The sequence below is a fragment of the Vreelandella sp. 162(4c) genome, assembly GCF_058152265.1.
Genome location: NZ_CM176981.1, coordinates 575552 through 806237 on the forward strand (window position 1 = coordinate 575552; position 230686 = coordinate 806237).

The 230686-nt window shown below is 53.9% G+C and carries 197 protein-coding genes and 1 tRNA gene (1 of these 198 only partly in view); 78 read left to right on the top strand and 120 right to left on the bottom strand.

Annotated features, from left to right (window positions below; genetic code table 11):
- A protein-coding gene (locus AC4EYZ_RS02630; protein WP_009287731.1) for a class I SAM-dependent methyltransferase crosses the window boundary here: on the top strand, positions 1-485 show its 3' portion. 250 nt of this gene lie to the left of the window's left edge; only the last 485 of its 735 coding nucleotides appear in the window; its start codon lies beyond the left edge, outside the window; its stop codon occupies positions 483-485.
- Positions 486-634: 149 nt separating this feature from the next.
- Here AC4EYZ_RS02630 and AC4EYZ_RS02635 read toward each other — a convergent pair whose 3' ends face one another.
- The 4 genes from AC4EYZ_RS02635 to AC4EYZ_RS02650 all read right to left on the bottom strand — a co-directional run bounded on the left by AC4EYZ_RS02635 (position 635) and on the right by AC4EYZ_RS02650 (position 4072).
- Positions 635-1309, bottom strand: a complete 675-nt coding sequence (locus AC4EYZ_RS02635) for a zinc metallopeptidase (RefSeq protein ID WP_009287730.1) — start codon at positions 1307-1309, stop codon at positions 635-637.
- Positions 1310-1393: 84 nt separating this feature from the next.
- Positions 1394-2422, bottom strand: a complete 1029-nt coding sequence (locus tag AC4EYZ_RS02640; protein WP_101148379.1) for an App1 family protein phosphatidate phosphatase — start codon at positions 2420-2422, stop codon at positions 1394-1396.
- A gap of 89 nt (positions 2423-2511) precedes the next feature.
- A complete protein-coding gene (locus tag AC4EYZ_RS02645; protein WP_027959031.1) occupies positions 2512-3075 on the bottom strand; it encodes a type 1 glutamine amidotransferase domain-containing protein in 564 nt (187 codons plus the stop codon).
- 109 nt (positions 3076-3184) lie between these two features.
- Positions 3185-4072, bottom strand: a complete 888-nt coding sequence (locus AC4EYZ_RS02650; RefSeq protein WP_027959030.1) for a substrate-binding domain-containing protein — start codon at positions 4070-4072, stop codon at positions 3185-3187.
- A gap of 171 nt (positions 4073-4243) precedes the next feature.
- Here AC4EYZ_RS02650 and AC4EYZ_RS02655 point away from each other — a divergent pair, with 171 nt between their 5' ends.
- From AC4EYZ_RS02655 to AC4EYZ_RS02665, 3 genes are all read left to right on the top strand, one after another.
- Positions 4244-4948, top strand: a complete 705-nt coding sequence (locus AC4EYZ_RS02655; RefSeq protein WP_009287726.1) for an ABC transporter permease — start codon at positions 4244-4246, stop codon at positions 4946-4948.
- Complete coding sequence (locus tag AC4EYZ_RS02660; protein WP_474192983.1) at positions 4945-5676, top strand: ATP-binding cassette domain-containing protein; 732 nt, start codon at positions 4945-4947, stop codon at positions 5674-5676. Before AC4EYZ_RS02655 ends, AC4EYZ_RS02660 begins: the two co-directional genes overlap by 4 nt.
- A 65-nt stretch (positions 5677-5741) precedes the next feature.
- A complete protein-coding gene (locus tag AC4EYZ_RS02665; RefSeq protein ID WP_027959028.1) occupies positions 5742-6551 on the top strand; it encodes an ABC transporter substrate-binding protein in 810 nt (269 codons plus the stop codon).
- 195 nt (positions 6552-6746) lie between these two features.
- Here AC4EYZ_RS02665 and cysN (AC4EYZ_RS02670) read toward each other — a convergent pair whose 3' ends face one another.
- The 6 genes from cysN (AC4EYZ_RS02670) to AC4EYZ_RS02695 form a co-directional block, all read right to left on the bottom strand.
- Positions 6747-8189 (bottom strand): sulfate adenylyltransferase subunit CysN, encoded by a 1443-nt coding sequence (cysN, locus tag AC4EYZ_RS02670; protein ID WP_009287724.1) that lies wholly within the window; start codon positions 8187-8189, stop codon positions 6747-6749.
- A 14-nt stretch (positions 8190-8203) separates the two neighbouring features.
- Positions 8204-9136 carry a sulfate adenylyltransferase subunit CysD gene (gene cysD / locus AC4EYZ_RS02675; RefSeq protein ID WP_138800101.1) on the bottom strand — a complete coding sequence of 311 codons (933 nt, stop codon included), beginning with the start codon at positions 9134-9136 and terminating at the stop codon, positions 8204-8206.
- Positions 9137-9389: 253 nt separating this feature from the next.
- A complete protein-coding gene (locus tag AC4EYZ_RS02680; protein ID WP_138800037.1) occupies positions 9390-10154 on the bottom strand; it encodes a phosphodiesterase in 765 nt (254 codons plus the stop codon).
- A complete protein-coding gene (locus tag AC4EYZ_RS02685) occupies positions 10154-10600 on the bottom strand; it encodes a DUF1249 domain-containing protein (RefSeq protein WP_022524019.1) in 447 nt (148 codons plus the stop codon). The genes AC4EYZ_RS02680 and AC4EYZ_RS02685 overlap by 1 nt, the downstream gene beginning before the upstream one ends.
- A 2-nt stretch (positions 10601-10602) precedes the next feature.
- Entirely contained in the window at positions 10603-11322 is a 720-nt protein-coding gene (locus tag AC4EYZ_RS02690; RefSeq protein ID WP_041158009.1) for an NUDIX domain-containing protein, read from the bottom strand.
- A gap of 72 nt (positions 11323-11394) precedes the next feature.
- Positions 11395-12054: a tetratricopeptide repeat protein gene (locus tag AC4EYZ_RS02695; protein ID WP_138800036.1), complete on the bottom strand. Its 660-nt coding sequence runs from the start codon at positions 12052-12054 to the stop codon at positions 11395-11397.
- A 173-nt stretch (positions 12055-12227) separates the two neighbouring features.
- On the opposite strand from AC4EYZ_RS02695, the gene greB reads away from it, so the two are divergent.
- Positions 12228-12758, top strand: a complete 531-nt coding sequence (greB, locus tag AC4EYZ_RS02700; RefSeq protein ID WP_009287719.1) for a transcription elongation factor GreB — start codon at positions 12228-12230, stop codon at positions 12756-12758.
- A 28-nt stretch (positions 12759-12786) separates the two neighbouring features.
- Here the strand turns inward: greB and AC4EYZ_RS02705 are convergent, their stop codons facing one another.
- The 4 genes from AC4EYZ_RS02705 to AC4EYZ_RS02720 form a co-directional block, all read right to left on the bottom strand.
- Complete coding sequence (locus tag AC4EYZ_RS02705) at positions 12787-13515, bottom strand: SIMPL domain-containing protein (protein WP_022524022.1); 729 nt, start codon at positions 13513-13515, stop codon at positions 12787-12789.
- Between the two features lie 130 nt (positions 13516-13645).
- A complete protein-coding gene (locus tag AC4EYZ_RS02710) occupies positions 13646-14668 on the bottom strand; it encodes a zinc-binding alcohol dehydrogenase family protein (protein WP_027959023.1) in 1023 nt (340 codons plus the stop codon).
- A 23-nt stretch (positions 14669-14691) separates the two neighbouring features.
- Complete coding sequence (locus AC4EYZ_RS02715) at positions 14692-15534, bottom strand: fumarylacetoacetate hydrolase family protein (protein ID WP_027959022.1); 843 nt, start codon at positions 15532-15534, stop codon at positions 14692-14694.
- Positions 15535-15556: 22 nt separating this feature from the next.
- Positions 15557-16297, bottom strand: coding sequence for an SDR family oxidoreductase (locus AC4EYZ_RS02720; protein ID WP_022524025.1), 741 nt, complete (start codon positions 16295-16297; stop codon positions 15557-15559).
- Positions 16298-16545: 248 nt separating this feature from the next.
- On the opposite strand from AC4EYZ_RS02720, the gene AC4EYZ_RS02725 reads away from it, so the two are divergent.
- Complete coding sequence (locus tag AC4EYZ_RS02725) at positions 16546-17301, top strand: FadR/GntR family transcriptional regulator (RefSeq protein ID WP_474192138.1); 756 nt, start codon at positions 16546-16548, stop codon at positions 17299-17301.
- 23 nt (positions 17302-17324) lie between these two features.
- Here the strand turns inward: AC4EYZ_RS02725 and AC4EYZ_RS02730 are convergent, their stop codons facing one another.
- Both AC4EYZ_RS02730 and AC4EYZ_RS02735 read right to left on the bottom strand, forming a co-directional pair.
- Positions 17325-18329, bottom strand: a complete 1005-nt coding sequence (locus AC4EYZ_RS02730) for a methyltransferase (RefSeq protein ID WP_159176588.1) — start codon at positions 18327-18329, stop codon at positions 17325-17327.
- Entirely contained in the window at positions 18326-19165 is an 840-nt protein-coding gene (locus AC4EYZ_RS02735; protein ID WP_490204081.1) for a methyltransferase domain-containing protein, read from the bottom strand. The genes AC4EYZ_RS02730 and AC4EYZ_RS02735 overlap by 4 nt, the downstream gene beginning before the upstream one ends.
- Before the next feature lie 279 nt (positions 19166-19444).
- Here AC4EYZ_RS02735 and AC4EYZ_RS02740 point away from each other — a divergent pair, with 279 nt between their 5' ends.
- Positions 19445-21184, top strand: a complete 1740-nt coding sequence (locus tag AC4EYZ_RS02740; RefSeq protein ID WP_490204082.1) for an HD domain-containing phosphohydrolase — start codon at positions 19445-19447, stop codon at positions 21182-21184.
- 115 nt (positions 21185-21299) lie between these two features.
- Here the strand turns inward: AC4EYZ_RS02740 and AC4EYZ_RS02745 are convergent, their stop codons facing one another.
- The gene (locus AC4EYZ_RS02745; RefSeq protein ID WP_490203942.1) at positions 21300-22292 is read right to left on the bottom strand and encodes an IS30 family transposase; all 993 of its coding nucleotides are present in this window, start codon (positions 22290-22292) and stop codon (positions 21300-21302) included.
- Between the two features lie 130 nt (positions 22293-22422).
- On the opposite strand from AC4EYZ_RS02745, the gene AC4EYZ_RS02750 reads away from it, so the two are divergent.
- The 11 genes from AC4EYZ_RS02750 to AC4EYZ_RS02800 all read left to right on the top strand — a co-directional run bounded on the left by AC4EYZ_RS02750 (position 22423) and on the right by AC4EYZ_RS02800 (position 31806).
- Complete coding sequence (locus tag AC4EYZ_RS02750; RefSeq protein WP_474193104.1) at positions 22423-23439, top strand: LacI family DNA-binding transcriptional regulator; 1017 nt, start codon at positions 22423-22425, stop codon at positions 23437-23439.
- 86 nt (positions 23440-23525) lie between these two features.
- A complete protein-coding gene (locus tag AC4EYZ_RS02755) occupies positions 23526-24509 on the top strand; it encodes a sugar kinase (protein ID WP_474193105.1) in 984 nt (327 codons plus the stop codon).
- A gap of 64 nt (positions 24510-24573) precedes the next feature.
- Positions 24574-25548, top strand: coding sequence for a 2-hydroxyacid dehydrogenase (locus tag AC4EYZ_RS02760; RefSeq protein WP_474193106.1), 975 nt, complete (start codon positions 24574-24576; stop codon positions 25546-25548).
- Positions 25545-26210: an HAD family hydrolase gene (locus AC4EYZ_RS02765; RefSeq protein ID WP_041158001.1), complete on the top strand. Its 666-nt coding sequence runs from the start codon at positions 25545-25547 to the stop codon at positions 26208-26210. The genes AC4EYZ_RS02760 and AC4EYZ_RS02765 overlap by 4 nt, the downstream gene beginning before the upstream one ends.
- A gap of 286 nt (positions 26211-26496) precedes the next feature.
- Entirely contained in the window at positions 26497-27495 is a 999-nt protein-coding gene (locus AC4EYZ_RS02770) for a TRAP transporter substrate-binding protein (protein WP_230803954.1), read from the top strand.
- The gene (locus tag AC4EYZ_RS02775) at positions 27495-28037 is read left to right on the top strand and encodes a TRAP transporter small permease (RefSeq protein ID WP_027959017.1); all 543 of its coding nucleotides are present in this window, start codon (positions 27495-27497) and stop codon (positions 28035-28037) included. The genes AC4EYZ_RS02770 and AC4EYZ_RS02775 overlap by 1 nt, the downstream gene beginning before the upstream one ends.
- Positions 28034-28747 carry a TRAP transporter large permease subunit gene (locus tag AC4EYZ_RS02780; RefSeq protein ID WP_474193074.1) on the top strand — a complete coding sequence of 238 codons (714 nt, stop codon included), beginning with the start codon at positions 28034-28036 and terminating at the stop codon, positions 28745-28747. Before AC4EYZ_RS02775 ends, AC4EYZ_RS02780 begins: the two co-directional genes overlap by 4 nt.
- On the top strand, positions 28665-29309 hold the full coding sequence (locus tag AC4EYZ_RS02785; protein ID WP_474193075.1) for a TRAP transporter large permease subunit: 645 nt from the start codon (positions 28665-28667) through the stop codon (positions 29307-29309). The genes AC4EYZ_RS02780 and AC4EYZ_RS02785 overlap by 83 nt, the downstream gene beginning before the upstream one ends.
- A 33-nt stretch (positions 29310-29342) precedes the next feature.
- Positions 29343-30173, top strand: a complete 831-nt coding sequence (kduI, locus tag AC4EYZ_RS02790; protein ID WP_009287711.1) for a 5-dehydro-4-deoxy-D-glucuronate isomerase — start codon at positions 29343-29345, stop codon at positions 30171-30173.
- A gap of 24 nt (positions 30174-30197) precedes the next feature.
- Complete coding sequence (gene kduD, locus AC4EYZ_RS02795; RefSeq protein WP_474192865.1) at positions 30198-30950, top strand: 2-dehydro-3-deoxy-D-gluconate 5-dehydrogenase KduD; 753 nt, start codon at positions 30198-30200, stop codon at positions 30948-30950.
- Positions 30951-31011: 61 nt separating this feature from the next.
- Positions 31012-31806: an IclR family transcriptional regulator gene (locus AC4EYZ_RS02800; protein ID WP_009287709.1), complete on the top strand. Its 795-nt coding sequence runs from the start codon at positions 31012-31014 to the stop codon at positions 31804-31806.
- Between the two features lie 38 nt (positions 31807-31844).
- Here AC4EYZ_RS02800 and AC4EYZ_RS02805 read toward each other — a convergent pair whose 3' ends face one another.
- Positions 31845-33053 carry an amino acid deaminase gene (locus AC4EYZ_RS02805; protein ID WP_474192866.1) on the bottom strand — a complete coding sequence of 403 codons (1209 nt, stop codon included), beginning with the start codon at positions 33051-33053 and terminating at the stop codon, positions 31845-31847.
- Positions 33054-33166: 113 nt separating this feature from the next.
- Here AC4EYZ_RS02805 and AC4EYZ_RS02810 point away from each other — a divergent pair, with 113 nt between their 5' ends.
- The 4 genes from AC4EYZ_RS02810 (at position 33167) to AC4EYZ_RS02825 (ending at position 37565) form a co-directional block, all read left to right on the top strand.
- Positions 33167-34030 (top strand): MurR/RpiR family transcriptional regulator, encoded by an 864-nt coding sequence (locus AC4EYZ_RS02810; RefSeq protein WP_474192867.1) that lies wholly within the window; start codon positions 33167-33169, stop codon positions 34028-34030.
- 1 nt (position 34031) lies between these two features.
- Positions 34032-35519 (top strand): N-acyl-D-amino-acid deacylase family protein, encoded by a 1488-nt coding sequence (locus AC4EYZ_RS02815; protein WP_190373457.1) that lies wholly within the window; start codon positions 34032-34034, stop codon positions 35517-35519.
- Positions 35516-35908: a RidA family protein gene (locus AC4EYZ_RS02820; protein WP_022524043.1), complete on the top strand. Its 393-nt coding sequence runs from the start codon at positions 35516-35518 to the stop codon at positions 35906-35908. Before AC4EYZ_RS02815 ends, AC4EYZ_RS02820 begins: the two co-directional genes overlap by 4 nt.
- A 157-nt stretch (positions 35909-36065) precedes the next feature.
- Positions 36066-37565: a sodium:solute symporter family protein gene (locus tag AC4EYZ_RS02825; protein WP_190373458.1), complete on the top strand. Its 1500-nt coding sequence runs from the start codon at positions 36066-36068 to the stop codon at positions 37563-37565.
- 72 nt (positions 37566-37637) lie between these two features.
- Here AC4EYZ_RS02825 and AC4EYZ_RS02830 read toward each other — a convergent pair whose 3' ends face one another.
- The 7 genes from AC4EYZ_RS02830 to AC4EYZ_RS02860 all read right to left on the bottom strand — a co-directional run bounded on the left by AC4EYZ_RS02830 (position 37638) and on the right by AC4EYZ_RS02860 (position 45499).
- The gene (locus AC4EYZ_RS02830) at positions 37638-39116 is read right to left on the bottom strand and encodes a mannitol dehydrogenase family protein (protein ID WP_474191486.1); all 1479 of its coding nucleotides are present in this window, start codon (positions 39114-39116) and stop codon (positions 37638-37640) included.
- 9 nt (positions 39117-39125) lie between these two features.
- Positions 39126-40337: a D-mannonate dehydratase ManD gene (gene manD, locus AC4EYZ_RS02835; RefSeq protein ID WP_474191487.1), complete on the bottom strand. Its 1212-nt coding sequence runs from the start codon at positions 40335-40337 to the stop codon at positions 39126-39128.
- A 30-nt stretch (positions 40338-40367) separates the two neighbouring features.
- Entirely contained in the window at positions 40368-41789 is a 1422-nt protein-coding gene (gene uxaC / locus AC4EYZ_RS02840; protein WP_474191488.1) for a glucuronate isomerase, read from the bottom strand.
- Between the two features lie 36 nt (positions 41790-41825).
- Positions 41826-43115 (bottom strand): TRAP transporter large permease, encoded by a 1290-nt coding sequence (locus AC4EYZ_RS02845; RefSeq protein ID WP_022524051.1) that lies wholly within the window; start codon positions 43113-43115, stop codon positions 41826-41828.
- Positions 43112-43606 (bottom strand): TRAP transporter small permease, encoded by a 495-nt coding sequence (locus tag AC4EYZ_RS02850; RefSeq protein WP_022524052.1) that lies wholly within the window; start codon positions 43604-43606, stop codon positions 43112-43114. Before AC4EYZ_RS02850 ends, AC4EYZ_RS02845 begins: the two co-directional genes overlap by 4 nt.
- Positions 43607-43701: 95 nt before the next feature.
- A complete protein-coding gene (locus AC4EYZ_RS02855) occupies positions 43702-44661 on the bottom strand; it encodes a C4-dicarboxylate TRAP transporter substrate-binding protein (protein ID WP_022524053.1) in 960 nt (319 codons plus the stop codon).
- A 106-nt stretch (positions 44662-44767) separates the two neighbouring features.
- Positions 44768-45499 carry a GntR family transcriptional regulator gene (locus AC4EYZ_RS02860; RefSeq protein WP_022524054.1) on the bottom strand — a complete coding sequence of 244 codons (732 nt, stop codon included), beginning with the start codon at positions 45497-45499 and terminating at the stop codon, positions 44768-44770.
- A gap of 355 nt (positions 45500-45854) precedes the next feature.
- Here AC4EYZ_RS02860 and AC4EYZ_RS02865 point away from each other — a divergent pair, with 355 nt between their 5' ends.
- From AC4EYZ_RS02865 to AC4EYZ_RS02880, 4 genes are read left to right on the top strand one after another with little or no spacing between them, the layout of a single operon-like run.
- Positions 45855-47408: a sensor domain-containing diguanylate cyclase gene (locus tag AC4EYZ_RS02865; protein ID WP_474191489.1), complete on the top strand. Its 1554-nt coding sequence runs from the start codon at positions 45855-45857 to the stop codon at positions 47406-47408.
- A gap of 40 nt (positions 47409-47448) precedes the next feature.
- A complete protein-coding gene (locus tag AC4EYZ_RS02870) occupies positions 47449-48114 on the top strand; it encodes an ABC transporter ATP-binding protein (RefSeq protein ID WP_430468862.1) in 666 nt (221 codons plus the stop codon).
- Complete coding sequence (locus AC4EYZ_RS02875) at positions 48111-50612, top strand: FtsX-like permease family protein (RefSeq protein WP_474191490.1); 2502 nt, start codon at positions 48111-48113, stop codon at positions 50610-50612. Before AC4EYZ_RS02870 ends, AC4EYZ_RS02875 begins: the two co-directional genes overlap by 4 nt.
- The gene (locus AC4EYZ_RS02880) at positions 50609-51781 is read left to right on the top strand and encodes a lipocalin-like domain-containing protein (protein WP_474191491.1); all 1173 of its coding nucleotides are present in this window, start codon (positions 50609-50611) and stop codon (positions 51779-51781) included. The genes AC4EYZ_RS02875 and AC4EYZ_RS02880 overlap by 4 nt, the downstream gene beginning before the upstream one ends.
- 55 nt (positions 51782-51836) lie before the next feature.
- On the opposite strand, the gene AC4EYZ_RS02885 is transcribed toward AC4EYZ_RS02880, so the two are convergent.
- Together AC4EYZ_RS02885 and AC4EYZ_RS02890 are read right to left on the bottom strand one after the other, a co-directional pair.
- The gene (locus AC4EYZ_RS02885) at positions 51837-52154 is read right to left on the bottom strand and encodes a c-type cytochrome (protein ID WP_159176567.1); all 318 of its coding nucleotides are present in this window, start codon (positions 52152-52154) and stop codon (positions 51837-51839) included.
- Positions 52155-52253: 99 nt separating this feature from the next.
- Entirely contained in the window at positions 52254-53531 is a 1278-nt protein-coding gene (locus AC4EYZ_RS02890; RefSeq protein ID WP_474191492.1) for a PQQ-dependent sugar dehydrogenase, read from the bottom strand.
- Positions 53532-53816: 285 nt separating this feature from the next.
- Between AC4EYZ_RS02890 and AC4EYZ_RS02895 the strand changes: the two genes are divergently transcribed.
- The 4 genes from AC4EYZ_RS02895 to AC4EYZ_RS02910 are packed head-to-tail and all read left to right on the top strand — an operon-like array spanning position 53817 to position 56976.
- On the top strand, positions 53817-54737 hold the full coding sequence (locus tag AC4EYZ_RS02895) for a beta-keto acid cleavage family enzyme (RefSeq protein WP_474191493.1): 921 nt from the start codon (positions 53817-53819) through the stop codon (positions 54735-54737).
- Entirely contained in the window at positions 54734-55687 is a 954-nt protein-coding gene (locus AC4EYZ_RS02900; protein WP_490204083.1) for an L-carnitine dehydrogenase, read from the top strand. Before AC4EYZ_RS02895 ends, AC4EYZ_RS02900 begins: the two co-directional genes overlap by 4 nt.
- The gene (locus AC4EYZ_RS02905; RefSeq protein WP_474191528.1) at positions 55687-56142 is read left to right on the top strand and encodes a thioesterase family protein; all 456 of its coding nucleotides are present in this window, start codon (positions 55687-55689) and stop codon (positions 56140-56142) included. The genes AC4EYZ_RS02900 and AC4EYZ_RS02905 overlap by 1 nt, the downstream gene beginning before the upstream one ends.
- Positions 56143-56157: 15 nt before the next feature.
- Positions 56158-56976, top strand: coding sequence for an alpha/beta fold hydrolase (locus tag AC4EYZ_RS02910; RefSeq protein ID WP_474191541.1), 819 nt, complete (start codon positions 56158-56160; stop codon positions 56974-56976).
- A 325-nt stretch (positions 56977-57301) separates the two neighbouring features.
- Here the strand turns inward: AC4EYZ_RS02910 and AC4EYZ_RS02915 are convergent, their stop codons facing one another.
- From AC4EYZ_RS02915 to AC4EYZ_RS02925, 3 genes are all read right to left on the bottom strand, one after another.
- Positions 57302-58285 (bottom strand): ABC transporter substrate-binding protein, encoded by a 984-nt coding sequence (locus tag AC4EYZ_RS02915; RefSeq protein WP_474191529.1) that lies wholly within the window; start codon positions 58283-58285, stop codon positions 57302-57304.
- Positions 58286-58391: 106 nt separating this feature from the next.
- The gene (locus AC4EYZ_RS02920) at positions 58392-59372 is read right to left on the bottom strand and encodes a GlxA family transcriptional regulator (RefSeq protein ID WP_474191530.1); all 981 of its coding nucleotides are present in this window, start codon (positions 59370-59372) and stop codon (positions 58392-58394) included.
- Between the two features lie 34 nt (positions 59373-59406).
- Complete coding sequence (locus tag AC4EYZ_RS02925; RefSeq protein WP_490204084.1) at positions 59407-60642, bottom strand: GAK system CofD-like protein; 1236 nt, start codon at positions 60640-60642, stop codon at positions 59407-59409.
- Positions 60643-60834: 192 nt separating this feature from the next.
- On the opposite strand from AC4EYZ_RS02925, the gene AC4EYZ_RS02930 reads away from it, so the two are divergent.
- The 7 genes from AC4EYZ_RS02930 to AC4EYZ_RS02960 all read left to right on the top strand — a co-directional run bounded on the left by AC4EYZ_RS02930 (position 60835) and on the right by AC4EYZ_RS02960 (position 67154).
- Positions 60835-62361, top strand: coding sequence for an aminoglycoside phosphotransferase family protein (locus tag AC4EYZ_RS02930; protein WP_474191533.1), 1527 nt, complete (start codon positions 60835-60837; stop codon positions 62359-62361).
- Positions 62354-63280: a GAK system ATP-grasp enzyme gene (locus AC4EYZ_RS02935; RefSeq protein ID WP_474191534.1), complete on the top strand. Its 927-nt coding sequence runs from the start codon at positions 62354-62356 to the stop codon at positions 63278-63280. The genes AC4EYZ_RS02930 and AC4EYZ_RS02935 overlap by 8 nt, the downstream gene beginning before the upstream one ends.
- The gene (locus AC4EYZ_RS02940) at positions 63277-64386 is read left to right on the top strand and encodes an HprK-related kinase B (protein WP_474191535.1); all 1110 of its coding nucleotides are present in this window, start codon (positions 63277-63279) and stop codon (positions 64384-64386) included. The genes AC4EYZ_RS02935 and AC4EYZ_RS02940 overlap by 4 nt, the downstream gene beginning before the upstream one ends.
- A complete protein-coding gene (locus AC4EYZ_RS02945) occupies positions 64386-65078 on the top strand; it encodes a histidine phosphatase family protein (RefSeq protein ID WP_190373475.1) in 693 nt (230 codons plus the stop codon). Before AC4EYZ_RS02940 ends, AC4EYZ_RS02945 begins: the two co-directional genes overlap by 1 nt.
- Before the next feature lie 27 nt (positions 65079-65105).
- Entirely contained in the window at positions 65106-66440 is a 1335-nt protein-coding gene (locus AC4EYZ_RS02950; protein WP_474191536.1) for a metallophosphoesterase, read from the top strand.
- Positions 66437-66718: an amphi-Trp domain-containing protein gene (locus tag AC4EYZ_RS02955; RefSeq protein ID WP_022524071.1), complete on the top strand. Its 282-nt coding sequence runs from the start codon at positions 66437-66439 to the stop codon at positions 66716-66718. The genes AC4EYZ_RS02950 and AC4EYZ_RS02955 overlap by 4 nt, the downstream gene beginning before the upstream one ends.
- A gap of 118 nt (positions 66719-66836) precedes the next feature.
- Complete coding sequence (locus AC4EYZ_RS02960) at positions 66837-67154, top strand: hypothetical protein (RefSeq protein WP_474191537.1); 318 nt, start codon at positions 66837-66839, stop codon at positions 67152-67154.
- A 46-nt stretch (positions 67155-67200) separates the two neighbouring features.
- On the opposite strand, the gene AC4EYZ_RS02965 is transcribed toward AC4EYZ_RS02960, so the two are convergent.
- Positions 67201-67455, bottom strand: a complete 255-nt coding sequence (locus tag AC4EYZ_RS02965; RefSeq protein WP_474191538.1) for a putative hemolysin — start codon at positions 67453-67455, stop codon at positions 67201-67203.
- 257 nt (positions 67456-67712) lie between these two features.
- Here AC4EYZ_RS02965 and AC4EYZ_RS02970 point away from each other — a divergent pair, with 257 nt between their 5' ends.
- Both AC4EYZ_RS02970 and AC4EYZ_RS02975 read left to right on the top strand, forming a co-directional pair.
- The gene (locus AC4EYZ_RS02970) at positions 67713-68201 is read left to right on the top strand and encodes a pyridoxamine 5'-phosphate oxidase family protein (RefSeq protein WP_089690652.1); all 489 of its coding nucleotides are present in this window, start codon (positions 67713-67715) and stop codon (positions 68199-68201) included.
- Complete coding sequence (locus tag AC4EYZ_RS02975; protein ID WP_474191539.1) at positions 68194-68757, top strand: CAP domain-containing protein; 564 nt, start codon at positions 68194-68196, stop codon at positions 68755-68757. Before AC4EYZ_RS02970 ends, AC4EYZ_RS02975 begins: the two co-directional genes overlap by 8 nt.
- 15 nt (positions 68758-68772) lie before the next feature.
- On the opposite strand, the gene AC4EYZ_RS02980 is transcribed toward AC4EYZ_RS02975, so the two are convergent.
- Both AC4EYZ_RS02980 and AC4EYZ_RS02985 read right to left on the bottom strand, forming a co-directional pair.
- The gene (locus AC4EYZ_RS02980; RefSeq protein WP_190373478.1) at positions 68773-69261 is read right to left on the bottom strand and encodes a CreA family protein; all 489 of its coding nucleotides are present in this window, start codon (positions 69259-69261) and stop codon (positions 68773-68775) included.
- A gap of 436 nt (positions 69262-69697) precedes the next feature.
- Positions 69698-71431, bottom strand: coding sequence for a PilZ domain-containing protein (locus AC4EYZ_RS02985; protein WP_190373480.1), 1734 nt, complete (start codon positions 71429-71431; stop codon positions 69698-69700).
- Between the two features lie 221 nt (positions 71432-71652).
- Here AC4EYZ_RS02985 and AC4EYZ_RS02990 point away from each other — a divergent pair, with 221 nt between their 5' ends.
- A complete protein-coding gene (locus tag AC4EYZ_RS02990) occupies positions 71653-74229 on the top strand; it encodes a bifunctional diguanylate cyclase/phosphodiesterase (RefSeq protein ID WP_474191540.1) in 2577 nt (858 codons plus the stop codon).
- Between the two features lie 1592 nt (positions 74230-75821).
- Here the strand turns inward: AC4EYZ_RS02990 and AC4EYZ_RS02995 are convergent.
- The 5 genes from AC4EYZ_RS02995 to hutI all read right to left on the bottom strand — a co-directional run bounded on the left by AC4EYZ_RS02995 (position 75822) and on the right by hutI (position 82760).
- On the bottom strand, positions 75822-77168 hold the full coding sequence (locus AC4EYZ_RS02995; protein WP_490204085.1) for a Na+/H+ antiporter family protein: 1347 nt from the start codon (positions 77166-77168) through the stop codon (positions 75822-75824).
- A gap of 76 nt (positions 77169-77244) precedes the next feature.
- On the bottom strand, positions 77245-78780 hold the full coding sequence (gene hutH, locus AC4EYZ_RS03000; protein ID WP_022524080.1) for a histidine ammonia-lyase: 1536 nt from the start codon (positions 78778-78780) through the stop codon (positions 77245-77247).
- Between the two features lie 65 nt (positions 78781-78845).
- Entirely contained in the window at positions 78846-80525 is a 1680-nt protein-coding gene (hutU, locus tag AC4EYZ_RS03005) for a urocanate hydratase (RefSeq protein WP_138800563.1), read from the bottom strand.
- An 83-nt stretch (positions 80526-80608) separates the two neighbouring features.
- Positions 80609-81556 (bottom strand): formimidoylglutamase, encoded by a 948-nt coding sequence (hutG, locus tag AC4EYZ_RS03010; protein ID WP_138800564.1) that lies wholly within the window; start codon positions 81554-81556, stop codon positions 80609-80611.
- Positions 81546-82760, bottom strand: a complete 1215-nt coding sequence (gene hutI, locus AC4EYZ_RS03015) for an imidazolonepropionase (protein WP_342584151.1) — start codon at positions 82758-82760, stop codon at positions 81546-81548. The genes hutG and hutI overlap by 11 nt, the downstream gene beginning before the upstream one ends.
- Positions 82761-83074: 314 nt before the next feature.
- Here hutI and AC4EYZ_RS03020 point away from each other — a divergent pair, with 314 nt between their 5' ends.
- The gene (locus AC4EYZ_RS03020) at positions 83075-84397 is read left to right on the top strand and encodes a YjiH family protein (protein ID WP_342584152.1); all 1323 of its coding nucleotides are present in this window, start codon (positions 83075-83077) and stop codon (positions 84395-84397) included.
- 69 nt (positions 84398-84466) lie between these two features.
- On the opposite strand, the gene hutC is transcribed toward AC4EYZ_RS03020, so the two are convergent.
- Complete coding sequence (gene hutC / locus AC4EYZ_RS03025) at positions 84467-85180, bottom strand: histidine utilization transcriptional repressor HutC (protein ID WP_089692053.1); 714 nt, start codon at positions 85178-85180, stop codon at positions 84467-84469.
- A 382-nt stretch (positions 85181-85562) separates the two neighbouring features.
- Entirely contained in the window at positions 85563-85871 is a 309-nt protein-coding gene (locus AC4EYZ_RS03030) for an Arc family DNA-binding protein (RefSeq protein ID WP_035539112.1), read from the bottom strand.
- Positions 85872-86098: 227 nt separating this feature from the next.
- Here AC4EYZ_RS03030 and AC4EYZ_RS03035 point away from each other — a divergent pair, with 227 nt between their 5' ends.
- Positions 86099-86560: a hypothetical protein gene (locus AC4EYZ_RS03035; RefSeq protein ID WP_161463518.1), complete on the top strand. Its 462-nt coding sequence runs from the start codon at positions 86099-86101 to the stop codon at positions 86558-86560.
- A gap of 471 nt (positions 86561-87031) precedes the next feature.
- Here AC4EYZ_RS03035 and AC4EYZ_RS03040 read toward each other — a convergent pair.
- From AC4EYZ_RS03040 to AC4EYZ_RS03050, 3 genes are all read right to left on the bottom strand, one after another.
- Positions 87032-87108: transfer RNA gene (locus AC4EYZ_RS03040), tRNA-Arg, on the bottom strand.
- Positions 87109-87185: 77 nt separating this feature from the next.
- Positions 87186-88133, bottom strand: a complete 948-nt coding sequence (locus tag AC4EYZ_RS03045; RefSeq protein WP_041157962.1) for an AEC family transporter — start codon at positions 88131-88133, stop codon at positions 87186-87188.
- A gap of 144 nt (positions 88134-88277) precedes the next feature.
- A complete protein-coding gene (locus tag AC4EYZ_RS03050; protein ID WP_474191717.1) occupies positions 88278-90305 on the bottom strand; it encodes a sensor domain-containing diguanylate cyclase in 2028 nt (675 codons plus the stop codon).
- A 260-nt stretch (positions 90306-90565) separates the two neighbouring features.
- On the opposite strand from AC4EYZ_RS03050, the gene AC4EYZ_RS03055 reads away from it, so the two are divergent.
- The 8 genes from AC4EYZ_RS03055 to AC4EYZ_RS03090 all read left to right on the top strand — a co-directional run bounded on the left by AC4EYZ_RS03055 (position 90566) and on the right by AC4EYZ_RS03090 (position 106158).
- Entirely contained in the window at positions 90566-92572 is a 2007-nt protein-coding gene (locus AC4EYZ_RS03055; protein WP_474191716.1) for a capsule polysaccharide biogenesis protein, read from the top strand.
- Position 92573: 1 nt separating this feature from the next.
- Positions 92574-93815, top strand: a complete 1242-nt coding sequence (locus tag AC4EYZ_RS03060) for a capsule polysaccharide biogenesis protein (RefSeq protein WP_041157960.1) — start codon at positions 92574-92576, stop codon at positions 93813-93815.
- Positions 93812-94645, top strand: coding sequence for an SDR family NAD(P)-dependent oxidoreductase (locus AC4EYZ_RS03065; RefSeq protein ID WP_474191715.1), 834 nt, complete (start codon positions 93812-93814; stop codon positions 94643-94645). Before AC4EYZ_RS03060 ends, AC4EYZ_RS03065 begins: the two co-directional genes overlap by 4 nt.
- The gene (locus tag AC4EYZ_RS03070) at positions 94638-96248 is read left to right on the top strand and encodes an LTA synthase family protein (protein WP_474191714.1); all 1611 of its coding nucleotides are present in this window, start codon (positions 94638-94640) and stop codon (positions 96246-96248) included. The genes AC4EYZ_RS03065 and AC4EYZ_RS03070 overlap by 8 nt, the downstream gene beginning before the upstream one ends.
- Complete coding sequence (locus tag AC4EYZ_RS03075; RefSeq protein ID WP_490204086.1) at positions 96245-103702, top strand: SDR family NAD(P)-dependent oxidoreductase; 7458 nt, start codon at positions 96245-96247, stop codon at positions 103700-103702. Before AC4EYZ_RS03070 ends, AC4EYZ_RS03075 begins: the two co-directional genes overlap by 4 nt.
- Positions 103699-105021, top strand: a complete 1323-nt coding sequence (locus tag AC4EYZ_RS03080; protein WP_490204087.1) for an aminotransferase class I/II-fold pyridoxal phosphate-dependent enzyme — start codon at positions 103699-103701, stop codon at positions 105019-105021. Before AC4EYZ_RS03075 ends, AC4EYZ_RS03080 begins: the two co-directional genes overlap by 4 nt.
- A gap of 35 nt (positions 105022-105056) precedes the next feature.
- Positions 105057-105578, top strand: coding sequence for a transcription/translation regulatory transformer protein RfaH (rfaH, locus tag AC4EYZ_RS03085; protein ID WP_474191610.1), 522 nt, complete (start codon positions 105057-105059; stop codon positions 105576-105578).
- Positions 105579-105648: 70 nt separating this feature from the next.
- Complete coding sequence (locus AC4EYZ_RS03090; protein ID WP_490204088.1) at positions 105649-106158, top strand: REP-associated tyrosine transposase; 510 nt, start codon at positions 105649-105651, stop codon at positions 106156-106158.
- Between the two features lie 112 nt (positions 106159-106270).
- On the opposite strand, the gene AC4EYZ_RS03095 is transcribed toward AC4EYZ_RS03090, so the two are convergent.
- From AC4EYZ_RS03095 to AC4EYZ_RS03125, 7 genes are all read right to left on the bottom strand, one after another.
- A complete protein-coding gene (locus AC4EYZ_RS03095) occupies positions 106271-106408 on the bottom strand; it encodes a hypothetical protein (protein WP_490204089.1) in 138 nt (45 codons plus the stop codon).
- Between the two features lie 428 nt (positions 106409-106836).
- Entirely contained in the window at positions 106837-107076 is a 240-nt protein-coding gene (locus AC4EYZ_RS03100; protein ID WP_022524100.1) for a DUF2442 domain-containing protein, read from the bottom strand.
- 41 nt (positions 107077-107117) lie between these two features.
- Positions 107118-107282 carry a DUF4160 domain-containing protein gene (locus tag AC4EYZ_RS03105; protein ID WP_490204090.1) on the bottom strand — a complete coding sequence of 55 codons (165 nt, stop codon included), beginning with the start codon at positions 107280-107282 and terminating at the stop codon, positions 107118-107120.
- Positions 107283-108048: 766 nt separating this feature from the next.
- Entirely contained in the window at positions 108049-108822 is a 774-nt protein-coding gene (gene cysQ / locus AC4EYZ_RS03110; protein ID WP_490204091.1) for a 3'(2'),5'-bisphosphate nucleotidase CysQ, read from the bottom strand.
- A 137-nt stretch (positions 108823-108959) separates the two neighbouring features.
- Positions 108960-110864 carry a sulfate adenylyltransferase subunit CysN gene (gene cysN / locus AC4EYZ_RS03115; protein WP_490204092.1) on the bottom strand — a complete coding sequence of 635 codons (1905 nt, stop codon included), beginning with the start codon at positions 110862-110864 and terminating at the stop codon, positions 108960-108962.
- The gene (gene cysD / locus AC4EYZ_RS03120; RefSeq protein WP_027958948.1) at positions 110864-111766 is read right to left on the bottom strand and encodes a sulfate adenylyltransferase subunit CysD; all 903 of its coding nucleotides are present in this window, start codon (positions 111764-111766) and stop codon (positions 110864-110866) included. Before cysD (AC4EYZ_RS03120) ends, cysN (AC4EYZ_RS03115) begins: the two co-directional genes overlap by 1 nt.
- Before the next feature lie 107 nt (positions 111767-111873).
- Positions 111874-112614, bottom strand: coding sequence for a transposase (locus AC4EYZ_RS03125; RefSeq protein WP_490204093.1), 741 nt, complete (start codon positions 112612-112614; stop codon positions 111874-111876).
- 184 nt (positions 112615-112798) lie between these two features.
- Between AC4EYZ_RS03125 and AC4EYZ_RS03130 the strand changes: the two genes are divergently transcribed.
- Entirely contained in the window at positions 112799-114526 is a 1728-nt protein-coding gene (locus tag AC4EYZ_RS03130; protein ID WP_490204094.1) for an SLC13 family permease, read from the top strand.
- A 465-nt stretch (positions 114527-114991) separates the two neighbouring features.
- Here AC4EYZ_RS03130 and pgm read toward each other — a convergent pair whose 3' ends face one another.
- From pgm to AC4EYZ_RS03235, 21 genes are all read right to left on the bottom strand, one after another.
- Positions 114992-116587 carry a phosphoglucomutase (alpha-D-glucose-1,6-bisphosphate-dependent) gene (gene pgm / locus AC4EYZ_RS03135; protein WP_027958945.1) on the bottom strand — a complete coding sequence of 532 codons (1596 nt, stop codon included), beginning with the start codon at positions 116585-116587 and terminating at the stop codon, positions 114992-114994.
- Positions 116588-116608: 21 nt separating this feature from the next.
- Positions 116609-117604: a glycosyltransferase family protein gene (locus AC4EYZ_RS03140; protein ID WP_249362143.1), complete on the bottom strand. Its 996-nt coding sequence runs from the start codon at positions 117602-117604 to the stop codon at positions 116609-116611.
- An 848-nt stretch (positions 117605-118452) separates the two neighbouring features.
- Positions 118453-119433, bottom strand: a complete 981-nt coding sequence (locus AC4EYZ_RS03145; RefSeq protein ID WP_171051155.1) for a phosphotransferase — start codon at positions 119431-119433, stop codon at positions 118453-118455.
- A 312-nt stretch (positions 119434-119745) separates the two neighbouring features.
- The gene (locus tag AC4EYZ_RS03150; protein ID WP_490204095.1) at positions 119746-121989 is read right to left on the bottom strand and encodes a glycosyltransferase family 2 protein; all 2244 of its coding nucleotides are present in this window, start codon (positions 121987-121989) and stop codon (positions 119746-119748) included.
- Positions 121990-122059: 70 nt separating this feature from the next.
- The gene (locus AC4EYZ_RS03155) at positions 122060-123004 is read right to left on the bottom strand and encodes a sulfotransferase family 2 domain-containing protein (RefSeq protein ID WP_490204096.1); all 945 of its coding nucleotides are present in this window, start codon (positions 123002-123004) and stop codon (positions 122060-122062) included.
- 169 nt (positions 123005-123173) lie between these two features.
- Complete coding sequence (locus AC4EYZ_RS03160; protein ID WP_490204097.1) at positions 123174-124787, bottom strand: tetratricopeptide repeat protein; 1614 nt, start codon at positions 124785-124787, stop codon at positions 123174-123176.
- 89 nt (positions 124788-124876) lie between these two features.
- Positions 124877-125869 carry a UDP-glucose 4-epimerase GalE gene (gene galE, locus AC4EYZ_RS03165; RefSeq protein ID WP_490204098.1) on the bottom strand — a complete coding sequence of 331 codons (993 nt, stop codon included), beginning with the start codon at positions 125867-125869 and terminating at the stop codon, positions 124877-124879.
- Between the two features lie 5 nt (positions 125870-125874).
- Positions 125875-126528, bottom strand: coding sequence for an HAD family hydrolase (locus AC4EYZ_RS03170; protein WP_490204099.1), 654 nt, complete (start codon positions 126526-126528; stop codon positions 125875-125877).
- A 2-nt stretch (positions 126529-126530) separates the two neighbouring features.
- Entirely contained in the window at positions 126531-127223 is a 693-nt protein-coding gene (locus AC4EYZ_RS03175; RefSeq protein ID WP_490204100.1) for an acylneuraminate cytidylyltransferase family protein, read from the bottom strand.
- Positions 127220-128839: an aldolase catalytic domain-containing protein gene (locus AC4EYZ_RS03180; protein WP_490204101.1), complete on the bottom strand. Its 1620-nt coding sequence runs from the start codon at positions 128837-128839 to the stop codon at positions 127220-127222. The genes AC4EYZ_RS03175 and AC4EYZ_RS03180 overlap by 4 nt, the downstream gene beginning before the upstream one ends.
- Before the next feature lie 31 nt (positions 128840-128870).
- The gene (locus AC4EYZ_RS03185; protein WP_490204102.1) at positions 128871-129836 is read right to left on the bottom strand and encodes a hypothetical protein; all 966 of its coding nucleotides are present in this window, start codon (positions 129834-129836) and stop codon (positions 128871-128873) included.
- A gap of 42 nt (positions 129837-129878) precedes the next feature.
- Complete coding sequence (locus tag AC4EYZ_RS03190) at positions 129879-131168, bottom strand: hypothetical protein (RefSeq protein WP_490204103.1); 1290 nt, start codon at positions 131166-131168, stop codon at positions 129879-129881.
- Between the two features lie 4 nt (positions 131169-131172).
- Positions 131173-136827 (bottom strand): glycosyltransferase, encoded by a 5655-nt coding sequence (locus AC4EYZ_RS03195; RefSeq protein ID WP_490204104.1) that lies wholly within the window; start codon positions 136825-136827, stop codon positions 131173-131175.
- A gap of 102 nt (positions 136828-136929) precedes the next feature.
- Entirely contained in the window at positions 136930-137475 is a 546-nt protein-coding gene (rfbC, locus tag AC4EYZ_RS03200) for a dTDP-4-dehydrorhamnose 3,5-epimerase (protein ID WP_490204105.1), read from the bottom strand.
- A 68-nt stretch (positions 137476-137543) separates the two neighbouring features.
- Positions 137544-138458 carry a glucose-1-phosphate thymidylyltransferase RfbA gene (gene rfbA, locus AC4EYZ_RS03205; RefSeq protein ID WP_490204106.1) on the bottom strand — a complete coding sequence of 305 codons (915 nt, stop codon included), beginning with the start codon at positions 138456-138458 and terminating at the stop codon, positions 137544-137546.
- 89 nt (positions 138459-138547) lie between these two features.
- Positions 138548-139483 (bottom strand): dTDP-4-dehydrorhamnose reductase, encoded by a 936-nt coding sequence (gene rfbD / locus AC4EYZ_RS03210; RefSeq protein WP_490204107.1) that lies wholly within the window; start codon positions 139481-139483, stop codon positions 138548-138550.
- Positions 139480-139833: a four helix bundle protein gene (locus tag AC4EYZ_RS03215; protein ID WP_490204108.1), complete on the bottom strand. Its 354-nt coding sequence runs from the start codon at positions 139831-139833 to the stop codon at positions 139480-139482. Before AC4EYZ_RS03215 ends, rfbD begins: the two co-directional genes overlap by 4 nt.
- 43 nt (positions 139834-139876) lie before the next feature.
- Complete coding sequence (gene rfbB, locus AC4EYZ_RS03220) at positions 139877-141046, bottom strand: dTDP-glucose 4,6-dehydratase (RefSeq protein ID WP_490204109.1); 1170 nt, start codon at positions 141044-141046, stop codon at positions 139877-139879.
- A gap of 29 nt (positions 141047-141075) precedes the next feature.
- Positions 141076-142023, bottom strand: a complete 948-nt coding sequence (locus AC4EYZ_RS03225; RefSeq protein ID WP_490204110.1) for an ABC transporter ATP-binding protein — start codon at positions 142021-142023, stop codon at positions 141076-141078.
- A gap of 61 nt (positions 142024-142084) precedes the next feature.
- A complete protein-coding gene (locus AC4EYZ_RS03230) occupies positions 142085-142435 on the bottom strand; it encodes a four helix bundle protein (protein WP_027958929.1) in 351 nt (116 codons plus the stop codon).
- 42 nt (positions 142436-142477) lie between these two features.
- On the bottom strand, positions 142478-143935 hold the full coding sequence (locus AC4EYZ_RS03235) for an MBL fold metallo-hydrolase RNA specificity domain-containing protein (RefSeq protein ID WP_490204111.1): 1458 nt from the start codon (positions 143933-143935) through the stop codon (positions 142478-142480).
- Here AC4EYZ_RS03235 and AC4EYZ_RS03240 point away from each other — a divergent pair.
- Entirely contained in the window at positions 143925-144137 is a 213-nt protein-coding gene (locus AC4EYZ_RS03240; protein WP_027958927.1) for a hypothetical protein, read from the top strand. The two genes, AC4EYZ_RS03235 and AC4EYZ_RS03240, sit on opposite strands and share 11 nt — an antisense overlap.
- Complete coding sequence (locus AC4EYZ_RS03245; protein WP_269318614.1) at positions 144130-144261, top strand: hypothetical protein; 132 nt, start codon at positions 144130-144132, stop codon at positions 144259-144261. Before AC4EYZ_RS03240 ends, AC4EYZ_RS03245 begins: the two co-directional genes overlap by 8 nt.
- Before the next feature lie 241 nt (positions 144262-144502).
- On the opposite strand, the gene AC4EYZ_RS03250 is transcribed toward AC4EYZ_RS03245, so the two are convergent.
- The 14 genes from AC4EYZ_RS03250 to AC4EYZ_RS03315 all read right to left on the bottom strand — a co-directional run bounded on the left by AC4EYZ_RS03250 (position 144503) and on the right by AC4EYZ_RS03315 (position 157844).
- Complete coding sequence (locus AC4EYZ_RS03250; RefSeq protein ID WP_027958926.1) at positions 144503-144694, bottom strand: DUF2283 domain-containing protein; 192 nt, start codon at positions 144692-144694, stop codon at positions 144503-144505.
- Entirely contained in the window at positions 144694-144951 is a 258-nt protein-coding gene (locus tag AC4EYZ_RS03255; protein ID WP_022519666.1) for a DUF4258 domain-containing protein, read from the bottom strand. Before AC4EYZ_RS03255 ends, AC4EYZ_RS03250 begins: the two co-directional genes overlap by 1 nt.
- A 214-nt stretch (positions 144952-145165) precedes the next feature.
- Positions 145166-146266 carry a KpsE/RkpR family capsule polysaccharide export protein gene (locus AC4EYZ_RS03260; RefSeq protein WP_041157940.1) on the bottom strand — a complete coding sequence of 367 codons (1101 nt, stop codon included), beginning with the start codon at positions 146264-146266 and terminating at the stop codon, positions 145166-145168.
- Between the two features lie 3 nt (positions 146267-146269).
- Positions 146270-147082 (bottom strand): ABC transporter permease, encoded by an 813-nt coding sequence (locus AC4EYZ_RS03265; RefSeq protein WP_141441398.1) that lies wholly within the window; start codon positions 147080-147082, stop codon positions 146270-146272.
- Between the two features lie 167 nt (positions 147083-147249).
- A complete protein-coding gene (locus tag AC4EYZ_RS03270; RefSeq protein ID WP_490204112.1) occupies positions 147250-148983 on the bottom strand; it encodes a polysaccharide biosynthesis/export family protein in 1734 nt (577 codons plus the stop codon).
- A complete protein-coding gene (locus AC4EYZ_RS03275) occupies positions 148983-149390 on the bottom strand; it encodes an RT0821/Lpp0805 family surface protein (RefSeq protein WP_035538447.1) in 408 nt (135 codons plus the stop codon). The genes AC4EYZ_RS03270 and AC4EYZ_RS03275 overlap by 1 nt, the downstream gene beginning before the upstream one ends.
- A gap of 283 nt (positions 149391-149673) precedes the next feature.
- Positions 149674-150699 (bottom strand): porin, encoded by a 1026-nt coding sequence (locus AC4EYZ_RS03280; RefSeq protein ID WP_138800616.1) that lies wholly within the window; start codon positions 150697-150699, stop codon positions 149674-149676.
- A 225-nt stretch (positions 150700-150924) separates the two neighbouring features.
- Positions 150925-151995: a porin gene (locus tag AC4EYZ_RS03285; RefSeq protein ID WP_035577932.1), complete on the bottom strand. Its 1071-nt coding sequence runs from the start codon at positions 151993-151995 to the stop codon at positions 150925-150927.
- Positions 151996-152259: 264 nt separating this feature from the next.
- Complete coding sequence (locus AC4EYZ_RS03290; RefSeq protein WP_230805940.1) at positions 152260-153060, bottom strand: ProQ/FINO family protein; 801 nt, start codon at positions 153058-153060, stop codon at positions 152260-152262.
- Between the two features lie 20 nt (positions 153061-153080).
- Complete coding sequence (locus AC4EYZ_RS03295; RefSeq protein WP_190373552.1) at positions 153081-153638, bottom strand: dihydrofolate reductase; 558 nt, start codon at positions 153636-153638, stop codon at positions 153081-153083.
- Positions 153635-154408: a thymidylate synthase gene (locus AC4EYZ_RS03300; RefSeq protein ID WP_053857259.1), complete on the bottom strand. Its 774-nt coding sequence runs from the start codon at positions 154406-154408 to the stop codon at positions 153635-153637. The genes AC4EYZ_RS03295 and AC4EYZ_RS03300 overlap by 4 nt, the downstream gene beginning before the upstream one ends.
- Before the next feature lie 553 nt (positions 154409-154961).
- The gene (gene lgt, locus AC4EYZ_RS03305; RefSeq protein WP_490204113.1) at positions 154962-155756 is read right to left on the bottom strand and encodes a prolipoprotein diacylglyceryl transferase; all 795 of its coding nucleotides are present in this window, start codon (positions 155754-155756) and stop codon (positions 154962-154964) included.
- A 67-nt stretch (positions 155757-155823) separates the two neighbouring features.
- Complete coding sequence (locus AC4EYZ_RS03310) at positions 155824-156621, bottom strand: sulfite exporter TauE/SafE family protein (RefSeq protein WP_490204114.1); 798 nt, start codon at positions 156619-156621, stop codon at positions 155824-155826.
- Positions 156618-157844, bottom strand: a complete 1227-nt coding sequence (locus AC4EYZ_RS03315; protein ID WP_490204115.1) for a response regulator — start codon at positions 157842-157844, stop codon at positions 156618-156620. The genes AC4EYZ_RS03310 and AC4EYZ_RS03315 overlap by 4 nt, the downstream gene beginning before the upstream one ends.
- 186 nt (positions 157845-158030) lie before the next feature.
- On the opposite strand from AC4EYZ_RS03315, the gene AC4EYZ_RS03320 reads away from it, so the two are divergent.
- Complete coding sequence (locus AC4EYZ_RS03320; RefSeq protein WP_490204116.1) at positions 158031-158831, top strand: NRDE family protein; 801 nt, start codon at positions 158031-158033, stop codon at positions 158829-158831.
- A 17-nt stretch (positions 158832-158848) separates the two neighbouring features.
- On the opposite strand, the gene ptsP is transcribed toward AC4EYZ_RS03320, so the two are convergent.
- Together ptsP and rppH are read right to left on the bottom strand one after the other, a co-directional pair.
- On the bottom strand, positions 158849-161110 hold the full coding sequence (gene ptsP, locus AC4EYZ_RS03325; protein WP_101148438.1) for a phosphoenolpyruvate--protein phosphotransferase: 2262 nt from the start codon (positions 161108-161110) through the stop codon (positions 158849-158851).
- Positions 161111-161198: 88 nt separating this feature from the next.
- The gene (gene rppH / locus AC4EYZ_RS03330) at positions 161199-161690 is read right to left on the bottom strand and encodes an RNA pyrophosphohydrolase (RefSeq protein ID WP_174788086.1); all 492 of its coding nucleotides are present in this window, start codon (positions 161688-161690) and stop codon (positions 161199-161201) included.
- 235 nt (positions 161691-161925) lie between these two features.
- Here rppH and AC4EYZ_RS03335 point away from each other — a divergent pair, with 235 nt between their 5' ends.
- Positions 161926-162582 carry a histidinol-phosphatase gene (locus AC4EYZ_RS03335; RefSeq protein WP_009288657.1) on the top strand — a complete coding sequence of 219 codons (657 nt, stop codon included), beginning with the start codon at positions 161926-161928 and terminating at the stop codon, positions 162580-162582.
- Positions 162583-163473: 891 nt separating this feature from the next.
- Here AC4EYZ_RS03335 and AC4EYZ_RS03340 read toward each other — a convergent pair.
- Positions 163474-164448: a malate dehydrogenase gene (locus tag AC4EYZ_RS03340; RefSeq protein ID WP_022519687.1), complete on the bottom strand. Its 975-nt coding sequence runs from the start codon at positions 164446-164448 to the stop codon at positions 163474-163476.
- Positions 164449-164690: 242 nt separating this feature from the next.
- Between AC4EYZ_RS03340 and AC4EYZ_RS03345 the strand changes: the two genes are divergently transcribed.
- The gene (locus AC4EYZ_RS03345) at positions 164691-165809 is read left to right on the top strand and encodes an efflux RND transporter periplasmic adaptor subunit (RefSeq protein ID WP_490204117.1); all 1119 of its coding nucleotides are present in this window, start codon (positions 164691-164693) and stop codon (positions 165807-165809) included.
- Positions 165793-168864 (top strand): efflux RND transporter permease subunit, encoded by a 3072-nt coding sequence (locus AC4EYZ_RS03350; RefSeq protein ID WP_490204118.1) that lies wholly within the window; start codon positions 165793-165795, stop codon positions 168862-168864. The genes AC4EYZ_RS03345 and AC4EYZ_RS03350 overlap by 17 nt, the downstream gene beginning before the upstream one ends.
- Before the next feature lie 207 nt (positions 168865-169071).
- On the opposite strand, the gene rsd is transcribed toward AC4EYZ_RS03350, so the two are convergent.
- Positions 169072-169560 carry a sigma D regulator gene (rsd, locus tag AC4EYZ_RS03355; RefSeq protein ID WP_490204119.1) on the bottom strand — a complete coding sequence of 163 codons (489 nt, stop codon included), beginning with the start codon at positions 169558-169560 and terminating at the stop codon, positions 169072-169074.
- 386 nt (positions 169561-169946) lie between these two features.
- Between rsd and AC4EYZ_RS03360 the strand changes: the two genes are divergently transcribed.
- The 14 genes from AC4EYZ_RS03360 to AC4EYZ_RS03425 all read left to right on the top strand — a co-directional run bounded on the left by AC4EYZ_RS03360 (position 169947) and on the right by AC4EYZ_RS03425 (position 184608).
- Positions 169947-172232 carry a bifunctional salicylyl-CoA 5-hydroxylase/oxidoreductase gene (locus tag AC4EYZ_RS03360; RefSeq protein ID WP_490204120.1) on the top strand — a complete coding sequence of 762 codons (2286 nt, stop codon included), beginning with the start codon at positions 169947-169949 and terminating at the stop codon, positions 172230-172232.
- Complete coding sequence (locus AC4EYZ_RS03365) at positions 172229-172999, top strand: SDR family NAD(P)-dependent oxidoreductase (RefSeq protein WP_490204121.1); 771 nt, start codon at positions 172229-172231, stop codon at positions 172997-172999. The genes AC4EYZ_RS03360 and AC4EYZ_RS03365 overlap by 4 nt, the downstream gene beginning before the upstream one ends.
- Positions 172996-173454 carry a MarR family winged helix-turn-helix transcriptional regulator gene (locus tag AC4EYZ_RS03370; RefSeq protein ID WP_443603845.1) on the top strand — a complete coding sequence of 153 codons (459 nt, stop codon included), beginning with the start codon at positions 172996-172998 and terminating at the stop codon, positions 173452-173454. Before AC4EYZ_RS03365 ends, AC4EYZ_RS03370 begins: the two co-directional genes overlap by 4 nt.
- A 43-nt stretch (positions 173455-173497) precedes the next feature.
- Positions 173498-174310, top strand: coding sequence for an enoyl-CoA hydratase family protein (locus AC4EYZ_RS03375; protein ID WP_490204122.1), 813 nt, complete (start codon positions 173498-173500; stop codon positions 174308-174310).
- Positions 174310-175443 carry an acyl-CoA dehydrogenase family protein gene (locus AC4EYZ_RS03380; RefSeq protein ID WP_490204123.1) on the top strand — a complete coding sequence of 378 codons (1134 nt, stop codon included), beginning with the start codon at positions 174310-174312 and terminating at the stop codon, positions 175441-175443. The genes AC4EYZ_RS03375 and AC4EYZ_RS03380 overlap by 1 nt, the downstream gene beginning before the upstream one ends.
- A gap of 359 nt (positions 175444-175802) precedes the next feature.
- Entirely contained in the window at positions 175803-177491 is a 1689-nt protein-coding gene (locus tag AC4EYZ_RS03385; RefSeq protein ID WP_141441409.1) for a benzoate-CoA ligase family protein, read from the top strand.
- A gap of 40 nt (positions 177492-177531) precedes the next feature.
- Complete coding sequence (locus tag AC4EYZ_RS03390; protein WP_009288483.1) at positions 177532-178677, top strand: ABC transporter substrate-binding protein; 1146 nt, start codon at positions 177532-177534, stop codon at positions 178675-178677.
- A 63-nt stretch (positions 178678-178740) separates the two neighbouring features.
- Positions 178741-179661 (top strand): branched-chain amino acid ABC transporter permease, encoded by a 921-nt coding sequence (locus AC4EYZ_RS03395; protein WP_009288482.1) that lies wholly within the window; start codon positions 178741-178743, stop codon positions 179659-179661.
- Positions 179654-180709: a branched-chain amino acid ABC transporter permease gene (locus AC4EYZ_RS03400; RefSeq protein WP_022519699.1), complete on the top strand. Its 1056-nt coding sequence runs from the start codon at positions 179654-179656 to the stop codon at positions 180707-180709. Before AC4EYZ_RS03395 ends, AC4EYZ_RS03400 begins: the two co-directional genes overlap by 8 nt.
- The gene (locus tag AC4EYZ_RS03405) at positions 180702-181454 is read left to right on the top strand and encodes an ABC transporter ATP-binding protein (RefSeq protein ID WP_041157925.1); all 753 of its coding nucleotides are present in this window, start codon (positions 180702-180704) and stop codon (positions 181452-181454) included. The genes AC4EYZ_RS03400 and AC4EYZ_RS03405 overlap by 8 nt, the downstream gene beginning before the upstream one ends.
- Entirely contained in the window at positions 181447-182127 is a 681-nt protein-coding gene (locus AC4EYZ_RS03410; RefSeq protein ID WP_035538356.1) for an ABC transporter ATP-binding protein, read from the top strand. Before AC4EYZ_RS03405 ends, AC4EYZ_RS03410 begins: the two co-directional genes overlap by 8 nt.
- A gap of 13 nt (positions 182128-182140) precedes the next feature.
- Complete coding sequence (locus AC4EYZ_RS03415) at positions 182141-182548, top strand: acyl-CoA thioesterase (RefSeq protein ID WP_022519702.1); 408 nt, start codon at positions 182141-182143, stop codon at positions 182546-182548.
- A gap of 11 nt (positions 182549-182559) precedes the next feature.
- Positions 182560-182973, top strand: coding sequence for a Rid family hydrolase (locus AC4EYZ_RS03420; RefSeq protein WP_161463852.1), 414 nt, complete (start codon positions 182560-182562; stop codon positions 182971-182973).
- A 333-nt stretch (positions 182974-183306) separates the two neighbouring features.
- Entirely contained in the window at positions 183307-184608 is a 1302-nt protein-coding gene (locus tag AC4EYZ_RS03425) for an IS1380 family transposase (RefSeq protein WP_179917458.1), read from the top strand.
- 145 nt (positions 184609-184753) lie between these two features.
- Here AC4EYZ_RS03425 and AC4EYZ_RS03430 read toward each other — a convergent pair whose 3' ends face one another.
- From AC4EYZ_RS03430 to AC4EYZ_RS03450, 5 genes are all read right to left on the bottom strand, one after another.
- A complete protein-coding gene (locus tag AC4EYZ_RS03430; protein ID WP_474191986.1) occupies positions 184754-185632 on the bottom strand; it encodes an alpha/beta hydrolase in 879 nt (292 codons plus the stop codon).
- A gap of 27 nt (positions 185633-185659) precedes the next feature.
- Positions 185660-186160, bottom strand: coding sequence for a disulfide bond formation protein B (locus AC4EYZ_RS03435; RefSeq protein WP_009288479.1), 501 nt, complete (start codon positions 186158-186160; stop codon positions 185660-185662).
- Positions 186157-187797, bottom strand: coding sequence for a glutamate--cysteine ligase (gene gshA, locus AC4EYZ_RS03440; RefSeq protein WP_027958822.1), 1641 nt, complete (start codon positions 187795-187797; stop codon positions 186157-186159). The genes AC4EYZ_RS03435 and gshA overlap by 4 nt, the downstream gene beginning before the upstream one ends.
- Before the next feature lie 148 nt (positions 187798-187945).
- The gene (locus AC4EYZ_RS03445) at positions 187946-190315 is read right to left on the bottom strand and encodes a Tex family protein (RefSeq protein WP_400674941.1); all 2370 of its coding nucleotides are present in this window, start codon (positions 190313-190315) and stop codon (positions 187946-187948) included.
- An 80-nt stretch (positions 190316-190395) separates the two neighbouring features.
- Positions 190396-190623 carry a DUF1127 domain-containing protein gene (locus AC4EYZ_RS03450; protein ID WP_027958820.1) on the bottom strand — a complete coding sequence of 76 codons (228 nt, stop codon included), beginning with the start codon at positions 190621-190623 and terminating at the stop codon, positions 190396-190398.
- 121 nt (positions 190624-190744) lie between these two features.
- Between AC4EYZ_RS03450 and AC4EYZ_RS03455 the strand changes: the two genes are divergently transcribed.
- Positions 190745-191605, top strand: coding sequence for a LysR substrate-binding domain-containing protein (locus AC4EYZ_RS03455; protein WP_039860607.1), 861 nt, complete (start codon positions 190745-190747; stop codon positions 191603-191605).
- Between the two features lie 243 nt (positions 191606-191848).
- On the opposite strand, the gene AC4EYZ_RS03460 is transcribed toward AC4EYZ_RS03455, so the two are convergent.
- The 6 genes from AC4EYZ_RS03460 to yrfG all read right to left on the bottom strand — a co-directional run bounded on the left by AC4EYZ_RS03460 (position 191849) and on the right by yrfG (position 197690).
- Positions 191849-193036, bottom strand: a complete 1188-nt coding sequence (locus AC4EYZ_RS03460) for an alpha-hydroxy acid oxidase (protein WP_230806105.1) — start codon at positions 193034-193036, stop codon at positions 191849-191851.
- A 44-nt stretch (positions 193037-193080) separates the two neighbouring features.
- Positions 193081-193587 (bottom strand): peptide-methionine (R)-S-oxide reductase MsrB, encoded by a 507-nt coding sequence (gene msrB / locus AC4EYZ_RS03465; RefSeq protein WP_022519711.1) that lies wholly within the window; start codon positions 193585-193587, stop codon positions 193081-193083.
- Positions 193588-193810: 223 nt separating this feature from the next.
- A complete protein-coding gene (locus tag AC4EYZ_RS03470; protein WP_027958817.1) occupies positions 193811-195367 on the bottom strand; it encodes a phosphoenolpyruvate carboxykinase in 1557 nt (518 codons plus the stop codon).
- A gap of 301 nt (positions 195368-195668) precedes the next feature.
- Positions 195669-196544 carry an Hsp33 family molecular chaperone HslO gene (hslO, locus tag AC4EYZ_RS03475; protein WP_490204124.1) on the bottom strand — a complete coding sequence of 292 codons (876 nt, stop codon included), beginning with the start codon at positions 196542-196544 and terminating at the stop codon, positions 195669-195671.
- 67 nt (positions 196545-196611) lie between these two features.
- Positions 196612-197001 (bottom strand): RNA-binding S4 domain-containing protein, encoded by a 390-nt coding sequence (locus AC4EYZ_RS03480; RefSeq protein ID WP_022519714.1) that lies wholly within the window; start codon positions 196999-197001, stop codon positions 196612-196614.
- Positions 196998-197690 carry a GMP/IMP nucleotidase gene (gene yrfG / locus AC4EYZ_RS03485; protein WP_027958816.1) on the bottom strand — a complete coding sequence of 231 codons (693 nt, stop codon included), beginning with the start codon at positions 197688-197690 and terminating at the stop codon, positions 196998-197000. Before yrfG ends, AC4EYZ_RS03480 begins: the two co-directional genes overlap by 4 nt.
- A 77-nt stretch (positions 197691-197767) precedes the next feature.
- On the opposite strand from yrfG, the gene nudE reads away from it, so the two are divergent.
- Entirely contained in the window at positions 197768-198409 is a 642-nt protein-coding gene (gene nudE, locus AC4EYZ_RS03490; RefSeq protein ID WP_022519716.1) for an ADP compounds hydrolase NudE, read from the top strand.
- A 208-nt stretch (positions 198410-198617) separates the two neighbouring features.
- Here the strand turns inward: nudE and AC4EYZ_RS03495 are convergent, their stop codons facing one another.
- The 13 genes from AC4EYZ_RS03495 to nrdR form a co-directional block, all read right to left on the bottom strand.
- Positions 198618-199676 carry an oxidoreductase gene (locus AC4EYZ_RS03495; RefSeq protein WP_490204125.1) on the bottom strand — a complete coding sequence of 353 codons (1059 nt, stop codon included), beginning with the start codon at positions 199674-199676 and terminating at the stop codon, positions 198618-198620.
- 56 nt (positions 199677-199732) lie between these two features.
- Complete coding sequence (ilvD, locus tag AC4EYZ_RS03500; RefSeq protein ID WP_490204126.1) at positions 199733-201577, bottom strand: dihydroxy-acid dehydratase; 1845 nt, start codon at positions 201575-201577, stop codon at positions 199733-199735.
- Between the two features lie 351 nt (positions 201578-201928).
- Positions 201929-204103 (bottom strand): methyl-accepting chemotaxis protein, encoded by a 2175-nt coding sequence (locus AC4EYZ_RS03505; protein WP_490204127.1) that lies wholly within the window; start codon positions 204101-204103, stop codon positions 201929-201931.
- 249 nt (positions 204104-204352) lie between these two features.
- The gene (locus AC4EYZ_RS03510) at positions 204353-206518 is read right to left on the bottom strand and encodes a methyl-accepting chemotaxis protein (protein WP_041157914.1); all 2166 of its coding nucleotides are present in this window, start codon (positions 206516-206518) and stop codon (positions 204353-204355) included.
- A gap of 162 nt (positions 206519-206680) precedes the next feature.
- Complete coding sequence (gene lon / locus AC4EYZ_RS03515; RefSeq protein ID WP_027958812.1) at positions 206681-209233, bottom strand: endopeptidase La; 2553 nt, start codon at positions 209231-209233, stop codon at positions 206681-206683.
- A 149-nt stretch (positions 209234-209382) separates the two neighbouring features.
- A complete protein-coding gene (locus AC4EYZ_RS03520) occupies positions 209383-210639 on the bottom strand; it encodes a DUF945 family protein (RefSeq protein ID WP_474191911.1) in 1257 nt (418 codons plus the stop codon).
- A gap of 109 nt (positions 210640-210748) precedes the next feature.
- Positions 210749-211222 carry a phosphatidylglycerophosphatase A family protein gene (locus AC4EYZ_RS03525; RefSeq protein ID WP_009288468.1) on the bottom strand — a complete coding sequence of 158 codons (474 nt, stop codon included), beginning with the start codon at positions 211220-211222 and terminating at the stop codon, positions 210749-210751.
- On the bottom strand, positions 211219-212220 hold the full coding sequence (thiL, locus tag AC4EYZ_RS03530) for a thiamine-phosphate kinase (RefSeq protein ID WP_490204128.1): 1002 nt from the start codon (positions 212218-212220) through the stop codon (positions 211219-211221). Before thiL ends, AC4EYZ_RS03525 begins: the two co-directional genes overlap by 4 nt.
- Before the next feature lie 36 nt (positions 212221-212256).
- Positions 212257-212751 (bottom strand): transcription antitermination factor NusB, encoded by a 495-nt coding sequence (gene nusB, locus AC4EYZ_RS03535; RefSeq protein ID WP_007114491.1) that lies wholly within the window; start codon positions 212749-212751, stop codon positions 212257-212259.
- Positions 212748-213236, bottom strand: a complete 489-nt coding sequence (gene ribH, locus AC4EYZ_RS03540; protein ID WP_007114490.1) for a 6,7-dimethyl-8-ribityllumazine synthase — start codon at positions 213234-213236, stop codon at positions 212748-212750. The genes nusB and ribH overlap by 4 nt, the downstream gene beginning before the upstream one ends.
- Before the next feature lie 18 nt (positions 213237-213254).
- The gene (gene ribBA / locus AC4EYZ_RS03545) at positions 213255-214421 is read right to left on the bottom strand and encodes a bifunctional 3,4-dihydroxy-2-butanone-4-phosphate synthase/GTP cyclohydrolase II (RefSeq protein WP_027958809.1); all 1167 of its coding nucleotides are present in this window, start codon (positions 214419-214421) and stop codon (positions 213255-213257) included.
- An 87-nt stretch (positions 214422-214508) separates the two neighbouring features.
- Positions 214509-215684, bottom strand: coding sequence for a bifunctional diaminohydroxyphosphoribosylaminopyrimidine deaminase/5-amino-6-(5-phosphoribosylamino)uracil reductase RibD (gene ribD, locus AC4EYZ_RS03550; protein WP_022519726.1), 1176 nt, complete (start codon positions 215682-215684; stop codon positions 214509-214511).
- Complete coding sequence (nrdR, locus tag AC4EYZ_RS03555) at positions 215681-216172, bottom strand: transcriptional regulator NrdR (RefSeq protein ID WP_022519727.1); 492 nt, start codon at positions 216170-216172, stop codon at positions 215681-215683. The genes ribD and nrdR overlap by 4 nt, the downstream gene beginning before the upstream one ends.
- Positions 216173-216383: 211 nt before the next feature.
- Between nrdR and AC4EYZ_RS03560 the strand changes: the two genes are divergently transcribed.
- The 3 genes from AC4EYZ_RS03560 (at position 216384) to AC4EYZ_RS03570 (ending at position 220311) form a co-directional block, all read left to right on the top strand.
- Complete coding sequence (locus AC4EYZ_RS03560; RefSeq protein WP_490204129.1) at positions 216384-218150, top strand: sugar phosphorylase; 1767 nt, start codon at positions 216384-216386, stop codon at positions 218148-218150.
- Between the two features lie 219 nt (positions 218151-218369).
- A complete protein-coding gene (gene dsbG, locus AC4EYZ_RS03565) occupies positions 218370-219152 on the top strand; it encodes a thiol:disulfide interchange protein DsbG (protein ID WP_022519729.1) in 783 nt (260 codons plus the stop codon).
- Positions 219153-220017: 865 nt separating this feature from the next.
- Positions 220018-220311, top strand: a complete 294-nt coding sequence (locus AC4EYZ_RS03570) for a GIY-YIG nuclease family protein (protein WP_022519796.1) — start codon at positions 220018-220020, stop codon at positions 220309-220311.
- 912 nt (positions 220312-221223) lie between these two features.
- Here AC4EYZ_RS03570 and AC4EYZ_RS03575 read toward each other — a convergent pair.
- From AC4EYZ_RS03575 to AC4EYZ_RS03605, 7 genes are all read right to left on the bottom strand, one after another.
- Positions 221224-222240 carry a c-type cytochrome gene (locus tag AC4EYZ_RS03575; protein ID WP_474192127.1) on the bottom strand — a complete coding sequence of 339 codons (1017 nt, stop codon included), beginning with the start codon at positions 222238-222240 and terminating at the stop codon, positions 221224-221226.
- Positions 222237-222902, bottom strand: a complete 666-nt coding sequence (locus tag AC4EYZ_RS03580; protein ID WP_190373578.1) for a c-type cytochrome — start codon at positions 222900-222902, stop codon at positions 222237-222239. The genes AC4EYZ_RS03575 and AC4EYZ_RS03580 overlap by 4 nt, the downstream gene beginning before the upstream one ends.
- Positions 222903-222929: 27 nt before the next feature.
- Positions 222930-224249: an ATP-binding protein gene (locus AC4EYZ_RS03585; protein ID WP_490204130.1), complete on the bottom strand. Its 1320-nt coding sequence runs from the start codon at positions 224247-224249 to the stop codon at positions 222930-222932.
- Positions 224246-224947, bottom strand: a complete 702-nt coding sequence (locus AC4EYZ_RS03590; RefSeq protein WP_039860596.1) for a response regulator — start codon at positions 224945-224947, stop codon at positions 224246-224248. Before AC4EYZ_RS03590 ends, AC4EYZ_RS03585 begins: the two co-directional genes overlap by 4 nt.
- Before the next feature lie 127 nt (positions 224948-225074).
- Positions 225075-225494 carry a DUF6691 family protein gene (locus AC4EYZ_RS03595; RefSeq protein WP_474193038.1) on the bottom strand — a complete coding sequence of 140 codons (420 nt, stop codon included), beginning with the start codon at positions 225492-225494 and terminating at the stop codon, positions 225075-225077.
- A gap of 35 nt (positions 225495-225529) precedes the next feature.
- On the bottom strand, positions 225530-225997 hold the full coding sequence (locus AC4EYZ_RS03600; RefSeq protein WP_273189137.1) for a YeeE/YedE family protein: 468 nt from the start codon (positions 225995-225997) through the stop codon (positions 225530-225532).
- A 29-nt stretch (positions 225998-226026) separates the two neighbouring features.
- Positions 226027-226893, bottom strand: coding sequence for an MBL fold metallo-hydrolase (locus AC4EYZ_RS03605; protein WP_474193037.1), 867 nt, complete (start codon positions 226891-226893; stop codon positions 226027-226029).
- 199 nt (positions 226894-227092) lie between these two features.
- Here AC4EYZ_RS03605 and htc2 point away from each other — a divergent pair, with 199 nt between their 5' ends.
- A complete protein-coding gene (gene htc2, locus AC4EYZ_RS03610; protein WP_022519604.1) occupies positions 227093-228709 on the top strand; it encodes a methyl-accepting chemotaxis protein Htc2 in 1617 nt (538 codons plus the stop codon).
- A 275-nt stretch (positions 228710-228984) separates the two neighbouring features.
- A complete protein-coding gene (locus AC4EYZ_RS03615) occupies positions 228985-230601 on the top strand; it encodes a methyl-accepting chemotaxis protein (RefSeq protein ID WP_009288459.1) in 1617 nt (538 codons plus the stop codon).
- Positions 230602-230686 lie beyond the last annotated feature (85 nt).

Genomic DNA, 230686 nt, shown 5'->3' on the forward strand with positions numbered 1-230686 from the left:
CTAACCGTCTTCGCTTTGAGCAAATCCATGGTCCAAATTTGCCATTTCCTGATAACAGTTTTGAAGCTGTCATTAGTTGTTTTCTGTTTATTAACATTCCCGAAAGACGTGAACTAGTACGCATCACTACGGAAGTAATGCGCGTACTTAAACCTGGCGGCTCCTATTACATCCTCGACACTCATCCTCAAACCACCGGAGTCGATTATCCGACCTACCGCAATGGAGAGCATGGTATTTCCTATCAAGACGGAGATAATCGCCCAGTCTACCTCACGATACCGGGAAGGCAGCAACCATTAGAGATTGTCGACAAACAATGGGGTTTATCCACATATCGAAATACATTCGCCGCAGCGGGGCTTTCACTAACCACAGAGCGTAATCTACCATTTGACAATTCGCAGTTGCCAGTTCATACGAGTGAATTCCGCACTCTACAGGACACAAAACCCTATATTCTACTGCGCGCCACAAAGCAATAAAGACAGACAATAGGTATTAACTAAGTGCCTATGCAAAAGTAAATCAGGTATAAATATCTAGTAAGCTACTGATTTTTTTATAACCTTTAATGCACGAAAAATTATGCATAGACACTTAGTGGCACTGAAAACACAGCTTCAATACACGCTCACCGCCGCAAAATCACCAGCCAGCGCCCCAGGTTCATAACACTGGCCAGCGAGGCGGCCACGTAGGTAAACGCGCAGGCGGTGAGTACGTGCCGGGCACCGGGCATATCGTAAGGCGGGACGTACTCTTTCAAGAGCGGCAGCGCCCGGTTAAAGCTGGCATCAAACTCAACTGGCAGGGTCACAAAATGCACCAGCGCCGCGGTGCCAAAGCTGATCACCGCCATGGCAATTACAATGGCTAAACCACCCGGCAGACGCGTCAATAAAAACAGAAAAGGTGCAGCCATCATCAGTACAGCGCCGAGTTTCTCAGCTTTTTGGGCAACGCCGACTAAGCGGCTACGCGCCAGTAGCGGCGCGTAACCCTGGTGATGCTGAATGGCGTGCCCTACTTCATGGGCAGCCACCGTGACGGCCGTTAGCGAACGCCCATCGTAGTTATCCGGTGAAAGACGTACGCAGCGGGTTTCTGGGTCATAATGGTCACCATACTCAGTGCGCTCAACGCTTGCGCCCTCAATCCCCAGTCGGCGCAGCAAATGATCGGCAAGCTCTGCACCCGTGCCCGGGTAATCGTCACGGCCGCGGGTATGGCGTTTAAGTACCCACTTGGCCCAAACATTGGGGAGCACAAATACTGCCAGCGCAAAAATGATCAGCACAACAACCATGGCAGCCCCTATCTACAAATAACCGTCGTTAAACACACTTCTTCGTAGCGTACTTTTACCATGGGGACTGACTTGGCAACAGCGTTATGCGGGATCGTTGCGGTGCTCCTCAACTTCGCGCTGTACTGCCGCTAAGCCGTGGGCAGAGATATCGCCCTGGGCGTGGGCGTGTTCGGCAATCAGCACGCTATCTGCGGCGAGCACTAAATCACATTGGGTGCCGGCCAACTCATCCCGCAACCGCTGGATCGCCTGCTCGCGCCTGGGGTTTTTATCCACTTGACGAATATAAATCGCTTTAATCCGATCTGGGTAGGCTTTCACTATCTCGGTATACACTTCTGGATCGTGTTGACCGCTATCGCCAATGAGAATACACGGCATATCATTATAAAGCGTCAACATACGGTCGATCAGTTCGCGCTTATGCTCTTCTGCACGGCGCGGCCAAGGCTTGCGCAAAGAGATGCCCCATTCGCGTAAAAAGATAATCGGCCCAACGGGGATGCGGTTGATCTGAAAAAAGGTTTCGAGCATTTCGTATATCGCCCAAGGGCCACGGGATACATACAAAATGGGCCGCTCAGCGCGTTCACTAACGCCACGATGTAAAGCTTGATAAAGCGGCGCAACACCGGGGAAAGCGGTGCGGCGATGAGGTTTTTTAACAAATAAGCGATAAAGCATTTTGAGCTTTTCCGCCACCCCGGTAAACATAACGGTGTCATCAATATCACTGATGATCAGCAAATCCGCCTCTGACGGAGGTACATAAACTTCTACGTGAGTACGTACCGGCGTCTGCCCCGAGCAATGCACTAAAATATCGGCGCGGTGCCAGGAGACATCAATGGGCAGGGTGTGACTAATCGGTAAGTGGACGTCGAAATAGCCATCTCGATCCGTGCCGACGCAGAGCTTATTTTCGCCGATGTGAATTTCTACCTGCGCATCGGCCAGCCCCCGGCGTAAAACGCGCCGTGCCACGTCCGCAGTATCGCGTAGCATGCCATGGCGGGGAATGGCTCGACCTAGTGCGGCTTGGCGAAACACCCGGCCCATGACAAAAACTTCACGTTGGGAACCATAGCCGCGGTAAGGATGAACCACCATTCCGCCGCGGCTACTGTCTCCTTTGATAGGTTTGGCAATAACGTGGACAAGCCTTTTGATAAAGCTTGTCCACTGACGCAATACGCTCATCAAGCGTGTTGACCGGAGTGACGCCCTTCCTGCAGCTCTTCGAGTAACTTGGCGTTAAAGGCATCCAAGTCCTTCGGCGTACGGCTGGTCACAAGACCGCTGTCCACAACAACTGGCTCATCGACCCACTCAACGCCGGCATTGCGTAAATCTTGCGCGACGCTGTGTACCGAGGTCATGCGGCGGCCTTCAACCACGCCCGCATTAATTAAAATCCACGGCGCATGGCAAATAGCAGCAACAGGCTTACCTGCCTGGAAAAACCCTCTTACGAAACTCAACGCATCGTCGTTGATGCGCAGTTCATCGGGGTTGAATAAACCACCCGGCAGTACCAAGGCGTGGTAGTCAGACTCACTGGCATCAGCAAGGGCTTTATCGGCTTCATAGGTGTCGCCCCAGTCGGTTTCCGCCCAAGCGCGGACTCCTTTACCGTCGGGGGTGACCACATGAACCTCAACACCCTCTTTCTGTAAGGCGGCGCGCGGTACGCTCAGCTCAGACTCTTCAAAACCAGCTGCGGCTAAAATAGCAACACGCTTACCGTTTAGTGCTTGTTTCATCATGCTCTCCTTTTCGTGATGATTTGCGTTAGTAACGCCCCACTAGTGTGGCGTATATTGAATCAGGGTCAAGCTCTCCTACTGACGCCGCAGGTTAGCGAATAGCGCGCTAGGCGTTATGCACAATCCTTCCTAGTTCAGCAATATCATAACCTCCTAACTGTGTTGCCCTCTCGGCAAAACGCGCTTGATGAGCAAACGCCAACAGGCGCTGTATTGAAGGTTCGAAATAACTGCGCCGCTGCATAATTAAATCAAACGGCTCATCGCAAAGTGTAACGAAGCCAAGGTGCTGGCGATGGGCGGCGGCTTCAACCCCCAGCCCAACATCTGCCTCACCCTGCCCAATGCTAAGCGCCAAATCATCTTCACTTAAGGAGGCATGGGGCGCCCAGTTGATCGCCGAGCTTTCAATGCCTGCTTGTTGTAGCAAACAGTGCAGCAACCGTGCTGCTCCAGCGTCGGGCTGGCGATGCGCCACGCGGATCCCGGGCCGTTTTAAATCATTTAGCCCAGAGATGCTCATCGGGTTGCCAGCGGGTAAAAGCAGCCCTTGGCGGCGCTTTGCCCAGTGCACTATCAACAGATCACGCATGCCGCTTAAGCCGAGCGCGCTGGGTTCGTTATAGCGCTGAGTAGAAGCATCCAGCAGATGAATGCCCGCCAACATCGCCTTGCCGTCAAGCAACCGCCGCACGCCGTCGCCACTGCCTTGGCAGAGCATCGCCAAATCAGAGCCGCTTTCCCGAATAGCCCACTCCAACAGTGGATCCTGGCTACCGGCTGCTACTAGCGGCACTGATAAACGCTGCGCCTGATCGCCTTCTAAATGGTTCAGCACCCATAAATCGATCTGTTGGCGGGGAAACAGCAACTTTCCCGTTACCCGACTACAGGGAATCTGGCCTTGGCGCACCAAGTCATACACCTTGCGCTCTTTTAAACGCAAATAGTCAGCGACTTCTGCGGTGGTCAGGTAAGTATGTGGTTCAGACATCGCAAGGTAGCCTCGCTGGGTAAAATGCAAACCTATTTTGTATTTTAACTGCATATGACTGCATAAATTTCAGGACGCAGTGCATTAAGTCATTTTTCGATACATCATGCCAATTCTCAGATAACAGTTTTCCTACAACAGCTCTTCATACAAAAGTGAAACCGACGCTCAATGCTCACCAGTGATAATGCTTTTAGTACTGCTCTCACCCTGATCCTGAGTATGGATAGCGCGCTAATCTCCATCGTGATGCTCTCGCTGCAGGTATCGCTGATGGCGGTATTGATTGCCAGCCTGATAGCCCTGCCCTTAGGCGCTGCTCTGGCGCTATGGCGCTTTCCTGGACGTAACGTCGTGATTGTCGCCCTCAATGCCCTGATGGGCTTACCGCCAGTCGTGGCAGGGCTTTGTGTCTACCTACTGCTTTCGCGCGCAGGCCCACTGGGTGAATGGGGGCTGCTGTTTACGCCAACAGCGATGGTGATAGCCCAAGTGATTCTGGTACTACCCATTATTGCCGCCCTCACCCGCCAGCAGGTTGAAGCGCTTCACGGAGAGTATGCCGAGCAGTTGAACTCACTGGGGCTAACGCGTCTACGCATGATCCCCACCCTGCTATGGGACGCACGCTTTGGGCTGTTAACGGTGATCCTGGCAGGCTTTGGCCGCGCCAGCGCCGAAGTGGGCGCAGTGATGATTGTGGGCGGGAACATCGACGGCGTCACCCGCGTGATGACCACCAGCATTGTGTTGGAAACCAGCAAGGGCAACCTGCCTATGGCCCTTGGCTTAGGGATCATTCTGCTCGCCCTGGTCACCATGATTAACGCGATTGCCCACATAATCGGCGAAACGGCGAAAAGGCGGCTGGGATGAACGCACATCATACGCCCCCCGTCGCCACCCTTGAGCTCGACAGCGTGAGCTTTATCCATCGCGGCCATACCCTGCTTAGTCCCACATCGATGCGCCTTGCAGGCTGCCAGCGAACGCTAATAATGGGGCCGAACGGTGCGGGCAAAAGCCTATTAATGCGTCTAGCTCACGGCCTACTAACGCCCTCCAGCGGTTCGGTTAGCTGGCAAGGGGTTCAGCCCGCGCAAGCCATGGTTTTCCAACGCCCTGTGCTGTTACGCCGCTCAGCGCTGGATAACCTGACCTATGTGCTAGCCATCAATAAAGTGGCGCGACCAGAACTGAAAGCGTTACCTCGAAAAACCCAGGCGATGAGTGCCCTTGAGAAGTTTGGCTTAGCACACCTAGCCAAACGGCCTGCGCGGGTGCTTTCCGGTGGCGAGCAGCAGCGTTTAGCGTTGGCACGGGCCTGGCTGCTCAATCCCCAAGTTCTGTTTTTAGACGAACCCACCTCGGCGCTCGACCCCGCCGCCATCAAGGCCGTTGAAGATGCCGTACTGGAGTTTCATCACAGCGGTACACGTATCGTTATGACCACTCACGACTTGCACCAAGCACATCGCTTAGCCAATGACGTGGTGTTTTTGCACAACGGCGAACTACTTGAACACACCCCTGCCCGCGACTTTTTTACCGCCCCCACCTCACCTGAGGCGGGGGCGTTTATTCGCGGCGAGTTGGTCTGGTAGCTCCAATATGAGTGAGCCCTAGGATTGAAGTAAAACGATTCATGAAAAGCGATCAAGGAGCAAAAATGAACAAAACTACCGCACTTATCACCGCTGGCACCCTAGGGCTGACCTTCAGCGCTACGCTGATGGCGGCCGATGACTACATTACCCTGGCCTCCACGACCTCTACCGAAAACTCTGGCCTGTTTGACGCCATCATCCCCGCATTCAGCGAAGAGACCGGGATTGATGTGCACGTGGTCGCCGTGGGCACCGGCCAGGCATTTGAAATTGGTCGCCGTGGCGATGCGGATAGCCTGCTGGTTCACGACACCGCAGGTGAAGAAAAGTTTGTGGCCGATGGCTACGCCACAGAACGCTTGAATGTAATGTACAACGATTTCGTGATTGTTGGCCCGAGCGATGACCCTGCAGGCATTAGTGATAGCGAAACCGTTACAGATGCCATGCAGCGCATTGCCGAGAGCGAGTCCCCCTTCGCCTCACGCGGGGACGATAGCGGCACCAACCGCGCGGAATTGCGCTTATGGGAAGATGCTGGGGTCACGCCACAGGGCGAGTGGTACCGCGAGCTGGGCAGCGGCATGGGCCCTACGTTGAATACCGCCGCGGGCATGGACGCCTATACGTTTACCGATCGCGCCACCTGGGTCGCCTTTGACAACCCACAAGACCTTACCTTGCTGTTTGAGGGCGATGAAGCGCTATTCAATCAGTATGGCAGCCTATTGCTCTCGGCAGAGCGACACCCGCATTTGAAGCACGACCTCGCCGCCCAGTGGCACGAGTGGCTGGTTTCTGAACAGGGCCAGCAAGCGATTGCGGATTTTGAGGTAGATGGTCAGCAGCTGTTTTTCCCTAATGCTGAGTAAATCTAATCACCTACCGCCATTGCGAGTAGCTTGCGACGAAGCAATCTCATACCGGCGATGGCACTAACTTTGAGATTGCCGCGCTGCGCTCGCAATGACAAAAGCAAGTTTGCCGCGTCGCTTCGCTCCTCGCAATGACATAAGGAGAACTCCTCGCACGGATGTGAGGAGGCTCATGACCGGAGCTTATGCCGGTTAGCGGCTGAATAAACCGCTGATATCTTTCGCTTCCCAGTGAGGGAAATGCTTACGCACCAGGGCATTCAAGTCACGCTCAAAGTCGGCCCAATCGGTGGCGTTTGAAGCATTGCCTGGGGCGCTGGCGGTACCGCGGATCATACCGGCGCCTACGGTCACGTTGGTCAGCCGATCAATGATGATAAAGCTACCGGTACCGGGGCTGGTGCGGTAATCATCCACGGGAATAGCAGCTGTCAGTTCCACGTCGCAGCGGGCAATAGCATTTAGCCCCAGCGAGTGAGTGGCATGCTTCTCCAGAGTATTGACGTCGATTTGGTAATCAATCGCACTGATCTGACCGGAAAGATCGCGGGTCGCCAGTTTGAAATCGTAGAGCTTACCTGGCGTTAACGCCTCTTCCTGCATCCAAACAATATCGGCTTTAAAGGTGTTGGAGAGCGGCAGTTCGCTATCCGCTGCCACCAGCCAGTCGCCACGGGAGATATCGATTTCATCTTCCAGAGTCACAGTGATCGCCTGACCTGGATAAGCGGCCGCAAGGTCACCATCAAAAGTGACAATCCGTGCAACCCGCGACGTTTTACCCGATGGAAGTGCCTTAACGGCTTGACCAGGACGTAATACACCCGCGGCTAAGGTGCCGCAGTAACCGCGAAAATCAAGGTTCGGGCGGTTAACGTACTGAACCGGTAAACGCAGATCGCTGAGGTTCTGGTCGCGGGTAATCTCGACACTCTCTAATAGCTCGATCAGTGTTTCCCCCTGGTAAGCATCGCTAAAATACCAGGGCGTTTGTTCGCTGCGATTGACCACGTTGTCGCCATTCAGGGCCGACATCGGTACAAAGCGAATGTCAGGTGCTTGCAGATTGGTGGCAAAGGCTCGGTACTCATCGACTATCTCGTTAAAGCGCTGCTCGGAGAAGTCCACTAGATCCATCTTATTGACCGCAATCACCAGGTGCTGAATACCTAGCAGGTCGGCAATAAAGCTATGGCGGCGAGTCTGGGTCTGCACACCGTAGCGGGCATCGATCAGGATAATCGCCAGGCTGGCGGTTGATGCCCCCGTGGCCATATTGCGGGTGTACTGCTCATGCCCAGGCGTATCGGCGATAATAAACTTGCGCTTATCGGTAGAGAAAAAGCGGTACGCCACATCGATGGTAATGCCCTGCTCACGCTCTGACTGCAGCCCATCCACCAACAGCGCCAGATCAACGGTATCACCAGTAGTACCACTGGTTTTAGAAGCCTGAGTGATCGCCGCCAGTTGATCTTCAAAGATCATTTTCGAGTCGTGAAGCAGACGGCCAATCAGCGTCGATTTGCCGTCGTCTACGCTACCGCAGGTGATAAAACGCAGTAGGTCTTTGTTTTCGTGCTCGTGCAGGTACTGCTCGATATTATCGGCGATTAAATTAGATTGGTGAGACATCAGACTTTCCTCATTTAAAAATAGCCCTCGCGCTTTTTCTTCTCCATCGAACCCACCTGGTCGCGGTCAATGGCACGGCCACTGCGCTCGCTGGTTCGGGTCAGCAGCATCTCTTGAATAATTTCCGGAAGCGTCGCGGCTTCGGATTCCACCGCGCCGGTTAGCGGGTAGCAGCCAAGCGTTCGAAACCGTACCGACTTCATTTCCGGCACTTCGCCAGGTGCTAACGGCATACGGTCGTCATCGACCATAACTTGCATACCGTCGCGCTCGACTATGGGCCGCTTGGCCGAGTAGTAGAGCGGCACGATGGGAATCGACTCTAAGTAGATGTACTGCCAGATATCCAGCTCGGTCCAGTTAGAGAGTGGGAACACGCGGATCGATTCACCTTTATTGACCTTGGCGTTATATACGTTCCAAAGCTCAGGGCGCTGGTTCTTGGGATCCCAACGGTGATACTTATCGCGGAACGAGTAGACGCGCTCTTTGGCACGCGAGGCTTCTTCATCACGACGCGCGCCACCAAAGGCCGCATCAAACCCATACTTATCCAGCGCCTGCTTGAGCGCCTGGGTTTTCATGATATCGGTGTATTTGGCGCTGCCGTGGTCGAACGGGTTGATATTGGCTGCCCGCCCCTCTTCGTTGGTGTGCACGATCAGTTCCATACCCGCCTCTTCAGCCATGCGGTTACGGAACTCGATCATTTCGCGAAACTTCCACGTGGTGTCCACGTGCATCAGCGGGAATGGCGGTGTACCGGGGTAAAAAGCTTTGCGCGCCAAGTGCAGCATTACCGACGAATCTTTACCGATGGAGTACATCATCACCGGGTTGGCGAACTCAGCGGCAACTTCACGGATGATATGGATAGACTCGGCTTCTAATTGCTTGAGGTGGGTCAAGCGCGCGGCATCAGGGGCATTAAAAGCCTCCCCCTGCATCGCTGAAGATGAAGAACGCGTCTCTGAAGACCGCTCTTTTGACGACAATGTAGACAATTGGGTCATGGCCCCTTACCTCACAAGAACAAGCTCGTCACACAAGCTAAAATCAGCGTACGTTATAGATAAATGTACGTTCGAATGTGAGTAGGGTAACGCCGAGCCGGTAATAACCCAAAAGAATTAATAACTATCTTTTTATTCCTAAAAAACCTATCCAGAAATGGGAGAGAAATAAGAGAGCAATTAACGTCTAATCAATGCGCTCTATCCAGCTCTGCCACTCGCTTCCCTGGGCATCGCTATACGCCAAATCGATAACCCGATAGCCAGGGCGGGAAGCTTCATCAATGGCAAACTGCTCGGCACCGGGCAGAAACTGATCGGCCATCGCCGGGCAGCCATAAACATCAATAGTGGCCTCACCTATGCCTCTACCTGTGCCTAAAATATGATGCTCGGCGTAGGCTTGGTGCGCGTGACCAAACAGGATGATCTTGACGTGCGGGTATTTACTTAGCAGTTGCCAAAATGCGTCGCGATCTTGTAGGCCAATGGCATCCATCCACACCGCGCCGACGTCCACCGGCGGGTGGTGCATGGCTATCAGCGTGGGCTGGTCATCGTTCTCTAACTGTTCAGCGAGCTTAGCTAGCCGCTCGCTTCCCAGTTCACCGTGGGGTTTGCCCTCCACCTGGGTATTGAGCAACAGGATGCGCCACGAATCCAAGTCCACTTGTTCAACCATCGGCCGCTCGGCCGCCATGAACTCGGGCTGATCGTGATTACCCGGCAGCCAGTACCAGGGGCAAGGCAACTGCTCCAGCGCCTGCACCGCCAAGGCGTAGGAAGCGGCCGATTCATCCTGGCTAATATCACCAGTAAACAGCACGATATCGGGCTTTTCGGCGACAACGGCATTCAACACCTGCTGAAACTGCCGCCAGGGTATGCCCGCCCGGGAACGCGCTTCGATATCCGCATAGAGATGGGCGTCGGTAATTTGCACCACACGCATTAGGGCATCTCCGGCACGTCGACCGTGTGACCGTGAGCAAGGCCATGAGCCAGCCACTCGCCCAAGAAGCGGTTGAGTTGAAGCTTCTCATCCGGCTGATGCATCCGGGCATTGGGGTAGCGGTAGCGGCCACTAAAGTGGCGCTCGCGCTGAAAGTCGGTCACTTCCGCCATGCGTACATCGTGATAAAGATGTACGCGCATACGCGGCCCTTCCAAAACGGTATCTAGTGGGCCGGTCTGAGAAACATTCACCATGGTGGTGTAAGGCGCCTGCTCTTGAATATACAGATGCAGATCACCGAAATGCTGTTTATCACCGCGCAAGGCAATATCGCGGCGCTGGCCGGCCTCCATATCGCCCACCAGGCGCACCAAACGTAAATAGTTGGCGCTGCACTCCCCTTGGAGCGATTTTAAATCGGTGACATAGGCCGTTCTCGCCATGTTCACTCCTCGTCGGTTTCGCTTTGCGTCAAAGCGCGCTGTGAGGCAGCACGCAGTGAGGCTCGCTGACTATTAAGCCAATGTAGACCAATTAAACACATGGCGTTGTCGAGTCGCCCCTTCTCTAAGAGCTCCCAAGCGTTAGCGAAAGGCATGACGTGAACACGAATATCCTCATGCTCTTCATCTAGGCCATGAATCCCACCTAATCCTTGGGTATCTACCAAACCACAAAATAGTGTCACTTGCTCGCTGCAGGCGCCAGGGCTGGGATAATACGTGTGAAGTTTGGTCAGTTGGGCCACTTTACAACCGGCCTCCTCCCACGCCTCGCGACGCGCCACATCTTCCAGCGATTCGTCTTTTTCGACCAAACCGGCCACGAGCTCGAGCTTCCAGGGAGAAACGGAATCATCAATGGCGCCGGCACGAAACTGCTCAATGAGCACCAATGAGTCGCGCTCGGGGTCGTAGAGCAGCACACCCACTGCATCAAAGCGATTATGCACTTCACGACGCATGGGTTCGCTCCAACCGCCTTCAAACAGCCGGTGACGAAGCTCTAAGGCTTCCAGGCGGAAAAACCCCTGGTGTAGCGTCTCCCGCTTAAGCAGCTCAACATCATTGCGCTTTAAGTCTGGAACGCTAAGAGCCGTGTTTTTAAAAGGAGGGCGCTGAAAATTAGGATTCTGAACAGCATCGTGCTTGGAGTTGGACGCCATGAGGCACTCCCGGTGGTGATAATCGATCTATTATCAATGCTTGCCACCGGGAATGCCAATTCAGCGGGGGATTTACAGCTGCTTAAGCAGCGCTTCGGCATCACGGCGTAGCGCTTCATCGGAGACTTTCCGGTTGTCTCGAGCGGTGCCGTTAACCGCTCGCTGGGCGTGCTCGCGAGCGGCCTGCTCATTGCCCTCTTCTTTCAAAAAGGCAGCGTAGTAGTAGTTCACATCGATGCCGTCTGGGCGGATCTCCAAGGCACGCTGGAACATGCGTTCAGCGGTATCACTATTGCCAAAACCGAGTGGCCGCCCTGGAGCGCGATCGTAAAGCGCACCTAGCGTGACGTAGGCGGAACCATTCAACCCCTGAGGATCTATTTCAATCGCCTTTTCTAACGCGTCACGCGCATCACCTGCGATTCCTAATGCGCCTAAACCACCGCGCTCACGGGCATAAGAAGCCAGAACTATTCCCTGCCAGACAAGTACATCAGCTTCATCGCTGTACTGCTCGGCCAACTGCTCCGCTTCACCTGCCAATGCCTTTAACGTGCTCTCGCGCTCGTTGGCGGGCATCTCAGTCACGGTATGCTCCCACCTGTTTTTAAGCGAAAACAGCTCGCCTTCAAAGGCAGAGGCGGTTAGCGGAGACAGCATCAGCGCGCTGCCAATGGCGGCGGCGATTATTAAACGTGACAAAGAGTTGCGTGAAAAAGAGTGAGTTCGCATACATGCTCCTAACATTATTGTTGTCCTGGTTAGACCTACTAATAGCGGGCCTCTCGCTCAATATAGCAAAAAATGTAACAAACGTTTGAATGATTTTCCAGTAGCATGTTGCTTGGTATGCTTCGCGCAATTAACGTAAGGTAGATAGCTCGAAACACAATGGGGAATAGGTAATGAAAGGCCGCAACATGACCCGCTGGCGCGATCCAGCCAAAGATCCGCGTCAAGCCCCTAAGAGCAATCTGATTACCCCAGAAGGGGCGGCTCGCTTGCGCGCTATCTTGGATCACCTATCGCGGGTTAAACGCCCGGATATTTCAGCAAAAGTCGGCGAAGCAGCCGCCCAGGGCGACCGCAGTGAAAACGCCGATTACACCTATAACAAGAAAGAGCTGAACCGCGTTATCGCCCGGATTACTTACCTGACGAAACGCTTGGACGAACTGCAAATCGTAGACCGCCTGCCTGCCGATACCAGCAAGGTGTTTTTCGGCGCTTATGTAAGCCTGGAGGATGAAAGTGGCGGTGAGGTGCATCTCAGGATCGTTGGCCACGATGAAATCGACACCAAAAAGCGCTGGATCAGTATCGATGCACCTATGGCTAAAGCACTGCTCGGTAAACAGGTGGGTGATGAAGCAAAAGTGCTCACGCCTAACGGTGATACGTTTTATACCATCACCGCCATTGATTACACTGGCTAATCCCTGCGCCATTAACGCCGCCTAGGGCCTAATCTTGTAAGGAGTAGTCCACCGTGGTGACAACGCGAACACGTTTGGTTTGCGGCGTGTAGCTGTCCAAGTCCTCGATGGAGAAGTAGCCCTGGGTCGCCTGACGAATCTGGCCCACTTGGCTACCGGAATCTTCGGCAAACTGCTGTGCGGCGTTACGCGCATCCGCAGTGGCCGCCGCAATCATTTCAGGCTTGATCGCATCAAGTCCGGTAAATAGAAACTCCGTGCGGTATTCGTAGCTGGGCGAGAGCAGTACGCCCTCTCGAACCAGTGAAGTCGCATTGGGGATTGCCTCGATCACGCCCTCGACATCGGGGGAGCGCAGTAGCAGTGTTGCTTCGGCGCGATAGCGCTCATCCGGGCGCTGACCACCGTACTGATTGCTATATTGGTCGGTAATCCGCGGCGGAGTGGAGCTAACATGCTCTGATGCAAACCCCTGGGCCTCCAGAAAATCGCGAATTGCCTGCTCGTCACTGGACAACTGCTGCTCAAGGTCACTCAAGCTATTAGCGCTGACACTGTAATTGAACGGCCACAGCACCAAATCCGCCGGCACTTCTCGCTCGGCTAAGCCGCGCACCGTGACGCTACGTGACGACTGCTGCCATACTTCTGCGGCGCCCTTGATATAACTACCGCTCCATACCAGCCCTAGCGCCAGCAGCCCGCCCAGCAGAACGGCACTTCCCAGTACCGCCGTATTTCGAATATTTCCCGCCATTGCTGCCACTCCTACTCACTACCGTTAAATTAACGACTACTTATTTGCATCATAGTCCTTAACGATAGACCTTACCGGTAAATTCGTCGGCGGCTGAATGTGGCAAGTTTGAGGAAACGATGCAGAAGTGTTAATGATCAATCGATATCATGGCCTTGATAACCTGATTAGCGGGGTCACACCACTGGGGCATCTGGGCAGGCACGTCAGCAAGGTAAGCACGGTGGGTAATCATTGCTTCAGCATTGATGTCCCCACTATCCATCAGTGACACCACACTATCAAAGTCTTCCCGAGTGGCATTACGGCTGCCGATCAAGGTCAACTCTTTCTTGTGGAAATCAGGATCACTGAAGGTAATGTCTGCTTTGACTATACTCACCAGAACATAGCAACCGCCATGCCCCACCAGATCGAACCCAGCCTCCATAGCACGAGGGCTCCCTGTGGCATCAAACACCACATCTGCTAACGCACCGCCATTTAGCTTGCTGATCTGTGCAGCCACTTCCACTTCCTGAGGGTTCGCCACCGCATCGGCACCCAGTACGTCACGGCAAAAAGCCAGACGTGATGGATTGGTATCCACCATCAAGGTACGCGCACCCTGGCTTTTAGCGACCTGGAGTACGCCCATACCAATAGGCCCCGCACCCACGATGACGGCTAATTCATCCGCTTGTAGCACGCTACGCCTTACAGCGTGAGCACCAATTGCCATGCACTCCACCAGTGCCAATTGATCGATGCTAAGGGTTTCAGATACCACTAAGTGAGTGGTAGGTACGGCCAGGTACTCCGCCATGCCACCATCTTGATGTACGCCAATAACCTGCATGTTCTGGCAGCAGTTGGTTTTATGCTGCTGGCAGGCACGGCATTCACCACAATGCAGGTAGGGTATGACATAAACCTGCTTGCCCAGTAAGTGCTGGTCATGGTCATCAGCGACTTCGACTATCTCACCGGCAAGCTCATGGCCTAACACCCTGGGGTATTCAAAATAGGGTTGGTTTCCACCATAAGCATGAATATCCGTTCCGCAGATACCGATACGGCGTATCCGTACCACGGCATGCCCAGAGGCACACTCTGGCTTAGAAGCGTGACGCAGCTCCAGATGTTGCGGCTTTGAACAGATAAGCACTTCCATAAGCACGCTTCTCCTCGTTATGTTTAGGCCTGAACGACCCGCTGCCGCTGCACACCTAAGCCCTCAATACCTAAACGCATTTGCTGCCCATCACGAAGGTAAACGGCAGGCTTCTGGCCCATACCCACACCGGGAGGTGTGCCGGTTGAGATAACATCGCCAGGCTGCAAACTCATGAAACGACTCAAGTAACTGATCAGAAAAGGCACTTGATACACCATGGTGCGTGTATTGCCGTCCTGGTAACGCTGGCCGTCTACCTCAAGCCACATACCTAACTGGTGTGGGTCAGCAATCTCATCACGGGTAACTAACCAGGGCCCCAAGGGGCCAAACGTATCGCAGCCTTTGCCCTTGTCCCAAGTACCACTGCGCTCCAACTGAAACTCGCGTTCAGACACATCATTAACTACGCAGAACCCCGCCACATGTAACATCGCCTCAGCTTCATCAATGTAACGACCACCCTTTCCAATAATTACCCCAAGCTCGACTTCCCAATCGGTCTTTTTGGAGCCACGGGGGATCTCCACATTGTCATTGGGACCACAGATAGCGCTTGTCCACTTATTGAAAATGACCGGCTCGGGGGGAACCTCGGCGCCGGTTTCTGCTGCGTGATCGGAGTAGTTGAGACCAATACAAATAAATTTGCCCACCTGACCAACACAAGGCCCCAGACGCACATCAGCCGCGACCTCTGGCAATGTAGAGAGATCCACATCGCGAAGTTTCTGCAACCCTTCGTCGCTCAACACATCACCGGCAACATCGCTAACGAGGGCGGAAAGATCACGCACCTTACCCTGACTATCGAGAATGCCCGGCTTTTCCTGGCCCAGCGTTCCAAAGCGTAAAAGTTTCATATTGTTATTCCTTCTGAAGTAATCAGTTAGCCCAACCACCATCGATCAATTGCGTGGTACCGGTAATAAACTGCGATTCATCACAAGCCAGAAAAGCCGCCAGCGCAGCCACTTCCTCCACTCGCCCCAGCCTACCCATTGGCTGACGGGCAATAAAAGAGGCTAGCACCTCTGCATCACTGCGCCCCTCTTTACGTGCCTGCTCAGCAATACGCTGTTTGAGAGAGGGAGACTCAACGGTGCCAGGGCAGATCGCATTACAGCGAATTCCCTGGGTCATAAAGTCGGCGGCGACAGACTTGGTCAGTCCGATCACCGCGGCTTTAGAAGTACCGTAAGCGCAGCGATTAGCAACTCCTTTAATGCTAGATGCCAGGGAAGCCATGTTGATGATGCTGCCACTCTCTTTTGCCAACATGCCCGGTAAAAAAGCCTGCAAGGTATGAAACATTGAAGTGACATTCAGATCCATCGATCGCTGCCAAGTGGCCTCGTCGCATTCGAGTACGCTGCCACCTGCCACCATACCGGCGCAGTTAAACAGTACATCCAAGGCTGGCAGTGAAGCGGCTAAATGGTGGATCGCTTGGCTATCCGTGACGTCCAGGCGATAAGCTTCAACACCCGGTATACCTTCTAAGCTGGCAATATCGATATCTGTCGCGAATACGCGTGCGCCCTCGGCAACAAAGCGCTCGACGCTAGCACGCCCAATGCCGTTTGCAGCGGCGGTTATCAGTGCAGTTTTGTTCTTGAGTCTCATGTTATTTGCACATCCCTAACGGCTAAGGCGCACCCCTAAAAGCTGTGGCACGACCTTGAAAAGAATGGGAACATACATTAGGCCAAATCATCCAGACACCTAATGGCCTGACCAATGAGCCGAGTATGAGCGAGAAACTTTGACCCTGACAAGCCTCAAAAGGCCAAATAGCAGCTTTTGGGAATAAACTTTAGTAGCCATCAACTTTAGTCGAAAAACACCAGTGAAACGGATAGGAAACACCACGAATGCCGATTCAAACCATCCGCTCGCAGCGCCTCTATCGCCAGATTGCTGATCAATTACAGCAGTTAATCAATGATGGTGAGTTTCCCCCAGGAACACTATTACCCCCCGAGCGAGAGCTTGCCCAAGCTCTTGGCGTTAGTCGGGCTTCAGTGAGAGAGGCCTTGATTGCTCTCGAAGTGGTTGGGCAGGTAGCTGTTCGAGTCGGCCATGGTGTCGTGGTGCTTGAATCGCGCGCCACTCCCATGGAATCGGTGATGCGCGCAGCCGCTCGAACCGAGCCCTGGGCAATAGACCCAGAGTTCGAGAGCGAAATCGAGCTCAATCTGGACGAAGAGATCCCGCCCTTTTCACTGCTCCAGACGCGCCGCTATCTGGAACCGGAAATTGCCGCGTTAGCAGCCATGAACGCCACTGAAGAGGATATGAAAGCGATCCGTTTGGCATTTGAGCGGAATGTATCTGACAACGCCGCTGGAGGGCGTAACTGCGCCGGTGATCGATTACTGCATATTCGTATTGCTGAGGCCTCAGGCAACGCGGCCTACGCACTTGTCATCAAGCATCTGCTTGGGCATAAGTACGGCGCCATGTTTCGTCGACTCCAGGAACTATTTATGGAAACGGACATGCCGCAGCGCTCCCAGGACGACCACAAACGCATCGTTGAGGCCATTGAAGAACGTGACCCGGCGGCTGCTCGTCGTGCCATGGAAGTGCATCTGGATCACGTACTTAATGTTTTCTTTGCTGAGTAAGTACCTCATCAAATGCCGTAGACCTAGCGCTGTGACTTAATCGCACCGTAAACCTTGAAGCGGCGATTATCCGCCAGGGTCTGGAAGTCTTGAAATGCCCGCTGCAAGAGGTCTGGATAGGGCAAAAAGCCATTTGCCACCAGGATTAACCGCCCGCCCGCATTGAGATGCTCTGGCGCTGCGCTGATCAAACGCTGGCTAGGGCCATAACTGATATCACGCTCTTTATGGAAAGGCGGGTTGCTAACAATCCAGTCAAACTGCTCACCTTCAAGTGCACTGAATACATCACTGCAGAGTACCCGCCCCTCTAGCCCATTCGCCGCCAAAGTGCGCTTACACGCCTCTACCGCAAAAGCGCTGACGTCCACCGCGGTCACATGATGGCCACGCTGGGCCAACCAAGCGCTAATAATCCCATCGCCACAGCCCATATCCAGCACTTTGAGCGGTTTTTTCGGCAAGCTATTCTCAATGCTTTCCAACAGTAACAGCGTTCCTTCATCGACTTTGCCGTGGCCAAATACGCCCGGGTGGCTGTTCAGCGTCAGTCCTAATGTCTCGAATTGCTGCCAAGCGCTATCGCTAGTCGAATCCAATGCCACGGTTTGGGTGGCAAAGAGTGAACAGCGCCGGGCGTTGTCGCGCTTATCCCAAGGCATCCCCAGCTCTTCCAGCATCTTGGGAACGCGTTTAATGCCACCTTGATGCTCGCCGACAATTTCAATGGGTGTGCCTTCAGGTAGCTGCTCACATAACCACTTGAGCCACCAAATACCTAACTGATGCGCCTTCGGCCAAAACAGCACTACCTCTTTGCCGAATGGCTCACCCACCGCCAAGTCAAAAGGCGTTCGGGCCTGCTTGCCTTTCGCCTGCCACTCACGCAGTACGTCAAAATCGCCACTGACCACACCCGACGATTGATCAATAAGCCAGCTATCGACTGGCGGGCCAATGACCCACAGCGCTACATAGTTATCTTTTTGTCGCTCTAACAGCTGGCACGCTGGGGCTTGGGCACTCATTCAACGATCTCCGGTTTAATTAATGTATAAAGTAGGTAGCGGCCTAAGCGCCAGTGGGGGTCATGGCGACAATACTTTTTTTCCAGCGCCAACAGCGTTTCAGTTTCTGCTGGCGTGGCGGGAGGATGGCGCAAGTAATCTTGAAAAACGCGGATACCGGCGACTGCATCTATCACTAAGCCGTTATCTGCACTCCACTGCTCAACCTCGGCATGACTAACAGGCAAAATAGGCGTCAATCGTTGGCGCTTGCCCTTCCCCGCTAAGCGGTCGCTCAACGCCTTCTCAAGGTTGCCTTTGACTGCATTAGAAAAGCGCAGTGCATCGCGATTAAACACCATCAAGCTAAGCTGGCCACCTGGGGCCAATAAATCGCTCAAGGTGGCCAGCGCCGCTTGCGGATCACCCAACCACTCCAACACTGCATGGCAGGTAATCAGCGGCCATGGGCCAGACGCTTGTTCTGTTAACCGTTGCAGCGGCACCTGCAGATAAGTAATCGCCTCTTCCGGTAACGTTTTAACATCCCGGTGCCAGGTTTTTGCGTAGCTGAGCATATCTGCTGAGGGCTCAGTCATCGTGACCCGGTGCCCCCGCTCAGCAAACCATGCCGCCTGCTGGCCCAGGCCACCGCCCACGTCCAGCACGCACTGCCCCTCTAGATTCAGCATTTCCGGTAGCAGGTAGTCGAGCATTGCGAGACGCAGCTCGCCCCGGGGCGCCTGATAGAGCGAACGGGAGAATTTCTCGGCCAGGCCATCGAAATAGCGATCGCCAGACGGCGTTAATTCATAGCTGCTCGATTGAGAATGGAGTGATTTAGGGTTTGAGGGCATGCCGCGAGCATCGCTGTAAAAGAAAGCGTGCAGTTTACCTGATTATCCCTACCCGGCCGAATGGCGGTCTGGCCTGCATCAAACACAAACAAAAGTTATCAAATCATTACAAATGTCTCTTAAAATAGATATAAATCGGTTTGCAAACTGGAGCGAAATAATAGCTAATCGACACAGGAAAAATGTCCTATCATGGTAGAAGTGACAAGCAATAGAAGCATATAGCAGTCACCACCAAGTCGATATAAATTATAACAAAATAAATACGGTGGGTTTTATATGATTATCGATACGGCGAACCAAAATACCACTGGGCAGATAATACGCTCACTGCTAAAAAAAGAGCATGCTATTTCTATCTTTTCTAAAGAAGCAGCCTACGCCATAGAAGCGAAGGCAATTAAGATGGAGCTGGATACCGGAAAAATAACCTTAGCTATTCACTACACCGGAAATTCGCTTTCTCCATATTTTAAAAACGAAACTATTTGCTTTGACATAGAGGCTTCGCACCCTTCACCTGGTATAGAAGAAGAAATTTACAACATTGAGCAAGTACCTGCACACGTCATTAAGATAGATGCCTGCACTTACCATCTTGAGTGTCAGCTTCCCAACTCTATTTTTGCTTCCGATAATAGAGGTGCTCTACGCGTTCCTTTTATTCTTGGTATGCATGCACGTGTGCACCTTGAAGTCTTTGCTCATGAGCTTAATGTGGAAGGAAAAGTGCGTAACCTTTCAGTGGGCGGCTGCATGGTGTATGTCAGCCTCGAAGACAGCATGGCCCTTAGCGTTAACCAGACGCTGCCAGAGGTAACACTCGAGTTTCCAAACGGAGAAACATTCAATACTCAGGGGCGTATTCGTCATATGCGCCCTTTTGGAAGCCACGACTACGCGGCTATCGGTATTGAGTTTATTAATATGACAGCCACAATGACTGAAACACTTTTCCATTATGTATCGGAGTCTGAGTTCGAAGCCGCTTTTCGTTCAGGGCTACAAAATAGCAATTCACGTGCTAAGTCGCGGCTTTTCATCGCAGATGCCAAAGAGAAGAAAATGCAGCACAAAGAAGAGCATGATCAAACCAAGAGTAGCCAACGATCTCCTCTGCTACGCGGTGTTCTTGAAGTCGCTCACCAGCTACAAGTCATGTTAATGTTTACTAAAAACAAAGACTTATTTCCAGAAGAGAGCCTCTATGAGTGTGTCGACAGCCTTCTTTATATGGTCACTCAAGACCGAAGGGGGCTTCAGTATGCGCTGGCTTTTTTGCATGATGAACCCGAGTGGGTTCGCCATGCCATACAAGTGAGTAGCCAGCTAGCGATGATCCTGATCAGTCGTGACCCACACGCGCCACAGACACGGGAAACAGTAGCGGGCGCCCTACTACACACCATGGGTAAACCACTGCTGATTAGCGAACAGCTCCCCTCACTTAAAATTCGCATGTCTCCATCGCAAGCCGAGCTACTCAAAGAACATGTTGTTGCACTGAATAACAAGCTAACGGCACTGGGCTGGGTCGCCAGCCCAGCCTGCCATGACATTATCCTCAATGCCAACGAACGGCTCGATGGCAGCGGCTATCCAGCAGGAAAGCAGGCTGCAGAGTTATCCGAGCGTGTTCGATTAATCAGTGTTATTAAAATAATCAATAAATTAACCCATGAGCGAAATGGTCAGCATCCGCGGCAACCTCTTGATGCCTACCGCTGGGTTAATAACTGCCCAACTATTTATGAAAAGTCATTACTTGTAGAGTATATCCAACACTTTGGCTTATACCCTATCGGTAGCTTAGCAAAATTTTCAAACGGTTTTTTAGCATGGATAATGGATGTAGATGCAAAGGGAATGCCGTGTAAAGTTAACGTAATTAAAAACCTCTCCTTTAGAGACACATCTATTGACACGGTTCTTGAGAATAGTGATTTTACTCAAATTGGACGCCTTGAGGGCACGGTGAACCCCACAGACTACAATATTCATATGGCCAATCACCCTTAGCGGCTCGCACTCCGTTGCTTTTGGCCTAGCAAACACTCAAAATTGAGCTACTTTCATTCCGTTAATCACAATGTAACGGAAGACACTTTAACGCAAAACGCTATTTATCCTGAATTCAAACATTAAGCGCAGCACCCGCGGTTTCCAGCGCTCCTGAATACTCTCCCAGGAACACTTGTGCCGGTGTCCGATACCCCAAGCGTTTTCTGGGGCGATTATTCAGCTTGGCAACGACTCGCCTCAGTGCTGAGTCGCTCACCTTTCGGAAGTCCGTCCCTTTCGGGAAATATTGGCGAATCAGTCCGTTGGTGTTTTCATTGGTGCCACGCTGGCATGAGCGGTACGGGTCGCAAAAATAGGTCTTGGCCGAGACGGCCTTGGCAACCTGTCGGTGCTCGGCGAATTCCGAACCGTTATCCAAGGTGATGGTCTGCACTGCACCTCGGCGTGGTTTTAATAACCGGGTCATCGCTTTGGCCGTTCCTGTGGCCGTGATTGTCGGCAGGCGCGCTGCCAAGAGGTATCCGCTGCGTCTCTCGACCAGGGTCACCAGGCCGGATTCTTTGTGGCCCTTGAGCACCGTATCGCCTTCCCAATGGCCGATATGGCGCCTTTCTTCCACTTCGGCGGGACGTTGTTCAATACCTACCCGGTGTGGAATTTTGCCCAATCCCGCATGCTTGGCCAATCGGCGCTGATAGCGCCGCTGGTGTGGTAAGCGGAGTCGCTTCCATAAGTCGCCGCCGTGTTTCTTGTCGTCCCAGATTAACGCATAGATCCACTGATGGCTTACGCAAACGCCGTTGGCATTCGCCATGAAGCCACTAATTTGCTGGGGGCTCCATTCGTCCATCAGTTGATCAGTGACCCATCGAATTAGGCTGGGCAGTCGCTTCGTCACTTTCCAGGCGCTGCGTCGACGCTGATCACTTCTCAATTGAGCCTGCTCAGGCGCATAGCCAGCAGTAAGCCCATTGCGCTTTATCTCCCGGCTAATGGTGCTGCTGTGAACCCCAATAGCCTTGGCTATCTGTCGCTGGCTGATGCCAGTCTCGAGGTAAGCGAAAATTTGGTATCGTTGGGCCTGGGTCAGTTGTCGGTATCCCATTCTCTGCTTCACTTTGGTCGGTAAAGTCGAGAGGGTACCGGCGCTGGCCCTCCTTCCTCTACTGTGTGATCCAAAGTGCTGCGGTTATTCTATGAATCCAGGATTTAAGCACTCTATTTTAAAGTACACTATGCCACCTACACCGCGCCGTTCCACCATTCTTGAAGTAGCCCGCCTCGCTGGTGCCTCTAAAACCAGCGTATCGCGCTATTTTGGCGAAGAGCGTGATCGGCTCTCGCCCTCACTTCAAGCGCGCATCGCCCATGCGGCAGGTACCCTTGGCTACCAGCCAAATCAAATGGCACGCGGGTTAAAAGGTGGTCGTTCTAAATTGTTAGGTATGTTGGTGGCAGATATCCGCAACCCATTTTCAGTGGCTATCACACATGGTGTAGAGCAAGCGTGCCGCCAATACGGCTACTCATTGGTAGTATGTAATACTGATAACGACCCAGAACAGGAGCGCCAGCATTTAGACCTGTTGGGTGCCTATCAGGTGGAAGGTCTCGTGGTAAATGCATCCGGCAGCCCTGAACGCCAACTACATACTTTTATCAGCCAGGGGACACCCATTGTTCTGCTAGACCGCGAAGTCGATCATGTGGAGGCGGAAGTGGTTGGACTCGATAATCACCTGGCGGTCGATATGGCGCTAGAACACTTGGCCGATCAGGGCTACCAGGCCGTGCTGTATGTCAGCGAAGCTCCCCAGCAGTCAAGCACCCGACAAAAACGCTTGGCCCGCTTTAACCACACTGCCGAGCAGTTGGGGCTTATTCATTCATCCTCCCTGCTTGCTAACTCAGATGGCACTGCAACGCTTCAAGAATTAAGCGACTTTTTAGCCGCCCAGCAACAGCACGCTTGCGCTGTCTTGTGCGGCAATGGCACTGCCACCCTAACCGTGACCCGCCTGTTTCAGCAGTTGGACTTACTGCTTGGCAAGGTAGGCTTGATGGGGATTGATGAACTCGATTGGTGCGCTTTGATCTCTCCCGGCATTACCACGCTTGCCCAACCCACCGATGCAATGGGTAAAACGGCTGTTCAATGCTTGATGCATCGCATTGCTCCCCACGTATCATCAATGCCAGCGGCGCTGAGGTTTTCACCTACTCTGATCGAACGAGGTTCTACTCAACGCTAATTTTTTTAGTCGGTGCTAAAAAATTGCCACAAAAATGGTATCGTTCCCATTGGATGATAATGAACAACTCGAAGAGATTACTGACTATGCCCCACTCCTTCTCTAACCCACCAGAAATTCTCACCTTCGGCGAAGCTATGGCTATGTTTGTCGCTGATTCACCAGGCGACTTATCCGGCATTGAGCGTTTCCACCGCCGCTTGGCAGGCGCCGATAATAATGTCGCTATCGGCCTCTCCAGGCTGGGTTTCCACGTGGGCTGGTTAAGTCGAGTGGGAACCGATAGCTTTGGAGGGTTTATTCAGGCGGCATTAACAGCGGAAGGTATCGATGATCGCTATATTCACGCCGATGCACAGCACCCCACCGGGCTGCTCTTTAAAGAACGTGCCCAGAACGGCGCCGACCCGCGAGTTGAATATTTTAGACGTGGCAGTGCCGCCAGCCATCTCACTATTGACGACGCCCGGGATGTCGACTTTCAGGCACTTAACCACCTTCACGCGACGGGCATTACCCCAGCATTATCTGAAAGCGCCTGCCAGCTTAGCCATCATTTGATGGAAGAGGCCCGCGCCCACGGCGCTAGTATTTCCTTTGACCCCAATTTACGGCCGTCACTTTGGCCCAGCGAAAACGTTATGCGGTCGACCCTTAATGAGCTCGCAGGTCGCGCCGATTGGGTGTTGCCTGGGCTTTCAGAGGGCCAGCTTCTCACCGGGCAGAAGACGCCTTACGACATAGCAGGCTATTATCTGGATCAAGGTGCCTCGGCTGTGATCATCAAGCTGGGCCCCGAAGGTAGCTATTACCGTGGCAACCTGGATGGGCAAGAAGAGAGCTTTACAGTGGCCGGTTGCCACGTTGCTGAGGTGGTGGATACCGTAGGTGCAGGCGATGGCTTCGCCGTCGGTGTCATTAGCGCCCTGCTTGACGGAAGAACGGCGCGTCAAGCCGCCCAACGCGGCAACCTCATTGGCGCCCAAGCCATCCAGGTAGTGGGTGATATGGAAGGTTTGCCTAATCGCGAGCAACTATTAGCGCTTGAAGTCGACCAGCCCATTGGCTAATCGCCACACACTATTTTTTAAATAGCAGGTTTTAGATAACAGGCTTTTCACCATGGAGATAACAATGAAAAAACGTCTAGTGATTCAAGGACGACTCAGCGACGCTCAACAGACTGAACTTAGCGATTTGTTTGAAGTGGATGTGTTGCCGAAAACCAGCTCGCTTGATGCCCCTGAAAATCGCGCTCTATTAGCGGAGACACACGGCATTATCGGTTCCGGCTTAGCCATTACCCCCCAGTTGCTGGACGCAGCGCCCAACTTGAAAGTCATCGCGACCATCTCGGTTGGCTACGACAACATCCCGGTTGATGAACTGACTAAGCGCGGCATTATGCTATGCAATACGCCTGATGTGCTTACCGAAACCACTGCTGACACCGGCTTTGCGTTGATCATGGCCGCGGCGCGCCGGGTGGTTGAACTAGCCGAGTGGGTCAAAGCGGGCAAATGGCAAGCCAGCATTGGCCCGGCACTATTTGGCAGCGATGTGCATGGCAAAACCCTAGGCATGGTGGGGTTTGGGCGCATCGGTCAAGCCGTTGCCAGGCGCGGAGCCCTGGGCTTTGGTATGCAGGTGCTCTACTCCAACGCTTCACCCAAGCCCGATTTAGAGAGTGAGCTTGGTGCGCAGCGCCGCGAACTCAACGAGCTATTGGCTGAAGCCGATTTCGTCTGTGTCACTGTGCCGCTTACCGCCGAGACCGAGCATTTGATCGGTGCCCAAGAGCTTGCGCTGATGAAGCCTTCAGGCATTTTTATCAATATCGCCCGCGGCAAAGTCGTCGATGAAAGCGCCTTAATACACGCCTTGGAAACCAGCGTTATTCAAGCAGCAGGGCTGGATGTATTTGAGCAGGAGCCACTACGCGCTGCGTCACCGCTGACGAAGATGCCCAATGTGGTCGCCCTGCCGCATATCGGCTCTGCTACCCATGAGACCCGCGACGCCATGGCCCAGCGAGCGGTGGATAATATGCGTCTAGCACTCCGGGGTGAGCGGCCAATTAGCTTAGTCAACGAGGAAACCTATCAATGAAGCCAGCCACGCCCCTGTGCTTACTGTTCGATTGCGATGGCACCCTGGTGGATAGCGAAATACTGCTTGCCGAGGTAATGGGGGATATTCTTCCCGAGTTCGGCTTACCCTTTTCAGCGCGTCAGTATATGGATGAATTTCGCGGGGTGCGTTTCCAGACGATCGTCCAAACCCTGGAAAAGCGTTTTCAAACATTAGCAGAAGATGCATTTTCCCAGCTTGAGGCAGGTATGCGGGCGCGTATGGAAGCCCGTATGCGTGCCGAGCTGGTGGCGATTCCTGGTATGGTCGCCGCACTGGAACAGTTAAGTAGCCACCCCAAGGCCGTGGTCTCTAATGGCCCCGAGCGCAAAATTCGCTGTGCGCTGGAAAGCACCGAACTAGGCCATCACTTTGCTGACAAGCTCTTTAGCGCCTATACCCTCAATGTCTGGAAACCCGACCCCGAGCTGTACCGTAAAGCTGCCGCCGCTATGGGCCATGCTCCTCAGCAGTGCGTGGTGATCGATGACGCGGCGGTGGGTGTGGAAGCGGGGCTAGCGGCGGGCATGCACGTGATTCACCTCAACCACTTCCCTAATGAAGAACTCACCCCCGAAGGGGCGATTGGTATCCACCACGCCAGCGAGCTTCCCACCGCCATTGCGCGCCTACACTTCTGATCGCGGTTGCTTGGTTAACTGATTAACCGCCGCTAATCAACTCTCCAACGCCCACCCTCGACAGGCATGTTTCCCGTGCCTGCCGACGACACCGCCTGCGTGCTTATAACCCCCTCTCTCTGTACTGAAAATATGCATCGCGACCAATGTCGCATAGCCCAAGCATTGACCTATGCAGGAATGACGTTAAGCTTGGCCTCACATCAAATATAAAAACAGATTTTATATTTGAGAAAACAACCATCGCATCGCAACAAAAACATCACAATAAAACGGAGAACCTTCCATGCGCCTAACCCACTTAATGATGGCCAGCCTCGCTATTGGCTTCACCACGTCGCTCCAAGCTGCCGATTTCACCTTCAAGTATGCTCATTCGCAAACCGATGAGGCGCCGCGTTCTGAGTCCATGCGCTACTTCAAAGAAGCGCTTGAAGAGCGCAGTGATGGGCGTATCGCTGTCGAACTCTATTTCAATGGCACCCTGGGGAAGGAGGAGGACGTACTTCAGCAAGTTCAAATGGGGCTTATTCAGGGCTATCGCGGTGGTTTGTTTGCCCAAGCTAACCCCGCCTACCTGATCTATACCATGCCGTTCCTGTTCACCACGCCGGAGCAGGCTATTGACGTAATGGAGGGCGAGCTTGGCCAGGCCATTAATGAAGGCGCACGTGAAAGCCAGCTGCATATACCGGTGACCGGCGTTGCAGGCGGTATGCGCCAGTTAACCAATAACGTTCGCGCCGTTAATCAAGTTGATGACCTCCGTGGCTTGAAGATTCGCACCCCGCCACTGGCTCCCACGCTGCGGGCGTTTGAAGCGCTGGGAGCCTCCCCCCAGCAAGTGCCTTACACCGAAACCTATATGGCGCTACGCACAGGCGTGGTCGATGGGCAAGAAAACCCGTCCTCCAATATCGCCGATATGAAATTCCATGAAGCTCAGGAGTACATGTCATTACTGAACTGGCAAATCCATCCTGACCCCTTCTTTATCAGCGCCCAGTGGTACGACCAGCTACCTGAAGAGTTGCAGATGATCGTCGACGACGTCGCTCAGGAGACGATGACGCGCTCCAACGAAATTTGGCTAGCCTCCGAAGCCAACTACCTCGAAACCCTTGGCGAGCACATGAGCATTAATGACATCGCCGACGAACACCGCCAAGGTTTTGTAGATGCCGTCGTTCCTGTCTGGGAGCACTTTGTTGAGCGTGGTGACTTTAGCCAGGAGCAGTTAGAGCAAGTGCTCGCCCTGACTGATCAAGCCGAGGTACTGGAGTAATGAATCCACCTCCACTGGCGCAGCCGATGGCGGAAGATACCGCCTTGATGCGGGTAATGCGCCGCTTCGCTAGCCTGCTGGAAAATCTGATCGCCGCATTAATTGCGGCGGTTTTCCTGCTCTGCTTGGCACTGGTGATACTGCGCTACGTATTCAGCATTGGCTTTGCCGGTGCTGAAGAAGTGATGCGCTTTCTATTTGTGTATTCCACCGCACTGGGGGCATCGGTCGCCATTTTGCGCGGCGAGCATATCCGTATCAGCGTGCTTGTGGATGCACTGCCTTCGGCAATAGCCGTCTGGCTGAACCGCTTACGCCACTGTCTTGTGATGTTATTCAATGGCTATTTGGCATGGCTCAGTATCAGCTGGATTGGGCAAGTGGGTCGTTTCCGCTCCGCCGTGCTGGATGTGCCTAATTGGGTAGTGCAAATCAGTGTCCCCATTGGCGCGCTACTGGTCATTCTATTTTCTTTGGCGGTGCTAATGGGTGGCGAGCGGCCCTCCGCTCAACGAGAAGACGCGCAGGAGGGCCAGGCATGATTTTACTGCTTGTTAGCCTGATGGTGCTGTTGCTGATTGGGGTACCCATCGCCTACTCGCTAGGGCTTTCGGGGTTGGTTTACTTTTTGATCATGCAACCAGGCTTGATTGGCGTGCTGCCCCAGCGGGTACTGTCCGGTATGGATCTGTACACCATGATTGCCCTGCCGCTGTTCATTTTGATGGGGCTGGTGATGAACGCCTCAGGCATTACCGCTCGCTTGATCGACTTCTGTTTGATGTTGGTAGGCCGTTTTCCAGGTGGGCTGGGGCACGTCAATATCTCGACATCGATGATCTTTGGCGGCATATCGGGCTCTTCTGTGTCTGATACGGCGTCGGTGGGTTCCGCCATGATTCCGGAGATGGCACGCAAGGGATACAGCGTAGAAACCGCCAGCGGTATTACCGTGGCATCTTCCACCATGGGCATGATCATTCCTCCCAGTGTGCCCATGGTGATCTACGCTGTTACCGCGCAGCAGTCTATCGGCACCATGTTTATGGCGAGCCTTGTGCCAGGTTTACTCATTGGCCTGCTGATGATGGGCATCATTGCGCTAATGGCCGGTCGTCAAGGCTACCCCCGTGCCCACGCAGGATTAAAACCCGCAACAGCGCCGCCAGGTGATTCAGCGTGCGGTACTCGCGCTATTAATTCCTCTGTTTGTAGTGGGTGCGGTGGTCGGCGGTGTCGCTACAGCCACTGAGTCCGCCGCGTTAGGCGTGGGCTATGCGCTGTTTCTAGCATTGGTGGTATTTAAAAGCCTCAAACTGCGTGAACTGCCCGCACTGTTTCGCTCTGCCGTAATGACCAGCGCAACGGTGATGATCATTATTGCCATGAGCCAGCTGTACGTGTGGATTCTCTCGATGGAGCAGATTCCCCAGCTGTTGGCAGGCTTTTTAGGCGGGCTGGATCTTACCCCGATATTGCTTCTGCTGGTGATTGCAGCTGCCGTGCTACTGATCGGCACCTTTATTGATGTGACCCCCGCGATTTTGCTGATTACCCCAGTGGTGCTGCCGGTGCTTGCCCTGGCCAATATTTCACCTGTGCAGTTTGGTGTCCTGTTGATCAGTGGCTTGGCTATTGGCTTGGTCACGCCGCCGGTGGGCATGTGCCTGAACGTCTGCTCATCCATCACTGGCCTCTCGATTGGGCGTATTTTCCGCGGCGCCCTGCCGTTCCTGCTCGCAAATCTCCTGGTGATACTGCTGGTCATTGTCTTTCCGGCTATCACCCTGTGGCCGCTCACGCTGTTCTCGTGAGCCCATTTACTTTTACTATTAAAGGAAATTCATATGGATATTCGCCAAGCGCTTCATAGCGATCATTTTAAAACCCTCGATACCCAGGGCCTGCGTGACAAAATGCTGGTCACCAAGATTATGGAGCCTGGGCAACTGTCGCTAACCTACAGCCACGTTGACCGCATTATTGTCGGTGGCGCGGTACCCACTGATTCACCGCTTACCCTGAGCGGTGGCAAAGAACTTGGCGTTGACTATTTTCTAGAGCGGCGGGAAATGGGCGTTATCAACATTGGCGCGCCCGGGCGCATTACTGTCGACGGTGAAACGGTCGAGCTGGGCACCCACCACGGCTTGTATATTCCCAAAGAGAGCCGTGAAGTCAGCTTTGAGAGCCTCGATGCGACCAAGCCTGCGCGCTTTTATATCAACTCAACGCCTGCCCATGTACGTTACCAGCTTCGCCATATCCGCCCGGAAGATGCCTCGCCCACCACCCTTGGCGACCCCGAAACCGGAAATGTGCGTACCATTAATAAGTACCTACATACCGATGTACTGGATACCTGCCAGCTCTCCATGGGGCTTACCCAGTTAGAGCCCGGCAGTATGTGGAACACCATGCCCTGCCATACCCACGAACGGCGCATGGAAGTGTACTTCTACTTTGACTTGAGTGAAGACGATGTGGTGTTCCACCTGTGTGGTGAACCCCAAGAGACCCGGCATATCGTGGTTGCCAACGAACAAGCCGTGATTCACCCCAGCTGGTCGATTCACTGCGGCTTTGGCACTCGCCGCTACACCTTTATTTGGGGTATGTGCGGTGAAAACCTGACCTACGATGATATGGACTTTATCGCTTCTAAAGAGCTGCGCTAAACCACTACCCAGGGAGAGTGACCAATGAAGCTATTTTCGCTGAACGGACAAGTTGCCATGGTGACGGGTTGCAACAAAGGGTTGGGCCAGGGAATTGCCATTGCACTGGCACAGGCGGGTGCCGATATCGTGGGGGTCAACCGCAGCCCTGCTGATGACACCCGCCAGCAGGTCGAGGCCCTAGGGCGCCAGTTTTACGACATTACCGCTGAGCTGGGCAGCCAGGCGCCTAGCGAGATTGTCGCACAGGCGATCGCGCAAGCGGGCAAGGTGGATATTCTGGTCAACAATGCGGGGATTATTCGTCGCGCGGCAGCCGTTGAATTTTCAGAGCAAGATTGGGATGACGTCATTGATGTTAATTTGAAAGCCGCTTTCTTTCTCGCCCAACAGGTTGCCAAACACCTTATCGAGCGCCAAGCGCCGGGCAAGATCGTCAATATCGCTTCATTACTGTCGTTTCAAGGCGGTATTCGCGTGCCCTCCTACACCGCCAGCAAAAGCGGCATTCTCGGTCTAACGCGTCTGCTCGCCAATGAGTGGGCGGGCCATGACATCAACGTTAATGGCATCGCTCCTGGCTATATGGCCACCGACAACACCCAAGCACTGCGCGACGATCCCCAGCGCCATGCTGAAATTCTTGGCCGAATCCCCGCCGGACGCTGGGGCACGCCAGAAGACTTAGCCGGCGCTGTGATATTCTTATGCTCCGATGCCGCCCGCTACGTGCATGGGCATACCCTGGCGGTAGACGGCGGCTGGCTGGCACGCTAACCAAGTATTTTGGTTAACGCCACGATCAACGAGCGATAGGCAATCACATAAGGGAGCTTGAATGAAGGAGAAGGCTGAAACGCAGTACCACGCCCCTGCCTTAGAGAAAGGGTTGGATATTTTGGAGCTGCTTGCCCAATCTCCTCAGCCGCTAAGCACCCAAGCGATTGCCGAGCAGATCGGCCGTAAAACCAATGAGATGTACCGCATGCTGATGGTGCTGCGGGATCGCGGCTACGTCAGCATGGATGATAGCGGTAGCCGCTATCAGCTAACGCTAAAGATGTTTGAGATGGCCCACCGCTTCCCGCCCACCAAGCGGTTAGTACAGGCCGCGCTACCGCGCATGGAAGAGCTGTGCCATGAAATCTCCCAGTCGTGTCATCTTAGCGTTGCCCGTCCTGGCCATCTATTGGTAGTGGCCCAGTACGAAAACCCTGACAAGATGGGCTTTGGGCTGCGTCTGGGGGCCAACATCGATATATGCGGCTCCGGTTCTGGGGCCGTCATGCTGGCCTTTCTGGATGAGCCACGCCGGGAGCGCATTCTCGCCGCCAGCGATGCAACGCAACAAGAGGTTGACCGAACGCGGGCCCTATTTGATCCGATTCGCCAGCAGGGCTACCACGTGGGGCCAAGCCCTCAAGTCCAAGGGTTAACGAATATCAGCTTCCCCGTCTTTGGGGTTCATGACGTTATCGAAGCCGTTATCACCATCCCTTATCTCACTCTGATTCCAGAAGCGATGCATCGGGAAGTTCCCAGCATCGACCGCTGCCGGGAACAGCTAGGGGAGCTGGCAGACGCCCTGACACTGGCTATTGGTGGGCGCCTACCAGCAGGTACGACGAGCTAAATGATGTTCTCTATAACGGTTTTCTCAATAACAGGGCGCTAAAAGTAGGTCGCCATACGCTCTTTAACGTTTAGTTGATCATCCACTAACAATATCTGGCGCCATTTATCGAAGGTTAAACAAGGATGAGAGGCGCCAAAGGCGACAATATCACCGACCTCGACATCTTGAGCCCCTTCCGGAAGGCCCACAAAGGTGTGCTGATCCATAATTTTCGTCACTTCCCAACCAGTCACCGGCAATGGCTGCGAGGGGCTTCCCCCTTCCCTGAAACGACGCAGTGCAATAGGTAGCTGGTCATGACCAATATCACGCTTACCTAGCGCTACAATGGCAAGCCCAGGTTCGGGAAGCGACTGCACCTGGGCAAAGACTTCCAGGGCCGGCTCAAGCCCCTGCTGCAAATCCGGCCGGCGGCCTAATACCGCTGATTGCGCTTCACGATAAAGCCCATGGTCGTGGACGATGTAGCAACCTGGGCGTAGCACGGGGGTAAATTTTCCCTGAAGCGGTGCGCCCTGAAAGGCCTCCGCAATCACATCATACCAGGCGGAACCTGACGCGGTGACAATCGGGTTCTCTTCAGCAAAGCGTCCAGCAGCTTCGAGCTCTACGGCAACATCCACCAGGTATTTAGCATAGGTACGAATACCAGATTCGGGATTATCCCCGTGAACCACACCCTCATAGCCCTCCAGGCCCACCAGAGAAAGTGCTGGTTCACTAGCAATCACCTCCGCCAGCGAAAGAATTTGCTGCTGATTGCGGCAGCCACAGCGGCCACCCTCCACGCCTATCTCAATAAGCACCGATAACGTCAAGCCCCGCTCAGCAAAAAAGCGCCCGAGCTGGAGCGCATTCTCATGGCTATCGACCACACAATAAAACGCAGCGCCCTGTTCGATCAGACTGGCGATAATGGCCATATTTGCCTGACCCACCAGTTGGTTCGCCATCAATATTCGGGTAACGCCATTGGCGAAAGCCGCACGACACTGGGGCGCAGTGGCAAGTGTGATACCCCACGCACCTGCCTGGAGCTGTCGATGGAAAAGCGCGGGCGTCATGGTGGTTTTGCCATGGGGCGCCAAGCGAGCACCGTGAGCCTCTGCGAATCGTTGCATCCACTCTACGTTATGAGCCAGTGGGCCTTCATGCACCACGGCGGCGGGAAGGCTGACACCTGATAGAAGGTTTGATCCCAATTCCTCACCGCCTTTATCCATCGCTAACGCCATTGTCTGCATTCGCCCATATCCTCTTTTTTAATAAAGCATCTATGTTAGATACTTTCACAACTATTGACTTAAGGTTAGAAACTAACATACTTTTTAAATCAGGCAACCATTAGGAGTCCACGGTGAGCCAAGAAATCGACATCTTGTCACGTATTACCACTGATTTTGCTGCCTTGCGTGAAGCTGAAAAAAAAGTCGCCGAGCTGATATTTGCTGACATCGAGTTTGTCACCGAAGCAAGCATCGGTGACATCGCCCAGCGCGCGGGGGTAAGTGATGCCAGTGTCACCCGATTTGCACGCGCTATCGGCTGCACTAATGTGCGTGACTTAAAAACGCGTTTAACACGCGCTTTAGCAGCAGGTCGCCGTTTTATACAAGAAGCGACCCCCGAAGACAGCTCAAGCGTGGTGTATGACATTGCCACACAAACTCTCGCGCTTAACCGTGACTTGCTCGCCCAGGCCGATGTGGCAGGCGCTGTCGAACAGCTGGATAAAGCGCGCCAGATATTGGTATTTGGCGCAGGGGGCGGTTCCAGCATGCTCTGCCAAGAATTTCAATTCCGTTTAGTCCGTCTTGGCTATGCGATCTGTGCTTACCCTCAAGCACTGCTGCCTCGTATGGTGGCGTCGACCCTAGAGCCAGATGATGTTGTTGTCGTGCTATCAGTCACTGGCTACACCCCAGAAATGGTCGAGTCAGCACAGATTGCAAAGCAGTACGGCGCAAAAGTGATTGCCATCACCGCCCTGAATTCTCCTTTAGCCGATACATCCGACATTGTGCTCCCGATTACCTCTCGGGAAACCGACTTCATCTATCACCCTTCAGCTTCCCGCTACGCCATGCTGGCGGTCATCGATGTGTTAGCGCTTGAACTTGCCATGCGCCATCGCGAACGCTCGCGGACTAAATTGCGTCGTCTCAAGCTTAGCCTGGATGATCATCGCGGTGGCGACAACCGCCAGCCATTAGGAGATTAGGATGGTTTACGACCTGCTGATTCGTAACACCAACGTACTGGATGGCTCCGGCGCAGCCCATTTTCGTGCCGATGTGGCTATACAAGGCGAGCGTATCTGCGCCATCGGTGACATGCCTTACGCCACCGCCACCACCATTATTGACGCCCAAGATCGCTATCTGGCCCCTGGTTTTATCGATGTCCACACTCACGATGATACCAATGTGATTCGTACCCCAGAGATGCTGCCGAAACTGACACAAGGAGTAACGACGGTGGTGGTGGGTAACTGTGGGATCAGTGCGAGCCCCGTGACACTCACTCGCGAAGTACCCGACCCCATGAATTTACTGGGCAAGCTAGAGGACTTTAGCTACCCAAGCTTCAGCGCCTATGCCAACGCCGTAGACGCTGCCGCACCCAGTATCAACGTCGCCGCTTTGGTGGGGCATACGAGTCTGCGCAGCCAGGTGATGGACAGCTTCGCCCGCCCTGCCACTGCTGAAGAAATTGCACAAATGGAAGTGTTGCTAAGCCAAGCGCTGGATGAAGGTGCATTAGGGCTTAGCTCAGGGCTTGCCTATCGTAACGCGATACACGCGCCGACCGCCGAGATGGCCCCACTGGTGGCAGCCGTTGGCCAATCAGGCGGCGTATATACCACCCATCTTCGAGATGAGTTTGCGGGCCTGCTGGGTGCCATGGAGGAAGCGTTTGCCACCGCTCGTGATGGTCAAGTGCCGCTGGTAATTTCGCACCTTAAATGCGCAGGCGCGGGCAATTGGGGAGGCGCTGGTAAAGCGCTGGGTAAATTGGAGTCTGCCGCCCAGCACCAGCATGCCCACTGCGACTGCTACCCCTACACCGCGGGCTCCTCCACTCTCGATCTGGGCCAGGTCACAGACGAAATCGAGATCACCATTACCTGGTCGACACCGCACCCTGAGCAGGCACGTCGCCCGTTAAAAGAGATCGCCGCCGAATGGGGGGTATCACTGTTAGATGCGGCCAAGCAGCTACAGCCGGCGGGGGCGGTTTACCACAACATGAGTGAAGCGGATATGCAGCAAGTGTTAGCGCATCCGCTCTCCATGGTGGGTTCCGATGGATTACCGAACGACCCGCACCCCCACCCGCGCCTTTGGGGAGCCTTTCCGCGTGTGCTGGCCCACTACAGCCGCGATTTAAAGCTAATGCCACTGGCCGAAGCGGTACGCAAGATGACCAGTCTTTCGGCAGCCAATTTCGGTTTAACGGATCGCGGCGTGATCCGCATAGGCGCCTACGCAGACCTCACCCTTTTTGATTTGACGATGCTTGAAGATACGGCCAATTACGAGACCCCCATCGCGGCCGCTAAAGGCATCGAAATGGTCATAGTGAACGGCAAAATCGCCTATCACCAAGGCGCAATTTCAGACCAACGCGCTGGCCGGATGCTGCGCAGAACAGAGCGCATTTCTCAATCGATCCCCACCTTTCAACCCAACAAGGAGCAAACATCATGAGCATTACTCGATACGGCACGGAAGGCGGCGTAGGCACCGGCGGTCAGAAACTGCCCTTTGCCCGCGCCGTAGAGGCAGGTGGCTGGCTATACGTCTCCGGACAAACACCCATGACCGACGGCGAAGTCGTTGAAGGCGGCATTGTTGAGCAGACCCGCCTCGCCTTCGATAACTGCCTGGCCATTATGCAAGAAGCAGGTTTCGGCGTTGAAGACGTCGTGCATGTCACCACCGTGCTCACCGATGCGCGCTATTTCACCTCGTTCAACAAGGTGTTTAAGGAGGTCTTTGGCGACAACCCACCAGCACGCATCTGCAGCGTTCAAGACCTGGTGGTGGATTGCAAAGTCGAGGTTGACGTGAAGTGCTTCCGCGCTGATCGCGTCTAGACACCCAGCTTTAAGTACCCAAAAAAAAGCGCCGCACCCCGGCAAGGGCGCAGCGCCAGATTACCGCGTGATTAGGATAAAAAGCCCCGCGGTAATCGCTTCCATTGCCTACCTTCGGCCGCGGCAACGGCCGGATAAACAACGATAAGAGGTTAACATGAACAGCCAACTATTCCTTATTACCTTCGTGCTCTACATTGTCGCCATGCTTGTGTTTGGCTGGTGGATTTCAAGACACAAACGGGGCAACGGCGACGACTTCCTACTCGGTGGGCGAAGCGTGCCGCTATTCCTTACCGTGGGTACTACAGTGGCGACCATGGTGGGCACCGGCTCCAGCATGGGCGCCGTTGGGTTCGGTTACGCCAACGGCTGGGCGGGTGCCTTATACGGGCTTGGAGGCGCCGTGGGTATTCTACTGCTCGCGGTCTGTTTTGCTCCCATACGTAAACTTCGCTTTATGACCATGAGTGAGGAACTCGCCTATTACGTCGGTGCGAATCGGCTGGTACGTAATGTGGTCGCGCTACTTATCTATATTGCCTGTATAGGCTGGCTGGGAGCACATATTCTTGGCGGTGGTCTCTACCTTTCCTGGATGGCGGATATCGATCTAACCACCGCACGTATTCTGGTGGCGTTAGGCTTCGGCATTTACTGCGTGGTGGGAGGGTATTTTGCGGTTATCTGGACTGACACCATTCAAGCAGTCGTGCTGTTCGCTGGTTTTATCTTAATGGCAATATTGGCACTGATCGAGGTTGGCGGCTTCTCAGGCCTAACAGCAGGTATGGATGCGGGGGCCACTAGCTTTCTAGGTATTGGTCAAATTGGTGCGCTGCCAGCGCTGTCACTGGCTGCCGTCATTGCCATTGGCGTGCTTGCTACGCCCTCCTTTCGTCAGCGCATCTATTCAGGCAAATCAGTCAAATCGGTACGCCGCTCGTTTTTAATCACCGGTGTTCTTTACCTGGGCTTTTCGATCATTCCCGCGATTATTGGTATGGCCACCCACGCCCTTAACCCTGGGCTTGAAAATAGCAACTTCGCCTTCCCTTTCCTGGCCACTGAAATTATGCCCCTAGGATTAGGACTACTGCTATTGGTAGCGGGTCTTTCCGCTACGATGTCTAGCGCGAGCTCCGATGCCATTGCCGGTGTTTCCACGCTGATTCGCGATCTATATGTGCTGGCAACGGGCCGCACGCCCTCAGCGCGAAATGTAGTGCGCTTCTCGCGTATTGCGCTAGTGGCAACCATTGGTCTGGCGCTGCTGTTCGCGCTGGCCTCAGACAATGTCATCACTTACATCACCCGCATGATCTCGACGATTCTGTCAGGGCTGTTTGTGAGTGCCATGCTGGGCCGTTTCTGGTCACGTTATAACTGGCAGGGTGCCATCGCCACGTTAATTTGCGCCTCGGTGACCTCCTTAACGATTATTGCCAATAGCGACTGGACAGCCTTCTGGGGTAACCCAAGCATCCCCGCTGTGCTAGTAGCGCTGGTAGCGGGTGTGATTGTAAGCCTAGTGACGCCCGCCTCACGCGTGACTTCTGCCCAGGCACTGGCAATTCTTGACCAAGAGCGCAAGCGTATGGAGCAAGTGCCCGAACCGACTCTCACGAACGCTGAAGCGCCCGCTGCACCTCGCTAATCGTTAGCCATTAGTGCGCAATAAAAAACCCCACTGATTGAATCAATCAGTGGGGTTTTGAACTTAACGGGATTATAAGCCCGCTAGTGCCTCACGCAGCCCGCCCTGGGTTAGTGTTTGATATGCCACCAGCACCGCCTGTGCAAACGCATCGTCTTGTGCCAATGCGTTTGGCACCACATCGTCCATGGCTAAATAGGCCGCTACCAGCGCGCGGGGATCGCTACCATGCATCTGGTGCAGCTCTGCAAAGCGCTTGGCTAGCGGATCATCCACGGGGTAACTATTTCCTTGTAGGTCTTGACCCGCGGTATAGCGAATCCAGGCCGCCACTCCCAGCGCCACGCAGGGCGAAGTTTGACCAGCAGCACTACGTTCCAGCGCGCCGGAAAGCCAGCGCTGTGGAAGCTTTTGGCTACCATCCATAGCGATCTGCTGCAGACGATGACGCAAACTGTCATTGGCAAAGCGTGCCAGCAGCGAGTCAGCATAAGCGTCTAAATCGATTCCCTCGGGCATCTCAAGTGTAGGTGCCGCTTCTTCAAGCATATATCGGCGCAACAGCGCCCGAAGCTCGACGTGATTGATGCCGTCATAAACCGTTTCGATACCTGCAAGCGCGCCAAGATAGGCAAGCAAGGAGTGGCTGCCATTGAGCATGCGCAGCTTCATGGTTTCAAACGGTGCCACATCTGCCACCATCTCCACCCCCTCAGCTTCCCAGCCGGGTCGCCCCTGAGGGAAGTTATCTTCAACCACCCACTGCGTGAACGCTTCGCATACCACGGCGTTTGGATCGGAAACACCCAATGCCGCTAAGCGCTCAAAGTCGGCGTCGGTCATCGCGGGGACGATGCGATCCACCATGCTGCAGGGAAACGCTACTTCACTGGCAATCCAACTGGCCAGTTCTGCGTCACGATGCTCGGCCAGTTGCACCACCGCCTGGCGTGTCCGCTTACCGTTATCTGGCATATTGTCGCAAGAGAGCACGGTAAAGGGGGCAATGCCAGCCTCACGCCGCTGGGCCAACGCTTCTACCAATAATCCGGGGGCCGTCCGCGGCTGTTGGGGCGAGGCAATATCACCGATGATCATCGGGTCATCGGCGTTTAATTCACCGCTGGCGGGGTTTAAAAAGTAGCCCTTCTCAGTCACCGTCAACGTCACGATACGGGTATCCGCAGAGGCCATTCGCGCCAGTAGCGCCTCTCGGTCTCGGCCCCAGCTATCCATACCTTCGTCCGCGCCATCACGGCCCGAGAAAAGGGACTCTTCAATCACACCAATTTCCCGCAGCGTAATGTTCTCACTGTCGGCGTACTCCGCTACATGATAGCGCTGCACTGCCGCACGTAAGCCGTCGACTAAACCAACGCTAGAGCGCAAATTCGCGCTACAGACGCCCCACTCACCATCGCCACTGCGTTGTCGATAACGCTCTAAATAGACCGCCTGGTGGGCGCGATGAAACGCGCCCAGGCCGAGGTGGACAATAGCGATTTGATTGGCTTGCCTACTGGAACATAAAATCTTGTTAACGTTTTGCATCAATAGCTCCTACCAATGCCACAAGGTGCCGTCTTCTAACCGGTTCACCGGCAGGCTGGCGCGCTTATAGGGGTATTGCTTGGCTAATTGTTCATCGATATCGACGCCATGCCCCGGCTTTTCGCCGACAATGAAATGCCCATCTTCAAAGCGATAATCGTGGGGGAATACCTTGTCAGTAGCGCTGGTATGCGGCATATACTCCTGGATGCCGAAGTTGGGTACCCAGGTGTCAAAGTGAATCGCCGCCCCCAAGCAAACCGGCGAAAGATCCGTTGGCCCATGGAAGCCGGTACGCACGTGATAAAGACCCGCCAAATCGGCGATGCGGCGTACATGGGTGATCCCCCCGGCATGGGTTAGAGTGGCGCGGATATAATCGATCCACTGATTCTCGATCAACGCTTTGGCGTCATACAGGCTGTTAAAGACTTCGCCCACCGCCAATGGCGTGGTGGTGTGCTGGCGGATAAGACCAAACGCCTCCTGGTTCTCAGCCGGTACGCAATCTTCAAGCCAAAAGAGATGGTAGGGCTCAACTTCTTTGCCTAAACGAGCAGCCTCGATGGGCGTCAGGCGATGATGAACATCGTGTAGCACGTGCAAATCATCGCCGAAGCGCTCACGCACGGCGGCAAATAGTTTAGGCACATGGTTTAAGTATTTACTGGTACTCCACACATGCTCTGCGGGCAAATCAGAATCTGCAGGTTCATAGGGTTCACCCTCTTTTTTAGCGACACCATAGATGCTGGCAATGCCTGGCACACCAGCTTGAACGCGTACCGCTCTGTAGCCCTCATCCACATGGCGGGCGACCTCTTCTAGGCACGCTTCAATATCACGCCCTGTCGCATGACCGTAGACCATCACCCGATCACGACTCTTACCACCCAACAGCTGGTAAAGCGGCATGCCCGCAAGCTTTGCTTTGATGTCCCATAGGGCTACGTCCACTGCGGCAATAGCCGTCATCGTTACTGGACCACGCCGCCAGTAAGCGCCGCGATACAGAAAGTGCCAGATATCTTCAATGCGGCTAGCATCGCGACCAATCAATGTTGGTAACACATGTTCTTCCAGGTAGGCGACCACCGACAGCTCGCGGCCATTTAATGTGGCATCGCCGATCCCATACACTCCTGATTCGGTAACAATTTTCAGCGTGACAAAGTTGCGGCCTGGGGACGTTACGATTAAATATGCATCGCTAATGATCATGGTAAATCCATCACAAGAAGTAAAAAGAAGTTAACGCTCAAATAGGTAGCGCTGCACATTGTGGTAGCACACCGCACGAACCAGCTCGCCAACTCGGTCAATATCGTTGGGTAACTCGCCGCGGGTCATTTGAGTCCCCAGCATTTGGCAAAAAATACGCCGAAAATACTCATGACGAGAAAACGATAGAAGGCTACGAGAATCAGTCAGCATGCCCACAAAGTGGCGCAGCAAACCAAACTGCATCTGGGTAGTTAGCTGGCGTTCCATGCCATCACGCTGGTCGTTAAACCACCATGCGGCTCCAAACTGCACTTTTCCGGGGATTCCATCAGCTTGAAAGGAACCGGCCAGCCCAGCGAGCATTTCGTTATCCCGCGGGTTAAGGTTATAAAGCACGGTGCGCGGCAGTTGATGCTGGCTATCCAGCGCATCCAACAGCGCCGCTAAAGGTTCTGCGTAGGTGATATCGCCAATCGCATCGAAACCACTGTTAGCGCCTATGTCACGACGCCCCCGCTGGCTTAAATCGCGCAAAGCGCCAATGTGAAGCTGCATGACCCAGCCCCGGCGTGCATACTCCTTACCGAGCCATAGCAGCACCGCTGTGGTAAAGCCGTGCACATCACCACTACTCAGTTCATTTCCGCGCTTTCTGCGGTCGAGTATCCGATCCAGCTCATAAGCTGCAGGAGGCTCAACAAAAACGGGCTTCTCAAGGCTATGGTCGGAAAGGCAGCAACCTAAACTTTCGAAATGTTCGAGACGCTGGTACAGAGCAGCCAGCAAATCATCGAAACGCTGTATCGTCACGCCACTGGCAACTTCGAGCGTAGCGAGATAATCGACAAACGCTGGCTGTTCTATTTTGAGAACCGCATCAGCTCGAAATGTCGGCAGCATAGTCGGCCCAGTGTTCGCCTTCGCGTGCCGTTGATGGGTTTCCAAGCTATCCACAGGATCATCCGTGGTACAAATAGTACGCACGTTAAAGCGCTCCAAAATCCCTTGAGCACTAAGCTGTGGAGTTGCTAGCCGCTGTTTAGATAGGTGCCATATCTCCTCAGCTGTCTGTGCAGAGAGGAGAATATTGTCGATCCCTAACGGCTTCTTAAGCTCAAGATGCGTCCAATGATAGAGTGGATTGCCTAAGCAGTCGGGTACGGTTTCCGCCCATGCTTGAAAGCGTTCTCGGTCACTGACATCTCCGGTTATACGCTGCTCAGCAACACCCGCGCAGCGCATTGCACGCCATTTATAGTGATCCCCTTTTAGCCATAGCTGGGTTAAATTATCGAACTGAGTATTATGAGCTATTTCGACTGGATCTAAGTGCGAGTGATAATCGCAAATCGGCATGATCGCTGCGTGCTCATGATAAAGCCGTCGGGCTGCTTCATTTTCTAACAGAAAGTCTTTGCCCATGAACTCAACATTATCATTAAACTTCATCATCGCTCCTTCATTATGAGAGTGTCATAGGCAGATTTAGCCCAGCAATAAATTAGGCAAAAACAGCACTACATTGGGGAAGAAGAGAATGCCCAGCACAACCACAAATACAGCAAAGGCAAAAGGCAGTAACTCACGGCTATACTCATAAAAAGAGCATCGTAATATTCCGCACACGGTATACATTGAAATACCCACAGGAGGTGTCATGCCACCGAACGTAACCAGCGTCATCATTAACAGCCCAAAATGAACAGGATCAACACCTGCGGCTTTAATAACGGGCACCAAGATGGGGGTTAACAACATGACAACAACCGTGGCTTCTAACAACATACCTAGAAAAACAAGTATTACGGAAACTGCCAGCAACAGTGTTATATGACTAGAGAATACGCCAAGTGTTAGCTCTGCTATTGTTTGCGGCACCCTTTCAAAAGAGACGACATAACCAATAATGCCTGAGAACATAATAATCAGCATTATCATGCCAATATCTCTTACGCTGGCACGCATGGCATTAAGTATCTCTTTAATACCCATTTCTCGGTGTATTACGCAGCCCACCAACAAGGCATAAGCAACCGCAAAAGCACCTGCTTCGGAGGGGGTAAAAAGTCCATAGCGAATACCCACCAAGAGCCATACGGGGAAGAGAATTGCCCAGATACTGCCACGTAGGGCCTTAAGCACTTCACGGCCGGTGGGCAACCGCTCCCTTACTGGCTGATAGCCCCGTCGTTTAGCCATGATGTAAGTGGTCAGCATCAGCGCCACCATTAGCAAGAAGCCCGGCACGAGGCCTGCGATAAATAGCCGCCCTATCGAAACTTCTCCAAGATAGCCGTAAAGGATCAAACCGATACTCGGTGGAATGGTCGCAGTAATCAGCCCCCCAATAGAGAGCACCGCCCCAGTAAACCCCGCTGAATAGCCTCCCTTAATCATGCTTTTTCCCAGCACCCTGGATTGCATTGCGGCATCCGCCACGGCAGAACCGGAAACCCCGCCCATTAAGGTGCTCAACACGATACTTGCCTGGGCTAAACCACCGCTCATCCATCCTGCTAATAGAGTAGAAAGGTGAACCAAACGGGGGGTAATACCGCTGGCGTTCATTAAATGGCCGATGAAAATAAACAACGGCACAGCTAATAGTGGAAATGATTGCGTCGAAGATACAATGCGCTGGACGGCAATGCTTGTCGGTAAAAATGTTTCTGGCAATAAGAAATAGGAGAAACCCGCAATTCCAATAGCAAAGGCAACGGGCATACCTATCGCCATGAGAAGCAGACCAAATCCTAATAACAGAGCTGCCGTCATAGCGCCTCCTCCACAATGTCATCATCGTCAACAACCAAACTCCCGATGACGCCCTTAGCGAACAAGCGGCGTACCAGTGAAAGCATCATTAACAATGCCCCGACAGGAAGTGCCAGAGTGATATACCCATAACTAAGTCCTGCCACTCCCATGGGACGCTGCCAGTTTGAAGCTGCTAGAACGAAGCCATACCAGATTAAAAGAGCTAGAAAGAGCATCATCATCCCAACACATAGGCTGGTAATCATGAGCTGTAACTTAAGAGGTAAACGAATGACAAGGGCATCAATTCGCACCTGGCCTCCCTGGCGCAGAGTAATATCAGCCCCTAATACAGCAGTCCAAATAAACAAAAATTGTGCAAGCTCAGCGCCCCCTGCAAAAGGATTCCCTATTGCCCTAGCCGTTGAGCTAACTAACATGGTGAGAGAGGTACCACCGAGTAGCATAATAGCCAGCCACTCCTCACCTTTATCGTACCAATGCCACATACAGCATTCCTCGCCCTATACGGGCATCCGGACAGTTAAGTAATAGCAAAGAGGAAAAAAGAGAAGCCCTTGCCCTAATGGGCAAAGGCTGAGACTCACTCTGAAGAAAGCAATTGATCACGATACTGGTTGTAACCTAGCTCTTCATAAACGCTGCCCATTCGATCTCTGAATACGCCCATATCCACTTGAGAAAACGTAACACCCTCCGCTACCATCCGCGCGCGCACTGAGGCTTGAGCCGCTGAGGTTGCTTGACTAGCGGCTTCACCAGCTTTTAGCAGTTCTTCATCAAGAATAGAGCGCAGCTCATCAGGTAATGCTTGATACCACTGTTCAGAAGTCGCAATACCGGTCATCAAATGAATATGGTTTGTTAGTGCCACATGAGTAATAACTTCATGCAGATTTTGGCCTTCAGCGGCGGTTAGTTGTGCTTCAGCCCCGTCGATCGACCCTAGCTGTAGCGCTGAGTAAACTTCTGACCAAGGCAGCGGTGTTGGAGTAGCGCCCATCGCTTCGACGGTTTTCACCCATACTGGTGAGTTGATAGTCCGTACACGCACACCACTCAAATCATCAGGTGTCTTCACTTCATTTTGAGTCAGCATCTGCCGTGACCCTTGAAACCAGTTATAATTGAGTAATCGTAAACCACTGGTTTCTGCCATACTTTCGACCCAATCAAGGTAAAGCGGAGATGTTGTGATTTGGTCATAGTCACGATAGTCTTCAACTAAATAAGGGGCACTTAAGATACCCAACTCAGGTTGATACTCCGATAAACGCCCCGCATCGACTAAGATCGCGATATTGGCACCACTACGAATTTGTTCGATCACGTCTTCGTCAGAACCAAGCTGGCTGTTTGGGAAAATCTGAATGGTCAGCTCTCCCTCTGAGCGCTCATCAATCGCCTCTTTAGCGCTCTCCATCGCCTGAGCAATGGGATCCTGAGGACTCAACGCAATTGAGACATTAAGCTGGTAAGCAGCGTGAGCCGAATGGCTTGCGACAACCAATGCAACAGCAGGCAGTAATTTTGTGAGTTTCATGTAGGGCTCCTAAAGACATCTATTTATTGTTGATAATTCACCAGCCAGTTCTGGCTGGATCTACTTCATGCAACTTGTGCAGCGTTGTTGTACTCATTAGTGGGTTTTATATAGTTAGCGCATGAACATTCATGCTCACACCTTCAAACAGCTCCGGAAAGCGATGCTCTAATTCAGGCAGAGAGTGGAGTATTTCACATTGATGAATACTCATTGCCTGAACTGCCGCTTCAGTATCTCCAGCAGATATCGCATCCACGATGGCCTGATGCTGATCGGCCAATTTCGGAATAGGCGTAGAATCAGGAATACTCAAATACCGTACTCTGTCTAATTGTGCTTTGACGTCTTCAATCACATTCCACGCCATGGTTTGTCCCGTAGCCAATGCCAAGGTGCGATGAAACATTTCATCAAGAAAGAAGAAGCGGTCATGGTCTTGTCGCTCGATGCAGCTACGCTGTCGATCAATAAGCTCGTTAAGCTCCATTAGCACGCCAGACTGAAGGGGTTGCTTGGTGGCTTCGCGTACGATTGACACCTCAAGCGACTCACGAATAAATCGTGCCTCTAGCACCGCTTGGCGCGAAATGCGTACAACATAGGTTCCCCTTTGAGGGCGAACTTCCACCAAGCCTGACTCTGAGAGCCTTATGAAAGCTTCCCGCACTGGCTGACGGCTCACCGAAAAAGTGTCGGCAAGCTCCTTTTCCGATAGCGCCTGCCCCGGCGCCAGTACCATCTGAATAATCGACTGCCTCAGCACATGAAATAGCCGTTGGCGAACCGATTCCCCTTCGTGGGTTCCCTGCCAGAGCGTTTGTAATGTCGTGTGCATTGCACCTGATCCTAATTAGAGAAGCCTGAGACGATTAGCGTCAGAAGCTGATATGACTAGTATGGTAGTTGAATTGAGATAAAAAAAGGCTCATCGCCATACCCTTTAGTCGCATGTCGCGCCGGACATCTAATAGCCAACTTCTTAGCTGGTTCTGAGAAATATCTTACATAACCTCTCGGTTTAGCGTATTTTTTGAACTTTGAGCTGTAATAAAATCGGCATTCAAACGCGAGTATTTAGCAGACGAATCACCTAAAATGGTTTGAGACAAACGACTGAATACTGCCCAATACGGCAATTGCCATGGATGGCTCACGGCTGCTGCAAGCTAAATACGCGTAAGGAGAGAATAATGCAGGCCATCCAGGCAAAGGATAATTCGAAAGACCTGGTCTTAACGACAGAATTACCGTTATTTTTGATAGCTGATCTACTCAAGTGCCCAAACTTACCTACCCTCCCTGCTGTCGCCGTTAACGTTTTAAAAGTGGCGCGTACTGAGCATCCGTCGGTAAACGACTACGCCAATGCTATCGAGCGTGATCCTGCCTTGAGCATGCGTATCATTGCCCTTGCCAATAGCGCTTTTTTCTCACGTAGTCATATAAAGGTACATGCGTGCCAAGAAGCAACGGCACGTTTGGGGTTAGACACCACGCTGGCAGCGGTAATGAGCTTCAGCCTGCTTCAAAACAGAGGTATTGACGCCCATTACCAGCGGGTATGGATGCGCTCTATCATCGCCTCGTTAGCTGCACGACACCTTGCCATACAGCTTTGCCCGGACATGGCGGGGCCCGTTTTCACTGCCGCCTTACTACAAGACATTGGCATCATGGCTTTAAGGGCAACATACCCTAAAGAGAGCCATGAGTTGTATGCTGAAGCCGCACTCTCTCATCGACAGTTATCCGAGTCGGAACAGCGCCTTTTTGGCTGCGATCACTCTCAAGTAGGTGCTTGGCTTGCCGCCAAGTGGGGTGTTCCAACACCGCTCGCTCAGCGTATCTGCGATAGTCACGATGAGTACGACATTACCGCCGCCGATAGGCTTTGCATTCAATTGTCTGGGCCCATCGCCGACGCCTGGCTCTCTTCACATCCTGCGCAGTCGCTCGTCGCCGTAATACGAGAGTTTGAAACCTACCAGGGTGCCCATGCGATCTCATTACGGCTTTTGTTAGAGAATATTCAGGAACAGTTGCCAGCGCTGGCGGACATGCTGCAAATGACGGCCCCCCCTTTGCAGGATAACGAATCGTTGCTTGCCGAGGCCCAACAGCTGTTGTTTCAACAGACGTTACAGCTCAAAGCGCGCTTTGAAACGCAACAAGTAGAGCTCGCCTCCCTGCGTCAACGACAAGAAGAGTTAGAAGAGCGTTCACGAACCGATATGCTCACCGGTCTTGCCAACCGATCCTGGCTTGAAGAGCAGATGCATAAGCGCTTTGTCTTGTGCCAGGAACAGTCTCGCATCATGTCAGTGGTATTTATTGACCTTGACCACTTTAAGCAGCTCAACGATCAATACGGCCACCAAATGGGCGACAACGTGCTGCAAAAATTCGGCAAAACGCTGCAGTCGCTTATTCGTGAAGGCGATCTTGCGGGGCGCTGGGGAGGCGAAGAGTTCCTGGTCATTTTGCCAGATGAAGATGCCCAGGCAGCTCAAGTATTCGCCAAACGTATTGCCCAGCGTTTAGAAAAAACGCCCATGGCTCACAACGACCCGCACCCTATCTATGTCTCCGTTTCGATTGGCATTGCCTGCCTGAACGACGGCGGATTTGGCGATGCGGGCGAGCTTATTGATGCCGCGGATAAAAGTATGTATTTCATTAAACGCACGGGCAGGGGTGGAATAGCAGTATATGGGGAGCGCGGTGCACCAGGGGCTCCAAACTAGCATCAACTAGCCTCTACCTTAATGGACAACAAAGGCAGCCATGCTGGAATTTCATCAGGTACATAAAACCTACACGACGCCACAAGGGCCGCTGAACGTGCTCAACGATGTCTCCCTTCGTCTCGCGGCAGGAGAAAGCCTGGCGCTAATGGGAGAATCTGGGAGCGGCAAATCCACCCTACTGCATCTTGCCGCCGGCTTAGATCTTCCCGACCAAGGAACAATTAGCTTCGAAAACCAGAATGTCGCGTCTCTACCTGAGCCCACGCGCGCCAAGCTACGCCGCGAGCAACTGGGTTTAGTCTTCCAGCAATTCCACTTGGTGCCCAGCTTAACGGTCATCGACAATCTGCGCTTACAGGCGCGCTTAGCCAATCGCGACGATGCCGACTGGACAGACCACTTAATTGAGCGGCTTGGGCTGAGTGGCATGGAAACACGTTACCCGGAGCAGCTCTCTGGCGGGCAGCAGCAGCGCTTAGCTATTGGTCGTGCTCTGGCGCCGCGCCCACCTCTGCTGCTTGCCGATGAACCCACGGGCAATTTGGATGAAACCACCGCAGGCGAAGTGCTTGAACTGCTATTGAGCCTGATTCGCGAAACTCAGTGCGCCCTGCTCATTGTCACCCACAGCCCCCAAGTGGCGGCTCCGCTTGATCGCTGCCTACGTCTAAGCCACGGTCATCTACTAGAAGCGGCACTATGACCCGGGTGCTATCCACGCTACTTAGCCACTACCGGCGCCACCCCGGCCAACTGATAATGCTGCTGCTCGGACTATGGGTGGCTAGTGCCCTATGGAGTGGCATCCAGGCGATCAACGCCACCGCTCGCGACAGCTACGCCCGCGCCGATGCGCTGTTTGACACCCAGCTGGATCAGCTTGAGCGGCGCGATGGCATGCCATTCAGTCGTGCCGAGTATCACGCCCTGCGTCAAGCAGGCTTGCCCGTATCGCCCATGCTAGAGGGTGAAGTCGTTACCCAAGATGGCACCCGGCTAACTCTGATCGGCATTGACCCACTGACCCTTTCCAACGATAACGCGCTGGCTCAAGCCAACACCTCCGCGTCGTTAAGTGACTTTCTAACGCCCCCGTGGCAAACACGCGTAGCGCCTGACGCTTTGGAAGCCCTAGGGATAACGCGCGAGAATGCATCGGCTGCCACCCCGACCTTGGCAGATGGCAAAACACTCCCGCCGCTCGTTTTAGCGCCAGCACTACCCCCAGACACGCTGTTCATGGATATTGCCGCCGCAGCGCGGTTGCTTGAAAGCGGCGACCAGCTTACGCGCATCGTGGCCGCCCCGGGGGCACTCACTGAAGCGCCCCCAGGATTAACGCTCACCCGCGCCACCACGCTTGCCTCCCCTGGTCAACTGACCGAAAGCTTTCACCTGAACCTTACCGCACTGGGGCTACTTGCCTGGGTCGTGGGGCTATTCATCGTTCAAGCAGCGCTAGGCCTAGCGTTGGAGCAACGCCTGGGCATGCTGCGCACCCTGCGAGTGCTGGGTGTATCAGGGCGCAGTTTAGTGCTAGCGCTCAGCTTAGAGCTGCTCCTGCTCGGCCTAATCGGAGCACTTGCCGGTATTGCCAGCGGCGTATGGCTGGCACGTTTGTTACTGCCCGATGTCGCGGCAACCCTGGGCTCACTTTATGGCGCAGGCATCGGGCAAGAGCTCAACCTGCCCTGGCATTACTGGGTCGGTGGGCTGGCGGTTAGCCTTGGCGGACTACTGCTGGCAGGCAGCGGCGTGCTATGGCGCGCGGCCCGCTTAAACATGTTGGAGTTAGGTCAGATGCAGGCCTGGCGTAGCGGTTACCGCCGCCAATTATCGCTAATGAGCATCGGCGGCGCTTTCGCGATGGGCGTTGCGCTAGCATTGTATGTTTGGCTTCGCTTTCAGTCCCCTGGCGATGGATTAGTGACAGGCTTTACGCTGGTAGCGGCGTTACTTCTGGCTAGCGCACTGTGGCTGCCACCCTTTTTAGCACTGCTACTAAAAGCGCTGACGCACCTCGCCCGGCGGCGCCCGCTTATTCACTGGGCACTGGCAGATATGCAGCTTCAGCTACCTAGGCTGTCACTGGCCATGATGGCACTACTTATCGCCCTGGCGACCAATCTGGGGGTCGGTAGCATGGTCGGCGGCTTTCGCCTTACGTTTTTAGACTGGCTCGATCAGCGCTTGGTCGCCCCGCTCTACTTGAATGCCCCCGCCGAGCAATATGCGGATATTGATGCTTGGCTGGCTGATCGCCCAGAGGTCTTCGAGCGCCTGCTCACACGGCGCAGCGATGCAACACTACAGGCCGCTACAACGCTGGAAGGTAGCCGCTCTTTAGGCACGCCTATCGAGCTTTACGGCATTACCCCTGGCGAATCACTCACTCCGCACTGGCCGCTGCTGGCAACCCAACAAGACCGCTCATCCGCCTGGGTAGCCTTTAGTGATGGCGCGATTTTTATTAACGAGCAACTTGCCACTGCAGAGAACCTCTCCCCCGGTGATCGCCTGACGCTGAACGCGCCTGGCGCCAATGAAACGCTGACCATCGCCGCTATTTATCCCGACTACGGCAACCCCAGCGGGCAGGTGCTAATGGCATCGCCCCAGCTAGCCGCTCGTTTTGATGCGCCGCCTAGCTCCATAGGGTTAGTGCTGAGTGACGATGCCAATGCTGATGCCCTGCGTACTGCCCTGCTCGAACGCTTTGACCTCGGTAGCGATGCGCTGAGCGATCAACGCGAGATCAAGCGTATTGCCACCGAGATTTTTGAGCGTACCTTTACCATTACCCGCGCGCTCAATGCATTAACCCTAGCGGTAGCGGCACTAGCGCTTCTCGCCAGCCTGCTGACCCAGGCACGCAGCCGACGCCAACAGTTAGCGCCGCTATGGGCGCTGGGCGTTCCCCGAGCACAGCTGGCACAATTAAATCTGGCACAACTGAGCGGTGCCGCATTAGCCACCGGCCTGCTGGCCATTCCACTGGGTATCGCGATTACCTGGGGATTAGTGGCGATTATTAATGTGGCCGCCTTCGGCTGGCGACTACCGTTCTATCTATTTCCTGGGGAAATGGCCGTTACCCTGGCCACTGCCGTTGGTGTGGCACTCCTGGCAGCAGCCCTGCCCACGCTGCGTTTCTGGCACGCCTCACCGCGGGCCTTACTGGCAGAAGAGGCCAATCAATGAGCTTAAGGCTTCGACTAACCTTGCATCTTCTACTGATAGCCACTGTAGCGCTAACGCTTTACGGCTGTGACGAAGAGAATCAAACCGAAACCAACAACACAGGCTTTGCCGGTTTAGGACAAGACGCCGATGGTTTTAGGCATGCCGAGCCTAATCAGCCGCTCAGTTTTCCACAAGAGCACGCCGCCCACCCGGACTACCGCATTGAATGGTGGTATTTAACCGCCAATTTAGAAGACGCCGACGGTGAGCCACTTGGCCTGCAGTGGACGCTCTTTCGCCAGGCGCTGATACCTCCCAACGAACGTCCTGCGCCTACTCCTTGGGCGGCCGATCAACTGTGGATGGCCCATATGGCGATCTCCCAGGGCAAGCAACACCAGGTGGCCGAACGTTTCGGGCGCAGCCATTCACAGGCCTCATTGAACACTCCCCAGGACAGCCAAGCAGGCGTAATGATTAGCCCCTTTCATGCCTGGCTGGATGACTGGCAGCTTAAAGCTAACGAAGAAGCCGACAGCAGCGATTTTAATCACCTCACACTAACCGCCTACAGCGGCGAGGGTGCATCGCGTTTTGGCTACCGTTTAGAACTGACTGCAGAGGGGCCGCTGGTGCTTCACGGCGAAGAGGGTTTTAGCCAGAAAGCCGCCAATGGCCAGGGCTCCATGTACTACAGCCAGCCCTTCTGGCAAATAAACGGCGAAGTCACCATTAACGGCGAGACAAAAACCGTTAGCGGGCGCGGCTGGCTGGATCATGAGTGGAGCAGCCAACTGCTTGATGCCCGCCAATCAGGCTGGGACTGGTTCTCGATTCACCTTAATGACGGCCACAAGTTGATGGCGTTTCAACTACGTGGCGGCTCCGCCCAAAACGCCGACTACCGCTCCGGCACCTGGATTACTCCCCAAGGCGACTCCACGCCCTTAGCAACCAATGACATTACGCTGACGCCGCTGGCAACGTCGGCTGTCGCCGGTCGCAATGTGCCCACCCAATGGCGGCTGGAAATACCGTCAGTAGGGATCGACATCAACATCGAAGCGCCCCACGCCAACCGCTGGATGACCACCAGCGTGCCCTACTGGGAAGGTGAAGTGGTGGTCAACGACCGCGCCAGCGGCGAACCGCTTGGCGAGGGTTATTTGGAAATGACAGGGTATTAACAAATTAATGGCGAATTGTTTCGATAATACACAGGGGCTAATACAAAGGGCTGAGTCACTCAGCCTTATCTGCGATGTAAGCGGCGAGGTTGGCGATATCATCGTCGGACAAATCAGTGGCGTTGGGGATCATCAGAAAGGAGTTTGACCCCACCTTTTCACCGGCCCGATACGTTTCAAGGCGAGAAGTAATATACTCCGCGTCCCGACCACTAAGAGATGGAAAGCTAGCCATCCCTTGTGCATTTGGGCCGTGACACTGGGCGCAGGCGTCCGCATAGAGTGTTTCTCCCGTCGACTTATCTGCCGCCTGCAAAGTAGCCGACCCCATTAGCAGCGCCGTCGCAATAACGCAAAACAGTGATACCTTCATAGTGACCTTTTCCCATTGGAGTGATCTTGATCAAAAAGCTTAAGACGGCTTGAAGACAGCGCAGCCGCACAGGCATACGCCAGCGCGGCTGCCAATAGCTCACTCCGGTGTGATGCGGTAAATACTGCCTTCATCAACTGCCGTATAAAGATCACCACCAGGGCCCAGCACTATCGACCGGAAACGAGCCGCCCCCATGGGCAACGGCATTTCGGCAACGTCATTGACCGAAAGACCATCCTCTGCAATATCAATCAGGTTAATGCGCTGTCCTACCGGGGTGCCTCCGAAACCGATGCCCATAAAACCCACAATCAGACGGCCATCCCAGTCGCCCCACTGCTCACCGGTCAGAAACTCGGCAGAAGAGATGCCCTGAGAAAGCCCATCATTTTTCCAGGCAGGCTGCATAGCGTCAGGGTAGGTTTCGGTGTCGGTCACCGGCATATAGGCCGCACGCTCTTTGGGATCCATCCCCTCGGTCTGATTAGGCTCATAACCGCAGTAATCATCTGGGCAATCGCCGCGGCCAGCCATATTGGGTTTCGGATCCCAGCCGCTGTTACCACCATTGACCAGCGCATTGATCTCATCCGAATGCCAGGGGCCGTGTTCCGTTACGATTGGCTGGCCGGTGTTCGGGTGGAAGGTAATGCCCTGTACGTTGCGATGACCATAGGTATAAATCCGCGGATCAAAGCCCTCAGGCGGTTCGTTACCCTCGGCAGCCTCGCCATCCCGGTCAATGCGCAGAACTTTGCCCCCTAGCAGCTCCGGAGACTGAGGAATCTCGCTGTTATGGTTATCGCCGGTGGTCACGTAGAGGTAACCGTCCTCCGGGCTGAAGCGGATACGTCCGCCATTATGGGCGCCAGCATCGCCGAACGGATGGTCGGTGGCGGCAGGCTTGTACGGAATATCCTCGACAATGTCGGTACGATCCGATACCTCATTAAACTCACTGTTTACCGTCATGCGCAGCACACGATTGGTGCGTGGCTCAGACATGTTAGAAGCAGAGTAAACGTAGACTGTCCGGTTTTCGTCAAAATCGGGGTCGACCGCCACACCGTTCATCCCCGCCTGCCCCTCGCAGACAAGATCATCGGCGGTGGTGGCATACTCGTCCGTGCCTTCCATGCCTAGCAGGTGCTCTACCTCACCATCGGGTAGCCGTACCGACAGCCCTCGACAACGTTCGGTGTAAAACATCGTCCCATCAGGCAGAAAGGCCATATCCCACGGGTTTTCAAGACCGGTTAACACCTCAGTCTGGCTGAGTTCAGGCTCATTGGCAGTCGCAACAGCGGGTAAGCCGATGATCACCGCAGAAGCGATGAACGTAGATAGCGGCCGCAGAACGGGTTTATAGGACATTGAAGGCACTCCTTCATAACGTTGTTTGTACTTGTTATCAGCTTTGCTATGGGCTTATTTAGTTTAGATCGGCAGCCATGGCGGTCAATATTTCCCGCTAACCAAGTTTCTAATCAGCACATTTCAAAGTGAGTAATCCCCATCGTTAGGAATGAGATGGAGTAGATTAATTAACGAAGCTCAAAAATCGCATCTTATGTATAGCGAATGTCGCTTTATGACAACTAATGTCTGCACACGGCGACACACTAGTAAGCGAATAAACTGCTGACTAGAGAGCACGCCATGAACCGCAATGTCATTCTTACCTGTGCCGTGACGGGCGCGGGAGATACCACCGCAAAAAACCCCAATGTGCCTGTTACACCCAAGGCCATTGCAGCTTCCTGCATTGAAGCGGCGCATGCCGGGGCCAGCATCGCCCATATCCATGTTCGCGACCCGGAGACCGGCGGCATCAGCCACTCTACTGAGCAGTTCCGCGAAGTGATGGAGCGCGTACGCGAGGCCGATGTGGATATTGTGATGAACATCACCGCTGGTGGCGGCGGCGACTGGATACCCGATGCCACCGACCCAACGCGCGGCGGCCCAGGCACCGATATCCAAACACCCGCCGAGCGTCACGCCCCGGTCGGCGAGCTGCTTCCCGAGCTGTGTACGCTGGACTGCGGCAGCCTCAATTTTGGCGATATGGTCTACGTAAACCCCGCAGACTGGCTGCGTGAACACGCCCGTTTGGTAAAAGCCGCTGGCGTTAAGCCGGAATTGGAGTGCTTTGATTTAGGTCATGTCTGGTTTGCTCGCCAGCTTCAGCAAGAGGGCTTGATCGATGGCGACCCGCTCTATCAGCTCTGTCTGGGTATTCCCTGGGGTGCCGAAGCGGACACAGAAACGATGCTGGCCATGCGCAACAAATTACCTGCCAACGCTAACTGGGCCGCCTTCGGCATTGGTCGACATCAAATGCCCATGGTCGCCCAGGCGGTGCTGCTGGGTGGCCACGCTAGGGTTGGGTTGGAAGATAACCTGTTTTTAGAGAAAGGCGTGCTGGCTAACAACGGCCAACTGGTCGAGAAAGCGTCGACCATTATTGAAAACCTCGGCGCCCGAGTAATGACGCCTGCAGAAACCCGCGCTCATCTCAAACTACGCGACCCGATGACCGGACGTATCATGGGTAACACAGCAGGAGGTGACAAATGAGCCGCTTAGCCGTCATCGGTACCGGCGTGATTGGCAACGGCTGGATTGCCCGTGCCCTCGCCCAGGGGTGGGACGTAGTGGCCTTTGACCCAGATCCCAAGGCGCCAGCGCGTACCCAATCGTTTATCGACAATGCCTGGCCCTCGTTAACCCAGCTCGGCTTAGCGCCCGATGCTAGCCCTGAGCGGTTAACCTTTGCGGATACGATTGAAAAAGCCGTGAATGGCGCTGACCTGATTCAGGAAAACGTGCCCGAGCGCCTACCGCTAAAGCAAGAGATTTTAGCCGCTATTGACGCTGCTGCCTCACCGAACGTCATTATTGGTTCGTCTACCTCCGGCTTTAAGCCCACCGACCTGCAGCAGCAGTGCCAACAAGCGCCTGGGCGCGTGATCGTCGCTCACCCCTTCAACCCGGTGTATTTACTGCCATTGGTAGAGCTTGTGGGGGGTGAGTCCACCCAGCCCACACAGATCGCCAGCGCCCAAGGGTTGTATCAGGCGCTCGCCATGCGCCCACTGGTGGTTCGCCGTGAAATTGAGGGCCACATCGCCGACCGCTTAATGGAAGCGCTGTGGCGGGAAGCCCTGCATCTGGTTAACGATGGCGTGGCGACCACCGAGGAGATCGATGCTGCCGTGGTTTACGGCTGTGGACTCCGCTGGCCGTTGATGGGCACGTTCTTAACCTTCCACCTAGCGGGCGGCGAGCCAGGCATGCGCCATATGCTGGAGCAGTTTGGCCCAGCGCTTAAACTGCCCTGGACCAAGCTGGAGGCCCCGGAACTCACCGATGAACTGATTGATAAAGTCGTCGAGGGGTGTGAGCATCAAGCGGCAGGACGATCAGTGGCCACCCTTGACCGGCGCCGGGATGACTTTTTAGTCGAGCTGCTCGAGGTGGTGCAAAAATATTGGCCGGAAGCCGAAGGCTTACAGGGGCGCATTTAATGATTATTTATGAAACCCACGTCGCTCCCGAGTGGGTCGACTACAACGGGCATATGAACGACGCGGAGTACGCCCGCGTCTTCTCTCTGGCCTGCGAGGCGCTTATCGACACCATTGGGTTGGATGAAGCGGGCCGAGAACACTATGGCTACACGATCTATACTCTGGAAACGCACCTCTGCTACCGCCGCGAGGCACACCAGGGCCAAGCCCTGAACGTCAGCCTGACACTACTGGATAGCGATACAAAGCGCCTGCACGTCTTTTTCACCCTGTTCGATGAAGAAGATAACCTGATAGCAACCAGTGAACAGATGCTGATGGGCATGAAACAAGCCTCTGGGCGTCCAAGCCCGTTTCCTGAAGCGGTCGCCAATCGCGTGACAGAACTACCCCAAGCCCATAAAGACGCTTGGCCCGAGCTTGCCGGCCGCACCATTGGCATTCGGCGCTAAAGGGTTACAGTAGTGATGAACGTGGACGACTTCATTCAGCGCTTTAGCGCCGGACTGGCAACGCTGAAGGAGCTGCCATTACCTCAAGCGCGGCGCGCCTACGCTGAGCTTTGCCAAACGTTCGCCCCACCCGACCCGGCGGGGATGCGGATTGAGAATAGCGCTTTGGGTGGTGTTAGCGTGCGCCGTTTTATCCCCCGGCAGCGCACACCAGGCCGCGTGCTGTTTATCCATGGCGGCGGTTTTACCATCGGCTCAGCAGAGAGCCACCATGGCTCCGCCGCCAGCTTGGCGCAAGCGTTAGCGCGTGAAGTGGTCAGCGTAAACTATCGGCTGGCGCCAGAAGTAGCTTACCCGGCGATGCTGGCAGACTGCCGAACGGTGCTAGTAGCGATTCAACCTGTCGCGTTGGTGGGTGACAGCGCGGGCGGGAGATTAGCCATTGACCTTGCCCATCAGCAGAATGAAGCGCCACCGCTAGGCTTGATCTACCCAACAGTTGGCGCGCTTTCCCTTGAATGCTTGGGAGAAGATGCGCCGCTACTTTCACGGGATGACGTACTCGGCATTCGTCAGCAGAGTCCTGACATCATTGCTACCCAGCGTGATCGCCGCCCGCCTGCCGCAAGCATTGAAATGCTTACCGTGGAGAGGGATCCACTGACACTCCCCATCGAAGCCGCAATAGCCAATTGGCGTGAGGAAGGTGTCTCGATAGGCTATCGCTGCGCCCCGAACATGGTTCATGCCGCCCTTCACGCCCACGCGCTGCTACCCGATATGAGTGCGGCTTGGCAGGACTTTTGCCAACAACTAAAACAGCGCCTTAATTAATAAGGCGCTGTTCGGCGTTAATCACAGCTTAGGCTTTACGAGTCGTGCTATTAACGAATAACTATTAGGCTCTTCGTCATTCGGTATGGAATTATTTCTGACAGTCTGACAGTTGACCTGTGGGAGGTAGCTTTAGCTCGCGACCGTTTAGGCTGCCAGCCTGACAACACCGGGGTACCTTCGGTACCCTTCGCCGAAGTGTCGGACCACCGCTGGAAGCGGCCTCCCACAACAGACAGTTGGCTTGGTGGTTTCTGTCTGAACCGTGAAGCACAAAATGTGCCGGTTACTATTAAATCCACATTAGATGACGAATAACCAACTATTAAGAGTCGAACTGAGCCCGCACTTGCTCAATGGCGGGCTCGCCATCACGGGTTTCAACCCCCTCCAGCCACTCAGCAACGGTATCCAGGTTGTTGCCAATCCACTCGTTCGCCACTTCATCCGCCGGGCGCTCTTCGTAGCTGTACTCATGCACCCAATCGTTTTGATCTTCGATATCGATCACGTACTGCGACAGGAAGTGGTGAACCTCAGGTGCTTCGTCCGCCAGGCTGGCAGGCGTAATCGTCCATACCGTGCTTTCAATGGAGGCTACGCCCGCGTCATCGCTATCGGCTAAATAGGCCAGATCGAAGCTCACGTTCATCCAGTGAGGCTCCCAGCCGACAAAGGTCACCCACTCCTCATCAGCCATTTTTTGCTCAGCCTGGGCCAGCATCGCCGAAGTGGAGCTTTCACGGAGCTGCCAATCCCCCAGTCCCGCAAGATCATTATCGATGGCATTGAGAATCGCATCGTTAATGCCGGTGCCCGCTTCAATGCCCTGAATTTCACCATCGAAACGGTCATGGTGTTCTGCCAGCTCAGCCACCGTGGTGACGCCTGCATCGTAAACATACTGGGGAACCACTAGCCCGGAATTGGCGCCGCGGATATTGGAAACCACTTTTTCGACTTTACCGTCGGCCACCAAGGGCTCGACCATATCGGTCTGAACGGGATACCAGCCGCCTAAATAGATTTCCAGGTCGTTCTGCGATAAGCCTTCGAGGATCACGCTCACGGCTAAATCTTGCTGACGGGTTTCGTACCCCATGGCCTCAAGTAGCTGGGCGGCCACTTCGGACTTTACCGTCACCCCAGGCCACGGCGGCACCCCAAAACGCAGTTCATCAAGCTCCGCCATGGCCGGAGTGGCGGCAAACGCAGAGAGTAAAAAGCCAGCTGTTACCGACAATGACTTGGTGGTGGGAGAGAGGGTCTTGGGAGAGATAGTCTTGGGAAAGATAGTCGTGGCAGACATTTAGCTAAACCTCTTATTCGTTGGGTTTAGTCAGTATGCGCGGCTGCCTCCCTACTACTAGGCATAAGACGACGCTTGCCAGACATTACACGACATTCATTGCGCTTTAAAGGTCTTTCTCAGCGATGGCAGAACGTACCTGGCGAGGCGAGTAGCCGTAATGCGCCCGAAACGTACGCGCAAAGCTCGACGACGAACTAAACCCACAGGCCACGCCCACTTCTAATACCGCTAAGTCAGTCTCGGCCAGCAGCCGCTGGGCGCGCTTAACGCGCAGCTGCAAATACCATTGACGCGGGGCCACGTTAAGCTCCTGCTCAAACAGACGCTGCAACTGACGCACCGACACCTCTACTTGGCTGGCTATCTCGTCAAGGGGGAGCGGCTCTTCCAAGTTCTGCTCCATAAGCGCAACCGCCTCCACAACCCGCCGGTTATGCGTGCCTAAGCGCTTCACCAACGCCATGCGCTGCTGATCGCTGCGGGTGCGGATTCGGTCATGGATCAGTTGCTCGGAGACATCGATGGCCAACTTTGCGCCATGCCGCCGGGCAATCACTTCCAGCGCCATATCCATCGCCGCTGCCCCACCCGCGCAGGAGAAACGTCGCTCACCCAACTCATAAAGCTCATCGGTGGTATCAATGCCCGGAAAGCGTTCACGAAAAGCGGGCAGACTCTCCCAGTGCAGTGCCACCCGCTCGTGCTTTAACAATCCAGTAGCAGCGAGCAAAAACGCCCCCGTATCGATACCGCCCAAACAGCAACCTGCCTGATCCAACTGATGAAGCCAGGCCATTAATGGCCGGGTAAGATGCGCCTCGGGAGTAAAACCGCTGCATACCGCCAGAGAGGGCAAATGGTGAACATCCGCCGTTGCGTGATCCACCATCAAGGTCATACCGTTCGACGCCGTCACCGGCCCGCCATCAGCGCTAATCAACGTCCAGTCGAACAGCGGGCGATGGGCGATACGGTTGGCAATTCGCAGCGGCTCCACCGCCGCAAAGAAGGCCATCATCGAGTACTGCGGCAGTAGCAAAAACCCCACCATTTCAGGCAGCGGGCCTTGATAATTAAGACGCATGACAATGCCCAAGGTCATTTAGAGTATGTCGGTGTCAGGTCAACCCAAGCAGCGCTTCAGCCAGCTTAACGTCATCATAACGTTGGGTATCAGCATTCTCCGGCGCAAGGTCTAGATCAATAACTTGAATGCCCATTTCATCGCGTAGCGTCTCAATCTGGTCAGCCGAAACACTCAGGAGCTGCGAATCAAACAGTAAAAAATCGATTGAAGACCGCTTAGACGACAGGGGATCGAGTGTGCCAGACAAATGCTCATTGAGCACTTGAACCTGATCCACCAACGTCATACCCAGCGTTTCAAGATCAGTACCCAGGCTTGGCACATACACTTTGGGTGACGGGTTTTTAGCCAATGCCTTATCAACCCCCTTGGGCAGCAGGTTGGCAATGATACTGCTATAAAAACTGCCCGGCGGGAAAACCAACAGCTCTGCCGAATGGATGAGATTACGGGTCTCTTTACACACCTTGGAGGCATCCAAGGTGTCGATATCGTCCGCCTCGCCGGATAATTTTATCGCTCTGATAGGCGAATCGATTTGAGCCATCTCTTTGCCGGTAAAGCAGTGTTGGCCAATAATCGTTCGACCGCTCTCTAACAATACCTCCAGTTGCAGGTTGGCATCCGTCGTGGTGCGAACGGTGCCGCGGGTCTTGATCAGTTGACCAAAGAGAAAGGCGATCGGATCCAGAGAGCGATCATGAATCAGATAACCGCCGGTCAAGATCAGGTTCCCGACACTGGCACCAGCGAGGTTAAAATCCTTGGGCATATGTTTGTAGAATGCGGCGATATAGCTCTGGATCAGCGACCGCATGGGCTCAGAAATTGCCTTGAGTAGCGGGTGCTTAGCACTGACAAGTGCCTGCAGGCTTTGCTCAAGTGCTGCCTTTGCCGCCGTGTCCTCCCCCTCACTTGCTGCTAGCCGATGGGAAAAAAGCGCAGCCACCTCAGGGTGGCCAGTCACTGAATCATCAGCCAGGGCAAGCAGGCGTGCCCTTAGGTCGCCCACCGCAGGCATCGCGAAGGCACGGCGTAACTCTGCCGAGCTGCCTCCTGAATCAAAGGGAGTAACCAGATGAATGGAATTATGGGTATAGTCCGTCAACACCTCAGAAAAGTGTCTCAGTGCCGTACCGCCACTAAAGAAGAGTATTTTCGGCCCTAGCTCGGGGGCTTTTCGGTATCTGGCCAGACGCAGATCCCGCCCCTTGCCAATCTCACGGGGCAGACACATTCGGGTACCGATAAAACGTCTTTTTTTCATACAACTCTTTGAACTGTAAGAAACATGTAACGTAAACGATGGCACTGTTATTTATACTGTTGGCTCTCAGAAGCAGTAACCACCTAAGCGCACGTTATCTTGGTGAGGCAGCGTATCAATACGTCGATTTTGGAGCATTTCTATTTTCTACGATTCGAAGTTGAAAATCACTTCGAGTTAGTTGAAGTTTATGTGACTCAGCCAAGTGAAGCTGTTTCTCGGCGTCTGATCAATCGCAAAGGCTATAGAAGCACGCTGGTGGAGAAGGTTGGGCTCGCCGTCGCCATGGATGTACAGCGGCGCAAAGTCGATGGGCAGGGTTTTCAGCAATCCAAATCCCTTGAACGCCTAGCCCGACTGCTTGACCAGCTAGGCCACGCCTGTCTTGAATTCACCGCCATCAAGGCCCTGAAGCAGCTTCCCGATAAATCGCGAAAAGAGTACGCCAAGCTCATTCGATTGGTGGGTAAATCATTGAAGCTGGTGATCATTAATATCGATGATGCCAACACTCGCCAAGGCCTGAAAATTGGACGCCGAATACCCAAAATAACCGCCCGCTTAACCACTGATTTTGAGCAGGACGCTTCAGGCATGCGTAACAGCGCCGTGGTGGATTTTCAGCTTCACCGCATGATCCATCTGCTTGCGGAGCTTGCCGACGCCCTACTCGCCGCCAACTTCGGCCCTGCCGTACGCTTGCAAAACTACAAGCAACTAAAAAATGCTGCCCACGCGATGACCGCCCAGAATGACGACTTTACCGTTGAGCGGCTGGCGCTTACCCGCAGCGGCAGTACCATTGCCACACTGAGAGCCGAGCACGCCACCTCTGGCAAGATGATGGCAGTCTACAAAGAGGGTGAAAGCCAGAAAGTCATTGAAGAACTTTACGGGGTAGATCAATGGAAACGGGTCTATCCTAAGGTGGCTCCAACGGTTCTCTCGCACCATGTCGAGCAGGGGGATGAACTGGGTTCAATGGTGATCGAACACCTCCCCGGCCGAACGCTTGAGTCACTACTGTTAAACGACCAGTGGAAATCCGCCAAGCAACTTGCCCACACACTCCAACGGACGTTGAGAAAGATCTGGAAGGCATCACGTACTAACGAGCCGGCTCAGCCCGAGTATATGCAGCAGTTGCGTAAACGCATGCCCGAAACCCGCCACACGCACCCGACACTGTTTCATACACACCAAACCATTTGCGGACTGCCCCGCCCCAGTTTTGATGATTTGATCGATCGCGTAGAGCCCCTAGAGCGTCAGCTTAGGGCACCATTTTCCGTGCTGATCCACGGCGACTTTAACGTCGACAACCTCATCTATGACGAGCTCAAAAATCGCATCTACTTTATCGACCTGCACCGCGCCTCCTATTCTGATTATGTTCAGGATTTATCCGTTCTGATGGCGTCAATTTATCGGCTGCCCATTATGGATGCGGCCCCTAGAGCCGAACTAATGGGATTGATCAGACAGCTCTATCAGTTTGCGCGCCGGTTCGCCAAAGAGAATAACGATGTAAGCTTTGATGCGCGGCTAGCCATCGCGCTGGGGCGCTCCTTTGCCACCTCTACGCGCTTTATCTACGACAAACGTTTTGCCAACCGACTCGCCCTTAGAGCGAGCTACCTGCTAGAGGCCATAACACTTCTGCCCCCTGAGAAAATAGAGAAGTACAGGCTTCCCCTAGAGGATATTTTTAGTGATTAATAAGCGAATTGCGGTCATCGGGATACCTGGCAAATGGTCAACCGAGGTATTGGCGAATCATTTGGAACAGCGCACCGGCTACCGCTGCGTCGTCGATATGGCTGACGTAGTGCTGGAACTTGAAACCGGCGAGTTGCGTTATCGAGACACCCTGCTCAACACACTTGACGGCGTGATCATCAAAAAAATAAGCGAAACCTACTCCCCTGCCGCCGACGACCGACTGCGCATGCTCAAAACCCTTGAAGCGGACGGGGTGCGCTGTTTCAGCTCGCCAAGCCAGGTGGGGCGCCTGATTAATCGTCTTGAGGGCACCGCCGCCCTGGCATCCGGCGGTATCCCGCTGCCCGCCACACGAGTAACCGAGAGCACTGATGCGGCGCTGGAGGCGGTCCAGGCGTTCGGAAAGGCGATCCTAAAACCGCTCTACTCGACCAAAGCCCGCGGCATGGTGGTGTTAAAAGCGGCAGATGGTGTTAAAGCCAATACCCAAATACTGAATAAATTTAAGGCTAAGCATGGCCTTTTTTACCTTCAGAAGTTCGTCAACCTGGGCGGCCAGGATCTTGGCATGGTATTTCTAGGCGGCAAGTACCTGTGCACCTATGCCCGTGTCGGCGATGACAAGTCGTGGAATACCACGATACACAGCGGGGGCAAATATCGAACCTTTGATGCAAGCCCTGAGCTGATCGAGCTTGGCCTAAAAGCCCAGTCATGCTTCGATCTAAGCTTTACCACTGTGGACATTGCATTAACCGATGAAGGGCCCGTGGTCTTTGAGGTCTCGGCCTTTGGCGGATTTAGCGGCGCGAAAAAAGGGTGTGGTATCGATGCTGCTGAGAAGCTGTGTGATTATGTGCTTAGCCAGCTTGAGGCCGAAACAGCAGAGACAGAGACAGCAGAGGCAGGTGAATGATCAACCTTTTTGATAATCAACAAATCAATCAGGCAAAGGCCGCCTGCACCTATGCGTTACCGCTGACGTTCAATGGTTTAACAATTCGCGTGCTGGCTGACCATCCAGCCATTCTTGACCATCTTGAGGTTTACTATGCTGGTTTAACGGCGTCTGGTTTGCTCCCGGAAGAAGTCCATACCGTTGACCAGCCAGAACTACCGGTATGGCTGTTGGATCAGCAAGCGGATACCAGCGGCCGCGAGTGGACAGCGGTAACACGGGCCAAAACCAGCGCTCTGGGGCTGAAAGAGGCCTACGTGGATACGCCTCAAGGGCGCTGGATTCATAAAGTACGCACGGGGATGGTGCTGTTCCAATCGTTAACGGCGCCAGCTGCGATTGGCGAGTTAAACAAGCACTCATCGCAAGTCATCAACTTTATTAACAACCAGTTTCTCAATCACCATCAGCGCCATGGTTACCTGCTCGGCCACGCCTCGGCCTTTGATATCGATGGAAACGTTACGGCCATTGCCGCCAGCTCCGGTGGTGGTAAATCGACGCTAATGCTGAAAGCGCTGGAAACCGCAAAGGCGCGCTTTCTCTCCAATGACCGGATTCTGTTTAAGCCCGAAAACGACCAGGTAAGCGTTCTCGGTGTCGCCAAGCACCCCCGCGTTAACCCAGGCACGCTGATCAACTCCCCGCGTTTGAGCGACATATTGCCTACTGAAGAGCGCGACCGATTTACCGACATGCCCAAAAGCCAGCTATGGGATATTGAGCAGAAGTACGATGTGTTGATTCCTAACGCCTATGGCGAGGGTAAAACCGCTCTCTCCGGCACGCTCAAACACCTGATACTGCTGGACTGGGCATTAGACGCTACCGCCCCGACAGCCCTGAGTAGCGTGGATAGCACCCAAACACCTGAGGCGCTTGAGGGCTTACGCAAAAGCCCAGGGCCATTTTTTCAGCACGTGGATGGCCACTTTCCCACCGAGCAAGCCCAATCTGCCAAGATCTATGCCGAACATCTAGCGAGCGTTGAAGTGCTGCGCCTCACCGGTACCATCGATTTTGAGCGTGCCATTGCGCTGCTCCAAGCCAAAGGTATTCTCTGATGGTGGCACTGGCGCTGATTCGGCACGGTGAATATTCACAACTGGCGGATACACCCAGCGCCCTGCAGCCCTACCCGCTCACGGAAAAGGGTGCGGAGGACGTTCGAGAGCAGGCGCGGCGATTCGGCGCGTGGCTAACTACTTCAGGCTATCAGCTCAATGCGGAGATACACTGCTCGACGCTGCTAAGAGCCTGGCAAACGGCCGAAATCTTCCGCGAAGAGCTAACGCCGCTGTTTGCGGAGCCACCCCGTTCGCGCAGCTTTTCGGCCCTTTGTGAACGCAGCGTTGGGGCGCTGGCCAATCTGAGCATTCAAGAAATAGAACGGATCGTCACCCTCGACCCTCGCCTTGAGCCCTTACCTAAGGGCTGGAAATCAGCCAGCGATTTCAGGCTGCCCTTCGACGGCGCGGAATCCCTGTTGGAGGCAGGCGCAAGGGTCGCTGCACATTTACAAGCACTTTTAGATATACCGCCGCGACTTGAGGGGGCTAAACGACTACAGCTGGTAGTGGGCCACGGCGCCTCTATTCGCCACGCGGGCTATCATTTAAATGTCATACCCTTCAGCGATATTAAACGGTTAAGTATGTTTCATGGTCATCCGGTCGTTTTCGAGCGGCATAACCAAGGCTGGCACCGACTGTACGGAAACTGGAAACAGCGCCAGCCAGCAGACCCTCTCGATTAGACGATAGCGATGAATAAGATGGCTTCTATGACCGCGTTCAATGTTATTCCAAAGGTAAGCAAACAACCGTATCACAACGCCATCTTGACGCGCCTTCCGACAGAGTGGGCGCCCTGGCCCGATGACGCGACCTCGGTCAATCACGATGAGGCGCTAAGCACCTTTGTTAAGCGCTCGCGCAAAAAATGCTTCGCCTGGCCCAAAAAGCCAGTGGCATTCATCTCAGACCCCCATGCGGACGCCGAGGCATTTGAAGCCTCGCTAATTGCTGCAGGCGTCATCGAACGCGAAGGCTCCCACCTATGTGAATATGCACTGACGAAATTCGGTAAAAAAGCCGAAATCGTGGTGGGCGGAGACTGCCTGGACAAAGGCCCCAGCAATCTGATGATGCTGCGCAGCCTGGCCCATTTATACCGCCTCAAAGCAGATATCACTCTGCTGGCCGGTAACCATGATCTCCGCTTGCTGATGGGGCTGCTATCGTTGGAACGCGACACTGACGCCGGTAGCCAACATCTCTTTGTGCGCATGGGCAAGAAGGTCATACCGCTGTTTAAAGAGGTATTCGATCAATACCTGGCCGATACCCAGTGGGACAAAGGATTACCGTCCGAGCAGGCGTGCCGACAGGCGCTGTTTCCAGGCAACGACTGGTTCGAAAACTTCCCCTTCTATGCCGCCGGGTTTCTCACCCCCGAGGGTATAGAGCGTGAAATCAGCAAGATGACCACCAAGGCGCAGAGCTTCGAGGCGCACTGTGCAAAAAACGGCCTGACGCTCACCCAAGTCTATGCCGCCGCGATGAAGTGTCGTTCGCTATTTCTTAACAAATCGGGGGAATTTAGCTGGTTTTTCCGCCGCATGCGGCTGGTTAAAAAGCGCGGCTCCTTCCTGTTTCTGCATGCCGGCCTCGATGATCATATGGCCGAACTGCTGGCCAAGTACGGCGTAAAACATGCCAACCGTGCTTTCAAAAAAAACCTAATGCACCAAAACCTGTTCAGTTTTTATTATGGCTCTTTGGCCAATACCTTTAGAACCAAATACCGTAAAGCCGATCTTCCCCTTACCCCGCGCGGCGCCTACGTTGCCCGGCGGGCAGGCATTCAGGTGCTGGTTCACGGCCATATCAACCAACACTTTGGCCAGCGGGTCACGCTCAAAAACGGGCTTATCCATATCGAAGCCGATATCACCCTGGACGCTCACTCGCGTAAAAATGAGGGGCTCGATGGCTACGGTGTAGGGGTAACGTTAATCGACAAAAACCGTGGAGTGATCGGCCTTAGCTGCGATTACCCTCAGGCAAAAGTGTTCAAGCCCGGCCGCAAAGGAAAACTGGTGGAGCCCGCTAAATGAAGTCAAAAACGAAATTCAGTCACGATTCCCTGCTGGATCGTCAGTCAACCCAAGAGTTACTGATTACCCTGGCAAATGCGATCAATAAAGGCGAGTTAGCCTTCCAGGAAAGTGAAGGTGAGCTGGTACTTTCCCCCCAGCAGTTGCTGCAAGTCTCTCTGCGCGCCAGTGATGAAGGCGATAAACAGGAGGTGGAAGTAAAGATTAAATGGCGCACCAAAGAGAAAGAGCTTTCCGACACGCCTCCCAAAATTAAAACAAAAGCGGGTAAACGTTAAGAGCTGACGCCCCGAGCCCTACCCACATGAATGTGGGTGTATGATGCCCATGTTCGCGCCAGAGCCCTTTCGGCTCACGGAAGAAAAGTTATGGGAGAAAGACTATGGGAGCGGGGAAATGGACGTCACACATTTAGAGCACGTCGTTATCGCTTTGATCATTCAGCTCTCACTATTGCCCTTTGTTTCTGCTTACGTGGCCGGTGTTATCCCGGTGGCGATACTGCTTGGCCGCGAGATCGCACAGCACGAATACAGGCTAGGCATCCAACGAGGTTGGGCATGGGGCGAAACGCTACCGGTCGGTATGTTTGAGGGCGTCTGGCGTGGGTGGACGTTAGACTCAGTGTTTGATGTGCTGCTACCAGCACTGGCGTGCGGGCTGCTAGCGGTTATGATTGGCTTTAAGAAAAGGCATACAACCAAAAACAGCTAGGCCCTTGGCACCCAGAGGCTGACCTGGGTGGCATCAAAGGCGTCAGCTAGTCATTATCGAGATGCTCTGTACGGTATAGCTTCCACTCATTTTCAACCCGGCCATCAGGCAAGCGGCAGTAGCGGCCAGTGCCTAGGCCACTTTCGCGAATTTCATTCTCCCCGCCGACGCTTCTGCAGTATTCTGCCGCGTATTGGGTCATCTGATTTTGAGAATGAGGGTCTCCCCCGCCCGTGGCACAGCCGCCGAGCATTAGTAGCACTGTCATTGGGCCGTAGCGGTATATAGATCCTGTAAGCATTGGAACCTCCCTCCCTGAGCATACAGTTCAGCGTCACTTTGATTCTGGTGAGTAACCGCGGACACATCAAGCAGGATGTTACTAGGCAAGAGATATGATTATTCGAAGAGCGTTTGCTGATATGGAAAATGGTAGCTAGGCTGTAGCTAGTCATCTTCGATGTACAAGCATTGTCTATGGCTATTTTCAGTATTGAATTCATAAGGCCAGTATCTATTTTATAAGGCCAGGATCGTATTCATAAGGAGAGTGACGCTATGTCCAGCCCGGAACATAAGCAGAAGATCTGGAAGATGATCAAAGATATCAAAGTCGGCATGCTCGTGACGTTGGATCACGACACCCCGCGCGCCCGGCCAATGCACTTGGTGCAAGATGAGTACGACGGCACCCTGTGGTTCTTCACCCGCCGCAGTGCCGAAAAGGTATTTGAAACCAAAAGCGACCACGATGTGTGCCTGAGCTTTTCCGACCAGGAAGATGGCGTCTACGTTTCACTATCGGGTAAAGCCAACCTAACCGATAACCGTGAACTGATTGAAAAATACTGGAACCCTTTCATCGCCGCCTGGTTCCCCGAAGGTAAAGACGACCCAGACGTCGCCCTGCTAGAAATTAAAGTGCAGATGGGTGAGCACTGGAAAGCCAAAGAGAGCAAGACATTCCAGCTTTACGAAATTGCCAAAGCCAACCTCAAAAAGGACGCCACGCCGGATCTTGGCGAAAATGAGAAGTTCGGTGGATAAGGTCCTTCCCAAGCGCCCCGCTGCCGGGGCGCTTTACGGCCTGACCGTTATCATACTGCTTATGGGTTCATTCAGCTTATGGGCCAATGATCAAACCCAGGGTGATAATGCTCCCCCACAGGGCGAATGCGAACTGAACGATCAGCAGCAGGAAATGCTGTCTCAAATCAACGAGGCGCGTAGCCAAGCGCGACCATGCGGCGACCAGCAGTTTGAAGCCGCAGAGCCGTTAGCCTGGAGCTGCAAGTTGGAAGCAGCGGCCAAGAGCCACTCCCAGGACATGGCCGAGAATGACTACTTTAGCCATACCGACCCGGAGGGTGCTGGTATCGAGCAGCGTGTGGGTAATCAGGATTATGTGTGGCAAGCCGTGGGTGAAAATATCGCCGCTGGCCACACCTCCGTTTCCGCCTTGGTGGAAGGCTGGCTAGACAGCCCCGGCCATTGCCGCAACATCATGAATGACGCCTTTACCGAGATGGGCATGGCAAAAGCCGAGGATTCGGAGTCGCGCTACTCAACCTACTGGACACAAACGCTAGGCAACCCGCGCTAAGCACCCACGAGTCAATTATTGCCCGCCTCCTAACTCACCGTAGTGGACAGCCGTAATCGCGTTTTTAGGCGAGCCATCGACCAGCTTGGTGCTATAGGTCAGGTACACAAAGGTCTGGGTTTCGGCGTCATGCATGCGCACAACGCGCATATTCTTGAAAAGCGCAGAGCGACGTTGGCTAAAAATCACCTCTTGCTCCTCTACTTCCGCAGGGTCGAAGACAATCTCCCCCGTCTGCCGACACGCCACGCTCGCCTCACTGGCCTCCTCAGCAAGCCCCACCGCACCGGAGATCCCGCCAATCTGTGAGTAAGAGAGATAACAGGAGATGCCCTGAACCTTCGGGTCATCGAAGCGCTCCACTTCAATGGTGTTGTTCGGGCCCAGCAGCTTGAACTCAGTACGCACGCTGCCAATATGGGCATCCTGAGCGAATAGCGTGGGAGGCAATAGCGCCAACACCATAATGAGCGACGTGAGGGCAACGCGTTTTGGGAAAAACATGGGGTATCTTCCTTGGCAATGGTCAGCCACGTGGGGGCAAGCGAAGTGCATCACTACTCTATCAGGGGGAGACACCGAACCAAATTTATGTCTTCAGATAACTTTTAAGAGCATCTATAAAATAGTACCAGAACGTCCTTGTAATGTTACAAAGATGAGTCAACATTAAATGGTTAGGATATAGGCCAAATGGTAAGACGCATATACACCTCTTAAAAGGAACCAGGAGGTTCGCATGAAAAAGTGGATAATGATGGCAGCCGCAAACTGGCTGCGTAAGCCAGAAAACCAACAGAAAGCCAAATCCGCCTGGAGTAAGTTTCGGGATCGTAATTCTGGAAAGCGGACACCTCAACACCACCAGGACACACCGCGTCATACAACAGAGCAGCGGCCTGACGATAACTCAGATCATTGACCTTAAAGCCTAGTATATCTAGCTTTTTAGCGCCTTCACCCCGTAATCCGAAGGGTTAACGATGCCCTCTAGCTTGCCGATCTGTGACAAGTCACCTTCGGTGATGACGCTATTGATGTTGGTATCTGGGAAACGTAGGTTTTTGACCACGTTAACTTGGCTCGGCATACCTTTGCCATTGATATCCATAACCCAGGCAAGAAAACCACCCGAAAACCTGGCCAGGCTGCCAATAGGGTACAGGCCATAAATTTGGATGTACTCAACCAGTACCGTTTTGTCGTAAACCGTGCCCGTTTCATGAATCCTGCGGTAGGCGTCAAGCGGCGGGCGTGGAGGCTCTCCGTTACGCGCATGGAGTAGCTTATTAATCGCCTTGATCACCGACACTAGTCGCACCAGGTCGGATAGCTGTTCGCCGCGATTCCCTGCTGGGTAGCCGGAGCCATCCAGGCGCTCATTGGCTTTCTCGATGACTTCGCGACAGGTGGGACTTGGTTCCCAGCCAAGCTCGCTAAGCTTTTCTTGCAGCGCTGTTACGTGGCCGCTAAGAATCGCTTTCTGGGCGGGTGTCATGTTTGCCTTGAGCGTCGGTAACTCCGCGCTGATCAGCATGGGCTTGCCTAAGGTATGCAGCAAGGCACCGAGTACCGCCTCCCGCACCCGAGGGTCATGCGGATCGCGGATCAACAGTATATCCGCAAGTTGCCCAGCGACTTGCACTGCGTGTCTTACCCAGTCTGACTCATCGCGAAGAAACGCGAGCGCATAGAGAAACGTCTTGCGATCCTGCTCCGCTAGATAGCGCAGGGTATCGACGCAATCGTAAAAAATTCCAATCGGGAACAGTTGCCGAGTGTTCATGTACATCAGCCCCACTTGCAGCTGATGCGCTACGTCCATCACGCCGCGCTCCATGGGCGACTGACGAGAACGCTTATCACGTTCCTGAGCTTCTCGTTGCTGAATTTTCTTCTCCTTCATACCTGGAATAAACAACGGTGAGTGGTAAAGCATTTTGTCGTTCGTTCCAGTACGGTAAGCGGCCTCTCGTTCTGACTCATTGACATAGTGAAACAAGGCTTCAGTCTGGGATGTCGACAGGTTGATGAACTGAATGCCAACGGCCGCGTAGCCCTGGTTACCAAAGGGACGTATATGGCGAATGATGCCTTCGGCAAAAAAACTATCGCCGTTGGGAAATTCCAGCATTACCCCAGGCACTTCCTTGTCTACACCTATCGCAATGCTGTCAGCTAGATCAATATCGACCATGCAACCACCAATAGACAAGTTTCGAAGCCTACCCGGCACATTGAGTTCATGCAGATAAACTTCGATGCCAACACGTGTCTGCATACCCAAAATGAACGGGATACGAACGGCGCCTCGGTTCTCCTTAACGAAAACGGATTCCGGTAGCTGGCACTCCAGTCGATACAGAGTACTGTCTGCCTTAAGCAGCTTGGCGGCCACATTGCTGAGGCTGTAGGTATCGCGCTCGTTATCGTGAGGACCTTTTAATGCCTCCAGATCAAAGCTCAGGCTACCGGTGGCTACGTAGCGTTCGATATCCGATCCAGCGTACTCCACCTCAAGCACCATACGTCCACTACCCAGATTCAATTCAATCACCTCTGCCTTCAAGGCGTAGGGCATGTCCTTGACATAAATGGATAGCTCGTGAGTGTGTTGGAGCAGTGAGCGAATCACGCTTGCCGATGGATTTTCGTATAGGGCTGGAGCAGCCATTTTAAGTGCCTCGGTAAATAATTCTTATCTTTTATTTGAAATATAGGTTTTGCTTCATTAATTCGGCGAATATATACACTTTCAGCAGCAAAGCTACAACTATGTTTGCAATGTTTTACATTTAATATTGTTTAATGCTAACAAGGCCCTACTATGATCAAATAGGTAATACATTTAATTCAGTTTTCTAGTGCACGAACAATTAAAATGGGGATGTTGCTTTGTATAACGACCACTCGATGATGGAAGCTCAGCAAGCAGTGCATGAACTGATTGCGCTACAAGCGCCTCTTGAGAAAACGTTGGATGCCATCACCGCCTGGATTGAAATAATGCTGCCGCCTAAGGCCATAGTGGCATTCATGCGCTTCAATCCTGGTCAACAGTCGCTAAGCCTCTACCCGAGTCAGCTCTTCTCTCATCGTTATCAACATCAACTTCAAGAAGTACCGATTGGCCCTGATGCAGCTTCTTTCGGATGTGCTGCCTACTGGCAGGAACAGGTAATTACCGAAGATATACGTACAGATTCTCGATGGCTAGCGTTTCGCGATGCAGCAGCGCAAGAAGGGTTGCGCGCCTGCTGGTCAAGCCCAGTGATGACGGCCAATGGCGAGTTGTTAGGGACTTTCGGCACTTACTACAGGCAGCCCTGCAGCCCCAGCGAAACGAATGAAAACTTTTTGCGTTTGGCGGCTTCACTTGTCGCGTTAGCCATCGTCCGTGATCGTGACTCACGTCAGCATCGAAGCTTGTCGGAATGGCACCGCTCGCTATTTGTGAACCACCCTGACGGTGTTTATGAGTTTGATTTAGACGGGCGATTCCAGCGCGGTAACGCTGCTTTGTCAAGAATTACCGGCTACCCGGCAGAAGCGCTAATCGGTCATCACTTTAATGAGTTTATTGAGTCTGATTATCAGGCGCTAACTCAGGCTAGTTTTGATATCGCTAAACGGGGCGGTAGTTGCCAATATGAGACCATGGGCAGACACCATGATGGATATGCCTATAATCTCGAAATCCTTAATTTCCCCGTGTCTGTTGATGGTGAAATCGTCGGCGTCTACGGTATTTGCAAAGATATTACGGCACATAAACAGGCAGAGGCTTCTCGGCGTTTGCTGGAACGAGGCATACAGGCGACCCCCAATGGGGTGCTCATGACGGATGCCAGCAAGCCTGATATGCCACTGATCTATGCCAACGATGCTTTCTATCGCCTCACTGGCTATAACCAAGAGGAAGCACTGGGCCGCAATTGCCGGTTCCTGCAGGGGCCAGATACGGATCGGGAAGTAGTGCTGGCCATTCGCCAAGCAATTGCTCAGCGGCAATCGGTTGAAACACCATTACTCAATTACCGTAAAGATGGCACGTCTTTCTGGAATTATCTGTCGCTCAGCCCAGTATTCGATGAAAAAGGCGTTTGCACCCATTACATTGGCATCCAGCAGGACATCACCCAGCATCGAGAACAGGAAGCGCAACTCGCGTACCAGGCGACTCATGACCTACTCACGGGGTTACCTAATCGTACGGCGCTGGATGAACGCCTGGAAGACGCCTTCAAGCACGCCCAACAGTCGCAAGGCATGGTAGTGGTGATGCATCTTGATTTGGATGACTTTAAGACGGTCAATGATGGACTGGGGCATCACATCGGTAACTTATTGCTGATCGCGGTGGCTGAGCGTCTTCAGCTTCTAATCGAGCCGAGCGATACCTTAGCCCGTCTAACCGGCGATGAGTTCGCTTTGGTGTTTGCCAACCTGGAAGGTCGTCCAGCAGGCAGCGTGTTTGCGGAGCGTGTTCTGGATGCATTCGTACTACCTTTCCAGATTGATGGTAAGTCGTTACACATCAGTGCCAGCATTGGCATTGCCTGCAACTGCGGTGTCGTTGAACATGCCCATGAGCTAATGCAGCGCGCTGGTTTGGCTGTGGGAGAGGCCAAGCAACAGGGTCGAAATACCTGGAATTGGTATCAGGGAGATGTGCAACGGATCACTGAAGAGGCCGTACTACTGCGCCATGACCTGCATACTGCACTGCAGCAAGAGCAGTTCGAGCTGTATTATCAGCCCATCGTGGAGGCAGTCAACGGCCGTATACGAGGCCTGGAAGCACTGATCCGTTGGCATCACCCCTTGCAAGGAATGATCTCGCCAGGTGTATTCATTCCACTGGCTGAACGAACGGGCCAAATTATCCCACTAGGTCGCTGGGTGCTGCGTCGCGCCTGCCAAGATGTTGCAGCTATGCTTGCCGCAGATAAACGGGTGGTGCCGGTGGCCGTCAATATTTCATCACTTCAGTTTCGGCGTGATGGTTTTCTAGAGGAAGTCCAACTGGTGTTAGCTGAGACAGGCTTACCCCCGGAGTTTCTTGAACTTGAGGTGACCGAAAGCGTGTTGCTAGACGGTGCCGAGCAGGCCATTGAGTTGATCAATGAGCTTAAGTCGATGGGCATAAAGGTGGCTCTAGACGATTTCGGAACAGGCTTCTCAAGCCTAAGCTATTTGCGCGACCTGCCTATTCACAAAGTGAAGCTCGACAGAGCATTCATCAAAGACATAGCAACCAGCCGCAATAACGCCGCTATTGTGGAGGGAATTATCACCATGGCCCACCACATGGACTTGGTCGTGGTGGCAGAAGGCATTGAAGAGCGAGAGCAGCAGCAGGATTTAGTCCGTCGTAACTGCGATTTTCTGCAAGGTTTCCTATTCGCTAGGCCTATGCCAAGGGATGCCGTGGTAGCACTCCCAGATATATTGCCCGCTGCCAAAGATTAAGCCATGCCACATGCCACCTATCACACGCGTGATGCCGTTCCGGAGGATCTGACTACTTTGCTTCCAAATTACCCACATTAACATTACGTAGCGGTTACCTCGTAATAATGGGACCGCCCACCACATCTCCACTTCATTATATTTAATCAGTATTCATCATTTCCCTACGCCTGTACAACCCTAACATCTGAGACTTTAGACCACTCTGTGACGTCGCTCACTGGAACACCACTGCCCTGACAGGCCTTATCAAGAATTTATTTCTCCGCTATCTACCTATCGATGGCTTAGTTTTAGGTTCTTGCTCACCATATCACCCACGTAAAGCGCATAACCCCGCATGAATTCGCATGATTTTCATGCACCCATTTTTCACCAGCCAGCCCAGCAGTGGCGCGGTTTGGAGGCTGATGAGGGAGTGCATAAAAACCACTACATTTAGCGCGCGGGCGGGGTGACGAGTGCGTGGCGTGGGTCGCGGCCGGTGTGGGGGTGGATGGTTGGCAACATCGCCGCATGAAGGCCTGTAGGCGCTTGTTTAAGGCTGACCACCCTTCCGCCCTCCTTACTCCCGCCCAACATACCAACGCCCCGCACAAAGGCGGGGAGTTGGCCATAAGCTGTTGAATGGCTGGGTTAGGCTTGTGCGCTATCCAGGTCGTCCAGGCTCGGTACATACTCCATTTGCAGCGGTGCCGAGGTTTGGCTTTGGTTCAGTGCTCTTGGGCGTCGTTCCGCCGCCATCCGCGGGTGCCTACGAACGCTCGTTGAACTCGCGTTCTTCGTTACCGCGCGCTACGGGTATGTGCACGAAGCTAAGTCGGTGGGTTTCGTAGCGCGTGGTAAGCCTACGGCGCACCCGCGGGAGCAGCGCGCAGCGGTGCCGGGTTTGGCTGAATTCCGCCGCCTAATGCCTTGACCTAACCATTGCAAGCGCAGCCTCTCGGTTGATGGCAGGTATAGTTACGGCTAATGCATGAGTTACCGCATGCTTTTCCTTTGGAGCACGTGCGACAGCATCCGCCCTGAGCAAATAAAAGCTCTTCGGGTATCGTATCAAACACTAGGTCACACTCGGTTTCTTCACCGCTCACGATCAGTTCGGCTTGGGTTACCCATTCACCAGACATGTCGGGCGTTTGTTCAGCGCTTGCCACACTGGAGAAACATAGCGCTAGCATCAACATCATTGCTTTGATAAGCACGGGCTTTCCCTTTAATTATTATTCGTGGCTGCAGTATGGGGGTGGGAGCAATATCTACATAGCTATTACGCATCAAAGCAGGCAAATACTTGCCCAACGCACATCATCACTAGATGTTAAGGAGAAAAAGTCAGGAGAATAATTCTCGGATAGCCCGTTGGCGCATCCTCGGAGGAGTCTAAAAAATCACATAACAACATGATTTTAAATAATTTAATTTAAGTAAAATAAAACGAAATATACCAACTCATGTCTCAGCTTCATCATTTGCAACCCACCTACCTGCCTAACACGCCAACGCCCCGCACAAAGGCGGGGCGTTGGTCATACACTGGCGTATGGTTAGGTGACGAGAGATTGTATTGCGGACAGCTCCATTCAACTGAATCAAAGCACCATGGCAGCAACCCAGCCGAACACAATCAACGGGATGTTGTAGTGCAGAAAGGTAGGCACCACGCTATCCCAGATATGGTCATGCTGCCCATCGGCGTTAAGGCCTGCGGTGGGGCCTAGGGTGGAGTCTGAAGCGGGTGAGCCTGCGTCGCCCAGGGCGGCGGCCGTGCCTACCAATGCCACTGTCGCCATAGGCGAAAAGCCAAAGCTCAGTGCCAAAGGCACATAGAGCGAAGCAATAATGGGAATGGTCGAAAACGAAGAGCCAATGCCCATGGTGATAAAGAGACCGACCAGCAGCATAATCAATGCGGCCAGCCCTTTGTTGTCACCGATAAGCTCGGCAGAGCTCGCCACCAGCCCTTCCACCTCACCACTGGCCTGCATCACACTGGCAAAACCTGCCGCTGAAATCATGATAAAGCCGACCAGGGCCATCATGCGCATCCCCTCGGTAAAGATACCGTCCTGCTCGTGCCAGCGGAAAACGCCACTCATGGAGAGCAAGGCAAACCCAAAGATGCCGCCAAGTACCATAGAGCCCGTCATCAGTTGCACGGTGACCGTACCTACCAGGGAAATAACCAACATGGCCTTTTGCCACCCGGCTAGAGAAAGCGCGGCCTCTTGGGGCGATTTGTCACCATGGGCCAGCTCACGGTCTTCGTAGTCACGCCCCTTGCGATAACTCCAAAACACCGCCACCGCCAACCCTAATGCCATTCCACCAATGGGAATCGCCATCGCCAGTGGCACCATTTGACGGGTCACTTCCAACCCCAGCGCCGCGCCGCTTTCGTTGAGGTTCGCGAGCAGTATGTCATTCAGAAATATCGCCCCAAACCCCACGGGCAATAACATATACGGCGCCGTGATACCGAAGGTAATCACGCAAGCCACCAGTCGCCGGTCAAGCTTCAGATGATTCATCAGCTTTAGCAGCGGCGGCACCAGCACTGGAATAAAAGCAATATGGACAGGAATCAAGTTCTGCGAGCTGACTGCCGCGGCTAAAAGCGCCGCCAGCAGTGTATAGGTGACCGTTCGGCGGCTACCCCCGGACTCGTCTAACTGGAAACGTCCAATCGCCCGGCTGGCCAGCAGCTCGGTGATACCTGAACGGGATAAAGCAACGGCAAACGCCCCTAACACTGCATAAGAGAGCGCGATGGTGGCGCCATTACCCAACCCCTCATTAAAGGCGTCAAGGATCTCACCAATAAGCATACCCGCATATAACCCACCTACCAGCGTGGCGACGATAAGGGCAAACACAACTGAAACGCGAGCAAGACTCAAGCCGACCATCACTAGGATAGCCAGAACGATAGCATTCATGAAAAACCTACTTTGTTGTTAGATGGTAATAATGCGTTCCCTATGGCCTAGCGCCACAGGGAACGCATGAAACGCCTTAAAACTGGCTTGGCAACGTATGCGGATGCGCCAGCGGGCTTAACGTGCGCTCACGTATTAGTTCGCTAGCGGCTTCGATATCGGGCGCGAAGAAGCGATCCTGCTTGTAGTGGCTAACGCGCGCACGTAGCAGTTGCCTGGCTTGCTCTAGCGGCTGGGTAGTGGTCAAGCCCTGGCGCATGTCCAACCCTTGGCACGCCCCCAGCCATTCGATGGCTAAAATGCCGCACACATTCTCCGCCATTTCCCACAACCGCTTACCGGCGGCAGGCGCCATTGAGACATGGTCTTCCTGATTAGCCGAGGTAGGCAGGCTGTCGACACTATGGGGGTGCGCCAAGGCTTTATTTTCACTCGCCAGCGCCGCGGCGGTGACCTGGGCAATCATAAACCCGGAATTGACCCCTCCGTTCTCGACCAGGAATGGCGGTAGCTGCGACATGTGCTTGTCCATCATCAAAGAGACACGACGCTCGGCCAGAGAACCGATCTCGGCGATGGCTAACGCCAGGTTGTCAGCGGCCATGGCTACCGGTTCAGCATGAAAATTACCGCCGGAAATAATGTCATCCTGCTCGGCAAATACCAGCGGGTTATCAGAGACCGCGTTGATTTCCGCCGCGAGCACCTCGGCTGTCTGACGAATCTGGGTTAATACCGCACCCATCACCTGTGGCTGGCAGCGCAACGAGTAGGGATCCTGGACTTTATCGCAGTTAGCATGGGAGTCACCGATGGCACTCTTTTCGCCGAGGAGATGGCGGTAAGCGGCGGCCGCGTCAATCTGGCCGCGCTGGCCACGCACTTCATGAATCCGAGCGTCAAAGGGTGAACGTGACCCCAAAGTGGCTTCTACGGTTAGCGAACCGCATACCGTCGCCGCCGCAAACAGGTCTTCGGCGTCGAATAGCCCCCGCAGGGCATAGGCGGTCGATACCTGCGTGCCATTAAGCAGCGCCAGACCCTCTTTGGGTGCCAGCGTGATTGGCGCCAGGCCAGCGATTTCCAACGCCTTTTCGGCGGAGATCCACTCGCCTTTGTAGCGGGCTTTGCCCTCGCCTAGCAGCACAACGCTCATATGTGCCAGGGGCGCCAAATCACCGGATGCCCCCACCGATCCTTTAAGTGGAATATGTGGGTAAACCTCGGCATTGATCAGTGCCACCAGGGCATCCAATACCTCACGGCGGATGCCGGAGAAGCCTCTCGCCAGGCTATTGACCTTAAGCACCATAATCAAACGCACCAGGGCGTCGTCTATCGCCCTTCCCACACCAGTGGCATGAGAGAGCACCAGGGAACTCTGTAACGATTCAAGATCTTCGTTGGCAATGCGGGTCTGGGCCAATAAGCCAAACCCCGTATTAATGCCATAGACCGTGCGGTTTTCACTGACGACCCGGTTAACGCAATCGACGCTTCGCTGGATATCTGCATTGGCGCTTTCCGGTAACGTGACAGGCACATGCGCTTCGTGGATCTGGCGGGCTTGGGCAAGGGTCATTTTGCCAGGCTGAATTTCTAGATGTTTCATTTATTCGCCTTTAGAGACAGGAAGGTGGTCATCCCACCTTCTCAACTGTTGTATTTGTGCGGGCTTTACTGATTGAGCATCGGCAAATCAAGACCGTTTTCGCTGGCGCACTTTTTAGCAATGTCATAACCAGCATCGGCATGACGCATCACGCCAGTGCCCGGATCGTTGCGCAGCACACGGCCTAAGCGGGCGTGGGCATCATCGCTGCCGTCACACACGATCACCACGCCAGAATGCTGGGAGTAGCCCATGCCAACCCCACCGCCATGATGTAACGACACCCATGTGGCACCGCCTGCGGTGTTTAGCAGCGCGTTGAGTAACGGCCAGTCGGAAACGGCGTCAGAACCATCCATCATCGCCTCGGTTTCGCGGTTGGGGCTGGCAACGGAACCCGAATCGAGATGGTCGCGACCAATAACGATCGGTGCTTTTAGTTCGCCGTTCTTCACCATTTCGTTGAAGGCCTGCCCCAGGCGGGCACGGTCTTTAAGCCCCACCCAGCAAATGCGTGCTGGCAACCCCTGGAAGCTAATGCGCTCACGCGCCATGTCGAGCCAGTTGTGCAAGTGCGGGTCATCGGGAATGAGTTCTTTGACCTTCTGGTCGGTCTTATAAATGTCCTCAGGATCCCCAGAGAGCGCCACCCAGCGGAAGGGGCCGATACCCTGGCAAAAGAGAGGACGAATATAGGCAGGCACAAAACCCGGAAAATCAAAGGCGTTGGCAACCCCCTCCTCCATTGCCATCTGCCGAATGTTATTGCCGTAATCAAACGTGGGCACGCCCATTTTCTGGAAGTCGAGCATCGCTTGCACATGCACCGCCATCGATTGCTTGGCCGCCTTCACAGTGGCCTCAGGCTCAGACTTGCCCCGCGCCACGTACTCTTCCCATGTCCAGCCGGAAGGCAGGTAGCCATGCAATGGGTCGTGGGCACTGGTCTGATCCGTGACCATATCCGGTTTGATGCCGCGTTTAATCAGTTCCGGCAGCACATCAGCGGCGTTACCACACAGGCCAATAGAAATAGCCTTACCTTCGGCGGTATAGCGCTCAATACGCGCCAGAGCGTCATCAAGGTTGTCAGCCTGTTCATCCAGGTAGCGGGTACGCAAGCGGAAGTCGAGGCTCGCCTGCCGACACTCAATATTCAGCGAACAGGCACCGGCCAACGTAGCCGCCAACGGCTGAGCGCCGCCCATACCGCCAAGCCCGGCGGTCAGAATCCAACGCCCCTTAAGCTCACCGTCGTAGTGCTGGCGGCCCGCCTCAACAAAGGTTTCATAGGTGCCTTGCACAATGCCCTGGGAGCCGATATAGATCCAAGAACCCGCCGTCATCTGGCCGTACATCATCAAGCCTTTGCGATCCAGTTCGTTGAAGTGCTCCCAGTTAGCCCAGGCAGGTACCAGGTTGGAGTTGGCGATCAATACCCGAGGCGCATCCTTATGGGTTTCAAAGACGCCGACGGGTTTACCAGACTGCACAAGCAGGGTCTGGGTATCTTCCAAACGCTGTAACGTTTCGACGATTTTGTCGTAGCACGCCCAGTCACGGGCAGCGCGGCCGATGCCGCCGTACACCACTAAATCCTCGGGGCTTTCGGCTACATCCGGATGAAGGTTGTTCATCAACATGCGAAGCGGCGCTTCGGTCAGCCAGCTTTTACAGCTGAGCTGAGTACCGGTCGGCGCAATGATCTTACGTGAAGCATCGTGACGTTTATCGTTGGTTGGCATGGCGTCATTCCTTGTGTTTCTGTTCGTTATTCGTTGGTCTAGAGCGGTGCCCTGGTCAGTCATTCAGGGTTAGCTGTCTAAATTCAGTTATCTAAGGTCAGCAAATGCACAAGACGAGCCGCCGCTCTGGCGGTACGGCTGTCGATATCCAGGCTGGGGTTAAGTTCTGCCAAGTCCGCCAGGCGAAGCTTGCCGCTGTCACGCACGGCTTCAATCAGCGGCTCGATCAAGGCAAGCGAAACACCGCGTGCAGCGGGCGCACTGACGCCGGGGGCTTCGGCAGCAGGGAGCACATCCAGGTCGATGGTCAGATAAAGGTGGTCGCATTTGGCGATGAAGCGCTGCATGTCTCTAACGATAGAATCAAGGCGTAACGCATCGATCTCGCTATCTTCCCGAACCAATGTTCCGAGCGCGGCGGCGCTGGTAAATAAGGCGCGCGTATTAGCAGCGCGACTTACCCCCAGGCAGGCGTAGCGAAACGACCAATCCCACTCTTGGCACTTATCGGCAATCTGGGCGAAGGGTGTGCCTGAGGAGCGAATATGCGCTGGATCGCGCAAATCAAAGTGCGCGTCCAGGTTTATGATGCCAATCCGCGGTGGCGTCGTTTTTGGCATAAAAAACTGCGCCAGACCCAGCCAGCTAGCGTAGGCCACTTCATGCCCGCCACCCAGCACAATAGGCAGGTGGCTAGCGGTTAATAATGATGTCAGCCGATCAGCAAGCGTCTGTTGCGCTGCCTCTAACCCATCATCAACACAGCGCACATTGCCGGCATCGTAAGCAGGCGCGGTGCGATGCCAGGCCAACGGCGCCAGCGCACGGCGTATCGCACTAGGACCTTCAGCAGCGCCGGTGCGGCCCTGGTTACGCGCGACGCCGGCATCACTTTCGAAGCCCAGCAGTGCACACCCCGGCACGGCGTTGTTGGCTAACGGCTCAATACGCTGGTGCCAACGGTCACTATCGGGTTCAGGATCCGTGCGCCCCTGCCAGAGCGACATATCAATAGACGTATCAGCGGCCATGGGTTAACTCCCCCTGGTAGACGCGCTGCCGTAGGCGGCCTGGCTGTACTGCATATGCCAGTTCAGCGGGGGTCTCAATATCCCAAACACACAAATCAGCTACCGCGCCTTCGTGAAGCAGCCCCTGCCCTTTCAACCCTAGCGCGGCAGCACCATTGGCGGTCATCCCCGCCAACGCTTCCTGGGGCGTCATGCGAAACAGCGTACAAGCCAGGTTGAGCATTAACGTGGGCATAAATATCGGCGAGCTGCCTGGGTTGGCGTCGGTAGCAACAGCCATCGGCACACCCGCTTCGCGCAGCCCCGCAATGGGCGGTTGCTGCGTTTCACGCAGGGTGTGGAAAGCACCGGGAAGAATGACAGCCACGCTGCCTGCCTCGCGCATGGCAGCAATACCGGCGTCGTCGAGATACTCAATGTGGTCAGCGGACAATGCGCCGTGGCGGGCTGCCATCGCAGCGCCCCCCAAATTTGAGAGTTGCTCGGCATGTGCTTTGATAGGTAAACCATGAGCTTGGGCGGCTTTGAAAACCCGCTCACACTGCGCTACTGAAAAGGCGATTTTTTCACAAAAGACATCGACGGCATCGGCCAGCCCCTCCGCCGCTGCGGCAGGAATCATTTCATTGCAGACCAGCTCGATATAGCCGTCGCTATCGTTCTCATACTCCGGCGGCAAGGCATGGGCACCTAACAGTGTCGTCAACACGCGTACTGGCAACTCTTCACCTAGACGCCGGGCCACCCGCAGCATCTTCAGCTCATTAGCCACGTCTAACCCATAGCCCGACTTGATCTCGACCGTAGTGACGCCTTCCTCAACCAGCGCTTTAAGACGTGGCAAAGCGGCATTGAAGAGCGTTTGTTCACTCGCTTCCCGCGTCGCCAAAACGGTACTCAGAATGCCCCCGCCACGGCGGGCAATGTCTTCATAACTGGCACCTTCCAAACGCGCCTCGAATTCGTCGGCGCGCGCGCCGCCAAAAACCAAATGCGTATGGCAATCCACCAGGCCGGGCGTCATGACGCCGCCCCGCCCCATCTCATGGCAACCATCCGCCTGTGACTCCTCGAAGCCATCCATAGGCGTCATGGTGACAACACGTTCACCTTGAGTAATGACGGCCATGGGCTCCGGCAACGTTTTCAGACCATCGAAGACACTGATATCGCGCCAAATGTAGCGACGTTTGTTATTAGCCATGGAGGTCTCCTTGGAGCAAACATAATGTATATACAATTAAGCCCACCCGCTAATCCTTCGTCAAGCAGTGAAACAACAAAACAAGCGCCCATAAAAATCTAATAAAAACTCAAAAAATAAAATAAAGCATTTAATTAACAATTATTTAATTAAATAAAAAGGAGCGGATCAGAAGTACATGGCGACCACCAAATTAGACTAATGTCTATTTTTAAAGCGCTATACGTAAATGCCACATAGGGGTAGCTTATTGTATATACATGACAAGAAACCAAGGTCATAGCGATGATAATCAAACAACTAGAGGCGCCCCCATGCACCCCATAGACCCACCCACTAAGCAGCGAACCAACGCTGCCACCATCTTTAAACTCTTTGTGCCTAGCGCTCTGGGCATCCTGATCTTCTTTGTTCCCATCGAGATAGCGGGACGGAGTACTATCCTGCTCGATCATATGGTCACAGGACTGCGTTCGTTGATGGGTGAATACAGCGGCATCTATGCTTTAGCCATGATCGTGGCGGGTGCCGCCTACCCACTGTACAAAGGCTATTGGCGGCGAACACTGACCGAAAGCATTTTCACAGTGCTGAAAATCATTGGCGTCGTTGTTGCTGTAATGGCGTTAACGGGTTGGGGGCCTGCGTTTCTGCACGAACCGGACATGCTGCCCTTCTTGTTCGAGAAACTGGTGATTCCGGTAGGTTTGATCGTACCAATCGGCGCTATTTTCCTGGCACTGTTGATCAGCTATGGGTTGCTGGAATTGATTGGCGTACTGGTTCAGCCGGTCATGCGGCCCATTTGGCGAACCCCTGGGCGCTCGGCAATCGATGCCGTTGCTTCTTTTGTAGGTAGTTACTCGATCGGGCTATTGATTACCAACCGGGTTTATCAAGCGGGACAGTATTCAGCCCGGGAAGCCGCCATCATTGCCACTGGTTTTTCCACGGTGTCAGCAACGTTCATGATCATCGTGGCCCGTACGCTAGATCTGATGAGTATTTGGAATTTGTACTTCTGGCTCACCTTGATGATTACGTTCATCGTCACGGCTATCACGGTGCGGCTGCCGCCTCTGGCAAGCATGGATGACCACAAGAGTGACGGAGAACCGGAGCCAATACCGGGGAAACGCTTAAGCACGGCCTGGCAAGCAGGCACGGAGATTGCTGCCAAAGCGCCCAGTCTTCACCGCAGCGTAGCACTCAACTTTAAAGAAGGGTTGATAATGGCCATCAGCATCCTACCGTCGATCATGTCGGTAGGCCTGCTCGGGCTTCTCATCGCCAAATACACGCCTTTATTTGACTGGTTGGGATGGCTGTTTTACCCCTTTGTCGCCATTTGGGGGCTAGACGACGCTGCAGCGCTAGCGCAGGCATCTGCTTCTGGGCTGGCGGAAATGTTCTTACCGGCTCTACTGATGGCCGAAGCTGAATTCGTCGCCCGCTTTGCGGCTGGCGTGGTGTCAGTCTCCGCCGTGCTGTTCTTTTCTGCTTCCATCCCCTGCATTCTTTCTACCAGCATTCCGCTTTCTGTAGGCCGCATGTTGATCGTGTGGTTCATTCGCGTGGCCTTGAGCTTGTTACTCGCGATACCCGCGGGCTACTTGGTGCAGTCACTGACCAGTTGAATCCCAGTATTAACGAGATGCCACGAGGTCGAACAAACCGGCCTCGCTGGGCTCTTGCTTTGCTTCAATTTAAGCGCTTTTTCTTTGCAGGGAGGAGCGTAATTTATAGCGGTCTCCAGGGTGGATCAGGCGCGCATAGCTAATCAAGTGCTCTTCAGACCAGGTACGCCGCACCATGCTCAAGCAAGGCGTCTGGGTATCGATACTTAGCCATTTTGCAGTTTGCTCATCCACTAGCACCGCCTCAACGATGTGTTCCATATCCGTCATGGGGCAGGCGGCGACCAGCACCTCGTTAGGCGTATGGCGTGAAAAATCGGTGTCAAGATAATCAGGCACCCAGCGTGGGTTAACGTAGCGGTTCTCAAGCTGAATCGGAATGTCATTCTCATAGTGCACCAACAGGGTATGAAAAACCCGACTCCCAAGCCTCACGCCTAACCGCAGCGCAACTTCATCATCTGCTTCAATCGCCTCTTGGGTGATTACTTTATTGCTGTATCGATGCCCACGCGAAAGCACTTCTTCGGCAATGTTGTATACCTCCACCAAAGAGGACTCAACCTTACGGTCGGTAACGAAGGTGCCGACACCGGGTTGACGCACGAGGTATCCCTGCTGCACTAAATCTCTAATGGCTTTATTGGCCGTCATCCGGCTCACGCCAAAGTCTTTCGCCAGCCGCTCTTCCGTAGGTATCTGATGATTCAGTTGCCAATCTCCGCACTGAATCTTATCCAGCAGATGTTGACGGATCTGCTGGTAGAGAGGAGGACGCGTCATGAAGCTCCTTTTCGATTAAGACCGTTTGTCTATACAGCTATCTTACTAGCCTTGGTTAACAAAGCACACTGCCGCCAGGTCAACGCCATTGACCAATCATGTGTGTAGCGCAAACGCCACCCACGGCTGCTTGTACTGCATGACAATGAAGCTGGTTCACTTCGCTAGCCTGTACGTGTTCTCGCGGTCTGGAGGAGATCGTTGATAGCTTCGAGTCATTCATTTATTTTGAATGGGGAAAAAGCACATTATCTAGCGCGTCTGAATCTTTTCAGCTTTTACGCCAAATAATAAAAAGCGACCTGAACAAAGCTCAGATCGCTATCTCCATCATTTAGCATGAATAACCAAAACCTTTGGACATGTGGAGCTTGTACCAACCTCACTCACCTTTTTGCTGGCTTGCCTCCAGGTGGCGCAACTCCCGATCAAGCTGACTCATTGCAGCCTCTAGCTGACGCTTCACCTCGCTGAGGTTTCTATAATCGCTGTTCGGCATGGTTTCCTTCTCCTCATACCCCACCCTTTCGAGTGCTTTTTCTCGACCATCTAGCTCAACCGTGCGGAGCAGCCTGGCGACTATCTCAGCATTCATGGATCGATGGTTAGTGTCGGCAGCCTCTTTCAACCAGTCCCGTAACTCGGGCGGCATACGGAGTTTGTACTGTGTGTGGGTATCGTGAGTTGTCATTTCTTAATGATGAACCAGACCGGTTCTTTACAGCAATGGCACCCATCGGGTACCATACTGGACCCATTGGGTCCTTTTGGCAAATCCAGTAGGTTACACAATTCAAAAGACAGCTTGAGACAGAGTTAAAACCACGGTTTTAGAGCAAAGCTCAGAACATGTGCTTCGCCTGAAATGGCTAGTGAGTCAGGTGGAACGAGAAGTAAAACAGCTTAAGGAAAAAAGCTATGCATAATGCCAGCTATATTCACGACCTAGAAAATATGTGTGAATTAATTCAAAACGGAATGTCTACCGACGAAGAGGCGGTATACCTAACCTTATCCATTTCACATATAGCCATTAGCTTTTCCCCAATGGACAATAAATCCACCTCAGAAAAAGAAGTAGAAGAAAAAATCAAAAATATTGATCAAGCAATGGCGTTGATTTCGAAAGCTTACAACGTGCTTGATAATTATCCAGAGTTACAGTTGCAACTAGGAAAGCTAAACAGTCTTTTCAAAGTCTTATTAATACAACAGCTAAGTTGTGGTATAAAAATTAACGGCTTAGCGCGTATGGGTAAGCACAGCAGACATGCTGCTAACCTACCACTCGGAGGTCACATACAAGACAACACCGTAAAACTGGAAAATACCACGGAATCGATTTGCTACATCACTGGCGACTTGAGACCTAAGGAATAATTTTCTGTTACTACCTCCCTGAGTCATATGGGGTTGTCGTTGCCATTAGCCGAAGGAGGTCAGCGAAAAAAGGTAAGCTCCAGCCCCCCTCAAGCTCAAGCTCTGGCATGCAGCTAGCCGCAACTCCACAGGCCAACATCCATTCAAGCAATAGATCCCCTGCCCTGATTCAATGAACCGGTCAACATCACACCTAAAGCTGGTAAACCCCCGCCGACCGAGAACTACCGTATCAAATGCATCGGCAAAGGCTTGCCTGATCTTGGTACTGGGAGCATGAATCCTCATCGCTTTCAGCTTGCGAAAGCAACTCAAGAATATAAGCGAAGAAAGTTATTACCTGAAAGCACACACTTACCCATACCACAAAATCATTGATTAGTGTGGTGTCGTCACAGGCCAGCTATCAGGGATAAATCCGCATAGTTATCGGGTCTCCGGTGTAACCCGGGGAAACTAGAGAGAATGATATGGCGTCCCTGGCAGGAGTCGAACCTGCGACCTGCCGCTTAGGAGGCGGCTGCTCTATCCTACTGAGCTACAGGGACTAACGTCGTCCAAACTTGCGGGCGCGTAGTATAACGCGTCAGCTTAGGCAGGGCCAACCGAGTTGCGCTATTCAACTCTATATCCAGCCGAGTAAACGCAGCGCAAAGACGCCCAGCGTAACGGTAATGCTCGCCATCAGGGTGGTAATGGCGATGATATTGGCGGCCAGAGCCACATTGCCGCCTATTGCTTTGACCATTACAAAACTTGCGGCAGCGGTGGGGCTGGCAAAGAACAGAAACAGTAAGCCCAGCTGTTCGCCGGAAAAGCCCACCAACCAGGCCGCCACGGTGGAGAGCACCGGTAGTGTTACCATCTTCATCAAACTAGCGCCAAGTGCCACTTGGCTGCTGTCACGCATGCTCGACACGGAGAGCGTCGCACCAATACAAATCAGCGCCAACGGTAGTGTTAACGAGGCAAAATAGTCCCCTGAGGTCATCACCCAACTAGGCAGTGGGATCGAGAGCGCGGTAAAAGGTAATGCTGCAAATACGGAAATAATGAGTGGGTTTTTCGCTACATGTTTGAGCAGGCTGCGCCAATCGGTGGATTGACCTGGTTGGTAAAATGCCAGCACGATGACCGAAAGCGCGTTATACATCACGATGACCACGCCCAGCAAAAGACTGCCCGCTGACAGGCCATAGTTACCGTACATGCCCGCCGCTAGCGCCAAACCCACTATCCCACAATTGCCGCGAAACGCGCCTTGAACGTAAATACCACGATCCTGAGGTGCTACACGGTAGCGCGCCCAGCCCCAACTGAATAAAAACTGCCCCAGCGTTGCCACAGCAAAAAACAGCATCAGCGAAACGTCCAGCGCAACGCTTAGGTCAGCTTTAATCAAACTAAGGAAGATTAGCGTGGGGAGTGTTGCTTTGAATACCAGCGCAGAAGCGGTCGAGACGAAGGCACTATCAATCCATTTCAAGCGCTTAAGGCCCAGGCCTACAAACACCATCGCAAAGACAGGCAGCGTGACATCCAGCGTGCGGGCAAACAGTTCAAGTAGGTTCACAACAGTATCTCAGTCAGCCTTGATTTTAAAAACTGGCTTCTAACGACAAGTTCAGCATCTGCTTATACTCTACTGCTGGACATGTTTTGTCGACTGCTAAGCACGCCAAGCCGCTGCACAGGCTTAGAGTGCTTTTATGAGAAACTATTTGGGCGAATCGAAAAGCGCCATTACGTCATCGTTATTGTGAGGCATATTGACAACTACTCCATCGCGTCCCATCCCTTTGGCTTTGTAACTACCGGCATCGGCCCGTGCCAGAACGTCAGACACATTAGAATCCTCTTCATCAAAGGTGGTAACGCCAATACTGAGTGTAACCATGTACTCTTTGCCTTCATGGGTAACAGAGATTTCCCCTACCGACTGACGCAGGGATTCAGCGATTCTCCTTGCCTGAGCCAGGGTGCAGCTGGGGAGCAGCACGCCAAACTCATCTCCCCCTTGGCGCGCCACATGGTCGCTACGGCGAACTTCCCAGGCAACCACCTGAGCAATGCGGCGCAACATCTCATCGCCTAGAGCGTGGCCACCTTCATCATTGATGGGTTTGAAGTGATCCAAATCAAACAACAAAAGAGCTGAAGGCGTGCTGGTTTTTTGGAAATCGGCAAAGGCTTCTTCTAGGCGGCGCTCAAAGCCTCTGCGATTCAACAGGCCGGTTAACGGATCATGTTCTGCTTCCCAGCGCTGTATGGCTTCCTGCTCCCGGCGCTCAGTAATATCCTTAACTACGCCCACTAAACCAAGAGTCTGTCCATCTTGAGAAAGCGTGACTACCCGAGCATGTATATCTAGCCAAAGAAGTTCGTTATCGCTGCGCAAAAAACGCAGTTGGCGAACAAAATCACTACCGGTGCGCAGGCTATGTAGCCACATGTCTTTAGCTCCATCACGATCAGACATGTGGATCTGCTGAAGCCAAGACTCCATAGGCGAGCCTGGAAAAATGCCCAGCATCTCTAGTAGCGCAGGGTTCATGTAAGTAATGTCACCTTTAATATTAGCGACAAACATACCCTGCGGCGCTGCATTCAGTACCGAGTCAAGAAACGCCTCGCGCTCTTGAAGATTGCCTAACAACAGCTGCCGTTCATCTTCCACTCGGTTAAAGGTGCTCGCCACCTGCTGTAGCTCTTGCATTTTGGTAGCCAAACTGACGCTCTCACGGTGTCCTAAACCCACCTCGCCAATCTGTTTCTCCAAATGCCTCAAAGGTGTAAGCACTCGGCCCAACATCCACCACAGCAAAGGGAACATAAGTAAAACAAGTACAACCCATGCCCACCAAAGCTGCCTGATAAAATCTGCTAGGGGAAGTTGTACTTGGGAAATAGGCATGTAAAGGCCAACGACCCATCCAGCAGGCCAAATCTGCGCATAAGACTGTAGCCCCATTTCCCCACTCACAAGCCGACCTACAGCATCACCTTCCCAGCCATCCAGCGCCAAATCCAGCCATGGGTTCAATGCCTTACTGGGTACAGAAGCATTAATTAATGAATTTTCAGGATGGTATAAGACTTTACCCGAAGCAGTAGCAACACCAGCATAACCTTTTTCACCCAAGCGCACTTTAGCTAAACGGCTAAATATCCCTCCTGAATCCAAGCTAAGGATACCTCCAATAAAACCGTCAAACACGCCTTGCTCGGTAAAGCGTGGCACGCCCACTAGCACCATTGGCATGCCGCTCGCACGACCGACAAAGGGCTCACTAACATAGGGACGGCGAATACCGCGAAGCATACGAAAATACTCAAGTTCAGCGGTTTCGAGCCCTACGCGACCAACGATTGCAGGCCAATCAGCAATAATCTCGCCATCACTGTTGGCAACCACAATCCCCTCAAACCAAGCTAGCAGGCTATCGTTCTGCTGCAGTTGATAGCTGATCCAATTCGCATCCTCGGTGGTGCCGATCATTTCGTTTAAGCGCTCTAATGCCTGGAAGCGCATTTCGATTTGTTGGGTTACCTCATCAGCAAGTAGAGTGGCTTCATAACGCAAGTGCGACATATTAGTCTCTTGCACCATAGTCTTTCCGACTTGCCACGCCATACCCAGCACCAACGCGATCAGCAACAGCAAAGTAAAGGAGAGCCCCAGTAAAAGGCGCCCCTTTAAGGAACTGAAAGAAAATAGATTTTTTAGCAGATAGGCAAAGCGCACCGATTATCCTTTTTTATGCATACTTTACTTAATTCCAGATCCTGAAGAGCGGTATCAAGGGTACATAGAGTGGGCGAATCTACCAAAAAAGTGACGATCATGCGCGTTGAATAAATCAAACTTAAGGTAATTTTTTTTATCATGCAAATAGTTGCTATGCATCGAAAAAATAGTGAGTACTCACAACGCCTGAATTGATAACCCCCTCCAATTGACGTATGTTCGCCCGCCTACCCCTGTTACCTCAAGCGGCCTTATGTATGGCGAAACGAACGGCAGGTTACACATCCCCAGGTATTCGCAAGCTGGCTACCTTGCCTGCACTGCTGCCCGAATTTGACCAATTCGTCCGAATAAGCTCCCTTAAGAAAATGCCCGAGGCGGTGATTGGCTGGGGGCTAAAACCCACTAGTGTAAGCGCTAGGCAGTATGCCCAACGCCATCAACTGGTCTATATCGCATTAGAAGATGGCTTTCTACGCTCGTTAGGGCTAGGCGTAAATGGCTTTCAGCCGCACAGTTTGGTAGTCGATGAGACCGGCATTTATTACGACGCCTCACGCCCTTCTGATTTGGAAAACTGGCTCAACACAGCCAGTTTCAACAATGAAGAGTTAGAGCAGGCTGAACGATGCATGGCATTGATCGCTCGCTATCGGCTCTCCAAATATAACCACTCCCCCGATCAGCCTATTAACGATGCCAGCCGGGCGAGTGTATTAGTGGTCGACCAAACCGCTGGGGATGCCTCAATTCACTACGGGGGCGCTAGCGCGAGTAGCTTCAACCAGATGCTTGAGGCGGCGTTAATAGAGCACCCCGACGCCGAGATATTAGTCAAGATCCATCCTGACGTTATCGCGGGTAAAAAACAGGGCCACCTACTTAACGCCGCAGACCACCCGCGCTGCAGGGTCATCGGTGAAGACCTCAACCCCTGGGCGCTATTTGACCAGGTTGACCACGTTTACGTCGTGACCAGCCAGCTCGGCTTTGAAGCACTGCTGGCCGGAAAGCAGGTGCACTGCTTTGGTATTCCGTTTTATGCAGGTTGGGGGCTTACCCATGATCAACTGCCCTGCCACCGCCGTCGTGTAAAGCGCACCTTAGTTGAGGTCTTTGCCGCCGCCTATTTACGCTATTGCCGCTACGCTAACCCTTACACTCAGCAGCCTGCCACGCTGGAAGAGACCATTGCCTTGATCGCCGATCAAAGGCGCCAGCAGGAGCGCTATCGGGGAAGCTGGCGAGCATGCGGGTTCTCTACTTGGAAACGTCGCTTTATTGGCGACTTTCTAGGCGCCTTCGCACGCATGAACTATCAAGCGAAGCTTCCCGAGAGCGAGCAGCCCGATGAACGGCTGCTGGTATGGTCAAGCCGTATTGATGCAGACTTTAAATGCCAGCACGCCCAACACATGGAGAAGCTATGGCGCATGGAAGATGGGTTCATTCGTTCAGTGGGGCTGGGAGTCGATCTTACTCAGCCGTTGTCGCTGGTGATTGATTCACAGGGTATCTACTACGACCCCAGCCAACCCAGTGATTTAGAGACGCTGCTCAATAGCGCCCCCTTTAGCGACGACCTGCTGCAACGTGCGCTGCAGTTACGTAAGCGATTAGTGGCGCTCAAACTCACCAAGTACAACGTACGTGGAAAGGCAGGGATCGAGCTGCCCAAAGGGCGTTACACCATACTGGTGCCTGGCCAAGTAGAGAGCGACGCCTCGATTGCCACCGGCTCGCCGCACATTAATACCAATAGCGGGCTGCTAAGCGCCGTACGTGACGCGCACCCGGATGCTTATATCGTCTACAAAGCCCATCCCGATGTATTGAGCGGTGCGCGTGTCGGAGCACTCGATACCGATGCCAAACGCCTGTATGATCTAGACGCCAGCGATATCGACATCGCAACCTTGTTAGAGCGCGTCGATGCAGTGCATACGATGAGCTCTTTAACCGGCTTTGAAGCACTTTTGCGCAAACGAGAAGTCAGCACCTACGGCCTACCGTTTTATGCTGGCTGGGGCTTAACTCAGGATGCGCTTAGCTGCCCACGCCGTACGCGTTCACTCTCGCTGGATGCCTTGGTCGCCGGCACCCTGATTCTCTATCCCGGCTATGTAGACCCAACGACCCGCCAGCTATGCAATGCTGAAACCGTCGTCAGCCTGTTGGAACAGGCAAGAACACACAAAAACACCCTTACATGGAAACAGCATATCTACCGCTGTTATCGTAACTTGTTGATCGGAAGGCATTGAGTTGAAGCATCAGAAGCGTGCATTCTTATTTTTGCAGGGCGTTTGCTCACCTTTTTACCAGCGCTTAGCCAAGCGCTTGGTGAACGATGGGCACCGTGTCGTTAAGGTCAACTTCAATGCGGGCGATATCGCCTACTGGCAGCGCACCCACGGCCAAAGCCATCTGTTTCGTGGCCCTACCGCTGAACTACCTGGCTATATCAAGTCACTCTGGCAGCGGTACGCGATCACCGACCAAGTAGTATTCGGAGATCGTCGCCCGATTCATCGCCCAGCAGTGGATAACGCCGCCGCGGCCGGTGTACGCACCCACGTATTTGAAGAGGGCTACTTTCGCCCGTTCTGGATCACACTGGAGCGCGAAGGCGTTAACGGCCACTCGCTACTGCCCCGTGACCCAAGCTGGTTTTATGAAACCGGCAAAGCACTGCCCGAACTACCCGCCCCCGTGCGTTTTCGCTCCTCGTTTAAAATTCGTGCCATGCACGATGTGGGCTACCACTTGGCCGGGCTAGCCAATCCGCTGGTTGCGCCGCACTACCGCAATCACGCGCCGATCACCGCCCCGGTCGAGTACGCGGGCTACCTGAAGCGCTTTGCTCAGTTAAAAGCCGCTTGGAAAAAACGCGACGCCGAACGCATCAAAGCGTTGATCGAAAGTGGCCGCCCCTATTTTATGCTGCCGCTGCAGCTAAATAGCGATGCGCAAATTCGCGATCACTCCCCCTACGCCAATATGCAGGAAGTGATGGACGATGTGATGGCCTCGTTCGCCAAGCACGCGCCCAGCGATTCTCTGCTGTGTATTAAAAACCATCCTTTGGATATGGGCTTGGTCAATTACCCCAAAGTCATTAAGCAACTTGCCGAACGCCACGGCCTGCAAGGGCGCATCGTCTATCTAGAGTCTGGGGATCTCAACGCCCTGCTCAAACACGCCAAGGGCAATGTCACCGTTAACAGCACCGTGGGCATTGTTTCGCTGGAGAAGAACTGCCCCACCTACGCGCTTAGCGACCCGATCTATAATCTGGATGGGCTAACCTACCAAGGTGACTTAGCGGATTTTTGGCAGCAGCCGCAGCCGCCTAACAGCGAGCTATTTGGTTATTTTCAAAAGACCGTGATGCATGCCGTTCAAGTTAACGGTGGCTACTACTGCCAGCCCGGTATCGATTTAGCCGTGGATAACGCCGCCCGCATACTCGAAGCCTGCCCATCGCCGTTGGAGAAGCTTCTGTGAACGTTGTTGTGAAAGAAGCTGCAAAAGAGGCTGAGAGCCCATCTCTACACTCACGCTGCGTGCTGATCACTGGCGCCACCGGCGCGATTGGGGGCGCCCTGGCAAACGCCTATGCCGATCCCAGCACCCACCTGGTATTGCACGGACGCCAGCAGGAGAAGCTAGAGGCGCTTGCCACCACTTGCCGCCAACAAGGTGCCCAGGTCACCCTCTCAACCATCAATCTAACCGATGATCACGCCCTGAAAAGCTGGCTAGCCGAAGTCTGCGCCCAACAGGTACCGGACATCTTGATTGCCAATGCGGGCAAAAACACCCACCCCCAAGGGCCTGATATCTTAGAGCCCTGGGCAGACGTGCAGGCGCTGTTGGATATCAACCTGAAAACCCCCATCGCCATGGTGCAACACCTAGTGCCAGCCATGCAGACCCGCGGCAGCGGTCAACTGGTGCTGATCAGCTCGCTTGCCGCATGGCACGGTTTACCGACCACCCCCAGCTATAGCGCCAGCAAAGCAGGCATCAAAGCCTATGGCGAAGGGCTGCGCGGGCTACTCGCGCCTCACGGTATCGGCGTCACGGTGGTCATGCCCGGCTATGTTACCTCACCGATGTGCAAGGCCATGCCCGGCCCCAAACCCTGGGAGTGGCCGCCCAAGCGCGCGGCCAAGGTCATTAAACGCGGTATCGCTGCAAACCGTGCGCGTATCAGCTTCCCCTTCCCACTTAATTTTGGCACCTGGTGGCTGGCGGTACTGCCCGCAGGGATTTCGCAATGGTTGATCAAGCGCCTAGGCTTCAACCACTCAGGAGACACGCCCCATGATTAGCGCGCTGATATGGCCGCTACTCGTGGGGCTATTGATCAGCGGCCTGTTTGAAGCCCTGCTTAGCCCTCGGCCGCGCCCATTTTGGCAGCGTGGAGCAGCGGCCAATAGTGTCCACCTTGGCTCCTGGCTGCTAATTTTCGGACTGCTGGTATTGCTACTCCAGCGCCCCTGGTTTGCGGTGATGGTGTTTCTCTCGCTGCAACTAGTCGTGGTGCAGTCGAGCAACGCCAAATCGCATACGCTCAACGAGCCGTTTATCTGTCATGACTTTGAATACTTCTGGGACGCTATCCTGCACCCGCGCCTTTACGTGCCCTTTTTCGGCGTAGGTTTGGCGATTGCCGCCAGCAGCGCCGCCGCGGTGGCGATTGGTGGGTTCTTTTACTGGGAAGGGTCGCTGGTCACTAGCGAGGGCGCCAGCCGCTTTCTAACCAATGCGCTGGGATTAATAGCCTTGGGCGCACTACTGCTTGTTGTTAGTGTCCGCAGGCTGCCCGCCATCGCCTTACAGCCCATAGACGACATACACCGTTTAGGGCTTTTCGCTAGCCTATGGGCCTACGGCGTAGTGCTAATGCGCGCTCCCATTCCTACGCCAGAGCAATCGCCCTTCCACGCCTTAACGCCGGTGGCGAGCGCGCATCAAGGCAAACAGCCACTGCCCAACGTGGTGCTGGTGCAGAGTGAATCGTTTTTCGACCCGCGCCCCTGGTGTGAAGAGGTCGATGCCAATCTGCTTCACCATTTCGACACCACTCGCGCAAACGCCACCCTGCATGGCGCATTAAACGTGCCCGCCTGGGGTGCCAATACAGTGCGTACCGAGTGCGCGGTATTAACGGGCATTGCCCCCGGCTACTGGGGCGTTCGCCAGTTCAACCCTTACCGCACGCTTGCTAGCCATCCAATGCCCAGTTTAGCGAGCGCGCTAAAAGCGGCAGGCTATCGCACGGTTTGTGTGCATCCGTACCTGGCGAGCTTCTATTTTCGTCACAAGGTGATACCCCAATTAGGCTTTGACCACTTTATAGATATCAATGCCTTCCAGAGTAGCGACAAAAACGGTCAATACGTTAGTGACCAGGCAGTGGCACGAAAAATTGGACGGCTGCTTGAAGATGACGATAATAGACCGCTATTTGTATTTGTTATCACCATGGAAAATCACGGCCCGCTACATTTAGAAGCACCGAACCAAGCAGCGTTAGCCAATACGCTGCCCGGCGCTCCTTGGCCGTTACCCGACCATCTGCGTGACTTAGCGGTCTATTTGCAGCATTTAAGTGAATCCGACAAGATGTTGGCAAGCGTTAAAAATTCGCTGAATACTGCAAAGCGACCGGGCCTGCTAGGCTGGTATGGGGATCATGTCCCCATTCTGCCTGAGGCGTATGCACACTTCACGCCGCCTGATGGCCGCACTCCCTACATGATATGGTCAACAGAGAGTTGGGTAACAGCAGGGGTAGGGGCAGCAAACGCTTACGAGCCATTTGAGCTAGCCGCAAACGAACTTGGTGTCCAGTTATTCAAACAGGTGTTTGGACACGATATAAGTAGCGATGTGATCAAGGTAGAACCAGAACCTCAGGAGCAAGAATGACTAAACGCGTTGCCATCATCGGCGCCGCCCATCGTTTCCCCGGCACCACCCCTGAAACGTTCTGGCAGGATCTGCAAGCCGAAAAAGATTTAGTAACTGAAGTGGCCGCTGACCGCTGGAGCCACGACGCCTTTTTGCACCCGGATAAGCGCCACCCCGGTACCAGCGTGACTTTTGCCGCCGGTAGCCTGGGCGATATCAGCGGGTTTGACGCTGAGTTTTTTGGTATTTCGCCCCGTGAAGCGGCCAACATGGATCCCCAGCAGCGCATGCTTCTAGAGCTCGCCTGGGAAGCCATGGAAGACGCCAGCATTCTGCCCAGCTCCCTGCGCGGCAGCCAGTGCGGGGTATTTTTGGGCGTGGCCAGCCTCGACTACTCTTATCGCATAGCGGACGATATGGCAGCAATTGATGCCTCCACCGCCACTGGCAACACCTCCAGCATCGCCTCGAATCGATTGTCTTACGTGTTTGACCTGCACGGCCCCAGCATGTCGCTGGATACTGCCTGCTCCTCCTCGATGGTGGCCTTTCACCAGGCCTGCCAATCGATTCGCAGTGGCGAAACCAGTATGGCGCTGGCGGGCGGCATCAGCCTGCACCTGCACCCCTATGGCTTTATCATCTTCTCTAAAGCCAGCATGCTTTCACCCACTGGCCGCTGTCAGGTATTCGATGAAGCGGGTAACGGCTATGTGCGCTCCGAAGGGGCAGGTATTTTCCTGCTTAAGGATTACGACCAAGCGGTAGCCGATGGCGACAATATTATTGCCGTAGTGGCAGGCTCCGCGGTGAACACAGACGGCCACAAATCTGGCCTAACGGTGCCTAACCCAAGCGCCCAAATTGATCTGATGAAGCGCGCCTATGAACAGGCAGGCATCTCGCCGGATGAAATCGACTACCTGGAAGCCCACGGCACCGGCACCGCCGTTGGCGACCCCATTGAAACCCGTGCGATTGGTGAAGCACTCGGCCAGCAGCGCAAAACGCCGCTGCTGATAGGCTCGGTAAAAAGCAACCTGGGTCACCTGGAAACCGCCTCCGGCGTGGCGGGTCTGGCCAAGGCGCTCTACAGCATTCAGCACCGCGAAGTCCCGGCCACGATTGGCATCCGCAAACTCAATCCGCGCATCAAGTTTGATGAGTGGAACATCTCGGTGGTCACCAAAGGCCAGCCGCTGAAAAAACAGGGCCGCCTGGTTATCGGCGTTAACTCCTTTGGTTTTGGCGGGGCCAACGCCCACGTTATTTTGGAAAGTCCGCCAGAACGGGTCAAGCCTGAAACACAGGCGCCAGACTCACCGCTACCGATTCACCTTAGCGCCCGCAGCGAAGCCGCGCTCAGCCAAAGCGCCGAAACGCTCGCCAACTACCTGCGCGAGAACGACTTACGCGAAAATAGCGACATCAGCCTGTACGACATCGCTTACACGCTGTTCCACCACCGTGACCGGCATAGCCATGGCGCGCTGCTGTTTGCACAAACGGCTGAAGAGGCCGCCACGCAACTCAGCGAGTTTGCCGCGGGAGAGACCAATAGCGTTACCACACTCGAGCGCTTGCCCAACGCGGTCGGCCCAGTGTTTGTTTATGATGGCAACGGCTGCCAATGGGAAACCATGGGGCGCGATCTGCTCAGCGATTCGCCGGTTTTCGCCGCAGCGATTGATCGCGTCGACACACTCTTTCAGCAGCACGGGGATTTCTCGCTACGCGCCGAACTGGAAGGCCGCAATGGGGAGAACCGTTTCCCGCTAACTGAAATCGCCCAGCCAGCGCTGTTTGCACTGCAGGTGGCATTAACCGAGTGGCTAAACGACCAAGGCATTAAGCCCACGGCAGTATTTGGTCATAGCGTGGGTGAAGTGGCGGCGGCCTGGGCCAGCGGTGCGTTGAGCCTGGAAGATGCAGTCAAAGTGATTTACTACCGCAGCGACTACCAGGGTAAAACCCGTGGCCTCGGCGAAATGACTGCGGTGGCCATGAGCGCTGACGACATCGCCGCGTGGCTAGAAAAGCCCGAGTTCAATCAGGTATGCCTGGCAGGTATTAACAGCCCGAAAGGCATTACGCTGGCGGGAGATAGCCAACAGCTCAGCGCTCTGGAAGCCGCCCTGGGCGAGCAGGATGTTTTTGCCAAACGCCTGCCCCTGGACTACGCCTTCCACAGCCCCGCGATGGACAGCATTCAAGCTGGGGTCATTGATGCGCTGGCCGATATTACCCCGCGTGCCACGCAGATCCCCTACTACTCCACCGTGACCGGTACGCTGAGTGACGGGCTTGAGCTGGATGCCACCTACTGGTGGAAAAACATTCGTGAGCCGGTGCTGTTCGACGCCGCCGCTAGCGCGCTAATCGAGCAAGGCAATAATGTCTTTGTAGAAATTGGCGCCCACCCCATTCTACGCCGCTACCTCAATGAGTCACTGCGCCAACTGGAGCTACCAGGGTTGGTATTCGGCACCATTGAGCGCCACAAGCCTGGCCTTGAAGGCTTGCAGCACTGCTTAAGTCAACTCCTGCTGAGTGGCCTTAACCTGACTAGCCGCCACTTGCCGGTGGTGGGTCAGCGGGTACCGCTACCGCGCTATGCCTGGCAGCGCAGCCACCACTGGGTATACGGTACCAATGACGGTCAAGGGCTGCTGTCACGCTATTACCAGCACCCGCTGCTGGGCTACCCGTTAGCGCAGCACGAGCACACCTGGGAAAGCCAGCTCGATACCCAGCGCCAACCCTGGCTGGCCGACCATGTGGTGGGCGAAGGCGCGGTGTTCCCCGGTGCCGGTTTTGTGGAACTGACGCTGGCGGCGGCGCTGCAGCTAAAAGACAGCCCGTTGCTGGATATCGAAGAGTTGGAAATCCGTGCCCCGCTGCTGCTGGACGGCCCCTATGGCCGCACCATGCGGCTTAGCTACCTACCAGAAGATGGCCGCCTGGAGATCCTCTCCCGCGAACCTGCCACCGGGGTAGAGTGGCAGTTGAATGCCGTGGCTCGCACCATGCGTGAAAGCCGTGGCTTCCTACTCAACCGCACAGCGCCGGTGATGCCTACTCGTGCCCCGGACTACACGCTGGAAGATCACCTGCAGCTGGCTGAGCGTATCGGCCTGCACTACGGCCCAGCCTTTCAGGCCATCTCCAGGGGCTGGATTGAAGGCGATGAAGTGATTGGTGAAATCGCCCTGTCGGATGAAGTCCAAGCGCAGCTCAGCACATTGCACGTGCACCCCGGCATTCTGGATAGCGCCTTCCAGATGTTTATCCCGCTGCTCGCGCAACATAGTGAGTTTGCCGCCCAGCTCGCCTTTGTGCCGGTTCGCGTGGGGCGCATTCAAGTCAACACCCAGGCAGGCGTGCCGGTTCTCGCCCGCGCTGTGATGGGCAAGCGCGCACCGCACTCCTTTACCGCCGATTTCGAGCTGTATGACGCCGCCGGTAACGCCGTTGCAGTACTGAGCAAAACCCGCTTCAAAGCGATTCGACTCAACCGCGCCCATCATCAGCACTTCAGCTATTTGGATGTGGAACTGACTCCAGCGCCGCTACACGCAGAACCGCTGGCACTGCCTGCCGATGCGCTTGCTCGCCTTGCAGATATTGCCAACGTTTACAGCGAAAGCACCGGCCAGCGTTACGGCAACGAAGTCGCCCCGCTGCTCGACAGCCTTAGCGAAGCCTTTGCTCAGCAGAGTCTCGGCGTCGATAGTGAAGAAGCACAGCACTCGCCGGACGTTATCTGGCAGCTGCTGGTGCAAGACTACCCCGACTACTTTGCGCCCATTCACCTGGTGGGCCGTTTAGGGCTTCACCAACAGGCGCTGCGTAGCGGCACAAGTGACCTGGAAACCCTGGGCATTAGCCACGACCACCTGGCGCGCTTAAACCGCGTGCTGGTGGGCGAAAGTGGTTGGCAAGCGTTGGCAGGCGAGTTAGCCGAGTTAATAGATGCGCTGATCGCAGAGCTCCCCGCCGGACAGCGTTTGCAACTGCTCGAAGCAGGCCCCAGCGCGCCAGCGTTGGGAGAACGCCTGCTGGAACGCAGCGCTCAAGCGCTGTATCACGACCTTACCCATTACCGCGTGATCACCACCCTAGGCAGCACGCGCCATCAGGCGGAGCAGCTGCAAGAGCGTTTCCCGCTGATGGATATGCAGCACCTTGACCAAGACGAGTTTGCTGCGCTAACCGCCCCCAGCGGTGTTGAAAAAGCTCAATTGGCGTTTGTAAGCGTGGATATCACCCACCCGGCCGCCACGCGTCAGTTAATCGAAGCATTACCTGAACAACTGGCGCCAGGCGCCCAGGTGATGCTGATTGGCATCGCCCCAAGCCGCTGGCTGGATGATCTGCTGGCCACGCCCGGCATCGATCAAACCGCCCTGGAGCAAGATACGCTCATTAGTTGGCTGAACGACCAAGGCTTTGTGGTTTCCGCGCCAATGGCACTGGAAGAGAGCAACAGCGGCGCCTACCTGCTCCACGCACACTATCCGTTAGAAACGGCTGCGAGCACATCAAACACGGCGCAACGGCGTCACTTGGTGGTCGCCGATCACAACAGTGAAACGCTGGCTGCCAACCTGGTCGAGGCACTGCAACAGCTGGGCGCTTCGGCGCTGCTCAGCGTTAGTCAGAGCGCGCCTGCTGAGCTGCTGGCTCATGCGCTGTCTCAACCTGCATTGGCTCAACCTGCATTGGCTCAACCTGAAATGGCCCAATCCGCACCTGATAATCAGGGCGAGCTAACCCTCAATGTGATTGACCTGCGTGGACTGGGTGCGAACAGCACTGAAGCGCAAACCGCCCGCTGTGATCACGCTCTGCAGTGGACGCTGGCCTTAGAGCAGCACTCGCTTGCTGCCTCTTTGTGGTTGGTGACCAACGGGGTAAGCACTCTATGGCAGACAACGTCACCCGCCAGCGCGACAGACGCCCCTGGCGATGCCGCCCTGTGGGGCTTTGGCCGCTCGCTAGCCAACGAAGCCGTCGGCCATAGCGTCTACCTGCTGGATATACCGGCAGCCATCAGCGAGCCTGCGTTACACGCCTGGGCCACCCTACTGACTCAACCAGATAGCGAAAACGAAGCGCTGATCGATAACCAGGGTCACCGCTTTGCGACGAGGCTGCGCACCCTGCCCGCGCCACACCCGACTGCGGCAGGGCAGACCAATGAGCAGACCAAGCAGCCGCATCAGGCGATGTCACTGGGCTTTGCCATGCCCGGTCAGCTGCGCCAATTAACCTGGCGTCCGCGCCCGTTGCCACAAGCCAGTGCCGACGAGGTGGAAATCAGTGTTAAGGCCACCGGACTTAACTTCCGCGATGTGATGTACACCCTGGGCTTGCTCTCCGATGAAGCGATAGAGAACGGCTTCGCCGGCCCCACCCTGGGCCTTGAGTTTTCAGGCGTGGTAAAGGCCGTTGGCAGCAACGTCACCCATGTGACGCCAGGGCAAGCCGTGGTCGGCTTCGGCCCCGCCAGTTTCAGCGATAAGGTCATTGCCAGCCAGCACGCCGTTGCACCGCTGCCGGAAGGCATTAGCTTTGCCGCCGCCGCCACGATCCCGACGACCTTCTTCACGGTCTACTACGCGCTCAAGCATCTGGCGCGGGTCGAACCTGGCGAAAAAATCCTGATTCACGGCGCCGCGGGCGGCGTGGGCATTGCAGCGCTGCAAATTGCCCAGTGGCTGGGAGCAGAAATCTACGCCACGGTGGGCTCCGAAGAGAAGCGCGACTTCCTACGTCTGATGGGCATCGAGCGGCTTTACGACTCACGCTCGCTCACCTTCGCCGAAGAGATCCTGGAAGACACCCAGGGCGAAGGCGTGGATGTGGTGCTCAACTCCCTGGCCGGGGAAGCGATCAACCAAAACCTGCGCGCCCTGCGCCCGTTCGGCCGCTTTCTGGAGCTGGGCAAACGCGATTTCTACGAAAACACTCATATTGGCCTGCGCCCGTTCCGCAATAACCTCAGCTACTTCGGTATCGACTCCGACCAGCTAATGAAGGTGCAGCCTGCGCTTACACAACGCCTGTTTGGCGAGATGATGGCGCTATTTAACGACGGTACCTTAAGCCCGCTGCCGTTTACCTCGTTTAGCCACACCCAGGTAATCGACGCCTTCCGCTATATGCAGCAGGCGCGCCAGATCGGCAAAGTGGTAGTGACCTATGAACAACCCATCGCGCCACCCAAGAACGAGGTGTTGGGCACGGCAGTGATGCAACTGTCCGCAGATGCCAGCTACCTGGTCACCGGCGGCCTGGGTGGATTTGGATTAAGAACCGCTCAGTGGCTGGTAGAGAAAGGCGCACAGCAGTTGATCCTGCTCAGCCGCAGCGGCCCCACCAGTGAAGAGGCTCAGGCAGCCATTGCGTCGTTTGAACAGCAAGGCGTTACGGTACTCGCCGCCGCCTGCGATATTACCGACCGCACTGCGCTGGCCGCTTTGCTGGAGCGCGCCAAGGGTGAACTAGCACCGCTGCGGGGCATTGTGCACGCCGCCACGGTGATCGACGACGGTTTGATCCGCAACCTGGATGCCGAGCGCATTCAGAAAGTGTTAGCGCCCAAAATCGATGGCGCCCGCCACCTGGACGCACTCACCCGCGAAACGAAGCTGGACTTTTTCGTGCTCTACTCGTCGGCCACCACCCTGTTCGGCAACCCCGGTCAGGCTAACTACGTGGCCGCCAACCACTGGCTAGAAGCATTTGCCGCCAATCGCCGTGCCGCAGGGTTACCAGCCACCTGCGTACGCTGGGGCGCGATTGAAGATGTCGGCTTCCTGGCTCGTAACACCCGCACCCGTGATGCGCTGCAAGAGCGCCTGGGCGGTTCCGCGCTACGCTCGGATGACGCGCTGAAAGTGCTCGAACAGATGCTACTGGCCCCTGGGCCAAGCCTAGGTGTGCTGGAACTAGAGTGGGGCGCGCTTGCTCGTTTTCTACCGACTGCCGAAGCGCCGCGCTTTAACGAAATCGCCCGCGCCAGCGACGATGACGGCAGCGCGGATGCAGATGACGACATCAGCGCCCTGCTCGCCGACCTCTCACCCGAGGAACTGCACAGCACGGTCACCGATCTACTGCGCGCCGAGCTGGCCAGCATTCTGCTGATTGATGAAGAGAAGCTCGATATTCACCGCTCGGTCTACGATATGGGCTTCGACTCCCTGATGGGCGTTGAGCTAATGACCGCTATCGAGAACCGCTTGGGCGTTCAGGTGTCAGTGATGGTGCTTAGTGAAGCATCGACACTCGACAAACTGGCGGGCGTGCTGATTCAGAAAATGCATCAGCACGACGATGTTGAAGACGCTCCGCAAGATGCGATAGCCTCACTGGCCGCACAACATGGCACTGAAGATTTAGGCCCTGAAGGGCTCACCGCTGAGCCTGCGTCCGCTTCCTCATCACCCGCGACTGAGACTCCATGACCGCTAAGCGCTCTGAACTGAAACAGCAATTGTTGGAACAAGCACGCCGGCGTACTACGCCGCGTGCTGCCAGCGCCACGCCCTCTTCCAATGGGCAAGGCGGAGAGCAACGCACGGTGCCCGAGCGCTTCACGCGCTTTGATGCCCAGCCCGGCTATCAGCAAATCGCCATGATGCGCCAGGCCGCCGACCAGTTGGGCCTGGTTGACCCGTTCTTCAAAGTGCACGAAGGCACTGCCGGGGCGACCAGCGTGATCAATGGGCAGACCTGCATCAACTTTGCCAGCTATAACTACCTCGGCTTTTCAGGCGACCCGCGCATCAATCAGGCCGCCTGCGATGCCGTGGCGCGCTACGGCACTTCGGTCTCCGCCAGCCGCGTGGTCTCCGGCGAACGGCCTATCCACCAAGAGCTGGAACAGGCCCTCGCTAAGGCCTACGACGTTGAAGATGCGGTGGTGTTTGTGAGCGGTCACGCCACTAACGTCTCCACACTGGGACACCTGCTGGGGCCCAAAGATTTAGTGCTCCACGACGAGTACATTCATAACAGTTCGTTGGTTGGCGCGCAGCTTTCCGGCGCCAAGCGCATGTCGTTTAGCCATAACGACCCCGCCGCGCTGGAAGCCCTGTTGGCCCGGCATCGGCATCAGTTCGAACGCGTGCTGGTGGTGATCGAAGGGCTCTACAGCATGGATGGCGACATCCCTGAGCTGCCGCGTTTTATCGAATTGAAGCAGCGCTATCAAGCCTGGCTGATGGTCGATGAGGCCCACTCCTTTGGGATTATGGGCGACACCGGCCTGGGGCTGCGCGAGTATTTCGATATCGACCCGCGCGACGTGGATATCTGGATGGGCACCATGAGCAAAGCCATGGCAGGCTGCGGCGGCTATATCGCAGGCAGCAAGCCGCTGGTGGAAACACTACGCTACCTGGCCCCCGGTTTTCTCTACAGCGTGGGCATGCCCGCCCAAGTCGCCGCCCCCTCACTAGCCGCGCTACAGCTGATGCAGCAAGAACCCGAACGGGTTCAGCGCCTGCATGCTATTTCGCGCTACTTTCTTGAACAGGCCACTGCCCGCGGCTTGGATACCGGCAAAAGCATCGGTGCCGCGGTCGTACCGGTGATTATTGGCAGCTCCGCGGCGGCTGCCCGGCTTTCTAACGCATTGTTAGAACAGCAGATCAACGTACAGCCGATTCTGCACCCAGCGGTACCCGAAAAAAGCGCACGGCTGCGCTTCTTTCTCTCCTGTGAGCATACCCAGGCGCACATTGACCAAACGCTTGATGCACTCACCGCGCTGCTGCCATAATTTTGTAACGCTTTTCCAGACGCAAGGATGATGGCATGGATGTTTACAATGACCAGGAGGGCGCAGCAACGCCCGCCTGGTACGTTATTCAGTGCAAAGGGGGCGAATCATTTCGCGCTGCCGAACACCTCGCCAACCAAGGTTATGAGGTATTTCACCCTGTCCTGAAGAGCCAACGCAAGCGCCAGGGAAAGCTCACCACGGTGACCGAGCCGCTCTTCCCCTACTACCTGTTTATCTGTTTGGATCAGCTAGTCAGCAACTGGCGTCCGATTCGCTCTACTCGCGGGGTGCTGCGCCTGCTGACCTTCGGTGACAGGCCTGTCGCCGTACCTTCACAGCTTGTCGAAACCCTACGCGCTCAGCCGCACAGCAAGGAAGGGATTCACACCTACTTCAGCGCTGGCGAGAAAGTCACCATCACCGACGGCCCCTTCAAAGACCTGGAAGCCATCTTCACCCGCCTTAAAGGCGAAGAGCGCGCCATCGTCCTGCTCAACGTGCTCAACCGGCCACAGCATTTGGAAGTACCGCTAGACACCCTAAGCAAGTCGTAGCCCCCGCACAGCTAATAACGATGCGCTACAATGGGCCTTCATAACCCAATTATTTTGCATGGAGGCACGGGTGGCAACCTATCGACGCGCGCATGTTCCTGGCGGCTGCTACTTTTTTACAGTCGTCACCTACGCACGACAACCCCTGTTGGCGGATCGTCTCAATATTGAAGCCCTTGGTCGTGCCTTTCGCACAGTTCGAGAAGAGCGCCCCTTCGTGATGGATGCGTTCGTACTCCTCCCCGACCACCTCCACTGCCTATGGAGGCTGCCTGAAGGCGACGCGGACTACTCCTCACGCTGGCGGGACATCAAAAAATACGCCTCACAGGAATTCTTCTTCCCGCCCGGCACCCACAACGCCTGGCAGCGTGGCTTCTGGGAACACGTCATTCGTGATGAAAACGACTGGCAACGCCATATGGACTACATCCATTACAACCCCGTCAAACACGGCTGGACTAGAGCACCCCGCGACTGGGAATGGTCAAGCTTTCAACAATGCGTACAAAAAGGCTGGTACACCCCCGACTGGGGCACCCAACAAGCCCCCGACGTCGCCGAAATGGATTGGGAGTGATGGCGAAAACCCCGGCACCGCTGCGCGCTGCTTCCGCGGGTGCGCTTCGCTTACCACGCGCTACTAGATCTCGCATGCACATGAAGGTGGGGATGCCACCGGAATCGAGTGATTATCGTAGCGCGGGGTAACGAGAAAGCGAGTTCAGCGAGCGTTTCGAGGCACCCGCGGGAGGCGTCGGGACGACGCCCAATGGCACCGAACCTTCATCGCCTACACGGGCCAAACCCGGCACCGCTTCGCGATGCATCCGCGGGTGCGCTTCGCTTACCACGCGCTACTAAATCTCGCATACACATTGAGGTGAGGATTCCACCGGAATCGAGTGATTGTCGTAGCGCGTGGTAACGAGAAAGCGAGCTCAGCGAGCGTTTCGAGGCACCCGCGGGAGGCGTCGGGACGACGCCCCGTGGCAACCAACCATCATCGCCTGCACAGGCCAACCCCGGCACTGCTTCGCGCTGCTCCCGCGGGTGCGCTTCGCTTACCACGCGCTACTCAATCTCGCATGCACATGAAGGTGGGGATGCCACCGGAATCGAGTGATTGTCGTAGCGCGTGGTAACGAGAAAGCGAGTTCAGCGAGCGTTCGTAGGCACCCGCGGGAGGCGTCGGAACGACGCCCCGTGGCACACAACCAACGCTGCCTGCACGGGCCAACCACGGCACCGCTGCGCTCTACGCTACCTTTTGAGAGTGAGTTTCCAGCATTGCAGCAATGCTCAAGTGGTAATCAATATCCGGCCATTCAATACCGGTGGCGTCACAAATAAACAGGTAATGCCGCAAGACCTTAACAGAAGCCTGCTCAAGTTCTGGATACCAGCTCATAGGCGTTGAAATGCGCCGCCCATCACTCAATTCGACATGAAGATAATGGTCGTCAAAATGGACTTCTTTACCTGATAAACCAGTCATTCCACACCTCCAAAAATTCCTGTCTATGCAAACTTACTAGCTCAAGACACTCCTTGAGCTCTTGCTTCTTTAGTGACGAATAAATGCACATGTGGTGGAGGATGTTCATTTGCATAGAAAAAGAATTTGAAACCTTTTTCATTAAGTAGAGTTGGCACTTCATTATCTCTTGCAGTGATGCTAGAAGCATACCAACCCCCTTTCACATCGTCACTTATAAGCCTAAGCGAATACGGCTCTCCAACACATTCACAGCCAACTACATTATTGCTTCAACATCACCATCTAACCAACCCCAGCACCGCTCCGCGCTGCTTTCGCGGGTGCGCTTCGCTTACCACGCGCTACTAAATCACGCATGCACATGAAGGTGGGGATGCCACCGGAATCGAGTGATTGTCGTAGCGCGTGGTAACGAGAAAGCGAGTTCAGCGAGCGTTTCGAGGCACCCGCGGGAGGCGTCGGAACGACGCCCAATGGCACCGAACCATCATCGCCTACACAAGCCAACCCCGGCACCGCTCCGCGCTGCTTCCGCGGGTGCGCTTCGCTTACCACGCGCTACTAAATCTCGCATGCACTTGAAGACGGGAATTCCAAGGGGGTGTGCACGTAATCACCCCGCCGAAATTGAGTGCGTGCACAAACCGTAGCGCGTGGTAACGAAGAACGCGAGTTCAGCGAGCGTTCGTAGGCACCCGCGGGAGGCGGCGGAACGACGCCCCGTGGCACACAACCAACTCCGCCTACACGGGCCAAATCCGGCACCGCTTCGCGCTGCTTTCGCGGGTGCGCTGGCGCTTACCACGCGCTACTCAATCACGCCTGCACTTGAAGACGGGAATTCCAAGGGGGTGTGCATGTAATCACACCACCGAAATCGAATGAGTGCACCCGCGGATGGCGGCGGAACGACGCCCGTTGGCACCCAACCAACCTTGATGTCAAAACTTAGATCGGTGGCGCCTTGGCTTAATGCCCCCACACTACAAAATAGGGGTTGAGCTTTTCGCTGGGGTTGGCGTAGCTAAGTGCAGTGCCTTCCAGGGTTTCTACCCGGCCGCCTGCTTCGAGCACTACCGCATGAGCGGCGCCGGTATCCCATAAACAGGTGGGGCCCAAGCGTGGGTAGGCATCGGCGAAACCTTCGGCAATGATGCACAACTTTAACGAACTCCCCATGGGCAGCATGGTGTGCTCACCCAACTGTTCCAACCAAGCGGCCAAATCAGGGCTGGGGTGCGAACGACTACCCACCACGCGCCACGTTACGCCCTCTTTAGGCTTGCCTGCCACGGAAATGGCCTTACGACTACCATCGGCTTCAACCTTAAACGCGCCCAGCCCCCGCGCGGCCACGTAACCAACCTCAAGCGCAGGCGCGGTCACTACGCCGAGCACCGGCATACCGTTTTCAATCAGGGCAATATTGACGGTGAACTCACCGTTACGCTTGATGAACTCTTTGGTGCCATCCAGCGGGTCGACTAGCCAATAGCGGCCCTCAGCATCAGCACCGGAAAAGCCCTCGATGTCCTCTTCAGAGAGGATCGGGATCTGCACCGGCAGCGCCTGTAAACCGCGCACAATAACGTTGTGCGCCGCTTTATCTGCCTCGGTTAACGGGCTTTTATCTTCCTTCTCTTCCACGCTGAATTCGCGGGCGTAAACACTCATAATGGCGTCGCCAGCTTCGCGAGCTATGCCTTCAACGGCATCCAGCAGTGCTTGATCAATAAGCGCCATAATCTAATCCCTCTATAAGACTTTGTCCTTAAAGACTTAGCCCTTAAAGATTTAGTCTTTAAGACACAGCCTTTGCATAAAAAAAGCTGCCAAGCAGCGGCCAACTTCGCCACCACCTGACAGCTAGAGCATTCAAATCAACTGATCATCCCGCGTTCGCGCAGTGCCGCAATTACGGCGTCGGCCGCTGCTTCCGCGTCCATTTCGGATGTCTTCAGGTGCACATCCGGCGCTTCGGGGGCTTCATAGGTGGAATCAATACCGGTGAAGTTTTTCAGCTCACCACGGCGGGCCTTTTTATACAGGCCTTTCGGATCGCGCGCCTCAACGACATCCAGCGGTGCATCGACAAAAATCTCGATGAACTCACCCGCTTCCAACAGGTCCCGCGCCAACTGGCGCTCGCTGCGGAAAGGCGAGATAAATGCCGACATCACGATCAGCCCGGCATCCACCATCAGCTTGGCGGTTTCCGCCACTCGGCGCACGTTTTCCACGCGGTCGGCATCGGTAAAGCCTAAATCACGATTCAAGCCATGGCGCACGTTATCGCCATCCAGCAGATAGGTGTGCTGACCGTGAGCGAAGAGCTTCTTCTCGACCAGGTTAGCAATGGTCGATTTACCCGCCCCGGAAAGCCCGGTAAACCACAGCACGGCGGGCTTCTGAGCTTTTGCCAACGCACGCGCCTGCTTATCAATATCCACATGCTGCATATGAATATTCTGGCTACGCCGTAAAGCGAAGTGCAGCATCCCCGCGCCAACCGTATTGTTGGTCATCCGGTCGATAAGGATAAAACCACCGGTATCGTGGTTGTCCTTGTAAGCATCAAAGGCAACCGAGCGGTTAAGGCTTAAGGTACAAATACCAATACCGTTCAGGTCTAGCTGCTTACTCGCCGTGTGCTCCAGGGTATTCACATTCACCTGATACTTGATGTCCGTCACGGTCGCCGACACCGTTTGGGTGCCCAGCTTCATCAAGTAAGGGCGGCCCGGTAACAGCGGCGCTTCGTGCATCCATACCAGCGTGGTTTCAAACTGGTCGGCGGTGTGAGCTGGCTCGTCTACGCCGGAAATCACGTCGCCGCGGGAGATGTCGATTTCATCCTCCAGCAAAAGCGTAATCGACTGGCCAGCAACCGCCTCTTCCAGGTCACCATCCAGGGTATAAATCCGCGAGACAGTGCTGGTTTTGCCAGAAGGCTGAACGCGGATTTGGTCACCTGGGCGCACCACACCGCTGGCCACCATGCCGGTAAAACCACGGAAATCCAGGTTGGGGCGATTCACCCACTGCACGGGCATACGGAAAGGCGAGCGCTGAAGGTGTTCCGCATCCAGCTCGACGGTTTCCAGGTAACCCAGCAGCGTAGTGCCGTGGTACCAGGGCATTTTGGCGCTGTGCTCAATGACGTTGTCGCCCTTCAGCGCCGACATGGGAATGAAGGTAATGTTCTCCAGCCCCAGCTGTTTAGCGAAAGCACGGTACTCTTCAACGATTTGATCAAAACGCGCTTTGGAATAGTCGACCAAATCCATCTTATTAATGGCCACCACCACGTGGCGCATGCCCATTAACGACATCAAAAAGCTATGCCGGCGGGTTTGGGTCAAAATGCCGTGGCGGGCATCAACCATCAAAATAGCCGCATCAGCCGTGGAAGCCCCGGTGACCATGTTACGGGTGTACTGCTCGTGCCCTGGGGTATCCGCTACGATGAACTTGCGCTTCTCGGTCGAGAAGAACCGATACGCCACATCAATGGTAATGCCCTGCTCGCGCTCTGCGGCCAAGCCATCTACCAGTAGCGCAAAATCCATCTCGCCGCCCTGGGTGCCATATTTTTTCGAGTCCGCTTCAATCGCAGCCAACTGATCTTCAAACAGCAACTTGGACTCAAACAACAGTCGGCCAATCAGGGTACTTTTGCCATCGTCTACGCTGCCGCAGGTAATAAAGCGCAGCAAGCCCTTATGCTCGTGGGCCTTCAGGTAGCCTTCGATATCGTCAGCAATCAGGTCAGATGAGTGAGACATTAAAAATACCCCTCTTGCTTCTTCTTCTCCATGGATGCCGCGCTATCGCTATCAATCACTCGGCCCTGGCGTTCCGATGTTTTGGTCAAAAGCATTTCTTGAATAATGGCAGGCAAGGTATCCGCTTCTGACTCAACCGCACCGGTGAGCGGGTAGCAGCCCAGGGTACGGAAACGTACTTTACGCATCATCGGCACTTCACCCGGCTCTAACGGCATGCGCTCGTCATCGACCATAATCAGCGCGCCATCGCGCTCCACCACCGGCCGCTCAGCCGCATAGTAAAGCGGCACAATGGGGATATTCTGCAGGTAGATGTACTGCCAGATATCCAGCTCGGTCCAGTTAGAGATTGGAAATACGCGGATCGACTCTTTGCCATTCTTACGGGTGTTATAGAGCTTCCATAACTCCGGGCGCTGATTTTTAGGATCCCAGCGGTGCTGTGCGGTACGGAACGAAAAAATACGTTCCTTGGCACGGGATTTCTCCTCATCGCGCCGGGCACCGCCAAAAGCCGCATCAAAGCCGTACTTATCCAGCGCCTGCTTCAAGCCTTCGGTCTTCATTATGTCGGTATGAATCGCCGAGCCGTGGGTAAACGGATTGATGTCCTTCTCGACACCCTCCGGGTTGATATGCACCAGCAGATCCATACCAATCTCTTCCGCCATATTGTCGCGGAATTCATACATGGCCCGAAACTTCCAGCGGGTATCAACGTGCAGCAGCGGGAACGGCGGCGGCGAAGGTGCAAAGGCTTTGCGGGCCAGGTGCAGCATGACCGCCGAGTCTTTACCGACCGAATAAAGCATTACCGGGTTTTCAGTCTCGGCAACCACTTCGCGCATGATCTGAATGCTTTCCGCTTCCAGTCGCTGTAAATGGGTGAGTGATGTCATCATCTGTCCCAACAATTGTGTGAAAAAACATAGCGTGAAAAAGTTTGCTTTCAAGTGCCAGGCTCTGTCTGAAAAGTCGGCGAGCGCAGCCAGTTTTCAGACAGGGCCTAGGAAGCCAAGCCCATATCGGCAGGCACCGGCACTAACCAAAACATCGTTTGTTGCGCCAACCAAGCCGTTACCTGCGGGCTAGCTGACAACCAAGCGCCATGAAACACCAAGGCGACTGGCCTGTTACTTTGTTCACTCTTACCAATGAGCGCCTGCATCGCGGCCAGATAATCATCTGCCAAGGGCGGGCGCTTAAAACAGCGCATCCACAACCGACCACGCGGGCCATGCAAATAGAGCTGATAAACCGAACGCTGCGGATGCGCCACCCGGCGCACACCACCCTGCAAACGCTGATCGGCCTCCTCTAACCTATTAAACCGCGGCGCCACGGCCTGCCGATACCACCGGCCCTGCTGCGAGCGCTGCTTAGCCAATGCGCTTAACGGCCAGGGCTCATGCTTCAGACCTTGGCTTTCCCACCAGTGCTCAATACCGCGCTGAGTCAACTCAACGCCATGCTCATCGCGTAAAAAAGCTGCCAAGTCAGCGCTGCTCCAGCCTAGTTGCTCCGCGGGGGGATGGGCATACAACGCCTCCCATAACCGCTGTTGAATAGCGGCATCAAGCACATTGGCCTGCCCTTTTAAACGGCCACGGGGGCGTACCGGCACTGCCGCCCAACCACCTTCACGAAACGCCTTCCAGGCCGCCGAAATGGTGGGGGCAGAAAGCCCGGTTTGCTGACTGACCAATGACACTGTCAACCCATCCAAGCGGAGCTTTACAGCTTGCATGCGACGCTCATTGAGCCTTTCAGGCGATAAATGTTTAATGCTCAAGATTATCGCTAACCACCTGTATTAAATATATTTTTCAAGAACTAAGGCATCGAAAATCGGCAATCATTAGACACCATCATAAAAGCCTGCGTAAAATCCAGCAAGTGAACCATTAAGTTACCGCTTTTAAGGACCCACCATGACCCCCTGGGCCGTTCTGTTTTCTATTGCGATTTTATTAGCGCTGTTAATTAGCGGGCGGGTAAAACCCGCCATTGCGTTTGTTACGTTGGCCGCTAGTTTTTTGCTACTCGGGTTTGTCGATACCGCCACCCTACTTACTCAATACACCAACCCTGCACTCGCCACGCTTCTGCTCTTGCTGCTGGTATCGCTGGCGCTTGAACGTTCGCCGCTGCTGGACTGGTTATCGCGTCACTTATTAAAGGGTCACCCACGGCTTGCTACCGCACGCTTAATGGGTAGTACAGCGGTACTTTCCGCTTTTTTGAATAACACGGCCGTGGTAGCTGCCTTTCTCGGGGCAATTTCGCGCCAGCAGCGTATTGCGCCTTCTCGGCTATTAATCCCGCTCTCGTACGCCTCAATCCTGGGTGGTATTACCACCCTGGTGGGTACTTCCACCAACCTGGTAGTGAACTCGTTCAATTTAAGCGCCAGCGGCAGCGAGCTGGGCATGTTCCAATTTAGTTTGGTGGGCATCCCTGTGGCGCTGGTGACCCTATGCGTTCTTATGTGGCGCGCTAACGCCTTACCGCACCATCAGCTCGAAGACACCAGCGAAAAGCTCTCCTACTTTCTAGCCGCCGACCTGGAGCCCGACTCGCCGATGATCGGCAAAACCATCGAAGAGAACGGCTTGCGCAGCCTGGAAGGGCTCTACTTACTGGAAATAGAGCGCAAAGGACGCCTGATTAGCCCCGTGGCACCGGATGAGCAGCTGCTGGCCAATGACACGCTGGTGTTCACAGGGGAAGTGGGCAAAGTGCAAGCGCTGCAGCGCTTTCCGGGGCTGCAGCTATTTGGCCATCAAGCCGATAACCTGCTGGCGACGAATTTGGTAGAGGTAGTGATTTCCCACGAATCCGAGCTTTCAGGTAAAACCCTGCAGGATGTGGATTTTCGCAGTATGTTCAGTGCGGGGGTGGTGGGTATACGGCGGGGAGAAAAACGTTTGGAGGGGCAGTTGGGGAAAATTCCACTTCGCGTGGGGGACTGCTTGCTGTTAGCGGTAAGCGCTGATTTCCGGCAACACCGCAACCTAGACCGCAACTTTCACTTACTCAGCGGCAGTTTCACAAGGCCGCAATTGAGTAACAGAGAGAGCCTATTCACCGTGGGCGGCTTTGCAGCAGTAATTGCCTTGGCTACCGCTAATCTGCTGCCACTGTTCCACGGGCTGCTGATACTGCTGGGCGGGCTACTGCTAATGAAAGTGATCAGCCTGGCGGAACTGCGCCGCCGTTTCCCATTTGAGCTATGGCTGATTATTGGTTCAGCGTTAGCGATTGCCCAAGCGCTGGAAAACTCAGGCGCTGCGAGCTTATTAGCCAGCGGTATGCAGGGGTTGTTCAGCGGCTACGGTATCTATGCCGCGTTTGTGGGTTGTTACCTACTAACGCTGCTACTCACTGAAACCGTGACCAACAACGCCGCTGCCGCGCTGGCCTTTCCGGTGGCCTGGAGCACCGCCCACGCCTTTGGTGCCGACCCACTGCCGTTTGTGATGGCCGTAGCGTACGGCGCCAGCGCCTGCTTTCTAATCCCGTTTGGCTACCAAACCCACCTAATGGTGTATTCACCCGGCCGCTACCGCATCACGGACTTCCTGAAGATCGGTTTGCCGGTTAGCGTCACCTACTCAGCGGCGGTATTGCTGATTACGCCGTGGGTGTTTCCGTTTTGAGATTTGGGTGAATCGTGAATCGTGAATCGTGAATCGTGAATCGTGAATCGTGAATCGTGAATCGTGAATCGTGAATCGTGAATCGTGAATCGTCAGGAGTATAGGTCTTGTAACGCGCGGTAGCGAGCGTTCGAAGGCACCCGCGGGAGGCGTCGAGACGACGCCCTGTGGCACCCAAAATATTGCCTGCACGAGCCAAACCCCGGCACCGCTGCGCGATGCTTTCGCGGGTGCGCTTCGCTTACCACGCGCTACTAAATCTCGCATGCACATGAAGGTGGGGATTCCAAGGGCGCGTGCACGTTATGCACATGGCCGTGGCACGTAATCACGCCATCGAAATCGAGTGAGTGCACCCGTAGCGCGTGGTAACGAGAAAGCGAGTTCAGCGAGCGTTTTGAGGCACCCGCGGGAGGCGTCGGAACGACGCCCAGCGGCACAAAGCCTAACCACCACCGCGGGTCTCTACCCCTTCAACACCCCTGCCAATAACGCCTTGGCGTTCTCGATCAGTTCATCCAGATGCTGGGCGCCTTTGAAACTCTCGGCATACACCTTATAAAGCGATTCAGTGCCACTTGGCCGAGCAGCAAACCAACCGTTGTCGGTGGTGACTTTAATGCCTCCGATAGCGGCAGCATTGCCGGGCGCCGCGACCAGCACAGCGGTGATTTCATCGCCTGCCAGGGTTTTCTCGGTGACGCTCTCAGCGCTCAGGTTTTTAAACGCCGCCTTCTCTTCAGGTGAACAAGCGGTATCCACGCGCTTATAGAAAGGCTCGCCGAAGCGCTCGGTGAGCGTGCGGTAATATTCGCTGGGTGTTTTTCCGGTCACTGCCATAATTTCAGCCGCCAGCAAACACAGCACAATGCCATCTTTATCGGTGGACCACGCCTTACCGTCGCGGGTCAGCAAGCTGGCGCCGGCGCTCTCTTCACCGCCAAAGGCCAACCAGCCTTCATGCAGGCCATCGACAAACCACTTAAAGCCCACCGGCACTTCATAAAGCTCGCGTTGATGTGAGGCGACGACCCGGTCAATCATGGAAGACGACACTAGCGTTTTACCCACTTTTAGCGAAGCGGCCCACTCCGGGCGGTGGGTCATCAGGTAATCAATGCACACCGCTAAAAAATGGTTCGGGTTCATTAGGCCGTTGGCATCAACAATGCCGTGGCGGTCGGCATCTGGGTCGTTGCCAAAGGCAATATCGAAGCGGTCTTTAATTTCCAACAGGTTAGCCATTGCGGCGGCGCTAGAGCAATCCATGCGGATTTTGCCGTCGTGATCCGGTGGCATAAACGCAAATTCAGGATCAACTGCGGTGTTTACCACATCCAGGTTCAAGCTATAGTGCGCCGCGACCGCCTGCCATACCGGCAGCGCGGTACCTCCCATTGGATCAGCACCCAACCTCAGGTTCGCCTTCTGAATAGCGGCAATATCAATCACGTCGCCCAGCTGAGACACGTAATGCGCCGTGTAATCGTACTCTTGTGCATGGGCAATCGCCTCTTCAACCGGAACAAGAGGCACATCTTCTAATTGCCGCAGCAGGTAAGCATTTGCACGCAACTCAATCCAACCGGTAGCGTCGGTATCCGCTGGGCCGCCATGATGCGGGTTGTATTTAATGCCGCCGTCTTCGGGAGGATTATGCGAAGGAGTAATGATTAAACCATCTGCCAGTGCCGCACCAGGCGCAGCCTGACCTTCAGGGCAATTGTGCTGCAAAATAGCGTGGCTGATGAGCGGCGTAGCGGTGAAGCCGTGATCTTTCTCGACAAATACCGGCACCTTGTTGGCAGCCAACACCTGCAGTGCACACTCCCAGGCAGGGCGAGAAAGCGCATGGGTATCAAAACCTAAAAACAGCGGGCCTTTATAGCCCGCTTCAAGGCGGTAATCGACAACCGCCTGGGTAATCGCGAAGATATGAGATGCATTGAAAGTGCGCTCGGTCGCTCTGCCACGATGGCCAGATGTACCAAACGAAACCCGCTCGCCCACAACATTGGCATTAGGCTGTTCTTGATAAAAAGCGTTAACAATAGACTCCATGGTTCCCTCTCCCTGCTCATATTACTGCGACAAAGCATCGCTGCGTTGTAGCCAGAACTGCACGGCGGCCTCTACGCCACCTACCTTTTTTGCATCAATAGCAGCTTGTTTAGCCATCCGTGCAGCGGCTTCGGGGTTTTCTAATAAGTGCTCTAAAGCGCTTCGCCATTCGATGGGCGTATCATTAACAAGCAAACCGTTTTCACCATGATGCACCACCTCAGTATAGGGGTAGCGATTTGAATAAATGCCCACCCCCCCCATGGCGGTAATATCCAAAAACTTTATCAATGATTTGCCACGATTGAACGGGCTTTCTAACAGCGGGGCCAAACCTATATGGCAGTGGTGCTCTCGCTGATAAACCTTAAACGTCTCCCAGGGTAAAGGAGAAGGCGCATTTACGCGAGGCAGTGCAACGAGGCTTTCTGGCGTGTGTGGCCCCAGCATAATCTCCACCTGGGTATCCATACGCTGAGACTGAATTTGCCGTATGGCTGGGGCAATGTGCATGAGGTCTGTTAAATGCGCCCGCGTGCCGTAAAAGCCGATTCTCCAGTTAACGGCGGCAGTTGGTGGTAGTGAGAAATGCTCAAGTGAAGGTAGCGGAGCAATAAGAGGCGGCGTAAGCACTTGAACATTGTCGTGCTCGCTAAAAAAGCAGCGGGCCAGTTGCTCACTAGAAGCCACCACTTCATCAACCAGCGCCAGCAGCCGAGGCTGGTATGTAGCAATACGCGCCATTCGCTTACGGTAGGCGGCGGGCAACGCGGAGTCATTGGCAGCCGCCGTAATATCATCATCAATTAAATAAGCGATATAGCCAAAGGCGTTGCGATGACGCTCCAACCAACGCAGCCAGCTTAGCGGCAGCGAGCGGCAAAGCAGCAGATTGGCGCCTGCATAGCGTTTAAGCAGAGCACGACCATGCAACCGGCTAGCCCCAAAGGAGCGTGAAACAGCTACCCGCTCAACCGCGATTCCCTGCAGGCGTAATTCAGGCGCAGCAGACGCCAAGAAATAAATATCCTCGGTAGGCCGCGCCCCATTGCTAAGAACAACCCACCCAACGTGGCTACTCACAATACATCCCTTTTAACGATGGTTCTGTTCCTGGCTTAACAACCTCGGCACCGCTTCGCGCTGCTTTCACGCCGGGCCGCCGCTGCGGGTGCGCCTTGGGCTTACCACACGCTACGAAAACCACCCAAATCAATCTCTTGCACGTACCGTAGCGCGTGGTAACGAATCTCGCGAGGCACGAGCGTATGAGGCACCCGCGGGAGGCGGCGGAACGACGCCCAAGGGCACATAACCAACCCTGCCCACACAAGCCAACCCCGGCAACGCTGCGCGCTGCTCCCGCGGGTGCGCCTTGGGCTTACCACGCGCTACTAAATCACGCCTGCACATGAAAGTGGGGCTTCCACGGCCATGTGCACGTTATGTACATGGCCGTGGTACGTCATCACGCCACCAGAATCGAGTAATTGCACCCGTAGCGCGTGTTAACGAAGAACGCGAGTTCGACGAGCATTCGTAGGCACCCGCGGGAGGCGGCGGAACGACACCCAAGGGCAACCAACCAACAATGCCCACACGAGCCAAACCCGGCAGCGCTTCGCGCTGCTTCCGCGGGTGCGCCGTAGGCTTACCACGCGCTACTAAATCACGCTTGCACTTGAATATGGGGATTCCAAGGGGATGTGCACGTAATCACACCATTGGAATCGAGTGAGTTCACATACCGTAGCGCGTGGTAACGAATCTCGCGAGGCACGAGCGAATGAGGCACCCGCGGGAGGCGGCGCCAGCCGCCCAATGGCACTCAACCAGCCCCGGCACCGCTACGCGCAGTGGCGGGGTTATTGGCTTGTATCAGAGCGCAGTTTGAACTGTTCATACAACGTATAGATACGGTCACGCAGCAAGGCGGCTTCTTCCGAACGCATAAAGTGAGCGACGTCCAAACACTGGAACAGATAGGTGAACACCAAGGTACCCAACTGTTGATCCACTCTTTTTACAGCCAACGGTTCTACTTCACCCCAGGGTAGCCCCCGCAACAAAAGCGCAGCATCAAATCCTAACGGCAAATACGCCCATCGATCCCAGTCGACAAGCGCTACCTGCCGACGCTGAGTATCAATGAGCACGTTATTACGATGCAGATCCCCATGCGACAAGACGCGTGGCAAGCGTGCGGTAACCCGCATCAAAAAGATAAAAAAGGACAATTCAAGCTTACTACCCCCACCTCGTAATGCCTGAAAGAACACCGATGGGAATAATCTATGCAATAAGCTTTTAAAACGACTGGAACGGCGCTTTAAAGCGCTGCGCCTTGCTTCACCAGCTTGCTGAAGCGTAAGAAGTTGCGCCATGACTAAGGGCACCCAAGATTCCCAACCGCTGCCCACCTTATCCAGTGTAGTGCCTGGCTGAAAAGCAAATATCTGTATCACATGCTTGTCTTGAGAGATCGCGTCCAATAAAGGCGGCGCGGCTATCCGGCTAGGCGTTATCACTTTGTCATAAAGCTGCTTCACGTTTGAATGAGCCGTCGGCTCCACATCAAAACGCGCCATGACAGGCGCCTGGTTAGCAACGTTAAGCACAGCGCCAGCCATTTGTCGCTCAGCAGACAATCCAAACAATGGTTTAAATCGCTCTACCGACAGCTGATCAGGAAGCCTAGCAAGTGCTTTGTACTCTGCGTGGTGATGGGAAATAGCCATAGGTAACCAATCGCTTTGCTCGGGGTGCTTATAGAGCCATGGGCTATTCCGCAATGACACGCCTTTGTCCGTTACAATCCTGACGATATCCCCATGCTCCAGCGCCAACTGGCCACGAAACCCCACATTGCCGCTCAACGAATGCCCTGCCTTTTTCACATCCGCTCGTTGGCGGTCACAAAACAGTCGGCAGCGCTCTCGGCCATTTACCAAAACAGTTACGTAAGGCGCTAGGCTCCAACCACTAATTACCCCCTCACTCACCCGATCTATAAAACCAGATACCGTCGGTTTTTTTATTACTTTCAACATAAACGTATTATTTCAATATCCGGTAAAGATTGTTCTCGGGTGTAGCCCGGTTTCTGATAACCCCCACTGCATGGTCACCTTCAGTATTGTATCAAGATATTCAAGCGTTTATCGCAACGAAAAATCTTCATGGACGAGCGTAAGGTTGGGGTTGTAAGCAGGGTCGCAATCTAATCGCTTGCCCCATGTAGCACGCATATACGTCACTTCTTTGGATGCACGCGAACGTTTCTTCGAATTATCATCCGCACCACGAGAAATAGACTCATGGTGGTAAAGCTCAGCATAGGGCGTCCACAGGTTCCGGTAACCCGCTTCACGCACCTTCAAACAAAAATCGACATCGTTAAAGGCAACGGTCAGCTCATTTTCATTCAGCCCCTTTACCTGCTCAAAGACCGATTTACGCACCAACAAACAAGCAGCGGTAACCGCTGACATATTCTGAACCAAATGCAAACGCGTGAAATAGCCACTCGCGTTACGGGTAAAATATTTGTGCGCGTGGCCAGCAACGCCACCGATACCCAAAATCACCCCCGCGTGTTGAATCGTATCATTGGGGTAGTACAGCTTAGCCCCCACGCAGCCGATCTCAGGGCGGCATACCTGGCTGACCATCTCTCCCAACCACTCAGGATTGATCGGCTCAATATCGTTATTCACTAACCCAATAATTTCGCCCTTAGCGTGTTGGGCACCAAAATTATTGATAGCGGAGTAGTTGAACGGCTCTGACCAGGGCAGTACACGCACCCTCTCATCACGTTTAGCCACCGCATCCATATACGCCAAAGTGTCAGAGCACGTGCTGCCATTATCCAGAATCAGCAGTTCAAAATTTTGGTAGTCCGTACGGTCTAAAATCGCATCGACGCAGGGCTTTAGAATCTCTACCCGATCCCGGGTAGGAATCAGTAAGCTCACCAACGGCGGAGTAGCAGGAATGGGCCAGCATACGCGGTACGTGTTGGGGTAATGGCCATGCTCCGCCACCGCACCGCGGTGATGCTTCTCTACATGGCTAGCCACTGCCTTGAGCCCCGCTTCGGCGGTATAGTCTTTTTGGGTACTGTTCATCGCCGTGGAGCCTTTCGTAGCGCGCCAGTGATAAAGCACCTTGGGAATATGAACAATACGGTCAGCGGAGATTTCCGCCGTTACCCGGAGCACCAAGTCGTGATCCTGGCTGCCCTCATATCCCTCACGAAAGCCTCCCACCTGGCGCACCAGTTCAGTACGGTACACACCTAAGTGGGAAATATAGTTTTGCCCGAGTAACAGGTCAGGATTCCAGGCAGGCTTAAAGTGCGGGTCAAACCGCTCACCGCGCTCATTTAGCTTGTCTTCATCGCTATATAGCAGCGCCGCATTGGGTTTTTCCTGCAACGCGACAACCACTTGATACAGGGCATCTTCATTGAGAGTGTCGTCGTGGTCGAGCAGCGCGGTAAACTCACCCTCAGCCATTTCCAGCGCACTGTTACTGGCGGCACAAATATGACCGTTGCGTTCCCGAATCACCACTTTTATGCGGCTATCTGAAGCGGCATAGGTATTTAACACCTTATGCACCCGAGAGTCGGTAGAGGCGTCGTCTGCCAGGCAAAGCTGCCAATGGGGGTACGACTGCGCTACGACTGAATCAATACAAGCGCTCAAGAGTTCGGGAGAAGGGTTATAAACCGGTACAACAATCGAAATAAGCGGTTTGTATTCCGCCTTAGTTAAAAATTGCTGAACCTCTTCCCTGCTTGGCAATACCTGGTTGCTCAACCATTCTGGGTAACTCTTGCCAGTGGTCATGCGTTCAAATGTGGCATTATATTCAGCCATGGCAAGGGTACGCCAATGCACACCCTGCTCTTGCGCAAGCTGCTTTAAAGAGGGAACTACCTCGTATTTCTCCCGCCCCCGCCAACGGTGGTGCATGCGCGCCAAGCGTTGCGCCAAGCGGTCATGGGCGAACCAAGGGGTCAACCACACAAAGCGCAGGTGACGAATGGTGAACAGCCCTTCTGACTCAAGCGGATCAAAGCGAATTGCCCTAACGCCCCAGGGCATCCAGAACAGGCGTTTGGTGATGCGGCCAAGCTTTAAGGGCAAGTAAACACTCGACTCCTCCTCAAAACCGTTGCCTAAATCAAAGTATAACTTAACCGCTGCACTGGGCTGGTTGTGGGCAATATCCGCCTCAAGCATTTGCCAACCGGGAAGCGGCAACGCCTCAGTTTGCTCAAACTGAGGGTCGATATCAGATGCCAGCCACTCAAAACTACCGCCCTCTTCACCGACTAAAGGGCGCAGACCACTTTTTGGCTTAACGCGTAAATTTCGTACAAACAAGTTCACTCGACCTTTATCCATGTGTAATTAAACGTAAGCCATGCACAGAAAAATTTTCCTTCACCAACATACACGACTAAACCATGTAGCGGCCGATGACCTGACCAGTGCTTACTACCACGCACTCGACGCTGTCGTTCTTTTGTAAAGGTTTAGAAAACTTATGATGGAAGCCAACATACCCTTTGCGAGGCAGCGATAACTGCAGCATGCCGGGGCGGATCTCCTTGGCAAAGGTTCGCACCTCCTCATGGCCATTCACATAAATGGCGACTTCTACAGGTTCTTCCGTATCGGCATACCAAGCCCAACCACGCACCATACCAGGTTTGCTGTCCTGCAATGCTGCGTGAGTGTAGGGTTTTCCCTCATCAAAAAGCTGGGTACGCTGCTGAAAAAGCTTTTCCGCATGTTCATAACAGCGCAAGTCATCAGCATTCAAATCTCTGATTTCAGACAGCGTTTGCTCGTCCAATTCATAGGTGGACTGTTGGTCGCTACGACCTTGATTAAGCTGTACCGACTTAATTGCCAAGCTATAGCGTGAGTTTATTTCTACCAGGCTGCGCTCGTACGCTTCGGTTAAGCCAATAAAACCCAGTGCCTCAAGCGGCACACGGTTTAGCATCCGCGACTGGCGATTGATCGCATGGCTCTGGTTATAAAAAGTACGCAAATCTTTCTTATAAGAATTATTTCGCACATGGTGGTGATATTCCGACACCACACGCTGAACAGGGTCACGCACGAAAGCAACGGTATTGGCAACGCCCAATAAATGAACATACTTGATAGCAGGTACATGCCCACTCAAAAACAGCTTACCTGAAGAGGAGAGCTGCGAATCCAGCCCTGCATAATCGTCTTTTTGATACACCCACTCCTTGACCTGCTCGGAGGTTTCCTTCATATCCGGATAGTAATCATAAAGGACTTTATCTTCACCAAAATAGGCTTCACACGCCTTACGAAAGCTTGTGCCTGCCGTTTTAGGTATGTGCACAAAAAAAACAGCTGACATAGTAGTACCTTAAGAAAACAATTTAACAATCAAACGTGACAAAACGGTATCAATAGACAAAGAGTATTTTGCTAAAGAGGTATACCTCCTCCCTACGCCCACATCTAGCCGCGTTCCATCGCATTAACATGAGGACATTGACGCCAAACAAGGTGAAAAATTCCATTCTCTAAAATTCTGAAGGTAATCCTAATTTTTCATAAGCCTCAGCCCAGCGCCGTAGCAAGTCTTCTCGAGCCGTATCGTTCAATGAATGCTCCATCAGATTGAACTGACGCTCTTTAAAAGGAACGCGCTCAGCTAGCTTGTAACGCCACTGCTTCAAGCGATGAAGGCCAGCGCCATAATCAACAGCCATTTCAAAACTAGCCAACTTTTCAGTCACTTCCTCAGTAGGAGGAACTTTTTTAACCAAATCAAGAGCATCTTCATAGCGCCCCTGCTGCCATACGGCATCGACTAAAGCTACCCAAAGTGATGCTGGTGCAGGATCTAAAAGCCTTATCGCTTCACGTAAGCACACCTCGGCTGCACCATGTTGCCCACGCAATTTTAACGAACGTGCCAAGCTCATAGGAAATGCAGGATTCCGCGGGTTGCCTTGCATTGCTTTTTTAAATAATCGCTCTGCAGCTTCTACCTGCCCCATCCCCAACCGCACATTACCTAGCAGCTGAAAAATATAGGGGGCCGGTTTACCCTCATTAATAATACGTTGCAATGCGGCTTCTGCTAACGCCCATGCCGACTGGCGCATGGCTAGGCGGGCTAATCTCTCCCAAGCACCAAAATTAGTAGGAGCTTCTTGTTCTATCCAGACAGCTATACCCTGTAAATTATGGGTATTAGGTTGTGCCGTCAACCAAGCCAAATGCGCTTCCAGAGATAAGGGAGCTTGTTCCTTCTGATAGTTTTTAAAGGTGGTCCCAAGTGTTGATAGAGATCTGTGAGATGAAATGCTGGATGACTTCGACCAATTAGCTTCTTCGTTGTCGGCCTGCCAAGCAGGTAATTCTAGCAATGCCACCCAAAGCGTTTCAGCTTGCTCTATTAATTCGCTAGGTAGGAGAGCCTGTATTTCATTCTCAACGTGTTCAGCCAAGTAACGAGGTTTAATAGGTGAAGCCGCAGACTGCAGAGGAATATCTAACTGATCGCTAACCAGTCTTGGAAGATCAATACCAGAAAAAATACGGCGCTGCGTAATAAGCAAACATTGCTTAGCATTATGCTTGGCAAAGGCGAGAAGACGGCGGTTATATGCAAGCCACATGCGTATTGCAAGCGTTGGGTCTTGCCAAAACTTTGCATGCTGTGTTTTGAAAGCAAAGGGTTCAGGCTGAAATACCAATGCTTCACTATGACGCTTTAGTAACGACTGAATACTTTCTGACCAGTGTCGCAACACTATCAAATAGCGTCCACGCTCACCAAGCACTTGCTGCCATGCGGGTAAAAAAAGCGTACTGCGGGGATCTTTTACTCCCCAAATATGGGTGCCATCATCGCGACTTTTGGAGTACCTGCGTAATGCATCAACCGCTAAATTAGGGTACCACGGCTGCTCGTCGTAGAATTGCCAATTGCTTCCTTGGGCGGATAGGGCTTGATCCTGGAGCGTAATTAATGCGTGGTCTTCAAAGTGACCATCAGGATTAGAAGGCGCAGGTCCTAATAGCCAATGCCCCATTGGAAGACCGGCACGGTGCAACCACTGAGCAGTTACCGACGTTGCACTACGGTGAAACCCCGTACAAATTAAAGCGAGGGGTAAGGCAGTCACGTATGCTTCCTTGTAGTATCAATAAATGAAAAACAGGTATGGTGTCATTCAAGCGCTATTTATAGCTCTACTGAGCCATCTTTCTTGCATTAATGGAAGGCACATTTTTTTTCCCAAGCCCATGCATGCCTTACAATCGTATTTAAATCTGAATACTCGGGTTTCCAACCAAGAACCTGCTTGGCTAACGTCGCATCAGCAACCAGCACGGCAGGGTCTCCTAGGCGGCGCGCACCCTCTTCAAGTTTAAGTGTAAAACCGTCTTCAGAGACGACTTGTTGAACTACTTCGATTACTTGCTGAACCGAGTAACCTTGTCCGTTGCCTAAATTATAAGCAAAAGCTCCCTTTTTACAGTCAGCAGTAAGAGCCTTAAGCGCTAATGCATGCGCACTGCATAAATCTTCAATGTGTATATAGTCACGAATACATGTTCCATCGGCGGTGGGATAATCGCGACCAAATATAGTAATTGAAGAACGTCGGCCAGAGGCCGCTTGTAATGCTAATGGGATCAAATGAGTCTCAGGATCGTGGCATTCCCCGATCTCACCTTCAGGATCGGCCCCACAGGCGTTGAAATAACGTAATGCAACCGAATTAACTCCATAAGCGGTGAAATAGTCACTTAGCATACGTTCTACCATTAACTTACTTGCGCCGTAAGGGTTAATAGGGGTTTGCGGATGTTTTTCATCAATAGGAGAGTAAAGTGGCTCTCCGAAAGTGGCCGCCGTCGATGAAAAAACAATTTTATTCACATTATAGCGAACCATTACATCAAGAAGATTCAATGTATTTACTACATTATTTCGATAGTATTTACCTGGATTATCAACAGACTCCCCAACTAAACTAAAAGCTGCAAAATGTAAGACGCAATCAATTTTTTGGGTAGAAAAAACTGACTCTAATAAAGATGTATCCGACAAGCAGCCTTGAACCAACCTCCCATAAATTAAATTTTCAAAAAAGCCCGTAGAAAAATCATCCAACACAGTAACCGAGTGCCCTTCTAGAGCGAGTTTTTTAGTCATATGAGAACCAATATAACCCGCACCACCTACTACCAATAAGTTCATAAAAATCAGTCCTTGATTTTCCGAATATTCAGACAATGATGAATATTGTTATTCGAACACCAGCTTTTCCAACCTACAACCTCACTCCATTGGGATAAAAAAACAAAATCCAACCCTGCAGCATTAGCAGCTTGATAATCGTACTTACTATCACCTAAAAAAAGTGCGGGATACTTAATATTACCACCGGCTAATTCTCTAGCGAGTATTTCATCCTTCGTGTCTGGACTTCCGAAAATACCACCATCAAAAAACTCGTCTAATTTTCTTTCAGAAAATACTTCACGTAGTTCAGCTTGATCACCACCAGAGACAATTAACCAGCGAGCCTGAGGAGTGCATTCTTTTAGTGCTTTAAGTCCTGGTGCTACTTCACAGCCCATTAAGCCATCACGCACTTGAACAGCGTAGCGAATTAACAGCTCATCTAAACCAGGGCCTGGCTGATCTGGCACCAAATAATCAATAAAATATGCAAACTTTTTATACCGAGATATACCACCATTATTAACATGATACTCTACTAATGCATTGGCAGCTGTTTCACCATAAGGTAAAGCAGCTTCGTAAAAGGCATCAGTTTTTACTCGGTTAGAATTAAGTACAACTCCATCGCAATCGAAAGCTAATGTTGCATAGTGAGATATGGAACTATTCATACTCATAACTCTGCCAGCCCTTTCTCAGCCATACACTCCGCAATCTTGAAATCTTCTGGCCAATCGATATCATAGCTTGTGAATTTATCTAACCCATATAAGTAAGGACGCTCGCCAATGCGATCGTCTACTTTCTGATAGGTATCAGTCGAAGCGAGAAAAACGCCACTATTAACCTCATGCACAGGTTCTAGAGTTTGAGTACGAGGCCATTTCTCAACATTTCGATCATAGTTAATGGGGTGACCATGTTGCCATAAGAAACCATGAATAGCAGTAGTTGTCATAAGTGAATCAAAACCAGCATTCAATTGGTCTCGATATACACGAATAATCTGATCATAATGCTGTTCAGTAATGAACGGCGATGTTACATGAGTCCAAAGAATATGGCCTTCAGGAATTAGCTTCAGTGCATGGGATACAAGTTGATCAGTACTTGTATTGCTTGACGCCAAATCTTCAATTCTCTTGTGCAATCTAATTCGAGACTCACTTAATGATTTTGCATAAGCTAAAATATCATCATCATTGGTAGTTAACACAACTTCATCAATCAACTTCGATGAAAGCAACTGCTTAAGCTTAACCTGAATCAAGCCAAATTCAAATCCAGCAAAAGGTTTAATGTTTTTTCTTAAAACTCTTTGACTACCTGCCCTGCACGGTAAAAAACAAGTTATCTTATCTTTCATTTCAATTCCCCATAAATACTATTTTTGGTTACATCATAACGAGATGGGGTAACTGCAATCAGTGGCTTCCCGGAGTCAGAAGCTTTGAATTGTTTCACTACTCTATTCATTTCTTCATTACGCGGATCTTCGCCAGGATAGCCATCAAAGCCAGCAAGCAATATTTTTTCGGCGTCACCACTTGTGGCCACTGCGAATGCATACGCCATTACAAGAGAAGATGGCAAAGTACAATGAACCGAACCAAATACAAATTTACCAGGTGAAACATTTAAGCCAAAATCAAGTACTTCTTTGTTTGACAGAGAAGAGCGTACATCAGAAGGCAGCATAGAAAAGGGTGTAATTAACGGCTGTGGGAGTTGTGTATGCGCCTTACAATCAGCTAATAACCGAACCGGGTGACAGGCAACCCTCAGATCAATCAGCTCAGCATTAATTGCAGTTTGAGTATTAAGAGCTAATACCAACGGCTTGTGCTCTCGAATAAAAAGCTCTAAAGCCTTACGGTGTTTAGCAACACCAGGCCCTGTACCTAGCAATAAAACATCGCGACCTTGGAATAGCTTCTTAGGTGACCAGCTGCCTACTGCTTCAGTACCAAAAAAGTGCCGAGCAGAGTCAAGAGTATTAAAGCTAAATTTTTTACCACCCTCGACTCGTAAATGTTCAATTACCGCTAACAGATCTTCCTCATTGTAGCGAGAGTCACTTAACATTTCCTGTATGTAGGTAGGATGAATACCGTACTTTCCTGCCAAATAATAATAGGGGTTGGTACCCCAGCCATAATGCTCTTGCATCGGTTTAAAATGCTTACGAAGTAGTGCCATGAGTGGCACCATACTGATTGACTGCCCCCGTCGCTCTGCCAGTTCAATGGCCAGCTCTTCAGTACGAGCATTACCAGGCCCACGCCCCATACCAGTGACCGTTGAGTCAACCCAAGTAACGCCTTCATCCATGGCACGTAAGGTATTTGAAAGTGCCAGGCCCAAGTTATCATGCGTATGAATACCCATTGCCCCTTCCCACTCAGAGCGCATCCATTGGATAATCTGTGCGGCTTGGTCTGGGTTCATGCTACCCATACTATCAGCGAAATAGAGAGCATCCAACGGATAGGCTTTCGCTTCATAAGCTAGCGCTCTTACCTCTTCTTCCGTACGATCAGCAACTTGCATTAGGTTGAAGCCCACCTTAAATCCGCGATCCTTTAGCCAAGTAACCGCCGGTAGCGCGCTTGCAAACTCGTGTACATGGCAGGCAATGCGCACTAGCTCCACAGGTGAACTAGCCGCATCATTAGGAAATAAGCGTTCAAGCGCTTCAAGCTGGGGCACATCCCCCACTAACTCGCTGCCATTCACCATGACACCGACCGTTAGGCCAGGGGGGATACTCAGCCCTCGAATAAAATCATCGGTGGTAAACGCACACGGCCCTTGGAAGCCTTGGTTTTTAAGGGAACGCAAGCCTAGCTCCACTACATCCACACCGGCAGCTAGCATCGCTTCCAAGTATTCATGGATCAGCTCCTCAGAGAAATCCCAGGCATTGTAATAACCGCCATCACGGAGGGTACAGTCAAGAAATATAGTCGATGTTAGCGGCACGGTAGCGCTCCTTTAATATTAGAATGAAATATTACTCTTTCAGTTTATTTAACTGCTGGCGATACTCACCTAATTTTCGCTTAATAACAGGACCTTGAGGACGAAACAAATACGCTTTTTCCATTATCTTTTCAGCCGTAGCCATATCACCAGACCTCTCAAAGCCAAGTGCCACTTCACGTAATACATCAGCTGTTTTTGTACCTGAAATTTTCTCCAGATTCAAAAAATTACTTATGCCCATTTGATTGACACCTTCAAGGTAAAGATTAGAGTTCCTCTTATCTAATTCGGCCATATCAACAAGAACATCGCTGTATAATAAATTTAAATTTTCAATCGTATTTTTATTCAACTCACGTTTATACCTACCTGGCATCACATCAGACCCAGACCACTTCCCACCAATCCATTTAGGATTATTGGAAATTTTTTCGACACGTTCATTCTCAAGAACTTTTTCATGATAACTATTTAACTCAACTCCTAAAAAATTAGCTAAATCGGATATAAAACTATCAAAATGCAAACATAAACTAGCATACGTAGAAACATGTACACTATTGCTCTCATTGTTTTTAACAAACTTTAAAAGATTTCTTTCATACTTCGGGTTAGCATTATCTAGAACCCACTGATCAATACCCTTCTGACGAATAGCGGAAGCACGCTTATCAATTTCCTCCTGAGGCTCACCAGGATAATGCGGATGTTGCTGCATCCAATGATATGAATTGCACAAACGATCGCGTGGATCCCTGAAATTTACAATAAACTTATAATGAGGATCATGGTTAAAAAAATCTAAAAAATCAGGTCTATTATGTAAAACAATATAATCTGTTACTGGTATATTCTCAAAATGCTTACCAAGAATATCTTTTTTATTTGCATCAAAACCAATCATTTCACAATTTTTGTTTGTTATTTTTTCAATAATACGCCATATAGATGCAGTAGCACTAGTTTGGGTAGTTAAAAAAATTATAGTATTCACAAAGAACCTCATTATAAATTATAAACGAGTCAATATGGCTTATTACTCAAACAAAGCAATACGATAGTCCTTAATTTTTCTAGATATAAAGGGGCCATTTGGTCTTAGCTCTTCAGCTTTAGACATTATAATGTAAGCAGTTTTAATATCGCCCGATTCCTCAAAGGCAAGCGCAACCTCTCTTAAAACGTCTGCAGAGTCACATCCAATTTTCAATTTCTCAGTAATTTTATTAAAAAAAATGCTTGTATCTCTATCTTTCTTAGCATCAATGTTATACACAGAATGAGCTTCACCTTTCCCGTCAAATAACTGATTAATCAATGGCATTATAAACTCAAAAGCTACTTTAGCTTCATGACTATTTGGCGTATTGTTTTTTAAAAATTCAACCATTTTATTCAATACGCCAGGTGCAATTTTATCTATTTCTTTAATAATTTCGATTACCAATGCCTCTGACAACCCAGGATAGGACTGCCATTCATCCGAAATATTGGGAAAAGCATCATAAAATAGATTACGGTCTTTTCGACCAAGATACTCATTCGCAATATTTTCGTTACCCTCTTTATATCTATCCATTATCTCCAAAGCGGCAGTGGGCGATAACAAATCTTGAGATCTAAACAATTGCGCTTCATTAGAGTCTAGAGCCGCCTTAACTACAGATCTATTTATCTGTGTTCTTAGCCCTACAGGCAAACCTAACATATTTATATAACGACAAAATTCAAGCTTATCACGTGTTAATGATGGATTCACAACCCCTTCTGGTATTTTAAAATCATCAGTAATCTCTAAATCAAGAACGCTAAGAAAGTCGGCATAAATACTGCCTCTTTCAAACTGCTCTTTTTCATAGACGCGCACTTTAATTCCAGCATTAGGATAAGCAGCTTCTAAGTCTTTCAAGAAACGATAATAATCAAGATCATAATGGTTATCTTCTTCTATTGACTTATAGTAACCATGCATTTTCACAATCTGATTATAAACAGACTGCTTCATCAAATCTTGTCTTTTAAAATATACGATAAACTGGATATTGAAAGCTTCAAGTTTATCCTTAACCACTTCTTTAATATCAAGTATTTTTTTATAAAAATCCTCTCCAGATATTATATGATTCACTTTTTCAGAATAACTCACATCATTCCAGCGCTCAGGATTAACTAAGTAACCTTGATTCATTTCAATATTATGATAGTCAGCATATGAAAATCCTTTGTCTAATAACAAGCAACTATTCTCTACAAAAAATTTCTGCAGGGCTGTAGACCCTGTTTTATGAGTACCAATATGGAAATAAACTGTCTTTTTAACGCTCATTATATTAATTCTCCAAAATTAGACGCTGCGCTTCTTTTTCTAGAACTTCAGTATTATAAAGCTTAGAAACTGTCTCAAATGCACCTTTCGCAAGAGCGTCTAAATATTCTGGCCGCTGGGCAATAGCTATTAATGTGTCTTCCCATTCGGTTTGGCTACTAGCAAGCAGGCCGTTACTGCCATGCTCAATTGCATAAGCAAATTCACCAATATTAGAGGCCAAGACAGGCACACCTACTGCACCACATTCTACAAATTTGACGCTCGATTTTGCTTGGTTAAAGACGTCATCTTCTAGCGGCACTAACATTAAGTTATGTCGCGAGATAAATTCGAGCATTGCAGTATAAGAAAGAACCGGATAATTCGATACATTGGGAAGTGATAGTAATCTTTCACTGACTTGAGCGGCTCCGAGGATAGATAACTTCACTGATGGGTGCGATGTTAAGAATGAGAATAACGGCTCTTCAATAAAAGCGAAATCTTGCTTATGAGAGTAAGTGCCCGAAGCATAAATCAGTTTCAGTTCACTCTGTCTTTTCTTGGGTTGTGGGGGAACAAGGCGACGAGAGGTAACTTTATTACGTACCACACATGCGTTCAGGCTATATTGCTCTCCAATATACGCCTTGAGCAAAGGTGTTGAAACGATGCATTTATCCATTTGCTGTATAAGTTTCTCATAAGACTCAGCAACAAACATAGCCTCCTTTTCACTCCACTCCCCACCTTTGACTGAGCCTATATTCAAGACATGCTCAGGGAAAACAAGGTCATCCATCTCAGCGATACATCGCTTACCACACTGTTTAGCAATTGTCAGATATTTCCCCACATTCCCTTGCCCTTCAAAGCAGCGTTGGAAAATAACAGTTGCAGCTTCAGCGATAAGCGGCTCCGCAATGTCTAAAGGCGTTAACGCATGAATCAGCACAGAGGATGTGCCTTGATACTGTAACGAATCAGCTAAATGTATTGATCTGTAGCGAGTTGAGCCATTTTGCAACCCTGAGGATGTAATAATAACTACTTTTGGCGGATTATCTTTTGAAATATTGTCAAAATAGATAGGATCAAAAAACTCATCTGATTTCTTTAAGACATATTCAAAGGGCTTGTTATTTTCAACTAAATTCTGATGAGTAATAAATTCATGCTGGCCACCTAGGCGCACTTCAAAGTTACCTAGTGTAGCTTTGGCTAAATCACTCTCTGTAGTTACCAAAGAACGGAAAATTTCAAAGAAATAATCCTTCGATACCATATCTGGGAAAAAGACCTTACGTGCCTCTGCCAGATATTCAAAGTATCGCTCCGCACCAAGTTGAAGTTTCTGAGCCACTTGAAATTCAGAACTTAGCGGCATAGTCATTGGTTTAAAAGCAACTTCAGAATTTCCAAGCTGGTCTAACACTAAGCCGCTGGCAGAAGGCTCAGGCGCAGAGAATAATACTTCGAAGAGGGTAACATTTTTTTCAAGAAAGGAAGACCACATGCTGGGGTCACCGTTATCAAACAACAAAGAACTATGTATTATTTGTTTATTAATACGATCACGCGAGCCTACATAAGCACCTATTAATTCACCTTTACTACCATGTCGTTTTAAAAAATTAACAAGCCTTGACTGAATATTTAAAAGCCAGCCAACATCTACAAGTATTGTTTTTTTATTCTCCATCAAACCATGTTGGGTTAGATAAACTTTTAATGCTTCTCTATGTTCGGCGTTAGCCTCATAAATATCATGAGACAAACTCATAAACATTTTTGCCAACTTATTCGCATCATGCCATGTAGGAACACTTTCTATTGAATCAAAATAATGGCTGACAAGTTCTAGCACGGTAGAACTAGTAGGGTTTAGCCCTGCCTTTTCAATGAAATAGCGAAGTGGTTTTTCTTGTAGATGTAAGCCCTCCACCAAAAAATAAATGTCATTGGAAGTTAAAGGATGTTCGAAAGTAGCAGGAATGACAGTGGCTCGCGAAAGGTGTAAATAACTTGATTGATACCTATGGTTCAATAAATCGTCTTTGTAAAGAGCGTTAAATGCTTTTTGGATAATACGCCCGTCTCTAGCCATGAACACAACGTGATGGGCACCATGCTGATCCGCAAGCTCTTTAGTATGCATTGCCATCATACTAGCAAGCGGCCCACTTAGCTCGAAGCCAAGCCGGGTATAAAAATCTCCGGCTTGCTCAGGATATGTCTCGCGCCACATTCGAGTCGCTTGGGTAGAAAAGCTGTCCCAAATACGCCCGGATTGCGATAGCGTGGTTTCTGGTGAAATAGTAAATAATTTATGATTTCGATCATAGAGAGGTGCAAAACGGACAGCTGATAATCCTTGTTGACGGGCATGTTTAACATCGCCTACCCAGCTATCGCCAATGTGGAGTATTTCAGCTGGTAGGATACCTTTTTCAGCAGCTTTATCTTTGACTAGCGAATACAGTTTGCCGGTATCTTTTTTCCTGCCTACCGTTGAAGAGAGATAGAACGCTTCCCAAGTTTCATACCCATTCTTATTCAAAATATGGGTTACAGTGGGTTCATCTAAATACATATCACTGGTTATATAAATGGGTTTTTCTAATTTTAGCGCATAGTCGTACAGAATCTTACCAATCGGATGTGCAATGCACATCTCAATTTCAGTGCTTTTTTCAAATATAGGGTCATTATAGAACGCCATATGGTAATAGATTTCATCGATCGATATGTCGTCTACCTTGCCCTTATAACTTCCTAATACTCTTCCTGCAGTACTCATTCGTTGCTGTATCAAGGGTATAGGAGCAGCCTCCGATTGCGTAATTTTATGTTCAATAATATCAAACACAACGTTTGGATCTGCCACCCTTCTAGTCACTAAAGTGTCGAAAATATCAAAAGATACTGCTTTAGCATGACGAATTAGGGCTTTATAGCTTTCTATTTCGCTATGCTCTGTGATATCAAGATTTGCAGGCATAGCTTGAATTATTTGGGGTGCTACTACATCAACATAGTGACGATCTTTTACTTTTTCATAGGCTCTTTCGCCCATTGCTTGTCTTTTTACATCATCATCAAGCAGTTCAGCTACTGCTCTAGCCATGGATTTAGTGTCTAAATAGGCAACTACACTACCTGCATCCTCTTCAACAAAGGTATGCATACCACCCGCCTGTGTATCGAAACATACAACCGGCATTTTACATTCAGCGGCTTCCATACATACCAAGGGATAGGGATCCTCCCGTGAAGGTAATAAAAAGATATCCCCCCACCTAAAGTAATCTCTCGGGTAGCTCTTGCTACCTAAAAAATCTACTACATCTTCAACCTGATAGTACTCAATTGATTCCATGGCATCCATATCTTTGCCAACATCTGAGCCTATCCAATACATATGGAAGTCACTACGTGTTTTCTTGAGCTCACGCGCCACTTTGCAAAATAGATCAAATCCTTTGCGTTTCTCTACCGCCCCACAGCCAAATATGACTTTTTTATCAGTAGGTTTTTCAATCTTTTCTTCTGATAGCTTCCGCTTATCAATAAATGGCTTTAAATAATATAGCTCAATTTCTTTCAGATTAAATCTTTTTTCAATAGCCTGTGTTGATCCTGGTGATACTGAAATAAATTTTTTGCATATCCTTTTCAAAACATCCACGTGTTCATCATAAACCTTGAAAACACTTTCCATTTCATGAACGTGGGTAATAAACTCTGCTTGCAAAAAGCTTAATTTTTCAGCATACAATGCAGATGCTATTGTATTAATATAAACAGCTTGAACATGACTGCCGCAAAACTCTTTTAGCTCTGTTTGTAGTTCGTTATGATGGTAGCCATCTAGATAGAACGTTGGGGCCAAATTTTCAAAACGACTATTCCAAACACCTTGCGAACCGACTACTATTGAAAAGTTAATATCTGTATTTTCTTTAACCCATTGCATTAATGAAAGTAATACTGCTGGAGCCCCTGTCTGAGAAGCTTCATGAGATACAAATATAACACTTGGACAATTTGCCAGCTGTGTTTGAAAAGGGTTTACCTCAATTTTATTGATTAAACGACCTTCACCACGACCATGCTTTAGCCAATGAACAAAAGGATTAGCACCTGATTTTTTAACATCTAGATATTTATTTAAGTAAAAGTTAGTACTAAACTCTTCATTTGGATTGCGTTTTTCACGCCACCCGTCTTGACAGTAATGTTGAATTGGGCTCTGGTTAAGAGCAGCAACATCAGGGTAAGAACTTAAATAAAAACCTTTATTGAATAAACCCGACTTATCTATAACATCCTCATCAACACTTGGAAGCTCACTCTGCAGTCCATTTCTTTCAATGGTCGCTTTAGCATCGCTATGATAAATTCTATTCTCATGACGACCAAACTTAACATAGTGTAAAACAGCATCAAAATCTTTACTTACATTTTTTAAATCGTTATAACGTTTAATATATGCCTGTTCATCAAACTCATCGCTATTAAGCAAACGGTAATATTCAAAAAACTCAAAGAAAACATTAAAATCACTTTCAAATCGGCTTCCTTTTTCGTAATAAAAAGACGATTCACCTTCTTCTCTTACCACATTATCCAGGCTGGTAAAGAAAAGATCAGGCTTAACATTATTTTTGTCATCTATCGATTTATCTAAATATAGGGCTTGAACTTCACCTCCACAAAACGCAATAAGTTTTGCTTCAAGGCTCTCTCTTTCCACCTCATCCATTACAAATACAGGTGAAAGTAGCTCACATTTTGGAATGCTATTATTAAAGCCTTCAAAAACAAAGCAAAAATTAATTTCTGTATTGACTTTCATCCAATGTAAAAGCTGCAACAGAACTAAAGGCACACTATCGCCTCGAGTTTCTCCAAAAAACAAAACTAGATCTGGTTCGTTTGTTTTCATTTGGCTAGCATTAATTAGCCTATCTTCCTTATGCCCATGTAGTAACCAGTGTACAAATGGATTTTCACCTAGCTCCTTTACGTCAGGGTAAGTTTCCAGATAAAAATTAACATTAAATTGATCATTAGGATTTCTACCTTCTTTCCAGCCATGTAAACAAAAATGATTTAACGAATCATGCCCTTTCTTTAAAACATCAGGATAGGACTTTACATAAAATTGAGAATCAAACAGACCAGACTCTGAAACTATACGTTCATCTTCTTTTAGTTTCTCCAATTCCCTAATTTCGCTCTCGCTAATATACTGACGTCCTTCTTTACGACCATGTCGTACATAGTGCAAAATTGGGTCAAAATTTTCATCCACTTTCTTCAAGTCATCATAGCGATTTAAGTACGCTTTAACATCGAATCTACCACTTTCAATAATTTCTTGGTATCTAAGCATCTCTTCCTGATTAGCAAAGCGATTTTCTGCCTTCCCAAATTTCAAAAAATGCAAAAAACCGTTTCCCTCAACATCTCCATAGTAATTTTTATACCACAGAGGATCAAAGTCTGCATTTGGCTTATGATCTTCTTTAACACCTACTCTTAAGTAATATTCTAGTGCCTCCTCGCGAGAACTTGCTTTATGACCACCATTCGCGAGGTAATAGTCAGCATCAAACGCTCCATTTTCCAGGAGGAGAGCCTTAACTTTTTGATACTTATCGCTATTAAGCACGTTAACAACCTTTAAATAGTGTATAATTAAAATAAGTACTTACGAACATCCAACACATATGTTCTATATTATTTACTATATAGAAAAACAGTTTTAATAATTTTAAAAAACTGGTGCTTCTTTAAACATTATTCCATCGGCATCCTTTTCAGATAACGAGGGTTTTTTTCCTTCTACCAATGGCCAATCTATCCCCAGCGTGGCATCGCTCCAAAGGATGGAGACTTCATCACCAGGCGCGTAATAATCGGTACATTTATACTGGAACTCAGCTTCATTGCTGATGACGTAAAAACCATGAGCAAAGCCGGGTGGCACCCATAGCATCTGTTTGTTTTCAGCACTCAACCGCGCGCCTACCCACTGACCGTAGGTCGGTGAACTGACGCGCATATCGACGGCAACATCAAATACCTCGCCTTGTGTTACGCGCACTAGCTTGCCCTGGGGCTGCTTATATTGATAGTGCAGCCCGCGCAAAATACCGTGGGCTGACTTGCTGTGGTTGTCCTGAACGAATTGGTAGTTACCACAGTGCTGCTCAAATTCGCTTTGACGAAAGGTTTCCATAAAGAAGCCACGCTCATCGCCAAAGACTTTTGGGGTGAGCAGAACTACATCGGGAATGGCGAGTTTTTCGTATTGCATAGGTAGCTCGTGAAAGGTGAAGAGTTAGGTGTAAGACATTAAAAGCGAAGAGCAAGTCACCTTCCGCTTCACGTTTTACTCTTCATATTTAAAAGGCGTTGAAGGTACTGGCCGTATTGAGTCTTGGCTAGCGGCTTGGCTAGCTCACTCAGGCGCTCATCGCTGATCCAACCGTGCTGCCAGGCAATCTCTTCCAAGCAGGCGATCTTCAGGCCTTGGCGGTGCTCTATGGTTTGTACGTATTGACTGGCTTCTAGAAGGCTGTCGTGAGTGCCGGTATCAAGCCAGGCAAAACCACGGCCTAAACGCTCTACGCGCAAATCGCCGCGCTCCAGGTAAGCATTATTCACACTGGTGATTTCCAGCTCGCCACGCTCGGAAGGCTCGACCTGTTTGGCAATTTCGACAACGTCATTGTCGTAAAAATACAGCCCTGTGACCGCATAAGCCGATTTTGGCTTCTTAGGCTTCTCTTCGATAGAGATGGCTTTACCACTCTCGTCAAACTCTACAACGCCAAAACGCTCTGGGTCTTTGACAAGGTAGCCAAATACACTGGCCCCTGTGGCGTGTGCACTGGCACGTTTCAACTGCTCGGAAAAGTGCTGACCATGGTAAATATTGTCGCCCAACACAAGGCAAACGGGGCTGTCACCAATGAACTCTTCGCCAATAATAAAGGCTTGTGCCAGGCCGTCAGGGCTTGGCTGTTCGGCGTATTCAAACTGAACACCAAAGTCGTCGCCATTACCTAGCAAGCTTTTGTACTGCGGCAGGTCTTCAGGCGTCGAGATGATTAGGATCTCTCGAATACCGGCCAGCATTAAGACAGAAACCGGGTAATAGATCATCGGCTTGTCATAGACAGGCAGCAGCTGCTTTGAGACACCACGCGTGATGGGGTGTAAACGGGTGCCAGATCCTCCGGCAAGAATAATGCCCTTTCTTTGTGAAGAGTTAGGTGTGAGCTGAGAGGTGTTCATAGTCAGTCATCCGTGAATATATAATTGGAAGATGAGAGGTGTGAGGTGTAAACCGGTTTAACAAATCAGAACTGAACGCCATTTACTCCTCACTCCTCACAGAACTCTTTCAACGTTAGCGCTAGCTGGTTTTGCCAGGTCGGTAGTGTGACACCAAGGGCAGCTTCAAGTTTACTCAGGTTCATTCGTGAGTTTAGAGGCCGTTGTGCAGGCGTTGGATACTCAGCGGTGGGAATGCCCGCTGCGCCTTGCGGCTTAATAGCAAGCGTTTCTCCTGCTTTGCGTGCCTGCTCAAAAATTTCGCATGCGAACCCGTGCCAGCTGGTTTCCCCTCTTGGCGCCAGGTGGTAGATGCCTGAGGGGATGTGAATGGTGAGTGGTGAATTGTGAGTAGTGAATGCTAGTGCGGTGGCCTGGGCGATTAGGCGTGCGGGTGTGGGCGCGCCTATTTGGTCGTTGACGATGCTGAGCGCTTCACGCTCACGGCCCAGGCGTAGCATGGTTTTCATAAAGTTGTTGCCGCGTGCGGCGTATACCCAGCTGGTGCGGAAAATCAGGTGTTGGCAGCCACTTTGGGCAACCGCCTGGTCGCCTTCCAGCTTGGTCTGGCCGTATACACTTTGCGGCTCTGTGGGGCTATCTTCCTGCCAGGGTGTTTCACCATCACCTGGGTAGACGTAGTCGGTGGAGTAGTGCACCAGCGGTATGCCGTTCTCGGCAGCATACTCAGCTAACTGTGCTGGCAGCTCGGCATTGAGGCGTTTGGCTTGCTCTGGTTCGCTTTCGGCTTTATCGACCCCTGTGTAAGCGGCGGCGTTAAGGATCAACGCAGGCTGGTGTTCAGCCAAGTAGACGTCTACTGCATTGGCATCTGTTAAATCAAGTTCATGCCGTGTAGGGGCTAACACATTACCGAATAGGGAAAATTGGCGTTGTAGCTCAAAGCCGACTTGGCCGTTTGATCCAGTGATGAAAATAGTGAGGGGTGAAGCGTGAGGTGTGAGGTGTGCGTGTTCAGATGTCATAGTGAAGCCTTTAAATGCTTGATCAGTCCGCCTAGCTGTGAAAATACAGAGTTGATCGCTAGTTCCAGTGCTGAAATATCACCCATATACCCTAAGCGTTGGGCAATTTGGCACTGAGTTTCAAGTTCACTGAGCGAACCACGTGCTATGTGCAAAAATCTTAAAAAGTCGGGTTTACTACCACGCGCCGCTCCTTCGGCTATATTGCTTGGCACAGATACAGCAGCACGTTGCATTTGGCTAGCTAACCCATATCGCTCAACTGAGGGAAAGGATGAGGTCATTGAGTAAATAGCGACAACGAGATCCATCGCTTCTTGCCATACCCGCAGTTGCTGATGCTTCCTCATGTCTATTTACCTCACTCCTCACCAGCGAAGCGCTTACCCCTTACTATACATTCCCTAGGCGTTGGCCTTGGTAGCTGCCGTCTTGTACGCGTTTCCACCAGGTTTCGTTGGCGAGGTACCACTGCACGGTTTTGCGCAGGCCGGTTTCAAAGGTTTCTTCTGGTACCCAGCCTAGCTCGCGTTCGATTTTGCTGGCGTCTATGGCATAGCGCACATCATGACCGGGGCGATCGGTGACGAAGGTAATTAAATCTTTGTGAGAGCGCTTCGCTTGAGAAGGGTGAGCGCCCTGCGGGCTTGTGAGGGGTGAGGAGGGTTCCCTCACTCCTAACTCCTCACTCCTCACTTCTGCCCCCTCACTCCTCACGCCTAACGCCTCACTCGGCGCTAATTCATCCAGAATCTCACAGATGGTTTCCACCACGTGCAGGTTCGTTTGCTCATTGTGGCCGCCGATGTTGTAGGTCTCGCCTACTTGGCCTTCTGTGGCTACTTTGATCAGTGCGCGGGCGTGGTCTTCTACATACAGCCAGTCGCGGATCTGCTGCCCATTGCCGTACACGGGAAGCGGCTTACCGGCTAGCGCGTTAAGAATCATCAACGGGATAAGTTTTTCCGGAAAGTGGAACGGGCCGTAGTTATTCGAACAGTTGGTCACCAACGTAGGCAGGCCATAAGTACGCTGCCATGCGCGCACTAAGTGATCAGAACTGGCTTTACTGGCCGAATACGGTGAGCTGGGCGCGTAGGAGGTTACTTCGGTAAACAAGTCCTCCGTACCTTCTAGATCGCCATACACTTCGTCTGTACTGATGTGATGGAATCGAAAAGCATCGCGACGCTCACCTTCCAGGCTGTTCCAATAGCTACGGGCGGCTTCCAGCAGTACGGCAGTACCCACCACATTGGTTTGAATAAACTCTGCCGGGCCGTCAATAGAGCGGTCTACATGGCTCTCCGCCGCTAGGTGCATCACTACATCAGGCTGTTGCTGTTCGAACAGTTGCTGCATGGCGGCTGCATCGCAAATATCGGCCTGGGCAAAGGTGTAGCGTTCACTGGTTTCAACACTTGCCAGGGATTCTAAATTGCCTGCGTAAGTCAGCTTGTCTACGTTTACCACGCGGTGAGTTGAGTTTTGAATAAGCTCACGCACTACAGCTGAACCGATAAATCCTGCCCCGCCGGTAATTAAAAATGTTTTTTGCTGCATTACTGTTAAGTCCTTTGTTTCATCATTTCTTACATTTCCACCTGCGAGGACGCTTGCTTTAGCGCGTCTAGATGCTGAATCGCATGCGTGACCTGACGTTCTCTTTTAGGTATATCTTTCGTTATTTGGTCTAGATATAGCGGTAGCAGTTTTTCTGTTTTGGCGACCTCAAGAGATCGCTTTGCTTCTTTTAATTTAACGCGGCATTGCTGAAGGTGCTTTTCAGCACCGGCTATGTCTTGTGGCAGGTTGGGGTCAATCTTCGACACTGGCTCCGGTTGCTTGACTTCCTCCACCGTTGAAACAGCTTTATGCGTATCTATATCGTCGTGGTAGGCCTTAATGGCATCCTTGATATTATCGTACCAATGAGCGGTGCCTTCATTCAGGTAGAGACCAGCGGAACACAAATCTTTTAAGATACCTTCCGAGTGGGAGACCATAATTAACGAGGCTTCACCCACTTTAGACTGGAATAACGCTTTGGCCTTTTCTTTAAAAGCCCTGTCACCCACTGCCGTGGCTTCATCGGATATATAGATATCAAAATCGAAGGCAAGTGATAGCCCAAAGGATATACGTGAACGCATACCGGAAGAGTATGTGCGCACCGGTTCATCAAATGCCTCACCAATTTCAGCAAACTCTTCTACAAATTGAATAACACGCTGAACTTCCTGGGGTGAGGAGCCTTGCACCCTAGCGACAAATTTAACGTTCTGGCGCCCGGTCATATTATTCTGCATGCCCCCCGCTAACCCAACGGGCCAGGAAACCCGGCTGTGACGAATCACTTCACCGCGTTCAGGTGAATCCATACCGGCGATTAGACGCAGCAGTGTGGATTTACCCGCGCCATTGGCACCAATCAGACCGACACTTACCCCTTTGGGGATGGTGAGGTTGATGTCTTTGAGCACCCAGTCGCTGCCGTGGTGGTTGTGGTAGCGTTTGTAGAGGTTTTTGATTTCGATCATTTTTGGTTTGTGAATTGTGAGTAGTGAATGGTGAATAGGAAGTTCATGTGGCGCATTGATTTCACCGATTCTTTAAATGTTTGATGAGACCACCTAGCTGAGCAGATGCCTGATTAATTGATGCCAAAATTCCTGAAATATCTTGTAAATAGTTGAGACGTTGGGCGATAAGTAATTGCGTTTCTAGTTCGCTGAGAGAGCCTTGAGATATATGCAAAAAGCGAATGAACTCTTGAGTACTTCCTCTAGCAGCCCCTTCTGCAATATTGCTCGGTACCGAAACAGCACACCGGCGCATTTGGTTGGTTAGGCCATAAAGTTCATGATTTGGAAACGCAGCGGTTTGGGCATAAATAGTCTCCACCAAGTCCATTGTTTCTTGCCAAATTCTCAGCTCTTGATGCTTTCTCATCCAACCTCCCGCCACCGCTCATCATTCATTCCTCACCATTCACTACTCACCATTCACCACTTTCACCTGCTTGCCTTTTCGGTGATAAAGAGTTTCGAGTTCAGCTTTGAGCGCTGCGCGGGCGGTTTGTTCGCCGTGAACCAGGCGGATGGTGTGGGGCCAGCGGCGCATGCGTTTTACGAAGTTGAGCAGGTCTTTTTGGTCTGCGTGGGCGGAGTAACCACTGATGGAGGTTACGCCTGCTTTTATATCAAACCGTTCGCCGTCGATGGCTACCCAGCCGCCCTGGGGGCCGTATTGCTGAATATCCCGCCCTGGGGTGCCTGCGCCTTGGTAGCCTACGAACAGTACTTGATGATGTTCATCACCCAGCATGGCTTTGAGATAGTTCATGATTCGCCCGCCTGCACACATGCCGCTGGCGGCAATTACCACTGCTGGGCGACCTGTTTTGGATAGGTATTCAACGGTTTGTTCATGCTCTGCGTGGCTATCTACGGTGTAGAGATTGGCAAAGTTGAGTGGGTGGCGGCCACTGCGCAGGCGCCCTTGTGCTTCTTTATCCCAATAGGGTTTTAGCTCGCGGTAAACCTTTGTAAAACGCGCAGCTAGCGGTGAGTCGACAATGATTTCCAGTGACTGCCACTGCGGTGAGCGCGCTTGATGAATAATGGTTTCTAGCTCGTAGAGCAGCTCTTGGGTGCGGCCGATACTGAACGCAGGCACCATCACCGTGCCACCGTTAGCGAGTGCTTGCTCTACGGCAGCTTTTAAGGTGGCGCGTCGCTGGCGGCGGTCTGGGTGTTGGCGGTTGCCATAGGTACTTTCGAGTACCAGTTGGTCGCAGCCGTAGGGGGATTTAGGTGCAGGTAGTAGCGGTGCGTATGGGGCGCCTAAATCGCCGGAGAATACGATGCGCTCTTTTTCACCGGTCTCAGCATCCTGGTAGCTCACTTCAACGTAGCTGGAACCTAGAATGTGCCCTGCCCGTTTTAGTTTTACCCGTGTGGTGCCTGTGCCTTCACCTATCCCTGCGTTTTCAGTCGTGTTTGCGCTAGCGCCGGTGTGGCCGCTTACTTCGCTTACCCTGCCTATGTTGTGCCATTTGCCGTAGGGCACGCTAACGATTTGCTTTTCGAGCTGCGCTTGAAAGCGCTCGATCAGTTGGGCATTGCGGGTGAAGCCAATTTTTAGCGCGTCTTCAATCACCAGGGGCAGCAGCTTGGCCGTGGGGATCGAGCAGATAATCGGGCCGGCGAAACCCGCCGCCAGTAAGTAAGGCAGCCTGCCCACGTGGTCAATATGGACGTGGGTAATGATGAGCGCCTTAACGGTGCTGATATCGAATTCAATTTGTAGCTGCTCGAAGCTGTCTTCCGCGGCGTCTTCCCCTTGGAAGAGGCCACAATCCACCAGTAGCGATTCGTGACGATTGAGTAGCAGTTGGTGACAGCTGCCCGTTACCCCAGTGGCCCCGCCGTGGTGAATGATGTCGAGCATTGGTAAACCGTTAGTGGTGAATTGTGAGGTGTTTGGCTTCAGCGAACCCGCGGTCGCAGTGTGGGGCGGTGCTGGGGTTGGTTATGTGCCCTTGGGCGTCGTTCCGACGCCTTTCGCGGGTGCCCACGAACGCTCGCTGAACTCGCTTTCTCGTTACCACGCGCTACGGGTCGTGCTTCCACAAGGTCATGTGCATGCGTGATTTAGTAGCGCGTGGTAAGCCTCAGGCGCACCCGCGGGAGCAGCGCGGAGCGGTGCTGGGGTTTGGTTCTGTGCCATTGGGCGTCGTTCCGACGCCTCCCGCGGGTGCCTCAAAAGCTCGCTGAACTCGCTTTCTCGTTACCACGCGCTACGGGTCGTGCTTCCACCATGTTCTGTGCATGCGTGATTTAGTAGCGCGTGGTAAGCTCCAGGCGCACCCGCGAAAGCAGCGCGAAGCGGTGCTGGGGTTTGGTTATGTGCCGTTGGGCGTGCTTCCACCATGTTCTATGCATGCGTGATTTAGTAGCGCGTGGTAAGCCTAAGGCGCACCCGCGAGAGCAGCGCGGAGCGGTGCCGGGGGTTGGGTTACGCTGCTTGGCTCTTTAAGAGCGGCCATGCCCCCTGCTTAGAAGCGTCAAGGATGACAATTTCAGTAATTGTGCCATCTTCCGCGTAACTAATATGCGTATTCCAGTCTTGAGAAACTTCTTTAACCGTACGTTTATCTGAAAGGTGCAGAACTAGAATGTCATCCGCTTCATCGTAGGTTGTACGCATTACTTATCCTCCCACTCAAAGTGATGCATAACGGTTTTGACAACCAGTTTGTCTTCTAAGACAGCTGCGATAGACAAAAGGTTGTCTTGGCGACTTTCAACATGCATCGCTATCCAAAACCGCGTAGCATCTTTGTACTTTACTGTTCCCCGCTCTATCAATTCTAGCAGTTCACTTTCTGTGATATTTCGACTAGCCATGCGCTCACGGGCATGGCGTGTTATGTAAATATCTACCTTGAAACGGTGACTGTACATATTCTCAAACTACATACTTAGTTTGGACAACTGAATCGACACCCGCGATCGCATGCCGGGGTTGGTTACGTGCCGTTGGGCGTCGTTCCGACGCCTCCCGCGGGTGCCTCAAAAGCTCGCTGAACTCGCTTTCTCGTTACCACGCGCTACAAAAATGTGAATCGTGAGTGGTAAATGGTGAATCGTTTCGTACCCTTCACCCTTCACCCCAACCTTAATCGCGGTGATCTTTGATGATCATCATCAGCATGCTGAAGATAAAGGCGAGGAAGATGGTGATGATGGCGAATACGCTGCTGTTGTAGAGCCGGTTGGGTTCTGTGGGGTACTCCGGGAATAGCGGGCTTTGCAGTATGCTTACCTGCTTGAGCTGGCGGGCAGCTTCCAAGCGGGTGTTTTCTAACGCCGCCAGTGCACTTGAGTAGGTTTCCTGGGCGAACTGTGCCTGCAGTTCTAGTGTTTCATATTGCGCTGAAACACTGTTGAGCGAGTCGCCTGAAGCTTGGGCGATTCGATCACGCTGCTCAATAATTTGGTCGCGTAATGCGGTGATATTACGCTCGACTTGGCGCAGTTCAGAAGACTGGGAGCTTTGGAAGCTGGCTAGTGCACTGCGCTGCGCTTGCAGGCGGGCTAGATCAGCCTCAAGTGTTGCCACCACTTGGTTAATATTTTCCACCGTTGCGGTTGGAGAAACCAAACCATATTCGTTTTGGAATTCAAGCAGCTTGGCCCGGGTCTCTTCGAAGCGCTCTTCAAGTCGAACCATTTGCTGTTCTAAAAATTTCACCTGCTCATCTGCTAGACGGTGCCCCATTTCATTCATATGGTCTTCACCTGCTTCAAGTAGCAGCGTGGCCACGTCATGAGCAAACTCAGGCGTATATGCTTGTACACGAATATTCAATACACCTGCGTACTCATCCAGCTCTACCTCTACCCGGCGCAGGTAATATTGGTGCAGATCTTCAATGGGGGCATCGCGGTTATGCAGCTTGGCGAAGATATCTCCATGCTCGGCATAGTGTTCACGAAAATTGAGTTGCTCATCTATCAAGCGCAGCATATCGACTGAGAGTAAGTGCTCACGCAGCAGTAATAAATCGTGAGTATTACCACCTCCACCGCTGCCCATAATTGACGATAGGCTAAATTCCGGCGTAGCGACCTGGGGGCTTTCTAACACTACGGTTGCGCGGGATACATAGCGTTCCTCCGCCCATACAAACCAATAAAACGAGACTAAAGCAATCGCGATTATCGCCACGGCCCAGTGTGGCGATGTTTTAACAAAATGACGGAAAGAACGTTGCATAGTTTATTGTGCCTTCAAACGATCAATAAAGCGCAGGTGCATCAACAGCCCCAGGGCGATTAAGGTGAGTGTAAATAGCCAGAAATAGAGCATGCTGGTGCCCGTTACGACTTGGTACTTGTCAAAGAACCCCAGGCGCAACGTTTCAAGACCATGCGGGATAGGGTTAAGCATCAAGTATTCCAGCAACCAGTGGGGCAAAGAGTTCAATGGAAGAATTACACCTGAAATTATCAAGAGAGGTAACGAAAGCATACGTATTACCCTCCCAACTTCGGGTACAAGCGCATTGGCTACGGAAGTTATTAGCCCCAATCCCAAACCAAGGCACCACAGTGAAAGCCAAGCAGCCATCACCCTAATGACATTATCTGGGTATAGTTCCAACCCCAGCATTAACCCGCCGCCGATAAAAAGCAGGAAGATAAAACTGCGTAGCATGCCTTCTAAAAAGTTACGAACTAGCACGGGGTCTACGGGTTGAACTTGACGGTAAGCAAACAGAGATTTATTACCCTCAATGGCGCCCATCCCCCTCAACATACCTTCTCGTACTAGAAAAAAGCCCATTAGCCCCACAATCATCCAGGGGACAAATTCGGCATTCACTACCAGGCGATCACCACTAACAAAACTACGAATTCCGACCATAATGCCAGTAAAGGCGACTGGTTCGAAAATCATCCAAAACCAGCCCATACGATCCGACATGGTGCGCGAAATGGCTTCGCGCATGAACATGGCGTACCACACGCTGCGCGTGACTTGCCATGGTGTACGTGTGCTCCGCCGTGGGCCACTGTTTACGTTATCCATAGGGCTACTTCTTGAATAAGTGAGGTGTAAGGGGTGAGGTGTTAATTGTGAGGGGTAAGTTGTAAATCGTGAGGGGTGGGGTGTTAATTGTGAGGTGTGAGAGGGACTTTCTTCACCCCCTCACTCCTTACTCTTCACTCCCCCCCTAACTCCTCACCCTTCTCCTATTACAGATCAACCGCTACTTTGGTTGCTACGGCGATCTGGTAGAGGATCTGCGTTAGCGTGGAGGCTAGCTGAAGGTTGTGCGTGGGTGCCGCGGGCATCACGAGGATTTCATCGCCTGGCCGTAAATTGACATTGCGGGCGTTCTCGACAGCACCATTTTGGCGTACCACAAGAATATGGTCGTCATCTGCACGGTCGGTGAAGCCGCCAGCACCTTCAATGTAATCGATCACGCTCATGCCTGGGCGATAAACAGCGGCTTGGGGCACAAGCACTTCACCACTTATCAGCATGGAGTCACTCACTTCCGGAATAGTGACCACATCGCCATCCTGCAGGCGAATATCAGAAATGCGCCCATCGTAAGCGACGACTAAACGGCCACTGGGTTCTAACTCACTGGCACGAGAGATGAAGTCCTGAATCAGCTCCGCTTCTTGTACACGAATCTGCGCTTCTTCATTGGTGCTGGAGGGTGCGCCTAGGTAGGTTGTCTCTAGACGGCGTAGGCTCTCTTCAAGGGACTGCGCTTGCTGCTTTTTAACACTTTCACGCTGTATTGAGATGCTTTCCACGGCGGTCATGTTTTCTGGCACGGCGATGGCGTCTAATAATTCACTTAAGCGAGCATCCCGCGGCAAAGCGTACCGTGAAGGGCCGTAATAGCTGCCTTCTACTTCCACAACGATGGTTTCACTGCGCTTATCTGAGCTGAACAGCACTTCGTCGCCGCTGCGGATCGTTTGACCGGCAAACATATCAATGGGGAAGTATTGAGCAATAGGTCCTTCTTCACGGTCACCACGTAGCAAAACGTGTGAAACACCGCTTCTTAACCGCGCTAGATTCACCAGCTCAGCGCCACTCAAACTGTTGCCTGTCATTTCATAACGGTATTCACGGTGAACATCTCCACCTACCGCAATTGCGGGGCCACGCTCTTCGACTACGATGGTGTCGCCATCTTGAAATTGCGGGCGGGGTATATTGCCGTTGATCAAGAAGTCATAGAGGTCGACGGTGGCGACATTGCGACCGTCGCGCATTACACGAATTTGGCGATAACTGCCCAGGTCTTGATCTATGCCGCCGGACTGATCTAGAAAATAGAGCAGAGAGTCGTTGGGTGTGCCCGCGTAACGGCCGGGGTTTTCAACATAGCCTGTGACGTAGACGGCTACGGGCTGTACACCTTGCAGGTTGGTATAGACCTGGACGTTATCTGGGTATACCGAGGTAATGGCTTGGCGCACGCTGCCATCCACTTCCTGACTGCTTTGTCCTTCTACGTTAAGCGGACCAGAACCGGGAATGAAGATATTGCCTTGTGCGTCTACAGGTAACACTCGGTCAAACTCAACCGCGCCCCAGGCACGAACGGTGACTTGGTCGCCCGGTTTGATGCGGTAGTCAGGGTTGAGGCCATCGCCCATCGCACCGCGAAACCCGCCGCTGAATAAGTTGGCGCCAAACGGCGGTAGCGCGTCTGGATCTTGTGGAGTGGCCGACACCGGGCCATATGTGCCGCTATTCCAATTGGCTCGGGGTGTATCGTTGACTTCTTGCTGCTGCAGGCTGCCTTGTTGGTTAGCCTGCTCAGGTACAATGCTGTCGGAAAGGCTTAGCGCCTGCGCCCATGTGTTGGGCACTACAAAAACGCTGGCAAGCGCTATGGAAGCGACGGCTAGCGAGCGATTTAGCGTAGCGCGGTCAAGCAGTGTGGTCACTTTCATTAATTGCGCCCCTGTGTTGTTTGTGCCACAACGCGTTGATTAACCCAACCATTGGATGTTTTGCAGACGAGTGCTGAACGCGCGTTATTGGAGTCGACGGCTACTACTCTTAGCTTGCGACACTCGCGCCCACTGGCGGCAAGGTAGGCGGCGTCAGCCACAATCTCGACATTATTACCCCATGGGCTGTCTGGAGCATTAATCACGGCACCTGCGGGCGCCTGTGTTAAAAAGCCATTGAGGTTGTCGTCTTGCAGCAAGGTGGCCGGGTCGTTATTCAATACATATTGCGCTTCTTGCTGCGTGTTGCTCGCCGGATAAGAAGCGCAGCCGCTTAAAATGGCAGCACTAAGCACCGCCAACAGCATACGAGCTCGCATCACGGGTAAACGTTGAGGTGTCGACATCATTATTTCCAAATAAAAGGCACGCTACCGCCCAGGGATTATAACGGGCGTATTCCCTTGCCCTACTTCTCTGGGTGGATGAAAGTGGGTGGCATAAGCGCAAAGCACTTTTGCCAGCCGCCCATTGTAGGGGAATACCGCCAGCGGCTCTACATGGACAGCTCTTGTACAACTTATTCATTCTTCGTGTAAAAAAAGAGGCCATTGAAAGTTAAAAAAAACGGCCACTTTAAGTGACCGTTTTGAATATAAACAAAGTAACTCTTAACGCATTTAGAGGGCGTTAAAAATGATAGCGCGCCCCTGTTAGCCAGTATGTTCTGTCTGCGGAACTTTCTTTGCGCATGCTTGGTGCATCGCCATCTGCTAGCTCTACGAACACGTCAAATGCGCTGGAAACCTTATAGTAAGCTCCCGCGGCCCAGGCGTTGCTCTCTTCACCTTCGTCCCGGTCGACGTTGTAGTAATCTGCGGTAAATGCCCAGGGGCCTGTTGAATAAGTACCACCTAGACCAACCGTTTCGAACCCTTTTCCGTCGGTATCGCTATTGTCTTGGCTTTCAATACCTAAGCGCATTGACAACTGATCAGATAGTGAGTATGAACCGATAAGGCCATATAGCATCTCACCGTTTCCGCTGCCGCCACCACGCGCTTCGTTTTCCACTGCGCCAAAGCCTACTTTAAACGGGCCTTGCTGATAGCGAATACCGCCTTGTACGGCAAAGACATCACCCTCACTACTCTGCTCCGCAGTCGTTAATCCGCGCTCACTGTAGTGCTTTACTTGCAGGAAAGAGGTGAAACCGTTCAGCTCGGGCGTGTAGTAACCAATTGAGTCGCCTCGCGACTGTAGCCCGGTTGAATTAAAAAGCAGGCCTCGGTCGAGGTAGACATCAAAGGGGGCCGATACAAATTGGTAGTAGAGGCTATCGAAGTTACCTGCTTGCAGCGTTCCATACTGCTTACTAGCCAAGCCAATATAGCTCTGGCGAATTTCATTAAACCCCTGGTCGGTATTTCGTTCATCGCCGGTAAATCGCCACTCTAAGCGCCCAAAGGCGTTTAGATCGGATGTAACGGCATGACTCATTCGAAACCCTAGACGGGAGTAAACATCAACGAACTCCGCTCCATCATCGACTTTATTACCAGCGCTATCAAATTCAGGGCCACCGCCCGCAATCCCCATTGCGATACGCCCATAAATATCGAGCTTCGTGCCTTCTTGATCATAAAGCGTTGTGGCTTGAACCGAGGAGATACTTAACAGGCTGGCTACCGCTACTGCTAACTGCTTCTTCTGCATTCGAAATGATCCCTTGATATGCTCATCTTATTGGCTGCTTACGCTATTCCGCTGTGCAGCGAACTAATGTTATACAATATCAAGTTATCATTAAAGAAAAATCATTCTTATTTGCATTAGCTATAAAAACGTAATCATTAATCCAAAAAAAACCGGCCTCTAAGAGGCCGGTTCTATTTGGTTCTGCTAGGCAGTTACCCTTTAAGCGTGGTGTTTAAACCAAGCTTAGAAGTGGTAACGAGCGCCTGTCAGCCAGTATACGTCGTCAGTCAGGTCACCAAGGGTAACGTCACGATCAACAGTTGGTGCGTCGCCATCGTTAAGCTCGAGGAACACGTCGAAGTTACTGGATACATTGTAATAAGTACCTAGAACCCAAGCGTTACTGTCGTCTAACTCTTCGCGGTCTACGTTGTAATAGTCAGCAGCGAATGCCCAAGGACCAGTGGTGAAAGTACCACCTACACCAACTTTATCGTAGCCATTTTCGTCGTTAGCACCACGAAGCGCGTAGCTGTCGTTGTTGTCACGAGTTTCATAGCCCAGACGTGCAGAGAACTGGTCAGTGAAATCGTAAGAACCGATCAGGCCGTACAGCACTTCGCCGTTACCGCCGCCGCGCTGCACGTCATCAACGAAGCCAAGACCAACAGTTACAGGGCCTTGTGCATAACGTACGCCACCCTGAGCTGCAACAACTTCACCTTCTGAAGATTGCTGAGCTTCAGTCAGGCCGCGCTCGCTGTAGTGCTTCGCTTGCAGGTAAGCAGTGAAGCCACTCAGGTCAGGCGTGTAGTAACCGATAGAGTCGCCACGTGACTGCTTCGGGTGACCTGCGAATTCTAAACCACGATCGATTTCCCAATCAAAGGGCAAAGAAACGAACTGGTTGTAGAAGCTGTCGAAGTTACCCGCTTGGAAAGTACCGAACTGGTCGCTTTGCAGACCGATGTAGCTCTGACGGACTTCTTTGAAGCCGGTGTTGCCGTTACCGCTGGGGCCGGTACGCTCGTCACCGTCGAAACGCCACTCAACACGACCGAACGCAGTCAGATCGCGAGAAACTTCGTGGCTCATACGCAGACCAAGACGCGAATAAACGTCTACAAACTCAGCGCCGTCATCGATTTTCTGACCAGCGTTATTGAACTCGGGGCCACCGCCAGCGACACCCATGGCGATACGGCCATAAACATCTAACCGAGTGCCGTCTTGGTCATAAACGGTTGCAGCTTGGGCTGCAGCAGAGGCACCCAGGGCGCCAACGATAGCAGTCGCTAAAAGTGTTTTTTTCATGATGTAAGTTCCTTAACTCGTATACTGTTTCGATCGTTGCTGCTCAGCCCTTATTGAGCTGGCAGTTGGCTTTTGCGGGCCATGCTCTTTTGCCATCCGCCGGTTTTTCCCGGTGGTATGCGGCATGTCCTCAACTAAGCCTTGTTATAGTCCAATGCTCGCAGAACAAACTCTATACTGGGACTCCAGGGAACGCAATAGAAAAAAACAGTGTTTTCTTACTATTTGTGCTTTTTTATGGAACCCACACCTATAGACCTGGTCTCAGCGGCCTTTGAATTTCTGCTGTAAATCTAACAATTTGTCTTCCAAGCTAAGCGACTTACGCGGCTCGCCTTTTCCTGCCTTCGGTTCTGCATCCTGCGCTAAATCAGGCTGTTTCGGTTTTTCTTGACGGGTGTTTTTAGCGGCAGGCGATGGTTTAGGTTGCGCTTTTTTGGGCTGCCCTCCTTCTTTCTTCTCACCGCGTTTTTCTGCTGCGTGTCGCGCCGCTTCTTTATCGACCTTACCTGCGGGTTGGCCATCCAAATCTACCCGTTCGGCACCCTCGCGCACTGCTTTTATATAGCGCGGGAGGTTCACGTAGTTGGCTAAGGCTCGACGAATTAGCTTATTAGGCCACTCTTCGCGCTCTGCAAGCTGTTGATGAATACCAACTTTTAAGGGCTTTGTGTGGCCTTTAAAAAACGCCTTGGGGTAGCGCTCGTACCATTGATTCAGCAGGGCATGCGGCGAAGGCGCTTTGGCCGTTTCAGCGGTAGCCGATAATTCACCTTTTTCTTCTAGCACTGTTTCTACTGGCTTGGCTTCTTCTGGCTCGGCCTGATCTGGCGTTTCAGGCGCTTTTGGGTCGAGAACTTTTGCATCGACAGCTTCTTCGCTATGTATTTCAGTGTCTATTGTAGTCGTGGCTTCGGAGCTTGGCTCGCTTTGCGATTGGGCGTTTTTCAATGCCAATTGCTGCTTTAGCCGCTGGTTTTCTTCACGCAGGGCATGTAGCTCAGCTTGTGTGCGTTCAAGACGCGCTTCTAAATCATCTAATATATTCATTAAGCTGGCGGCCATAGCCTTCTCCTTTGCCCTTTTTAGTCGGCGATGCGCTCGTAAACGACGAAATCATAACTTGGCTGCCCTTCTGCTGGCTGCCCCGCTACGCGCTGTACTTCTTGCCACTCGCTGGGGTCGAAGTCAGGAAACGTTGCGTCGCCTTCTACCTCTATGTCCACTTCCGTTATGTAAAGCCGCTGTGCAAAGGGAAGCGCCTGGCGGTAGATTTCTCCGCCTCCCATTACCATGATCTCTTCTGCCGCCTCTATGGTGGCGTGCTGGTCGGCTAGCTCTAGCGCTGCGGGCAGGTCATGGCACACGCGTACGCCTTCGTGGGAAAACTCGGCGTTGCGGGTGACAACGACATTAAGCCGATTAGGCAGCGGCTTGCCAATGGAAGCGTAGGTTTTACGCCCCATGACCAGCGGTTTTGCCTGGGTAATGCGTTTGAAGAACTTTAAATCTTCGGGCAGGTACCAGGGTAACTTGCCGTCTACGCCGATCACACGATTTTTAGCCATGGCAACGATCATTGCCACCGGCACCAGGGAATCGAAAGCGCCGTTTTGGTTACTCGTATCGTTTTGCTGGCTCATACCGCTACCTCGGCCTTGATGTGCGGGTGCGCCTCGTAAGCGTCAATGTGAATGTCTTCAAAACGGAATGCGAACAGGTCGTCTACCTCTGGATTGAGCACCAGTTTAGGCGCCGCTTTAGGCGTACGCGATAGCTGTTCTTTGGCCTGTTCAAGGTGGTTACTGTACAGGTGCGCATCGCCTAGGGTGTGGATAAATTCACCCGGCTGCAGGCCGGTCACCTGGGCGACCATGGTCAGTAGTAAGGCGTAGCTGGCGATATTAAACGGCACACCGAGAAAAATGTCGGCGCTGCGCTGATAGAGCTGGCACGACAGCTTGCCATTGGCCACGTAGAACTGGAACAGGCAGTGGCACGGTGGTAGCTGCATTTCATCGACCTGAGCTGGGTTCCATGCAGAAACAATCAGGCGGCGGGATTGGGGTGTGGTGCGAATTTGACCGAGCACCTTGGCAATTTGATCAACGCTGCCCCCTTTGGGGTCGGGCCAGCTGCGCCACTGATAGCCGTAAACGGGGCCTAGATCGCCGTTTTCATCCGCCCACTCGTCCCAAATCCGCACGCCGTTCTCTTTTAGGTAGGCGATGTTGGTGTCGCCTTTCAGGAACCACAGGAGCTCGTGAATAATCGAGCGCAGGTGGAGTTTTTTGGTGGTCAGTAGCGGAAAACCACGCGATAAATCAAAGCGCATTTGATGGCCAAACACGGAGCGCGTGCCGACGCCTGTACGGTCGTGGCGGTCAACGCCATGCTCCAAAACGGTTTGCATCAAGTCTAAATAGGGTTGCTCAAGCGCGGGCGTTGGTGCAGTCACAGAATTTCCAAATTAACAGGCGATGTAGCGGTTTATTCTAGGCGCCCTCAGCTTGTCGGTCTAGCGGTGCCGGCCTGTTAGCGTTATCCAGTTAACCCCGGCACCGCTTCGCGCTGCTCCCGCGGGTGCGCTTCGCTTACCACGCGCTACTAAATCCTGCGTGCACATAAAGCGGTGGATGCCCAATGCCTGATCACGTCTGCACACAAAATGGTGGCAACACACCAACCCTGGCAACGCTTCGCGCTGCTTCCGCGGACGCGCCACGAAAACCACCAAAGTCAGGTGCGTGCACATACCGTAGCGCGTGGTAACGAGTTTGTGAGGAACGAACAAACGAGGCACCCGCGGGAGGCGGCGGAACGACGCCCAGTGGCACATAACCAAACCCCGGCACCGCTTCGCGATGCTTTCGCGGGTGCGCTTCGCTTACCACGCGCTACGAAAATCACCTATTCAAGTGCGTGAATCATAGCGCTTGGCGCCCCATTAACAGCACCGCGGTGCTTTAGTTTGCGAGTTTCACATCCACTGGCTGGGAGCGTGACCAGGCGATGATGACGAGGCCCAGCGCGATCATGGGGAGCGAGAGCAGCATGCCCATAGTGACCCAGCCGAAGGCGATAAAGCCGATGTGGGCGTCGGGCATGCGGACAAATTCGACCATAAAGCGGAACACGCCGTAGCAGACTAAAAACAGCCCGGATAAAAAGCCTCGTGAAGTCGGCTTGGCGGAGACCCACCACAGAATGGCGAACAGCACGACGCCTTCTAACAGCGCCTCGTAGAGCGCTGATGGATGACGCGGCTCAGGCCCCATGCCGGGAAACGGCATGCCCCAGGGAAGCGAGGTCATGCGGCCCGGTAGCTCATGATTAATAAAGTTACCGATACGCCCAGCACCCAAGCCAATCGGCACCAGAGGAGCGATAAAGTCGGTGAGCGTTAAAAAAGCCAACTGCTTACGCCGAGCGAATATCCAGGCGGCGAGGAGCACCCCGAGTAGGCCGCCGTGAAAGCTCATGCCGCCATCCCATACGCGGAAGATCCACAGCGGGTCGGCTGTCCACTGTCCTAGCCCGTAGAACAGTGCGTACCCTAAGCGCCCACCAGCCACGACACCGATGGCACAGTAGAAGAGCAAATCACCGATATCGTCATTATTGAGACCAATACGCGATGCGCGCCGACAGCCAAGCCACCAGGCGGCGACAAATCCCACCACATACATCAGGCCATACCAATGGACTTGCAGCGGCCCCAAGGAGATAGCCACTGGGTCAATCGTTGGGTAATTAATCATTTACACTCTCTAATCTGACCAAAGGAAATATGCAAGACGCCCAATCAGCACGTAAAACGGTCACAGACTAGGTGAGCAGGAAACGTACCCCTACCACAGCCAGCAGTAACGCGAAGGAGAGGCGTAGCACATGAGCGGGCAAAACATGGGCAAGTTTAACGCCTAAGCGGGCAAATGGAACGCTGGTGACTACGATACTGAAAAACGCTGGCCACATAACAAAGCCAGTCGTCCAGGCAGGCAGCAGCGGATTACCCCAGCCCACCACGATAAACGCCAGAGCCCCCACCAGCGCGATGGGTAGCCCTACCGCCGCTGCCGTGCCCACCGCTTGAGTCATGCTGGCACCACAGCGTGATAGTAGCGGCACTGTCATGGCGCCTCCGCCAATCCCGAACAGTGCTGAAACAGCGCCGATCGCGCCACCGGCGAGCGTCATTATCCATTTGCCGGGTGAGGTACTGCCCTGCTTAGGCGTTAATCCAAACACCATTTTAGCGGCAATGAGTAGAACAAAGATGCCAAACATAGTTCCCAGCGCCGTGCCGGAGAGGTTGTCGGCAATAAACGCCCCAGCGATGGAACCTAATACTAAGCCAGGTAGCAGCGCTTTAAGCCACCCACGGTGAATGCTGCCGCGCCGATAATGGCCAAGGGTGGACGATGAACCGGTGACGAGAATGGTGGCGAGAGAGGTGCCAATGGCTAAATGCATGGCAATTTCAAAGGCGATGTTCTGCAGACCAAACGCGAAGACCAAGACAGGAACGATAATGAGCCCACCGCCCACGCCAAATACACCTGCCATGGTGCCGGCAACAGCGCCTAAGGTTAAATAAATCGATAGCGCCGTGACGATGGTCATTCAGATGGGGCCGCTTTAACTGTGCCTGGAAACCAGTGAGCAATCATATTCATGAGGGTTTGGGGTTGGTAAGGCTTGGCAAGTAAGTCATCCATACCGGCCGCCAGACAGGCGTCGCGCCCGGCATTGTCGACGTTGGCCGTTAGTGCGACCAGCACGCTTTGGCTACCGCCATGGTTGCGCTCGTACTCGCGCCAGCGCCGGGTGGTTTCGAGCCCGTCCAGAGTGGGCATAAAAATATCCATAAATACCAGATCAAAGATCGCGTTTTGCTGGCGTTCCAACGCCTGTTCACCACTGCTAGCGCCTTCCACCTGTAGGCCTTGGGTTTCTAGCATCTGCCGGGCCAGCATCAAATTTACCGGTCCGTCGTCGACGACCAATACGCGTAAAGTGCGCGGTGCCCCCAGGCGATCACCACTCCCCCCTTGTACCTCACTGCTCAAAGAGCCTTGCCCAGAACCTGACTCAATTCTCTCATCAGCGCTTTGTTGAACAAGATTGGTCAGTAGCGCGCGGATATCCGATACATGCTCATACACTTCCATGACATTTTGCCGACAGCTATCGGTAATTTCTTTATCAGCCATGCTGTTTAAATGGTCTAACAAGCTATCCGTTTCACGCTGCAGCAGCGTTAAGTAGCCTGATTTTAATCGTGACTCTTCCCGCGCTCTTTCTCGACCAGCGATCAAGTGCTTGAGCTGCCGTTGCTGGTGGTGAAGGTCGTCCAACAAGGTTTGCTCATGCTCCTGCCGGGTATTCTTAGTAGCGGCAGTGGCGACTTGGGAGCAGTGCATGCAGCGTTCAAGACCGGCGAGGATTTCATTAACGCTGGCCAACCGTTGAAGGGGTAGATGAGATTCGTCGGCGGCATCCGGCGGGGAACATTTATGTTCGGGCAGTGAACGCGCAGCGGTAGCGCATAGTGCTTGACTGTGCCGTTCAAGTTCGGTGAGTTCTTGCATAAAGCGATTATCTTGACGCCGAGCATGCGCCTTAACCAACATAAGGAAGGCACCGACGTTCAAACTGCTGCCGATAAGCAGCGCCGCCATTAGCCACAACATGGTGCTCCAAGAGACGTAGCTGGGCGACATCCACCACATCATGGCGCCCACCACCACGCAGAGCACGATTAATGCTGCTTGCACGAGCAGCAAGGGCCACAGCAGAGGCCAAACAATGGCGTTCCAAAAGTGTTCCCTTTGATAGCGTTGCATGATCTCGCCTTCCTATTGGCCGCATGGCCGCTGATAACGTGACCGCTGTTTAAGACCCCCACACCCATTCGGTGTGACGATTTATGCTACAAACATGATACTAATGTCAGTGTACGTCTACGCTTCGTTACTGTCATGCGGCTCTTGCGTTGAACGTTTTTCACCCTTATCGCCTGCGAGTTTGTTATGTGCTTGATATCGTTTGCTTGGCAACCCGGCACCCTCATGCCTTTGCGGCTAATGGGTAACCGTGATGAGTTTCATGCGCGCCCCACCGCGCCGCTGGGTGAGTGGCAAGATAACCCAGCCATTGTCGGTGGCCGCGATTTAGAGGCCGGTGGCTCGTGGCTGGCAGCCAAGCGCGGCGGTGTAGTGGCCGCGTTAACCAACGTACGTGACCCGCAATTGGGCACACCACCCGGCGCACCAAGCCGGGGCGAGCTGGTCGCGGATGCCCTGCAGTGTAGCAATATAGAAGCGTGGCTAACTGCACTCAGCCAGGGTGAGGCAATGCGCTACGCAGGCTTTAATTTATTAGTCGCCACGCCCCAACGGCTTTGGCACCTACACCGCGGCAGTGATCGCCTGGCTCTCACTGAGGTAGCTCCCGGGGTTCATGGCCTCTCTAACGCTGATCTCAACTCACCCTGGCCAAAGCTTCTACATGTACGCACTGCGCTTGAGCACACTCTTTTACAGCCAGGCCCGTTCCAGGCATGGCCTAGTGGCGTTCAGCGCGCTATGCAAAATCCGCAAGAAGCGGCTATCGAGGAGTTGCCGGATACCGGCGTGGGGCTTGAATTGGAGCGCCAGCTTTCAGCGGCGTTTATTGTCGGCGAACGCTATGGCACCCGCGCCACCTCGTGGCTCACTCTGGATAGCGACGGGCACATCGAAGTTACCGAACAGCGCTTTGGGCCGCTGGGGCGCTTTGAGGGTGAAACCTCTTTAGCGTTGCCCAGCAGTTCGCTTGAATCTACACCCTAGGCTTTTGCATAAAGAACTTAGTCACGGGGCGGCATCAGATGTGACAGCTGCCACTCATCCATGCGCCCCTCTAGATGGGTATGCACCTGGGCAGGGGTGTCTAGCTCCATCACTTCTTTGAGCAGTTGCTCGGCATCGCTGAACGGCACCCGGCGAATGGCCGCGCGCACTTTGGGCAGGCTTGGCGCATTCATGGAAAGACTGGTAAAGCCCATGGCCATAAGCAGCAGCGCTCCAGCCGGGTCTCCGGCCAATTCACCACAAAGCGAAATGGGCTTATCAAGCCGCGTCGCATCGTTAGCAAGTTCCAGCAGAGCGCCGAGCAACGCCGGGTGCAGCGCATCGTAAAGGCTCGATACGCGTGGGTTGTTACGATCCACCGCCAGCAAGTACTGGGTGAGATCGTTGCTGCCCACGGAGAAAAAGTCGACTCGCTTCGCCAGCGCGTCCATTTGATAGATAGTGGCGGGCACTTCAATCATCACGCCCACCTTAGGCCTGACAACAGTAATCCCCTCTTCGCCCAGCTCTAGAATGGCGCGATCCAGCAGGCGCAGCGCTTCATCGACCTCTTCGACGTTGGTAATCATCGGGAAGAGAACGTAGAGGTTATCCAGGTCGATCGAGGCTTTGAGCATGGCGCGCAGTTGCACCATTAGCACTTCCGGGTGATCCAGCGTTACCCGCATACCGCGCCAGCCTAGAAACGGATTGGCCTCTTCAATGGGGAAATAGGGTAGATCCTTGTCACCGCCGATATCCAATGTGCGCATGACCACCGGCAACGGGGCAAAGCCTTCGAGCTGCTCACGATAAAGCTTGGTTTGCTCTTTCTCGCCGGGGAAGCGTTCGGTAATCATAAACGGCACTTCGGTTCGGTAGAGGCCCACTCCACCGATACGGCTTTTAAGCAGCGCGGTGGCATCTACCGCTAAGCCGGTATTGACCATGAGCGGCATCGTGTGACCGTCGGGCGTGGCGCTAGGCAGATCCTGCTCGTGCTCAAGCAGTTCGCTGAGCGCCTCTTCTTCGGCGATCAGACTTTCATAACGGGCCGTAAGTTCAGGCGCTGGGCGCACAAACAGGCGACCACGGTGACCATCCAGCACCACCGGCGCTCCGCCTAGGCGCGGCAGCGGTAAATCCACCATGCCCAGCACTGTCGGGATGCCCATGGCCCGAGCGACAATCGCCACATGGGACGTGCTGGAACCGCGTACCGAGACCAGCCCTTTGAGCTTTTCGCGGGGAACCTCCCCCAGCATGGCCACGCTGATCTCATCACCGACCAAAATAGCGTTATCGGGGTAGGTTTCCGGCGTGGACGGGGTATCTTCTTGCAGGTGTGCAAGCACCCGGCGGCCAAGATCACGAATATCTGCCGCCCGCTCGCGCAGGTAGTTGTCGTCTACCCGCTCCAGGTACTGGACGTGACGACGCACTACATCGGCCAGAGCACCGGGTGCCCACTGGCCTTCGCGAATGCGCTTTTCCACTTCATCAGCCAGCGCCGCTTCGCCGAGCATCTGCTGATAAACATCGAACAGCGCCAGCTCTTGGGCAGAGATCCGGCTTGCCAAACGTTCGGCCGCGGCACGAATTTCGTTGCGGGTTTTGCCAATGGCTTCTTTTAGGCGGGCGACCTCATAATCCTGATCGCGGGGTATCAGATCCGGCACGCTGTTTAAATCGGCGGGCGGCGTAATCACCACCGCTTCCCCCATAGCCATGCCAGGCGAGGCAGCAACGCCTTTAAACATTGCCTGCCCTCCGGCAAGCGCCGGGCGCAACAGGTTGCCCGTGGCTAAAGCATGTGCCAACACACCCGCCAACTGCGCGGCCATGGTGACCAGAAAGGCTTCGTCTTCATCGTCGTAGCGGCGCTTTTCGGCTTGCTGAACCACCAATACGCCCAGCATGTGGCGCTGGTGAATAATCGGCACACCCAAAAAGCTCGAGTAGCGCTCTTCACCGGTGGCTTCAAAGTAGCGGAATTGCGGGTGGGCCTGGGCGTCTTCGAGGTTAAGCGGCTCGCTGCGTTTGGCCACCAAGCCCACCAGGCCTTCGCCTAACGGCAGTACTACGCGCCCTACTGCCTGGGTGCGCAGGCCAATGGTCTCCATCAATACCAGCGACTCAAGCTCCTTGTCGTAAAGGTAGAAGGAGCACACATCAGTCTGCATCGCTTTACGAATTCGGCGTACCATCGTGGACAGCGCGGCGTCGAGGGTGCGCGCGCCGTTCACTTCCTGAATCACCCGGCGCAACACCTCAAGCATGGACGTTGTACTTTTCACTATTATTTGCCTCGCTGAGGAATTTTCTGGCAGACTGCTGCCGCCCTACCCTGGGCAGCGGCCAATCGCCCTAATCGTCATCCTGTGCCAGACGCTGAACGCGGGGAGACAACTCCCGCAGCGCGCGCCGATATACCTCTCGTTTAAAAGGCACAACCTGCCCTAGCGGGTACCAGTAGCTCACCCACCGCCACCCATCAAATTCGGGGGATGGGGTTGCCGTCATACAGATCTGGCTTTCCTGGCAACGGATTTTAAGTAAAAACCACTTCTGCTTCTGGCCTATACAGACCGGACGCGAATGTGTGCGAATCATACGTCGTGGCAGACGGTAGCGTAGCCAGCCCCGGGTGCAGGCAACAATATCAACATCGTCGGCGGTTAGGCCGATCTCTTCGTAAAGTTCACGAAAAAGTGCTTGTTGTGGCGTCTCGCTTGCATTGATGCCCCCCTGGGGAAATTGCCACGCATTTTGTCCTACCCGACGCGCCCAAAGCAGCTGCCCCTGGCTATTGGCAATGATGATGCCAACATTGGGGCGAAAGCCGTCAGCGTCGATCACGGACATCACCTTAATAAATTTTCAGTTGTCCCCATTTTTCCACAAGGGTGACAAGCGTATCAATACAATATAACGCTAAGTGATGAATGGTTGCGTATCAGCGTAGAGAGAAGAACGTGCGTTGGTGGGAATGACATGGCGACTCTGCGATAATCCGCGTCCGCTATTTGCCTAACTAGCGTCTTTAGAGCACTAACGACTGTCTACTATCCACTGACTAAAAAAGGGGAGCGCCGTGAGTCTGGCCATATTCGATTTGGATAATACGCTGCTATCCATCGACAGCGATCATGCCTGGGGCGAGTTTTTACTCGAACAAGGGGCAGTCGACCCGGTTGCCTACCGGGAAGCCAATGAGCGCTTCATGGCTGATTACAACGCGGGCACCCTGGATATGGCTGCTTTTTTGGAGATGGCGCTTAAACCGCTGGCTGATAATTCGCCTGAACAGCTTTCAGCGTGGCACCAGCAGTTCATGGCCAGCAAGATCGAACCCAATATTTTGCCCAAAGCAGAAGAGCTTCTGGCACGCCACCGCACCAAAGGCGACACGCTGCTGATTATTACCGCCACCAACCGCTTTATTACCGCCCCGATTGCCGAGCGTTTGGGGGTCGATCACTTAATCGCGGTGAACCCGGAGGTCAAAGAGGGCCGCTACACGGGGCGCGTTTCGGGCATTCCCAGCTACCGCGAAGGCAAAGTCACCCGCTTAGAAAAGTGGCTGGAAGATCAAGACCTGACCATGGAGGGCGCGTGGTTCTACAGCGACTCGCACAATGATTTACCGCTGTTAGAAATAGTCGAGCACCCCGTCGCCGTAGACCCCGACGACACCCTGCGCGAAATCGCCAAAGAACGCCAATGGCGGATCATGAGTTTGCGGGATTGAGTTGGTGAATCGTGAATCGTGAATCGTGAATCGTGAATCGTGAATCGTGAATCGTGAATCGTGAATCGTGAATCGTGAATCGTGAATCGTGAATCGTCAGGAGTATAGGTCTCGTAGCGCGTGGTAACGAGCAAACGAGGCACTTGAGGATGACGGCGGGATGACGCCCAGTGGTATCCCACACCAACCCCGGCACCGCTTCGCGCTGCTTCCGCGGGTGCGCTTCGCTTACCACGCGCTACTAAATCTCGCAGGCACATGAAGGTGGGGATTCCAAGGGTGTGTGCACGTTATGCAAATGGCCGTGGCACGTTATCATGCCACCGAAATCGAGTGATTCTCGTAGCGCGTGGTAACGAGAAAGCGAGTTCAGCGAGCGTTTCGAGGCACCCGCGGGAGGCGGCGGAACGACGCCCAAGAGCACCCAGCCAACCCTGCCTGCACGAGCCAACCCCGGCACCGCTTCGCGCTGCTTTCGCGGGTGCGCCGTAGGCTTACCACGCGCTACGAAACCCACGAAACCAGATGCGTGCACATACCGTAGCGCGTGGTAACGAGTCTGCGAGGAACGAGCAAACGAGGCACCCGCGGGAGGCGGCGGAACGACGCCCAGTGGCACCCAACCAACCCTGCCTGCACGAGCCAACCCCGGCACCGCTTCGCGCTGCTTCCGCGGGTGCGCTTCGCTTACCACGCGCTACTAAATCTCGCAGGCACATGAGGGTGGGGATTCCAAGGGCGTGTGCACGTTATGCAAATGGCCGTGGTACCCCACACCAACCTCGGCACCGTTGCATGCTGCTCAATCTCACCCAATAAAAAACCCCACAAGCTAAGCCTGCGGGGTTTTGGCGTTAACTGCTGCTTCCAAAACAGCGGCAGTAAGCGCATTTAGCCGAGCAGGTGCTCGACGGCTGCACGCTCTTCGCGCAGTTCTTTCTCGGTGGCTTTCATCTTCTCTTGGCTGAATTCGTCAATTTCGAAGCCTTGAACGATTTCATACTTGCCACCCTGGCAACGCACTGGGTAGGAGTAGATGATGCCTTCGTCGATGCCGTAGCTGCCGTCAGACGGAATTGCCATGCTGACGATGCCTTTGGAACCCAGCGCCCAGTCGTGCATATGGTCGATGGCGGAAGAGGCAGCAGAAGCGGCAGAAGAAGCGCCACGTGCTTTGATGATTGCCGCGCCGCGTTGCTGCACGGTGGGGATAAAGTCGTTTTCGTACCAATCGCGCTCAACCAGATCGAACGCTGCTTTGCCGTCGACTTTGCACTGAGCCAGATCCGGGTACTGGGTGGCACTGTGGTTGCCCCAGATGATCATGTTTTCAACGTCAGTGACATGCTTACCGGTTTTCTGTGCCAGCTGGGTCAGGGCGCGGTTGTGATCCAAACGCGTCATGGCGGTGAACTGACCTGCGTCCAGATCCGGCGCGTTGCAGGAAGCAATCAGCGCGTTGGTGTTGGCCGGGTTACCGACGACCAGCACTTTCACATCACGGCTGGCGTGATCGTTCAATGCTTTACCTTGAACGGAGAAGATCGCTGCGTTGGCTTCCAGCAGGTCTTTACGCTCCATGCCCGGGCCGCGCGGACGTGCGCCAACCAGCAGGGCGAAATCAGCGTCTTTGAACGCTACGTTCGGGTCATCAGTGGCAACGATGTCTTGTACCAGCGGGAAGGCACAGTCGTTAACTTCCATTACCACGCCGTTCAGGGCGTCCATTGCCTGGGGAATTTCCAGAAGCTGGAGAATGACAGGCTGATCCGGCCCCAACATGTCGCCAGCGGCGATGCGGAAAATAAGAGAGTAGCTGATCTGACCGGCGCCGCCGGTAATCGCAATACGTACTGGATCTTTCATCATTGCTCCTTGATTGGTTCGCCTAGGGATGGTTCTCGCCTGAGGAGTGGCTTAACAGAACTCAAGACGCAAAGATGGTATGCCCAGCCGGGGAAAAACTCAATCAGACATGAGACTACAACCCATTTACCATACTTGCTATCCGCTCAATGGCTTGCTACTCGCTGAAAAGGCTGAGTTGCGCTATGGTATCTTCGGCTTTATGGCCTCCTTTCTTGTTTTGCTAAGGACATGGACGCTCCATGCGAAAAATCCCGTTCTCTTATGCATTGGCTAGCCTACTGGTGCTGGCGCTAGTGATATGGCTCGCTTTTGGTAATTTTCAGCGCTTTCAAACCACGCCCCCAGACGCACCCGCGCGCAGCGAAGCAGGTTCGCGGGTTGAAATTGTCGTGCAGCAGAGCACGCCGTTTATTCCTCAGCAAATCGTCCAGGGCCAACTGACGGCAGAGCGCGAAACAATCCTGCGCGCCAACGTCGCGGGCTTTGTGGCTGAGAAGCCGGTCGCGCAAGGTAGCCGCGTTGCGGCGGGCGATACGCTACTGGTGCTGGATAATGACGCCCTGCCCGAGCAGCTACAGCAGGCCCGGGATGAACTAGCCGTGGCCGAGGCGGAGTATGCCGGGGCTCGCAACCTGCGCCAGCGGGAGCTGATTTCCCAGCCCGAGTTACTGCGCCTGCAGAGCGCACTAAGCGCCAGCGCTGCTTCCGTGGCGCAACTGCAGAAGCAGCTGGACGACAGCCGCCCCACTGCCCCTTTCGATGGTGTGCTGAACCGCGTTCAGGTGGAGCTAGGCGACCTATTACAGCCCGGTGAAGAGTGGGGCCAACTAGTCGATGACCGCCGTTTGAAAGGTGCCGCCTGGGTTTCTCAGCAGCAGGTGGGCGATTTAAGCGAAGGGTTACCGGTGACCGCGCGGCTACTCAATGGCGACCACCTCGAAGGTGAGCTGACCTTTGTTAGTCACCGCGCTGAAGAGGCCACTCGCAGCTTTTATATCGAAGCCACGCTGGATAACCCGGCCGGTAAACGCTTGGCAGGCGGCAGTGCGGAGCTGACCATTACGCTGCCACCCCGCCAGGTGCATACCCTTTCGCCTGCGCTGCTGAGTTTGAATAGCGAAGGCCAACTGGCGGTCAAGCACCTGGATGAGAACGACACAGTACAGCAGACCACCGTGGAGCTGGTGAGTGCCGATACGCAGCGCGCCTACGTGACTGGCCTACCCGACCCGCTACGCCTGATCACGTTGGGCGCTGGCATGGTAGATATCGGTGAAACAGTGACCCCGGTGCCTGTTGAAAAGGCGATTATTTCACAGCCGGCGGAACAGGATAGCGTTCATGCGCCAGTTGATTAATGCAGCGCTAGCCCACACTCGCACGACATTACTGCTGTTGGTGAGTCTTCTATTAGCGGGCATCACTGCCTGGCAGATGATTCCTAAAGAAGCTAACCCCGACGTCACCATTCCGATGATTTATGTCTCGCTGACACTGGAGGGGGTGAGCCCCGAGGATGGCGAACGGCTGCTGATTCGCCCCATGGAGCAGGAACTGCGTGGCATTGAAGGGTTGCGCAAGTTCACCGCCCAATCCAGCGAGGGGCATGGCTCGATTACTCTGGAATTCGACCCTGGCTTTGATCCCGACACCGCGCTAACCGATGTACGTGACCGGGTGGATATTGCCCGCAGCGAGCTACCTTCCGAGGCCGATGAGCCACGTGTCATGGAGGTCAACGTCTCGGAGTTTCCAGTGTTGACCATTGGCCTCTCCGGGCAGTTGGATACCCGTGAGCGCATGACGATTGCCCGGCGCCTGCAGGAGGAGATCGAAGGCATCGCCGATGTACTGGAAGTCGATATTGCCGGTGAGCGGGAAGATTTGCTGGAGATCGTCGTTGATCCGCTGGTATTGGAAAGCTACGGCGTCGACTTTGATTCGCTGTTTAATCAGGTATCGCGTAATAACCGTTTGGTGGCAGCGGGCAGTTTGGATACCGGTGCGGGGCGCCTGGCGCTGAAAGTCCCCGGTATTATCGAGTCCCTTGACGATGTTATGAATATGCCGGTCAAGGTCGATGAGGATCGTGTGGTCACCTTTGGTGACGTGGCCTGGATAAACCCCACCTATAAAGACTCCGAAGGTTTTGCCCGCATCGATGGCCAACCAGCGGTGGTGCTGGAAGTCTCCAAACGCGCCGGGGCGAATATCATCGCCACCATTGGCGCGGTGCGTGACCGCTTAGCCGAGGCAGATGATTTGCTTCCCGAGCAGCTGCGTTTCACCACTATTCTGGATGAGTCGACCACCGTTGAGAATATGCTTTCCGAGCTGCTCAACAACGTATTGACCGCCGTGGTGCTAGTGCTGATTGTAGTGGTGGCGGTGATGGGCTGGCGCATGGCGCTGCTGGTGGGGCTTACCATTCCCGGCGCCTTCTTAACCGGTATTCTGCTGGTATGGGCGTTTGGTTTTACGCTCAATATCGTGGTGCTGTTTGCGCTGATCCTGGTGGCGGGCATGCTGGTGGATGGCGCTATCGTGGTCAGTGAGCTTGCCGACCGCCATCTGCGCGATGGTCAAACGCCTCATCAGGCATGGCTCAACGCCGCTTCAAGAATGAGCTGGCCGGTGATTGCCTCTACGGCCACTACGCTGGCTGTCTTTATTCCCCTGCTGTTCTGGCCCGGCGTGGTCGGCCAGTTTATGAAGTACCTGCCCGCCACAGTGATTTTGTGCCTGCTGGCATCGCTGGCCATGGCGTTGGTGTTCTTACCTACTCTTGGGCGCCTGTTTACGCGTACCACCGCAACGACGACAGACGCTAACCCTGATGAGGCGACGACTTCCTTTGGGCGTGGCTATCGCCACCTGCTGGCAAGGCTACTTATGCACCCTGCCTGGGTACTGCTGGTGACCGTATTGTTAATGGCGCTGCTGTATACCGGCTATGCGCGCTTTAACCACGGTGTCGACTTCTTCCCAGCCGTGGAGCCCGACAGCGCCCAGGTGTTGGTGCGCGCACGAGGCGATTTCTCCGCTGTGGAGACCGACGCCATTGTGCAGCGGGTGGAAGCCAAACTATCCGGCATGAGTGAAGTGCGAGCGCTGTATGCGCGCTCCTTTGCGGTGCCTAACCAGCAGATGGGCAACGACGTGATTGGCATGCTGCAGTTCCAGTTTATCGACTGGCATGAACGTCGCCCTGCCCAGGCCATTTTGGACGACATGGCCGAGCGCGCCGGAGATATTCCCGGCATTACGCTAGAGTTTCAGGAGCAGGAGATGGGCCCCGGTGGCGGCAAGCCAATTGTGCTTGAAGTGAGCGCCACGAATCCTGACGTCGCCGATGCAGGCGTTAACCAAATAAGCCAGTTAATGCGCGAGCTGGGTGGCTTTACCGATATTCAGGATAACCGCAGCCTTCCGGGCGTGGAGTGGCAGGTTAACGTGGATCGCGAAGCGGCGGCGCGCATGGGTACCGATGTAACGACCATTGGAAGCGCGGTGCAACTGCTGACGACCGGTCTTCAGGTGGCTAGCTATCGCCCGCCGGAAGTCAGCGATGAAGTGGATATCCGCGTGCGCCTACCGCAAAACTGGCGTTCGCTGGATCAGTTGGAGCGGTTGACGATCAACACCCAGCGGGGCCAAGTGCCGATCTCGCATTTTGTGACTCTGGAACCGGCGCCGAAGGTAGGTACCCTTAATCGAATCGATGGACGTCGGGCAATTACCGTTGAGGCTGACTTAGCACCAGGCTATCTCGCCGATGAGCGCCTAACTGCCCTGCTAGCCGCAAGCAGCGACAGTTTGCCTGACGGCCTGATGGTCAACGTGGCAGGTGAGCAGGAGGATCAGCAGGAGTCGATGCAGTTCTTAGCCAGTGCCTTCTTGATTGCTATCGGTTTGATGGCGCTGATTCTGGTCACCCAGTTCAATAGCTTTTATCAAGCGGGGTTGGTGCTCTCAGCGATTGTGTTCTCCACCGCGGGTGTGCTCATGGGCCTACTGATTACCGGCCAGGCGTTTGGCATTGTCATGGTGGGGATGGGCGTGATTGCTCTGGCGGGTATCGTGGTCAATAACAACATTGTTTTGATCGATACCTACAACGAACTGCGCGGCCAGGGTATGACACCCGGCGAAGCCGCCCTTGAAGCGGGCTGTTTACGCCTACGCCCTGTGCTGTTAACGGCGATTACCACGGTATTGGGGCTCATGCCGATGGTGCTGGGGATCAATGTAGACCTGTTCACCCCTGCCCTGGGCTTTAATGCGCCCTCCGCCCAGTGGTGGACGCAGATGTCGAGCGCCATAGCCGGCGGCCTCACCTTCGCCACCGCGCTAACACTGCTGCTTACGCCGTGTATGTTGGTGATTGGGGGTAAGCTTCGTCGTAGGGGGTGAATGGTGAATGGTGAATGGTGAATGGTGAATGGTGAATCGATTATAAGGTATTGGGCACCCACCGCGTTATGTGCACGCGTGATTTAGTAGCGCGGCGTAAGCGTTAGCGCACCCGCGGAAGCAGCGCGAAGCGGTGCCGGGGTTGAAGCGGGATTACCATGGAGCAAAAGCGCCGCATGGCGGCGCCTGTTTAATAGAGGGTCTTACTTAAGCAGGGGCTTTGGTGTGCTGCGGGCTATGGGCGGCGTGCAAGCGCGCGATCAACTGGTCTTCCAGCGCGAAGCGTTCGGTAAGGCCGCGGGCTAAGCGGTCGATCCAGGCAGGTAGGCGGGCGATATTTTGCTCGCAGCTGAGCGTGGAGCCAAAATCGGTATCGAATTCCAACACCATCTCGGTGGACATTTCTAAACGCTCGAGCAACTTCTCCGCGATAACGAGCGCGCCCTCATCGCCAAAGGCCCGTGCCTCTTCCGAGAGCTGGGGGTAAATCTCAAAGTGCCCGGCGCTGATGTAATCCATCAGCTTTTCACTAAACGTATCGATAGGCGCTTTACTCACTGCTTCCAATTCAGCATCACACGCTTCTTTTAGCTCAATAAAACTGATCAATAGCTGACGGCGCTGATCCAGCCAGCGGTCAATCAGGGAATGCACGCCTCCCCAGCGCTCCAGGGCATTTTTGCAATCTTCGAGCATGGGGCTTTCTCCTTAAAGTCACCTTTAACTGCTATTAATAACTACTATCAAACGCTCAGATCAAATAATAGGCTTAGAGTCGCGCCTCCCACTACCTCTGTCAATCCCAGCAAGTACGGTTTCCATGGTACTAAAAGTTCACTGCCCATAACGCTTTCTTCTATGGCTGATAACCAGCGCTCTCAAGCGGCAGCTCCTGCCATATTCCTGCTTCTATTTATGCTCTCATCTTCCGGCCACCATTGCGAGCACAGCCGCATGAGGGCTTTAAACGCTCGCACGCCTACTCACGAGAAAATACTTTAAGCTTAAAAAGTTTATACTTGAATTTTATAGAGCACTCTCCTATCTTCAGAAAAGAGTGTGTTTTCCCGTGGAGAATAAAAATGAGAATCGCCTGCCTGGGTGGAGGGCCTGCTGGCCTCTATTTCGCTATCAGCATGAAGCTACACGATCCCTCCCATGAGATCGTGGTGATTGAGCGCAACCGTGCAGACGACACCTTCGGCTGGGGCGTGGTGCTGTCAGACGAAACCCTCGACAACCTGGCGGCCAACGACCCGGTCAGTGCAGAGCGCATTCGTGAGCATTTCGCCTATTGGGACGATATTGCGGTCGTTCATAAAGGCACCAAAACCGTCTCTACAGGCCACGGATTTTGCGGCATTGGCCGCCGCCAACTGCTGATTCTGTTACAGGAGCGCGCGCGAGAACTCGGCGTTGAGATGCGCTTTGAAACCGATATAACAGAAGCCTCCATTGAGCAGTACCGGCGTGAGTATGACTTGGTCTTGGCCGCCGATGGCCTTAACTCCCGCACCCGCCAAACCTACGCCGATCACTTCAAGCCCGACATTGATGTACGAGCGTGCAAGTTCGTTTGGCTGGGTACCCATCAAACCTTCAACGATGCTTTCACCTTTATTTTCGAGAAGACCGAGCATGGCTGGGTGTGGGCCCACGCTTATCAGTTTGATAAGGATACGGCGACCTTTATTGTCGAGTGCAGTGAGGCCACCTGGCGGGCGTTTGGCTTTGGCGAAATGAGCCAGCAGGAGTCGATTGCAGTCTGCGAGCGCATCTTTGCCAAGCATCTCGACGGCCACGCGCTGATGACCAATGCCAACCATATACGCGGCTCCGCCTGGATCAACTTTCCACGGGTACTTTGCGAGCGCTGGAGCTATGAGAACGTAGTTTTGATGGGTGACGCCGCCGCCACCGCACACTTTTCAATTGGCTCCGGCTCCAAGCTCGCTCTGGAGAGCGCCATCGCGCTGGCCAACTACTTGCACAGCGAAAGCAGCATGGCAGCTGCCGTTGCTCGCTATGAAGAGGATCGCCGCTTCGAAGTGCTGCGCCTACAGTCAGCCGCGCGCAACTCCACCGAGTGGTTTGAGCAGGTGGAGCGCTACCTGGATCTCGACCCGGTGCAGTTCAACTACTCGCTATTGACCCGCTCCCAGCGCATCAGTCACGAAAACCTGCGGGTACGCGACCCACAATGGCTAGAAAGTGCAGAGCGCTGGTTCCAAACCCAGGCGGGCAACCCTGGCAGTGCTCGCGCGCCGATGTTTGCCCCTTATCAACTGCGCGATATGACGCTGGTTAATCGCGTGGTGGTCTCTCCCATGGCGCAGTACAAAGCCGTCGATGGCTGCCCTACCGATTGGCACTTTAGCCACTATGCCGAGCGCGCCAAAGGTGGCGCAGGCCTGGTGTATACCGAGATGACTTGCGTCAGCCCCACAGGGCGAATTACCCCAGGGTGCCCAGGTTTATACGCCCCGGAGCACGAAGCAGCGTGGAAGCGTCTTTGTGATTTCGTACACGCCGAAACCAAGGCCAAGCTGTGCGCCCAAATCGGCCATTCAGGAGCAAAAGGCTCTACCCAGTTGGGCTGGCAAGAGATGGATGCCCCGCTTGCGAATGGCAATTGGCCAATATTGGCAGCTTCAGCACAGCCCTGGTCAGCGCGTAACCAAGTGCCCAAGGCAATGGATCGCGACGATATGGATCGGGTGCGCGATGAGTTTGTCAGTGCGGCGCAGATGGCCGATCGCGCGGGTTTTGACATGATCGAGGTCCACGCCGCCCACGGCTACCTGCTCTCTTCGTTTATCACGCCATTAACCAACCATCGTGACGATGAGTACGGAGGCTCGCTGGATAACCGGCTGCGCTACCCGCTTGAAGTGATCAACGCCGTGCGCCGGGTTTGGCCTGCCCATAAGCCGCTTTCGGTGCGTATTTCTGCCAACGACTGGTGCGGCGATGAAGGCATAACCCCCGACGATGCGGTGGAGATCGCCAAACGGTTGCGCGATGCGGAGGTGGATATTGTCGATGTCTCTGCCGGACAAACCGCGACCCAGGCAAAGCCGGTCTATGGACGTATGTTCCAAACGCCCTTCTCTGACCGGATACGTAACGAGACGCCTATCGCCACCATGGCGGTGGGCAATATCTATCAGGCCGACCATGTGAACTCGATTCTGATGGCTGGACGCGCCGACTTAGTCTGTATCGCCCGCCCTCATCTCGCCGACCCTTACTGGCTGCTGCACGTGGCCGCGGGACTGGGTGACAGTGAGGTGGAGTGGCCAGCGCCCTACCGGGCAGGGGCCGATCAGCTACAGCGCTTGGCTGAACGTGGCGAGGGCTGGGTATGAGCCAATCCGATAGAAACTCGGCAGCGAACAGCCTGGCAGGCAAGCGGGCGGTGATTACCGGCGGCGGCAGCGGTATCGGTGCGGATATGGCCCTGGCCTTTGCCAAAGAAGGCGCCGAAGTCACCATTACTGGCCGCCGTGAGGCAGCCCTTCAAGCCGTTGCCGAGCAGCATGATGGCATTCGTACCGCCGTGGTCGATGTCACCGACGAAGCCGCCATGGTGGCGCTATTCGAGAAAATCGGCAGTGTGGATATCGTTATCGCCAACGCCGGGGCGGCAGAGAGCGCGCCGTTTGCCAAGACCTCGTTTGAGCAGTGGCAGCGCATGTTGAATGTAAACCTTAGCGGGGTGTTTCTGACCCTGCGCGAGGGCTTGAAACAGTTGAACGACGGCGGGCGCCTTATCGCCGTTGCCTCCACCGCGGGCCTGAAAGGCTACGCCTATGTGGGCGCTTACTGCGCGGCCAAACACGGCGTGGTGGGGCTGGTGCGTTCACTGGCGGCTGAAACCGCCACCCGAGATATGACCGTTAATGCGCTCTGCCCGGGTTTTACCGATACGCCGTTACTGGCCGCCAGCGTGGAGAATATTGTGACCAAAACCGGCCAGTCAGCCGAACAGGCCACCGCGCACTTTCAATCGACCAACCCCACCGGTCGCTTAGTCACTCCCGCAGAAGTCACCGCGACGGCCCTATGGCTATGCGGGCCTAACAGTGGCGCAATAAACGGCCAGGCGATATCAATCTCAGGAGGAGAGGTATGACGGCAGAAAGCTTAAGCAAGGAGCGCCTGCGCTTATGGCTGCGCATGCTGCGGGTTACCCGTCAGGTGGAGTCCGAGCTGCGCGAACGCCTGCGCACCGAGCACGACTCTACACTGCCGCGTTTTGATGTGATGGCCGCGCTATATGCCGCTGAGGAGGGCCTGAAAATGAACGAGCTCTCCAAGCGGCTGCGGGTTTCCAACGGCAACGTCACCGGCATTATTGACCGCTTGGTGGAGGATGGCGCCGTGGAACGTATTGCTATTGAGGGCGACCGGCGCGCCACGCGGGTCTGCCTGACCAGCGCTGGCCGCGAAAGCTTCAGGGCCATGGCCGTTGAGCATGAACTCTGGATCAATGCGCTATTTGAGGGTGTGACTGAAGAGGACGCCCACCACATAGGCGAGTTGCTGCATCGTTTACCGGCTGCTCCTCACGATGCCTCCTTATCTTAACGACGGCGACTCCGATTAATCACTGACAGGCGAGAACAAGAATATGAAGAGCATGGCTGACCTGGCCCCCGAGCACTTTATTTGGGAAATGAGTGGTGATGTCGCCGTTATCCGGTTGAATCGCCCAGAGCGCAAGAACCCGCTGACATTCGAGAGCTACGCCGAGCTGCGCGATACCTTTCGTGACTTGGCCTATGCATCCGATGTGCATGCCGTGGTGTTTACCTCTAACGGCGATAACTTCTGCTCCGGCGGCGACGTACATGAAATCATCGGCCCCCTAGTGGGCAAGGATATGAAGGGACTGCTCGAGTTCACCCGCATGACCGGGGATCTGGTCAAGGCCATGCTGAACTGCGGCAAACCGATCATTGCCGCCGTCGACGGCATCTGCGTTGGCGCGGGGGCGATTATTGCTATGTCCTCGGATATTCGTTTTGCCACCCCCCGCGCCAGCACGGCGTTTCTGTTTACCCGGGTGGGCCTGGCGGGCTGTGACATGGGCGCCTGCGCCATTCTGCCGCGCATTATCGGCCAAGGCCGCGCCGCCGACCTGCTCTACAGCGGCCGTAGCATGAGTGCCGAGGAAGGCCTCCAGTGGGGCTTTTACAACCGAGTGATCGAACCAGACTCCCTGGAAGAAGACGCCATTGCTTACGCCACCCGCCTGGCTCAGGGCCCCACCTTCGGCCACAGCATTACCAAAACCCAGCTAAACCAGGAGTGGTCGATGAGCCTGGAGCAGGCCATCGAATCGGAAGCCCAGGCCCAGGCGATCTGCATGCAGACCAACGATTTCGAGCGCGCCTACCACGCCTTCGTAGCCAAGCAAAAACCTGAGTTCAAGGGGGACTGATGAGCGACAAGAGCTTTCTAGCGTGGCCCTTTTTCGAGGCCAGACACCGCGAACTTTCCGAGCAGCTCGAAGCGTGGTGCCGCACTGAACTACCCCGCGACCACAGCGATGTGGATGCGACCTGCATTCAACTGGTACGCGATTTAGGCAAAGCTGGGTTTCTGGAAGGCACTGCGGGCGAGCATATCGATGTGCGCAGCCTGTGCCTAATCCGTGAAACCCTGGCCCGCCATGATGGCCTGGCCGATTTTTCGTTTGCCATGCAGGGGCTGGGAACCGGTGCGATCAGCCTATACGGCAGCGATGAACAGAAGCAATGGCTGGATAAAACCCGCCGGGGTGAAGCCATTTCTGCGTTTGCCCTGAGCGAGCCCCGCTCGGGGTCTGATGTGGCCCAACTGGATACCACCGCCGAGCGTGACGGCGATAGCTACCGGTTGAATGGCGAAAAGACCTGGATCTCTAACGGCGGCATTGCCGATATCTACACGGTCTTTGCCCGCACCGGTGAAGGGCCCGGCGCTAAAGGGCTTTCAGCCTTTTTAGTGCCTGCCGACACCCCAGGGCTGGAAATTCGTGAACGCCTGGAGTCTGTGGCACCTCACCCGCTGGCACGGCTGGGCTTCAACGATATGGTGCTGCCTGCCAGTGCGCTGATTGGCCAGCCTGGTCAAGGCTTTCGGATTGCCATGTCGGTGCTGGACGTTTTCCGCTCCACGGTAGGTGCGGCAGCCCTCGGCTTCGCCCGCCGGGCACTGGAAGAGTCGCTCTCCCGCAGCCGCTCCCGGGAGCTGTTTGGCGCCACCCTCTCCGACTTACAGATGGTGCAGGGCCACTTGGCTGATATGGCGCTAAACGTGGATGCCTCCGCCCTGCTGGTTTACCGCGCTGCCTGGACGAAAGATCAAGGCGCTGAGCGGGTGACCCGTGAAGCGGCAATGGCCAAGCTATTTGCCACCGACCAGGCCCAGCAGGTGATTGACCAGGCAGTACAGCTTCACGGCGGCGACGGCGTTCGCAAAGGCCATATTATCGAAAGTCTCTACCGGGAAATCCGCGCGCTGCGAATTTATGAAGGCGCTTCAGATGTACAAAAAGTAGTCATTGCCCGCAGCATGCTCGCGGAAGAGTGAATAGCAAAAAACCGTACAGTAGCTCTCAAAAACAATAAAACACAACGCCAGACACCGTATCCCTGCCCCAGGGCCATCACAGTTGGAAATGACGTCTTTGAATATCTCCGTTAACGGGAGAAGAGAGCAGGTTGAAGCGAGGGTCTTTTGACAGGGCCGGAAAATGTTCCCGACAAATCCGCCATTCCCGCCATCCATGGCGGTCAGATGTCAAAAGTAGCGCCCAAGGAAGGGTTCACAGCGCCCTCGCGGAAGCCTGCTCTCGAGACCAAAGAGGTGCAGACCACCATCTGAGAAGGATCTGATTCCTATATGGCTTGGGCAGGAATAAACAACGACACCAAATACGGAGGTTGGTCATGTACATCCAGTCGGCCCATGCTGATACTTTTGCGCGGGATAACCTGCCACCCACTGATTGCCAGCCTGAGTTCCTGCTCGCGGGCTACCATTATCCCCAACGACTTAACGTGGGCGTTGAGCTCTGCGATCGGCTGCTCGACCAGGGTCACGGTGAACGAATTGCCTTAGCGGGCAACGGCCGTCGTCGCACCTATCAAGAGCTCACTGAGTGGACCAACCGCCTTGCCCACGTGCTGGTCGAAGACCTGGGCATGGTTCCCGGCCAGCGGGTATTGATCCGTTCCGCCAACAACCCGGCCATGGTGGCCTGTTGGCTGGCCGCCACCAAGGCGGGGGCCGTGGTGGTCAACACCATGCCGATGCTACGCACCAAAGAGCTATGCCAGGTAATCGATAAAGCGGAAATCAGCCTAGCCCTGTGCGATACCCGCCTGCTCGATGAACTGGTTGAGTGCCAACAACACAGCCCGGTACTCAAACGTGTGGTTGGCTTTGATGGCACGGCTAACCACGACGCCGAGCTTGACCGGTTAGCGCTGGGCAAACCCGCCACCTTTGAAGCGGTGGATACCGCCGCCGACGATGTGGCGCTGCTGGGGTTTACCTCTGGCACTACCGGCTCACCCAAAGCCACCATGCACTTTCACCGCGACCTGCTGGTCATTGCCGACGGCTACGCCAAGGAAGTCCTACAGGTAACGCCGGAGGACGTGTTCGTCGGTTCGCCGCCGCTGGCATTTACCTTTGGCCTGGGCGGGCTGGCCATTTTCCCGCTGCGCTTCGGCGCCACCGCCGTGCTACTCGAACACGCCTCCCCGCCCAATATGATGGACATTATCCGCGAGTATCAGGCCACGGTGGTCTTCACCGCACCAACAGCCTACCGGGCGATGCTCTCAGCACCTACTCGCCATGAGGATTTGAGCAGTCTGCGCGTGGCGGTTTCCGCTGGCGAAACCCTGCCCGCACCGATTTATCATGACTGGATCAAGCAAACCGGCACACCGATTCTCGACGGCATCGGCGCAACTGAAATGCTGCATATCTTTATCTCTAATCACCTGGATGACCATCGCCCCAGCTGCACCGGCAAACCGGTGACCGGTTACGAGGCACGAATCGTTGATGACGAGATGAATGATGTCCCTCGCGGCACGGTCGGCAAACTGGCCGTGCGCGGCCCTACCGGCTGCCGCTACCTGGCCGACAAGCGCCAGCAAAAGTATGTAAAGGCGGGCTGGAATATCACCGGTGATGCGTTTTACCAGGACGAGGAGGGCTACTTCCACTTCGCCGCTCGCAACGACGATATGATCGTCTCGGCGGGCTATAACATCGCAGGCCCCGAGGTGGAAGCAGCCCTGCTGGCCCACCCCGCCGTGAAAGAGTGCGCAGTGATAGGTGCCCCTAGCCAGGAGCGTGGCCAAATTGTCGAGGCTTTTGTTGTTCTAAACGATGGTTTTCAGCAAGATGAAGAATGTCAGCAAATGTTGCAGGACTTCGTGAAGCAGACCATCGCGCCGTATAAGTACCCTCGCTCCATACGATTTATCGAGGCACTACCTAAAACATCCACGGGTAAGGTTCAGCGCTTTCGGCTGAGCCAGGAACATTACCCGAGTGCTGGCTCTCCTGGCATCAATGTGAATAGCACTAACATCAATAGCACCAACACCAACGCATGACCCTCTAAGCAATAAACGATTAAAAAATGAGGAATGATCCATGAAAATGATATCCCGCTTTGGCCTTGGCTTACTGCTCTCCTCCAGCCTGGTAACCACTGCTCACGCTGATGACGTTAAAATTGGCATGATCACCACCCTCTCAGGCGGCGGTTCGCACCTGGGCGTGGACGTTCGCGATGGCTTTATGCTGGCCCTTGAGCAGTCGGGCCGCGACGACGTGGAAGTGCTGATTCAGGATGATGCGAGACGCCCCGACTTGGCGCGTACGCTGGCCAATGAGTTTATGCAGCGTGATGAGGTCGATATTCTTACCGGCATTATCTGGTCAAACTTGGCAATGGCGGTCGTTCCTTCGGTGGTACGCCAGGGCACCTTCTACCTGTCACCTAATGCCGGGCCCTCCGATTTAGCAGGGCGCATGTGCCACGAGAACTACTTCAACGTGGCGTATCAGAACGACAACTTGCACGGCGCCATGGGTGCGTATATGCGCGAAGAGGGGTATGAGCGCCCGATCATCATGGCGCCCAACTACCCTGCTGGCACCGATGCGCTGGCAGGCTTCAAACACCTTTACGAGGGTGAGGTCGTTGGCGAGCTTTACACCCAAATGGGCCAGACCGACTACGCAGCTGAAATTGCCCAGATTCGCGATAGCGATGCCGACAGCTTGTTCTTCTTCTTACCCGGCGGTATGGGCATCTCGTTTATGAAGCAGTGGGAAAGCTCCGGTGTCGATATGCCGATCTTTGGCGCCGCCTTCTCGTTTGATGAAATCCTCATCAAAGCGGTAGGCAGTGCGGCGATTGGCGCACGCAACACCTCGCTATGGGCATATGACCTGGAAAACGAGGCCAACGATCGCTTTGTTGAGGGCTTCCGGGAAGCCTATGACCGCACGCCAACGTTGTACGCGGCACAAGGTTACGACACCGCCAACCTGATTCTTAGCGCGCTTGAAACTGCCCACCCCGATGACAAAGACGCCTTCCGCGAAGCACTGCGGGCCGCTGACTTTGACAGCGTACGCGGTGAGTTCCGCTTCGGCCCGAACCAGCACCCAATCCAGGATATTTACGTGCGTGAAGTCGTGGAGGGTGACGATGGCGAGCCCACCAATCGCCTGATCGGTGTCGCAATCGAAGATATCCAAGACGTCTATTACGAGCAGTGCCAGATGTAAGCTCGCCTCGGCTGGGTGTAGCCGCCCAGCCTTTTCTCTTTACCTGCGCTAAGGATACCCAACGTGTCCGTTACTCTGCTGATAGAGCAATTACTGAACGGCGTGCAGCTCGGCACGATGCTGTTTTTGATGGCCAGCGGCCTCACCTTGGTGTTTGGGGTGATGGGGCTGATCAATCTTGCCCACGGTTCTTTTTATATGGTGGGCGCCTACGCCACGGCAGCGGTGACTGCCTCAACGGGCTCTTTTCTGATTGGACTGGCTGCTGGGATGACCGCGGCCGCCCTGGTAGGTGCACTGGTAGAACTGTTGGTGATACGCCGACTTTACCACCGTCCTCATCTTGATCAGGTATTGGCAACCTTTGCACTAATACTGATTTTTTCGGAGGGCACGCGCTGGATCTTCGGCTCTTCACCGTTATGGTTGAGTCCTCCTTCTTGGCTGACGGGGTTTGTCACCCTGCCAGGTGATACCCGCTACCCCATCTATCGGCTGATGCTGATTGGGGTGGGTATCGCTATTTCGATTGCCCTTTACTTGCTTATCTCGCGAACTCGACTCGGTATGCGCATTCGGGCAGGTGAAAGCGATCGCGAAATGATTGGTGCGCTGGGGGTCAATATTTCAAAACTCTATACCTTGGTGTTTGCCTTAGGGGCGGCGTTAGCGGGTTTAGCCGGCGCTTTAGTAGGCGCATTGCAATCTGTACAGGTGGGTATGGGCGAGCCAGTGCTGATTTTAGCGTTTGTCGTAATCGTCATTGGCGGTATCGGCTCAATTAAAGGCGCGCTACTTGGTGCCCTGCTGGTGGGTATTGTCGACACCTTGGGTCGGGTCTATCTGCCCATCTTCTTTCAAGCGTTTATGCCGCCGTCTGAGGCGACCGGCGTCGGTTCGGCGTTGGCCGCGATGCTGATATATATCCTCATGGCCGTCATTCTCGCGTTCAAGCCTAAGGGACTGTTCTCTGCCCATGACTAATACCACTTCCTTGTCCAAGAACGCTGCGCTAGCGCCCGAAGCGGATAGACCTTTTGACCGCAAAGGGCTGGTTCAGATGGCCCTGCTCGGGCTACTGCTGTTACTGCCTGTAGCAGCCTATTTCTTGGGCCATATTTATTATGTCAATCTGGCCTCGCGTATCACCATTATTGCCATGGCGGCCGTTGGCCTTAACCTGGCCATTGGCTATGGGGGCATGGTGAGCTTTGGCCACGCGGCCTATTTCGGCCTAGGTGGCTATGTGGCAGGCATCAGTGCTTATCACGCTTTTGATATGACCCCATTTATGACGTGGCCTTTCAGCGTGCCGGGCAGCGACAATTTACTGGTGATATGGCTCGCCGCTATGTTGCTGTGCGGGCTGCTAGCGCTGGTCATCGGCGCTATCTCACTGCGTACCACGGGGGTCTATTTCATTATGATCACCCTCGCCTTTGCGCAGATGATTTACTACTTTGCCAACTCCTGGCCGACCTATGGCGGTGAGGATGGTCTGCCTATTTATATTCGCAACACCCTGCCCCTGTTCAATAACAACATGCTCGATAGCAGCGATGCACTCACCTATTTCCTGATCTGCTTCACCGGGCTTGTGTTAGCGATGGCAATTACCTCACGAATGATGAAATCGCGCTTTGGTGCTGCCTTGACCATGGCACGGCTTAACGATGTACGCCTTGCCACTGCCGGGATCAGCCCCTACCCCATTCGCTTGGTGGCGTTTGTGATTTCTGCCGCGATTACCGGGCTTGCTGGTGCGCTTTATGCGGATCTGAATGGCTTTGTTAGCCCGACAATGTTGAGTTGGCACTTCTCCGGCGAACTGATGGTCATCGTCATTTTGGGCGGCGTGGGGCGCCTTTACGGCCCGTTAGCCGGTGCGGTGCTGTTCGTGATGATGGAAACCTTTCTGGGGGGAGTCACCCAATATTGGCAGCTTTTCCTCGGGTTAGTACTGCTTGGGGTGGTGCTATTTGCCAAACATGGTGTGATGGGTTGGCTGGCCGGGAGGGAACGCAATGAGTGATGTGGTTCTTTCACTACAAAACCTGCATAAGCGCTTTGGCGCACTACAGGCGACCAGCGATGTTTCGTTGGATCTTAGACCCGGGGAGATTCACGCCTTGATTGGCCCCAACGGCGCGGGGAAATCGACCCTGATTGGCCAAATCGCGGGGAATATACGCCCTGATGAAGGGAGTGTTTACTTAGCAGGCAGTGAGATCACGAGCATGAGTATCGCTCAGCGGGCGCGCCTGGGCCTGGGGCGTAGCTTTCAGGTCTCCTCGCTGGCGGAGCCGCTATCGGTGATGCGCAATGTGATGATGGGAGTTCAAGCGCTGCAGAGTCACAGTTTTCGGTTCTGGAAGCCCGTTGCTCGCGATCGGCAACTGCTTGAACCAGCCTATGAAGCACTGGCGCGTATGCAGCTTAGTCACCGCGCCTGGACGCCGGTATTCGAACTTTCCCACGGGGAACGCCGCCAGGTTGAGGTGGCTTGCGCTCTGGCGCTCAAACCTCGCGCACTGCTGCTGGACGAACCCATGGCAGGCTTGGGTCCAGAAGGGTCGGCGAAGCTGACCGAGCTGCTGGAGGCGCTTAAGCTGGAAGTGCCTATCCTGCTGATCGAGCACGATATGGAGGCGGTATTTCGTCTGGCTGATCGTATCTCTGTGTTGGTATCCGGGAGCGTTATCGCCCATGGGGATAGCCACACTATTAGGCAGGATCCCCGCGTCCGTGAAGCCTACCTGGGGGATTCTGATGCTTAAGGTTGCTGATATTGAAACGTTTTATGGGCCCTCTCAGGCGTTATTTGGCGTTAGCCTTGACGTTAACGCCGGTGAGATGGTCGCCCTAATGGGGCGCAACGGTATGGGTAAAACCACCACCATTCGCTCGATATTCGGTCTGACTCCGGCCAGCCGTGGCACGATTGAGTTTGAATCCCAGAACATACGCCGCTTACCCGCTTTTCGTATCGCTAAAGCGGGGCTTGGCTTGGTGCCGGAGGGGCGCCGCTGTTTCCCTAATTTGTCGGTGCGCGAAAACCTATTGGTGACCGCCCGCCCGGGCGAGTGGACACTGGAGAAAGTAGAAACGCTGTTTCCGCGCTTGGAGGAGCGCCGCGCGCAAATGGCCAAGACCCTCTCCGGCGGTGAGCAGCAGATGCTGGCTATTGGCCGGGCGCTGATGACCAATCCGCGTTTGCTGGTGCTAGATGAAGCCACTGAAGGATTGGCGCCGGTGATTCGTCAGGAGATCTGGCGGGCGATTCGGCTGCTCAAGGAGCAAGGTCAAGCCACGCTGCTGGTGGATAAGTCATTAAGCGAAATTCTACCCATTGCTGACCGCTGCACCATCCTGGAAAAAGGCTGCACCGTGTGGGATGGCAAACCCGCAGCGCTGGACAGCACTGTGCGTGACCGTTATCTGGGCGTGTAGGGAGGAGAAAACAGTGGCGTTTACTACCCAGCGAAAAGTTCGTTTCCAGCACTGTGATCCGGCGGGTATCGTTTTTTACCCCCGCTATTTCGAGATGATTAACTCCGTGGTGGAGGATTGGTTTGAGGAGGTCGTTCAGCGTGACTTTAACCAACTGCATGTGGAGAGCGGCACCGGGGTTCCCACCGCCGCTATCGACACCCAGTTTCATGCGCCGAGCCGGTTAGGCGAACGACTCACCTTTGAATTAGCGGTTCAAGCCGTTGGGCGTAGCAGCCTTACCCTTCAGATTATCGCTTACTGCGGTGATCAGAAACGTCTAACCAGTCGTTCAACCCTTGTATATGTGGATCTAAATAGCGGTCAGCCAATGCCCTGGACAGAGGCTATGCGCCAGCACTTTACCGTCGAAAACCTATAAGGATAGCCATAATGAGTGACGCCAACTTTCATCAGCTTCTTCACCCTTCGCATTGGAAAGCAGCGGTGGGCTACGCTAACGGCGTGCTGGCTTCAGGCCAGAGTGTGTTTGTAGGTGGGCAGATTGGTTGGAATGCCGACCAGGTATTTGAAAGCGATGACTTTGTCGTTCAAGTGAATCAGGCGCTGCAGAATATCGTAGCGATCTTAAAAGAGGCGAACGCAGGCCCGGAGCATATCGTGCGGTTGACCTGGTATGTGACGGACAAGCAGGAGTATCTGGCGCGGCTTAAGGAGGTGGGCACCGCCTACCGTGAGGTGCTGGGTAAACATTTTCCGGCGATGACGATGGTTCAGGTGGCGGGGCTGGTTGAGGATCAGGCCAAGGTAGAAATCGAAGCGACGGCGGTGATTCCAGCTCATTAAAGATAATCAAAAGTGCCTCTAGTAGAGTACAAAGAGGTGCACCGGATCGAAACAACCTTCCGCGGGGGCGCTGTGAACCCATCCCTGGGCGCTACTTTCGCCATCTGACCGCCATGGATGGCGGAAATGCCGGAATTGTCGGGAACATTTTCCGGCCATGGCGAAAGACCCCCGCTTCAGGCTGATTTCGATCCTTTATTGAGAAGCTTCGTTAGTTTTTAATCATATCTTAACGCTAGCCCGGATTTCTCACAGGGTATAAAAGAAAGCGGCTGAAAGTGTTAACGTTTCAGGGCCTTACACCAAAAACCAACACCAACAGCCGCTTCCAAAATGGTACCTGAAAAGCTGACCTTCTCGCCACTCTCTCGCCGCCAAATTGAAGCCGACTTCTCCGGGGGCCACATTACGTCGGACGCCGGATTACTCCTGCTTCGTGAAGTCGATAAACAGCATCGCCTAACACGCCGCTTGGCCGCCGTGCTTCATGATCCCCGCTCACCGGAACAGGTTCGTCATAAGCTCGACACGTTGGTTCGTCAGCGGGTGTTCGGTGTCGCCGCTGGCTATGAAGATTTCAACGACCATGAGGCCCTGCGCTATGATCAGGCCCTTCAGACAGCGCTCGGTGAAGAGGATACGCTGGCAGGCAAGTCGACGCTGTGCCGGGTGGAGCAGAACGCCGATCGGCAAGCAATAGTGAAGGCCCATGAGTTGCTGTGGCATCACTTCATTGAACAGCATGACGAACCACCCAAGGAGATCGTGCTGGACTTTGATGGCACCGACATCCCCGTGCATGGCGAGCAACCCGGCAAGTTCTTTAACCGTTATTACGATCACCACTGCTACTTCCCACTGTATGTCTTCTGTGGGCGCCACTTACTGGTGAGCTATCTGCGCACCAGTGACCGCAGCGACAGCCGCCATAGCTGGGCGATCCTCGCCTTACTGGTACGCTTTATCCGTCAATACTGGCCCGATACGCGCATCGTGTTACGAGGTGATAGCCACTTTTGTCGTCCCCGGATGCTGAACTGGTGTGATCGGCATCACGTCGACTACATCGTGGGAATCGCAAAGAACAGCCGGCTGCTCAAGGAAGTGGACGTCCCCATGATGCTGGTGCGCAAGACCCAATGGCAGGTGGGAGGGAAAGTAGCGGGGACGTTCCGCTTCCAGTATCAAGCCCGCTCCTGGAAATACCCACGCTGGGTGGTGGCCCGCCTAGAAGAAGGTGAGTTAGGCTCTAATCCCCGGTTTATCATCAGCTCTCGTTACGATGACGGCTTCAAGCTTTACTACGAGCAGTACTGTGCCCGGGGTGACATGGAGAACCGGATCAAGGATCAACAACTGAGCCTGTTTGCTGACCGGACCTCCAGCACGCACTGGTGGGCCAATCAGTGGCGGCTGATCTTGTCGGGCTTCGCTTATACGCTGTTCGAGCGGTTACGGACTTACCTGAAGCACACGCCCTTCGCGCGCATGAGTCCAAGCAACCTGAGGCTCAAGCTCATCAAAGTAGGCGCGGTCATCCTCCGCAATACGCGCCGCATCCGGGTGTTGATGAGTGACAGCTACCCCTATAAAACGGCGCTATCCGATCTGGTCAGGCGGTTGGTGCCGAACTGACTGCTCGGGCGCCCCCGGCCCGACGCAATGGGGGAAAGGGGGAAGTGTGTCTGAAGGACGGAAAGTGGTTAAAAAGTAGCCGATGTAAGTCGAGCCAGTAGGTGTTTAGCGGTGTTACAGCCTGAGTGCGGTACTGGCTGAGGTACTATGAGAAATCCAGGCTAGCGTGAAACCCTTTAATCCACTCAACGAAGCAGCCATCGTTAAGATAGTTCTCAAGAATCGAGAAGTGGTCTACGTTGGGAAGTAGCTGCTGAGTCACTATTTGGCCTTGCTGGCTCAAGTGCTCAGCATAGCTGCTCATCTGGCGCTCGAACTCTTCTGACTCCAGGCCCCCTGCTACCAGCTTTATAGGCGCAGGTACTCGGCATGGCAGCCATATGGGGCTGAACTCCTGCACGTCGCGCCCGCTTAGCTGAAGCTTGGGCTGCAGCCACGACCAGGGAAAGGGTTGCAGGTCGTATAAACCGCTGATGCAGAGCGCGCCGCGAATCAGTTGGTTGGGTAAGCCAAAAGTGCCCTCCCAGTCCGTCGACATCAGCATCGCGCATAGATGCCCACCTGCCGAGTGCCCCGAAATACTCAGCTGCTCCGGATCAACGCCCAATTCAGCGGCATGGCGATAAACGTAGGCCACCGCTGCTTGGCTCTGCCGCACCAGCTCGCTAAAGCGTACCTGCGGGCAGAGAGCGTAGTTGACCACCGCGACGGTGATACCGGCTTTCACCAAGTCGTCAACGATAAAGCTAAATTCACGATGACTCAGCGATCGCCAGTAGCCGCCGTGGAAAAACACATGCACCGGCGCTTTTGGGCTATCGGTATCAGGTGCATCGGCATGAAAGATATCCATGCGTTCCGCAAGCGTTGGGCCATAAGGCAGATCGAGCGTTGTGCAGTGGTTAACTCTTGATGCTTCACTGCGCTCACGCCAATCCTTTACCAACACCGCCGGGTCACGACCCATCATCGGGTCGTAGGCGCGATCGATCTCTTCTTGAGTCGCAAAATGTTGATAAAGCATGTACGTCTCCTTATCGCTGACGCCCTACTAACCCCGACTTTTCATCAACAGCATACGCAGCGGTGCGATTGCCAGAATGGCAAATCCGATTAGCGTCCAGGCGGGCAGTGATAGGCCGAGCAACGAGAAATCGATATTGGCGCACTCGCCAGAACCGGTTAACACCATGGCCACCACGTCCTGCAATGGCAGGATATCTATCATGTAGCCAAGCCCAGGACCGCAGGAAGGGACTTCATCGGCAGGCAAGCCCTGCAGCCAAACGTGACGCCCGGCGATAAAGGCACCTGTTCCAACAGCAGCCAGCGACAGCAGCCCGTAAATCACTTTGCCCACACGCCCGGCGGGACTATGGATAGCAGCTATTGCGAATACGATACCCGCGGCGATCACCGCGACGCGCTGAAAGATACACAGCGGGCAAGGTTCATATCCGCCGATGTGCTCAAGCCCCAGGGCTACCGCCATCATTAAAACGCAGAAGGCTAAACCAGCCAGGGCGGCCGAGCGAAAGGAGTGCAGAATCATTGTCTAACCTCAGATGGCAGCGCCGACATGGCGCGGGACTCACGAGCTTTAGTGAAATAGGCCTGCAAGAACTCTTCGAAGGTCTCTTTATCAGCGGCTTCAATATCGTGCTGCTGCTGGTGCGAGGTCTCAATCAGCTGAGCAAGCAGCGCTTCACGACTGCGCTGCATCGGCGCGGCTTTTAACTGCTCGGCCTGCTCTTTGGCCAGGCTAAGCATCAAATCGCTTAACGATCCGCCGTGCGCTTTTAACCGTTCCAGCACCTGGGCAGAAGGCGTTAGCGAAGGGTCTGCAAGACGTGGTGCAAGGCTTGCCAGCGCATCAGCATGCGGGCTCCCCTCCTCGACCGCATCCAGCAGGCGGGCAACTTCGCCCATCTCGGCGAAAATTTGTTCGCCCCACTCACGCACCGAGGTGGTTTCACCATGGTTGATTAGCATGAGTTCAGGGTCACGGCCGCGCTCCACCACCCAGCGGCGGTTGTCGTCCAAGCGGTCACACTCTTCGTCGGAGATCCACGGGCTGTCGCTGAGTAGGCACCACATCAAAAAGGTGTCCACAAAGCGCATCTGGTCTTCAGTAACGCCCAGGGGGTCGAAGGGGTTTAAATCCAAACAGCGTACTTCGATATACTCCACGCCGCGGGCTTCGAGGGCTTGGCTGGGCGTTTCGTTGTGTTTGGCAACCCGCTTGGGCCGAATGTCGCTGTAGTACTCGTTTTCGATCTGGAGAATATTAGCGTTCAACTGACGCCACTCACCATCCACGTTAACACCCATTTTTTCATAGTCGGGCCACGGTGAAGAGATGGCGTGCCGCAGGGTATTAACGTAGTTAGAGAGCGAGTTAAAACAGATTTTAAGCTGCGACTGTACTTTGTTTTGATACCCCAAATCGGACATCCGCAGAGTCGTCGCGTATGGGGCAAAGTAGGTGTCGTCGCTAAGCGACTGCAGTTTTTCGGGTACCTTACCTTCAGGCAAAAAACTTTTATCGATGGCCGGTGAAGCGCCAAACAGATAGAGCAACAACCAGCTATGGCGGCGGAAGTGACGGATCATGCCGAAATAGCGGGTGGAACGATAGTCGTTGAAGGGGATATTGGTGGCTTTTTCCAACTCGCGTAGGGCGTGCCACATATCATCAGGCAGCGATACGTTGTAATGAACGCCTGCAATCGCCTGCATGATGCGGCCGTAACGCATGTCCAACCCTTTGCGGTAAACATGCTTCATGGTGCCCACGTTGGAGCTGCCATAATCGGCAATCGGCACGCTGTCGTTGCCGGATAGCCTAGAGGGCATACTGCCGGGCCAGATCCATTCGTTTTGCAGGTGATGATAAGTAAAAGTATGCAGGTCAGATAGAAAGCACAGCGCTTCACCCGGCTGAGAGTAAACCGGCGTGATGTACTCTAACAGCGACTCTGAGTAGTCGGTGGTGATATGCGGGTGGGTTAATTTCGACCCCAGCGCGTGCGGGTGCGGCGTTTGCGCAATGTGGCCAGTAGCATCGACCCGCAGTCCCTCTTTTTCAAGCCCACGACGCAGGCGGCCCAACCGACCAAGGCGCGCACTGGGTATCAGGCGCTCGACTTGCGCGGTCAGCGCGGATGGCACAGTGAGTGGTTCAGGCAAGGTGAACACTCCTTGTCAGTAAAGCCCGCCTTGAGCGGGCCTTGGTGTAGTCAGGTGGCATCGCCATCATCGCTGATTCAAAAACAGAAAACAGGATATGGCGGCAACGATCGTTTTTTCAAGACACCTTCGCTTCCAGGACACGCGACTATTTGCCGCCACGCGCTTTCAATAGCGCAGCTCCAAGCGCACCCATGGGCTCTGGCGCTTCCGCTTTATTAGCGTTGTTACGCTGGTTTCGAGCCGGTTTACGAGCACCACTGTATTGCTCTTTAGGCGAGCCACTGTTCTTATTGGCACCGCTGTTAGCACCGTTTTCAGCCTCAGGCTGGTCATCCAAACGCATCGATAGACCTACCCGTTTGCGGGGGATATCAATGCTCATCACTTTAACGGTGACAATATCACCTGCTTTCACCACGCTGCGGGGGTCATCGATAAAGCGATCAGATAGCGCCGAGATATGTACCAGGCCGTCCTGATGGACACCGATATCCACAAAAGCGCCGAAGTGGGTCACATTGGTGACTGTGCCTTCGAGCACCATGGAAAGCTTGAGGTCATTAAGGGTTTCGACACCTTCGCGGAATTCGGCCGCTTTAAACTCAGGGCGAGGGTCGCGACCAGGTTTATCCAGTTCTTTGAGGATATCGCTGACGGTGGGCACGCCGAAACGCTCATCGGCAAAATCGGCGGGCTTTAAGGCTTTCAACGCGGCGCTGTCGCCAATCAAGCCGCGTACTTCACGCCCGCTCTGCTTGGCGATACGTTCCACCAGTGAGTAGGCTTCCGGGTGAACGGCGCTGGCATCCAAGGGGTTATCGGCATTGTGGATACGCAGGAAACCCGCGCACTGCTCGAAGGTTTTGGCACCGAGGCGGCTCACTTCTAACAGCTCTTTACGGTTTTTGAAGGCGCCTTTGACATTACGCTGAGCAACGATATTTTCGGCCAGCGCAGCGCTCAGACCGGCTACCCGTGAAAGCAGTGCGCTGGAAGCGGTATTGAGGTCGACGCCCACGGCGTTAACACAGTCCTCAATGACGACTTCCAGGCTGCGCGACAGCTGTACTTGGGAGACATCGTGCTGGTATTGGCCTACGCCAATCGACTTGGGCTCGATTTTAACCAGTTCGGCCAGCGGATCCTGCAGGCGGCGACCAATAGAGACGGCACCGCGCACAGTGACATCGAGATCCGGCATTTCCCGTGAGGCGTATTCAGAGGCGGAGTAGACCGAGGCGCCCGCTTCAGAGACCATCACTTTGCTTAACCGGTGCGCTGGTGCCAGCGCTTTTAGCAGCTCGCCCGCGAGCTTGTCAGTTTCACGGCTGGCGGTGCCATTGCCCACCGCAATCAGCTCGACGCCGTGCTGTTTCACCAGCTTAGCCAGCACGCTCAAGGCTTCATTCCACTGGTTTTGCGGCGCATGGGGATAGATAGTGGTGTGATCGACAAATTGCCCAGTGGCATCGATCACCGCGACCTTACAGCCGGTGCGCTGGCCGGGGTCGATAGCCAGCGTCACTTTTTGCCCCGCCGGCGCAGCCAGCAGCAGGTCTTTTAGGTTGGCCGCAAACACTTCAATGGCGGTAAGCTCAGCCTGTTCGCGCAGGCGGCCCAGCAGCTCGGTCTCCAGTGCTGTATAGAGCTTCACCCGCCAGGTCCAGCGCACCACTTCGGCTAACCACTTATCCGCCGGGCGGCCCTGGTCGCTGATGCCAAACTGCTTGGCAATCGCCAACTGGGCGGGGTGAATGGGGGCCTCGTCTTCGCCGGGCAGTCGAATCGACAGGCTCAACACGCCTTCGTTACGCGCCCGGAACATTGCCAAAGCGCGGTGTGATGGCGCTTTGGCGAGTTTCTCATCGTGCTCGAAATAGTCGGAGAACTTGGCGCCCTCCTGCTGCTTACCCTCCAGCACACGGGCGCTGAGCTGGCCCTCTTGCCACAGCCGTTCGCGCAGTTGGCCGATGAGCTCGGGATCCTCGGCGAAGCGCTCCATCAAGATCTGCTTGGCGCCATCCAGAGCGGCCTTGGCATCTTCGATGGCAGGAATATCGCCTTCTGCTGGGCGCAGATAGTTTTCCGCTTCGCTTTCCGGATTAAGCGTTGGATCGGCAAGCAGCGCATCCGCCAGCGGCTCAAGCCCTGCTTCGCGAGCGATTTGCGCTTTGGTGCGGCGTTTTTTCTTAAACGGCAGGTATAAATCTTCCAAGCGTTGCTTGGTCTCGGCAGCGTCGATGCTGGCTTTCAGCGTAGCATCGAGCTTGCCCTGCTCATCAATGGCGACAAGTACCGCGGCGCGGCGCTCTTCCAACTCACGCAGATAGCGAAGCCGTTCATCCAACTGGCGCAGCTGGATATCGTCCAGCGCGCCGGTGACTTCTTTACGGTAACGGGCAATGAAGGGCACTGTGGCGCCGCCATCCAGCAGCTCCACCGTGGCGGACACTTGCTCGGGACGCACACCAAGCTCAGTGGCCAGGCGGGAAATAATACGCTGATTGACATCCATAAATTGCAACTAACTCATGCAGCATTTTTTAGTGCCAACAAGGTATCACAAACGCGCCACGGCTGGCATGACTTGCGGCTTCAGCGTCGCCACCCGTGGTCATCCCAGAACGGGCGGCGTGACTCGCGCTGTACGTCATCGCGGCTGATGCCAATATCTTTCAGCATGTCATCGCTCAAATGGCGCAAGGAATCCCGCTCGCGACGCAATTGGTACCAGCGATAAATTCTTTCCCGCCAGGTGATGCTGGGTTGCTTCTCAGCAGATTGGCACTGTTGGTTCTGCAAGCAGTGTAGCGAGCGCTCCATTTCAACCTCCCTTCGCCGCCAGCAGCGGCGTGGTGAATAAGTGTTGAAGGAAGTATTGAACAGCGCCTAAAATCAATCCAACGAATACTCCTTATATTCAACATCAAAAAGATTGATAGCCATGGCCACACTACCCACCATCGATCATGAGCTGCTGCGCACCTTTGTGGCCATTGTCGACCAGGGCGGCTTCACCCGCGCCGCTCAGACGGTAAACCGCACTCAATCAGCCGTCAGCATGCAAATCAAGCGGCTGGAAGAGGATGTTATTCAGCGCCCACTGTTTGTGCGCCAGAATCGCCAGCTGCTGTTAACCAGCGAAGGGCATACGCTGCTGGGTTATGCACGCAAAATTCTTTCATTGCAGGGAGAAGCGCTGACGCTGCTGCGCCAGCCGGATATGGTGGGCCGTGTGCGACTGGGGGTGCCGGATGACTATGTGATGCGTTTTCTGCCCGGCATTCTGAAAACCTTCTCCCAAGCCTGGCCGCTGGTGGATGTGGATGTGCACTGCGCCCCCTCGTCGGTACTCTCTCAGCAGCCGCAAGGGAGCCTAGACCTGATTATTATGACGCGGGAGATAGGCGACGAAGTTGGCACCATTTTAAGGCGTGAGGCTACCGTGTGGGTCTCAGCTGAGAGCCATTGCACACATTTACAGACACCAGTACCCCTTGCCATGTTTGAGGCTCCCTGCTTTTGTCGGCGTCATGCCTGCAATGCACTGGATCGCGCAGGTCGGGCCTATCGAGTCGCTTACAGCAGCCCGAGCTTGGCGACGTTACAGGCGGTTGTGGGGGCGGGCTTGGCAGTGTCTGCCTGGATGCGCAGTTTAGTCACCGCCGACATGCAGATATTGGGTAAAAAAGAAGGGTTTCCCGAACTGCCGGAAGCGTCCATCGTTTTGCAGCACACCTCCGCCACCCAGTCACCGATTATCGATAGCCTGGCCGAGCATATTGTTGAAGGGTTTAGGCTTTAATCAGTTAGATGCACGTACCCGTAGCGCGTGGTAACGAGGAACGCGAGCTCAGCGAGCGTTCGTAGGCACCCGCGGGAGGCGTCGGCACGACGCCCAATGGCACTTCAGCCAAACTCCGGCACCGCTTCGCGCTGCTTCCGCGGGTGCGCCTTAGGCTTACCACGCGCTACTAAATCTCGCATGCACATGGATGTGGGGATTCCAAGGGGATGTGCACGTTATGCACATGGCCGAGGCACGTAATCACACTGTTGATAGGTAGAGGCAGGAGCGGTCTAGCTGTGAGAGACTGGTCAGCCCTAGCAAAGCCATATTGCGCTCAATTTCACGCTGCAAAAGATCAGCGACATGCTCTACCCCAGCCTGCCCTGCGCAGGCGGCGGCATAGTTGAAAGGACGCCCCACAAAGACAAAATCAGCCCCCAATGCCAGCGCTTTGATCACATCGGTGCCGCGCCGGAAACCGCTGTCGATCATAATGGGGATATCACTAACGCGACGCTTGATCTCGGGTAGCACCTGAAGCGGGGAAATGGTGCAATCCAACTGCCGAGCGCCGTGATTAGAAAGAATAATGCCATCAACCCCTGCCTGCTGAGCACGTACTGCGTCTTCCGGGTTTAATATCCCTTTGACGATCAAGGTGTCGGGCCACAGGCGCCGTACAAGATCGAGATAACCCCAGTCAAAATGGCGTCGCCCCGAAAAGTCCCGCGCTGCTTGGCGGGAGATAACGGGAGCGCCCCGCTCGGCATAGTTGTTTTCGAAATGCGGCATGCCGTGCTTCCACAAGGTGCGCAGGAAGGTATTGCATAGCCAACCAGGCCGTATCAGACCATCAAATGCTAGGCGAAGGGTTGGCTCGAGAGGGGATGAAAACCCCGAACGGCGGAAATTGTCGGGATTGGGCGGCACCGGGTAATCAAGCGTTACCACCAGCTTCTTGAAGCCGGCTCGCTTGATCCGCTCGAGCAGGGCCTCGATACCTTCTGGGGTACCGGGCAGGTAGGCCTGAAACCAGTCGGCTCCCTCCACCTTAGCCACCTCCTCCATGGGCACCAGCGATGAACCACTCATAACCATGGGCAGGTTGCGCTTTGCTGCTGCCCGCGCCAGCACTAAGTCGCCTTGGTAAGTTGACAGCGCACTAATGCCCATGGGGGCGATACCGAACGGAACAGTGTAGCGTTTGCCATAAAGCTCGGTGTGCAGATCAATCTGCGAGACGTTGACAAACGCCTTGGGCAAAAAGCGGTAATCATCAAAAGCGGTGAGGTTGGCTCGCTGGGTTCGCCCATCCTCGGCCACATGGTCGATATAGCCAAAAATTGGCCTGGGCAACACTTTTCGGGCCAGCCGCTCAACATCATGCAGGTTATGGATGCTGGCGAGTTTCTTTCGAGTCCATCGTTGTTGGAGCCAACCTTTCACGCAACACTCCTAATGATTGTTCTATCCTCCCCCCGCTCGGCAGCCTAGCTCGATTCAGCAGGCACGAAGCGCAAGGCAACGCCATTGTTGCACCAGCGCAGGCCGGTGGGTTCGGGGCCATCTTCGAAGACGTGGCCCTGATGGCCACCGCAGCGGGCGCAGTGGTATTCGGTACGGGGCCAAACCAGCTTGAAGTCCAGCTCGGTCAGCATATGCCCTTCCACGTGTTCGAAAAAGCTTGGCCAACCGGTACCGGAATCATATTTCATTTCACTGGTGAAGAGTAACAGATCGCAGCCAGCGCAGCGGTATTCACCATCCCCCCACTCCTTGTCCAACGGGCTTGAAAAGGCGGGTTCAGTGCCTGCCTTTCGGAGTACATCAAAGGCTTCATCGGAGAGTCGTTCACGCCATTCGGCTTCACTAAGCTCCAGTGGCTCCAGGCCTGGTGCAGCCTCCAGGTCAAGCCGTGGAAAGCCAAATGACAGTCCAGGTATCACCCCGACCGCGCCGGTTAGTCCGGCTAGGCCTAAAAATTGACGTCTTTTCATGAGAATCACTCCCCAGAAATTGGCAAGGAAAATAATCGGCCAGCAAAAGAGCCAATAAAAATGGGACAGTGCCGTGGCGCTGTCCCATTCTGAGGTCGATCATTTCTGTGTAGTTTAGTCGCTATTGGGTGCGACTTACTTACACTGGCACGCTACTTTTTCTGCTGCTTTTTCTAGCGGCCTGACACGCTGGTCAACTGACGTCCAAGTCATCAACTGATGCTCAGGTCAGTTGGGGGCCTGCCTGGATAATGGCCTCATTGACGCCTTCAAATTTCTTGAAGTTATCGACGAATTTGGTCGCCAGGTCTTTGAGGTGGCGGTCGTAGGCGTCACGGTCTTGCCAGGTTTCACGCGGGTCGAGCAGGCTGGAATCAACGCCCGGCACGGCAAGCGGCACTTGCAGATTGAGCCCATCGATGTGCTTGGTCTCGATGTCGCGCAGCACTCCAGACTGAATCGCGCTGATGATGGCACGCGTGGTCGGAATGGAGAAGCGTGCGCCACCTTCGCCGTAAGCGCCGCCAGTCCAGCCGGTATTAACCAGATATACCTGGGCGTCTTTTTTCTCGACACGCTTGATCAGTAGATCAGCGTACTCACGGGCAGGACGCGGGAAGAACGGTGCGCCAAAGCAGGTAGAGAATGTGGCGGCCAAGCCTTCAGAGGAGCCCATTTCAGTGGAGCCCACTTTAGCGGTGTAGCCAGACAGAAAGTGATACGCCGCGGCTTCTTTGGAAAGAATGGATACCGGGGGCAGTACGCCGGACATATCGCAGGTCAGGAACACGATGGCATTCGGCTCGCCAGCCAGGTTTTCCGCTACGCGCTTCTCAACGTGCTCTAACGGGTACGCGGCACGGGAGTTTTGGGTCAGGCTATCGTCGGCGTAATCAGGCTCACGACGGTCGTCCAGCACCACGTTTTCCAGTACGGTGCCAAACTTGATGGCGTTCCAGATGACCGGCTCGTTCTTCTCGGAAAGATCGATACACTTGGCGTAGCAGCCACCTTCCATATTGAAGACGACCCCATCCCCCCAAGCGTGTTCGTCATCGCCGATCAAGAAGCGCGCCTGATCCGCCGAGAGCGTGGTTTTACCGGTGCCAGAGAGACCGAAGAAGAGACAGGTTTCGCCATCTTCACCCACGTTCGCCGAGCAGTGCATGGGCAGTACGTCGGCAGCTGGCAGCAGGAAGTTCTGCACCGAGAACATGGCTTTCTTCATTTCACCGGCGTAGCGCATACCCGCGATAAGCACTTTTTTCTCGGCGAAGTTGATGATCACGCAGCCGTCAGAGTTGGTGCCATCGCGAGTAGGGTCACACTCAAAGCCTGCGGCGTTAAGAATCGTCCACTCGTCTTTAACTGCTTGGTTGTAAGCCTGAGGGCGTACAAACATGGTGCGGCCAAACAGGTTTTGCCAAGCGGTTTCGGTGGTGACGCGCACCGGCAGGTAGTGAGTGGAATCACTGCCCACGTGCAGCTCAGAGACAAAATGCTCTTGGCTGACCAGGTGGTCATTGACTCGATCCCACAGGGCGTTGAACTTGCCGGCGTCGAAGGGCTGGTTAACGTTGCCCCAATCGATTTGGCTGCTAGTGGAGGGCTCATCAACGATATAGCGGTCTTTCGGTGAGCGACCGGTACGCAGGCCGGTCTTGACTACCAAGGCGCCGTTGGCTGAGAGGCGGCCTTCGCCACGTGCCACTGCGCGCTCGACTAGTTCGGCGCTGCTGAGATTAACGTGGGATTGGGGAGCGGCTTGAGTCGTGGTCATTTCGATTCCTGGGCTTCTCTCGGTTTACCGGGCGTCACCGACGCCTTGATGTTCATCCCAACCACTGTGAAACCGGCTGGGCGCGCTGAAGTTCGGCGCATTATGGCAAAAAGAAAGCCCCCAGGAAACGGGGGCGCAGATCAAATATCTTGTAGTTAAACTACTACAAAGGCACTACATTTTGTGTTGCAGCGCAGTAAAAATTCAAACATCCGTTTGCACGAAGCACCAAATTCATTGAATCCATTGGCGCTCCTAGCACTGCTGGTAAACACCCTGATATACGCTTTCGACTACACACTTAGTGAATCGTGGGCGGTGGCGCGTCAGGGTCGTCCAACAAAGTTTCAATATCCGCTGCTGTGTAGTGATATTTCGTGTGGCAAAAGTGGCATTGGGTATCAATAGCCCCCTGCTCGTGCAAAATATCCCGCAGTTCCTCTTTACCCAGAGAGTGCAACGCGTAGCTCATACGCTCACGGGAGCAGGTGCAGCCAAAGCGCAGTGCTTTGGGTTCAAAAACACGCACGGTCTCTTCGTGATAGAGACGATGCAGCACCTCGCGCTGCTCAAGGCCGAGCAGTTCTTCCGTTTTGATCGTATCGGCTAGCTGTACGCTGCGATCCCAGGCATCGACATCCTGGTTTTGTGACTCTTCTGGTAGCCGCTGCAGCAGTAACCCGCCCGCACGCTTCTCATCGGCGGCCAGCCAGAGGCGGGTTGGCAACTGCTCAGATTGGCTGAAATAGGCTTCCAGGCAGCCGCCCAGGGTCTCTTGATCCAACGCCACAATACCTTGATAGCGGTGGCCCTCACGGGGATCGAGGGTAATCACGATCTGGCCTTCTCCCACTAGTTCGCGGAAGCTGGCGTGCTCGCTGGGCAGTGCGGCGTCTTCTGCTATGCGGGCAATCGCGCGCAGTTCACCACCGGGGTTGGACTCGGCCATTAACAGTGACAGGACGCCGCGTCCACGTACCTCGATACTCAACGTGCCATCCAATTTCACGGTATCGGTAAGCAACGCCACGGCGGCTAATAGCTCGCCCAACAGCTCATTCACCGCCGGAGGGTAGGCATGGCTATCCAGCACTTCGTGGTAGGCGGCCGCCAGGGTGACGATCTCGCCGCGGACATTGGTGTGATCGAACATAAAACGTTGAATTTGATCGGACATAATTTGGCAACCTAAGTATTTAAGTGCAGCAAGTATTTAAGGACGGCTAGCGTTTAACAGCGAGGATCTACTCGCCCTGGTGGCGCTGGAAGCGCTGGATATCGCGGCGCTGCTTTTTGTCGGGGCGCTTGAGAGGATGCTGCATCGCTTCGTTAGTGAGGCGTCTTGCTTCGGCCTCTTTAGCACGACGCTGCACGCTCTCTTCGGTTTCTGCATAGAGCGTGCGCGCTTCTGGTGCCCCGCGGCGTTGATCCGAAAGCGATAAGACCTCGACCTCCAATATCTCCCAGCCCTGGGGCACGCGAATAAGCGCACCGACTTCCACCTGCTTGCTGGTTTTAGCGCGACCGCCGTCGTAATTCACTTTCCCGCCCTCGATAGCTTTTTTAGCCAGTGCGCGGGTCTTAAAAAAGCGTGCGGCCCACAGCCATTTATCCAAGCGTACGCTCTCACTCATTTAGGCACTCCTTGGGTTGCTGACACCTGTTCAGGAAGCTGTTCGGGTAGCAGGTGGGCAAAGCGATCGAGGGCAATAAATTCTTGCAGCTCTTTTTCAGGCCGCTGGCTGTCGGGCTGTTTAATGCCCAGTAAATGCTTAATGCCAAACTCACGAGCGCTCTCGAGTACACGGGCGTTGTCGTCGATAAACAGCGTACGCGTGGGATCAAAGGCTTCGATGTCTTGTAGCGCAAACCAAAACGCCTGCTCCTCTTTGGCGGCTCCTACGTCCTCGGAAGAGACGATCGCGTCCAGGTAACTTTCCAAACCGGTGAGCGGCAGCTTCAGGGCAAGACTCGCACGATCCGCGTTAGTGGCGAGCACGACCCTCGGGTGGGCCTGTTTGAGCCATTTGAGGAAATCCAGAGCATCGCTACGCAGGCCTATCAAGTGCTGGACTTCGCGCTTCAGAGCGACGATATCCACGCCCAGCTCGCGGCTCCAGTACGCCAGGCTGTACCAGTTTAAGGTGCCCTGCTCGCCGATAATACGCGCGCGCAGCGCCTCCTGGGAGGCTTCATCCAGTTGGTGCAGTTCGCGGTAGCGCCGCGGCAGGTGCTCGAGCCAAAAGTGGCTGTCGAAGTGTAAATCCAGCAGCGTGCCGTCCATATCCAAGAGGACGGTGTCTATCTCGCGCCAATCAATCATTGCCGCTCCAGTCACGTTAGGAGTAAGCGTGCTATTGTAGCTTAACCGCCTTTTACCAGCCATGGAGGCCCACTTTTATGTCTACGCCCCCCCCAACTCGCGACACCTTCAATCACCCTGAAGGTGCCAGTGCTAAGCGTTCGGGCTACCAGCAAAAGCCGCAAATTTTGGCTCGCAAGAGCGTGGCCCAGAGCCGTTTATTCCAGATTGAGTCGCTTGATTTGCGTTTTTCTAACGGAGAAGAGCGCCAATTTGAGCGCTTGACCGGCGCTGACCGCGGCGCAGTGATGATGGTGGCGATGCCCGACCCAGACCACGTGCTGCTGATACGTGAATACGCCGCTGGATTTGAAGATTATGTGCTCACCCTGCCAAAGGGATTAGTCGACCCTGGCGAAGATATCATTACCGCGGCTAACCGCGAGTTGATGGAGGAGTGTGGCGTTGGCGCTCACCGCATTGAACCGCTGGTCGAGCTTTCGCTGGCACCCAACTATATGCGCCACCGTATGCAGGTACTCCTCGCCACCGACCTGTACCCCAAGCGCCTGCCAGGGGATGAGCCAGAGCCATTGATTGTGGAAACCCACGCCATCGAGGAGCTACCCGCCCTACTACTGCGCGAGGATTTTCACGAAGCCCGCGCTATCGCCGCGCTCTATATCGCCCGGGATAGGTTGCGGGAAGAGAAACGCAATAGTGCGACGGATTTGCTTTGAAGTATCTAAGTAGGAAGTAGCTTCGCTCAAGGTGGGTCGATGTCATCGTGAGCGAAGCTACCTCATTTTTGTCATTGCGAGCGAAGCGAAGCAATCTCGGGGTTATACTGCCGCCGCTGGTTGAGATTGCCGCGTCGCTACGCTCCTCGCAATGACATAATAAGAAGGCTCCTCACACGCAAAAGCGACTAATCCCCCGCCCCTCTCTCTAAAGATGATTTTTCAATGCGATCCAGCGGCGCTGGCGGTGGCTATCCAGCCCGGCTTCCAGCAAGGACATTGAGCGCAGGGCGTCGTCGACGCTTACCGGTAGCGGTGCTTTATCGCGGATAGCTGCGGCAATGCCTTGGTAATAGGCAAGGTAGTCCCCCGGCAGGGTCGCAAGTTCACGACGCGTTAGCGGTGCGTTATCCCCCTCCCCTTCGCGCAGTGTCAGGGTGCCATGTTGAGTATCTTCGCCCCACTGGGGTGTCGGCACTTCGCCTGCTTTTAAGCGGTCCTCTTGAGGGTCTAGGCCATACTTAATGAAGCTGCCTTGGGTGCCATTAATCCGGAAGCGCGGTGTCGGTTCGGCCACCAGCGTGCCCGCCGCCAAGGTAACGCGAAAGCTTTCGTAGTCGAGCAGCGCGAGGAAGTCATCGTCAGCCTGGGCGCCATCTCGCAGCACGCCGAGTTCTAGCAGAATAGCCTGGGGCATGCCAAACAGCTCGCAGGCTTGATCTAGCAAATGCGGCCCCAGATCAAACCAGATGCCGCCACCGGGGGTAGCCTTCTCGCGCCAGCGATCACGCACTTCCGGGCGGAAACGGTCAAAGTGGGATTCAAAATTGACCAGTCGCCCTAGCGTCCCCGCCTCAAGCAGGGCCTTAACGGTCAAGAAATCGCTGTCCCAGCGGCGGTTATGAAACACCGACAATAGACGCTCTTTATCATCCGCCAATTTTTTGAGCAGCTTTGCTTCTGACAGGGTCACCGTGAATGGCTTATCGACCACTACGTGCTTGCCCGCCGAGAGAGCGGCTTTGGCGAGGGAAAAGTGGGTATCGTTAGGAGTGGGAATAACGATCAGGTCAATATCACTGCGCTGGCAAAGTGCTAATGCCTGAGCCTCTACCTCAACATCCGGCAGTGACGCCTGCACCTTGGCGGCATCGCTTGAAGAGACCGCGACCAAATCCAGGCCTTCCGTGGCCTGGATCAGCGGTGCGTGGAAGGTTTGGCTAGCGAAACCGTAGCCGACTAATCCAACGTTTATAATCGCCTTCATTTGATTCCTTACTCGGGCTTATTGCATGTTTCAGCTGCATGTTTCAGCTGCGTATATCAGTCGAGTTTGCTTAGATCCCGAACAGCCCCTTTGTCAGCGGAGGTCGCCAACAGCGCATAGGCTTTAAGTGCCGGAGTGATCTTGCGGGGACGCTGCTCGGCAGGCTTCCAGGCAGCGGCACCCTTGGCGTCCATTGCCTCGCGGCGGGCCGCCAGCTCGGCATCGGTCAGTTTGACGTTAATCGCCCGATTGGGGATATCGATGCGGATCAGGTCGCCCTGCTCGATCAATCCAATCGCGCCGCCCGCCGCTGCTTCAGGGGAAACATGGCCAATAGAGAGTCCTGAAGTGCCGCCAGAGAAGCGCCCATCAGTCAGCAGCGCGCAAGCTTTACCCAATCCTTTGGATTTGAGATAGGAGGTCGGGTAGAGCATCTCCTGCATGCCAGGGCCACCTTTCGGGCCTTCGTAACGAATCACGACGACATCACCCTCTTTGACCTTATCCGCCAACACATCGGCGACTGCCTGATCCTGAGACTCCACCACATGGGCGGGGCCTTCAAAGACCAGGATCGAGTCATCGACCCCGGCGGTTTTGACCACGCAGCCATCCAGCGCGATATTGCCATAGAGCACGGCTAAGCCGCCCTGCTGAGAGAAGGCATGCTCAAGGTCTCGAATACAGCCGGTGGCACGATCACCATCCAAACTCGGCCAGCGGGCACTTTGGGAAAATGCCACTTGGGTAGGGACGCCACCCGGCCCGGCTTTAAAGAACTCAACCACTTCCGCGCTTGGCGAGCGCATGATATCCCACTCTTCCAGCGCCGCTTTCAGGCTGTCGCCATACACGGTGGGCACCGAGGTATCCAGCACTCCGGCACGATCCAGTTCCCCCAGGATGGCCATAATGCCACCTGCACGGTGGACGTCTTCGATATGGTACTTCTGGGTATTGGGCGCCACTTTACAGAGTTGGGGCACTTCACGGGAGAGGCGGTCGATATCGGCCATGGTGAAATCCACCTCGGCTTCCTGGGCCGCCGCCAGGAAGTGAAGAATAGTGTTGGTAGAGCCGCCCATGGCGATATCCAGAGTCATGGCGTTTTTGAACGCCGCCTTGGAGGCAATGGCACGCGGCAGCAGGTGGGCTTCTTCGCCTTCGTAATAGCGCTTGGCCAGCTCGACAATGCGATGGCCAGCGGTTTCAAACAGGCGACGACGATCCGAGTGAGTCGCCAAGACGGTACCGTTGCCGGGCAAGGCCAGACCCAGCGCTTCGGTTAAGCAGTTCATGGAGTTGGCGGTAAACATGCCCGAACAACTGCCGCAGGTGGGGCAGGCGCTGCGCTCTACTTCTGCCAGGGTGTCATCATCTACGCTGTCGTCGGCGGCCATCACCATGGCATCAACGAGATCCAGCCCGTGGTTGAGAAGCTTGGTTTTACCCGCTTCCATGGGACCACCGGAAACAAAGATAACCGGAATATTGAGGCGTAGAGCGGCCATCAGCATTCCTGGGGTGATTTTGTCGCAGTTGGAAATACATACCAGCGCATCGGCGCAGTGGGCGTTGCACATATACTCAACGCTATCAGCGATCAGGTCGCGGCTGGGCAGCGAGTAGAGCATGCCGTCGTGGCCCATGGCGATACCATCGTCCACCGCAATGGTGTTGAACTCTTTGGCGACGCCCCCGGCTTTCTCAATCTCCCGCGCCACCAGTTGGCCCATATCCTTTAAATGCACATGGCCCGGCACAAACTGGGTAAAGGAGTTGGCTACCGCGATAATCGGCTTTTGAAAGTCGCCGTCCTGCATACCCGTGGCACGCCACAGGGCGCGGGCACCGGCCATATTGCGGCCAGCGGTGGTGGTACGTGAGCGATACTCTGGCATGGTGTCCTCTACTCTCTAATAAATAGCTAGGCTTTGTACGAAAACTGCCTGCGCTCGGCCATGCTGCGTTAAAAAACGGCTCAAAATGCTCATTTACACCCCGTAAACTCCGCTTTTTCGCCGTTTTTTGCCTTGCCTGACCTTCGCTCGCCGACTTTTCGTACAAAGCCTAGGCTCTATTTTTTATTAGCCCACAGCACGCAAGGCTGCAGGCTAGACTAATTCTGAAAAATATCAGTGGCTTTTGATTGTGGCATGAGCAATGCGCAGAGACTAGATGTGGAGGCTGGATGTAGAGGCTAAATCACGAGACCCGATAGGAAGTAAAGCGCCCTCCATGGCGCCGATTCATCAGAAGGTCGCCCACGCCTCTTCGGCTGGCTGGGCTTGGGCAGTACGCTGAGTCGGGGAGTTTTGGGGCGAGGCTAATGTGGGAGATGACGCTAATGGGGGCGTGGAGCCAAGCCCTGCTTGTTTAAGCAAGCGCTTGCGGGCAGTCTCGCTGCTCTCTTCGGCAGCACCCTCTAAGCGAAAGGCGGCGATAACGTTGGCCAGACTCAGTGCTTCGCGGGTGAGGCCTTGAGCAGCGCTGGAAATCGACTGTACCTTGGAGGCATTCTGCTGGGTGACATGATCCATCTCCGCGACGGCGGTATTGATTTGCGCGATACCGTTGCTCTGCTCATCGGAGGCGGTGCTGATCTCTTCCATGATATCGCTGACTCTCATTACCTGAGTCACTACCTGATCGATAGCGGCTTCGGCCTCCTTCACCGCTTGGGCACCGCCGCTAATCTCCTGGGAGGAGGAGTCGATTAAACGACGAATGTCGCCAGCCGCATCAGCGCTACGCCCGGCCAAGCTACGCACCTCATTTGCCACAACTGCAAAACCACGCCCCTGCTCGCCAGCCCGAGCAGCTTCTACTGAGGCATTCAGCGCCAGAATATTGGTTTGAAAAGCGATGCCGTCGATGACGCTAATAATGTCGGTCATCTTATCGGCGCTGGCAGCGATACGCTCCATGCGTTCGACTAGCGCCTGCATGCGCTCGCCGGTTTCGCGGCTGGTGGTGGCATTTTGCATGGCCAGTTGATTGGCCTGACGGGCGTTTCCGCTGTTTTGCTGCACGGTCGCCGTCATCTGATCCATGCTAGAGGCAGTTTGCTGAAGCGAGGAGGCCTGCTGCTCAGTGCGCGATGCCAGGTCTTCATTCTGCTGTTTGATATGTTCGGACGCAGGTGTCACCACATCGACTTTGTTGCCCACCTCGGTAATCAGCCCCGATAAGCTAGCGCGCATGGTTTCCAGCGAACTCAGCAACTCGCCTAACTCGTCATTACGCTTTAAAGTCACTCGGTTGGCGAGGTTACCCGCGGCAATTTGGAACGTTACCCGGCGGGCCTCGTTGAGTGATTTAATCAGCGATTTGAGTACCGCCATGCTCAGCCCCACCATTAACACAATACCCAGCAGCAGCACGCCCAACTGACCGTACAATAATACCTGTTGCTGCTGTTCGGCATTGTCCATCAGCGTATGCGCAGCCGTGCGTTCTTGTTCAACCAATACATTGATAGTGGCACTAATACTTTCAGAGGTGGGCTGCACGTTGTCATTAAAGGCTTCAAAAGCAGCAAAGCCGTTACCATCGCGGATAGCCGTCAGGGTGATATCGGCACTTTCAATAAAAGTGGTGAGATGTGCCGCTAGCCCCTCTTGCACACCGCCGGTTTCGCGCTCTGCAGTATAGCCTTGCCACGACTGCTCAATGTCGGCACTCATGGTGGTTAACTGGCTTTCAAGAGCATCAAGATCCGCTCGCCTCGGGTTGCGCACCGCCGGTTCTAACGCCTGAATTGCTTGGCTAACCCGCTGACCTATCTGCTGAAGGTCGGTAATGCCTTCAAGGCCCGTTTGATTGAGAGTGCGTAAGCGTTCAGCGGAACTGGTTAAGCCATACACCCCCGCCGCCCCTGCGATGACTAGTAAAGCCACCGAAGCCAGCACCATACCCATTAGTTTGGCCTGCATGCTGCTGAAACTAAAACGCTTTACCCATCCACGCAGGCCGGTGTGGCGTATTGCACCATAATGCAGCTTGAAACCACGCGTTTTGCCCTGTTGCATTGCAGCGTATACCCGCTCTGCCCGGGCAATGGCTCTATCCGCTGCTTTACGTCGGATAGAGGTATAGCCCACCACGCGATTACCATCGAGCAGCGGCGCGATGGTGGTATGCATCCAATACGCTTCTCCCGTTTGGCGGCGATTCTTGATCAGCCCCTGCCAGGTTTTACCGGCCTCAATCGTTTCCCATAGGTTCTTAAAAACCGCTTTAGGCATGCTGGGGTGGCGAAACAGGCTGTGAGGTTCGCCCATGATCTCGTCCAGCGTATAGCCGCTCACCTCTACAAAGGTTTGGTTGGCGTAGGTGATTCTGCCCTGCAGATCCGAGCGTGAGATCAACACTTCGTCATCGGCTAATTCATAAATAGTGGATGCTGCTTGTGCGGCATTATGCATTGAGACCCCCTACTTTTTTATTGAAGGCTTGTGCCATCTTTAGGATTAGCGGTTCCCTAGGAGCCTGTCCGACTTAACACTGATCTACTGCGAATCTATGCTTCTCGCGACGATCGGCCAAGCCAGACAGGCTCCTAACGCTAAGCCTTTTCAATTAGAGGTAATGCATGAAATATGCCACCGCGAAGGGTGGCATGTCATAAAACCGAATAAAGGGAAATCAAGCACCTAACAGTGTCGTCTACCGGGCTAAAACGCTTCCCACTGGTCAGCACGAGGCTGTGTTGCGGGTGTCTTAGCACGCTGCTCTGATGGGGCTGTCAATTGCTGAGTTGCTTTACTGAGTGCCTGGTTGGCGCGCTGTAACTTCGCCCGCGCCTCTTTGATGTTCTCGTCTTGAGCGCCTTCCAAACGGAATGCATCGACCACGTTAGCGAGTTCAAAGGCTTCGAGGGAGAGATTGTCCGCTGACGCCGCAATCGACTGAACTTTTGAAGCGTTCTGCTGGGTCACAAGATCCATTTCGGCAATCGCCGAGTTAATTTGACCGATCCCACTACTCTGCTCGCTGGACGCAGTGCTGATCGACTCCATCAGCTCACTGACTCGACTCACCTGCTGAGAGACTTCCTCAATCGCCCGCTCCGCCTGCTCTACCGCACTACGACCACCGCTGACTTCCTGAGTAGTGCTATCAATCATCTTGCGAATTTCCTGGGCGGCATCTGCGCTGCGACCAGCTAGATTGCGCACTTCGCTGGCGACTACCGCAAAGCCGCGTCCATGTTCACCAGCACGCGCAGCCTCAACCGAGGCGTTGAGTGCCAAAATATTAGTTTGAAAGGCAATGCCGTCGATCACGCTGATCATCTCGGTCATCTTTTCAGCACTCTGGGCGATACGCTGCATGCGCTCCACCAGCTTTTGCATTTGCTGACCGGTTTCCTTGGTGCTGGCAGCGTTCTGCACTGCCAGATCAGTCGCCTGGCGGGCATTATCGGTGTTCTGCTGAACCGTCGAGGTCATCTCCTCCATACTCGAAGCGGTCTGCTGAAGCGACGACGCCTGCTGCTCAGTGCGCGAAGAGAGTTCCTCATTTTCAGCGGCTATCTGCTGAATCGCCGGAGTAACCACTGAGACACGATTCTCTACATCGCCCACGATGCTGGAGAGGCTAAAACGCATGGTGTCCAGGGAGTAGAGCAGCTCGCCCAACTCGTCGTTAGTTTGACGACGTTCACGGGCGGCCAAGTTACCCGCGGCAATTTGGAAAGTGATATACCGCGCGCCCGACAAGCTGCGAAACACGGATTTCAGAATCATTACACTCAAGCCGATCATGACTAAAAAGCCTACCGCCAGTAGCACCAGCTGCGCTATCAGCATTTGCTGACGCCCGCTTTGTGCCTCGGTCACCAGCAATTCGGCATCGGCACGCACCTGCTCAACCAAGGTGCTGTTCATCTCGCGCAGCGACTCTGTGGTCGGCACCACCACGTCATTCAAGGCCTCAAAGGCCGCGAACCCATTACCCTCTTCAATCGCCACAAGGGCGGTTTGCACCGCATCAATCCAGGTATTCAGAGCACTATCAAAAGCCTGGGCGGTCTCATCAGTGACCGTCGCATCCGCATAGTAGCCCGCCCACAGCGTCTGCATGGCATCGGTATACTGGCCAATGTCTGCGTTGACGGCCTCCAGGTCAGCCCGACGAGGGCTTCGTACCGCAGGTTCCAGCGTGCCAACCGTTTGACCAATATAGCGTTCGATATTCTGCAGCGAGGCGACATCGCTCAAACCTGAGCGATTAATGGTTTCCAGCCGCTCGCCGGAGAGTAACAGCGCAGAGACTCCCAACCCACCCGAAAGACAGAGTAGCAGCAGCGACGCCACCACCATACTGATGAGCTTGGCTTTCAGGCTAGTGAACTGAAAGCGCGACAGCATTCCAGTCAAGCCTTTACGCCGCAGCGTGCCATGGGCTAGTGCGTAGTGGCGGGATTTACCTTTTTCGCGAATCTCGGCATAGATTTTTTCTGCCTGGTTAATGGCTTTTTCTGACGCTTTGCGGCGCACGGAAGTGTAGCCGACGATGCGCTCACCGTCCCGCAGCGGCGCCACGGTGGCATTCACCCAGTAGTGATCGCCATTTTTACGCCGATTTTTAACCACACCTTGCCAGGTTGTCCCCGCTTGGATGGTTTTCCAGAAATCCTTGTAAGCAGCTTCAGGCATATCAGGGTGACGAAGGAGGTTATGGGGAGAGCCAATGAGTTCTTCACGGCTATAGCCACTGACCTCAACAAAAGTAGGGTTGGCGTAGGTCACATTGCCCTTTAAATCCGAGCGGGAAATAAGCACCGCTTCCTCACTCAGAACATACTCACGCTGCGTCACGGGCTGGTTATTGCGCATTAGTTCTCCAAGAATTAGATATTCTTAATTTTTATAAAAGCAGAGGTCATTATCGCTATAGATCATCTCGGCAAACCAGTGAACAAATGTAAAAAAAGCGCCTTACTCTCGTAAGACGCTTTAAAAGGTTAAATAGCCATTGCTGCAAATAAAATCAACGCTCTATTTTCGGCCAAACACGACATCTGCCACATCACGGTAGCGCTTGGCAAAGTGCACCGTCATGCCCTCTTTCAGGTAGTCCGGCAACTCTTCGTAATCGCGCTTGTTGGCGTCGGGCAAAATCAATTCAAAAATATCGCTGCGTCGCGCGGCAATGACTTTCTCACGAATACCGCCAACGGGGAGCACTTGGCCGGTTAACGTTAGTTCGCCGGTCATCGCCAAAGGCCTATCGATCGCATGGTGCTTGGCCAGCGAGAGCAGCGCCGTGGTCATGGTGACACCCGCCGAAGGGCCATCTTTCGGCGTGGCGCCCTCGGGTACGTGCAAGTGTACAAACGCCGAGTCAAAGAAGTCGGTATCGGCACCATACTCCTGCAGGTGGCCCAGGGTATAGCTGTAAGCGATATTGGCGGACTCCTGCATCACTTCGCCTAACTTACCGGTCAGTTTAAAACCACGATCCAGTGAGTGTACTTTGCCTGCTTCGATGGGCAATGTTGCCCCCCCCATGGAAGTCCACGCCAGGCCGGTCACTACCCCTTCGCCGGTAAGCACTTTCTCCTTACGGAAAATCGGCGCACCTAAGAACTCCTCCAGGTTTTTAACTGATATCTTGACCGTTTCAGACTCCTCTTCGAGCAGTTTAACGGCCGATTTACGCACAATGCGGTGCAGTTGCTTCTCCAGCTGGCGCACTCCGGCTTCCCGGGCGTAGCCTTCAATGACCTGCTTTAAAGCCGCATCGGAGAGGCTGATCCTCTTTTTCGTCAGGTTGTCGCGCTTGAGCAGCTTCGGCCACAGGTGGTGCTTGGCAATCGCCAGCTTCTCTTCAGCGATATAACCGGAGAGGCGGATCTGCTCCATACGGTCAAGCAGCGGCCCTGGAATCGAATCAAGCGTGTTGGCAGTGCAGATAAACAGCACCTTGGAGAGGTCCATGCGCACATCAAGATAGTGATCAAGGAAATCGACGTTCTGTTCGGGATCAAGTACTTCCAGCAGCGCCGATGCTGGATCGCCCTGAAAGGACTGCCCGAGCTTATCGATTTCATCCAGCATGATAACGGGGTTTTCGACCTCGACCTCTTTAAAGGCTTGCACCAGTTTGCCGGGCATAGCGCCCACATAGGTACGCCGATGGCCTTTAATTTCCGCTTCATCGCGCATACCACCGACTGAGAAACGGTAAAACTGGCGCCCTAAGGCTTCGGCGATCGAACGTCCGATGGAGGTTTTGCCTACCCCAGGAGGGCCTACCAACAATACAATCGAGCCGCCTACGTCGCCTTTGAAAGTACCCTCGGCCAGAAATTCGATAATACGCTCTTTAACGTCTTTCAAACCGTCGTGGTCGCGATCCAGCACCTGGCGGGCATGGGGTAGATCCAACTGATCCTGGCTGGTCACTCCCCAGGGCAGCGAGGTTAACCAATCCAGGTAGTTACGCGTGGTGCCATACTCCGGCGAACCGGTTTCCAACACGCTGAGCTTATTAAGCTCATCGTCAATACGCGATTGAACACGCTCGGGCACTACCAGTGACTCCAAACGCGCTCTAAAGGTATCTACATCGTTTTCTCGATCACCTTTGGAAATACCCAATTCACGCTGGATGACCTTGAGCTGCTCGCGCAGGAAGAACTCGCGCTGGCGATCCTGCATTTGCGCGTTTACCTGCTCGCTGATCTCTCCCTGTAGCAACGCAACATCGATCTCTTTCCGCAGCAGCGGCAGCACTTTCTGCATCCGCTCTTCTACCGAAAGTGTTGCCAGCACATCCTGAAGTTCGGGGCCCTTGGCGGAGGTAATAGCGGCGGCAAAATCGGTCAACGGCCCCGGCTGATGAGGACTAAAGCGGTTGAGGTAGTGCTTGAGTTCTTCACCGTACAGCGGGTTAATCGGCAGCAGCTCTTTAATGCCGTTGATGATTGCCATGGCGTAGGCGCGGGTCTCTTCGTTCTCCGCATCAACCGGCTCTTTAGGGTAGGTCACCTCGACGAGGTAAGGCGGCTCTTTGGAGAGCCAGCGGGTAATTTTAAAGCGCTGAAGCCCTTGAGCGATAAACTGAATCTGATCGTCTTCACCCTTAAGTTTGTGCACTTTGACCGCAGTACCGATCTCCGGGAAACCTTCGTGATCCAGGGAGGTGACACCCTGCTCGCCCACAAAGGCAACACCCAGTGTGTGGTGCGGCGTGTTACCCACACGGCGCATGGTCTCTTCCCAGCGCTCACGATTAATCACCAGCGGCTGTACCTGGGCGGGGAAGAACGGCCGGTTATGAATAGGCAGGAGGTAAATGCGTTCGGGCAGCATTTCACTAGCGGGCACCAGAGAGTTTACCCGCTCGCCGTCTGAGCGGTACTCACTTCCTCCCTGCTTACTATCGGGCTCTTGAGAGCTTTTTTCAGTCTGTTCGTTAGAGTGGTTTGCACCACTGTCTTCACTACTCTCTTCACTACCGGGGGTGTCATCAGTAGTGGATGACTGCTCATCATCAAGTTGCCAATCAAGATGTTCAGCGTCGTGTTCGTAATCCTGGTCGCTCATGCGTCCTCCAATGAACCGATACCGGCGGTGAGAACCGCCTAGTGTTGTCCATGGAATGCGGGCAGTGGGCCAAAACTTCAACCCTTCGCGAGTAGAACAGTCAGTTTAGCGGCGCTCCCTGCGACCGTAGGTAAACTTTTCTTTTAAAATTATTGAGGCCAAAGCTCGGGCATTGGGCGCCCATTGATACGCCAAACGCCACGCACCACATCAAACTGCAGCTCCCGAGTACCCAGGGGCAGGCCTAACCATAATGCGGCGACGGTAGGCGCATCGTGCCAGGTAAAGTCGCCATCAATGCGCTCCAGCCATTTCGCCTGCTCTTTCTTTTTGTCGATGTTAACCACACTCAGCTCATCCAACTGGCGGGCATCAAAAAACAGCGCGCCATCCGCATCCAGGCGAATACCCAACAGCGGGCTATCGATAGCAACGGTCGTGACATCTAAACGCGGCGAGTCGCTAAGCACTTTGCGCAGATCCGGCTCTAAACGGGCCAGCAACCCTTCGGCCATAGGTAGACTAGCGTCTCCCCAGGCGGCTTCCTGACGCAAACGACGAATCACTTGGCGAACCGCATCGGCATTCAAACGCGAAAGTTCCATCTCTATGCGGCCATTGAGCAACGGCATGTCCGGCGCTTGAGAAGGCACCATCACATCGCCCACTTCAAGCTCGCCTTTGATACGAAGTTCGCTCTCATCCAGCACCATATGGCTATTCAGGTCGAAGGGCGAAAGCTGGATATCGTAGGAGGGGTAGCTGAGCGTCAGCGTTTCAATATGCAGGTGATCGCGTTGAGCAAAGTGGTAAGCATCATCAATATAAGTATAGCGGCTTTCGAGCACCGTGGGGCCTATCGCAAGCTGGGCCATACCGTCGGTCAGGGTAAGTTGATCAAATAACGCGCGTAGTCGCCAATCGCCAAACACGCCTTCCAAGCGCAGCCGACCACCGCGGACGGCTAAATCGCGGCCATTTTGCTGAATCACAAAGGGGGCAAGGGCAAGGCGCAATTCGCTATGACCGCTAAGGGTGTGATAGCGCCCCTGCCAACGCGGCACAGAGGGGGCGGTGACCTCACCCACGGCTTGCTGCAGAACGGTATCGAGACGTGGTAGTACGGTGCCTTCGACATCCGTGCTTAAAATACCGTGCCGCGCGCTATACGTGAGCTCAAGGCGCCAGGGTCGACCCAAAAGCGGTGACAGTATCACCCTGCCTTGGGAGCTTAACCACCCTTGATGACTCTCAGTACGATTGACGCGCCACTCACCCCGCGCCTCCAGATCTTCGAGCGCTTGGCGTAGACTGCGCTCAAACAGCACACTGGAGAGTAGCTGCGCTGCCATCCACACTACGGCTATAATCGCCAGCGTGGGGACAATCAGACGTTCCTTGCGCATGCTACCTCCTTGAAGCCAACGCCTTGCAGCCAATGCGCTCGAAAAAAGTTATCAACCGCTCCTGATCACCACTCACCACTCACCACTCACCACTCACCACTCACCAAGCTTAGTGTAGCCAGAACCACAGGTGCATAGTACTCCAGGCGTAGGCCCCTGCCATCACGTCATCGATCATAATACCAAAGCCGCCCGCCACGCGGCGGTCAGCCCAGCGAATCGGCCAGGGCTTAAAGACATCGAAGATGCGAAATACCACAAATCCCCATAGCGCAGCCTCCCACGAAAAAGGCACCGCCGCCATGGTTAGCCAGTAACCCACAAACTCATCCCACACGATACCCGAGTGGTCGTGTACCCCTAAATCGTGGGACGTTTTATCACATAGCCAAACGCCGACAATAAAGGCAACAAAACAAATACTCAGGTACCACCCCAGGGGCAGTTCCGCCATCATCCAGTAGAACGGAATGGCCGCTAGCGTGCCAAAGGTACCCGGCGCCCAAGGCACAGCGCCGCTACCCAAGCCGAAGGCAAAAAAATGTGTTGGGCGACGCCAGACACTTTTCGGTGCATGATTCATGGCGCTTCCCCACTAAAATGCTGCCAGCCGGCATAGCCGCTGACATAACGACTCAGTTCACTCTGGCCAGAGGCAGTAACGCCTAACGCTTCACTACAGTGGCCAATGACGGTCAGCGCTAGACCCAATGGCGCTAAACGCTGTTGCGCCTCTGCGACGTCGTCAGCGCCGAGGGTAACAAGCAGTTCGTAATCATCCCCGCCTGAAAGTGCCGCCTTTAGTGCAGCTTCCCGACCTAGGGAGCTTTCCAGTCCGTCCGCCAGTGGTAAGGCGTCTAACGCGATGACGGCTCCGACCTGCGAGGCGTCGCGAATATGCGCCAAATCGGCCAGTAGCCCATCGGAGATATCCAGTGCAGCGGTGGCTAGACCACGTAGCGCCAGGCCCGCGGCTAAGCGCGGCTGCGGCAATAGATAGCGACTTAGCAGCGGATGCGCTACATCACGCTCGCCCCGCTGCCAAAGCGCCAGCCCGCCTGCCCCACCACCTAGTGCACCGGTGACAGCGATCAGATCTCCCGCCTGGGCACCACTACGGGTCAAGGCTTCGCCCACCGGGAGTTCACCCATCACAGTAACGCCTATGGAAAGCGCACCGGAAGTGACATCGCCCCCCACCAGCGTGGTGGCGTGCTGCTGACAAAGCGTATGAAAGCCTCGCGCATAGTCTGTAAGCCAAGCATGGGTGGCTTCATCATTGGTAAATTGGCGCTGATCAAGGGTTAACGCCATCAAACACCAACGCGAAGTCGCCCCCATGGCGGCCAGATCGCTCAGCGCAACGGCCAAGGCACGGTGACCCACCGCAAATGCTGATGCTTCGCGGGGAAAGTGTACATCCACCACCGAGGTATCAACGCTCACGACCAACTGTTGGCCTGCTTGCGGCAACAGCAGCGTGGCGTCGTCTCCACATCCCAGTGTGACGCCATTTGACGCAGCCGACGCCTCCTGCGACGACATAAAGTAGCGTCGAATCAAATCAAATTCGGCAAGCACAAAGGCCCCTTAAACGCATTGTCATACCGCTCGCGTTCAGAGACGACGAGCGCTGACCTCGGCACTGCGCAAGCGAATAGCCAGCTTGTCGAGAATGCCGTTCACGTATTTATGGCCATCGGTGGCGCCAAATGACTTAGCCAGCTCAACGCCTTCGTTAATGACGACACGATAAGGTACTTCCATGCGGCGGGAAAGCTCGTAAGCGCCCAACCGTAGGATGGCCAACTCTACCGCATCGAGATCTTCTAAGCGGCGGTCTAGCAGGGGAGAGATTTCACGATCCAGTTCCGCTTTGAACCGCACGGTATTATGGAGTAACTCGTGAAACAGCGCCTTGTCGGCGATCTCCATCACCTTGACCCAATTTTCGTGATCTTCCAGGTCATCGTCGGCGACCTGGCTACGAAACTCGGCTTCAATGGTGGTAATGGATTTACCCGTCATGTGCCATTGATAAAGCCCCTGCACCGTTAATTCCCGCGCCGCGTGGCGGCCCTGCTGAGCGGCAGAGGGTTTACGCTCGCTCATTGGGTATCTCCTGACGGTAGCGCACGGAGCAGAGAGACCATTTCCATCGCGGCCATGGCAGCTTCGGTGCCTTTGTTACCGGCCTTGGTGCCTGCACGCTCAATCGCTTGCTCAATGGTTTCAACGGTTAACACACCATTAGCCACCGGGGTATCAAACTCAAGCTGTAAGTGATTAATCGCCGTATTACAGCCGCCCGCCACGTATTCAAAATGCGGTGTGCCACCGCGAATGACCGCGCCCAGGGCAATCACTGCGTCGGGTTTCATTACCTTCAACACGCGCTTCACCGCCAGCGGGAGTTCCCAGGCGCCCGGCACGTGAACAATGTGGATATGCTCGGCGTCGACACCGTGACGGGTCAAGCTGTCGACGGCGCCTTCCACCAGGCTATCGACCACGTGATGGTTAAAACGGCCGACCACGATGACATAGCGGCCATCGACATCAACAAACGTACCTTCAACTTGAGTGAGGGAGTGCATCAATTTATTCCTGCTGAATTAGTTCTGCTGAGAAGTTGGTTCATACGCCGTGTCATTAGGGCCCAGACGCTCTACGACTTCGAGGTCAAAGCCGGACAGCGCCGAAAACTTCCACGGTGAACTAAGTAATCGCATTTTACCCACGCCTAAATAGCGCAGAATCTGAGAACCGGTGCCGATGGTCAAGTAGTTACCGGCACCGTCGGAGTCGCTAGTACGCGGCTGGCGCACGCGATCCAAAAAGATATCCAGCTGGTCTTTCAAATCCTGGTGCGGGCGGCCGTCGTCAATCAACACAAACACGCCTGGCGCGGCACTGGCAATCTCTTCCAGCGCGCGATGGGCATCCCAGCGGCACTGTTCGTCTTTCATCAAGCCCATTACATCGCGCAGCGTATCAGTCAGATGCACGCGCACCGTGGTGGCCTGTTCCGGCGTGGGCTGACCGTTCACCAACGCCAAATGGTGAGCGCCCTGGATACGATCACGGAACACGTGCAGCTCAAGCTCGCCATGGGAGGTCATGACCGTTGACGCTTCCAGATGATCGATGGTCTGTTCGTTAACGATACGGTAGTGAATCAGATCCGCGATGGTACCGATCTTAATACCGTGCTCCTGGGCGAAGGCTTCAAGCTCGGGGCGGCGCGCCATGCTGCCATCATCATTCATAATCTCGCAGATTACACCGCTAGGGTCACAGCCCGCCAGTGCCGCCAAATCACACGAAGCTTCCGTATGCCCGGCACGGCGCAGCACGCCGCCCGGCTCGGCCATCAGCGGAAAGATATGGCCTGGCTGAACGATATCAGAGGGCTTTGCATTGGGTGCCACCGCGGCTTGCACGGTACGCGCACGATCTGCAGCTGAAATACCCGTCGTGACGCCTTCGGTTGCCTCAATGGAGAGAGTAAACTTGGTGCCAAAACCGGAACCGTTATCACGCACCATTAGCGGCAGATTAAGCTGCTCACAGCGGGCGCGAGTCATCGGCATGCAGATCAAGCCGCGGGCGAAACGGGCCATAAAGTTGATATGCTCGGCCTGCACTTTTTCGGCGGCCATGATGATATCACCTTCATTTTCGCGATCCTCATCGTCCATGAGAATCACCATTTTGCCCTGGCGGATATCGTCCACCAGCTCGGCGATAGGGGCTAAGCCTCTAGAGGAGGGGTGCGCCATGGAATCTCCAATAAGTGTTGTCACGATAGCTTGTCAGGATAGGTTATCGAGAAAGAGTGTCGCGAGAGTGAGTCACGATTTTGCGCGTCAGGGTACCTTGCTCTCGCAAAATTCGCCAGATGCGCTAGTCGCTAGAGGGGATGCAATAATGCGCCAATCGCGCCCTACTGCTCGCATATCGTGAATGGTTAACCGCCGCTGATCGGCCATACGTGAGAGCCCTGGCAACGCAAAAAGGGGCCGCGCTTCGCCGCCTAACAGTGTGGGGGCAACAAACAGCTGTAGCTCATCGACCAACGCCGCATCGAGCATAGCGCCCGCCAATGTCGCTCCGGTTTCCACCAGCAGTTCATTAACCTGTTCATTTTCGGCTAACCACTGCAGCATTGCCACTAAATCGATACGGCCATCGCTACCGGCGGGCAACACCTGTACTTCAGCGCCCGCCTGAGTTAACCGTTCCCGCTTCTCTTCCAAGTGGTCTGATGTGGTGATCACTAGCGTACGCCCAGGCTCGCTTAAACAGGCTGCCGCCAGAGGTAGGCGCAAGTGGGTATCTAAAATCACCCGCAGGGGCTGGCGGTGAACCACTTGGTCTGCGTTGTTCAGCTGTAACTGCTCTGCTCGTAACGTCAGCCGAGAGTCGTCCATAATGAGCGACTCAACGCCGCTTAATATCGCGCTGGAGCGTGCCCGTAGCCGCTGCACCTGGGTGCGTGCTTCAGGCCCGGTGATCCACTGAGACTCCCCCGACCCCATGGCGGTACGACCATCTAGACTCATCGCCATTTTCAGGCGCACAAAGGGACGCTGCTGGGTCATGCGAGCAATAAAGCCGGGATTCAGAGCGCGCGCGTCACTCTCTAATAACCCCACCGCCACCTCAACACCCGCCTCTTCAAGCAGACGAATACCGCGGCCACTCACCTGCGGGTTCGGATCCACCATGGCAACCACTACCCGCGACACCTTCGCTTCCTGGAGCGCCACCGCGCAGGGGCCAGTGCGGCCGGTGTGGGAACAAGGCTCCAGGGTGACGTACGCGGTCGCGCCCAGGGCTTGCTCACCAGCATCATTCAACGCGTGAATTTCGGCGTGGGGTTCACCGGCACACAGGTGAAAGCCTTCACCGACAATCTGCTCGTCACGCACAATCACACAGCCGACCCGCGGGTTGGGATCCGTGGTGTATAAGCCTTTTTGCGCCAGTTGCAGCGCCCGCGCCATATAGCGGTGGTCGGCTTGGCTAAAGACAGCACTCATTTTGACGACTCGCTGCCATGGCCCAGTCGGGAAGAGGGCTCTTGGGACAGCCGGTCAATCTCAGCGCGAAATTCATCCAGATCCTGGAACTTGCGATATACCGAAGCAAAGCGGATATAGGCTACGTGATCGAGGGTTTTAAGCGCTTGCATGACCGACTCGCCAATATCACGGGCGTTGATTTCGCGATCGCCCCGGGCACGTAAGGTTTGGCGGATGCGCTCTACCGCCGCTTCAATGGCTTCTGCACTGACCGGACGCTTTTCCAGCGCACGCAACATACCTGCCCGCAGTTTGGCTTCATTAAAGCTCTCGCGGGAGCCGTCGGACTTCACCACCCGCGGCATTACCAATTCTGCGGTTTCGTAGGTGGTAAAGCGCTCTTGGCAGCTCGCACACTGGCGTCGACGGCGTACCTGATCACCATCCGCTACCAGGCGCGAATCAGTCACTCGAGTATCGTTTGCACCACAAAAAGGGCAATGCATGGCGGTCAACCTGTTGTCAGCTCGTGTCGGCGTACCGCACGAGTTAGCGTGTTATAACCTGTCAATGTGTGTGCTATTAATAGCGTTTTAGCAGTAGTAACTGCCACAAGCTAATGTATCTTAGCGTTTAAACGCGGTATCAACCTCGTATTGTAACGATTTGGCACACAAGCTGCAGCGTTTGTGGCAGATTGTTTATCAGGAGCTACCCATGCCCCCCTTTGAGCAGACCGTTAACGACTACCTCAGCCACCTTTATGGCCCCAGGGCGGGGGAAGTGCAGCGCCGTTTAAACCAGCGTCTAGCGCATTTTCAGTCGCTTGCCCCATTTTCATCCAGCTCCGGTAGAACCAGCACTAAAAACGCACCCTCTTGGAGCGAAAAAGATCAGTGGGTGATCAGCTACGGTGACTCGATTATTGAAGATAGTGTGCCGCCGTTGGCAGTGCTTAGCGATTTTCTTCAAGCGCGGTTGGGCGATCGCATCAGCGGTGTACATGTACTGCCCTTCTTTCCCTGGAGCAGCGACGACGGCTTTTCGGTGATCCACTACCGGGAAGTGAACCCCGATCTTGGTGATTGGTCGCACATCCGCGAACTCGCCAGCCATTACGACTTAATGGCCGACCTGGTGCTCAATCACGTCTCACGGGAGTCTCTCTGGTTTGTGGATTACCTGAGCGGCAGCCTGCCCGGCCGCGACTACTTTATCGAAGTCGATCCAGAGACCGATGTCTCCCAGGTGGTGCGCCCACGCAGCAGCCCGCTGCTGGTGCCCATTTCCACCCGGCGTGGCACCCGCTACCTGTGGGCGACGTTCTCCGAAGACCAGCTTGACCTGAACTTTGAAAATCCGGATGTGCTGCTGGAGTTCGTGGGTATTTTGCTGTTCTACCTGGAGCAAGGAACGCGGATTGTACGTTTGGATGCGGTGGCCTTTCTGTGGAAGCGGCTGGGTACTGCCTGCATTCACCTGCCGGAAACCCACACTGTGGTGCGGCTGCTACGAGCGATTGTGGATCACGTGGCCCCAGGTACCCTGTTAATCACCGAAACCAATGTGCCCCACCAGGAAAATATCAGTTATTTTGGCTTGGATCGGTTGCCAGCGGGGGACCCCGACGAAGCCCATATGGTGTATCAGTTTGCCCTCCCCCCGCTGCTATTGCACACCCTCACCCGGGGCGAAGCGAGCACCTTACAAACCTGGCTTGCCAGCCTTCCGGTACTGCCCGACCAATGCACCTACCTCAACTTTACGGCCAGCCACGACGGCATTGGCGTTCGCCCCTTGGAAGGTTTATTGCCCGATCACGAGCGGGATGCGCTGCTGGAGCTGATGCACCGTTTCGGAGGCTTTGTCAGCATGCGTAGCAACCCCGATGGAAGCGATACGCCCTATGAGATCAATATCACCTGGTTTGAAGCCATGCGCGGCACCCGCCGCGGCCCCGACCCGTGGCAGGTAGCGCGTTTTCTATGCAGCCAAGCAATTATGCTGAGTTTGCAAGGTATCCCCGCGCTGTATATTCACACCCTAACTGGCACACTCAATGACGTGGAAGGCGTTGAGCGCAGTGGGCGGCTACGTTCGATCAACCGCCGGCGCTGGCAGCGTAGCGAGCTAGACCTGCTGTTAGATAGCCCTTCAACGCCCACCCACGATGTTTTTCACGCCTTAAACCGGCTATTAGACCAGCGCCGTCAAGAGCCCTGCTTTCACCCCAATGCCGCCCAGCGGGCGTTAGTCTCGGCACCGGAACTGCTGGCGGTAGAGCGCGGCCCACTGCACGATGGCCGCCGATTACTGGCGCTGTACAACGTCACCGATCTGCCGCTTCCCTTAGAAAACGTGGGCGAGGCAGTTACCCAGGCACTTGAAAAACACGCCTGGCAAGCGCTGGATCCTGGCAACCCATGGATTCCCGAAGGCACGCTGCCGCCCTACGCGGTGCGTTGGCTGGTAGCTGATCGTTAATGCCATTTCGTTAATACCATTGAGAAATCTAAAGTTTCAAAAACCGTAAACTTCAAAAACCGTAAGTTGCGACATATTGCCCCAGTTATAAAGCGCATAATCCCTAAATAATGTTGTGCTGCGATAATCGCAACACGGCATTATTTTAGGGATTGCCAGCACTAAGGCGGCGGTTATTAAATCTCTAGCCTCTCACTCTTATTCAAACAAGGCGCTGCAATGCACTTAAAACGTCACGCTGGCATAAGTGGTTTTCTCCTGCTGGCAGGATTGGTCGGCACCTCTGCGAGCTATGCCGATGAGCTACCCGCCCCTATTCAGGCACTTGCCGACCAAGGCTTGGAAATTCATGGTCAATTCGATGCCCCCGGAGGGTTGCGCGGCTACGGCGCCAGCGTGCAGGGCCAGGACATGGCGATTTACCTGACGCCGGATGGCGAGCACGCCGTGGTGGGTACGCTAATGGATAATGAGGGGAATGACCTTACCGAAGCGCAACTGGATGAGCATGTACGTGCACCGCTAGAGGCACAAACATGGCAGCTATTAAGCGAAAGCCACTGGGTACAGGACGGCAATGTGGATGCCCCCCGGGTGATTTACACCTTCACGGATGCCAACTGCCCCTACTGCCGTCAAATGTGGCAAGACGTTCGCCCCTGGGTGGAAGCAGGTGAGGTGCAGCTACGCCATATCATGGTAGGTATCTTAGCACCCGACAGCCCTGGAAAAGCAGCCGCTATTCTCGGCGCCGACGATCCAGCGGCGACACTGCATGCCCATGAAAGCGGCCAGCAGGAAATCGAAGCTAGTGCCCAACCGAGAGAAATTGAAGAGCAGGTGTACGCCAATAACCAGTTGTTCGAAGAGCTGGGCCTATATGCAACCCCCACTTCCGTTTTTCAGCGTGAAACAGAGAACGGGGCCGTGCGTCTTGACCGTATTCAGGGTATGCCCAGTGATGAGCGGCTGATCGAGATGATGGGCAGTGAAACACCTTGATGAACTTAGCCTGCCACCGCTAGCTGAGATTGCCGCGTCGCTACGCTCCTCGCAATGACGTAGGTGATCTCATTGAAATCCTTCACCTGTCATTGCGAACGTAGTGCGGCAATCTCGGGGTTAATCTGCCACCGCCGCCAAAGACTGCCGCGTCGCTGCGCTCCTCGCAATGACGTAGGTGATGTCATTGAAATCCGCTACCTGTCATTGCGAACGTAGTGCAGCAATCTCGGGGTTAATCTGCCACCGCCAAAGATTGCCGCGTCGCTGCGCTCCTCGCAATGACGTAGGTGATGTCATTGAAATCCTTCACCTGTCATTGCGAACGTAGTGCAGCAATCTCGGGGTTAATCTGCCACCGCCGCCAAAGACTGCCGCGTCGCTGCGCTCCTCGCAATGACGTAGGTGATGTCATTGAAATCCGCTACCTGTCATTGCGAACGTAGTGCAGCAATCTCGGGGTTAATCTGCCACCGCCAAAGATTGCCGCGTCGCTGCGCTCCTCGCAATGACGTAGGTGATGTCATTGAAATCCGCTACCTGTCATTGCGAACGTAGTGAAGCAATCTCGGGGTTAATCTGCCACCGCCAAAGATTGCCGCGTCGCTGCGCTCCTCGCAATGACATGAATAGGTCTACTCGCAATAGCATCTAATTTGTTATTGCGAGCAACCCGACATTGTGAGCCCGCCCCCTGTCATTGCGAGCGCAAGCGAAGCAATCTCTAGGTTAATCTACCACTGCAAGCTAAGGTCGTTTCACTTTTCATAGTCAAAATAAGGATACTGACTGCAATGATGCGCCCCTACCATTGCTAATAAAATGAAGTTAGATTAATAAAAATCCATCACCGAAAGGTCGGTTCATGTCGACAACAAACAATCTTTATTATGTTTATATGCTGACTAACCGCACTCACCGCGTTCTTTACATAGGAGTTACAAACAACTTGGAGCGCAGGCTTTATGAACACCGCCAAGGTTTAATGCCAGGATTCACCAAAAAGTACCGTTGCCACAAACTTGTATGGCTAGAGGAGTCAAATAGTATAGAAGATGCCATCAGGCGCGAAAAACAGCTTAAAGCGGGTTCACGTCAACGTAAAAATGCTCTAATTGACTCCCTTAATCCTGATTGGGTTGAGCTTGCCCCATACTAATATCATTCTGAGTGCCACACCCCTTATTATCGTGAGCCTCTCTTTCATTGTGGGCCCTCCCTGTCATTGAAATCCGCTACCTGTCATTGCGAACGTAGTGAAGCAATCTCGAGGTTAATCTGCCACCGCTGCCAAAGATTGCCGCGTCGCTGCGCTCCTCGCAATGACGTAGGTGATGTCATTGAAATCCTTCACCTGTCATTGCGAACGTAGTGAAGCAATCTCGAGGTTAATCTGCCACCGCCGCCAAAGATTGCCGCGTCGCTGCGCTCCTCGCAATGACGTAGGTGATGTCATTGAAATCCTTCACCTGTCATTGCGAACGTAGTGAAGCAATCTCGGGGTTAATCTGCCACCGCCGCCAAAGATTGCCGCGTCGCTGCGCTCCTCGCAATGACGTAGGTGATGTCATTGAAATCCTTCACCTGTCATTGCGAACGTAGTGCAGCAATCTCGGGGTTAATCTGCCACCGCCAAAGATTGCCGCGTCGCTGCGCTCCTCGCAATGACGTAGGTGATGTCATTGAAATCCTTCACCTGTCATTGCGAACGTAGTGAAGCAATCTCGAGGTTAATCTGCCACCGCCGCCAAAGATTGCCGCGTCGCTGCGCTCCTCGCAATGACGTAGGTGATGTCATTGAAATCCTTCACCTGTCATTGCGAACGTAGTGAAGCAATCTCGGGGTTAATCTGCCACTGCCAAAGATTGCCGCGTCGCTGCGCTCCTCGCAATGACGTAGGTGATGTCATTGAAATCCGCTACCTGTCATTGCGAACGTAGTGAAGCAATCTCGGGGTTAATCTGCCACCGCCAAAGATTGCTTCGTCGCAAGTTCCTCGCAATGACATAAAGAGGACTCCTCTCAATGACAAAAAATGAAAGTTCCTCATAATCACATTTCGTGACGGTATTACTCCTCGGAAAGGTTTTCAAACCTCGGCATCCCGACGTTCCAGGGTTTAATGTCGCCCTTCTCCCCGAAGTTGTCGTGATCACCGAGTACATGGCCGTCGTGTTCGCGGGTTTGCCCGTACAGTGAGCGGTTATGGAAGGTCGGGCCAAAACGCTCGGCTGTCTCGGCGACATCGCCCGTGTAGCGGGGGTCTTGGGGGCGCTCTTGGCTGTTTATGTAGTAAGCAATATCCCAGGCGTCTTGATCGCTGAGCGACCGCGGCTGACCAAGCGGCATATTTTGGTAAATGAAGCCCGCCATGGTTTCTACTCGCGCGATTCCCGCACCCCAATTATTAGAGCCGTCGCCCCAAGGGGCTGGAAATACGTATTCGCCGTTTTCATAGTGGCCCGATCCATCCTTTTGGTGGCAAATCGAACAGTTTTCCTGGTAAGCCGCTTCGCCCCTAGCATAGTCGGGCTCTTCAGCTGGCTCATCCGGTGCGGGGAAGCCACGCCCATAGATCGGTTTGTCTGGATACATCGGCGCACCGGTGGCCAGCCATTGGTGGTAGGCGCTCAGCGCCAGCATTTCATCGCTGCCATACTCCGGTGGCACGCCATTCATGGAATAAGCAAAGCAACCTGCGATACGTTCTTCCAGGTTATTCACATGCTGATTCTTACCACGAAAATCCGGCAGCGTGATAGCCGCGGCCCACACTGGCGCACTGAACGGCATCCGCCCTTCGCCCAAATGACAGCTAGAGCAGTTCATATCATTGAACACGTTCTCACCACGCAACTGCTGCGTATTGGTGAATAGATCATGCCCATAGCGGATGACGTTCTTCAGCTCCGGATGAAGTTCGGAATTCTCAAGGTCTTCCATGGTGGGGGGCTCGTGTACCAGCATATTCAGCGCAGCGTCTGGACGCTCTTCTGGCTGGGCAAAAACCGTGGCTGTATAAACGGTACCGAACGCCAGCGAGCAGCCGGTCAGGGTTATGACGAGGGAGCGACGACAGATGGTCATTGTGCTGTCTCCTGTTCTTCTGAACCGGGTTGCGTGGCATACCAGGCAGACACCGCCTGAATGTCGTTATCGCTCATGCGTTTGGCAATGGCCCCCATGAGATTCTGTGGGTCGTTGATGCGTGTCTCGTTTTTCCACGCCCTCAACTGAGCGCTGATATAGCCAGCATGCTGGCTGGCGACACCTGGGAAGGTGCTGCCAACGCCCGTACCACCGGGCCCGTGGCAGCTTTGGCAGGAAACAATGTAGGCGTTCCAATCGCCGCGTTCGGCAAGCTGTTGACCCCGCGCCAGCAGCGCTTCGTCGGCCTCATCGCCGCCTTGCCCCGGCGTTACCGGCATTTGGCTATAGTATTCGGCAACATCGGCTATTTGCTGATCGTCGAGCATATTGGCAAACGTCATCATGGTCGCATTTTGACGCTGCCCGGCTTTAAAGTCGTGCAACTGCTTAGCGATATAGTCCGCATTCAGCCCCGCTAAGCGCGGCCATGACTCACCATTGGGCACATTCATACCGCTGCCATCGGCCTGATGACAGGCTGTGCAGGTAGCCGCTGCAGCCTGGCCTCGCTCCGCGTCACCCTGCTGCGCCAGCGCGCCTCCAGAGACTAAGCTAACCCCTATCAGCAGGCCAAACCTGCTTAAGTATTTTTTATTCATCTCGGTTTCTCCCTTGCGTTATCGTTGTTAGCTACCCGCCACTGGCACCACCAGACGGGCGGTAAAACCACCTTCAGCAGGGCTGACAAACGTCACTTCGCCACCAAAACGTTCGGCGATAGCAGCCACAATGGCTAACCCCAGTCCACTGCCTTGCTGTTTACTGGCACGCCAGAATCGTTGCGTTAATTGTTCAATCGTCGCGCCATCAACACCTGGGCCTTGGTCGCTAACGCTAAAGGTAAGATGGCGCTCCCCTGGCTCCCACTGTGCATCAAAGTTAATGAGGGCATCGGCGGGCCCATGGTTAATAGCGTTATCGAGCAAATTACGCAGCGCGGTGATAGCCAATTCGCGGGGCATCGCAAGGGCGACATCGGGCCAATGGGGCGACACTACAAAGCGGGCTGATTTGTTGTGCTGGCTATCCGCCAGGGCGTGTTCGGCCACATCTGCGACGCGACTAGCCTCACCATCATCAAAGCGCACACGCCCCTCTACGCGAGCCAGCGTGAGCAGTTGGTCAAGGGTTGAGCTCAACCGCACCACTCCCTCTTCGGCATAGTTGAGCGATGTTATTGCGGCCTGACCTTCGACCCGGCGAGCCACTTGCAGGTGGGTTTTGATCGCAGTAAGCGGTGTGCGCAGTTCGTGGGCGGCATCGTTTGTAAAGCGCTGCTCACGGATAATGGTTTGCTGTACACGCTCAAGAAGCGTATTTAAGGTTTCAATCAGCGGACGAATCTCTTTAGGCAGGCCATAGGTAGCGACAGGGGCCAGTGCATCGGGGTGGCGATTGGCCAGCGATTCGCGCAGCCGTGTTAGCGGTGCTAAGCCACGCCAAACCCCCAGCCAAAGCGCAAACATGCTGCCTACCAGCGCTACGATAAAGGGCACCACGGTCATGCGTATAACGCCGCCGAGCAGCATATCGCGCTCATCCATACGATCAGCGGTGGTAATTACGATGCCACCGCGCTCGTAGGTAAATACCCGCCAAGTCACGTCGCCTGCCTGGCGATAAGTGTGGCCGCCCTCTCCCGGGGCGAGAATAGCGTCCATATCGGCATGGGTGCGCGCCATGATTTCGCCTTGGGGCGAGTGCACTTGGCAGGCCAGACCCTCAATGGGTGGAATAGATAGCACTGGATGCTCGGCATCCTCCCATACGTCAAACGGCAGCTGCAGGACTAACCCGGCCACCATTCTTGCCGACTGCGCTAAGCGCTGATCCAGGGTTTCCACAAACTTCTCTTCCAGGTCGCGCATCAGCCACGCCGCCGCCACACCCCAGAGCAGTGCCAGCGTTAATCCCAGAGTCAGCAGCAAGCGCGCACGTAAACTCATAGCTGCCCCTTATAGGGCGTACCGGCCGCATGTACCGCCTCGGGTTTGCCCAACCGATAGCCAAGCCCGCGCACTGTTTCAATCACGCCGCTCCCCAACTTGCGGCGCAGGTGGTGGATATGCACATTCAGCGCATTGCTTTCAACATCGTCGTTCATACCGTAAAGGCTATCTTTGAGCTGGTCGGCTGACAGGACGCTGCGTGGCGATTGCAGGAAGGTTTCAAGCAGCACCAGCTCCCGGCGAGACAGCATAATCAGCTGTTCATCGACGTAGACCTCCCTAGCCGTTGGATCTAAGCAGAGTGCGCCATGGGCAATCAGGCCGCTGCTGCGCCCTGCTACTCGGCGTAACAAGGCGTGCAAACGCGCTACCAACTCATCTAAATCGAAAGGTTTCACCAGATAGTCGTCGGCGCCGCCCTGCAGTCCATCCACTCGGTCACGCACCGCATCCCTTGCGGTTAACACCAGCACGGGAACGTCATTGCCCTGCTCGCGCCACTCGGCCAGCAATTGAAGACCATCGCCATCGGGCAATCCGCGATCAAGAATGACCACATCACTGGCCACCGTTCGCATCGCCTGACGGGCAGCGCTCCCCGTGGAGACGTGATCGACCACAAAGTCGAAGGTCATTAATCCAGCGCGAATACCCGAAGCAACCAGCGGGTCATCTTCAATCAACAAGACGTGCATAGCGGTTTCCCATTTATTACCCATCAGCATGGCGGACGGGCATTAACCCAGCGTTAAGACAAATAAAAACGCCCTTGCTTTGATGGCAAGGGCGCGGGCATGGCAATCGCCGAATAAGGACGAATGGCTAGGCGAGACGCTTAGCAGCAAAACGCCTCGCAAAAAACCAACCCAACACCATGGTCACCAGCATGGCCAATAGCGGTAAGGAAAGACCGCCGATGGAGGCTATCGCTGGCCCTGGGCAGTAGCCGGAAAGTCCCCAGCCAATGCCAAACAGAGCCGCGCCCCCTAACAACTTTGCGTCTAACTCCCGTTTGGCCGGTAACTGAAAGACGCCACCCAATAGTGGTGCAGTACGCTTGAATACCAGCCGATAGCCGATAAAGGTGGTGACGACAGCCCCGCCCAATACGAACATCAGCGTTGGATCCCAGGCGCCCGCTACGTCTAGAAACCCCACAACTCGCGCGGGGTCGGTCATGCCTGAAACAGCTAAGCCGAAACCGAAAAGTAGCCCCGCCGCATAGCCTACCGCTGTTTTCATCCAATGACTCTTGTTTGACTGACTCATTGAACTATTCATTGAACGCCACCTAAACCTAGCAAGTGGCGCGAGATATAAACGGTCACTAGCGCCGTCAGCAAAAACATACCGGTGGCCGCCATGGAGCGAGGTGCCAAGCGCGCCAGCCCGCACACACCATGGCCGCTGGTACAGCCACTGCCCAGCCCCGTGCCTACGCCCACTAACAGCCCAGCCACCAGCATTAACCCTACGCCTCCCACTGGTGCGCCAATCACCTCACCAGGGCTTTCGGCAACGTTGCCTAAACCACCACCTAGCGCCATAAGCAGAAGCGGGCCGCTAATCAGCCCTAACAGAAAAGCCACTCGCCAAGCGCTATCGCCCTTGGGGCGCTGGGTTATCAAATTGCCCACGATGCCACTGATACCTGCGATACGCCCCAGCGTTGCCATCAACCAGGTAGCGGAAAGCCCGATCAACACACCCCCAACCAGCCCTTGTAAGCCTGCTGTCCAATCCACTGATAACTCCTCAGCTCGCACTTAAACCGTTAGAAAAAATTAAGCGGCACTTTGAGATAGACAGTGCCATTCTCTTCCGCAGGAGGCAGTTCCCCCGCACGCATATTGACCTGCACCGAAGGAATAATGAGCCGTGGCATGCCTAAGGTGGCGTCGCGCTCAGTGCGCATCTTCACGAACTCGTCTTCGCTGATACCTTCATGAACATGGACGTTCTCACTGCGCTGTTCCGCAACGCTGGTTTCATGCTGAAAGGTATCGCGACCGGGAGCTTTATAGTCGTGGCATAAGAACAGCCGCGTCTGCTCGGGAAGCGCCAATACTTTTTGGATAGAGTGATAAAGAGTGCGCGCATCTCCACCGGGAAAGTCGCACCGCGCGGTGCCATAATCCGGCATAAATAGCGTATCGCCTACAAAGGCGGCATCGCCTATTACGTAGGTTAAACAAGCGGGCGTATGTCCTGGGGTATGCAGCACCTGGCCCTGTAATTGGCCAACGGCGAACGTATCCCCTTCTTCAAACAGCGCATCAAACTGGCTGCCATCCCGAACAAACTCACTGCCCGCATTGAATGCCTTACCGAATATCTCCTGCACCTTCACTATGTTGGCACCAATGCCGGTTTTACCCCCTAACTGTTCATGTAGGTATGGCGCTGCCGAGAGGTGGTCTGCATGTACATGGGTCTCCAAAATCCAGACTACATCGAGATCGTGTTCGCGAATAAAAGCGATGATGGTGTTAGCAGATCGCACGTCGGTTCGCCCAGCGGCATAATCAAAATCGAGTACCGAATCTATAATTGCGCAGGCACGGCTATCAGGGTCTTGGACGACATAGCTAAAGGTGTTCGTAGGCTCATCAAAAAAGTGCGTAACGATTGGGCGTTGCATCGTTGCCTCCCATAGGGGTGGTGATCTCAATCTCATGCTATAAAGACAGCATAGTGCATTTTAAGTTCTATATTTAGATTATTTTAGAATATAAGGGTGCTATATATCCCAAAAGAGTGTTCAAGACTATTTTTGCTAAGGTCTGCTCCATTTAGGCCGTTAATGAAGGAGTTACTCAATTACAAAAATTAGGAAGAACATGACTCACTTAACAACGACACAAAAACTCTGGGGAACGCTGGGTATTATCTGGGTTGCAATGCTGCTATTGGTTGGCTGGCTTGCCTGGGAGAACCGCCAGACGATTGAGAGCGAACGCCGCGATAGCATTCAATACGTAGTGGAAAGCGTGCAAAACCAAATTGAAGCCCTGCAAGAACGGGTAGCCTCCGGTGAACTTAGCCTGGAAGAAGCGCAGCAGCGTGCGATCGATAATATGTCTAGCGTTAGCTTTGGGGCGGGCGAGTATATCTTTTCATTCAACGATGACTTACTGATTATCTCGCATCCTAGCCGTACACCCGGCACTGACATGACCAATTATGAAGACGCCAGCGGGATGGCGCTGTACCCCGAGTTGCTGCGTGTCGCGCAAGCAGGTGGTGGTCACGTCAATTACTATTCTACCCGCGCGGGTGGCGACGAGCAGCTGCCGAAAACCAGTTATGTAGCACACCTTCCCGAATGGGACTGGTCACTGGCGACCGGCGTTTATGTCGATGATATTAATGCCGCCTTTATTGCCGGTTTGATTCGCTCGATCGTGATACTACTGATCATTGGCCTGCCGGTAACGCTGCTGATGGGATGGGTTATTCGTGATGTTTCTCGTCGTTTAGGTGGAGACCCACGCTATGCAGCCAACGTAGTACGTCATATTGCCGACGGCGACCTGACCCAGGTCACACGGCTTTCGCCGAAGGATCAACAGAGCTTACTTTTTAATATCAACCGGATGCGTGAAGCTCTTGCCGAGACGATTGGTGACATCCACCACGGCGCAAGCCAGGTCAACAGTGGCGTAGAGCAGATCGTGGGCGTAAACGAAGAGCTTTCGACCCGCACCGAAGAGCAGGCAGCATCACTAGCTGAAACCGCTTCCAGTATGGAACAGCTCACCGCGACTGTTAAGCAAAATGCTGAACACGCTGACCATGCGCGTAAGCTTGCCACCAGAGCGGCCGATAGCGCTCAGCGCGGCAGTGACTCGATGTCGTCCGTCACGACCACTATGGCGACGATTAACGAAAGCGCCACACAGATGAGCAGCATCGTTAACACCATTGACGGTATCGCTTTCCAAACCAATATTTTGGCACTGAACGCGTCAGTTGAAGCCGCCCGAGCAGGTGATCAAGGGCGCGGCTTTGCGGTTGTCGCCAATGAGGTTCGTCAACTTGCCAGCCGCTCAGCTGCTGCGGCACAGGAGATTAAAACGCTGATCGAAGCGTCGGACAGCAAAGTAGTTGAAGGCAGCCGCCAAGTACGCGACACCGGTGATGTGATTAACAGCATGGTCGATGATATCAAACAGCTCAGTACGCTGGTTCAGGAAATTTCTGCGGCTACCATTGAACAGAGCAGCGGCATTGAGCAGGTCAACCAAGCGGTAACGCAAATGGATCAAATGACCCAGCAAAATGCCAGCTTGGTGCAAGAAAGCACTCACGCGACTCAAGCCCTGGCCCAGCTCAGCGCCCAGCTGCGCCAACTGGTTGCCCACTTCCGCATTCACCAGAGCACGGAGCATACACAGGCAAGCTTACCCGCCTCCTCACCCGCCCCGCAGACCGCTCATCAGCATAGCGATTTTTGATGCTTTGTCATTGCGAGCGCAGTGAAGCAATCTCAGGGTTACCTGCCACCGCAGATCGAGATTGCCGCGTCGCTGCGCTCCTCGCAATGACATATGAGTAGGCTCCTCACAATGATCAACTGGGTGTCATTGCGAGCGATGTGAAACACATCTCAGAATATGCTGCCTCGGCAAGCGAAATTGCCGCGGCAGCATTTACCTTAAATTTTGCTAAGGTATTGGTGCCTTAGGCCGATAGGGAACAACGTTGCTTACTTACATCGGCTAGGAAAAAAATGACACGCTTAACGACGACGCAAAAACTCTGGGGAACGCTGGGTATTATCTGGGTTGCCATGCTACTGCTGGTAGGCTGGTTGGCCTGGGAGAATCGCCAGACGATTGAGAGTGAACGCCGAGACAGTATTCAATACGTGGTGGAAAGCGTACAGAGCCAAATTGAAGCGCTACAAGAGCGGGTAGTTGCTGGAGAGCTCAGCCTTGAAGAAGCCCAACAGCGTGCCATCGACAATATGTCTAGCGTCAGTTTTGGCGGTGGAGAATATATCTTCTCCTTCGATGATGACCTAAAGATCGTTTCCCACCCCAAGCGCCCCCGCGGTGAAGACATGAGCGCTTACCAGGATGCCAGCGGCATGGATCTTTACGCTGCTTTTCGAGAAGCAGCTCAAGCTGGCGGTGGGCACGTTGACTACTACTCCCGTCGTATCACTGGTGATGAGCAGGTACCGAAAATCAGTTACGTGGCCTATCTTCCCGAATGGCAGTGGTCGCTGGCCACGGGTGTTTATGTAGATGATATAAACGAAGCTTTTATTACACGTTTAATTTACTCGGTAATGGTACTGCTGATTATAGGCCTTCCTGTAACGCTGCTAATGGGCTGGGTCATTCGTGATGTTGCTCGCAGGCTGGGGGGCGACCCACGCTATGCAGCTAGCGTAGTACGCCATATTGCTGATGGAGATTTGACCCAAACCACTCAGCTTTCGCCGAAGGATCAGCAGAGCTTACTATTTGATATCAACCGGATGCGTGAAACCCTGGCCAATACCATTGGCGATATTCACCACGGCGCAAACCAGGTTAACAGTGGCGTAGAGCAGATTGTGGGTGTTAACGAAGAGCTTTCCACCCGTACCGAAGAGCAGGCAGCGTCGTTGGCCGAAACGGCCTCCAGCATGGAGCAGCTTACCGCCACGGTTAAACAAAATGCCGAACATGCGGATCACGCACGAACACTTGCCACGCGCACCGCTGACAGCGCTCAACGCGGCAGTGACTCAATGTCCACGGTGATCTCCACCATGGCGACGATTAACGAAAGCGCCACTCAAATGAGCAGCATCGTTAACACCATTGACGGCATCGCCTTCCAAACCAACATTTTGGCACTTAATGCTTCTGTGGAGGCCGCCCGAGCCGGCGAGCAGGGGCGCGGTTTTGCCGTTGTCGCCAATGAAGTTCGCCAACTAGCCAGCCGTTCGGCTGCCGCCGCCCAAGAGATCAAAACGCTGATCGAAGCGTCGGATAGCAAAGTGGTGGAAGGCAGCCGTCAAGTGCATGACACCGGCGATGAGATCAATGGCATGGTCGATGACATTAAACAGCTCAGTACACTGGTTCAGGAAATCTCTGCAGCCACCATTGAGCAGAGCAGCGGCATTGAGCAGGTCAATCAGGCGGTAACGCAGATGGATCAAATGACCCAGCAAAATGCCGGCCTGGTGCAAGAGAGTAACCACGCCACCCAAACGCTCGCACAGCTCAGTGCTCAGCTGCGTCAACTGGTTGCCCACTTCCGCATTAACCAGAGCACGGGACATGCACAAGCAAATTTACCCGCCTCGTCATCGGCTCCGCGTGCAGCCCTCCAGCACAGCGATTTTTGATGTCTTGTCATTGCGAGCGCAGTGAAGCAATCTCGGGGTTACCTGCCATCGCAGATCGAGATTGCCGCGTCGCTGCGCTCCTCGC

What these genes read in the sequence shown, in the direction of transcription:
- AC4EYZ_RS02635 (WP_009287730.1), bottom strand. Translation starts at nt 1,309, where the DNA reads ATGGTTGTTGTGCTGATCATTTTTGCGCTGGCAGTATTTGTGCTCCCC.
- AC4EYZ_RS02640 (WP_101148379.1), bottom strand. Translation starts at nt 2,422, where the DNA reads ATGGTGGTTCATCCTTACCGCGGCTATGGTTCCCAACGTGAAGTTTTT.
- AC4EYZ_RS02645 (WP_027959031.1), bottom strand. Translation starts at nt 3,075, where the DNA reads ATGAAACAAGCACTAAACGGTAAGCGTGTTGCTATTTTAGCCGCAGCT.
- AC4EYZ_RS02650 (WP_027959030.1), bottom strand. Translation starts at nt 4,072, where the DNA reads ATGTCTGAACCACATACTTACCTGACCACCGCAGAAGTCGCTGACTAT.
- AC4EYZ_RS02655 (WP_009287726.1), top strand. Translation starts at nt 4,244, where the DNA reads ATGCTCACCAGTGATAATGCTTTTAGTACTGCTCTCACCCTGATCCTG.
- AC4EYZ_RS02660 (WP_474192983.1), top strand. Translation starts at nt 4,945, where the DNA reads ATGAACGCACATCATACGCCCCCCGTCGCCACCCTTGAGCTCGACAGC.
- AC4EYZ_RS02665 (WP_027959028.1), top strand. Translation starts at nt 5,742, where the DNA reads ATGAACAAAACTACCGCACTTATCACCGCTGGCACCCTAGGGCTGACC.
- cysN (WP_009287724.1), bottom strand. Translation starts at nt 8,189, where the DNA reads ATGTCTCACCAATCTAATTTAATCGCCGATAATATCGAGCAGTACCTG.
- cysD (WP_138800101.1), bottom strand. Translation starts at nt 9,136, where the DNA reads ATGCAGGGGGAGGCTTTTAATGCCCCTGATGCCGCGCGCTTGACCCAC.
- AC4EYZ_RS02680 (WP_138800037.1), bottom strand. Translation starts at nt 10,154, where the DNA reads ATGCGTGTGGTGCAAATTACCGACGCCCATCTCTATGCGGATATCGAA.
- AC4EYZ_RS02685 (WP_022524019.1), bottom strand. Translation starts at nt 10,600, where the DNA reads ATGGCGAGAACGGCCTATGTCACCGATTTAAAATCGCTCCAAGGGGAG.
- AC4EYZ_RS02690 (WP_041158009.1), bottom strand. Translation starts at nt 11,322, where the DNA reads ATGGCGTCCAACTCCAAGCACGATGCTGTTCAGAATCCTAATTTTCAG.
- AC4EYZ_RS02695 (WP_138800036.1), bottom strand. Translation starts at nt 12,054, where the DNA reads ATGCGAACTCACTCTTTTTCACGCAACTCTTTGTCACGTTTAATAATC.
- greB (WP_009287719.1), top strand. Translation starts at nt 12,228, where the DNA reads ATGAAAGGCCGCAACATGACCCGCTGGCGCGATCCAGCCAAAGATCCG.
- AC4EYZ_RS02705 (WP_022524022.1), bottom strand. Translation starts at nt 13,515, where the DNA reads ATGGCGGGAAATATTCGAAATACGGCGGTACTGGGAAGTGCCGTTCTG.
- AC4EYZ_RS02710 (WP_027959023.1), bottom strand. Translation starts at nt 14,668, where the DNA reads ATGGAAGTGCTTATCTGTTCAAAGCCGCAACATCTGGAGCTGCGTCAC.
- AC4EYZ_RS02715 (WP_027959022.1), bottom strand. Translation starts at nt 15,534, where the DNA reads ATGAAACTTTTACGCTTTGGAACGCTGGGCCAGGAAAAGCCGGGCATT.
- AC4EYZ_RS02720 (WP_022524025.1), bottom strand. Translation starts at nt 16,297, where the DNA reads ATGAGACTCAAGAACAAAACTGCACTGATAACCGCCGCTGCAAACGGC.
- AC4EYZ_RS02725 (WP_474192138.1), top strand. Translation starts at nt 16,546, where the DNA reads ATGCCGATTCAAACCATCCGCTCGCAGCGCCTCTATCGCCAGATTGCT.
- AC4EYZ_RS02730 (WP_159176588.1), bottom strand. Translation starts at nt 18,329, where the DNA reads ATGAGTGCCCAAGCCCCAGCGTGCCAGCTGTTAGAGCGACAAAAAGAT.
- AC4EYZ_RS02735 (WP_490204081.1), bottom strand. Translation starts at nt 19,165, where the DNA reads ATGCCCTCAAACCCTAAATCACTCCATTCTCAATCGAGCAGCTATGAA.
- AC4EYZ_RS02740 (WP_490204082.1), top strand. Translation starts at nt 19,445, where the DNA reads ATGATTATCGATACGGCGAACCAAAATACCACTGGGCAGATAATACGC.
- AC4EYZ_RS02745 (WP_490203942.1), bottom strand. Translation starts at nt 22,292, where the DNA reads ATGGGATACCGACAACTGACCCAGGCCCAACGATACCAAATTTTCGCT.
- AC4EYZ_RS02750 (WP_474193104.1), top strand. Translation starts at nt 22,423, where the DNA reads ATGCCACCTACACCGCGCCGTTCCACCATTCTTGAAGTAGCCCGCCTC.
- AC4EYZ_RS02755 (WP_474193105.1), top strand. Translation starts at nt 23,526, where the DNA reads ATGCCCCACTCCTTCTCTAACCCACCAGAAATTCTCACCTTCGGCGAA.
- AC4EYZ_RS02760 (WP_474193106.1), top strand. Translation starts at nt 24,574, where the DNA reads ATGAAAAAACGTCTAGTGATTCAAGGACGACTCAGCGACGCTCAACAG.
- AC4EYZ_RS02765 (WP_041158001.1), top strand. Translation starts at nt 25,545, where the DNA reads ATGAAGCCAGCCACGCCCCTGTGCTTACTGTTCGATTGCGATGGCACC.
- AC4EYZ_RS02770 (WP_230803954.1), top strand. Translation starts at nt 26,497, where the DNA reads ATGCGCCTAACCCACTTAATGATGGCCAGCCTCGCTATTGGCTTCACC.
- AC4EYZ_RS02775 (WP_027959017.1), top strand. Translation starts at nt 27,495, where the DNA reads ATGAATCCACCTCCACTGGCGCAGCCGATGGCGGAAGATACCGCCTTG.
- AC4EYZ_RS02780 (WP_474193074.1), top strand. Translation starts at nt 28,034, where the DNA reads ATGATTTTACTGCTTGTTAGCCTGATGGTGCTGTTGCTGATTGGGGTA.
- kduI (WP_009287711.1), top strand. Translation starts at nt 29,343, where the DNA reads ATGGATATTCGCCAAGCGCTTCATAGCGATCATTTTAAAACCCTCGAT.
- kduD (WP_474192865.1), top strand. Translation starts at nt 30,198, where the DNA reads ATGAAGCTATTTTCGCTGAACGGACAAGTTGCCATGGTGACGGGTTGC.
- AC4EYZ_RS02800 (WP_009287709.1), top strand. Translation starts at nt 31,012, where the DNA reads ATGAAGGAGAAGGCTGAAACGCAGTACCACGCCCCTGCCTTAGAGAAA.
- AC4EYZ_RS02805 (WP_474192866.1), bottom strand. Translation starts at nt 33,053, where the DNA reads ATGCAGACAATGGCGTTAGCGATGGATAAAGGCGGTGAGGAATTGGGA.
- AC4EYZ_RS02815 (WP_190373457.1), top strand. Translation starts at nt 34,032, where the DNA reads ATGGTTTACGACCTGCTGATTCGTAACACCAACGTACTGGATGGCTCC.
- AC4EYZ_RS02820 (WP_022524043.1), top strand. Translation starts at nt 35,516, where the DNA reads ATGAGCATTACTCGATACGGCACGGAAGGCGGCGTAGGCACCGGCGGT.
- AC4EYZ_RS02825 (WP_190373458.1), top strand. Translation starts at nt 36,066, where the DNA reads ATGAACAGCCAACTATTCCTTATTACCTTCGTGCTCTACATTGTCGCC.
- AC4EYZ_RS02830 (WP_474191486.1), bottom strand. Translation starts at nt 39,116, where the DNA reads ATGCAAAACGTTAACAAGATTTTATGTTCCAGTAGGCAAGCCAATCAA.
- manD (WP_474191487.1), bottom strand. Translation starts at nt 40,337, where the DNA reads ATGATCATTAGCGATGCATATTTAATCGTAACGTCCCCAGGCCGCAAC.
- uxaC (WP_474191488.1), bottom strand. Translation starts at nt 41,789, where the DNA reads ATGAAGTTTAATGATAATGTTGAGTTCATGGGCAAAGACTTTCTGTTA.
- AC4EYZ_RS02845 (WP_022524051.1), bottom strand. Translation starts at nt 43,115, where the DNA reads ATGACGGCAGCTCTGTTATTAGGATTTGGTCTGCTTCTCATGGCGATA.
- AC4EYZ_RS02850 (WP_022524052.1), bottom strand. Translation starts at nt 43,606, where the DNA reads ATGTGGCATTGGTACGATAAAGGTGAGGAGTGGCTGGCTATTATGCTA.
- AC4EYZ_RS02855 (WP_022524053.1), bottom strand. Translation starts at nt 44,661, where the DNA reads ATGAAACTCACAAAATTACTGCCTGCTGTTGCATTGGTTGTCGCAAGC.
- AC4EYZ_RS02860 (WP_022524054.1), bottom strand. Translation starts at nt 45,499, where the DNA reads ATGCACACGACATTACAAACGCTCTGGCAGGGAACCCACGAAGGGGAA.
- AC4EYZ_RS02865 (WP_474191489.1), top strand. Translation starts at nt 45,855, where the DNA reads ATGCAGGCCATCCAGGCAAAGGATAATTCGAAAGACCTGGTCTTAACG.
- AC4EYZ_RS02870 (WP_430468862.1), top strand. Translation starts at nt 47,449, where the DNA reads ATGCTGGAATTTCATCAGGTACATAAAACCTACACGACGCCACAAGGG.
- AC4EYZ_RS02875 (WP_474191490.1), top strand. Translation starts at nt 48,111, where the DNA reads ATGACCCGGGTGCTATCCACGCTACTTAGCCACTACCGGCGCCACCCC.
- AC4EYZ_RS02880 (WP_474191491.1), top strand. Translation starts at nt 50,609, where the DNA reads ATGAGCTTAAGGCTTCGACTAACCTTGCATCTTCTACTGATAGCCACT.
- AC4EYZ_RS02885 (WP_159176567.1), bottom strand. Translation starts at nt 52,154, where the DNA reads ATGAAGGTATCACTGTTTTGCGTTATTGCGACGGCGCTGCTAATGGGG.
- AC4EYZ_RS02890 (WP_474191492.1), bottom strand. Translation starts at nt 53,531, where the DNA reads ATGTCCTATAAACCCGTTCTGCGGCCGCTATCTACGTTCATCGCTTCT.
- AC4EYZ_RS02895 (WP_474191493.1), top strand. Translation starts at nt 53,817, where the DNA reads ATGAACCGCAATGTCATTCTTACCTGTGCCGTGACGGGCGCGGGAGAT.
- AC4EYZ_RS02900 (WP_490204083.1), top strand. Translation starts at nt 54,734, where the DNA reads ATGAGCCGCTTAGCCGTCATCGGTACCGGCGTGATTGGCAACGGCTGG.
- AC4EYZ_RS02905 (WP_474191528.1), top strand. Translation starts at nt 55,687, where the DNA reads ATGATTATTTATGAAACCCACGTCGCTCCCGAGTGGGTCGACTACAAC.
- AC4EYZ_RS02910 (WP_474191541.1), top strand. Translation starts at nt 56,158, where the DNA reads ATGAACGTGGACGACTTCATTCAGCGCTTTAGCGCCGGACTGGCAACG.
- AC4EYZ_RS02915 (WP_474191529.1), bottom strand. Translation starts at nt 58,285, where the DNA reads ATGTCTGCCACGACTATCTTTCCCAAGACTATCTCTCCCAAGACCCTC.
- AC4EYZ_RS02920 (WP_474191530.1), bottom strand. Translation starts at nt 59,372, where the DNA reads ATGCGTCTTAATTATCAAGGCCCGCTGCCTGAAATGGTGGGGTTTTTG.
- AC4EYZ_RS02925 (WP_490204084.1), bottom strand. Translation starts at nt 60,642, where the DNA reads ATGAAAAAAAGACGTTTTATCGGTACCCGAATGTGTCTGCCCCGTGAG.
- AC4EYZ_RS02940 (WP_474191535.1), top strand. Translation starts at nt 63,277, where the DNA reads ATGATCAACCTTTTTGATAATCAACAAATCAATCAGGCAAAGGCCGCC.
- AC4EYZ_RS02945 (WP_190373475.1), top strand. Translation starts at nt 64,386, where the DNA reads ATGGTGGCACTGGCGCTGATTCGGCACGGTGAATATTCACAACTGGCG.
- AC4EYZ_RS02950 (WP_474191536.1), top strand. Translation starts at nt 65,106, where the DNA reads ATGACCGCGTTCAATGTTATTCCAAAGGTAAGCAAACAACCGTATCAC.
- AC4EYZ_RS02955 (WP_022524071.1), top strand. Translation starts at nt 66,437, where the DNA reads ATGAAGTCAAAAACGAAATTCAGTCACGATTCCCTGCTGGATCGTCAG.
- AC4EYZ_RS02960 (WP_474191537.1), top strand. Translation starts at nt 66,837, where the DNA reads ATGGACGTCACACATTTAGAGCACGTCGTTATCGCTTTGATCATTCAG.
- AC4EYZ_RS02965 (WP_474191538.1), bottom strand. Translation starts at nt 67,455, where the DNA reads ATGCTTACAGGATCTATATACCGCTACGGCCCAATGACAGTGCTACTA.
- AC4EYZ_RS02970 (WP_089690652.1), top strand. Translation starts at nt 67,713, where the DNA reads ATGTCCAGCCCGGAACATAAGCAGAAGATCTGGAAGATGATCAAAGAT.
- AC4EYZ_RS02980 (WP_190373478.1), bottom strand. Translation starts at nt 69,261, where the DNA reads ATGTTTTTCCCAAAACGCGTTGCCCTCACGTCGCTCATTATGGTGTTG.
- AC4EYZ_RS02985 (WP_190373480.1), bottom strand. Translation starts at nt 71,431, where the DNA reads ATGGCTGCTCCAGCCCTATACGAAAATCCATCGGCAAGCGTGATTCGC.
- AC4EYZ_RS02995 (WP_490204085.1), bottom strand. Translation starts at nt 77,168, where the DNA reads ATGAATGCTATCGTTCTGGCTATCCTAGTGATGGTCGGCTTGAGTCTT.
- hutH (WP_022524080.1), bottom strand. Translation starts at nt 78,780, where the DNA reads ATGAAACATCTAGAAATTCAGCCTGGCAAAATGACCCTTGCCCAAGCC.
- hutU (WP_138800563.1), bottom strand. Translation starts at nt 80,525, where the DNA reads ATGCCAACCAACGATAAACGTCACGATGCTTCACGTAAGATCATTGCG.
- hutG (WP_138800564.1), bottom strand. Translation starts at nt 81,556, where the DNA reads ATGGCCGCTGATACGTCTATTGATATGTCGCTCTGGCAGGGGCGCACG.
- hutI (WP_342584151.1), bottom strand. Translation starts at nt 82,760, where the DNA reads ATGGCTAATAACAAACGTCGCTACATTTGGCGCGATATCAGTGTCTTC.
- AC4EYZ_RS03020 (WP_342584152.1), top strand. Translation starts at nt 83,075, where the DNA reads ATGCACCCCATAGACCCACCCACTAAGCAGCGAACCAACGCTGCCACC.
- hutC (WP_089692053.1), bottom strand. Translation starts at nt 85,180, where the DNA reads ATGACGCGTCCTCCTCTCTACCAGCAGATCCGTCAACATCTGCTGGAT.
- AC4EYZ_RS03030 (WP_035539112.1), bottom strand. Translation starts at nt 85,871, where the DNA reads ATGACAACTCACGATACCCACACACAGTACAAACTCCGTATGCCGCCC.
- AC4EYZ_RS03035 (WP_161463518.1), top strand. Translation starts at nt 86,099, where the DNA reads ATGCATAATGCCAGCTATATTCACGACCTAGAAAATATGTGTGAATTA.
- AC4EYZ_RS03055 (WP_474191716.1), top strand. Translation starts at nt 90,566, where the DNA reads ATGGCGAAACGAACGGCAGGTTACACATCCCCAGGTATTCGCAAGCTG.
- AC4EYZ_RS03070 (WP_474191714.1), top strand. Translation starts at nt 94,638, where the DNA reads ATGATTAGCGCGCTGATATGGCCGCTACTCGTGGGGCTATTGATCAGC.
- AC4EYZ_RS03075 (WP_490204086.1), top strand. Translation starts at nt 96,245, where the DNA reads ATGACTAAACGCGTTGCCATCATCGGCGCCGCCCATCGTTTCCCCGGC.
- AC4EYZ_RS03080 (WP_490204087.1), top strand. Translation starts at nt 103,699, where the DNA reads ATGACCGCTAAGCGCTCTGAACTGAAACAGCAATTGTTGGAACAAGCA.
- rfaH (WP_474191610.1), top strand. Translation starts at nt 105,057, where the DNA reads ATGGATGTTTACAATGACCAGGAGGGCGCAGCAACGCCCGCCTGGTAC.
- AC4EYZ_RS03095 (WP_490204089.1), bottom strand. Translation starts at nt 106,408, where the DNA reads ATGCATCGCGAAGCGGTGCCGGGTTTGGCCCGTGTAGGCGATGAAGGT.
- AC4EYZ_RS03100 (WP_022524100.1), bottom strand. Translation starts at nt 107,076, where the DNA reads ATGACTGGTTTATCAGGTAAAGAAGTCCATTTTGACGACCATTATCTT.
- cysQ (WP_490204091.1), bottom strand. Translation starts at nt 108,822, where the DNA reads ATGGCGCTTATTGATCAAGCACTGCTGGATGCCGTTGAAGGCATAGCT.
- cysN (WP_490204092.1), bottom strand. Translation starts at nt 110,864, where the DNA reads ATGTCTCACTCATCTGACCTGATTGCTGACGATATCGAAGGCTACCTG.
- cysD (WP_027958948.1), bottom strand. Translation starts at nt 111,766, where the DNA reads ATGACATCACTCACCCATTTACAGCGACTGGAAGCGGAAAGCATTCAG.
- AC4EYZ_RS03125 (WP_490204093.1), bottom strand. Translation starts at nt 112,614, where the DNA reads ATGCAAGCTGTAAAGCTCCGCTTGGATGGGTTGACAGTGTCATTGGTC.
- AC4EYZ_RS03130 (WP_490204094.1), top strand. Translation starts at nt 112,799, where the DNA reads ATGACCCCCTGGGCCGTTCTGTTTTCTATTGCGATTTTATTAGCGCTG.
- pgm (WP_027958945.1), bottom strand. Translation starts at nt 116,587, where the DNA reads ATGGAGTCTATTGTTAACGCTTTTTATCAAGAACAGCCTAATGCCAAT.
- AC4EYZ_RS03155 (WP_490204096.1), bottom strand. Translation starts at nt 123,004, where the DNA reads ATGTCAGCTGTTTTTTTTGTGCACATACCTAAAACGGCAGGCACAAGC.
- galE (WP_490204098.1), bottom strand. Translation starts at nt 125,869, where the DNA reads ATGAACTTATTGGTAGTAGGTGGTGCGGGTTATATTGGTTCTCATATG.
- AC4EYZ_RS03170 (WP_490204099.1), bottom strand. Translation starts at nt 126,528, where the DNA reads ATGAATAGTTCCATATCTCACTATGCAACATTAGCTTTCGATTGCGAT.
- AC4EYZ_RS03175 (WP_490204100.1), bottom strand. Translation starts at nt 127,223, where the DNA reads ATGAAAGATAAGATAACTTGTTTTTTACCGTGCAGGGCAGGTAGTCAA.
- AC4EYZ_RS03190 (WP_490204103.1), bottom strand. Translation starts at nt 131,168, where the DNA reads ATGAGCGTTAAAAAGACAGTTTATTTCCATATTGGTACTCATAAAACA.
- rfbC (WP_490204105.1), bottom strand. Translation starts at nt 137,475, where the DNA reads ATGCAATACGAAAAACTCGCCATTCCCGATGTAGTTCTGCTCACCCCA.
- rfbA (WP_490204106.1), bottom strand. Translation starts at nt 138,458, where the DNA reads ATGAACACCTCTCAGCTCACACCTAACTCTTCACAAAGAAAGGGCATT.
- rfbD (WP_490204107.1), bottom strand. Translation starts at nt 139,483, where the DNA reads ATGACATCTGAACACGCACACCTCACACCTCACGCTTCACCCCTCACT.
- AC4EYZ_RS03215 (WP_490204108.1), bottom strand. Translation starts at nt 139,833, where the DNA reads ATGAGGAAGCATCAGCAACTGCGGGTATGGCAAGAAGCGATGGATCTC.
- rfbB (WP_490204109.1), bottom strand. Translation starts at nt 141,046, where the DNA reads ATGCAGCAAAAAACATTTTTAATTACCGGCGGGGCAGGATTTATCGGT.
- AC4EYZ_RS03225 (WP_490204110.1), bottom strand. Translation starts at nt 142,023, where the DNA reads ATGATCGAAATCAAAAACCTCTACAAACGCTACCACAACCACCACGGC.
- AC4EYZ_RS03230 (WP_027958929.1), bottom strand. Translation starts at nt 142,435, where the DNA reads ATGAGAAAGCATCAAGAGCTGAGAATTTGGCAAGAAACAATGGACTTG.
- AC4EYZ_RS03240 (WP_027958927.1), top strand. Translation starts at nt 143,925, where the DNA reads ATGTCGAGCATTGGTAAACCGTTAGTGGTGAATTGTGAGGTGTTTGGC.
- AC4EYZ_RS03235 (WP_490204111.1), bottom strand. Translation starts at nt 143,935, where the DNA reads ATGCTCGACATCATTCACCACGGCGGGGCCACTGGGGTAACGGGCAGC.
- AC4EYZ_RS03245 (WP_269318614.1), top strand. Translation starts at nt 144,130, where the DNA reads ATGCGTGATTTAGTAGCGCGTGGTAAGCCTCAGGCGCACCCGCGGGAG.
- AC4EYZ_RS03250 (WP_027958926.1), bottom strand. Translation starts at nt 144,694, where the DNA reads ATGCGTACAACCTACGATGAAGCGGATGACATTCTAGTTCTGCACCTT.
- AC4EYZ_RS03255 (WP_022519666.1), bottom strand. Translation starts at nt 144,951, where the DNA reads ATGTACAGTCACCGTTTCAAGGTAGATATTTACATAACACGCCATGCC.
- AC4EYZ_RS03260 (WP_041157940.1), bottom strand. Translation starts at nt 146,266, where the DNA reads ATGCAACGTTCTTTCCGTCATTTTGTTAAAACATCGCCACACTGGGCC.
- AC4EYZ_RS03265 (WP_141441398.1), bottom strand. Translation starts at nt 147,082, where the DNA reads ATGGATAACGTAAACAGTGGCCCACGGCGGAGCACACGTACACCATGG.
- AC4EYZ_RS03270 (WP_490204112.1), bottom strand. Translation starts at nt 148,983, where the DNA reads ATGAAAGTGACCACACTGCTTGACCGCGCTACGCTAAATCGCTCGCTA.
- AC4EYZ_RS03275 (WP_035538447.1), bottom strand. Translation starts at nt 149,390, where the DNA reads ATGTCGACACCTCAACGTTTACCCGTGATGCGAGCTCGTATGCTGTTG.
- AC4EYZ_RS03280 (WP_138800616.1), bottom strand. Translation starts at nt 150,699, where the DNA reads ATGCAGAAGAAGCAGTTAGCAGTAGCGGTAGCCAGCCTGTTAAGTATC.
- AC4EYZ_RS03285 (WP_035577932.1), bottom strand. Translation starts at nt 151,995, where the DNA reads ATGAAAAAAACACTTTTAGCGACTGCTATCGTTGGCGCCCTGGGTGCC.
- AC4EYZ_RS03290 (WP_230805940.1), bottom strand. Translation starts at nt 153,060, where the DNA reads ATGGCCGCCAGCTTAATGAATATATTAGATGATTTAGAAGCGCGTCTT.
- AC4EYZ_RS03295 (WP_190373552.1), bottom strand. Translation starts at nt 153,638, where the DNA reads ATGAGCCAGCAAAACGATACGAGTAACCAAAACGGCGCTTTCGATTCC.
- AC4EYZ_RS03300 (WP_053857259.1), bottom strand. Translation starts at nt 154,408, where the DNA reads ATGCAAACCGTTTTGGAGCATGGCGTTGACCGCCACGACCGTACAGGC.
- lgt (WP_490204113.1), bottom strand. Translation starts at nt 155,756, where the DNA reads ATGATTAATTACCCAACGATTGACCCAGTGGCTATCTCCTTGGGGCCG.
- AC4EYZ_RS03310 (WP_490204114.1), bottom strand. Translation starts at nt 156,621, where the DNA reads ATGACCATCGTCACGGCGCTATCGATTTATTTAACCTTAGGCGCTGTT.
- AC4EYZ_RS03315 (WP_490204115.1), bottom strand. Translation starts at nt 157,844, where the DNA reads ATGCAACGCTATCAAAGGGAACACTTTTGGAACGCCATTGTTTGGCCT.
- AC4EYZ_RS03320 (WP_490204116.1), top strand. Translation starts at nt 158,031, where the DNA reads ATGTGCTTGATATCGTTTGCTTGGCAACCCGGCACCCTCATGCCTTTG.
- ptsP (WP_101148438.1), bottom strand. Translation starts at nt 161,110, where the DNA reads ATGCTTGAGGTGTTGCGCCGGGTGATTCAGGAAGTGAACGGCGCGCGC.
- AC4EYZ_RS03340 (WP_022519687.1), bottom strand. Translation starts at nt 164,448, where the DNA reads ATGAAAGATCCAGTACGTATTGCGATTACCGGCGGCGCCGGTCAGATC.
- AC4EYZ_RS03345 (WP_490204117.1), top strand. Translation starts at nt 164,691, where the DNA reads ATGCGAAAAATCCCGTTCTCTTATGCATTGGCTAGCCTACTGGTGCTG.
- AC4EYZ_RS03350 (WP_490204118.1), top strand. Translation starts at nt 165,793, where the DNA reads ATGCGCCAGTTGATTAATGCAGCGCTAGCCCACACTCGCACGACATTA.
- rsd (WP_490204119.1), bottom strand. Translation starts at nt 169,560, where the DNA reads ATGCTCGAAGATTGCAAAAATGCCCTGGAGCGCTGGGGAGGCGTGCAT.
- AC4EYZ_RS03360 (WP_490204120.1), top strand. Translation starts at nt 169,947, where the DNA reads ATGAGAATCGCCTGCCTGGGTGGAGGGCCTGCTGGCCTCTATTTCGCT.
- AC4EYZ_RS03365 (WP_490204121.1), top strand. Translation starts at nt 172,229, where the DNA reads ATGAGCCAATCCGATAGAAACTCGGCAGCGAACAGCCTGGCAGGCAAG.
- AC4EYZ_RS03370 (WP_443603845.1), top strand. Translation starts at nt 172,996, where the DNA reads ATGACGGCAGAAAGCTTAAGCAAGGAGCGCCTGCGCTTATGGCTGCGC.
- AC4EYZ_RS03375 (WP_490204122.1), top strand. Translation starts at nt 173,498, where the DNA reads ATGAAGAGCATGGCTGACCTGGCCCCCGAGCACTTTATTTGGGAAATG.
- AC4EYZ_RS03380 (WP_490204123.1), top strand. Translation starts at nt 174,310, where the DNA reads ATGAGCGACAAGAGCTTTCTAGCGTGGCCCTTTTTCGAGGCCAGACAC.
- AC4EYZ_RS03385 (WP_141441409.1), top strand. Translation starts at nt 175,803, where the DNA reads ATGTACATCCAGTCGGCCCATGCTGATACTTTTGCGCGGGATAACCTG.
- AC4EYZ_RS03390 (WP_009288483.1), top strand. Translation starts at nt 177,532, where the DNA reads ATGAAAATGATATCCCGCTTTGGCCTTGGCTTACTGCTCTCCTCCAGC.
- AC4EYZ_RS03400 (WP_022519699.1), top strand. Translation starts at nt 179,654, where the DNA reads ATGACTAATACCACTTCCTTGTCCAAGAACGCTGCGCTAGCGCCCGAA.
- AC4EYZ_RS03405 (WP_041157925.1), top strand. Translation starts at nt 180,702, where the DNA reads ATGAGTGATGTGGTTCTTTCACTACAAAACCTGCATAAGCGCTTTGGC.
- AC4EYZ_RS03410 (WP_035538356.1), top strand. Translation starts at nt 181,447, where the DNA reads ATGCTTAAGGTTGCTGATATTGAAACGTTTTATGGGCCCTCTCAGGCG.
- AC4EYZ_RS03420 (WP_161463852.1), top strand. Translation starts at nt 182,560, where the DNA reads ATGAGTGACGCCAACTTTCATCAGCTTCTTCACCCTTCGCATTGGAAA.
- AC4EYZ_RS03425 (WP_179917458.1), top strand. Translation starts at nt 183,307, where the DNA reads ATGGTACCTGAAAAGCTGACCTTCTCGCCACTCTCTCGCCGCCAAATT.
- AC4EYZ_RS03430 (WP_474191986.1), bottom strand. Translation starts at nt 185,632, where the DNA reads ATGCTTTATCAACATTTTGCGACTCAAGAAGAGATCGATCGCGCCTAC.
- AC4EYZ_RS03435 (WP_009288479.1), bottom strand. Translation starts at nt 186,160, where the DNA reads ATGATTCTGCACTCCTTTCGCTCGGCCGCCCTGGCTGGTTTAGCCTTC.
- AC4EYZ_RS03445 (WP_400674941.1), bottom strand. Translation starts at nt 190,315, where the DNA reads ATGGATGTCAATCAGCGTATTATTTCCCGCCTGGCCACTGAGCTTGGT.
- AC4EYZ_RS03450 (WP_027958820.1), bottom strand. Translation starts at nt 190,623, where the DNA reads ATGGAGCGCTCGCTACACTGCTTGCAGAACCAACAGTGCCAATCTGCT.
- AC4EYZ_RS03455 (WP_039860607.1), top strand. Translation starts at nt 190,745, where the DNA reads ATGGCCACACTACCCACCATCGATCATGAGCTGCTGCGCACCTTTGTG.
- msrB (WP_022519711.1), bottom strand. Translation starts at nt 193,587, where the DNA reads ATGAAAAGACGTCAATTTTTAGGCCTAGCCGGACTAACCGGCGCGGTC.
- AC4EYZ_RS03470 (WP_027958817.1), bottom strand. Translation starts at nt 195,367, where the DNA reads ATGACCACGACTCAAGCCGCTCCCCAATCCCACGTTAATCTCAGCAGC.
- hslO (WP_490204124.1), bottom strand. Translation starts at nt 196,544, where the DNA reads ATGTCCGATCAAATTCAACGTTTTATGTTCGATCACACCAATGTCCGC.
- AC4EYZ_RS03480 (WP_022519714.1), bottom strand. Translation starts at nt 197,001, where the DNA reads ATGAGTGAGAGCGTACGCTTGGATAAATGGCTGTGGGCCGCACGCTTT.
- yrfG (WP_027958816.1), bottom strand. Translation starts at nt 197,690, where the DNA reads ATGATTGATTGGCGCGAGATAGACACCGTCCTCTTGGATATGGACGGC.
- nudE (WP_022519716.1), top strand. Translation starts at nt 197,768, where the DNA reads ATGTCTACGCCCCCCCCAACTCGCGACACCTTCAATCACCCTGAAGGT.
- AC4EYZ_RS03495 (WP_490204125.1), bottom strand. Translation starts at nt 199,676, where the DNA reads ATGAAGGCGATTATAAACGTTGGATTAGTCGGCTACGGTTTCGCTAGC.
- ilvD (WP_490204126.1), bottom strand. Translation starts at nt 201,577, where the DNA reads ATGCCAGAGTATCGCTCACGTACCACCACCGCTGGCCGCAATATGGCC.
- AC4EYZ_RS03505 (WP_490204127.1), bottom strand. Translation starts at nt 204,103, where the DNA reads ATGCATAATGCCGCACAAGCAGCATCCACTATTTATGAATTAGCCGAT.
- AC4EYZ_RS03510 (WP_041157914.1), bottom strand. Translation starts at nt 206,518, where the DNA reads ATGCGCAATAACCAGCCCGTGACGCAGCGTGAGTATGTTCTGAGTGAG.
- lon (WP_027958812.1), bottom strand. Translation starts at nt 209,233, where the DNA reads ATGAGCGACCAGGATTACGAACACGACGCTGAACATCTTGATTGGCAA.
- AC4EYZ_RS03520 (WP_474191911.1), bottom strand. Translation starts at nt 210,639, where the DNA reads ATGCGCAAGGAACGTCTGATTGTCCCCACGCTGGCGATTATAGCCGTA.
- AC4EYZ_RS03525 (WP_009288468.1), bottom strand. Translation starts at nt 211,222, where the DNA reads ATGAATCATGCACCGAAAAGTGTCTGGCGTCGCCCAACACATTTTTTT.
- nusB (WP_007114491.1), bottom strand. Translation starts at nt 212,751, where the DNA reads ATGAGCGAGCGTAAACCCTCTGCCGCTCAGCAGGGCCGCCACGCGGCG.
- ribH (WP_007114490.1), bottom strand. Translation starts at nt 213,236, where the DNA reads ATGCACTCCCTCACTCAAGTTGAAGGTACGTTTGTTGATGTCGATGGC.
- ribBA (WP_027958809.1), bottom strand. Translation starts at nt 214,421, where the DNA reads ATGGCGCACCCCTCCTCTAGAGGCTTAGCCCCTATCGCCGAGCTGGTG.
- ribD (WP_022519726.1), bottom strand. Translation starts at nt 215,684, where the DNA reads ATGAGTGCTGTCTTTAGCCAAGCCGACCACCGCTATATGGCGCGGGCG.
- nrdR (WP_022519727.1), bottom strand. Translation starts at nt 216,172, where the DNA reads ATGCATTGCCCTTTTTGTGGTGCAAACGATACTCGAGTGACTGATTCG.
- AC4EYZ_RS03560 (WP_490204129.1), top strand. Translation starts at nt 216,384, where the DNA reads ATGCCCCCCTTTGAGCAGACCGTTAACGACTACCTCAGCCACCTTTAT.
- dsbG (WP_022519729.1), top strand. Translation starts at nt 218,370, where the DNA reads ATGCACTTAAAACGTCACGCTGGCATAAGTGGTTTTCTCCTGCTGGCA.
- AC4EYZ_RS03570 (WP_022519796.1), top strand. Translation starts at nt 220,018, where the DNA reads ATGTCGACAACAAACAATCTTTATTATGTTTATATGCTGACTAACCGC.
- AC4EYZ_RS03575 (WP_474192127.1), bottom strand. Translation starts at nt 222,240, where the DNA reads ATGACCATCTGTCGTCGCTCCCTCGTCATAACCCTGACCGGCTGCTCG.
- AC4EYZ_RS03580 (WP_190373578.1), bottom strand. Translation starts at nt 222,902, where the DNA reads ATGAATAAAAAATACTTAAGCAGGTTTGGCCTGCTGATAGGGGTTAGC.
- AC4EYZ_RS03585 (WP_490204130.1), bottom strand. Translation starts at nt 224,249, where the DNA reads ATGAGTTTACGTGCGCGCTTGCTGCTGACTCTGGGATTAACGCTGGCA.
- AC4EYZ_RS03590 (WP_039860596.1), bottom strand. Translation starts at nt 224,947, where the DNA reads ATGCACGTCTTGTTGATTGAAGATGACCCGCTGGTTGCTTCGGGTATT.
- AC4EYZ_RS03595 (WP_474193038.1), bottom strand. Translation starts at nt 225,494, where the DNA reads ATGAAAACAGCGGTAGGCTATGCGGCGGGGCTACTTTTCGGTTTCGGC.
- AC4EYZ_RS03605 (WP_474193037.1), bottom strand. Translation starts at nt 226,893, where the DNA reads ATGCAACGCCCAATCGTTACGCACTTTTTTGATGAGCCTACGAACACC.
- htc2 (WP_022519604.1), top strand. Translation starts at nt 227,093, where the DNA reads ATGACTCACTTAACAACGACACAAAAACTCTGGGGAACGCTGGGTATT.
- AC4EYZ_RS03615 (WP_009288459.1), top strand. Translation starts at nt 228,985, where the DNA reads ATGACACGCTTAACGACGACGCAAAAACTCTGGGGAACGCTGGGTATT.